The 224,311-nt window shown below is 68.9% G+C and carries 212 protein-coding genes, 1 tRNA gene and 1 riboswitch (2 of these 214 cut by a window edge); of the genes, 109 read left to right on the top strand and 104 right to left on the bottom strand.

What is annotated here, in order from left to right:
* Positions 1-511, bottom strand: partial view of an amino acid ABC transporter substrate-binding protein gene (locus AC1M14_RS02390; RefSeq protein WP_102773330.1) — the 5' portion only. Its footprint begins 506 nt before the window's first position; 511 of the gene's 1,017 nt are visible here — the first part of the coding sequence; it begins with the start codon at positions 509-511; the stop codon falls past the left edge of the window.
* Between the two features lie 265 nt (positions 512-776).
* Between AC1M14_RS02390 and AC1M14_RS02385 the strand changes: the two genes are divergently transcribed.
* The 6 genes from AC1M14_RS02385 (at position 777) to AC1M14_RS02360 (ending at position 5,914) form a co-directional block, all read left to right on the top strand.
* Positions 777-1,463 (top strand): cell division ATP-binding protein FtsE, encoded by a 687-nt coding sequence (locus AC1M14_RS02385; RefSeq protein WP_102773329.1) that lies wholly within the window; start codon positions 777-779, stop codon positions 1,461-1,463.
* The gene (locus tag AC1M14_RS02380) at positions 1,460-2,368 is read left to right on the top strand and encodes a cell division protein FtsX (RefSeq protein WP_102773328.1); all 909 of its coding nucleotides are present in this window, start codon (positions 1,460-1,462) and stop codon (positions 2,366-2,368) included. Before AC1M14_RS02385 ends, AC1M14_RS02380 begins: the two co-directional genes overlap by 4 nt.
* Before the next feature lie 254 nt (positions 2,369-2,622).
* Positions 2,623-3,336 (top strand): chemoreceptor glutamine deamidase CheD, encoded by a 714-nt coding sequence (cheD, locus tag AC1M14_RS02375; protein ID WP_102773327.1) that lies wholly within the window; start codon positions 2,623-2,625, stop codon positions 3,334-3,336.
* A 30-nt stretch (positions 3,337-3,366) separates the two neighbouring features.
* Complete coding sequence (gene thpR / locus AC1M14_RS02370; RefSeq protein ID WP_479730884.1) at positions 3,367-3,897, top strand: RNA 2',3'-cyclic phosphodiesterase; 531 nt, start codon at positions 3,367-3,369, stop codon at positions 3,895-3,897.
* Positions 3,898-3,933: 36 nt separating this feature from the next.
* Entirely contained in the window at positions 3,934-4,494 is a 561-nt protein-coding gene (locus AC1M14_RS02365) for a 5'-3'-deoxyribonucleotidase (protein WP_102773325.1), read from the top strand.
* An 82-nt stretch (positions 4,495-4,576) separates the two neighbouring features.
* Positions 4,577-5,914, top strand: coding sequence for an NAD(P)H-dependent oxidoreductase (locus tag AC1M14_RS02360; protein WP_102773324.1), 1,338 nt, complete (start codon positions 4,577-4,579; stop codon positions 5,912-5,914).
* A 6-nt stretch (positions 5,915-5,920) separates the two neighbouring features.
* On the opposite strand, the gene AC1M14_RS02355 is transcribed toward AC1M14_RS02360, so the two are convergent.
* Together AC1M14_RS02355 and AC1M14_RS02350 are read right to left on the bottom strand one after the other, a co-directional pair.
* Complete coding sequence (locus AC1M14_RS02355; RefSeq protein ID WP_102773323.1) at positions 5,921-6,667, bottom strand: FadR/GntR family transcriptional regulator; 747 nt, start codon at positions 6,665-6,667, stop codon at positions 5,921-5,923.
* A gap of 34 nt (positions 6,668-6,701) precedes the next feature.
* Entirely contained in the window at positions 6,702-7,439 is a 738-nt protein-coding gene (locus AC1M14_RS02350) for an SDR family NAD(P)-dependent oxidoreductase (RefSeq protein ID WP_102773322.1), read from the bottom strand.
* Between the two features lie 242 nt (positions 7,440-7,681).
* Between AC1M14_RS02350 and AC1M14_RS02345 the strand changes: the two genes are divergently transcribed.
* From AC1M14_RS02345 to lpdA, 10 genes are all read left to right on the top strand, one after another.
* On the top strand, positions 7,682-8,917 hold the full coding sequence (locus tag AC1M14_RS02345) for a branched-chain amino acid ABC transporter substrate-binding protein (protein WP_479730883.1): 1,236 nt from the start codon (positions 7,682-7,684) through the stop codon (positions 8,915-8,917).
* A 78-nt stretch (positions 8,918-8,995) separates the two neighbouring features.
* Positions 8,996-9,937, top strand: a complete 942-nt coding sequence (locus AC1M14_RS02340) for a branched-chain amino acid ABC transporter permease (protein ID WP_111826036.1) — start codon at positions 8,996-8,998, stop codon at positions 9,935-9,937.
* Positions 9,934-11,202 (top strand): branched-chain amino acid ABC transporter permease, encoded by a 1,269-nt coding sequence (locus tag AC1M14_RS02335; protein ID WP_111826037.1) that lies wholly within the window; start codon positions 9,934-9,936, stop codon positions 11,200-11,202. Before AC1M14_RS02340 ends, AC1M14_RS02335 begins: the two co-directional genes overlap by 4 nt.
* A complete protein-coding gene (locus AC1M14_RS02330) occupies positions 11,199-11,951 on the top strand; it encodes an ABC transporter ATP-binding protein (protein WP_102773318.1) in 753 nt (250 codons plus the stop codon). The genes AC1M14_RS02335 and AC1M14_RS02330 overlap by 4 nt, the downstream gene beginning before the upstream one ends.
* Positions 11,948-12,667, top strand: coding sequence for an ABC transporter ATP-binding protein (locus AC1M14_RS02325; protein WP_102773317.1), 720 nt, complete (start codon positions 11,948-11,950; stop codon positions 12,665-12,667). Before AC1M14_RS02330 ends, AC1M14_RS02325 begins: the two co-directional genes overlap by 4 nt.
* Before the next feature lie 35 nt (positions 12,668-12,702).
* Positions 12,703-13,491, top strand: coding sequence for an SDR family NAD(P)-dependent oxidoreductase (locus tag AC1M14_RS02320; RefSeq protein ID WP_102773535.1), 789 nt, complete (start codon positions 12,703-12,705; stop codon positions 13,489-13,491).
* 36 nt (positions 13,492-13,527) lie between these two features.
* A complete protein-coding gene (locus AC1M14_RS02315) occupies positions 13,528-15,711 on the top strand; it encodes an alpha-ketoacid dehydrogenase subunit alpha/beta (RefSeq protein WP_102773316.1) in 2,184 nt (727 codons plus the stop codon).
* Positions 15,708-16,199, top strand: a complete 492-nt coding sequence (locus AC1M14_RS02310; protein ID WP_479730882.1) for a VOC family protein — start codon at positions 15,708-15,710, stop codon at positions 16,197-16,199. Before AC1M14_RS02315 ends, AC1M14_RS02310 begins: the two co-directional genes overlap by 4 nt.
* Positions 16,200-16,221: 22 nt before the next feature.
* The gene (locus AC1M14_RS02305) at positions 16,222-17,442 is read left to right on the top strand and encodes a pyruvate dehydrogenase complex dihydrolipoamide acetyltransferase (protein WP_479730881.1); all 1,221 of its coding nucleotides are present in this window, start codon (positions 16,222-16,224) and stop codon (positions 17,440-17,442) included.
* Positions 17,443-17,450: 8 nt separating this feature from the next.
* Positions 17,451-18,848 carry a dihydrolipoyl dehydrogenase gene (gene lpdA, locus AC1M14_RS02300; RefSeq protein WP_111826042.1) on the top strand — a complete coding sequence of 466 codons (1,398 nt, stop codon included), beginning with the start codon at positions 17,451-17,453 and terminating at the stop codon, positions 18,846-18,848.
* Positions 18,849-18,867: 19 nt separating this feature from the next.
* Here lpdA and AC1M14_RS02295 read toward each other — a convergent pair whose 3' ends face one another.
* The 3 genes from AC1M14_RS02295 to AC1M14_RS02285 all read right to left on the bottom strand — a co-directional run bounded on the left by AC1M14_RS02295 (position 18,868) and on the right by AC1M14_RS02285 (position 23,158).
* Positions 18,868-19,749, bottom strand: a complete 882-nt coding sequence (locus tag AC1M14_RS02295) for a LysR family transcriptional regulator (RefSeq protein WP_102773313.1) — start codon at positions 19,747-19,749, stop codon at positions 18,868-18,870.
* Between the two features lie 635 nt (positions 19,750-20,384).
* Positions 20,385-22,247 carry a dihydroxy-acid dehydratase gene (gene ilvD / locus AC1M14_RS02290; RefSeq protein ID WP_479730880.1) on the bottom strand — a complete coding sequence of 621 codons (1,863 nt, stop codon included), beginning with the start codon at positions 22,245-22,247 and terminating at the stop codon, positions 20,385-20,387.
* A 107-nt stretch (positions 22,248-22,354) separates the two neighbouring features.
* Positions 22,355-23,158 (bottom strand): AraC family transcriptional regulator, encoded by an 804-nt coding sequence (locus tag AC1M14_RS02285; protein WP_479730879.1) that lies wholly within the window; start codon positions 23,156-23,158, stop codon positions 22,355-22,357.
* Positions 23,159-23,271: 113 nt separating this feature from the next.
* On the opposite strand from AC1M14_RS02285, the gene AC1M14_RS02280 reads away from it, so the two are divergent.
* Positions 23,272-24,336 carry a 2-isopropylmalate synthase gene (locus tag AC1M14_RS02280; RefSeq protein WP_111826044.1) on the top strand — a complete coding sequence of 355 codons (1,065 nt, stop codon included), beginning with the start codon at positions 23,272-23,274 and terminating at the stop codon, positions 24,334-24,336.
* Here AC1M14_RS02280 and AC1M14_RS02275 read toward each other — a convergent pair.
* Positions 24,257-25,147: a LysR family transcriptional regulator gene (locus AC1M14_RS02275; RefSeq protein ID WP_102773309.1), complete on the bottom strand. Its 891-nt coding sequence runs from the start codon at positions 25,145-25,147 to the stop codon at positions 24,257-24,259. The genes AC1M14_RS02280 and AC1M14_RS02275 overlap by 80 nt on opposite strands.
* 107 nt (positions 25,148-25,254) lie before the next feature.
* Here AC1M14_RS02275 and AC1M14_RS02270 point away from each other — a divergent pair, with 107 nt between their 5' ends.
* Together AC1M14_RS02270 and AC1M14_RS02265 are read left to right on the top strand one after the other, a co-directional pair.
* Positions 25,255-25,800 carry an N-acetyltransferase family protein gene (locus tag AC1M14_RS02270; RefSeq protein ID WP_479731776.1) on the top strand — a complete coding sequence of 182 codons (546 nt, stop codon included), beginning with the start codon at positions 25,255-25,257 and terminating at the stop codon, positions 25,798-25,800.
* Positions 25,797-26,987, top strand: a complete 1,191-nt coding sequence (locus AC1M14_RS02265) for an MFS transporter (RefSeq protein WP_102773307.1) — start codon at positions 25,797-25,799, stop codon at positions 26,985-26,987. Before AC1M14_RS02270 ends, AC1M14_RS02265 begins: the two co-directional genes overlap by 4 nt.
* Before the next feature lie 16 nt (positions 26,988-27,003).
* Here the strand turns inward: AC1M14_RS02265 and queC are convergent, their stop codons facing one another.
* On the bottom strand, positions 27,004-27,723 hold the full coding sequence (gene queC, locus AC1M14_RS02260) for a 7-cyano-7-deazaguanine synthase QueC (protein ID WP_102773306.1): 720 nt from the start codon (positions 27,721-27,723) through the stop codon (positions 27,004-27,006).
* A 205-nt stretch (positions 27,724-27,928) separates the two neighbouring features.
* On the opposite strand from queC, the gene ppc reads away from it, so the two are divergent.
* On the top strand, positions 27,929-30,778 hold the full coding sequence (gene ppc / locus AC1M14_RS02255; protein ID WP_102773305.1) for a phosphoenolpyruvate carboxylase: 2,850 nt from the start codon (positions 27,929-27,931) through the stop codon (positions 30,776-30,778).
* A gap of 11 nt (positions 30,779-30,789) precedes the next feature.
* On the opposite strand, the gene AC1M14_RS02250 is transcribed toward ppc, so the two are convergent.
* Positions 30,790-34,404 carry an indolepyruvate ferredoxin oxidoreductase family protein gene (locus AC1M14_RS02250; RefSeq protein ID WP_479730878.1) on the bottom strand — a complete coding sequence of 1,205 codons (3,615 nt, stop codon included), beginning with the start codon at positions 34,402-34,404 and terminating at the stop codon, positions 30,790-30,792.
* Positions 34,405-34,497: 93 nt separating this feature from the next.
* Between AC1M14_RS02250 and mutY the strand changes: the two genes are divergently transcribed.
* The gene (gene mutY / locus AC1M14_RS02245) at positions 34,498-35,571 is read left to right on the top strand and encodes an A/G-specific adenine glycosylase (protein ID WP_168202192.1); all 1,074 of its coding nucleotides are present in this window, start codon (positions 34,498-34,500) and stop codon (positions 35,569-35,571) included.
* A 115-nt stretch (positions 35,572-35,686) separates the two neighbouring features.
* On the opposite strand, the gene AC1M14_RS02240 is transcribed toward mutY, so the two are convergent.
* A complete protein-coding gene (locus AC1M14_RS02240; protein WP_102773302.1) occupies positions 35,687-36,517 on the bottom strand; it encodes a helix-turn-helix transcriptional regulator in 831 nt (276 codons plus the stop codon).
* Between the two features lie 82 nt (positions 36,518-36,599).
* Here AC1M14_RS02240 and AC1M14_RS02235 point away from each other — a divergent pair, with 82 nt between their 5' ends.
* Positions 36,600-37,370, top strand: coding sequence for a class I SAM-dependent methyltransferase (locus tag AC1M14_RS02235; protein WP_479730877.1), 771 nt, complete (start codon positions 36,600-36,602; stop codon positions 37,368-37,370).
* 92 nt (positions 37,371-37,462) lie between these two features.
* Entirely contained in the window at positions 37,463-38,914 is a 1,452-nt protein-coding gene (iaaH, locus tag AC1M14_RS02230) for an indoleacetamide hydrolase (RefSeq protein WP_479730876.1), read from the top strand.
* Positions 38,915-38,933: 19 nt separating this feature from the next.
* Here the strand turns inward: iaaH and metH are convergent, their stop codons facing one another.
* Positions 38,934-42,707 carry a methionine synthase gene (gene metH / locus AC1M14_RS02225; protein ID WP_102773299.1) on the bottom strand — a complete coding sequence of 1,258 codons (3,774 nt, stop codon included), beginning with the start codon at positions 42,705-42,707 and terminating at the stop codon, positions 38,934-38,936.
* A 394-nt stretch (positions 42,708-43,101) separates the two neighbouring features.
* Here metH and AC1M14_RS02220 point away from each other — a divergent pair, with 394 nt between their 5' ends.
* From AC1M14_RS02220 to AC1M14_RS02195, 6 genes are all read left to right on the top strand, one after another.
* On the top strand, positions 43,102-45,147 hold the full coding sequence (locus AC1M14_RS02220) for a TonB-dependent receptor (protein ID WP_102773298.1): 2,046 nt from the start codon (positions 43,102-43,104) through the stop codon (positions 45,145-45,147).
* A gap of 31 nt (positions 45,148-45,178) precedes the next feature.
* The gene (locus AC1M14_RS02215; RefSeq protein WP_102773297.1) at positions 45,179-46,078 is read left to right on the top strand and encodes a cobalamin-binding protein; all 900 of its coding nucleotides are present in this window, start codon (positions 45,179-45,181) and stop codon (positions 46,076-46,078) included.
* Positions 46,079-46,214: 136 nt separating this feature from the next.
* Positions 46,215-47,015: a thiazole synthase gene (locus tag AC1M14_RS02210; RefSeq protein ID WP_102773296.1), complete on the top strand. Its 801-nt coding sequence runs from the start codon at positions 46,215-46,217 to the stop codon at positions 47,013-47,015.
* Positions 47,012-47,833, top strand: a complete 822-nt coding sequence (gene thiD, locus AC1M14_RS02205; RefSeq protein ID WP_102773295.1) for a bifunctional hydroxymethylpyrimidine kinase/phosphomethylpyrimidine kinase — start codon at positions 47,012-47,014, stop codon at positions 47,831-47,833. The genes AC1M14_RS02210 and thiD overlap by 4 nt, the downstream gene beginning before the upstream one ends.
* Before the next feature lie 101 nt (positions 47,834-47,934).
* Entirely contained in the window at positions 47,935-48,615 is a 681-nt protein-coding gene (locus tag AC1M14_RS02200) for a protein-L-isoaspartate O-methyltransferase family protein (protein WP_102773534.1), read from the top strand.
* An 80-nt stretch (positions 48,616-48,695) separates the two neighbouring features.
* Positions 48,696-50,027, top strand: coding sequence for a TolC family outer membrane protein (locus AC1M14_RS02195; RefSeq protein ID WP_111826053.1), 1,332 nt, complete (start codon positions 48,696-48,698; stop codon positions 50,025-50,027).
* Positions 50,028-50,329: 302 nt separating this feature from the next.
* Here AC1M14_RS02195 and rfaE2 read toward each other — a convergent pair whose 3' ends face one another.
* The 6 genes from rfaE2 to ubiE form a co-directional block, all read right to left on the bottom strand.
* The gene (gene rfaE2 / locus AC1M14_RS02190) at positions 50,330-50,827 is read right to left on the bottom strand and encodes a D-glycero-beta-D-manno-heptose 1-phosphate adenylyltransferase (RefSeq protein ID WP_102773293.1); all 498 of its coding nucleotides are present in this window, start codon (positions 50,825-50,827) and stop codon (positions 50,330-50,332) included.
* A gap of 28 nt (positions 50,828-50,855) precedes the next feature.
* Positions 50,856-51,731 (bottom strand): ferritin family protein, encoded by an 876-nt coding sequence (locus tag AC1M14_RS02185; protein WP_102773292.1) that lies wholly within the window; start codon positions 51,729-51,731, stop codon positions 50,856-50,858.
* A gap of 176 nt (positions 51,732-51,907) precedes the next feature.
* Positions 51,908-53,461, bottom strand: coding sequence for a ubiquinone biosynthesis regulatory protein kinase UbiB (ubiB, locus tag AC1M14_RS02180; RefSeq protein ID WP_111826054.1), 1,554 nt, complete (start codon positions 53,459-53,461; stop codon positions 51,908-51,910).
* Positions 53,462-53,464: 3 nt separating this feature from the next.
* Positions 53,465-54,103, bottom strand: coding sequence for a ubiquinone biosynthesis accessory factor UbiJ (locus AC1M14_RS02175; RefSeq protein WP_102773533.1), 639 nt, complete (start codon positions 54,101-54,103; stop codon positions 53,465-53,467).
* A 171-nt stretch (positions 54,104-54,274) separates the two neighbouring features.
* Positions 54,275-55,279 (bottom strand): Tim44 domain-containing protein, encoded by a 1,005-nt coding sequence (locus AC1M14_RS02170; RefSeq protein ID WP_440130634.1) that lies wholly within the window; start codon positions 55,277-55,279, stop codon positions 54,275-54,277.
* 178 nt (positions 55,280-55,457) lie between these two features.
* Positions 55,458-56,234 (bottom strand): bifunctional demethylmenaquinone methyltransferase/2-methoxy-6-polyprenyl-1,4-benzoquinol methylase UbiE, encoded by a 777-nt coding sequence (ubiE, locus tag AC1M14_RS02165; RefSeq protein ID WP_102773289.1) that lies wholly within the window; start codon positions 56,232-56,234, stop codon positions 55,458-55,460.
* Positions 56,235-56,426: 192 nt separating this feature from the next.
* Here ubiE and phoB point away from each other — a divergent pair, with 192 nt between their 5' ends.
* From phoB to serA, 9 genes are all read left to right on the top strand, one after another.
* Positions 56,427-57,125: a phosphate regulon transcriptional regulator PhoB gene (gene phoB / locus AC1M14_RS02160; protein WP_006227196.1), complete on the top strand. Its 699-nt coding sequence runs from the start codon at positions 56,427-56,429 to the stop codon at positions 57,123-57,125.
* A 12-nt stretch (positions 57,126-57,137) separates the two neighbouring features.
* Positions 57,138-58,439, top strand: coding sequence for a phosphate regulon sensor histidine kinase PhoR (phoR, locus tag AC1M14_RS02155; protein WP_102773288.1), 1,302 nt, complete (start codon positions 57,138-57,140; stop codon positions 58,437-58,439).
* A gap of 51 nt (positions 58,440-58,490) precedes the next feature.
* The gene (locus tag AC1M14_RS02150) at positions 58,491-59,165 is read left to right on the top strand and encodes a heavy metal response regulator transcription factor (RefSeq protein ID WP_479730875.1); all 675 of its coding nucleotides are present in this window, start codon (positions 58,491-58,493) and stop codon (positions 59,163-59,165) included.
* Positions 59,162-60,559, top strand: a complete 1,398-nt coding sequence (locus AC1M14_RS02145; protein ID WP_479730874.1) for a heavy metal sensor histidine kinase — start codon at positions 59,162-59,164, stop codon at positions 60,557-60,559. The genes AC1M14_RS02150 and AC1M14_RS02145 overlap by 4 nt, the downstream gene beginning before the upstream one ends.
* A 71-nt stretch (positions 60,560-60,630) precedes the next feature.
* Positions 60,631-61,122, top strand: coding sequence for a cupredoxin domain-containing protein (locus tag AC1M14_RS02140; RefSeq protein WP_479730873.1), 492 nt, complete (start codon positions 60,631-60,633; stop codon positions 61,120-61,122).
* Positions 61,123-61,125: 3 nt separating this feature from the next.
* Positions 61,126-62,889 (top strand): copper resistance system multicopper oxidase, encoded by a 1,764-nt coding sequence (locus tag AC1M14_RS02135; protein WP_479730872.1) that lies wholly within the window; start codon positions 61,126-61,128, stop codon positions 62,887-62,889.
* 6 nt (positions 62,890-62,895) lie between these two features.
* On the top strand, positions 62,896-63,831 hold the full coding sequence (locus AC1M14_RS02130; protein ID WP_479730871.1) for a copper resistance protein B: 936 nt from the start codon (positions 62,896-62,898) through the stop codon (positions 63,829-63,831).
* Between the two features lie 31 nt (positions 63,832-63,862).
* Complete coding sequence (locus tag AC1M14_RS02125) at positions 63,863-64,321, top strand: DUF411 domain-containing protein (protein WP_479730870.1); 459 nt, start codon at positions 63,863-63,865, stop codon at positions 64,319-64,321.
* Positions 64,322-64,440: 119 nt separating this feature from the next.
* Entirely contained in the window at positions 64,441-65,640 is a 1,200-nt protein-coding gene (gene serA, locus AC1M14_RS02120) for a phosphoglycerate dehydrogenase (RefSeq protein ID WP_102773281.1), read from the top strand.
* Here the strand turns inward: serA and AC1M14_RS02115 are convergent.
* Positions 65,607-66,530, bottom strand: a complete 924-nt coding sequence (locus tag AC1M14_RS02115; RefSeq protein ID WP_111826339.1) for a LysR family transcriptional regulator — start codon at positions 66,528-66,530, stop codon at positions 65,607-65,609. The two genes, serA and AC1M14_RS02115, sit on opposite strands and share 34 nt — an antisense overlap.
* A 107-nt stretch (positions 66,531-66,637) precedes the next feature.
* On the opposite strand from AC1M14_RS02115, the gene AC1M14_RS02110 reads away from it, so the two are divergent.
* From AC1M14_RS02110 to AC1M14_RS02095, 4 genes are read left to right on the top strand one after another with little or no spacing between them, the layout of a single operon-like run.
* A complete protein-coding gene (locus AC1M14_RS02110) occupies positions 66,638-67,069 on the top strand; it encodes a VOC family protein (RefSeq protein ID WP_102773279.1) in 432 nt (143 codons plus the stop codon).
* Between the two features lie 24 nt (positions 67,070-67,093).
* A complete protein-coding gene (gene pxpB / locus AC1M14_RS02105) occupies positions 67,094-67,825 on the top strand; it encodes a 5-oxoprolinase subunit PxpB (RefSeq protein WP_479730869.1) in 732 nt (243 codons plus the stop codon).
* Positions 67,822-68,814: a 5-oxoprolinase subunit C family protein gene (locus AC1M14_RS02100; protein ID WP_479730868.1), complete on the top strand. Its 993-nt coding sequence runs from the start codon at positions 67,822-67,824 to the stop codon at positions 68,812-68,814. The genes pxpB and AC1M14_RS02100 overlap by 4 nt, the downstream gene beginning before the upstream one ends.
* A 13-nt stretch (positions 68,815-68,827) precedes the next feature.
* On the top strand, positions 68,828-69,619 hold the full coding sequence (locus AC1M14_RS02095; RefSeq protein ID WP_111826060.1) for a LamB/YcsF family protein: 792 nt from the start codon (positions 68,828-68,830) through the stop codon (positions 69,617-69,619).
* Here AC1M14_RS02095 and AC1M14_RS02090 read toward each other — a convergent pair.
* Positions 69,595-70,260 carry a GntR family transcriptional regulator gene (locus AC1M14_RS02090; protein ID WP_102773275.1) on the bottom strand — a complete coding sequence of 222 codons (666 nt, stop codon included), beginning with the start codon at positions 70,258-70,260 and terminating at the stop codon, positions 69,595-69,597. The two genes, AC1M14_RS02095 and AC1M14_RS02090, sit on opposite strands and share 25 nt — an antisense overlap.
* A gap of 103 nt (positions 70,261-70,363) precedes the next feature.
* Positions 70,364-71,002, bottom strand: a complete 639-nt coding sequence (locus tag AC1M14_RS02085) for a trimeric intracellular cation channel family protein (protein ID WP_102773274.1) — start codon at positions 71,000-71,002, stop codon at positions 70,364-70,366.
* 223 nt (positions 71,003-71,225) lie between these two features.
* Here AC1M14_RS02085 and AC1M14_RS02080 point away from each other — a divergent pair, with 223 nt between their 5' ends.
* The gene (locus AC1M14_RS02080) at positions 71,226-72,095 is read left to right on the top strand and encodes a universal stress protein (protein WP_102773273.1); all 870 of its coding nucleotides are present in this window, start codon (positions 71,226-71,228) and stop codon (positions 72,093-72,095) included.
* Positions 72,096-72,144: 49 nt separating this feature from the next.
* Here AC1M14_RS02080 and AC1M14_RS02075 read toward each other — a convergent pair whose 3' ends face one another.
* The 4 genes from AC1M14_RS02075 to AC1M14_RS02060 all read right to left on the bottom strand — a co-directional run bounded on the left by AC1M14_RS02075 (position 72,145) and on the right by AC1M14_RS02060 (position 76,215).
* Positions 72,145-73,443, bottom strand: coding sequence for a muropeptide transporter (locus AC1M14_RS02075; RefSeq protein WP_247747564.1), 1,299 nt, complete (start codon positions 73,441-73,443; stop codon positions 72,145-72,147).
* Positions 73,444-73,466: 23 nt separating this feature from the next.
* Entirely contained in the window at positions 73,467-74,081 is a 615-nt protein-coding gene (gene metW, locus AC1M14_RS02070) for a methionine biosynthesis protein MetW (RefSeq protein ID WP_102773272.1), read from the bottom strand.
* Positions 74,078-75,337: a homoserine O-succinyltransferase MetX gene (metX, locus tag AC1M14_RS02065; protein ID WP_181390943.1), complete on the bottom strand. Its 1,260-nt coding sequence runs from the start codon at positions 75,335-75,337 to the stop codon at positions 74,078-74,080. The genes metW and metX overlap by 4 nt, the downstream gene beginning before the upstream one ends.
* Positions 75,327-75,408, bottom strand: a riboswitch (SAM riboswitch). (Overlaps the previous gene by 11 nt.)
* A gap of 51 nt (positions 75,409-75,459) precedes the next feature.
* Positions 75,460-76,215 (bottom strand): GntR family transcriptional regulator, encoded by a 756-nt coding sequence (locus AC1M14_RS02060; RefSeq protein ID WP_102773271.1) that lies wholly within the window; start codon positions 76,213-76,215, stop codon positions 75,460-75,462.
* Between the two features lie 169 nt (positions 76,216-76,384).
* Here AC1M14_RS02060 and AC1M14_RS02055 point away from each other — a divergent pair, with 169 nt between their 5' ends.
* The 5 genes from AC1M14_RS02055 to AC1M14_RS02035 are packed head-to-tail and all read left to right on the top strand — an operon-like array spanning position 76,385 to position 80,920.
* On the top strand, positions 76,385-76,666 hold the full coding sequence (locus tag AC1M14_RS02055; RefSeq protein ID WP_102773270.1) for a UxaA family hydrolase: 282 nt from the start codon (positions 76,385-76,387) through the stop codon (positions 76,664-76,666).
* A 26-nt stretch (positions 76,667-76,692) separates the two neighbouring features.
* A complete protein-coding gene (locus tag AC1M14_RS02050; protein WP_102773269.1) occupies positions 76,693-77,868 on the top strand; it encodes a UxaA family hydrolase in 1,176 nt (391 codons plus the stop codon).
* Between the two features lie 49 nt (positions 77,869-77,917).
* Positions 77,918-78,931: a Bug family tripartite tricarboxylate transporter substrate binding protein gene (locus AC1M14_RS02045; protein ID WP_111826063.1), complete on the top strand. Its 1,014-nt coding sequence runs from the start codon at positions 77,918-77,920 to the stop codon at positions 78,929-78,931.
* A 14-nt stretch (positions 78,932-78,945) separates the two neighbouring features.
* The gene (locus AC1M14_RS02040) at positions 78,946-79,902 is read left to right on the top strand and encodes a hydroxyacid dehydrogenase (RefSeq protein WP_479730867.1); all 957 of its coding nucleotides are present in this window, start codon (positions 78,946-78,948) and stop codon (positions 79,900-79,902) included.
* A gap of 10 nt (positions 79,903-79,912) precedes the next feature.
* Positions 79,913-80,920, top strand: a complete 1,008-nt coding sequence (locus AC1M14_RS02035) for an Ldh family oxidoreductase (RefSeq protein ID WP_102773266.1) — start codon at positions 79,913-79,915, stop codon at positions 80,918-80,920.
* Between the two features lie 8 nt (positions 80,921-80,928).
* Here AC1M14_RS02035 and AC1M14_RS02030 read toward each other — a convergent pair whose 3' ends face one another.
* Complete coding sequence (locus AC1M14_RS02030; protein ID WP_479730866.1) at positions 80,929-81,825, bottom strand: AEC family transporter; 897 nt, start codon at positions 81,823-81,825, stop codon at positions 80,929-80,931.
* A 130-nt stretch (positions 81,826-81,955) separates the two neighbouring features.
* Here AC1M14_RS02030 and AC1M14_RS02025 point away from each other — a divergent pair, with 130 nt between their 5' ends.
* Positions 81,956-82,174, top strand: a complete 219-nt coding sequence (locus AC1M14_RS02025; RefSeq protein ID WP_111826341.1) for a helix-turn-helix domain-containing protein — start codon at positions 81,956-81,958, stop codon at positions 82,172-82,174.
* On the opposite strand, the gene AC1M14_RS02020 is transcribed toward AC1M14_RS02025, so the two are convergent.
* On the bottom strand, positions 82,164-82,703 hold the full coding sequence (locus AC1M14_RS02020) for a hypothetical protein (protein WP_111826066.1): 540 nt from the start codon (positions 82,701-82,703) through the stop codon (positions 82,164-82,166). The genes AC1M14_RS02025 and AC1M14_RS02020 overlap by 11 nt on opposite strands.
* 43 nt (positions 82,704-82,746) lie before the next feature.
* On the opposite strand from AC1M14_RS02020, the gene AC1M14_RS02015 reads away from it, so the two are divergent.
* From AC1M14_RS02015 to AC1M14_RS02005, 3 genes are read left to right on the top strand one after another with little or no spacing between them, the layout of a single operon-like run.
* On the top strand, positions 82,747-83,655 hold the full coding sequence (locus AC1M14_RS02015) for an alpha/beta hydrolase (protein ID WP_111826067.1): 909 nt from the start codon (positions 82,747-82,749) through the stop codon (positions 83,653-83,655).
* A gap of 32 nt (positions 83,656-83,687) precedes the next feature.
* Positions 83,688-85,259 (top strand): glutamate--cysteine ligase, encoded by a 1,572-nt coding sequence (gene gshA, locus AC1M14_RS02010; RefSeq protein WP_102773262.1) that lies wholly within the window; start codon positions 83,688-83,690, stop codon positions 85,257-85,259.
* A gap of 33 nt (positions 85,260-85,292) precedes the next feature.
* Complete coding sequence (locus tag AC1M14_RS02005; RefSeq protein WP_111826068.1) at positions 85,293-85,811, top strand: lipocalin family protein; 519 nt, start codon at positions 85,293-85,295, stop codon at positions 85,809-85,811.
* Positions 85,812-85,815: 4 nt separating this feature from the next.
* Here the strand turns inward: AC1M14_RS02005 and AC1M14_RS02000 are convergent, their stop codons facing one another.
* The 6 genes from AC1M14_RS02000 to AC1M14_RS01975 all read right to left on the bottom strand — a co-directional run bounded on the left by AC1M14_RS02000 (position 85,816) and on the right by AC1M14_RS01975 (position 91,721).
* Complete coding sequence (locus tag AC1M14_RS02000) at positions 85,816-86,760, bottom strand: M14 family metallopeptidase (protein ID WP_479730865.1); 945 nt, start codon at positions 86,758-86,760, stop codon at positions 85,816-85,818.
* 30 nt (positions 86,761-86,790) lie between these two features.
* On the bottom strand, positions 86,791-87,780 hold the full coding sequence (locus tag AC1M14_RS01995) for a Bug family tripartite tricarboxylate transporter substrate binding protein (protein WP_479730864.1): 990 nt from the start codon (positions 87,778-87,780) through the stop codon (positions 86,791-86,793).
* Positions 87,781-87,924: 144 nt separating this feature from the next.
* The gene (locus AC1M14_RS01990) at positions 87,925-88,839 is read right to left on the bottom strand and encodes a LysR family transcriptional regulator (RefSeq protein ID WP_479730863.1); all 915 of its coding nucleotides are present in this window, start codon (positions 88,837-88,839) and stop codon (positions 87,925-87,927) included.
* A 19-nt stretch (positions 88,840-88,858) separates the two neighbouring features.
* The gene (locus AC1M14_RS01985; protein WP_102773257.1) at positions 88,859-89,620 is read right to left on the bottom strand and encodes a GntR family transcriptional regulator; all 762 of its coding nucleotides are present in this window, start codon (positions 89,618-89,620) and stop codon (positions 88,859-88,861) included.
* A gap of 26 nt (positions 89,621-89,646) precedes the next feature.
* Complete coding sequence (locus tag AC1M14_RS01980; RefSeq protein ID WP_102773256.1) at positions 89,647-90,558, bottom strand: fumarylacetoacetate hydrolase family protein; 912 nt, start codon at positions 90,556-90,558, stop codon at positions 89,647-89,649.
* 38 nt (positions 90,559-90,596) lie between these two features.
* Positions 90,597-91,721, bottom strand: a complete 1,125-nt coding sequence (locus tag AC1M14_RS01975; RefSeq protein WP_111826071.1) for a cupin domain-containing protein — start codon at positions 91,719-91,721, stop codon at positions 90,597-90,599.
* A 196-nt stretch (positions 91,722-91,917) separates the two neighbouring features.
* Here AC1M14_RS01975 and AC1M14_RS01970 point away from each other — a divergent pair, with 196 nt between their 5' ends.
* Both AC1M14_RS01970 and AC1M14_RS01965 read left to right on the top strand, forming a co-directional pair.
* Complete coding sequence (locus AC1M14_RS01970) at positions 91,918-92,163, top strand: hypothetical protein (protein WP_102773254.1); 246 nt, start codon at positions 91,918-91,920, stop codon at positions 92,161-92,163.
* Between the two features lie 179 nt (positions 92,164-92,342).
* Positions 92,343-93,401 carry a beta-keto acid cleavage family enzyme gene (locus AC1M14_RS01965; protein ID WP_102773253.1) on the top strand — a complete coding sequence of 353 codons (1,059 nt, stop codon included), beginning with the start codon at positions 92,343-92,345 and terminating at the stop codon, positions 93,399-93,401.
* Positions 93,402-93,435: 34 nt separating this feature from the next.
* Here the strand turns inward: AC1M14_RS01965 and AC1M14_RS01960 are convergent, their stop codons facing one another.
* The 4 genes from AC1M14_RS01960 to AC1M14_RS01945 form a co-directional block, all read right to left on the bottom strand.
* A complete protein-coding gene (locus AC1M14_RS01960) occupies positions 93,436-94,539 on the bottom strand; it encodes a porin (RefSeq protein ID WP_479730862.1) in 1,104 nt (367 codons plus the stop codon).
* 70 nt (positions 94,540-94,609) lie between these two features.
* Positions 94,610-95,605, bottom strand: a complete 996-nt coding sequence (locus AC1M14_RS01955; protein WP_102773252.1) for a tripartite tricarboxylate transporter substrate binding protein — start codon at positions 95,603-95,605, stop codon at positions 94,610-94,612.
* 25 nt (positions 95,606-95,630) lie between these two features.
* The gene (locus AC1M14_RS01950) at positions 95,631-96,473 is read right to left on the bottom strand and encodes a TauD/TfdA dioxygenase family protein (RefSeq protein WP_479730861.1); all 843 of its coding nucleotides are present in this window, start codon (positions 96,471-96,473) and stop codon (positions 95,631-95,633) included.
* Entirely contained in the window at positions 96,470-97,462 is a 993-nt protein-coding gene (locus AC1M14_RS01945) for a quinone oxidoreductase family protein (RefSeq protein WP_102773250.1), read from the bottom strand. The genes AC1M14_RS01950 and AC1M14_RS01945 overlap by 4 nt, the downstream gene beginning before the upstream one ends.
* A 217-nt stretch (positions 97,463-97,679) precedes the next feature.
* Between AC1M14_RS01945 and AC1M14_RS01940 the strand changes: the two genes are divergently transcribed.
* A complete protein-coding gene (locus AC1M14_RS01940; protein ID WP_102773249.1) occupies positions 97,680-98,699 on the top strand; it encodes an AraC family transcriptional regulator in 1,020 nt (339 codons plus the stop codon).
* Positions 98,700-98,705: 6 nt separating this feature from the next.
* On the opposite strand, the gene AC1M14_RS01935 is transcribed toward AC1M14_RS01940, so the two are convergent.
* Together AC1M14_RS01935 and AC1M14_RS01930 are read right to left on the bottom strand one after the other, a co-directional pair.
* Complete coding sequence (locus tag AC1M14_RS01935) at positions 98,706-99,266, bottom strand: RBBP9/YdeN family alpha/beta hydrolase (RefSeq protein ID WP_479730860.1); 561 nt, start codon at positions 99,264-99,266, stop codon at positions 98,706-98,708.
* A gap of 7 nt (positions 99,267-99,273) precedes the next feature.
* Entirely contained in the window at positions 99,274-100,185 is a 912-nt protein-coding gene (locus AC1M14_RS01930; RefSeq protein WP_479730859.1) for a TauD/TfdA dioxygenase family protein, read from the bottom strand.
* 115 nt (positions 100,186-100,300) lie between these two features.
* On the opposite strand from AC1M14_RS01930, the gene AC1M14_RS01925 reads away from it, so the two are divergent.
* On the top strand, positions 100,301-101,326 hold the full coding sequence (locus AC1M14_RS01925; RefSeq protein WP_479730858.1) for an AraC family transcriptional regulator: 1,026 nt from the start codon (positions 100,301-100,303) through the stop codon (positions 101,324-101,326).
* Here the strand turns inward: AC1M14_RS01925 and AC1M14_RS01920 are convergent.
* The 9 genes from AC1M14_RS01920 to AC1M14_RS01880 all read right to left on the bottom strand — a co-directional run bounded on the left by AC1M14_RS01920 (position 101,308) and on the right by AC1M14_RS01880 (position 109,847).
* Positions 101,308-102,297 (bottom strand): Bug family tripartite tricarboxylate transporter substrate binding protein, encoded by a 990-nt coding sequence (locus tag AC1M14_RS01920; protein WP_479730857.1) that lies wholly within the window; start codon positions 102,295-102,297, stop codon positions 101,308-101,310. The two genes, AC1M14_RS01925 and AC1M14_RS01920, sit on opposite strands and share 19 nt — an antisense overlap.
* 26 nt (positions 102,298-102,323) lie before the next feature.
* The gene (locus AC1M14_RS01915; RefSeq protein ID WP_479730856.1) at positions 102,324-103,304 is read right to left on the bottom strand and encodes a quinone oxidoreductase family protein; all 981 of its coding nucleotides are present in this window, start codon (positions 103,302-103,304) and stop codon (positions 102,324-102,326) included.
* Positions 103,305-103,431: 127 nt separating this feature from the next.
* Positions 103,432-103,689: a DUF1488 family protein gene (locus tag AC1M14_RS01910; RefSeq protein WP_102773244.1), complete on the bottom strand. Its 258-nt coding sequence runs from the start codon at positions 103,687-103,689 to the stop codon at positions 103,432-103,434.
* Positions 103,690-103,763: 74 nt separating this feature from the next.
* Positions 103,764-104,534, bottom strand: a complete 771-nt coding sequence (locus tag AC1M14_RS01905) for a citryl-CoA lyase (protein WP_111826075.1) — start codon at positions 104,532-104,534, stop codon at positions 103,764-103,766.
* Positions 104,528-106,660 (bottom strand): acetate--CoA ligase family protein, encoded by a 2,133-nt coding sequence (locus AC1M14_RS01900; protein ID WP_479730855.1) that lies wholly within the window; start codon positions 106,658-106,660, stop codon positions 104,528-104,530. The genes AC1M14_RS01905 and AC1M14_RS01900 overlap by 7 nt, the downstream gene beginning before the upstream one ends.
* The gene (locus AC1M14_RS01895) at positions 106,657-107,157 is read right to left on the bottom strand and encodes a MaoC family dehydratase (RefSeq protein WP_102773241.1); all 501 of its coding nucleotides are present in this window, start codon (positions 107,155-107,157) and stop codon (positions 106,657-106,659) included. The genes AC1M14_RS01900 and AC1M14_RS01895 overlap by 4 nt, the downstream gene beginning before the upstream one ends.
* Positions 107,154-108,329, bottom strand: coding sequence for an acyl-CoA dehydrogenase family protein (locus tag AC1M14_RS01890; protein ID WP_479730854.1), 1,176 nt, complete (start codon positions 108,327-108,329; stop codon positions 107,154-107,156). Before AC1M14_RS01890 ends, AC1M14_RS01895 begins: the two co-directional genes overlap by 4 nt.
* Positions 108,322-109,071 carry an SDR family NAD(P)-dependent oxidoreductase gene (locus AC1M14_RS01885; RefSeq protein WP_479730853.1) on the bottom strand — a complete coding sequence of 250 codons (750 nt, stop codon included), beginning with the start codon at positions 109,069-109,071 and terminating at the stop codon, positions 108,322-108,324. Before AC1M14_RS01885 ends, AC1M14_RS01890 begins: the two co-directional genes overlap by 8 nt.
* An 8-nt stretch (positions 109,072-109,079) precedes the next feature.
* On the bottom strand, positions 109,080-109,847 hold the full coding sequence (locus AC1M14_RS01880; protein ID WP_102773238.1) for an IclR family transcriptional regulator: 768 nt from the start codon (positions 109,845-109,847) through the stop codon (positions 109,080-109,082).
* Positions 109,848-109,938: 91 nt separating this feature from the next.
* Between AC1M14_RS01880 and AC1M14_RS01875 the strand changes: the two genes are divergently transcribed.
* Genes AC1M14_RS01875 through AC1M14_RS01860 form a run of 4 tightly spaced genes read left to right on the top strand, consistent with a single transcriptional unit; the run spans position 109,939 to position 113,035 of the window.
* A complete protein-coding gene (locus AC1M14_RS01875; protein ID WP_479730852.1) occupies positions 109,939-110,943 on the top strand; it encodes a Bug family tripartite tricarboxylate transporter substrate binding protein in 1,005 nt (334 codons plus the stop codon).
* A gap of 42 nt (positions 110,944-110,985) precedes the next feature.
* Positions 110,986-111,429 (top strand): MaoC family dehydratase N-terminal domain-containing protein, encoded by a 444-nt coding sequence (locus tag AC1M14_RS01870; protein WP_102773237.1) that lies wholly within the window; start codon positions 110,986-110,988, stop codon positions 111,427-111,429.
* A gap of 10 nt (positions 111,430-111,439) precedes the next feature.
* Positions 111,440-111,859 (top strand): MaoC/PaaZ C-terminal domain-containing protein, encoded by a 420-nt coding sequence (locus tag AC1M14_RS01865; RefSeq protein ID WP_479730851.1) that lies wholly within the window; start codon positions 111,440-111,442, stop codon positions 111,857-111,859.
* A gap of 9 nt (positions 111,860-111,868) precedes the next feature.
* Entirely contained in the window at positions 111,869-113,035 is a 1,167-nt protein-coding gene (locus AC1M14_RS01860) for a CaiB/BaiF CoA transferase family protein (RefSeq protein ID WP_479730850.1), read from the top strand.
* A gap of 61 nt (positions 113,036-113,096) precedes the next feature.
* On the opposite strand, the gene AC1M14_RS01855 is transcribed toward AC1M14_RS01860, so the two are convergent.
* Genes AC1M14_RS01855 through AC1M14_RS01845 form a run of 3 tightly spaced genes read right to left on the bottom strand, consistent with a single transcriptional unit; the run spans position 113,097 to position 116,268 of the window.
* The gene (locus AC1M14_RS01855; RefSeq protein ID WP_479730849.1) at positions 113,097-114,104 is read right to left on the bottom strand and encodes a tripartite tricarboxylate transporter substrate binding protein; all 1,008 of its coding nucleotides are present in this window, start codon (positions 114,102-114,104) and stop codon (positions 113,097-113,099) included.
* Between the two features lie 25 nt (positions 114,105-114,129).
* A complete protein-coding gene (locus AC1M14_RS01850; protein WP_111826080.1) occupies positions 114,130-115,287 on the bottom strand; it encodes an acyl-CoA dehydrogenase family protein in 1,158 nt (385 codons plus the stop codon).
* 12 nt (positions 115,288-115,299) lie between these two features.
* The gene (locus AC1M14_RS01845) at positions 115,300-116,268 is read right to left on the bottom strand and encodes a Bug family tripartite tricarboxylate transporter substrate binding protein (RefSeq protein WP_479730848.1); all 969 of its coding nucleotides are present in this window, start codon (positions 116,266-116,268) and stop codon (positions 115,300-115,302) included.
* Positions 116,269-116,384: 116 nt separating this feature from the next.
* Here AC1M14_RS01845 and AC1M14_RS01840 point away from each other — a divergent pair, with 116 nt between their 5' ends.
* Positions 116,385-118,511 (top strand): acetate--CoA ligase family protein, encoded by a 2,127-nt coding sequence (locus AC1M14_RS01840; protein WP_479730847.1) that lies wholly within the window; start codon positions 116,385-116,387, stop codon positions 118,509-118,511.
* Between the two features lie 17 nt (positions 118,512-118,528).
* The gene (locus AC1M14_RS01835; protein ID WP_102773231.1) at positions 118,529-119,335 is read left to right on the top strand and encodes an enoyl-CoA hydratase/isomerase family protein; all 807 of its coding nucleotides are present in this window, start codon (positions 118,529-118,531) and stop codon (positions 119,333-119,335) included.
* 8 nt (positions 119,336-119,343) lie between these two features.
* Here AC1M14_RS01835 and AC1M14_RS01830 read toward each other — a convergent pair whose 3' ends face one another.
* On the bottom strand, positions 119,344-120,078 hold the full coding sequence (locus tag AC1M14_RS01830) for an IclR family transcriptional regulator (protein WP_102773230.1): 735 nt from the start codon (positions 120,076-120,078) through the stop codon (positions 119,344-119,346).
* Positions 120,079-120,153: 75 nt separating this feature from the next.
* Between AC1M14_RS01830 and AC1M14_RS01825 the strand changes: the two genes are divergently transcribed.
* Positions 120,154-120,882: an enoyl-CoA hydratase/isomerase family protein gene (locus AC1M14_RS01825; RefSeq protein WP_102773229.1), complete on the top strand. Its 729-nt coding sequence runs from the start codon at positions 120,154-120,156 to the stop codon at positions 120,880-120,882.
* A 58-nt stretch (positions 120,883-120,940) separates the two neighbouring features.
* On the opposite strand, the gene AC1M14_RS01820 is transcribed toward AC1M14_RS01825, so the two are convergent.
* Positions 120,941-121,015 (bottom strand) — tRNA-Arg (locus AC1M14_RS01820).
* Between the two features lie 234 nt (positions 121,016-121,249).
* On the opposite strand from AC1M14_RS01820, the gene AC1M14_RS01815 reads away from it, so the two are divergent.
* Positions 121,250-122,146 carry a c-type cytochrome gene (locus tag AC1M14_RS01815; RefSeq protein ID WP_479730846.1) on the top strand — a complete coding sequence of 299 codons (897 nt, stop codon included), beginning with the start codon at positions 121,250-121,252 and terminating at the stop codon, positions 122,144-122,146.
* Between the two features lie 274 nt (positions 122,147-122,420).
* Here the strand turns inward: AC1M14_RS01815 and AC1M14_RS01810 are convergent, their stop codons facing one another.
* The 4 genes from AC1M14_RS01810 to AC1M14_RS01795 all read right to left on the bottom strand — a co-directional run bounded on the left by AC1M14_RS01810 (position 122,421) and on the right by AC1M14_RS01795 (position 127,108).
* Positions 122,421-123,935: a 3-hydroxyacyl-CoA dehydrogenase gene (locus tag AC1M14_RS01810; RefSeq protein ID WP_479730845.1), complete on the bottom strand. Its 1,515-nt coding sequence runs from the start codon at positions 123,933-123,935 to the stop codon at positions 122,421-122,423.
* Between the two features lie 37 nt (positions 123,936-123,972).
* Positions 123,973-125,202, bottom strand: a complete 1,230-nt coding sequence (locus AC1M14_RS01805; RefSeq protein ID WP_102773227.1) for a CaiB/BaiF CoA transferase family protein — start codon at positions 125,200-125,202, stop codon at positions 123,973-123,975.
* A 105-nt stretch (positions 125,203-125,307) separates the two neighbouring features.
* Complete coding sequence (locus tag AC1M14_RS01800; RefSeq protein WP_479730844.1) at positions 125,308-126,456, bottom strand: acyl-CoA dehydrogenase family protein; 1,149 nt, start codon at positions 126,454-126,456, stop codon at positions 125,308-125,310.
* Positions 126,457-126,466: 10 nt separating this feature from the next.
* The gene (locus AC1M14_RS01795) at positions 126,467-127,108 is read right to left on the bottom strand and encodes a TetR/AcrR family transcriptional regulator (RefSeq protein WP_479730843.1); all 642 of its coding nucleotides are present in this window, start codon (positions 127,106-127,108) and stop codon (positions 126,467-126,469) included.
* A 177-nt stretch (positions 127,109-127,285) separates the two neighbouring features.
* On the opposite strand from AC1M14_RS01795, the gene AC1M14_RS01790 reads away from it, so the two are divergent.
* Together AC1M14_RS01790 and AC1M14_RS01785 are read left to right on the top strand one after the other, a co-directional pair.
* Positions 127,286-128,257, top strand: coding sequence for an NAD(P)H-dependent flavin oxidoreductase (locus tag AC1M14_RS01790; RefSeq protein WP_479730842.1), 972 nt, complete (start codon positions 127,286-127,288; stop codon positions 128,255-128,257).
* Entirely contained in the window at positions 128,254-128,994 is a 741-nt protein-coding gene (locus AC1M14_RS01785; protein WP_102773223.1) for an enoyl-CoA hydratase-related protein, read from the top strand. The genes AC1M14_RS01790 and AC1M14_RS01785 overlap by 4 nt, the downstream gene beginning before the upstream one ends.
* Positions 128,995-129,012: 18 nt before the next feature.
* Here AC1M14_RS01785 and AC1M14_RS01780 read toward each other — a convergent pair whose 3' ends face one another.
* Positions 129,013-129,846, bottom strand: coding sequence for an enoyl-CoA hydratase/isomerase family protein (locus tag AC1M14_RS01780; protein ID WP_111826086.1), 834 nt, complete (start codon positions 129,844-129,846; stop codon positions 129,013-129,015).
* 101 nt (positions 129,847-129,947) lie between these two features.
* On the opposite strand from AC1M14_RS01780, the gene AC1M14_RS01775 reads away from it, so the two are divergent.
* The 3 genes from AC1M14_RS01775 (at position 129,948) to AC1M14_RS01765 (ending at position 133,175) form a co-directional block, all read left to right on the top strand.
* Positions 129,948-130,811, top strand: coding sequence for an NAD(P)H-hydrate dehydratase (locus AC1M14_RS01775; protein ID WP_479730841.1), 864 nt, complete (start codon positions 129,948-129,950; stop codon positions 130,809-130,811).
* A 150-nt stretch (positions 130,812-130,961) separates the two neighbouring features.
* On the top strand, positions 130,962-131,195 hold the full coding sequence (locus AC1M14_RS01770) for a hypothetical protein (protein WP_102773220.1): 234 nt from the start codon (positions 130,962-130,964) through the stop codon (positions 131,193-131,195).
* Between the two features lie 366 nt (positions 131,196-131,561).
* Positions 131,562-133,175 carry an ABC transporter substrate-binding protein gene (locus tag AC1M14_RS01765; RefSeq protein ID WP_111826087.1) on the top strand — a complete coding sequence of 538 codons (1,614 nt, stop codon included), beginning with the start codon at positions 131,562-131,564 and terminating at the stop codon, positions 133,173-133,175.
* Positions 133,176-133,229: 54 nt separating this feature from the next.
* On the opposite strand, the gene AC1M14_RS01760 is transcribed toward AC1M14_RS01765, so the two are convergent.
* Positions 133,230-134,141, bottom strand: a complete 912-nt coding sequence (locus tag AC1M14_RS01760; RefSeq protein ID WP_209164720.1) for a LysR substrate-binding domain-containing protein — start codon at positions 134,139-134,141, stop codon at positions 133,230-133,232.
* Between the two features lie 277 nt (positions 134,142-134,418).
* Between AC1M14_RS01760 and AC1M14_RS01755 the strand changes: the two genes are divergently transcribed.
* From AC1M14_RS01755 to dapD, 9 genes are all read left to right on the top strand, one after another.
* Positions 134,419-135,390 carry a M14 family metallopeptidase gene (locus AC1M14_RS01755; protein WP_479730840.1) on the top strand — a complete coding sequence of 324 codons (972 nt, stop codon included), beginning with the start codon at positions 134,419-134,421 and terminating at the stop codon, positions 135,388-135,390.
* Between the two features lie 58 nt (positions 135,391-135,448).
* Positions 135,449-137,077 carry an ABC transporter substrate-binding protein gene (locus AC1M14_RS01750; RefSeq protein ID WP_111826090.1) on the top strand — a complete coding sequence of 543 codons (1,629 nt, stop codon included), beginning with the start codon at positions 135,449-135,451 and terminating at the stop codon, positions 137,075-137,077.
* 42 nt (positions 137,078-137,119) lie between these two features.
* A complete protein-coding gene (locus AC1M14_RS01745) occupies positions 137,120-138,097 on the top strand; it encodes an ABC transporter permease (RefSeq protein ID WP_102773215.1) in 978 nt (325 codons plus the stop codon).
* Between the two features lie 6 nt (positions 138,098-138,103).
* Positions 138,104-139,024, top strand: a complete 921-nt coding sequence (locus AC1M14_RS01740) for an ABC transporter permease (protein ID WP_102773214.1) — start codon at positions 138,104-138,106, stop codon at positions 139,022-139,024.
* Positions 139,021-140,004 (top strand): ABC transporter ATP-binding protein, encoded by a 984-nt coding sequence (locus AC1M14_RS01735; protein ID WP_479730839.1) that lies wholly within the window; start codon positions 139,021-139,023, stop codon positions 140,002-140,004. Before AC1M14_RS01740 ends, AC1M14_RS01735 begins: the two co-directional genes overlap by 4 nt.
* Positions 140,001-141,011 (top strand): ABC transporter ATP-binding protein, encoded by a 1,011-nt coding sequence (locus AC1M14_RS01730; RefSeq protein WP_102773212.1) that lies wholly within the window; start codon positions 140,001-140,003, stop codon positions 141,009-141,011. Before AC1M14_RS01735 ends, AC1M14_RS01730 begins: the two co-directional genes overlap by 4 nt.
* Positions 141,011-141,916: a prolyl oligopeptidase family serine peptidase gene (locus AC1M14_RS01725; RefSeq protein ID WP_111826091.1), complete on the top strand. Its 906-nt coding sequence runs from the start codon at positions 141,011-141,013 to the stop codon at positions 141,914-141,916. The genes AC1M14_RS01730 and AC1M14_RS01725 overlap by 1 nt, the downstream gene beginning before the upstream one ends.
* A gap of 38 nt (positions 141,917-141,954) precedes the next feature.
* Positions 141,955-143,085, top strand: a complete 1,131-nt coding sequence (locus tag AC1M14_RS01720; protein WP_479730838.1) for a M20 family metallopeptidase — start codon at positions 141,955-141,957, stop codon at positions 143,083-143,085.
* An 80-nt stretch (positions 143,086-143,165) separates the two neighbouring features.
* Entirely contained in the window at positions 143,166-144,149 is a 984-nt protein-coding gene (gene dapD, locus AC1M14_RS01715) for a 2,3,4,5-tetrahydropyridine-2,6-dicarboxylate N-succinyltransferase (protein WP_111826093.1), read from the top strand.
* 9 nt (positions 144,150-144,158) lie between these two features.
* On the opposite strand, the gene AC1M14_RS01710 is transcribed toward dapD, so the two are convergent.
* From AC1M14_RS01710 to AC1M14_RS01635, 16 genes are all read right to left on the bottom strand, one after another.
* The gene (locus AC1M14_RS01710; protein ID WP_102773208.1) at positions 144,159-144,998 is read right to left on the bottom strand and encodes a class II glutamine amidotransferase; all 840 of its coding nucleotides are present in this window, start codon (positions 144,996-144,998) and stop codon (positions 144,159-144,161) included.
* A gap of 84 nt (positions 144,999-145,082) precedes the next feature.
* On the bottom strand, positions 145,083-147,146 hold the full coding sequence (locus AC1M14_RS01705; protein WP_102773207.1) for a UvrD-helicase domain-containing protein: 2,064 nt from the start codon (positions 147,144-147,146) through the stop codon (positions 145,083-145,085).
* A 96-nt stretch (positions 147,147-147,242) separates the two neighbouring features.
* Positions 147,243-149,330 (bottom strand): primosomal protein N', encoded by a 2,088-nt coding sequence (locus AC1M14_RS01700; protein ID WP_111826094.1) that lies wholly within the window; start codon positions 149,328-149,330, stop codon positions 147,243-147,245.
* A 292-nt stretch (positions 149,331-149,622) separates the two neighbouring features.
* Complete coding sequence (hemE, locus tag AC1M14_RS01695; RefSeq protein WP_102773205.1) at positions 149,623-150,696, bottom strand: uroporphyrinogen decarboxylase; 1,074 nt, start codon at positions 150,694-150,696, stop codon at positions 149,623-149,625.
* Between the two features lie 115 nt (positions 150,697-150,811).
* Positions 150,812-151,630 (bottom strand): helix-turn-helix domain-containing protein, encoded by an 819-nt coding sequence (locus tag AC1M14_RS01690; RefSeq protein WP_479731775.1) that lies wholly within the window; start codon positions 151,628-151,630, stop codon positions 150,812-150,814.
* 318 nt (positions 151,631-151,948) lie between these two features.
* Positions 151,949-152,374 carry a F0F1 ATP synthase subunit epsilon gene (locus AC1M14_RS01685; RefSeq protein WP_043543081.1) on the bottom strand — a complete coding sequence of 142 codons (426 nt, stop codon included), beginning with the start codon at positions 152,372-152,374 and terminating at the stop codon, positions 151,949-151,951.
* Positions 152,375-152,383: 9 nt separating this feature from the next.
* Positions 152,384-153,784, bottom strand: a complete 1,401-nt coding sequence (gene atpD, locus AC1M14_RS01680) for a F0F1 ATP synthase subunit beta (protein ID WP_102773204.1) — start codon at positions 153,782-153,784, stop codon at positions 152,384-152,386.
* 37 nt (positions 153,785-153,821) lie between these two features.
* Positions 153,822-154,727, bottom strand: a complete 906-nt coding sequence (gene atpG / locus AC1M14_RS01675; RefSeq protein ID WP_102773203.1) for a F0F1 ATP synthase subunit gamma — start codon at positions 154,725-154,727, stop codon at positions 153,822-153,824.
* A 98-nt stretch (positions 154,728-154,825) separates the two neighbouring features.
* Positions 154,826-156,367 carry a F0F1 ATP synthase subunit alpha gene (gene atpA, locus AC1M14_RS01670; protein WP_102773202.1) on the bottom strand — a complete coding sequence of 514 codons (1,542 nt, stop codon included), beginning with the start codon at positions 156,365-156,367 and terminating at the stop codon, positions 154,826-154,828.
* A 28-nt stretch (positions 156,368-156,395) separates the two neighbouring features.
* A complete protein-coding gene (locus AC1M14_RS01665; RefSeq protein ID WP_102773201.1) occupies positions 156,396-156,935 on the bottom strand; it encodes a F0F1 ATP synthase subunit delta in 540 nt (179 codons plus the stop codon).
* Between the two features lie 12 nt (positions 156,936-156,947).
* Positions 156,948-157,418, bottom strand: coding sequence for a F0F1 ATP synthase subunit B (locus AC1M14_RS01660; protein WP_013391129.1), 471 nt, complete (start codon positions 157,416-157,418; stop codon positions 156,948-156,950).
* Between the two features lie 143 nt (positions 157,419-157,561).
* Positions 157,562-157,804: a F0F1 ATP synthase subunit C gene (gene atpE / locus AC1M14_RS01655; protein ID WP_003815363.1), complete on the bottom strand. Its 243-nt coding sequence runs from the start codon at positions 157,802-157,804 to the stop codon at positions 157,562-157,564.
* A 119-nt stretch (positions 157,805-157,923) separates the two neighbouring features.
* Entirely contained in the window at positions 157,924-158,805 is an 882-nt protein-coding gene (atpB, locus tag AC1M14_RS01650) for a F0F1 ATP synthase subunit A (protein ID WP_102773200.1), read from the bottom strand.
* An 84-nt stretch (positions 158,806-158,889) separates the two neighbouring features.
* The gene (locus AC1M14_RS01645; RefSeq protein ID WP_102773199.1) at positions 158,890-159,327 is read right to left on the bottom strand and encodes an ATP synthase subunit I; all 438 of its coding nucleotides are present in this window, start codon (positions 159,325-159,327) and stop codon (positions 158,890-158,892) included.
* Positions 159,328-159,712: 385 nt separating this feature from the next.
* Positions 159,713-161,248: a DUF1254 domain-containing protein gene (locus AC1M14_RS01640; RefSeq protein WP_102773198.1), complete on the bottom strand. Its 1,536-nt coding sequence runs from the start codon at positions 161,246-161,248 to the stop codon at positions 159,713-159,715.
* Between the two features lie 262 nt (positions 161,249-161,510).
* Positions 161,511-162,287 (bottom strand): enoyl-CoA hydratase, encoded by a 777-nt coding sequence (locus tag AC1M14_RS01635; RefSeq protein WP_102773197.1) that lies wholly within the window; start codon positions 162,285-162,287, stop codon positions 161,511-161,513.
* Positions 162,288-162,338: 51 nt separating this feature from the next.
* Between AC1M14_RS01635 and AC1M14_RS01630 the strand changes: the two genes are divergently transcribed.
* Positions 162,339-164,108, top strand: a complete 1,770-nt coding sequence (locus AC1M14_RS01630) for a M61 family metallopeptidase (RefSeq protein WP_111826096.1) — start codon at positions 162,339-162,341, stop codon at positions 164,106-164,108.
* Here AC1M14_RS01630 and AC1M14_RS01625 read toward each other — a convergent pair.
* A complete protein-coding gene (locus tag AC1M14_RS01625; RefSeq protein WP_102773195.1) occupies positions 164,065-165,045 on the bottom strand; it encodes a LysR family transcriptional regulator in 981 nt (326 codons plus the stop codon). The genes AC1M14_RS01630 and AC1M14_RS01625 overlap by 44 nt on opposite strands.
* A 95-nt stretch (positions 165,046-165,140) precedes the next feature.
* Between AC1M14_RS01625 and pcaD the strand changes: the two genes are divergently transcribed.
* A complete protein-coding gene (gene pcaD, locus AC1M14_RS01620) occupies positions 165,141-165,938 on the top strand; it encodes a 3-oxoadipate enol-lactonase (protein ID WP_102773523.1) in 798 nt (265 codons plus the stop codon).
* 9 nt (positions 165,939-165,947) lie between these two features.
* Here pcaD and AC1M14_RS01615 read toward each other — a convergent pair whose 3' ends face one another.
* Positions 165,948-166,844 carry an NAD(P)/FAD-dependent oxidoreductase gene (locus AC1M14_RS01615; protein WP_479730837.1) on the bottom strand — a complete coding sequence of 299 codons (897 nt, stop codon included), beginning with the start codon at positions 166,842-166,844 and terminating at the stop codon, positions 165,948-165,950.
* Between the two features lie 112 nt (positions 166,845-166,956).
* On the opposite strand from AC1M14_RS01615, the gene folB reads away from it, so the two are divergent.
* Both folB and ttcA read left to right on the top strand, forming a co-directional pair.
* Entirely contained in the window at positions 166,957-167,316 is a 360-nt protein-coding gene (gene folB / locus AC1M14_RS01610) for a dihydroneopterin aldolase (protein ID WP_102773193.1), read from the top strand.
* 2 nt (positions 167,317-167,318) lie between these two features.
* Positions 167,319-168,284 (top strand): tRNA 2-thiocytidine(32) synthetase TtcA, encoded by a 966-nt coding sequence (gene ttcA / locus AC1M14_RS01605; RefSeq protein WP_111826110.1) that lies wholly within the window; start codon positions 167,319-167,321, stop codon positions 168,282-168,284.
* Between the two features lie 241 nt (positions 168,285-168,525).
* Here ttcA and AC1M14_RS01600 read toward each other — a convergent pair whose 3' ends face one another.
* The 5 genes from AC1M14_RS01600 to apaG form a co-directional block, all read right to left on the bottom strand.
* The gene (locus AC1M14_RS01600) at positions 168,526-169,482 is read right to left on the bottom strand and encodes a D-2-hydroxyacid dehydrogenase family protein (RefSeq protein ID WP_479730836.1); all 957 of its coding nucleotides are present in this window, start codon (positions 169,480-169,482) and stop codon (positions 168,526-168,528) included.
* Positions 169,483-169,543: 61 nt separating this feature from the next.
* On the bottom strand, positions 169,544-170,329 hold the full coding sequence (locus AC1M14_RS01595) for a DsbC family protein (RefSeq protein WP_209164730.1): 786 nt from the start codon (positions 170,327-170,329) through the stop codon (positions 169,544-169,546).
* 52 nt (positions 170,330-170,381) lie between these two features.
* Positions 170,382-171,551 carry a UbiH/UbiF family hydroxylase gene (locus AC1M14_RS01590; protein ID WP_479730835.1) on the bottom strand — a complete coding sequence of 390 codons (1,170 nt, stop codon included), beginning with the start codon at positions 171,549-171,551 and terminating at the stop codon, positions 170,382-170,384.
* On the bottom strand, positions 171,548-172,846 hold the full coding sequence (gene mltA, locus AC1M14_RS01585; RefSeq protein ID WP_479730834.1) for a murein transglycosylase A: 1,299 nt from the start codon (positions 172,844-172,846) through the stop codon (positions 171,548-171,550). The genes AC1M14_RS01590 and mltA overlap by 4 nt, the downstream gene beginning before the upstream one ends.
* Positions 172,847-172,882: 36 nt before the next feature.
* Positions 172,883-173,257 carry a Co2+/Mg2+ efflux protein ApaG gene (gene apaG / locus AC1M14_RS01580; RefSeq protein WP_039882644.1) on the bottom strand — a complete coding sequence of 125 codons (375 nt, stop codon included), beginning with the start codon at positions 173,255-173,257 and terminating at the stop codon, positions 172,883-172,885.
* A gap of 90 nt (positions 173,258-173,347) precedes the next feature.
* Between apaG and rpe the strand changes: the two genes are divergently transcribed.
* The 6 genes from rpe to trpC all read left to right on the top strand — a co-directional run bounded on the left by rpe (position 173,348) and on the right by trpC (position 179,040).
* Entirely contained in the window at positions 173,348-174,076 is a 729-nt protein-coding gene (gene rpe, locus AC1M14_RS01575) for a ribulose-phosphate 3-epimerase (RefSeq protein ID WP_479730833.1), read from the top strand.
* A gap of 14 nt (positions 174,077-174,090) precedes the next feature.
* A complete protein-coding gene (locus tag AC1M14_RS01570; protein ID WP_479730832.1) occupies positions 174,091-174,822 on the top strand; it encodes a phosphoglycolate phosphatase in 732 nt (243 codons plus the stop codon).
* 256 nt (positions 174,823-175,078) lie between these two features.
* Positions 175,079-176,599 carry an anthranilate synthase component I gene (gene trpE, locus AC1M14_RS01565; protein WP_102773185.1) on the top strand — a complete coding sequence of 507 codons (1,521 nt, stop codon included), beginning with the start codon at positions 175,079-175,081 and terminating at the stop codon, positions 176,597-176,599.
* Between the two features lie 45 nt (positions 176,600-176,644).
* Positions 176,645-177,211: an anthranilate synthase component II gene (locus tag AC1M14_RS01560; RefSeq protein ID WP_102773184.1), complete on the top strand. Its 567-nt coding sequence runs from the start codon at positions 176,645-176,647 to the stop codon at positions 177,209-177,211.
* Between the two features lie 12 nt (positions 177,212-177,223).
* Positions 177,224-178,255, top strand: coding sequence for an anthranilate phosphoribosyltransferase (trpD, locus tag AC1M14_RS01555; RefSeq protein ID WP_102773183.1), 1,032 nt, complete (start codon positions 177,224-177,226; stop codon positions 178,253-178,255).
* Positions 178,252-179,040 (top strand): indole-3-glycerol phosphate synthase TrpC, encoded by a 789-nt coding sequence (gene trpC / locus AC1M14_RS01550; RefSeq protein WP_479730831.1) that lies wholly within the window; start codon positions 178,252-178,254, stop codon positions 179,038-179,040. Before trpD ends, trpC begins: the two co-directional genes overlap by 4 nt.
* On the opposite strand, the gene AC1M14_RS01545 is transcribed toward trpC, so the two are convergent.
* On the bottom strand, positions 179,037-180,902 hold the full coding sequence (locus AC1M14_RS01545) for a sigma-54-dependent Fis family transcriptional regulator (RefSeq protein WP_479730830.1): 1,866 nt from the start codon (positions 180,900-180,902) through the stop codon (positions 179,037-179,039). The two genes, trpC and AC1M14_RS01545, sit on opposite strands and share 4 nt — an antisense overlap.
* Before the next feature lie 233 nt (positions 180,903-181,135).
* Here AC1M14_RS01545 and adh point away from each other — a divergent pair, with 233 nt between their 5' ends.
* Both adh and AC1M14_RS01535 read left to right on the top strand, forming a co-directional pair.
* On the top strand, positions 181,136-182,665 hold the full coding sequence (adh, locus tag AC1M14_RS01540; RefSeq protein WP_479730829.1) for an aldehyde dehydrogenase: 1,530 nt from the start codon (positions 181,136-181,138) through the stop codon (positions 182,663-182,665).
* Between the two features lie 58 nt (positions 182,666-182,723).
* Positions 182,724-183,104, top strand: coding sequence for a DUF779 domain-containing protein (locus AC1M14_RS01535; RefSeq protein ID WP_102773180.1), 381 nt, complete (start codon positions 182,724-182,726; stop codon positions 183,102-183,104).
* Between the two features lie 209 nt (positions 183,105-183,313).
* On the opposite strand, the gene AC1M14_RS01530 is transcribed toward AC1M14_RS01535, so the two are convergent.
* Positions 183,314-183,967 (bottom strand): 2-hydroxychromene-2-carboxylate isomerase, encoded by a 654-nt coding sequence (locus tag AC1M14_RS01530; protein WP_102773179.1) that lies wholly within the window; start codon positions 183,965-183,967, stop codon positions 183,314-183,316.
* A gap of 104 nt (positions 183,968-184,071) precedes the next feature.
* Here AC1M14_RS01530 and AC1M14_RS01525 point away from each other — a divergent pair, with 104 nt between their 5' ends.
* Positions 184,072-184,989, top strand: a complete 918-nt coding sequence (locus AC1M14_RS01525; RefSeq protein ID WP_102773178.1) for a LysR substrate-binding domain-containing protein — start codon at positions 184,072-184,074, stop codon at positions 184,987-184,989.
* A 10-nt stretch (positions 184,990-184,999) separates the two neighbouring features.
* Here AC1M14_RS01525 and selD read toward each other — a convergent pair whose 3' ends face one another.
* Positions 185,000-186,061 (bottom strand): selenide, water dikinase SelD, encoded by a 1,062-nt coding sequence (gene selD, locus AC1M14_RS01520; protein WP_479730828.1) that lies wholly within the window; start codon positions 186,059-186,061, stop codon positions 185,000-185,002.
* Positions 186,062-186,191: 130 nt separating this feature from the next.
* Between selD and AC1M14_RS01515 the strand changes: the two genes are divergently transcribed.
* Positions 186,192-186,701, top strand: a complete 510-nt coding sequence (locus AC1M14_RS01515) for an acyl-CoA thioesterase (protein ID WP_102773176.1) — start codon at positions 186,192-186,194, stop codon at positions 186,699-186,701.
* An 18-nt stretch (positions 186,702-186,719) separates the two neighbouring features.
* Here AC1M14_RS01515 and AC1M14_RS01510 read toward each other — a convergent pair whose 3' ends face one another.
* The 5 genes from AC1M14_RS01510 to AC1M14_RS01490 all read right to left on the bottom strand — a co-directional run bounded on the left by AC1M14_RS01510 (position 186,720) and on the right by AC1M14_RS01490 (position 191,841).
* Positions 186,720-187,676, bottom strand: a complete 957-nt coding sequence (locus AC1M14_RS01510) for a sterol desaturase family protein (protein ID WP_102773175.1) — start codon at positions 187,674-187,676, stop codon at positions 186,720-186,722.
* A 2-nt stretch (positions 187,677-187,678) separates the two neighbouring features.
* Positions 187,679-188,485: a polysaccharide deacetylase family protein gene (locus tag AC1M14_RS01505; protein ID WP_111826120.1), complete on the bottom strand. Its 807-nt coding sequence runs from the start codon at positions 188,483-188,485 to the stop codon at positions 187,679-187,681.
* A complete protein-coding gene (locus AC1M14_RS01500) occupies positions 188,469-189,449 on the bottom strand; it encodes a YVTN family beta-propeller repeat protein (RefSeq protein WP_168202196.1) in 981 nt (326 codons plus the stop codon). The genes AC1M14_RS01505 and AC1M14_RS01500 overlap by 17 nt, the downstream gene beginning before the upstream one ends.
* 173 nt (positions 189,450-189,622) lie before the next feature.
* On the bottom strand, positions 189,623-190,486 hold the full coding sequence (locus AC1M14_RS01495; protein ID WP_479730827.1) for a DUF2950 family protein: 864 nt from the start codon (positions 190,484-190,486) through the stop codon (positions 189,623-189,625).
* Positions 190,487-190,491: 5 nt separating this feature from the next.
* Complete coding sequence (locus tag AC1M14_RS01490; RefSeq protein ID WP_479730826.1) at positions 190,492-191,841, bottom strand: DUF3300 domain-containing protein; 1,350 nt, start codon at positions 191,839-191,841, stop codon at positions 190,492-190,494.
* Between the two features lie 197 nt (positions 191,842-192,038).
* Here AC1M14_RS01490 and AC1M14_RS01485 point away from each other — a divergent pair, with 197 nt between their 5' ends.
* Positions 192,039-192,476, top strand: a complete 438-nt coding sequence (locus tag AC1M14_RS01485) for a universal stress protein (protein WP_102773170.1) — start codon at positions 192,039-192,041, stop codon at positions 192,474-192,476.
* Between the two features lie 3 nt (positions 192,477-192,479).
* On the opposite strand, the gene AC1M14_RS01480 is transcribed toward AC1M14_RS01485, so the two are convergent.
* The 4 genes from AC1M14_RS01480 to AC1M14_RS01465 form a co-directional block, all read right to left on the bottom strand.
* Positions 192,480-193,490, bottom strand: a complete 1,011-nt coding sequence (locus AC1M14_RS01480) for a 2Fe-2S iron-sulfur cluster-binding protein (RefSeq protein WP_479730825.1) — start codon at positions 193,488-193,490, stop codon at positions 192,480-192,482.
* 12 nt (positions 193,491-193,502) lie between these two features.
* Positions 193,503-193,982 (bottom strand): GlcG/HbpS family heme-binding protein, encoded by a 480-nt coding sequence (locus AC1M14_RS01475; protein ID WP_102773168.1) that lies wholly within the window; start codon positions 193,980-193,982, stop codon positions 193,503-193,505.
* Positions 193,983-194,029: 47 nt separating this feature from the next.
* Positions 194,030-195,490 (bottom strand): aldehyde dehydrogenase family protein, encoded by a 1,461-nt coding sequence (locus tag AC1M14_RS01470; RefSeq protein ID WP_479730824.1) that lies wholly within the window; start codon positions 195,488-195,490, stop codon positions 194,030-194,032.
* A gap of 122 nt (positions 195,491-195,612) precedes the next feature.
* Positions 195,613-197,145 carry a hypothetical protein gene (locus AC1M14_RS01465; protein ID WP_479730823.1) on the bottom strand — a complete coding sequence of 511 codons (1,533 nt, stop codon included), beginning with the start codon at positions 197,143-197,145 and terminating at the stop codon, positions 195,613-195,615.
* Between the two features lie 227 nt (positions 197,146-197,372).
* Between AC1M14_RS01465 and AC1M14_RS01460 the strand changes: the two genes are divergently transcribed.
* Together AC1M14_RS01460 and AC1M14_RS01455 are read left to right on the top strand one after the other, a co-directional pair.
* Positions 197,373-198,116: a sulfite exporter TauE/SafE family protein gene (locus AC1M14_RS01460; protein WP_102773165.1), complete on the top strand. Its 744-nt coding sequence runs from the start codon at positions 197,373-197,375 to the stop codon at positions 198,114-198,116.
* Positions 198,117-198,183: 67 nt separating this feature from the next.
* A complete protein-coding gene (locus tag AC1M14_RS01455) occupies positions 198,184-198,885 on the top strand; it encodes a GntR family transcriptional regulator (protein ID WP_102773164.1) in 702 nt (233 codons plus the stop codon).
* A gap of 20 nt (positions 198,886-198,905) precedes the next feature.
* Here the strand turns inward: AC1M14_RS01455 and AC1M14_RS01450 are convergent, their stop codons facing one another.
* From AC1M14_RS01450 to AC1M14_RS01435, 4 genes are all read right to left on the bottom strand, one after another.
* Positions 198,906-199,256 (bottom strand): 2Fe-2S iron-sulfur cluster-binding protein, encoded by a 351-nt coding sequence (locus AC1M14_RS01450; RefSeq protein WP_102773163.1) that lies wholly within the window; start codon positions 199,254-199,256, stop codon positions 198,906-198,908.
* Complete coding sequence (locus AC1M14_RS01445; protein ID WP_111826126.1) at positions 199,253-199,579, bottom strand: ferredoxin; 327 nt, start codon at positions 199,577-199,579, stop codon at positions 199,253-199,255. Before AC1M14_RS01445 ends, AC1M14_RS01450 begins: the two co-directional genes overlap by 4 nt.
* A 5-nt stretch (positions 199,580-199,584) precedes the next feature.
* On the bottom strand, positions 199,585-199,884 hold the full coding sequence (locus AC1M14_RS01440) for a 2Fe-2S iron-sulfur cluster-binding protein (protein WP_102773161.1): 300 nt from the start codon (positions 199,882-199,884) through the stop codon (positions 199,585-199,587).
* Positions 199,885-199,951: 67 nt separating this feature from the next.
* Entirely contained in the window at positions 199,952-200,683 is a 732-nt protein-coding gene (locus tag AC1M14_RS01435) for an iron-containing redox enzyme family protein (RefSeq protein WP_102773160.1), read from the bottom strand.
* A 226-nt stretch (positions 200,684-200,909) separates the two neighbouring features.
* On the opposite strand from AC1M14_RS01435, the gene AC1M14_RS01430 reads away from it, so the two are divergent.
* The 6 genes from AC1M14_RS01430 to AC1M14_RS01405 all read left to right on the top strand — a co-directional run bounded on the left by AC1M14_RS01430 (position 200,910) and on the right by AC1M14_RS01405 (position 207,852).
* On the top strand, positions 200,910-201,131 hold the full coding sequence (locus tag AC1M14_RS01430; RefSeq protein ID WP_102773159.1) for a hypothetical protein: 222 nt from the start codon (positions 200,910-200,912) through the stop codon (positions 201,129-201,131).
* Between the two features lie 191 nt (positions 201,132-201,322).
* Positions 201,323-202,558, top strand: a complete 1,236-nt coding sequence (sorA, locus tag AC1M14_RS01425; RefSeq protein ID WP_479730822.1) for a SorA family sulfite dehydrogenase catalytic subunit — start codon at positions 201,323-201,325, stop codon at positions 202,556-202,558.
* A gap of 10 nt (positions 202,559-202,568) precedes the next feature.
* A complete protein-coding gene (gene sorB, locus AC1M14_RS01420) occupies positions 202,569-202,898 on the top strand; it encodes a SorB family sulfite dehydrogenase c-type cytochrome subunit (protein ID WP_102773157.1) in 330 nt (109 codons plus the stop codon).
* A gap of 100 nt (positions 202,899-202,998) precedes the next feature.
* On the top strand, positions 202,999-204,684 hold the full coding sequence (locus tag AC1M14_RS01415; RefSeq protein ID WP_102773156.1) for an MFS transporter: 1,686 nt from the start codon (positions 202,999-203,001) through the stop codon (positions 204,682-204,684).
* A gap of 7 nt (positions 204,685-204,691) precedes the next feature.
* Positions 204,692-206,116: an MFS transporter gene (locus AC1M14_RS01410; RefSeq protein ID WP_102773155.1), complete on the top strand. Its 1,425-nt coding sequence runs from the start codon at positions 204,692-204,694 to the stop codon at positions 206,114-206,116.
* A gap of 131 nt (positions 206,117-206,247) precedes the next feature.
* Positions 206,248-207,852, top strand: coding sequence for a methyl-accepting chemotaxis protein (locus tag AC1M14_RS01405; RefSeq protein ID WP_479730821.1), 1,605 nt, complete (start codon positions 206,248-206,250; stop codon positions 207,850-207,852).
* Here the strand turns inward: AC1M14_RS01405 and hutI are convergent.
* The 3 genes from hutI to hutC all read right to left on the bottom strand — a co-directional run bounded on the left by hutI (position 207,831) and on the right by hutC (position 211,591).
* The gene (hutI, locus tag AC1M14_RS01400) at positions 207,831-209,057 is read right to left on the bottom strand and encodes an imidazolonepropionase (RefSeq protein ID WP_479730820.1); all 1,227 of its coding nucleotides are present in this window, start codon (positions 209,055-209,057) and stop codon (positions 207,831-207,833) included. The two genes, AC1M14_RS01405 and hutI, sit on opposite strands and share 22 nt — an antisense overlap.
* A 14-nt stretch (positions 209,058-209,071) precedes the next feature.
* On the bottom strand, positions 209,072-210,613 hold the full coding sequence (gene hutH / locus AC1M14_RS01395; RefSeq protein WP_102773152.1) for a histidine ammonia-lyase: 1,542 nt from the start codon (positions 210,611-210,613) through the stop codon (positions 209,072-209,074).
* 234 nt (positions 210,614-210,847) lie between these two features.
* On the bottom strand, positions 210,848-211,591 hold the full coding sequence (hutC, locus tag AC1M14_RS01390; RefSeq protein WP_479730819.1) for a histidine utilization repressor: 744 nt from the start codon (positions 211,589-211,591) through the stop codon (positions 210,848-210,850).
* Positions 211,592-211,718: 127 nt separating this feature from the next.
* Here hutC and AC1M14_RS01385 point away from each other — a divergent pair, with 127 nt between their 5' ends.
* The 3 genes from AC1M14_RS01385 to AC1M14_RS01375 all read left to right on the top strand — a co-directional run bounded on the left by AC1M14_RS01385 (position 211,719) and on the right by AC1M14_RS01375 (position 215,241).
* Entirely contained in the window at positions 211,719-212,009 is a 291-nt protein-coding gene (locus AC1M14_RS01385; protein ID WP_102773151.1) for a metal/formaldehyde-sensitive transcriptional repressor, read from the top strand.
* 27 nt (positions 212,010-212,036) lie between these two features.
* Positions 212,037-213,146 carry an S-(hydroxymethyl)glutathione dehydrogenase/class III alcohol dehydrogenase gene (locus tag AC1M14_RS01380; RefSeq protein ID WP_102773150.1) on the top strand — a complete coding sequence of 370 codons (1,110 nt, stop codon included), beginning with the start codon at positions 212,037-212,039 and terminating at the stop codon, positions 213,144-213,146.
* Positions 213,147-213,297: 151 nt separating this feature from the next.
* Positions 213,298-215,241 carry a bifunctional metallophosphatase/5'-nucleotidase gene (locus AC1M14_RS01375; protein WP_479730818.1) on the top strand — a complete coding sequence of 648 codons (1,944 nt, stop codon included), beginning with the start codon at positions 213,298-213,300 and terminating at the stop codon, positions 215,239-215,241.
* A 6-nt stretch (positions 215,242-215,247) separates the two neighbouring features.
* Here AC1M14_RS01375 and AC1M14_RS01370 read toward each other — a convergent pair whose 3' ends face one another.
* Together AC1M14_RS01370 and AC1M14_RS01365 are read right to left on the bottom strand one after the other, a co-directional pair.
* Complete coding sequence (locus AC1M14_RS01370; protein ID WP_479730817.1) at positions 215,248-216,390, bottom strand: glycosyltransferase; 1,143 nt, start codon at positions 216,388-216,390, stop codon at positions 215,248-215,250.
* The gene (locus AC1M14_RS01365) at positions 216,387-217,391 is read right to left on the bottom strand and encodes a hypothetical protein (RefSeq protein ID WP_209165558.1); all 1,005 of its coding nucleotides are present in this window, start codon (positions 217,389-217,391) and stop codon (positions 216,387-216,389) included. Before AC1M14_RS01365 ends, AC1M14_RS01370 begins: the two co-directional genes overlap by 4 nt.
* A 284-nt stretch (positions 217,392-217,675) precedes the next feature.
* Between AC1M14_RS01365 and panB the strand changes: the two genes are divergently transcribed.
* The 3 genes from panB to AC1M14_RS01350 all read left to right on the top strand — a co-directional run bounded on the left by panB (position 217,676) and on the right by AC1M14_RS01350 (position 220,030).
* On the top strand, positions 217,676-218,527 hold the full coding sequence (gene panB / locus AC1M14_RS01360) for a 3-methyl-2-oxobutanoate hydroxymethyltransferase (RefSeq protein WP_479730816.1): 852 nt from the start codon (positions 217,676-217,678) through the stop codon (positions 218,525-218,527).
* A gap of 49 nt (positions 218,528-218,576) precedes the next feature.
* On the top strand, positions 218,577-219,686 hold the full coding sequence (locus tag AC1M14_RS01355; protein WP_209165557.1) for a GTPase: 1,110 nt from the start codon (positions 218,577-218,579) through the stop codon (positions 219,684-219,686).
* Between the two features lie 131 nt (positions 219,687-219,817).
* Positions 219,818-220,030: a DUF1059 domain-containing protein gene (locus tag AC1M14_RS01350; protein WP_102773145.1), complete on the top strand. Its 213-nt coding sequence runs from the start codon at positions 219,818-219,820 to the stop codon at positions 220,028-220,030.
* 26 nt (positions 220,031-220,056) lie between these two features.
* Here the strand turns inward: AC1M14_RS01350 and AC1M14_RS01345 are convergent, their stop codons facing one another.
* Positions 220,057-221,883, bottom strand: a complete 1,827-nt coding sequence (locus tag AC1M14_RS01345) for a hypothetical protein (protein ID WP_479730815.1) — start codon at positions 221,881-221,883, stop codon at positions 220,057-220,059.
* 291 nt (positions 221,884-222,174) lie between these two features.
* Here AC1M14_RS01345 and AC1M14_RS01340 point away from each other — a divergent pair, with 291 nt between their 5' ends.
* Complete coding sequence (locus AC1M14_RS01340) at positions 222,175-223,110, top strand: N-carbamoyl-D-amino-acid hydrolase (RefSeq protein WP_111826133.1); 936 nt, start codon at positions 222,175-222,177, stop codon at positions 223,108-223,110.
* 52 nt (positions 223,111-223,162) lie between these two features.
* Positions 223,163-224,104, top strand: a complete 942-nt coding sequence (lhpI, locus tag AC1M14_RS01335) for a bifunctional Delta(1)-pyrroline-2-carboxylate/Delta(1)-piperideine-2-carboxylate reductase (protein ID WP_102773142.1) — start codon at positions 223,163-223,165, stop codon at positions 224,102-224,104.
* A 50-nt stretch (positions 224,105-224,154) separates the two neighbouring features.
* On the opposite strand, the gene AC1M14_RS01330 is transcribed toward lhpI, so the two are convergent.
* Positions 224,155-224,311: the 3' portion of a fused MFS/spermidine synthase gene (locus AC1M14_RS01330; protein WP_479730814.1), read on the bottom strand. Its footprint extends 605 nt past the window's final position; the window shows 157 of its 762 coding nt (coding positions 606-762); its start codon lies beyond the right edge, outside the window — the gene reads right to left on this strand; the stop codon is at positions 224,155-224,157.

The following is a 224,311-nucleotide window of genomic DNA, read 5'->3' as shown; positions in this document are numbered from 1 at the left end:
TGAATTCGATCTTCTGGCCGCGGAACCAGTCGGCCAGGTTCAGTTCGGTGGTGGTGCCGGGCTGCACGCAGATGGTGGCGCCGTTGAGTTCCTTGGCGCTCTTGACGCCCAGCTCCTTGGACACCATGACGCCCTGCGAGTCGTAGTAGTTCACGCCCACGCCGATCAGGCCCAGGGTGGTGTCGCGCGTCAGCGTGACGGTGGTGTTGCGGGTCAGCACGTCGATTTCGCCCGACTGCAGCGCGGTGAAGCGCTGCTGCGTGTTCAGGGGCGTGAACTTGACCTTGGTGGAATCGCCGAACATGGTGGTGGCGATGGCGCGGCACAGGTCGACGTCGATGCCCTTGTATTCGCCCTTGCTGTCGGCGATGGAGAACCCCGGAATGCCGGTCGAAACCCCGCACTGGACAAACCCTTTCTTCTTGACGTTGTCGAAGGTCGCGCCTGCGTTGGCTGCGGCGGAAGCAGCAAACAGGGCGGCGCCGACAGCAGCGAGTTTCAATACTTTCATCGTGTTCTCCGTGTGGGATAAGGCGAATTCGCGCGCAGCCGTTTGGGCCTACGCATGGGGCGGATGGTAGCGTCCGCGCCGCGGGCGGCGCATCCGGGAATTCCCTTGAAATATAGGGACACGGGATGAAATGAAACGCTGTACGGGCCGTAAAAAGGGACGTCTACATAGGGCGGCGGAGGAATTTTTCGCATCCGCTCCCCCGCCTGGCTTAGGCCACCTTACTGTCCCCGAGTTACTATTGCGGCTTCATCTGACAGCCGCCATGATCGAATTCCAGCACGTATTCAAATCATATGGTCGCGGCCGCAATATCCTGGCCGACATCAACTTCCGCGTGGACGCGGGAGAGTTCGTTTTCGTGTCGGGGCCATCGGGCGCCGGCAAGTCCACGCTGCTCAAGCTGATCGGCGGGCTGGAGCCCGCCAGCCGGGGCTCCATCCAGGTCAACGGCCAGCGCCTGGACAAGCTGCCCGCGCGCGCCCGGCCCTACCTGCGGCGCGCGGTGGGCGTCATCCTGCAGGACACGCACCTGCTGTTCGACCGCAGCGCGTTCGAAAACGTGATGCTGCCGCTGGCCGTCACCGGCCACGCCTGGAATTCGGCCGCCGCGCGCGCCCGCGCCGCGCTGGACAAGGTGGGCCTGTCGGGCAAGGAAGAGCTCAATCCGATCGAGCTGTCCGGCGGCGAACAGCAGCGCCTGGCGATCGCGCGGGCCATCGTCAACCGGCCGGCCATCCTGATCGCGGACGAGCCCACGGCCAACCTCGACCATGACACCGCGCAACGCATCATGAACGTTTTCCGCGATTTCAACCGGGTCGGCGTCACCACGCTGATCGCCTCGCACGACCAGGAACTCATGGCCCGCTACGCCACCCGCACGCTGCGCATCGAGCCGGGCAAGTTCGCCGACTCCCAGGGCGGCGCCCAACCGGGAGCGACGGCATGAACGCCTGGCTGCGGCAACACCGCTACGCCCTGATGGTGACCCTGCGCCGGCTGGTCAAGCAGCCGTTCTCGTCACTGGCCAACCTGCTGGTCATGGCGCTGGCCCTGGCCCTGCCGCTGTTGGGCAGCGCCATTTTGGTGTCGGCGCAGCCGGTGGCGCGCCAGATCTCCGTCACCCCCGAGGTCACCGTTTTCATGCGGGTGGACGCGCCGGCCGGCGCGGCCGCCGACGTGGCCAGGCGCATCCAGGGCGAATACGCCCATGAGGTGCGCGCCGTGCGCGTGGTCGGGCGCGAGGACGCCCTGGCCGACCTGCGCGCCAACCCGGCCTGGCAGCAGGCGCTGGCCGTGCTGCCGGGCAACCCGCTGCCCGACGCCGTGGTGGTCACGCTGGCCGACGGCGAGGACCTGGCGGGACGGGCCGACAAGCTGGCGGCGTCCTGGAAGCAGTGGAACCACGTCGACCTGGTGCAGCTCGACAGCGCCTGGGTCCAGCGGCTGGAGGCCATCCTGCGCTTCGCCCGCATCGGCCTGGGGTTCCTGGCCGCCTGCGTGGCGGTGGTGGTGCTGGCCACCGTGTTCAACACCGTGCGCATGCAGGCGCTGTCGCAGCGCGAGGAAATCGGCGTGGCGCGGCTGGTCGGCGCCACCGAATCCTTCGTGCGCCGTCCCTTCCTGTACCTGGGCGCGCTGTCGGGCGCGGTGGCGGCGCTGCTGTCCATCGGCGTGGCGGCGGTGGCCCTGGCCCCGCTGAACGACGCCCTGGTCGGGCTGGCCCGCAGCTACGGCGCGGAATTCGCCCTGCATTTGCCCGGCCCCGCGGTGCTGATCGGCGCGGTGGTCGCCGCGGCCGCCCTGGGCGCCCTGTCCGCCCGCTGGTCGGTCACCCGCAGCACCCGCTTCTGACGGCGCCCAAAGGCTCCGACTAGCCCCCCTTCCTCCCCGTGATCCGGGGAACGGCCCGCGCCGGCCTGTGTAGGATGCCAGGCATCCCCCACGGCCGGCGTCCGCGCGCGCCGCCGTTACATGAGATTTCTCCCATCGCACGCCCGGATGTGCAAGAATAAATCGTCATTTTTTTACATTTTTTGACATAACCGCCGTTTCCCCGCCGAACGTCTTGGTGTCCCTCTCGTTGCCCTTGCTCCCTATCCCCTCCCATGGCCGCCCGTCTTGAAGCCCGTGCGACGCGCCACTATTTCGATAGCGCGTTCCAGTGTCAGGCGGTGAAAGTACTGCCCAACGAGTACTACGTCACCGACGAAGACCTGATGATCTCGACCGTGCTGGGGTCGTGCGTGGCTGCGTGCATCCACGATCCCGTGACCGGCGTGGGCGGCATGAACCACTTCATGTTGCCGGAAGGCGACATGCAGTCGCCCGCCTCGGCCACCATGCGCTACGGCGCCTTCGCGATGGAAGTGCTGATCAACGAACTGCTCAAGGCCGGCGCCGCGCGCGACCGGCTCGAGGCCAAGGTGTTCGGCGGCGGGGCGGTGCTGTCGGCCATGCAGCAGATGAACATCGGCGAACGCAACGGCCAGTTCGTGCTTTCCTACCTGCAGACCGAAGGCATCCCGGTCAAGGCGCAGGACCTGGGCGACGTGCATGCGCGCCGCATCAATTACTTCCCGCGCGACGGCCGCGTGATGGTGCGCAAGATGGCGCCGCACCACCAGCGCGCCGAGGAAATCATCGCCCGGCGCGAACAGGCCGCCGCCCAGAGCGTACAGGCCAAGACCGCAAGCCCGCCCCGGGTGGAGCGGTTCACGCGGCCCGGCGTGGAACGCTTCGACCGCCCCGCCCGCCCGGGCGTCGAGCGCTTCGACACCGGCCTGACGCGGCGGCGCGGCAGCGGCACCACGGGCGGTTGAAGCCGGCGGTCGCGCCCCTACAATCACGGCATGTCGACCGTCCGCCTCTTCTACGCGCTATGGCCGTCGCCCCCGCTGGCGGGATCGCTCGCCGCCTGGGCCGAGCATGCCCGGCCGCACTGCGGCGGACGCCTCATGCGCACGGAAACCCTGCACCTGACCCTGGCCTTCCTGGGGCCGGTGGACGCCGCGCTGGCCAACGAGCTGATCGCGGCCACGCCCGAACGGCGGCTGGCGCCGGCCGCGATCGAACTCGACCGCTACGGTGTATTCGCCCGCCAGCGCATCCTGTGGGCCGGTCCCGGCGACACGCCGCCCGCGCTGCAGGCCGCGCACGACGGGCTGTGGCAATGGCTGGCCGGCTTCGGCCTGGGCGCGCCGCAGCACCCGTTCCGCCCCCACGTCACCCTGCTGCGCAATATCGAGCATCCGCAGCCGCCGGCCGAAGCGCCCGCGCCGCTGCACTGGCGCTATGACCGCATGGTGCTGGTCGCCTCCGAATCGCTGACCGGCGGCAGCCGCTACCGCATCGTGGCGCAATCCCGTCCGCAGGCCGATTGAGGCACAATCGGCACGTTGCAACCACCGCGGATCGCCATGATCATCCTGCTGGACCAAGACGGCGTGCTCGCCGATTTCGAACACGCCTTCATCGACGCCTGGCGCGAACGCCATCCCCAGATTCCGCCGGTGGCACTCGAGGACCGCAAATCGTTCTACATCCGCCAGGACTACGCGCCCGAGCTGCGCGGCATGGCCGAAGCCATCTACACCGCGCCGGGCTTCATCCGCAACCTGCCGCCGGTGCCCGGCGCGCTGGAGGCGGTCAAGGAACTGCTGGCGCTGGGCATGGACGTGCGCATCTGCACCTCGCCGCTGTCGCAGTTCGAAAACTGCGTGGCGGAAAAGTACCTGTGGGTGGAAAAACACCTGGGGCGCGAGGCCACCAACCGCCTCATCCTGACCAAGGACAAGACGCTGGTGCACGGCAGCCTGCTGATCGACGACAAGCCCGCCATCGAGGGCGCGGTCAAGCCGCGCTGGAAGCACATTCTGTTCGACGCGCCCTACAACCGGGAGGTCGCCGACCGGCCCCGGATCACCTGGCGGAACTGGCGCAACGTGCTGGCCGGAGAGCTGTACACGGCAGACGAATGACTCCCGTATCGGCAGGCGCGGTTTAAGGCTATTCTGTGTTGCCGTTTCCGCCTGTTGACATCAATCTGGAGGAGTTCGCGTCATGAATCTGCACCGCCTGCTCAAGCAGCGAGAAGCCGATAACAAGCCTTTGCGTGTCGCATTGATCGGCGCCGGGAAGTTTGGCGCCATGTTCCTCAGCCAGGCCCCGCGCACGCCGGGCATCCGGCTGGTGGCGGTGGCGGACCTGGCGCCCGACCGGGCCCGGGCGGCGCTTACCCGGGTGGGCTGGCCGGCCAGCTCGCTCAACGCCGCCAGCACCGCCGACGCGCTCAAGACCGGCAAGGTCTATTTCAGCGACGACGTCCAGGCCATCATCGCCAGCCCCGACATCGACATCGTGATCGACGCCACCGGGCAGGCGGCCGCGGGCATCAGCCACGTGCTGGCCTGCTGCGAACACGGCAAGCACATCATCATGGTCAACGTCGAGGCCGACGCGCTGGCCGGCCCGCTGCTGGCGCGCCGCGCGCGCGAGGCCGGCATCGTCTATTCGCTGGCCTACGGCGACCAGCCGGCCCTGATCTGCGAGATGGTGGACTGGGCGCGCGCCAGCGGCTTCGAAGTCATGGCCGCGGGCAAGGGCACCAAGTACCTGCCCGAATTCCATACCTCCACCCCCGACACCGTGTGGCCGTACTACGGCTTCACCGCCGAGATGGTCGCCGCCGGCGACTTCAACGCGCAGATGTTCAACAGCTTCCTGGACGGCACCAAGAGCGCCATCGAGATGGCCGCGGTGTCCAACGCCACCGGGCTGCTGCCCTCGCCTTCCGGCCTGCACTTCCCGCCTTGCGGCGTGGACGACCTGGCGCGCGTGCTGCGCCCGCGCGAGAACGGCGGCATGCTGCACCACCGCGGCCAGGTGGAAGTGATTTCCTCGCTGGAGCGCGACGGCCGGCCGGTGTTCCGCGACCTGCGCTGGGGCGTCTACGTCACCATCGCGGCCGACAGCGACTACGTGCGCCGCTGCTTCCAGGAATACGGCCTGGTCACCGACCCCAGCGGCAATTTCACGGCCATGTACAAGCCCTATCACCTGATCGGGCTGGAGCTGGGCATCAGCGTGGCCAGCGTGGGCCTGCGGCGCGAGCCCACCGGCGCGCCGGCCGGCTGGCACGGCGACGTCGTGGCCACCGCCAAGCGCGACCTGCCGGCCGGCCAGGTCCTGGACGGCGAAGGCGGCTACACCGTGTACGGCCGGCTGATGCCGGCGCGCGATTCGGTGGCCGACGGCTATCTGCCGCTCGGCCTGGCGCACAAGGTCAGGCTCAAGAACCCCGTGCGCCAGTCGCAGCCGGTGCGCTGGAGCGACGTGGAATACGACGAGCGCTCGCCGGCCGTGCAGTTCCGCCGCGAGATGGAGCAGACCTTCGCCTGAACGCGGCTACACGGGCGCCGGACGTTCGGCCTGGAACAGCCGCAGGCGGTCGGCGGCGTTGCGCAGATGCTGTTCGGCGGCCCGTCCGGCGGCGTCCGGATCGCCGCCGTCGATGGCGGCGAAGATGGCCTGGTGCTCGCTCTGCACCGCGGCCATGCGTTCGGCGTACATGCGCGCCGTGTTGTGGCGCGCGCTGCGGATCACGCGCCGCACGTTGGCTTCCAGGTAGTCGTTCAGCGCCACCAGGTGCGGATTGTGCGTGGCCTGCACGATGGCATGGTGGAACTGGTAGTCCTCTTCGTCGCCCAGCTTGTCGTTGATCAGGGCGTACTCCATGCCCACCAGCGCCTGGCGCATCTTCTTCAGGTCCGCGTCGGTGCGGCGCTGCGCCGCGTAGCGGGCCGCCGTGACCTCGATGGACAGCATCAGCTCCAGGATGTGCTCCAGGTCCTGGTTGTCGCCGGGCGTGGGCGCGGCGATGCGGAACGCGTTCTTCTGGAAATTCGGATCGACGAAGACCCCGCTGCCCTGCTGCGAGGTGACCAGGCCTTCGGACTTCAGGCGCGCCAGCGCCTCGCGCACCACGGCGCGGCTGACCGAATAGGTTTCGGTCAGCTGCTTTTCCGTGGGCAGGCGGTCGCCGGGCGCAAGCACGCCCTGGCGTATCTGTTCGGCCAGCGTGTCGCTCAGCGCCGCGGAAAGCGAACTCTTGGGCGCGGCGCGCGGCGGGTCCTGTTCTTGGGTGGGCTGCATTGGAATGGTGGGTGACTGTCGGGATGCTTCGACTTTACGCGATATGGATGCCGCCGTTGACCTGCATGACCTCGCCGGTGACGAAGCCGGCCAGCGGCGAGCACAGGAACGCGATCGAACCGGCGATCTCCTCGGCCGTGCCGAAACGGCGCAGCGGCGTGCTTTCCAGCAATTGTGCGCCTTTCTGTCCGATCAGATCGTGCGTCATGGAGGTGGCGATGATGCCGGGCGCCACCGCATTGACGCGGATCTGCGGCGCCAGCTCCAGCGCCAGGCTGCGGGTGAAGCTCTGCACCGCGCCCTTGGACGCGGCGTAGGCGGCGTGCGCGTAGCTGCCGCGCTGGGCCGCCAGCGAGGTGAGCAGCACGATGGACCCTTCGTGGCGCAGGTGGCGCTGGGCCGCGCGGCACACGTAGAACGTGCCGTCCAGGTTCACGCGCATCAGGGTGCGCCAGGCCTCGTCGCTGGTGTCCTTGACCAGGCCTTCCGGATAGATGCCGGCGCAATGCACCAGGTGGTCCAGCCCGCCGAAATGCTTGGCGGCGGCCTCGAACGCGCGCTCGCATTCGGCCGCGGCGGACACGTCCAGCGCCCGCGTGTAGACGCGCTGGCCGCTGGGGTCCAGCTCCGCGGCGACTTCCTCCAGCCGCGCGCCGTCGATGTCGGTCAGCACCAGCCGCGCGCCGTGCGCGGCCATCAGCCGGGCCGTGGCCAGGCCGATCCCGTTGCCCGCCCCGGTGATGACGGCAACCTTTCCTTCGAACGAAATCATGGTGTCTCCTGAAACGCTTTTCGAGAGGCGAGCAGGCCTGCCGGCGGCGGCCGCCGCTTCGATTTGACTGCCGGCGCGGCCGCTTGACACGGAAAAATTGCTTGCCCTATGATTTATCTGACAACTTATTAAAGTTGCCTGACAACTATCGTGAAAGCGTAAATCAAGCGCCGCTTTCAGGCAAGCGCGTCAGCAGAACAGGGCCTCGCCGCCCACGCTCCCATTCCACGGAGGAGACACACATGAAGTTGGTTTTCACTTCCGGCCTGCTTTGCCTGGCCGGCATCGCCGCATCGGCGCAAGCCGCCCCCGTCAAGATCGGCCTGATCGAAACGCTTTCCGGCCCGCAGGCCTCGACCGGCCTGATGTTCCGCGCCGCGGTCAAGTACGAGCTGGACCGCATCAACGCCGCCGGCGGCTGGAACGGCCAGCCGCTGGAACTGGTCGAGTTCGACAACCAGGGCGGCCCGGTGGGCGCCTCCGACCGCTTCCGCGCGGCCGCCGCCGCGGGCGTTCAGATCCTGGTGCAGGGTTCCTCGTCGGCCATCTCCGGCCAGCTGACCGAGGACGTGCGCAAGCACAACCTGCGCAATCCGGGCAAGGAAGTCGTGTTCCTGAACGTGGGCGGCGAAGCCCTGGAACTGACCGGGCAGAAATGCCACTTCTATCACTTCCGCTTCACCACCAACGCCGACCTGCGCGTCAAGGCGCTGACCTCGGTCATGTCGGCCGACGGCACGCTGGGCAAGCGCGTCTACGCCATCAACCAGAACTACTCCTGGGGCCAGGACATGGAAGGCGCCACCGAGCGCTTCGCCAAGCAGTACGGCTATGAGGTGGTGGGCAAGACCCTGCACGAAGTCAACAAGATCCAGGACTTCGCGCCCTACGTGGCGCGCATCCGCTCGGCCGATCCCGACACCGTGATCACCGGCAACTGGTCCAATGACCTGCTGCTGTTGATGAAGGCCACGCAGGCCGCCGGCCTGAAGGTCCGCTTCGCCACCGTGTTCCTGGACCAGGTCGGCAACCTCGCCAACGCCGGCGAAGTGGCGCTGGGCCATTACATCGCCCACCCGTACAACATCGAGGCCGCGGGCGAGGAAGGCGCGAAGTTCGCCGAGGACTACAAGGCCAAGACCGGCCATTACCCCAGCTACACCGAGCCGCAGACCGTCATCGGCATCAAGTTCCTGGGCGAAGCGCTCAAGCAGGTCCAGCCGCAGGACGGCAAGCTGTCGGTGCCGGCGCTGGCCAAGGCATTGGAGAAGGTCACCTACACCTCGCCGCTGGGCGCCTACACCATGCGCGCCGAAGACCACCAGGTGCAGCTGCCCATGGTGGTGTCCAAGGTGAGCAAGAACGCCAAGTACAAGGCCGACGGCACCGACATGGGCTTCGAGCCGGTCAAGGTGCTGGCCGCGGCAGACGTGTCCGCGCCGGTGCAGTCCACCTGCAAGATGCAGCGGCCGGACTGAGGCAGGCGTTTACGTAAGACGGACGCGGCGCGCGTCCGTCCCGCGCAACTCGACCCGGTTCGAAAACCTGGAGCGGACATGGAATACTTTACCGTCTCGCTGTTGAACGGCGTGATCTACGGCCTGCTGCTGTTCATGGTGTCGGCAGGCCTGACACTGATTTTCGGGATGATGGGCGTGCTGAACTTCGCGCACGCCTCGTTCTACATGATAGGCGCGTACGCCGCCTATACCCTGACGCCGGTCACCGGCTTCTGGGCGGCCCTGGTGCTGGCCACCGTTATCGCCGGCGTGCTGGGCATGGGCGTGGAGCGCTATTTCCTGCGCCGCGTCCACAAGTTCGGCCATGCGCAGGAGCTGCTGGTGACCTTCGGCCTGGCCTTCATCGTGGCCGAGCTCATCAAGCTGTTCTACGGCGATTTTCCCGTCGACTACCGCGTGCCGCAGTTCCTGAACTTCGCCGCGTTCCGCGTGTTCGACGCCGACTATCCGTTCTACCGCCTGCTGATGGGCGGCGTGTCGCTGGCGATGTTCGCCGTCATCTACCTGCTGCTGTCGCGCACCCGCGTGGGCATCGTGGTGCGCTCGGCGATCTACCGTCCGCGCATGGCCGAAGCGCTGGGCCACAACGTGCCGCTGGTGTTCATGAGCGTGTTCGGCGTGGGCGCGGCCATGGCCGGCCTGGCCGGCGCGGTCGCCGGCGCGTTCTACACCACCAACCCGAACATGGCGCTGGAACTCGGCGTGCTGGTGTTCGTGGTGGTCGTGGTGGGCGGGCTGGGCTCGCTCGAAGGCGCGATGATCGCGTCGCTGCTGATCGGCCTGATCAGCTCGTTTTCGGTCGGCGTCGACGCCAGCCTGGCGACCCTGTTCGGCCTGTTCGGCGCCGGCGAATGGGCCGAGCGCGTGGGCGGCCTGATGACCGTGAAGATTTCCAGCCTGGCGGCCACCCTGCCCTTCCTGCTGATGCTGGTGGTGCTGCTGGTCAAGCCCTCGGGCCTCAAGGGAGAACAGCCATGAGCCAAACCCGCCGCGCTTCCGGGCTGCTGCTGTTGATCCTCTGCGTGGCCGCGCTGTGCGCGCTGCCCTGGCTGCTGCCCGCCGGCCAGCTGGTGGCGGCGGTGCAGATGCTGATCGCCGCGCTGTTCGCCTGCGCCTTCAATCTGCTGGCCGGCCAGGGCGGCATGCTGTCCTTCGGCCACGCCGCCTACTTCGGCGTGGGCACCTTCGCCACCATCCATGCCATGAACGCGCTGGGCGGCGCGGGCCTGCTGCCCACGCCCCTGATGCCGCTGGCCGGCGGCGTGGCCGGCCTGCTGTTCGGCCTGGTCGCGGGCTGGTTCGCCACCATGCGGGCCGGCGTGTATTTCTCGATGATCACGCTGGCGCTGGCCGAGCTGCTGCACGCGCTGGCGCCGCACCTGAAAGGCGTGTTCGGCGGCGAGGCGGGCCTGTCCGCCATGCGCATGCCGGCCTGGGGCTTCACCTTCGGCTCGGACGTCGAGGTGTACTTCCTGGTGCTGGCCTGGGTGCTGGCGTCGCTGGCGGCGCTGTACGGCCTGACCCGCACGCCGCTGGGCCGGCTGACGCTGGGCCTGCGCGAAAACGCCCACCGCCTGCGCTACCTGGGCTACCGCCCGCACACGCTCAAGACCCTGGTGTTCGCGCTGTCGGCCATGTTCGCCGGCATCGCCGGCGGCCTGCAGGCCCTGAACATCGAGGCCGGCAACTACGTGCTGTTCGAGGTCAAGCTGTCCACCGACGCGGTGCTGTTCGCCTACATCGGCGGCGTCAACGCCTTCCTGGGCCCGGTGCTGGGCGCCGCCATCCTGACCTTCCTGTCGCAGACGCTGGCCGACATCACGCGTTCCTGGCTGCTGTACCAGGGCATTCTGTTCGTGCTGGTGATGCTGTTCGTGCCCGACGGCCTGGTGGGACTGGTGCAGCGCGCGGCCCGCTCGCTGCGCGAACGCGGCGCGGCCAGCTGGCTGCCGCGGGCCGCGGTGTCGGCCGCCGCCGGCCTGCTGCTGACCGGCGCCACCGTATTCACGGTGGAGCTGCTGCAGCGCATGTTCGCGCGCGACTACCGCGCGCTGCTGGAGATGAACCCCGAGGCCGGCTGGCCGCCCATCGCGCTGTTCGGCCACGAATGGGCGCCGCTGGCGCCGCTCACCTGGCTGATCCCGCTGGCGCTGTTCGCCGCGGGCCTGGCCGCCTGCCGCTGGGCGCTGGCCCTGTGGCGCGACGACGCCGATGCCCCGCCCGTGCTGGAGGCCGCCCAATGAGCCACGACATCCTGACCCTGACCGACGTGCGCAAGTCTTTCGGCGAAGCGCAGATCATCCGCGGCGTGAACCTGAAAGTGCGGACCGGCGAGCGCCATGCCGTCATCGGCCCCAACGGCGCGGGCAAGTCCACGCTGTTTCACCTGATGTCGGGCTCGTTCGCGCCGACCTCGGGCGACATCAGCCTGCGCGCGCGCCCCATCGGCGGCCTGCCTCCCGAGCGCATCAACCGACTCGGGCTGGCGCGGTCGTTCCAGATCACCAACGTGTTCCCGCGCCTGTCGGTGCGCGAAAACCTGCGGCTCGCGGTGCTGCGCATGCACGGCCTGGTCTACAACTTCTGGCGTCCGATCGCGCGCAACCGCAAGGTCAACGAAGACGTGGACCGCCTGCTGGAGAAGGTGCGGCTGGCGGCCAAGCAGGACACCGCCGCCGGCGACCTCAATTATTCGGAGCAGCGCTCGCTGGAGATCGGCATGACGCTGGCCTCGCGTCCCGAGGTCATCCTGCTGGACGAACCGATGGCGGGCATGTCGCAGCATGAAGTCGACTACACGGTCGAGCTGATCAAGGAAGTCACCCGCGACTGCACCCTGCTGATCGTGGAACACGACATGCAGGTGGTGTTCTCGCTGGCCGACCGCATCAGCGTGCTGGTGTACGGCGAGATCCTGGCCACCGGCACCCCGGCCGAGATCCGCGGCGACGCCCGCGTGCGCGAAGCCTATCTCGGAGAGGAGACGGTATGACGACGCAATCCCCCTTGCTGAGCCTGCAGGGCGTGCATGCGCATTACGGCAAGAGCCACATCCTGCACGGCATCGACCTGGGCATCGGCCGCGGCGAAGTGGTGAGCCTGCTGGGCCGCAACGGCGCCGGGCGCTCCACCACCATGAAAAGCATCATGGGGCTGGTGGACGTGACCGGCGGGCGCATCGCCATCGAAGGCCGCGACATCACCAACAAGCGGCCCTTCGAGATCGCCCGCGCCGGCCTGGGCTTCGTGCCGGAAGAACGCGAGGTGTTCGCCAACCTGACGGTGGACGAGAACCTGCGCATGGGCGAACAGCCCAGGCGCGCCGACGCGCCCTTCTGGACGGCGGACCAGATGTTCGATTACTTCCCGCGCCTGAAGGAGCGCCGCGCCACCCGCGCCGGCAACCTGTCGGGCGGCGAGCAGCAGATGCTGACCATGTGCCGCTCGCTGCTGGGCAACCCCAAGGTCATGCTGATCGACGAGCCCACCGAAGGGCTGGCGCCGAAGATCGTGGAGGTGATCGCCGACGTGATCCGCGACATCCACAAGCGCGGCGTGTCCGTGCTGCTGGTGGAGCAGAAGCTGACCATCGCCCTCAAGGTCTCCACCCGCGTCAGCGTGATGGGCCACGGCCGCATCGTTTTCGAAGGACCGCCCGCGCAGCTGCATGAGCGCCAGGACGTGGTCCAGGAATGGCTGGCGGTGTGAGCGCCGGCGCCCCCTCTTTCTATCAGGCATCTATCGTGGACTATCCCAACGACACCCTCCATCCCGAACTGCGCGGCCAGGCCGTGGTGATCACCGGCGGCGCCCGGGGCATCGGCCTGGCCACGGCGCAGGCCTTCGCCCGCCAGGGCGCGCGCCTCGCGCTGCTGGACATGGACGCCGCCGCGCTGGACGAGGCCGTCGCCGGCCTTTCGGCGCAGGGCGTCCAGGCGCTGGCCTGCCAGGCCTCGGTCACCGACGCCGACGCCGTCGAACGCGCTTTCGCGCAGGTCGAAGCGGCCTACGGCCGCATCGACGTGCTGGTCAACAACGCCGGCGTGTCGGCCAACAAGCCCACGCTGGAAGTCAGCGTGGACGAATGGCGCCGCGCCGTGGACATCAACCTGACCGGCGTGTTCCTGTGCGCCCAGGCCGCCGGGCGGCGCATGGTGCCCGCCGGCTCGGGTTCCATCGTCAACCTGGCCTCCATGTACGGCGTGGTGGCCGCGCCCGACCGCGCGGCCTATTGCGCCACCAAGGGCGCGGTGGTGCTGTTGACCGAGACCCTGGCCGTGGAATGGGGACCGTCCGGCGTGCGCGTGAACGCGCTGGCGCCGGGCTACGTGGAAACGGACCTGGTGCGCGACCTGGCCGCGCGCGGCCGCCTGGACCCCGAGCGCCTCAGGCAGCGCACGCCGCTGCGGCGCCTGGCGCAGCCGGCCGAGATGGCCGACCTGGCGGTGTTCCTGGCCTCGCGCCAGGCCGCCTACATCACCGGACACACCCTGGTGGCCGACGGCGGCTGGAGCCGCTACTGCTACCTCTAACCGCAAGACGCCTACCCCTATTCTGGAGATTCATTCATGGCCACCTACCAACCGCTTGCCTCGCAAGCGCCCTGGCGGCAACTGACGGTCGAAGCCAAGGACTGGCAACAGGCGGACCCCGCCCTGCTGGGCACCATGCTGACCCAGCTGCACTGGATCCGCGCCTTCGAAGAGGCCGTGCTGGAACTGGCCGCCGAAGGCCTGGTGCACGGTCCCGCGCACTCGTCCGTGGGCCAGGAAGGCGGCGCGGTCGGTTCGGTGCTGGCGCTGGGCGCCGGCGACCAGATCAACGGCTCGCACCGCGGCCACCACCAGTTCCTGGCCAAGGCGCTGCAGCACGTCGCGCCGCAAGGCCTGGACCCGCGCGATCCGCTCACGCCCGCCATCGACGAAGTGCTGCAGAAGACGCTGGCCGAGATCATGGGCCTGGCCCAGGGCTATTGCCGCGGACGCGGCGGCAGCATGCACCTGCGCTGGCTGGAAGCCGGCGCGCTGGGCACCAACGCCATCGTCGGCGGCGGCGTGCCCCTGGCCGCCGGCGCGGGCTGGGCCCACAAGCACGCGGGCACCGACCGGGTGGCGGTGACGTATTTCGGCGATGGCGCGGTCAACATCGGCTCCGTGCTGGAAACCATGAACCTGACCGCGGCCTGGAAGACGCCGCTGTGCTTCTTCATCGAGAACAACCGCTACGCCGTCTCCACCACGGTGGAGGAATCCACAGCCGAGCCGCGGCTGTCGGCGCGCGGCCAGGCCTTCAACATTCCGTCGTGGCAGGTCGACGGCATGGACCCGCTGGCGGTGTACCTGGCCATGTCCGAAGCCGTGGCCCACATGCGCGCCGGCAACGGCCCCACCATCGTCGAAGTGGACGTGTACCGCTACTTCCACCAGAACGGCCCCTTCCCCGGCAGCGCCTTCGGCTATCGCAGCAAGGACGAGGAAGCGCAATGGCGCGGCCGCGATCCGCTGGACCGCGTCGCCGCCGAGATGATCGGCCGCGGCCTGATTTCGCAGGCCGAGGTCGACGCGCTGCGCCAGCGCTGCAAGGACACCATGAAAGCGGTGGCCGGCCGCCTGACCGAAGCCGCCGAGGGCGGCAAGCGCCGCGTGCGCGCCGACCTCTGGCCCAGCCCGGATTTCCGCGACGTGGGCCTGCGCGGCGATGGCTCCGAGCTGGCCGGCCTGCGCTACCAGGAAGCCGCCGACCACGCCGGCCGGCGCGTCGAGCGCAAATTCGTCGACGCCGTGGCCGACGTGCTGGATCGCCGCATGGAGACCGACGGCGGCGTGGTGGTGCTGGGCGAGGACGTGCACCGCCTGAAGGGCGGCACCAACGGCGCCACGCGCGGCCTGAAGGACAAGTACCCCGACCGCGTGCTGGGCACGCCCATTTCTGAAAACGCCTTCGCCGGCCTGGGCGGCGGCCTGGCCATGGACGGCCGCTACCGGCCCGTCGTGGAATTCATGTACCCGGACTTCATGTGGGTCGCGGCCGACCAGATCTTCAACCAGATCGGCAAGGCCCGCCATATGTTCGGCGGCGACATCGACGTGCCCTTCGTGCTGCGCACCAAGGTCGCGATGGGCACGGGCTACGGCTCGCAGCACTCGATGGACCCGGCCGGCATCTTCGCCACCGCGCCGGGCTGGCGCATCGTCGCGCCGTCCACGCCCTTCGACTACATCGGCCTGATGAACACCGCGCTGGCCTCCAAGGACCCGGTGCTGGTGATCGAGCACGTGGATCTCTACGCCTCGTCGGGCGAAGTGCCGGCCGACGACCTGGACTACGCGATTCCGTTCGGCAAGGCGTGCGTGCGCCGCGCCGGCGGCAAGGTCACCATCCTGAGCTATCTGTCCATGGTCGGCCGCGCGCTCAAGGCCGCCGAAGCCGCCGGCGTGGACGCCGAAGTCATCGACCTGCGCACCCTGGACCGCGCCAGCCTGGACTGGGACACCATCGGCGCCAGCATCCGGAAAACCAACAACGTGCTGATCGTGGAGCAGGGCGCCCGGGGCACCTCCTACGGCGCCATGCTGGCCGACGAGATCCAGCGCCGCTACTTCGACTGGCTGGACCAGCCGGTCAAGCGCGTGACTGGCGGCGAGGCCTCGCCCAGCATCTCCAAGGTGCTCGAACGCGCGGCGTTCGCCGACACCGAGGAAGTCGTGGCCGGCCTGCAGGACGTGCTGGCCGACCTGGGAGAAAAAGCATGAGCGCCGCCCTGCGCATGACCGTGCCGATGGAAGTCGGCATCTGCTGCGCCGACCTGGACGCGCTGCAGGCCTTCTACACCGACATCATGGGGCTGACGCTCGTCAACCGCGTGAGCGTGCCGGCCGACAAGGCCCAGGCCACCGGCCTGACGCGGCACGGCTACGAGGTGGCGCGCCTGCAGACTTCCTACGGCGAACGCATCAAGCTGCTGCAGCCGGCCGCCGCGCCGCAAGCCGCCGCGCGCGGCGGCGCCATCCTGGACCGCCAGGGCGCGACCTACCTGACCTTCATCGTGCGCGACCTGCCCGGCGTGGTGCGCGGCCTGCAGGCCAGGGGCGTGGCCTTCGACAGCGCGCCGGCGCCGATGGAAGTGCGCCCCGGCACCTGGCTGGCGTTCTTCCGCGATCCCGAAGGCAATGTGCTGGAGCTGGTGGAGTACGACGATCCGGCCGCCTACCGGCCCGATCTGGCCGGCGCCGAACGATAGAACGAACAACGGGACGAACAACGTGGCACACCTCATCAAACTCCCCTCCGTCGCGGCCGACACCTCGGGCGGCACGCTGCACCAGTGGCTCAAGCAGGAAGGCGACACGGTCGCCGTGGGCGATGCGCTGGCGGAAATCGAAACCGAGAAGGCCATCGTCGAGATCAACGCCGAGCATGCCGGCGTGCTCGGCCGCATCGTGGTGCAGGCCGGCGCGGCCTCGGTGCCGGTCAATACCGTGATCGGCGTGCTGCTGGCGCAGGGCGAGGACGCATCGGGCATAGACCGCGCCCTGGCCGAAGCCGGCGCGGCGGCGATCCCCAGCGCCGCGCCCGCCCCCACCGCGGCGCCGGCGCCGGCGCCCGCGCCTGCCGCCGAAACGCCGGCCCCGGCCGCGCGCCTGTTCGCCAGCCCGCTGGCGCGCCGCCTGGCCGCGCAATGGCGGATCGATCTGCAAAGCGTGGCCGGCACCGGCCCGCGCGGGCGCATCGTGCGCCGCGACGTGGAGGCGGCGCGCGAGCGCGCCCCCGCCGCCGCGCCCTCGCCGCTGGCCGTCCGCCCCGCCGCGCGCCGCGTGCCGCACACCGGCATGCGCCGCGCCATCGCCCGCCGCCTGACCGAAAGCAAGCAGAACGTGCCGCACTTCTACCTGACGGTGGATTGCCGCATGGACGCGCTGCTGGCGCTGCGCGCGCAGGCCAACCAGGGCGGCGCGGTGAAGCTGTCGGTCAACGACTTCATCGTGCGCGCCGCCGCGCTGGCCCTGCGCGAAGTGCCCGAGGTCAACGCCAGCTGGCACGAGGATGCCGTCGAATACCACGCCGGCGCCGACATCTCGGTGGCGGTGGCCACCGACGGCGGACTGGTCACGCCCATCGTGCGCGACGCCGACGTGAAGCCGCTGTCGGCCATCGCCGGAGAAATCGTCGAGCTGGCCGCCCGCGCCAAGGTCAACCGCCTGAAGCCCGAGGAATTCACCGGCGGCTCGCTGACGGTGAGCAACCTGGGCATGTACGGCATCGGCCAGTTCGCGGCCATCATCAACCCGCCGCAGGCCGCCATCCTGGCGGTGGGCGCGGCCGAGCGCCGCCCGGTGGTGGACGAGAACGGCGCGCTGGCCGTCGCCTCCGTCATGACCGTGACCCTGTCGGCCGACCACCGGGTGGTGGACGGCGCCGTGGGCGCACGCTGGCTGGCGGCCTTGCGCAAGCTGCTAGAAAACCCCGTGCGCATCCTGCTGTGAGCCCCGCCATGACCAAGACTGCATTCGATCTCATCGTGGTGGGCGGCGGCCCCGGCGGCTACGTCGCCGCCATCCGCGGCGCGCAGCTGGGCATGTCGGTGGCCCTGGTGGAGCGTTCGGAACTGGGCGGCATCTGCCTGAACTGGGGCTGCATCCCCACCAAGGCCCTGCTGCACAGCGCCGCCGTGCTGCGCGCCTGCCGCGAAGCCGCCCGCTACGGCGTGGCGGACGCCGGCCAGGCCCGCCCGGACCTCGCCGCCATGGTGGCGCGCTCGCGCAAGGTGGCGGACCGGCTGGGCCAGGGCGTGGCCCACCTGATGAAGAAAAACGGCGTGACCGTGTTCGCCGCCAGCGCCAGGCTGGCCGGCGCCGGCAGGCTGGCGCTGGACAACGGCGCCATGCTGTCGGCCCCGCACATTATCCTGGCCACCGGCGCGCGCGCCCGCGAACTGCCGGCGCTGCCCCTGGGCGAGCGCATCTGGGCCTACCGCCAGGCCCTGACGCCGGCCGAGATTCCGAAATCGCTATTGGTGGTGGGCGCGGGCGCCATCGGCGCGGAATTCGCCAGCTTCTACCGCGCCGTCGGCGCCGAGGTCACGCTGATCGACATGACGGCCGAAATCCTGCCGCAGGAAGACGCCGAAATCTCGCAGCTGGCCCGCAAGGCCTTCGAAAAACAGGGCATCCGCGTGCTGACGCAATGCGCCGTGCAAAGCGCCTCGCCGACGGCCTCTGGCGTGAAGGTGGCGCTGGACCAGCAGGGCAGGCAAAGCGAACTGGAGGCCGAGCGCGTCATCGTCGCCGCCGGCATCGTGGGCAACGTGGAAAACCTCGGCCTGGAGCAGACCCGCGTCAAGGTGGAAAAAACCCACATCGTCACCGACGCCCTGTGCCGCACCGACGAGCCGGGCGTCTACGCCATCGGCGACGTGGCCGGCGCGCCGTGGCTGGCCCACAAGGCCAGCCACGAAGCCGTGCTGTGCGTGGACGCCATCGCCGGCAAGCCCGCGCATCCCCTCGATGCGCTGCGCATCCCCGCCTGCACCTATTCCTACCCGCAGGTGGCCAGCGTCGGCATGACCGAAGCGCGCGCCCGCGAACACGCCAGACAGCACGGCGGCGACATCCGCGTCGGCCGATTCAGCTTCGCCGGCAACGGCAAGGCCATCGCCATGGGCGAAGACCAGGGTTTGGTGAAGACCGTGTTCGACGCCGCCACCGGCGAACTGCTGGGCGCGCACATCATCCACCCCGAAGCGTCCGAGCTGATCACCGGCTACGGCGTGGCGTCCGCGCTGGAGGCCACCGAGGAAGACCTAATGCACGCCGTGTTCGCGCACCCGACCCTGTCGGAAACCCTGCACGAATCGGTGCTCGCGGCCTTCGGCCGCGCCCTGCACGCCTGAACGGCCCTGGCGGCGCGCCTCACAGGCGCGCCGCGATGAAATCCAGAAAGCACGCGATGCGCCGCGACAGCTGCGTGTTGCGGTGATACACCGCGTGCATGGGCTGCAGATAGTCGGAGTACTCCGACTCCATCAACCGCAGCAGCCTGCCGGCCTTGATGTCGTCGCGCACGACGAAGTCCGACAGACAGGCGATGCCCACGCCGCGCAACGCCAGCTGCCGCTGCGTCTCGCCGCTGGAAGTCGCCAGCGTGGGCACCGCCAGAAAGCTGTTGCCTCCCGCATGCCGCAAGGGCCACACGTTCAGGCTCTCGGGCTGCGTGAACCCCAGCACCTCATGCCCCGCCAGATCCTCCACCCGCTCCGGCGCGCCGCGCCGCGCCACGTAATCCGGACTGGCCATCACCCAGCGCGGCGACGGCCGCAGCGTGCGCGCATGCAGCGAGGAATCGGTCAACGGCCCCATGCGCAACGCCACATCCGTGCGATGCTCCATCAGGTCCACGATGCGGTCATTGCTGGTCAGCTCCAGCGAAATCCCCGGATATTCCCGCCGGAAATCCCCCACATGCGGCACCACGCAATGCAGCATCACCGGCACCGAAGCATCCACCCGCAAGCGCCCCGCAGGCCGCTGATGCACCTTGCGCATGCATTCCTCGGCCTCCTCCAGCGAAGCCACGATCTGCCGCGCCTTGGGAAGAAAATGCTTGCCCTCCTCGGTCAGATCCATCCGCCGCGTGGTCCGGTTCAGCAGCATGACGCCCAGGTCCTCTTCCAGCCGCGACAACCCGCGGCTGACCCCCGAAGCCGTATGCCCCAGCACCTCCGCGGCCGCGCTCAGCGAACCCGCATCCACCACGCCCAGAAACAACCGCAAAGCATCAGAATTCAGAGACATAGGATGGCTCCTTGGTTTTCGAGAGTGGGCATTGAAGGAGGCTTGTAGTTGAATTCTTACGCGCCCGGCACGGCGGCCTCTTCGGGCATACGCGGTATCTTGCGTCCGGCGATCGCGCTGCGCGCCATCGAACAATCGCCAATTTAACCCCGCCGCCGGATGGATGGCGCGCGCGAGACACCGTCCCCAAGAAAAATACCGCCTGCCGCGCGCCATCCATCACCACCCCACACAAGCCGGTGAGCCTACGCAAGCGCGCCAGCGCACACCGTCACGACGCAGGAAACCCTGTATGCCGAGTTTGGCCGCCCGGGCGGCCAAACTCGGCGGGCATTGCAAGAATCGCCACTGAACCCGGCTCCAACAGCGCGGCAAGCCAAGACGGCGGCAGCCCGGCGGCGTGGGTGGCGTGGCTGCGAGCAACCTCGATGCGCCCGAGGGAATCCGTAGGGAGCCGAAGGCGGACGAGGATGACGAAGGGGCAGTCCGGAGCGAACGCTCCGGACCGCAATCGTGGGCGCGAGCAGCCACGCCACCCACGCCGTCGGGCGACCTATAAAGAACCACCCGCCAAATAAAAAAACGGCGCCAAAAAATGGCGCCGAGATCAAGAAACCAGAGCAACGATCAGAAGATCACTTTTTCTGCTTCAACTGGGACAGATCACGAACCGCCCCGCGATCCGCCGAAGTCGCCAACGCCGCATAAGCCTGCAAAGCCTGCGAAACCACGCGCTCCCGCCCCACAGGCTCCCACCCGTCGACCCGCGCGTCCATCTCCGCCCGCCGGCGCGCCAGCGCTTCATCGGACACCGCCAGATGAATCCGGCGATTCGGAATATCGATCTCGATCACGTCGCCTTCTTCCACCAGCCCGATCGTGCCGCCTTCCGCCGCCTCCGGCGAAGCATGCCCGATCACCAGCCCCGAAGAGCCGCCCGAGAAACGCCCGTCCGTGAACAGCGCGCAACTCTTGCCCAGCCCCTTGGACTTCAGATACGAGGTCGGATACAGCATCTCCTGCATCCCCGGCCCGCCCTTCGGACCTTCGTAGCGGATCACCACCACGTCGCCCGGAACCACCTGGTCGCCCAGAATGCCCTCGACCGCCGCGTCCTGGCTTTCGAACACGCGCGCCCGGCCGGTGAAGACCCATTGCGACTCGTCCACGCCGGCCGTCTTCACGATGCAGCCCTTCTCGGCCAGATTGCCGTACAGCACCGCCAGGCCGCCGTCCTTGGAATACGCGTCTTCCTTGCTGCGGATGCAGCCCGTCTTGCGGTCGAGGTCCAGCGTCAGGAACGTCGCGTCCTGGCTGAACGCCACCGTGGTCGGGATGCCGCCGGGCGCCGCGCGGTAGAACTTCTGCGCCTCTTCGCCCGCGCCGCCGTTCACGTCCCACTTGGCGATGGCTGCGCCCAGCGTGCCGCTGTGCACGTTGCCGCAGGACAGGTCCAGCAGGTCGGCGCGCGCCAGCTCGCCCAGGATGCCCAGGATGCCGCCGGCGCGGTGCACGTCCTCGATGTGGTACTTGTCGGTCGCGGGCGCGGCCTTGCACAGGCACGGCACCTTGCGCGAAATGCGGTCGATGTCGGCCATGGTGAAGTCCACGCCGGCTTCCTGCGCCGCGGCCAGCAGGTGCAGCACCGTATTGGTGGAGCCGCCCATCGCCACGTCCAGCGCCATCGCGTTCTGGAACGCGCTCTTGGTGGCGATGCTGCGCGGCAGGACCGAGACGTCCTCTTCCTGGTAATAGCGGCGGCACAGGTCCACGATCAGACGGCCGGCCTGCTCGAACAGGCCGCGGCGCCAGGCGTGCGTGGCCACGATGGTGCCGTTGCCCGGCAGCGCCAGGCCGATGGCCTCGGTCAGGCAGTTCATGGAGTTGGCCGTGAACATGCCGGAACAGGAGCCGCAGGTCGGGCAGGCGCTGCGTTCCACTTCGGCCACGTCCGCGTCCGACACGTTGGGGTCGGCCGCCTTGATCATGGCGTCGATCAGGTCGATCTTGGCGACGACCTTGCCGTCGGTGGGCGACTTGACCTTGCCCGCTTCCATCGGGCCGCCGGACACGAACACGACCGGGATGTTCAGGCGCATCGCGGCCATCAGCATTCCCGGGGTGATCTTGTCGCAGTTGGAGATGCAGACCATGGCGTCGGCGCAATGCGCGTTGACCATGTATTCGACCGAGTCGGCGATCAGTTCGCGCGAGGGCAGCGAATACAGCATGCCGCCGTGGCCCATGGCGATGCCGTCGTCCACGGCGATGGTGTTGAATTCCTTGGCGACGCCGCCCGCGGCCTCGATTTCCTTGGCGACCAGCGCGCCCAGGTCGCGCAGGTGCACGTGGCCCGGCACGAACTGGGTGAACGAATTCACCACGGCGATGATGGGCTTGCCGAAGTCGCCGTCCTTCATGCCGGTGGCGCGCCACAGGGCGCGGGCGCCGGCCATGTTGCGGCCGTGGGTCGAGGTGCGGGAACGGTAGTGCGGCATGATTTGTCTCTGGCGGGTTCTGTTAGCGTAGGCGGCAAAACGTTAAATAATACGCTGGTTCCCGGCCCGCCCGCTCGGCCGGGGCCGCCGCGCGGCCCGCGCGGCCGTCAGGCGGACGGCTTTCTGCGCGCCGCGAAAGCGCTGGGCGGCTCGCCCACGGCCTTGCGGAACATGGCCGCGAACGCGCTGGGGCTTTCGTAGCCCAGGTCCAGCGCCACTTCCAGCACGCGCTCGCCGCGGGCCAGCCGCTCCATCGCCGCCAGCAGGCGCGCCTGCTGGCGCCAGCGCCCGAAGGTCATGCCCGTGTGCCGCAGGAACAGGCGGTGCACGGTCTTGGGGTCCACCCCCAGCTCGCGCGCCCAGTCGGCCGCGCCGTCCTGGCGCTCCGGGTGGCGCACGATGGCGCGGCAGATGCGCGCCAGCCGAGGCTCGGACGGCTGCGGCAGGTGCAGGGGCAACACCGGCTCCTGGCGCAGCTCGTCGAGCAGCAGCATCATCAGGCGGCCGTCGCGCGTGTCCGGCTCCCAGTCCAGCGGCACCTCGGCGGCCGCCGCCATCAGTTCGCGCAGCAGCGGCGAGATCGACAGCACGCAGCACGCCTGCGGCAGGTGCGCGGCCGCGCCCGGCTCGACGAACACGGTGCGCATGCGCGGCTCGCCGCTCATGCGGATGCCGTGCGGCATCCAGGCCGGCACCCAGACCCCGCGCGTGGGCGGCACCACCCAGATCCCGGCCGGCGTATCCACCACCATCACGCCCGAAATCGCGTACACCAGCTGCGCGCGGCGGTGGCGGTGGCGGCGGATGCGGTGGCCGTCCTCGTAGTCCACGGCCAGGCCGGCCACGGGGCGGGACGAGGCCTCGTAGGGAAACAGGTCCAGGTCTGCGGGCTTGCGGGCGGTCGGGGGCATGTCTATTTTGCGATGGTTATGGCCAGAGTGGCGTTAGACGGTCTTTCCCAGTGTACCTACCATCCTCGCATCCCTACACGCGACATGCGCCGCGCCCGCGGCCGGAGGATTCCATGCTCGAACAGCCCCAACACAAGTACCGCCCCGTCCAGCCCTTCACCCGCGACTACGCCGAACGCCGCTGGCCGTCGCGCCGCCTGACGGCGCCGCCGGTCTGGATGAGCACCGACATGCGCGACGGCAACCAGGCCCTGATCGAACCGATGGACGCGGCGCGCAAGCTGCGCTGCTTCGAACAGCTGGTGGCCGTGGGCCTGAAGGAAATCGAAGTGGCGTTTCCGTCGGCCTCGGACACCGACTTCAACTTCGTGCGCCAGCTGATCGAGGAACGCCGCATCCCCGACGACGTCACCATCGAGGTGCTGACCCAGTCGCGCCCCGACCTGATCGAGCGCACCTTCGATTCGCTGCGCGGCGCCAGGCGCGCCATCGTGCACCTGTACGCGCCCATCGCGCCGCAATGGCGCCGCATCGTGTTCGGCATGAGCCGCGCCGAGATCAAGGAGATCGCGCTGGCCGGCACTCGCCAGATCCGCGCGCTGGCCGACGCCCGCCCCGAAACCCATTGGATCTACGAATATTCGCCCGAGACCTTCAGCCTGGCCGAGCTGGATTTCGCGCTGGAGATCTGCGATGCGGTCAGCGCCGAGTGGGGCCCCACGCCCGAACACAAGATGATCGTCAACCTGCCGTCCACGGTGGAATGCACCACGGCCAACGTCTACGCCGACCAGATCGAATGGATGCACCGCCACCTGGCGCGCCGCGACAGCATCGTGCTCAGCGTGCACCCGCACAACGACCGCGGCACCGCCGTGGCCTCGGCCGAACTGGCGGTGCTGGCCGGCGCGCAACGGGTCGAGGGCTGCCTGTTCGGCAACGGCGAACGCACCGGCAACGTGGACCTGGTGACGCTGGCCATGAACCTGGACCTGCATGGCGTGCGCAGCGGGCTGGACTTCTCCGACATGGCCGGGGTGCGCGCCTGCGTCGAGGCCTGCAACCAGCTGCCGGTGGACGTGTTCCACCCCTACGCGTTCACCCACGCAACGCCAGCAGCGACTCCTGCAGATGCCGCAGGCCCCGGCCCAGCGGCTTGTCCCGGCGCAGCACGATAGCCAGGCCGCGCGCCAGGCGCGGCGCCAGCGGCCGGACTTCGAGCGCCGCGCGCCTGCCCGCGCCGGACACCGCCAGCCCGGGCAGGATGGCGCAGCCCAGGCCGGCGCCGACGATCTCCTTCATGGCCTCGGTGCTGCCCAGCTCCATCACGGGCTTGGCGGCCACGCCGGCGGCCTCGAACCAGTCGTCCACCAGCCGCCGGGTGCGCGCGCCCGGCTCGAACAACACCAGCGGCAGCCGCGCCAGCGCCTGCGGCGTGGCGGCGGCCGGGATCATGGCCGGATCGCCGGCGGGAAAAATCGCCACGAACTCGTCCTCCAGCACCGGCGTCACCTGGAACATGCGCCCCGGCGCCGGCAGCGTCACCAACCCGATGTCCAGCGTGTTGGTCTCCAGGCCGCGCAGCATGTCGGCCGTGTTGCCGGTGCTGACCACGATGTCCAGCGCCGGAAAGCGCCGCCGCAGATCGGCCAGCAGCGGCGGCAGCAGATAGGTGCAGGCCGTGGCCCCGGTGCCCAGCCGGATGCGGCCGGCGACCTGGGAGGCGTGCGCCGTCATGGCGAGTTCGGCCTGGGCCAGCGCCGCGTCGATGGTGCGCACGTGCGCCAGCAGCTCCATGCCGGCCGCGGTCGGCCCGGCGCGCCGGCCGACGCGCTCGACCAGCTTCAGGCCGAAGCGCCGTTCCAGCTGGCGGATCTGCAGGCTGACGGCGGGCTGGGTCACGCCGCTGCGTTCGGCGGCGGCGGAAAAACTGCCGGTTTCGATCACCAGCGCGAAGGTGCGCAACTGGTCCAGGTTGAGGCCTCGCATACGCCGCCATCCAAAGTTTTACTTATAAAAATCATAATAGACCAAAGCTTTATTAATGATCAGGCATGCGCGACACTGGCGGCTCGAACCCCCAGCCTTCCCTTTCCATGCCGCCCACCTCCGCCACCGTCCTCATCCGCGACAGCGCGCCCGCCGACCTGCCGGCCATCAAGGCCATCTACGCCCATCACGTGCAGCACGGCACGGCTTCGTTCGAGCTGGAGCCGCCGTCCATCGAGGAAATGCGCCAGCGCCGCGCCGCGGTGCTGGAACAGGGCATGCCCCACCTGGTGGCCGAGATCGCCGGCGAGATCGTGGGCTACGCCTACGCCACGCCCTACCGCCCGCGCCCGGCCTACCGCCACACGGTGGAGGATTCCGTCTACGTGAAAGCAGGCCGCGTCGGCCTGGGCATCGGCGGCAAGCTGCTGGCCGAACTGATCGCCCGCTGCACCGCCGGCGGCTGGCGCCAGATGCTGGCCGTGGTCGGCGACAGCCGCAACGCCGCCTCGCTCGCGCTGCACGCCAGCCAGGGCTTCCACCCGGTCGGCACGCTGCGCGCCGTGGGCCACAAGCACGGGCAATGGCGCGACACCGTGCTGATGCAGCGCGCGCTGGGCGAGGGCGACGCGACGCCGCCGCAGCGGCCGTGATCGCGCCGCGCGCCATCGTCTGCCTGGGCCTGACGCAACTGGTCGGCTGGGGCGTGACGTATTACCTGATAGGCGCCCTGGGCCCGGCCATGCAGGCCGATCTGGGCTGGAGCGCCGCCGTCGTCTACGGCGGCTTCTCGGCCGCCATCGTGACCATGGCGATGCTGTCGCCGCTGGCCGGCATGGCCGTCGACCGCTGGGGCGGGCACCGCGTCATGCCTGCCGGCGCCGTGATCGCCGCGCTGGGCTGCGCGGCGCTGGCGGCCGCGCACGGCCTGGCGCTGTACTACCTGGCCTGGATCGTGCTGGGCGTCGGCATGCGGCTGTGCCTGTACGACGCGGCGTTCGCGTCGCTGGCGCGGGCGGCCGGCCCCACGGCGCGCCGGCCCATGTCGCAGATCACGCTGTTCGGCGGCCTGGCCTCCACCGTGATGTGGCCGGCGGGCCATGCGCTGTCGGGCTGGCTGGGCTGGCGCGGCGCGGTGCTGGCCTACGGCGCGCTGGCCCTGGCCACGCTGCCGCTGTACCTGGCGCTGCCGCGCACGCGCTATGCCGCGCCCGCGGGCGCCAAAGACCGCGCCGCCGCCGGCCTGACGCGCAGCCCGGCCGAGCGCCGCATGGCGGGCGTGCTGTACGCCACCATCGCCATGCTGACCAACTTCCTGGCGGCCGGCAACGCCGCGCATCTGATCGCGCTGCTGTCCGGCCTGGGCCTGGCCGCGGCCGCGGCCGTCAGCGTGGCCGCCTTGTGGGGCGTGGGCCAGTTCGCCGCGCGCCTGGCCGACGTGGCGCTGGGCTCGCGCCTGCATCCGCTGACCCTGACCCTGGCGGTGGGCGCGATGCTGCCCCTGTGTTTTCTGCTGGCGCTGCTGTCCGGCGGCAATCTCTACGCCAGCGCGGCCTACGCCCTGCTGTATGGCGCCTGCAACGGCCTGATGACCATCACGCGCGGCACGCTGCCGCTGGCGCTGTTCGACTTCCGCAGCTACGGCAGCTTGGTGGGCGCGCTGCTCATTCCCAGCTTTCTGCTGACGGCCACCGCGCCGGTGGCCTACGCCTATCTGGTCGCCGGCTACGGCGCGCGCGGCGCGATGGCGATGTCGGTCGGCCTGGCCGCGGCCATCTGCGCGGCCGCGCTGGCCTTGCGCTGGAAGTTCATCGGGCGGGTGCGCGCGGCCGCCGCGTGACCGGGCGCCGCCGGGTTCAGCCTTCGGCGGCGGACGCCACCACCCATTTCTCCCAGCCGATCTTGCGCAGCTTGCAGGCCGGGCAGTCGCCGCAGCCGTAGCCCCAGTCGTGGCGCGCGCCGCGCTCGCCCAGGTAGCAGGTGTGGCTTTGCTCGACGACGATCTCCACCAGCGCGTCGCCGCCCAGCTGGTGCGCCAGCGCCCAGGTCTCGGACTTGTCGATCCACATCAGCGGCGTCTCGATCGTGACCCGCGAACCCAGGCCCAGGCCCAGCGCCACCTGCTGCGCCTTGATGGTGTCGTCGCGGCAATCGGGATAGCCGGAGAAATCCGTTTCGCACATGCCGCCGACCAGCACGTCGAGCTGGCGCCGGTAGCCCAGCGCGGCGGCCAGGGTCAGGAACAGCAGGTTGCGCCCCGGCACGAAGGTGTTGGGCAGGCCGTTGGCCTGCATCTCGATGGCGCGGTCGCTGGTCATGGCCGTGTCGCCCACCTGGCCCAGCACCTTCAGGTCCAGCAGATGGTCCTCGCCCAGCCGCGGCGCCCAGTCGGGAAAGTTCTCGCGGATCTCGCGCAGCACGTTCAGGCGCGCCGACAGCTCGATGTGATGGCGCTGCCCGTAATCGAACGCCACGGTTTCCACATGGGCATAGCGGTCCAGCGCCCAGGCCAGGCAGGTGGTGGAATCCTGGCCGCCCGAAAACAGGACGAGCGCGCGACGTTGGTGGTTTTGCATAAACGAAATGGGGCTTTGGGAATGACTAACGAACCGCAGCGGCTTTTGCCGCAAATCGATTCCGCTTAGCGAACTTTAACGCAGCCGCGGGCGCTTGCCGTAAGCAAAGCCTGCGTAAAATCGACGAGGTTTCATTTTCTGGTTTCACCCGCAACGCCGCTTTCCCCCCTCCTTTCCCTCCAGCAGCCCGACGGATCCCTACCCGATGAATGCCATCCGCCAGCAGTCCGATTCAGCAGAACCCTTGCGTCACGACATCCGGCTGTTAGGCCGATTACTGGGAGCCGTCATCGAGGAGTGCGAAGGCAAGCGCGTCTTCGACACGATCGAAACCCTGCGCCGCACGGCCGTGAAGTTCCGCCGCGAAGGCAACGACGCCGACGGCAAGCTGCTGGAGCAGCGCGTCAAGCGCCTGCAAGGCAGCGACCCGAACTCGGTCGCGCGCGCCTTCAGTTATTTCCTGCACCTGTACAACATCGCCGAAGACCGCGACCAGAACCGCCGCCAGCGCGCCCGCGCCATCGCCGACGACGCGCCGGCGCGCGGCAGCCTGCGCGAAGCGGTGCAGGTGCTGGCCGGCCAGGGCGTGAGCCCGGCGCGCATCCGCCGCCTGCTGGCCGAAGCCTGCGTGATGCCGGTGCTGACGGCGCACCCCACCGAGGTGCAGCGCAAGAGCACGCTGGACGTGCATCGCGAAATCGCCGCCGCGCTGGCGCAGCGCGACGGCACGCTCACCCCCGAAGAGCGCGCCGACCTGGACGCGGCGCTGCTGGGCCGCGTGGCCACGCTGTGGCAGACCCGCATGTTGCGCTATACGCGGCTGACGGTCGCCGACGAAATCGAGAACGCGCTGTCGTACTACCGCAGCACCTTCCTGCAGGTCATCCCGCGTCTGTACGCGGACCTGTCCAAGCTGCTGAACCGCGAACCGGCCAAGCCCTTCGCCGCCCCGCCCGCGCCGCTGGAGCCGTTCCTGCGCATGGGCAGCTGGATCGGCGGCGACCGCGACGGCAATCCGAACGTGGACGCCGGCACGCTGGAGCGCGCGCTGCTGCGCCAGGCCACCGTGCTGTTCGAGCATTACCTGCAGGAAGTGCACGCGCTGGGCGCGGAACTGTCGGCCACCACGCTGCTGATCGCGGCCGACGCCGAGCTGCTGGCGCTGGCCGAGGCCAGCGGCGACGACTCGCCGCACCGCCGCGACGAACCCTACCGCCGCGCGCTGATCGGCGTGTACGCGCGGCTGGCCGCCACCGCGCAGCGCCTGACGGGCCAGGACCTGGCGCGGCGCAGCACCGTGGCCGCGCCCGCCTATGAAACGCCGCAGGAACTGTCCGCCGACCTCGCCGTGATCGCGGCCTCGCTGGCCGCCCACCACGGCGCGCCCATCGGCAAGCTGCGCCTGGCCGGCCTGCAGCAGGCCGTGGAAGTCTTCGGCTTCCACCTGGCCACGGTGGACCTGCGCCAGAGCTCCGACGTGCACGAACGCGTGCTGGCCGAGCTGTTCGCGCGCGCCGGCACGCAGCGCGACGGCAAGCCGCTGGACTACCTGAAGCTGGACGAGGACGAACGCGTGGCGCTGCTGCGCGCCGAACTGGCGCAGGCGCGCCCGCTGGCCTCGCCCTGGATCGCCTACAGCGAAGACTCCACGCGCGAGCTGGCCGTGCTGCGCGCCGCCGCCGCCGGCCGGGCGCGCTACGGCAAGCAGGCCGTGCGCCAGACCATTGTTTCGCACACCGAAACGCTGAGCGACCTGCTCGAAGTGATGGTGCTGCAGAAGGAAGCCGGCCTGATCGCGCCGGCCGGCCAGGACATCGAACCCGAGGACGGCCTGATGGTGGTGCCGCTCTTCGAGACCATACCCGACCTGCAGCGCGGCGCGGCCATCATGGCGGCCTGGCTCGACCTGCCCGAGATCCGCCAGCGCGTGAAACTGGCGCAGAACGGCGCGCAGGAAGTCATGCTGGGCTACTCGGACAGCAACAAGGACGGCGGCTTCCTGACGTCGAACTGGTCGCTCTACCAGGCCGAGCGCGAGCTGGTCGAGGTGTTCTCGGCGCGCAACGTGCGCCTGCGCCTGTTCCACGGCCGCGGCGGCTCGGTGGGACGCGGCGGCGGCTCCAGCTTCGACGCCATCCTGGCGCAGCCGCCGGGCACCGTCGCCGGCCAGATCCGCCTGACCGAACAGGGCGAGGTCATCCAGAGCAAGTACAAGGACGCCGAAGTCGGCCGCTGGCACCTGGAACTGCTGGTCGCCGCCACGCTGGAATCCAGCCTGGCGCCGCGCGCCGAGGCCACCAGCGCCGAGGACGCGCACATGGCGCACTACGGCCCGGCCATGTCGTTCATGTCGGACACCGCGCAGCGCACCTACCGCGGCCTGGTCTACGAAACGCCGGGTTTCGCCGATTACTTCTTCGCCGCCACGCCGGTCAGCGAGATCGCGGGCCTGAACATCGGCTCGCGCCCGGCCTCGCGCAAGAAGGGCCAGCGCATCGACGACCTGCGCGCCATCCCCTGGGGCTTCTCGTGGGCGCAATGCCGCCTGATGCTCACCGGCTGGTACGGCATGGGCTCGGCCATCGAGGCCTATCTGGAAACCGGCGCTCCCGGCGCGCCGCGCTCGCGCCGCAGCCGCCTGGCGCAGCTGCGCGAAATGGCGCAGGACTGGCCGGCGTTTCGCACCATGCTGTCGAACATGGAAATGGTGCTGGCCAAGTCCGACCTGGCGATCGCGGCCCGCTACGCGCAGCTGGTGCCGCAGCGCGGCCGGCGCGAACGCATCTTCGGCGCCATCAGCGCCGAGCATGGCCGCACGCTGGCCATGCTCAAGCTGCTGACCCGGCGCGAGCTGCTGGCCGACAACCCCACGCTGCAGGCTTCGCTGCGCGAGCGCTTCGCCTACATCGACCCGCTGAACTACCTGCAGATCGAGGTGATCCGCCGCCACCGCGCCGCGCAGAAGCACCCGGACGCCGAGGTCGACATCCGGGTGCAGCGCGCCATCCACCTGACCATCAACGGCATCGCCGCCGGGCTGCGCAACTCGGGTTAAGGCGCACGGGCTCAGGCCACCCGCGTGCCGCCGATGGGCACCACGGTGGCGCTGAACTCCTTCAGCAAGGCCTCCCTGCGGGCCGCGGCTTTCTCGGCCGCGGCCTCTTTCACGTGGCCGTAGCCGCGGATCTCCAGCGGCAGGCTGGCCAGCGCCACGGCGCGATCCAGGTTGCCGCGATTGAGCTTGCCCAGGATGGCGGTCAGCGTCTCGCGGTATTCGCGGATCAGCTCGCGTTCGGCGCGGCGCTCGGCGGTGTAGCCGAACGGATCGAACCGGGTCCCGCGCAGCCGGCGCATCGCGGCCAGCAGGCGGAACACCCGCAACATGCCGGGGCCGTAGCTGCGCTTGATCAGATGCCCGGCCGCGTCGCGCCGCGCGAACAGCGGCGGCGCCAGGTGAAAGCGCAGCTTCCAGCCGCCTTCGAACTGCTCGCCCACGCGCTTGAGGAATTCGCCGTCCGTGTACAGCCGCGCCACTTCGTACTCGTCCTTGTAGGCCATGAGCTTGAAATAGCCGCGCGCCACCGCCAGCGCCAGCCGGTTGGTGCCGGTGGCCTCGCGCTCGGCGTGCGCCACCTTGTCCACCAGATCCGTGTACTGCCGGGCGTAGGCCGCGTGCTGGTAGTCGGTCAGGAAGGCCTTGCGCACCGCCACCAGCCGCTCCAGTTCGTCGGCGGGTTTTTTCAGTTCCACCACGGGGCTGGCCTTGCGCGGGCGCTTCAGTTCGATGATGCCTTCGGGCAGCGCCGGGCGCGCGCCGCCTTCGGCCAGCAGGCGGTTCACGCCCGCCGGATCGCGCGCCGCGCGCCGGCCCCAGGCGAAGGCCGCGATATTGTTCGGCACCTGCTGGCCGTTGAGTTCGATGGCCCGCAGCAGCGCTTCCCGCGACAGCGGTATCCAGCCCTTCTGGTAGGCGTAGCCCATCATCAGCGGATTGGCGTAGATGGCGTCGCCCAGCAGGCCCACGGCCAGCGCGGCGGCGTCCACGCGGTCGAGGTTGTCCTTGCCGCAGGCGGCCTGCAGGTCGGCGGTGAGGTTGGCGCCCGGCAGCGTCCAGTCGGGATTGGCGACGAAGGCCGCGGTGGGCGCGGTGTCGCCGTTGAGCAGCACCCGCGTGCGCCCCGGCGCCAGCCGCGCCATGGATTCCATGCTGGTGGCCACCACCAGGTCGCCGGCCAGCAGCAGGTCGGCCTCGCCCATCGCGACCCGCGTGTTGAGCAGATCGTCCGGCGTGCGCGCCAGCACCACGTGCGAATACACCGCGCCGCCCTTTTGCGCCAGGCCGGCCATGTCCAGCACCGAACAGCCCTTGCCCTCGATATGGGCCGCCATGCCCAGCAGCTGGCCGATGGTGACCACGCCGGTGCCGCCCACGCCGGCGATGAACACGCCGTATGGCCGATCGAGCGCATGCGCGGCGGGCGGCGCGATGCCGGCGTCGATATCGCCGTCCTGCGCCAGCGCCTGCGGCCGCTTCAGCCGGCCGCCCTCCACCGTCACGAAGCTGGGACAAAAGCCCTTCAGACAGGAAAAATCCTTGTTGCAGCTGGACTGGTTGATCCGGCGCTTGCGGCCGAACTCGGTTTCCAGCGGCTCCACCGACAGGCAGTGCGACTGCTGCGAACAGTCGCCGCAGCCTTCGCACACGCGCTCGTTGATGACGACGCGGCGCGCCGGGTCGGGATAGGCGTTGCGCTTGCGGCGGCGGCGCTTCTCGGTGGCACAGGTCTGGTCGTAGATCAGCACCGACACGCCCGGATACTCGCGCAGCTCGCGCATCACGGCGTCCAGCTCGTCGCGGTGGCGCACCGGCGCGCCCGGCGCCAGGCCCTGCATGCCGCGATACTTGTCCGTGTCGTCCGTGACGATCACGATTTTCTCGATGCCCTCGGCCGCCACCTGGCGACTGATCATGGGCACGCTGAGCGGGCCGTCGACAGGCTGCCCGCCGGTCATGGCCACGGCGTCGTTGAACAGGATCTTGTAGGTGATGGGCGCCTTGGCCGCCACCGCCGCGCGTATCGCCAGCAGGCCGGAATGGAAATACGTGCCGTCGCCCAGGTTGGCGAACACGTGCTTTTCTTCGGTGAACGGCGCCTGGCCCACCCAGGGCACGCCCTCGCCGCCCATCTGCGTGAACACATCGGTGCTGCGGCCCATCCATCTGACCATGTAGTGGCAGCCTATGCCCGCCATCCCGCGCGAGCCTTCCGGCAGGCGGGTCGAGGTGTTGTGCGGACAGCCCGAACAGAACCAGGGCTTGCGCTCCTCGACCACGCGCGGGCGCGCCAGCGCCCGCTCGCGCTCGGCGATGAAGGCCAGGCGCGCCTCGATGCCGGCGCGCACGTCCGCCGGCAGGTCGAAGCGCAGCAGGCGCGAGGCGATGGCGCGCGCGACCATGGCGGGCGAGAACTCGTAATGCGCCGGCAGCAGCCAGTTGCCCTGCGGCACCGACCATTCGCCGCCGTCCTTGTCGTCGAACTTGCCCACCACGCGCGGAATCTTCTTGCCGCTGCCGAGCCAGCTGAACAGCTCTTCCTTCAGCTGGTATTCCAGCACCTGGCGCTTTTCCTCGATCACCAGGATCTCGTCCAGGCCTTCGGCGAAACGCTGCGTACCGGTGGATTCCAGCGGCCACACCATGCCCACCTTGAAGAGCCGCAGACCGATACGCCGGCACGCGTCTTCGGTCAGGCCCAGGTCGGACAGCGCCTGGCGCGTGTCCAGGTAGGCCTTGCCCGAGGTCATGATGCCGAAGCGCGCGTCGCGCTGCGGCACCTCCCAGAGTTCGCGGTTCAGGCCGTTGGCGCGCGCATAGGCCAGCGCGGCATAGAGCTTGTAGTCCAGCAGGCGCGCCTCCTGCTGCAGCGGCGTGTCGCCCAGCCGGATGTTCAGGCCGTCGGCCGGCAGCCGGAAATCCTCGGGCAGCCTGATCCGCACGCGCTGCGGATCGACGTCCACCGAGGCCGAGACCTCGACGATGTCGGTGATGCATTTCATGCCCACCCACACGCCGGCGTAGCGGCTCATCGCCCAGCCGTGCAGGCCGTAGTCCAGCACCTCCTGGACGCTGGCCGGAAACAGCACCGGAATCATGCAGGCCTTGAGGATGTGGTCGCTCTGGTGCGGCAGCGTCGAGGACTTGGCCGGGTGGTCGTCGCCCGCCACCACCAGCACGCCGCCGTGGCGCGCGGTGCCGGCCGCGTTGGCGTGCTTGAACACGTCGCCGCAGCGATCCACGCCGGGGCCCTTGCCGTACCACATGCCGAAGACGCCGTCGTATTTGGCGCCGGGAAACAGGTTGACCTGCTGCGAGCCCCATACGGCGGTGGCCGCCAGGTCTTCGTTGACGCCGGGCTGGAATTCGATGTGGCGGGCCTTCAGGTGCGCGGCCGCCTTCCACATGTTCTGGTCCACCCCGCCCAGCGGCGAGCCGCGGTAGCCGGACACGAAGCCCGCCGTGTTCAGCCCCGCCTGCTGGTCGCGCATGCGCTGCATCATGGGCAGGCGCACCAGGGCATGGATACCGCTCATCCAGGCACGCCCGGACTCCAGGATGTACTTGTCGTCCAACTGGACCGATTCAAGCGCCGCGCGCAGGTCAGGCGAAACAGGGGCATTCATGTCCACTCCGTGAGCAGTGAAGTCCGGCATTCCCTTCCCGGTTGTAACCGCTCCCCCCACCCCCGGCAATAGGGCGATGCGATAATTGCCGCCATGGACTTCGCCTCACGTATCGTCGCCTGGCAACGCCGGCATGGCCGCCATGATCTGCCCTGGCAGAACACGCGCGACCCTTATCGCATCTGGCTGTCAGAGATCATGCTGCAGCAGACCCAGGTCGCCACCGTGATCCCGTATTACGAGCGCTTCCTGCAGCGCTTTCCGGACGTGGCGGCGCTGGCCGCGGCCGCCCAGGAAGACGTGATGCCTTACTGGGCCGGGCTGGGTTATTACGCCCGCGCCCGCAATCTGCATCGCTGCGCGCAGGAAATCGTGCGCGACTGGAACGGCCGCTTTCCGCCCACCGCCGAAGGCATCGCCACGCTGCCGGGCATCGGCCGCTCCACCGCCGCGGCGATCGCGGCGTTCGCCTACGGCGAGCGCTCGCCCATCCTGGACGGCAACGTCAAGCGCGTATTCACCCGCCACTTCGGCATCGCCGGCGATCCGGCGCGGCGCGAAATCGAGCAGCGCCTGTGGGCGCTGGCCGAGGCCCAGGTCGAGGCCGCGCCCGACCTGGACATGGCCGCCTACACGCAAGGACTGATGGACCTGGGCGCCACGCTCTGCACCCGCGGCAAGCCGGCCTGCGACAAGTGTCCGGTGGCCGACAGCTGCGTGGCCCGGCGCGAAGGCCGCCAGGCCGAACTGCCCACGCCCAAGGCGCGCAAGGCCATTCCCGAACGCGAGACCTGTATGCTGGTGCTGCGCCACCAGGGCGCATTCCTGCTGCAGCAGCGGCCCGAGCCGGGCATCTGGGGCGGGCTGTGGAGCCTGCCCGAATTCGACGCCGCGCAAGACCCCGACAGCGCCTCGCGCGCGCTGGGCCTGGAGCCGGAAGAACGCTTCGAGCTGGCGGCGTTCGCCCATACGTTCACGCACTACCGCCTGCATATCAAGCCGTGGCTGGTGCCGGTGCGCGCGGCCGGCATCCGCGAAGACGCCGCGCCGCAACGCTGGGTGCCCGCGGATCAGCTGGCCACAGTGGCCTTGCCGGCGCCGGTGAAGAAGCTGTTGCTGGGGCTGGTGGAGGCGGGGATGCAGGAGGGGTTGTTCAGGGATGGGTAGCGCGGTCCAGATGGGTTACGCGCGCTTGATGTCTGGGTTCTTGTGCAAAAAATCTCGCGCTGCACCCATCCTACGCATGGGGACCCTGGCACGTAGGATGGGTGCGCGAAACCCATCAGGCAACATCAGCCGCCCCTCCCCCCAGTAACATCACCAGCTTCAGGTCCGGGTGCGTGGCCAGGCGGAACGTGATCTGCTGGTAGGCCAGCTTGCCGCGCCGCGGGTGCTGGAATTCGCGCAGCCCCCCTTCGCGCTCGACCACCGCGTGGCGCGTCCACCAGTGCGCGAACACCGGGCTTTGCCGGCCCAGTTCGTCCAGCAGCCCCAGCACCACCGGCTCGTCCAGGTGCGCGCCCGCGTCGGCGCGGAATTCGGCCACAACGCGCCGGGCGCGCTGGTCCCAGTCCACCACCAGTTCGCGCGCGGCCGGGTCCAGGAAGATGTAGCGCAGCAGATTGGGTTCGGCGTCGCGCCGCGGCCAGTCGTCGAACAGGTCGCGCAGCGGCTCGTTGTAGGCCAGCACGTTCCAGGCGCGGTCCAGCACATAGGCCGGCGCGTTGATGGCGTTGACGCATTCCTGCAAAGGCCCGGGCACGCCGCCGTCGTCGCGCGCGTGCTGGGGGTCGGCGCAGTCGGCCAGGTCGAACAGGTAGGCGCGCTCGGCGCGCGCCAGCTGCAGCACGCCGGCGATGCGCGACCAGACCGAGGGCGATACCGAGACCTCCCGGCCCTGCTCGATCCAGGTGTACCAGGTCACGCTGATGCCGCACAGCTGGGCGACCTCTTCGCGCCGCAGGCCGGGCGTGCGGCGGCGCATGCCTTCGGGCAGGCCGGCCATCTGCGGCGTGATGCGCGAGCGGGCGCTGCGCACGAACTCACCCAGCGCCTGGCGGCGCACGCGGGAACCTTCATGGCCGGCGGTTCCGGCCTGGGGGGAAGTAGTCATACCAGGATCAGCAATGGACTTGTACGTGTATGGGAGCGCGCCTATCTTAGCGCCTGCACCCCATTTCCCACCAAGGACGCCCATGACCGCCAGCACGCACGACGCCGCCGTCGACCGCCAGTTCAGCCCCCGCGCCGCCGCCTACCTCACCAGCGCCGTTCACGCCCAGGGCGAGGACCTGCTGCAGATGGCCGAGATCGCCGCCCGCCACCCCGGCGCCCGGCTGCTGGACCTGGGCTGCGGCGGCGGCCACGTGAGCTTTCACGTCGCGCCGCGGGTCGCCCACGTCACCGCCTACGACCTGTCGCAGCAGATGCTGGACGTGGTCGCCGGCGAAGCCGCCAAACGCGGGCTGGCCAATCTCGCCACCTGTCAGGGCAAGGCCGAGCATTTGCCCTTCGGCGACGGCGAGTTCGACCTGGTGATGTCGCGCTATTCCACCCACCACTGGCAGGACGCCGGACGCGGCCTGCGCGAGGCGCTGCGCGTGCTCAAGCCCGGCGGCACCGCCGTGTTCGCCGACGTGGTCTCGCCGGGCGAGCCGCTGCTCGACACCTGGCTGCAGACCATCGAGGTGCTGCGCGACACCTCGCACGTGCGCGATTACTCGGTGGCCGAGTGGACCCGCATGCTGACCGAAGCCGGCTTCACGCTGCAGGGCCTGACGCCGCGCCGCCTGCCGCTGGAATTCCAGTCCTGGGTGGCGCGCATGCGCACGCCGAACACGCTGGTGGCGGCGCTGCGCCACATGTTCGGCATCGCGCCGGACGTGGTGCGCACGCACTACGAGGTGCAGGAAGACGGGTCTTTCACCAGCGACACCGCCACCATCGTGGTGAAGAAACCGGGCTGAAGCGGGGCCGGCCGCGCGGCGGACTCGACAGCCGCCGCGCCGACCTTGTATAGATACGGATGACCTTTCAATCCGTGCCGCAAGGAAGCCCCATGACCGACTCCTCCAGACAGCCCTCGCCCGACCTGACCGTTGCGCAGGCCGCGGCGCTGATCCGCCAGGGCGCCCTGACCAGCGTGGCGCTGACCCAGTCCTGCCTGGACCGCATCGCCGCCCGCCAGGACCTGAACGCTTTCATCACCGTGGACCGCGAAGGCGCGCTGGCCCAGGCCGCGGCCCGCGACGCGGCGCGCGCCCGGGCTGGCCGGAGCGCCGGCCCGCTGGACGGGGTGCCCATCGCCATCAAGGACAACATCCACGTCGCCGGCCTGCCCAATACGGCGGGCACGCCCGCGCTCAAGGATTTCCGCCCGGCCGAGGACGCGCCGGTGGTGCGCCGGCTGCGCGAGGCCGGCGCGGTGATCGTCGGCAAGACGCATATGCACGAGCTGGCGTTCGGGGTCTCGGGCTACAACCCCGCGTTTCCCGGCGCGCACGGCGCAGGCACGCGCAACGCCTACGACGCCGGCCGCATCGCCGGCGGTTCGTCCTCGGGCAGCGGCGCGGCGGTCGGCGCGCGCCTGGCGCCGGCGGCCCTGGGCACCGACACCGGGGCCTCGGTACGGCTGCCGGCCGCGCTCAACGGCGCCGTCGGGTTCCGGCCCACGGTGGAACGCTACGACGGCGCCGGCATCACGCCGATCTCGCACACCCGCGACACGCCGGGGCCTATCGCCAACAGCATGGAAGACGTGGCGCTGCTGGACGCGGTGCTGGCCGGCGACGACCGGCCGCTGGCCGCGCCGCCCGCCGCCGGGCTGCGGCTGGGCCTGTGCGCGTATTTCTGGAAAGACCTGGAGCCGCCGGTGCAGGCGGTCATGGACGCCGCCCTGGCCCGGCTGCGCGCCGCCGGCGCGCAGCTGGTGGAGCTGGACATGCCGGGCCTGCAGGAAAGCAACGCCGCGGTCGGCATGCCGGTGTGCCTGTACGAACAGAAAACGGACCTGGCGGACTACCTGCGGCGTTATGGCACGGGCCTGAGCATGGAGCAGGTGGTGGCGCAGATCGCCAGCCCCGACGTCAAGGCCATCTTCGACGGCCTGGTCATGCCCGGCGTGCTGCCCACGCCCGCCGGCGAGATGCTGCCGCTGCAGCCGCTGTACGAACGCGCCATGGCCGTGCACCGCGGCGAACTCATCGAGGTCTACCGCCGCGCGTTCCAGCAGCACGCGCTGGACGCGCTGCTGTTTCCGACTTCGCCCGTGCTGCCCATGGCCGCCACGCCCGAGGCCAGCAGCCTGGAGAACTTCAGCCGGCTGGCGCGCAACGTGGACCCCGGCAGCAACGCCGGCCTGCCCGGACTGAGCGTGCCGGCGGGCCTGTCGGCGCAGGGCCTGCCGGTGGGGCTGGAGATCGACGGGCTGCCGGGCGAGGATCGCAAGATATTGGCGATCGGGATGACGCTGGAGGCGGTGTTGGGAAGGCTGGCGGGGCCTGCGCGCTGACCGCGCCGGCCCCAAACCCTCACCCCAGGTTCGGCGCCAGCGTCCGTTTCAGGTCTTCGATGCTGCGCCCGCTGCGCGCCGCGTAATCCTGCAACTGGTCCTCGCCGATCACGCCCACGTTGAAGTACTGCGACTGCGGGTGGCTGAAGTAGAAACCGGACACGCTGGAGGCCGGATACATGGCGTAGCTGTCGGTCAGCGTCATGCCGATGTCGGCGCCGTCGAGCACGCGGAACAGGTCGGTCTTGACCACGTGCTCCGGGCAGGCGGGGTAGCCGGGCGCGGGTCGGATGCCCACGTATTTCTCGGCGATCATGTCCTCGTTGGTCAGGGCCTCGTCGGGCGCGTAGCCCCACAGGTCCTGGCGCACGCGGGCGTGCAGGCATTCGGCGAAGGCTTCGGCCAGGCGGTCGGCCAGGGACTTCAGCATGATGCTGGAGTAGTCGTCCAGCGCCTTCTCGAATTCGGCTTCCTTCTTCTCGATGCCCAGGCCGGCGGTCACGGCGAACATGCCGATGTAGTCGAGCTTGCCGCTGGACCTGGGCGCGATGAAGTCCGACAGCGACTTGTTGCTCACGCCCTCGCGCTTGGCGCCCTGCTGGCGCAGGTTGCGGTAGGTGAACAGCACTTCGCTGCGGGTTTCGTCCTTGTAGACCTCGATGTCCTCGTCGTTGACGCTGTTGGCCGGGTAGAAGCCGACCACGCCGTTGGCGGTCAGCCAGCGGCCTTCGACGATGCGCTTCATCATGGCCTGGCCGTCGGCGTAGACCTTGCGCGCCTGCTCGCCCACGACCTTGTCGTCCAGGATCGCCGGGAACGGGCCGAACAGGCTCCAGGTCTGGAAGAACGGGCCCCAGTCCACGTACTTCGCGATCTCGGCCAGGTCGTAGCTCTTGAAGCTGCGCCGGCCGATGAATTTCGGACGCGGCGGCGTGTAGGCGTCCCAGTCGATCTGCGGGCGCGAGGCGCGCGCCTCGGCCAGCGGCAGGATGGGCGTGGCCTTGCGGTTGGCGTGGCGGCGGCGCACGTCTTCGTATTCCTGGGCCAGCTCGGCCAGGTAGGCTTCCGACTGGTCGGACATCAGGCTGGTGGCCACGCCGACCGAGCGGCTGGCGTCCGGCACGTAGATGACCGGGCCTTCGTAGTTGGGCGCGATCTTCACGGCGGTATGCACGCGGCTGGTGGTGGCCCCGCCTATCATCAGCGGGATCTTGCGGCTGCGGAAGTATTCGTCGCGCTGCATTTCCGAGGCGACGTAGGCCATTTCCTCGAGGCTGGGCGTGATCAGGCCGGACAGGCCGACGATGTCGGCGTTTTCTTCCTTGGCCTTCTCCAGGATCTGCGCGCAGGGCACCATCACGCCCATGTTCACGACCTCGAAGTTATTGCATTGCAGGACCACCGACACGATGTTCTTGCCGATGTCGTGCACGTCGCCCTTGACGGTGGCGATGACGATCTTGCCCTTGGCGCGCACGTCGCCGCCGGCCGCCGCGATCTGGCGCTTTTCTTCCTCGATGAAGGGAATCAGGTGCGCCACGGCCTGCTTCATGACGCGGGCCGACTTGACCACCTGCGGCAGGAACATCTTGCCCGCGCCGAACAGGTCGCCCACGACGTTCATGCCGTCCATCAGCGGGCCCTCGATCACTTCGATCGGACGGCCGCCGCGCGCGGCGATCTTCTGGCGCACTTCTTCCGTGTCTTCCACGATGAAGGCCGTGATGCCGTGCACCAGCGCGTGCGACAGGCGCTGCTCGACCTCCGCATTGCGCCAGCTCAGGTCCTCTTCCTTCTTGGCCCCGGCGCCCTTGACGCTGTCGGCGAACTGCACCAGGCGCTCGGTGGGCGTGCGCTCGTCGTCGGCCTCGGTCTTGCCCACGGGCTCGGGCCGGTCCAGGATCACGTCCTCGACCAGGTCGCGCAGCTTGGGCTCCAGGTCCGCGTACACGCCGAGCTGGCCGGCGTTGACGATGCCCATGGTCATGCCTTCGCGCACCGCGTAGTACAGGAACACGGTGTGGATGGCCTCGCGCATGGGCTCGTTGCCGCGGAACGAGAAGCTCACGTTGGACACGCCGCCCGAAATGCGGGCGTGCGGCAGGTTCTCGCGGATCCAGCGCGTGCCTTCGATGAAGTCCATCGCGTAATGGTTGTGCTCGTCGATGCCGGTGGCGACGGCGAACACGTTCGGATCGAAAATGATGTCCTCGGGCGGGAAGCCCTCTTCCTCGACCAGGATCTTGTAGGCGCGGCCGCAGATTTCCTTGCGCCGTTCCAGCGTGTCGGCCTGGCCCTGCTCGTCGAAGGCCATCACCACCACCGCGGCGCCGTAGCGCCGGCACAGGCGCGCGTGCTCGCGGAAGCTGTCCAGGCCTTCCTTCATGGATATCGAGTTCACCACCGGCTTGCCCTGCACGCACTTCAGGCCGGCCTCGATGACTTCCCACTTGGAGCTGTCGATCATGATCGGCACGCGCGCGATGTCCGGTTCGGAGGCGATCAGGTTCAGGAAGCGGTGCATGCAGGCCACCGAATCCAGCATGGCCTCGTCCATGTTGATGTCGATGATCTGCGCGCCGTTCTCGACCTGCTGGCGGGCCACCGCCAGCGCCTCGTCGTATTTCTCTTCGCGGATCAGGCGGGCGAACATTTTGCTGCCGGTGACGTTGGTGCGCTCGCCGACGTTGACGAACAGCGTCTCTTCGTCGATGTTCAAGGGTTCCAGGCCCGACAGGCGCGTCTTGACCGGAATGTCGGGCACGGCGCGCGGCGTCAGCGCGGCGACCTTCCCGGCGATGGCGCGGATGTGGTCGGGCGTGGTGCCGCAACAGCCGCCGGACATGTTCACCAGCCCGGCGCGCGCGAACTCCTCCAGCAGCGCCGAGGTGTCGGCCGGGGTTTCGTCGAAGCCGGTCTCGGCCATGGGGTTGGGCAGGCCGGCGTTGGGATAGACGCAGACGTAGGTGTCGCAGATCTTGGACAGCTCGGCCACGTAGGGCCGCATCAGCGCCGCGCCCAGCGCGCAGTTCAGGCCGATGGTGATGGGCCGCGCGTGGCGCACCGAGTTCCAGAAGGCCTCCACGGTCTGGCCCGACAGAATGCGCCCGGAGGCGTCGGTCACCGTGCCGGAGATCATCACGGGCAGGCGGATGCCGCGCTCCTCGAACACCTGCTCGGTGGCGTAGATGGCCGCCTTGGCGTTGAGGGTGTCGAAAATGGTTTCGATCAGGACGATGTCGATGCCGCCGTCGAGCAGCCCGTTGAGCTGTTCGACATAGGCGGTGCGCAGCTCGTCGAAGGTGACGTTGCGCGCGCCCGGATCGTTCACATCGGGCGAGATCGAGGCGGTCTTGGGCTGCGGACCCAGCGCGCCGGCCACGAAACGCGGCTTGTCCGGCGTGCTGTAGGCGTCACAGGCCGCGCGCGCCAGTTTTGCCGATTCCAGGTTCAGCTCATAGGCCAGGCCCGGCAGGTCGTAGTCGCCCTGGGCGATGGAGGTGGCGCCGAACGTGTTGGTCTCGATGACGTCGGCCCCGGCCTCCAGGTACTGGCGGTGGATCTCGGCGATCACGTCGGGGCGCACCAGCGACAGCAGTTCGTTGTCGCCCTTGAGGTCCTTGCCGTGGTCCTTGAAGCGCTCGCCGCGGAAATCCGCTTCGCCCAGCTTGTAGCGCTGGATCATGGTGCCCATGGCGCCATCCAGGATCAGGATGCGCTGGCCCAGCAGGCGGGCGAAATCGCCGCCCTGGGTATAGGCTTCGGGCGGGTATGGCAGGCGGGGATACGACACGGGCAGGTCCGGATGGAGTGGGTGGCGACGACGGCGCGGTGTGGCTAAAAAGCGAAAAACGCCGAAAAAACAAGTCTTGATCGTAACAAAATGGGCTGGCCCGCGCCCGCCGGTGATACAGTTTCCGCCCCGAACCGGTGCTTTCGGCGCAATGCGCCTGCAGGAACGCAACACTTGCAGGCCGCGTGCGAAAGGTAAACGGGAAACAGGAAGATGTCCGCAGGACGGCAGGCCCAGGCCCGCCCCCGGCTCCAGCCTGTGCTGCCCCCGCAACGGTCCCCATGCGCGCGCCGCGCCATGGCAGCCCGATACCGGCCTGTTCGCCAGTCAGGACGTTCCCGTCCTCCCATCGTGCATGGCCTGCGGGGTCGCGGGCCGTATCGAGGTTACGTAGATGAAAGCCCGCTCCATCCGGCGTTACGCCGGCGCCCTGCTCTGTTCCGCTCCGGCCATCGCCGCCGCCCAGCAAACCGACGCCTCCGCCCCCGAACTCGACCCGGTCACCGTCACCGCCCAGCGCGTGCCGACCGACGGCCGCACGCTGCCGGTGTCGATCTCGGTCATCAGCGCCCGCGACATCGAGGCCAGCAGCGCCCGCACCATGCAGGACCTGCTGTCGACGCAGGCGGGCATCCATCTGCTCAACACCACGGGATCGAGCGACAACGCCATCGTGGACCTGCGCGGCTTCGGCATCACCGGCGCCAGCAACACCCTGATCCTGATCGACGGGGTCAAGCAGAACACCAACGACCTGTCCGCGCCCAGCCTGGGCGTGGTGCCGCTGGACCAGGTCGAGCGCATCGAGATCGTGCGCGGCAGCGGCTCGGTCCAGTACGGCGGCGGCACCACCGGCGGCGTGATCAACATCATCACCCGCAAGGACTTCGCCGCGGAGCCGGTGACGGCCCGCGCCACCGCCACCCTCGGCAGCTACGGCCTGCGCCAGTACGACGCCGCCGTGGCCCTGAACAACGAGAAGGTCGGCGTCGACGCCTATATGCAGTCGCTGCACACCGACGGCTACCGCGACCACAGCGGCGAACGCCGCGAAGGCGGCGGCGGCGGCATCACGCTGCGCCACGACGGCGGTTCGCTGCGCCTGTACGGACGCACCACCAGCCAGAAGCTGGAGCTGCCCGGCCCGCGCACCATCAACCCGACCACCGGCGTCAACGAATACCAGGACGACCGCCGCGGCGCCAAGAACGACGTCGACTACGTCGACACCACGACCACCACCTTCGGCCTGCAGGCCGAGCAGCGGATCGGCGCCGGCACGCTGTACGCCGACCTGTCGACCCGCGAAAAGAAGCTCGACGGCCTGACCTACGACGGCTTCGGCGACATCCTGCGCGACCAGAAGCTGGAAGAGAACATCGCCAGCGTGCGCTACCAGCTGCCGATCTCGGGCGGCCACAGCCTGGTCTTCGGCGCCGACGCGCAGGAAGCCAAGACCACGGCCAATCAGAACGCCTACTACGACTTCGAACCGTCGAAGTGGCGATCCCGCCAGCACCAGTACGGCCTGTTCGCCGAAGGCCAGATCCGCGCCACCGACAGCACCTACGTGACCGCCGGCGTGCGCCGCCAGTACGCGTCCGACGATCTGGACGTGATCAGCGGCACCGGCACGGCCTCCGACCGCAGCAACCACCTCACCGCCTGGCAGCTGGGCGTGCGCCAGGACCTGGCCGCCGGCTTCGGCGTCTACGGCAAGATCGGCCGCAGCTTCCGCCTGCCCAACGCCGACGAACTGCTGTCGGTGCAAAGCCCGCTGGCGGCGCAGACCTCGACGGACAAGGAAATCGGCATCACCTGGCAGGACGCCCGCAGCAGCGCCCGCCTGTCGTACTTCCGTTCCGACCTGACCAACGAAATCCAGTACAACCCGCTGGCCGACGGCATCTGGGGCCCCGGCACCGGCGCCAACACCAACCTGGACCCGACCCGGCGCCAGGGCGTCGAACTGGAAGGCCATACGGCGCTGACCAGCAGCCTGGCGCTGGACGCCAACGTGACCTGGATGGAAGCGCAATTCCGCTCCGGCACCTACGCCGGCGTGGACCTGTCCGGCAAGACCGTGCCGCTGGCCCCGAAGTGGCTGGCCAACGCCGGCGTCACCTGGCGCCCGACCGACGCCTTCCTGTGGAACGTGACCGCGCAATACGTGGGCAAGTCGCGCATGGACAACGACCAGGCCAACCAGTTCGGCAAGCAGCTCGACGCCTACGTGCTGTTCAATACCAAGCTGGCGTATAAATTCACCCGCAACATCGAAGGCGCCATCGGCGTGAACAACATCTTCGACCGCGAATACGCCACCTACGGCATCCGCGGCGGCAACGCCTCGTTCGAGATGCTGGGCCCGGTCGCCAACTACAGCCTGTACCCCGCCCCGGGCCGCAACTTCTACGCGTCGCTCACGCTGCGCTACTGAGGCCGGCTCCCGGTACCACCGAGGCCCTGGCATGACAGCAAAGCGCGTCCGCATCGCCGCAGGCCTGGCGCTGATCCTGGCGCTGGGCGCCGCGCCCGTCCTGGCGCGGGGCGGCGCGCCGATCCAGGTCACCGACGACCGCGGCCGCGAGGTGGCGTTGTCCGCGCCGGCGCGGCGCGCCGTCACGCTGGCCCCGCACGCCACCGAGCTGGTGTACGCGGCGGGCGCGGGCGACTACATCGCCGCCACCATCCGCGGCAGCGACTATCCGCCAGCCGCCCGCGCGCTGCCGGTGATCGGCGACGGCACCCAACCCGATCCCGAACGGGTGGCGGCCGCCCGCCCCGACCTGCTGATCGCCTGGCAGACGGCCGCCGCCGAGCCGCTGGCGCGGGTCATGGACAAGCTGGGCGTGCCGGTCTTCTACAGCGATCCGCAGCGCCTGGACGCCATCCCCGGCGCGGTCGAGCGCATGGGCGTGCTGTTCGGCACCGAAGCCCGCGCGCGGCCGGCCGCCGACGCGCTGCGCGCTCGGCTCGACGCCCTGAAGGCGCGCTACGCCGGGCGCCGGCCGGTGCGCGTGTTCGTGCAGGCCGGCCTGGAACCGATCTACACCCTGAACGACGCCAGCATCGTCAGCGACGCGCTGCGCGCCTGCGGCGGCGTCAACGTCTTCGGCCAGGCGCCCGTGGTGGCCCCGCAGGTCACGCTGGAAAGCGTGCTGGCGGCCCGGCCCGAGGCCGTGCTGGCCGGCGTCGCCGGGCCGCAGGACACCGCGCGCAATCTCGCCGCCTGGCAGGCGCTGGGCCTGCCCGCCGCCCGCCAGGGCCACGTCTACGGCATCGACGCCGACGCGCTGTACCGCCCCGGCCCGCGCCTGCTGGACGCCGCCGAAACCCTGTGCGCCGACCTGGACCGGCTGCGCCGCTGAGCGGGCCGCGCCGCGATCGCCAAATAGTGGAACGGCGGCGCGCCGCCGGCGGGCGCTTCGTGCTTTATCATTCGGCAACGATATGCCAGTCCCCGCGGGCCCCGCATCGTGCGCGCCCGCTCTTTGAAGCTCCGCCATGACCACTCAAGACACCCTCACCATCGCCGGCCGCGCCTATTCGTCGCGCCTGCTCGTCGGCACCGGCAAATACAAAGACTTCGAACAGACCCGCGCGGCGCTGGACGCCAGCGGCACCGAGATCGTCACGGTCGCGATCCGCCGCACCAACATCGGCCAGAACGCCGGCGAACCGAACCTGCTGGACTACGTCCCGCCCTCGAAATTCACGCTGCTGCCCAACACCGCCGGCTGCTACAGCGCCGACGACGCCGTGCGCACGCTGCGCCTGGCGCGCGAGCTGCTCGACGGCCACGACCTGGTCAAGCTGGAAGTGCTGGGCGACCCGCACACCCTGTTCCCCAACATGCCGGAAACCCTCAAGGCCACCAAGACGCTGGTCGACGAAGGCTTCAAGGTCATGGTGTATTGCACCGACGACCCGATCCAGTGCCGCATGCTGGAAGACCTGGGCGCCGTGGCGGTGATGCCGCTGGCCTCGCTGATCGGCTCGGGCATGGGCATCCTGAACCCCTGGAACCTGCGCCTCATCATCGAACAGGCCCGCGTGCCCATCGTGGTGGACGCCGGCGTGGGCACCGCCTCGGACGCCGCCATCGCCATGGAACTGGGCTGCGACGCCGTGCTCATGAACACCGCCATCGCCGGCGCGCGCGACCCGATCCTGATGGCCAGCGCCATGAAAAAGGGCGTGGAAGCCGGCCGCGAAGCCTTCCTGGCCGGCCGCATGCCCAAGAAGCTGTACAGCGGCGCGCCCAGCTCGCCCACCGAAGGCCTGATCACCGGCGGCGCCAAATGAGCACCCGCCCCATCCCCAACGCGCTGACCATCGCCGGGGTCGATCCCTCCGGCGGCGCCGGCATCCTGGCCGACGTCAAGGCCATGAGCGCGCTGGGCGCCTATGGCTGCTCGGTCATCGCGGCCCTGACCGCCCAGAACACCCGCGGCGTCAGCGGCATTTCGGCGGTGCCGCCGGCCTTCGTGGGCCAGCAGATCGACACGCTGTTCGAGGACGTGCGCATCGACGCGGTCAAGATCGGCATGCTGGGCCAGCAGCCGGTGATCCAGGTCGTGGCCGAGAAGCTCGCCAAATGGACGCCGGCGCACGTGGTGCTGGACCCGGTCATGGTGGCCAAGAGCGGCGACCTGCTGCTGGAGCGCGACGCCGTGGGCGCCATGCGCGAGGCGCTGCTGCCGCAGGCCACCCTGCTCACGCCCAACCTGCCCGAGGCCGGCGTGCTGCTCGAAGAGCGCCCGGTCGAGACGGTCAAGGAAATGCGCCGCGTGGCCGAACGGCTGCGCAACAAGCTGGCGTATGCCGGCGAGCGCTGGGTGCTCGTCAAGGGCGGCCACCTGCCGGGCGACGACACCATCGACCTGCTGCATGACGGCGACCGCATGATCGAGCTGCCCGGCCACCGCATCGCCACGGCCAACACCCACGGCACCGGCTGCACGCTGTCGGCGGCGCTGGCGGCGCTGCTGCCGCAAACCGGGGACGTACCAGAGGCCGCCCGGCGCGCCAAGGCCTACCTGACCGAGGCCATCCGCCACGCGGAGCGCCTGTCGGTGGGTTCCGGCCACGGGCCGGTGCACCACTTCCACGCCTGGTGGTAGGCGCGGGCGCGGGCTGAAACCGTCCCCGGGGGGCCGGGGCGTCACAGTACGCTACGAATCGGTACAATGGTCTGTTGATTCCTCTGTTTTTTCTGACCGTCATGAACGCTTCGACCCTGCCCGACGTAGAACAAGCCCGCTTCAACATGGTGGAACAGCAGATCCGCCCGTGGGACGTTCTGGACGCCAACGTGCTGCAAGCGCTGTTCGACGTGCGCCGCGAACAATTCGTTCCGCCGGCCCTGCGCGCGATGGCGTTTTCCGACCTGGAACTGCCGCTAGAGATCAACGCGGTCAACACGCGCCAGACCATGCTCGCGCCCAAGGTGGAAGCGCGCCTGGCCCAGGAGCTGCAGCTGACCAAGTCCGACTGCGTGCTGGAAATCGGCACCGGCTCCGGCTACCAGGCCGCCCTGCTGGGCTACCTGGCGCAGCAGGTCACCTCGGTCGAGATCGACAGCCGCCTGGTGACCTTCGCGCAGCAGAACCTGCAGATGAACAACGTCACCAACGTCAAGGTCGAAACCGGCGACGCCCGCAACGGCTGGGGCTCCACCGAATACGACGCCATCCTCGTCACCGGCTCCGTGCCGACCGTGCCGGACGCCCTGAAGTACCAGCTGCGCGTCGGCGGCCGCCTGGTCGTCGTGGTGGGCCAGGCGCCCATCATGACCGCCTGTCGCATCACCCGCACCACCGCGGCCAGCTTCGAAACGGTGAACCTGTTCGAAACGGTCATCAAGCCGCTGCGCGGCGTCACGGTCTCCCAGTTCAAGTTCTGAATCCCGACCCCGCCGCCCGGCGCCCCCACGACGGCGGGACGGGCGGCTTTCCGCGCGGCCCTGCTCATCACTGAAAGATCATGCGCGTCCGATTGCTTACGGCTTTACTGGTATTTACCTGCGCCGCAAGCGTCGGCCCGTCGCTGGCGCGCGCCCAGAACCTGATGCAGGTCTGGCAGGCGGCGCTGGGCAATGACCCGATCTACGCCGCGGCGCGCGCCAACTACCGCGCCGGCCTGGAGAAAGAGCCGCAGGCGCGCTCCCTGCTGCTGCCCCTGATTTCCGCCGAGGCCGGCGGCGCCTACCAGGAAACCCGCAGCACCCGCGGCCTGGGCGTGGCCTACAGCGGCGGGCGCGGCGTATGGGACCTGTCCCTGACCCAGCCCCTGTTCGACTGGGGCCGCTGGCAGAACTACGAACAATCCAAGCTCATCGTCGCCGACGTCGAGGTGCAGTTGCAGCAGGCCTACCAGGACCTGCTGCTGCGCGTGGCCGATGCCTACTTCAACGTGCTCTACGCCCAGGACACGCTGACGGCCACCGAGGCCGAAAAAGCCGCCGTCGCCGGGCAGCTGGAATCGGCCAAGCGCAATTTCGAGCTGGGCAACGCCACCATTACCGACACCTACGAGGCCCAGGCCCGCTACGATCTGGTCGTGGCCCAGGAACTGCGCCTGCAGAACGACCTGGAAGTGCGGCGCGAGGAACTGGCCAAGATCATCGGCACCGCCCCGGGCGCGCTGGCCGAACTGCCCTACGGCGTGCAGCTGCCGGCCCCGCAGCCGGCCCGCATGAACGAGTGGAGCAACCAGGCCGAGGCCTCCAGCCTGGAAGTCCTGCGCGCCCAGCTGCTGACCCGCATCGCCGGACGCGAGATCCAGATCGCCAAGAGCGGCCACTATCCCACCCTGAACCTGCGCGCCACCAGCGGCAGCGCCAGCGACGCCGTCATGCGCAACGCCGCGCCCGGCAAGCCCATCGACAACACCGTCGGCGTGGTGCTGTCGATTCCGCTTTACTCGGGCGGCGGGGTTTCCTCGCAGGTGACCGAGAAAGTGCAGCTGGAACAGAAGGCGCGCCACGACTACGAGGCGGCGCGCCGCCAGGCCGTGCAGGCCGCGCGCCAGTACTACACCGGCGTCACCAGCGGCCTGGCGCGCATCGAGGCCCTGGAGGCCGGCGAGAAATCCAGCCGCGCCGCCGTCGAGGCCAACCGCACCGGCTACGAGGTCGGCGTGCGCATCAACCTGGACGTGCTCAACGCCCAGCAGCAGCTCTACGCCACCCAGCGCGACCTGGCGCTGGCCCGCTACAGCACGGTGCTGTCCAGCCTGCGCCTGAAAGCCGTCAGCGGCATCCTGGGCGAGGCCGACCTGGAAGCGATCAACCGGTTGCTGAGGGATGCGCGGTGATGGGTCCGCGGGGCTGCCGATGGTGGTTCGATGGCGGTTCGATGGTGGTTCGTAGGATGGGTGCAGCGCGAGAAGCTTGACGCAAAATCCCAGGTATCAAGCGCGCGAAACCCATCAGGCGGCGCCAGCCGCCGCTTTTCGTGGCAAGAGGCCAGTTCTTTTCACCAAAAAAAATGCCGGCTGCCGCCGGCTGATGGGTTCCGCGCGCTCCGCGCTTGCGTTCTTGCGTCAAGGTTCTCGCGCTGCACCCATCCTACGACTGCGCGACGCTCAATGAAAGGAATGGAGCCGGTGCCCGCCGTTTACCGCTGAACCTCGGCCGCGATCTTGCGCACCAGCGCGGTCGTCGAGCGCTCGAATTCGAACGGGATCGCCACGGCGCGGCCGCCCCAGGTCTTGACCAGGGCGGTCTCGGGCAGCGTTTCCATGTCGTAGTCGCCGCCCTTGACGATCAGGTCAGGCTTGAGCTGAGCGATCAGGGCTTCGGGCGTGTCTTCGTGGAAGGAGGTGACCAGCGTCACGCAGCCCAGCGCGGCCAGCAGCGCGGCGCGGTCTTCCATGCGGTTGAGCGGGCGCTCGGCGCCCTTGCCCAGGCGGCGCACCGACTCGTCGGTGTTGACCGCCACCACCAGCGTCGCGCCCAGCTGGGCGGCCTGGTCGAGGTAGGTTGCATGGCCCCGGTGCAGAATGTCGAACACGCCGTTGGTGAACACCAGCGGCCGCGGATAGCGGCCGGCGGCGATGGCGGCGACGCAGGCGTCGCGGGACAGGACCTTGGATTCGAAACGGGCGGCTGGCATGCGGCGATTGTACAGCCGCCCCCCGGCCTCAGACGGGCTGGATGATCTGCTTTTCCTTGGGCACGACCAGGGCCGCCATTTCCTTGCGGTAGCGGTTCAGGTCCTTGACCGTCTCGAAGCTGCGGTCCATCAGCTTGGAGAGGATATGCAGGATGCGGGTGGCGACCTTCTGTTCCCACACGCCGTCGAAGCGGATCTGCGAGTCCAGCCAGTGTTCGAGCCAGCCCGGCTCCGGCAGGCGCGACTGCACCGTGTCGTTGGGGAACAGGTCCTTGTTCACGTGCAGGTTGGTCGGGTGCAGCGCCTGCTGCGTGCGGCCGGCCGAGGCCATCAGCACGCCGATCTTGGAGAACGCCAGGCGCGCCTGTTCGCTGGTGCTCTGGCCGCGGTCGTGCAGCGCGCGGCGCATGTATTGCAGGTAGGCGCCCGCGTGGCGGGCCTCGTCCTGGGCCACGGTCTTGTAGATGGCCTTGATGACCGGCTCGGTGTGCCATTCGGCGGCGCGGCGATACCAGTGGTTCAGGCGGACCTCGCCGCAGAAATGCAGCATCAGGGTTTCGAGTTCGGGGGCCCGGTCGAATTCGAAGCGCACGTTGTGCAGTTCTTCCTCGGTGGGCACCAGGTCGGGACGGAAGCGGCGCAGGTATTCGATCAGCACCAGGGAGTGCTTCTGCTCTTCGAAGAACCAGACCGACATGAAGGCGCAGAAGTCGCTGTCGCCGCGGTTGTCGCGCAGGAACATCTCGGTGGCCGGCAGCGCGGCCCATTCCGTGATGGCGTTCATCTTGATGGTGTGCGCCTGCTCGTCCGACAGCTTGCTGCGATCGAAGTCGCCCCAGGGGATGTCATGCGCCATGTTCCAGCGCACGGCTTCCATGGTCTTGAAGAGTTCAGGATAAAGCATGTTCTGCCCTTGTATTGATCCCGCTGATGGGGCTATGAAAATTGATGAATGGCACGCACCGCGCGGCACGCACTGCGGTCTTGCGCCGCAGTGCTATTTTTCGCCGTTTCCCGCGAAGCTATGATGACCGCTTCATGAATGAAACATGACAGTAGGCGTCTAAAACATTGCTGCGCCTACCGGGTCAATGCCCATATCGCGACTCCGACTGCCAGCGCGACGACGCCAACCAGCGCTGCAACCAACCGGTTGTTCTGCTCCTGCGCCCGCCGCAACTGAGCCATTTCGGCCAGCAACGCCGGCGAAACATTGGGGCGGCTCAACTGGTCATGGAGCAGCCTGGGCAAGGCGGGCAGCATTTGCGACCACTGCGCCGCCTCTTTTTCCAGGCTTTGCCTCAAGCCCTTGATCCCGACGCGCTGACGCATCCAGCGTTCGAGGTAGGGTTTGGCCGTTTTCCAGAGATCCAGGTTGGGGTCCAGCTGCCGCCCCAGGCCTTCGACGTTCAGCAGGGTCTTTTGCAACAGGACCAGCTGCGGCTGGATCTCTACGTTAAACCGACGCGAGGTTTGAAAGAGCCTCAACAGCACCTGTCCCAGTGAAATCTCGGACAGAGGACGGTCGAAATACGGCTCGCAAACGGCGCGCACGGCGCCTTCGAGTTCTTCCTCGCGCGTATCGGGCGGCACCCAGCCCGACTCGATGTGCAGCTGCGCCACGCGGCGGTAATCGCGGTGGAAGAAGGCCAGGAAGTTCTGCGCCAAGTAGTTCTTGTCGAACTCCGACAGCGAACCGACGATGCCGAAGTCCAGCGCGATGTAGCTGCCCAGCGTCTCGGGGCGGTCGGACACGTAGATGTTGCCCGGGTGCATGTCGGCGTGGAAGAAGCCGTCGGTGAACACCTGCGTGAAGAAGATCTCGACGCCGGTGCGCGCCAGGGTCGGGATGTCGATGCCGGCCTCGCGCATGCGGTCGACCTGCCCCACCGGCATGCCGTACATGCGCTGCATGGTGAACACCGTGGAGGCGGTGTATTCCCAGATCACCTCGGGCACGATCAGCATGTCGCCGCGCCCGGACTCCGGGCCGAAATTGCGCCGCAGCTGGCTGCAGTTGGACGCCTCGCGCACCAGGTCCAGTTCGTCGTGCAGGTACTTGTCGAATTCGGCCACGACTTCGCGCGGCTTCAGGCGGCGGCCGTCGGCGCCCAGGCGCTCGATGATGCGGGCCACCACCTTCAGCAGCGACAGGTCTTTCTCGATGATGTCCAGCATGCCCGGACGCAGCACCTTCACGGCGACCTCGCGGCCGTCGTGCAGCACGGCGAAGTGCACCTGGGCGATCGAGGCCGAGGCCACCGGGTCCACGTCGAACTGCGCGAACAGCTTGTCGGGCGGCGCGCCCAGGGCCGCCTCGATGCAGGCGGCCGCCTGCGCCGACGGGAACGGCGGCACGCGGTCCTGCAGCAAGGCCAGTTCGTTGGCGATGTCGGCGGGGATCAGGTCGCGGCGGGTGGACAGCACCTGCCCGAACTTCACGAAAATGGGGCCCAGCGATTCCAGCGCCAGCCGCAGCCGCAGGCCGCGCGGCTTGCGCGGGCGGGTGCCCAGGCGGATGACGCGCAGCAGGCAGGTGGCCAGCGGATGGTTCAAACTGGACAGGACCAGTTCGTCCAGGCCGTAGCGCAGCGAAACCAGGATGATGCGGATGAGGCGCAGCAGCGGAAACATGGATCAGGCGCCCCGCTTTGCGCCGGCCGCGGCCAGGCGGGTTTGCAGCGCCGCCGCCGAGCGGGCCAGCGACTCGGCGCGGTCGTTGAGTTCGGCCAGGTCCAGGCGCCATTGCTCCAGCGCCGGCCGGCCCGCCAGCACGCCGCTTTCCTCGGACAGGTATTCGGACACGTTGCCGGCCAGGCGCTGGCCGGCCGTGCGTGCGCCCTCGGCCACGGCGCGGGCGCCGCCCACGATGCGCAGCGCCGCGATGTCGCCCACCACCCGGGCCAGCGCGTCCTCGGGGTCCCAGCGCAGCTGCTTGGACAGGTCGGCCACCACCTGGGCCAGGGCGGCGTCGCCCGAGATATGGGTGGCCTCGGCGAAATCCGGCGCGTCGCGCCCGGCGCCCAGGCGCGGCAGCGGCAGTTTCTCGGGCGCCACCGTCAGCGTCACGTCGGGCACCACCGCCGGATCGGCCTGCGAGGCCAGCCCGTCGCTGGCGATCGTCAGGCCCAGGCTGAAGCCGCCCAGCGCGAAGCGCACCGTCTTGCCGGCATGCCGCGCCAGGCGGTCGCGCGCCCAGTCCTCACGCCGCAACAAGGTATTGAGCGCGCTGACGGCCAACCGCGTAGGAGTGGGCAGAAACGAAAAAGGCAGCATGACGGTGTGCAACGGCCCGACGGGCGGGTTGCTGGATTTGATGGGTAAATCGGGAGTGTAACGGGTTAGATGGGAGCGTGTTTTGCGCAGGCACATGGAAAACCGGCCCCTGAAGGGGCCGGTTCAAGCGGATGCCTTGCGGCATCCCCAACGGAGGGCGGGCGCGCCGCCTCAGCTGGCGTAGTCCACCGGGATCTGCTGGATGCCGGCCAGCAGCCAGCCGCCAGTCTGCGGCTTGAAGAGGTTCCAGACTTCCTCGAAGCGGAAGGCCTCGGCGCCCGGGGTCTCGCGCAGCATGCCGGAGAAGCGCACGCTGGCCAGGTGGCCGTCGGACACGGTCTCGATGCCCAGCAGCTCGGCGTTGAGCAGCACGACTTCGGTCTTGTTGGGCGCCGCGCCGCGCTCGGCCAGCTGCGGCTTGAGCTCGGTGATCAGGTCGTCGGTCAGGAACTCGCGCAGGCGGTCGGTGCTGCCGCTGTCCCAGACGGCCTGGATGCGCACGAACTGCTCCTTGGCCTGCTTGAGGAAGTTGGGCGTGTCGAAGTCGCCCGGCACGAACCAGTTGTTGTCGTCGCCCGCCTTGGGCAGGACGGCCGGCGCGGCGGCCGCGGCAGGAGCCGCCGCCGGAGCGGGGGCCGGCTGCAGCGATTCGCGCCACATCGGTTGCTGCTGGCCGTTGGCCGCATTGTTGTTATGGGAGCCGCCGAACGCGCCCTGCGTGGCGGCGCGGGGCGCGGCGCCGCGCAGGCGGCGGACGATGAACATGATGGCGAAGACCACCAGGGCGATCAGCAGCGCCGACGACAGAAACTCGGCGAAGGCGCCGGACAGGCCCATGCTGGAGAGCAGCGCGGCGATGCCCAGGCCGGCGGCGATGCCGGCGATGGGGCCGAGCCAGCGCGACGCGCCGCTCTTGGCGGCCGCGCCCGCGGCGCCGGCCGTGGCCGCGCCGGCGGTGGCCGCGCTGGGCGCGGAGGTGGCGCCGGCCGTGTTGTTGGTGGCCGTCGGCGGCGTGGTGGCCTGGCGCTGCTGGGTCACGTTGGTGGACTGACGGCCGAAGCTCCCGCCGCCGCCGGCACGGCGGGCTTCGGCGTCGAACGACGCCGTCACCAGCGCCGCGCCTGAAACGGCGATGAGCGCCGCCGCGACAAACCGCGAAAGACAGAATTTGGACATGGACATTGCTCCTCGTACTCGCGCCCCCCGCCGCCCCGAGCAGCAGGAATCTCCGCCGGTTGCGGAGCTTGGGTCACGACTTTTCTTACAACAATCTGAATACCGTAAGAATAACGGACAAGACGCCGCCCTACAAGTTCCGCAAACCGGGCGGAAATCGCTGGGCGGCAGGGGGAGATCAGCCCAGCCGCACGCCTTCGTGCAAGGCGGCGATGCCGGCCGTCAGGTTGAAGTACTGCACCCGTTCCAGGCCGGCCGTGCGCAGCATGTCGGCCAGGGTTTCCTGGTCGGGATGCATGCGGATCGATTCGGCCAGGTAGCGGTAGCTGGCCTCGTCCTTGGCGATGGTCTTGCCCAGCCAGGGCAGCACATTGAAGGAATACCAGTCGTAGGCCGGCGCCAGCGGCTTGGCGATGCGGGAGAATTCCAGCACCAGCAGCTTGCCGCCCGGCTTGAGCACCCGGGTCATTTCGGCCAGGGCGCGGTCCTTGTGGGTCATGTTGCGCAGGCCGAAGGCCACGCTGACGCGGTCGAAATAGCCCGAGGGAAACGGCAGGCGCTCGGCGTCGCACACGGCCGCGGGCACCAGCAGGCCGGCGTCGGTCAGGCGGTCGCGGCCCACCCGCAGCATGGAATCGTTGATGTCGGTGAGCCAGACCTCGCCCGTGGGGCCGGCGCGTTTGGCGAAGGCCTTGGCCAGGTCGCCGGTGCCGCCGGCGATGTCCAGCACCTTCATGCCGGGCCGGATGGCGGCGCGGCCGATGGTGAAGGCCTTCCAGACCCGGTGCAGGCCCGCCGACATGAAATCGTTCATGACGTCGTAGCGCTGGGCGACCGAATGGAAGACTTCGGCCACCTTGCGGGCTTTTTCGCTTTCCGGCACCGATTGGAAGCCGAAATGGGTGGAGGGCGAGGCGGAATCCGCGGAATGTTGCGATTCGGAGGGGTTTTGCATGGTGAATTCCCGATATATCGTCCAATGGTAGCCTATTGGCCCCCGATTCCGCCTTCCGGGCCGGCCGGATCGGCAGGCGGAATGGCTTCGGAATGGTCCGACAGCCGGCGCTCGTCACATACCTGAAATATTGCGGCCATACTATCGCAATGTTCGCGCCGCGCCGGCGCTCAGAAGTGTGCCCAATCCGCCATGTCCAGCACTATCCTCGTCGTCGAAGACGAACCCGCCATCCAGGAACTGATCGCCGTCAACCTGTCCTTCGCCGGTCACAAAGTGCTGCGTGCCTTCGACGCCGACCAGGCCCAGACGCTGATCCGCGCCGAACTCCCCGACCTGATCCTGCTCGACTGGATGCTGCCCGGCACCTCGGGCCTGGCCATGGCGCGCAAGCTGCGCAACGACGAGCGCACCCGCGCGGTGCCGGTCATCATGCTGACGGCCAAGGGCTCCGAGCAGGACAAGGTCGACGGCCTGGAAGCCGGCGCTGACGACTACATCACCAAGCCCTTCTCGCCCAAGGAGCTGATGGCCCGCATCAAGGCGGTGCTGCGCCGCCGCGCGCCCCAGCTCACCGACGACGTGATCGACGTGGGCGGCCTCAAGCTCGACCCGGTCACCCACCGCCTCTCGGGCAACAGCCAGTCGCTGCAGATCGGCCCCACCGAATTCCGCCTGCTGCATTTCTTCATGACCCATCCCGAGCGCGTGTTCTCGCGCTCGCAACTGCTGGACCAGGTCTGGGGCGACCACGTGTTCGTGGAAGAACGCACGGTCGACGTGCACATCCGCCGCCTGCGCAAGGCGCTCGAACCCAGCGGGCACGACGCGCACGTGGAAACCGTGCGCGGCAGCGGCTACCGGTTTACTGCCCAGCTTCCGACGCGGTAAAACTCCCGCACGATGATCTGGCTGCGCACCCTTTTCCTGATCGCCCTGTGGGCGATCGCGGCGTTTATCGCCCAATGGCTTATCGGCAACCCGGCGGGCTGGATTCTGTTCAGCGCGGCGCTGTGCGCCATGCTGGTCTGGCGCAGCTGGCGCCTGCACCTGGTTTCGCGCTGGGCCAACAACCCCGACTCCGCCCCGCCCGCCTCGGTCGGCCCGTGGGACGACATCCTCGCGCCGCTGTACCGCTACACCCGGGCCCGCGCCCGCGAGCTGGCCGAAACCCGCAACACCATGCACGGCATGCTGGCCGCGGCCCAGGCGCTGCCCGACGGCGCGGTCACGCTCAATGAAGATTTCCAGATCGACTGGTGCAACCGCATGGCGCGCCAGCACCTGGGCCTGCGCCTGCCGGCCGACCGCGGCCACAATCTGCTGAACCTGCTGCGCGCGCCCGAATTCGTCGAATACGCGCACCGCGCCTCGTGGCCCGATCCCATCCTGGTGCGCCTGGGCCAGAACGGCCAGGAGCGGCTGATGATGATGCAGCTCACGGCCTACGCCAGCAACCAGCGCCTGCTGATCACCCGCGACGTCACCCAGATCGAGCGCCTGGAAACCACGCGCCGCGATTTCGTGGCCAACGTCTCGCACGAACTGCGCACGCCGCTGACGGTGCTGGCGGGCTTTCTGGAAACGCTGCGCGACCTGCCCGCCGAGGCCCTGCCGGCCGAACAGCGCGAGCAGTACGTCGACATGATGCACGAGCAGGCCCAGCGCATGCAGGCCATCGTCGAAGACCTGCTGACCCTGTCCACGCTGGAATCCTCGCCCGGCACCGAGCCGCGCGCGGTCAACATCGGCACCCTGCTGCAGAAGGCGCGCCAGCAGATCGAGGCCCTGTCCGGCGGACGCCACGTGCTGCAATGGCACGTGGACGAAACGCTGGACGTGCTGGGCGCGGAAACCGAGCTGGCCTCGGCCCTGTCCAACCTGCTGACCAACGCCGTGCGCTACACGCCGGACGGCGGCGCCATCACCGTGCGCTGGGAACGCGAAGAAGACGGCGGCGCGCGCTACAGCGTGCAGGACACCGGCATCGGCATTCCGGCGCGCCATCTGCCGCGCCTGACCGAGCGCTTCTACCGCGTGGACCGCGGCCGTTCGCGCGCCGTCGGCGGCACCGGCCTGGGCCTGGCGATCACCAAGCACATCGCCATGCGCCACGACGCCGAACTGCTGATCAGCAGCGAACAGGGCAAGGGCAGCGTGTTTGCGCTGCGCTTCCCGCCGGACCGCGTGGCCGTCGAAGCCTGACCGCTACGCCGACTGCGCCTGGCCGGCCTCGCCGGTGGTACATTTCGGGCCATGCGCATCCTGGTCATCGAAGACGAAACCAAACTGGCCGACTACCTCAAGAAGGGGCTGTCGGAGCAAAGCCACGTCGTGGACCTGGCCCGCGACGGCGTCAACGGCCTGCACCTGGCGCTGGAAGGCGCCTACGACCTGATCGTGCTGGACGTGATGCTGCCCGGCGTGGACGGCTTCGGCATCCTGGCCGCCGTGCGCGCCCAGAAGGACACCCCCATCCTGATGCTGACGGCGCGCGACGCGGTCGAGGACCGGGTCCGCGGCCTCGAAGGCGGCGCCGACGACTACCTGATCAAGCCCTTCGCCTTCTCCGAACTGCTGGCGCGCGTGCAGGCGCTGCTGCGCCGCGGCCGCTCGCAGGAACCCACCGTGCTGCGCCTGGCCGACCTGGAACTGGATCTGGCCCGGCGCCGCGCCCAGCGCGCCGGACGGCGGCTGGACCTGACGGCCAAGGAATTCAGCCTGCTGGCGCTGCTGATGCGCCGCCAGGGCCAGGTGCTGTCGCGCACCACGCTGGCCGAACAGGTCTGGGACATGAACTTCGACAGCGACACCAACGTCATCGACGTGGCGGTGCGGCGGCTGCGCGGCAAACTGGACGATCCCTACGACACCAAACTGCTGCACACGGTGCGCGGCATGGGCTACGTGCTGGAATCGCGCCAAGCATGAGGCCGCTGCGCATGCGCTCGATGCAGGCGCGCCTGACGCTGCTGCTGGGCGCCATCGCGCTGCTGGTCTCCAGCCTGGCCGGCGCCACGCTGTTCTGGGCGCTCAAGCGCGAAGTCGAACGCCAGGAGATCACCGAAGTCAGCGGCAAGCTGGAGCTGATCAACCATCTGATCGACATGCAGAACAGCGCCAGCGGCCTGTCCGACCTGGCCGCCGCCTTCGACGAAATGCGCGCGGGCCAGGGCCAGCTGGGCATCTGGATCATGGAGGCCGGCGGCAAGGTGGTCTATGGCGGCGCCGCGCCGCAGACGCTGGAGACGCGGCCCGACGGGCAGGTGGTGCTGCAGGCCCCGGATGGCGGACGCATGCGCGGCCTGCGCGTGGACATCAACGACCGCATCCTGCCCGGCGCGCAGCTGACCGTGGCCGTCAGCACGCGCACCAGCGCGCAGTTCCTGTACGCCTACGGCACCGCGCTGGTGCTGATCTGCGCGCTGTGGGTGGGCGCCACCGTGGTGCTGGCGGCCTGGGCCGTGCGCCGCAGCATGGCGCCGGCGCGCCGGCTGTCCGAACAGGCGGCCCGCATCCAGCCCGACAATCTGTCGCGCCGCCTGCCGCTGAAAGACACCGACCGCGAACTGCACGAGCTGGTGCGCTCCTTCAACCGCACCCTGGAACGGCTGCAGGAGGCCTACCAGCAGATGGAAGGTTTCAACGCCGACGTGGCGCACGAACTGCGCACGCCGCTGGCCACGCTCATCAACGGCACGCAGGTCATGCTGTCCTCGCCGCGCGAGGCGGGCGAGCTGCGCGACGCGCTGGAATCCAACCTGGAAGAACTGGAAGACCTGAAGACCCTGGTCAACGACATGCTGTTCCTGGCGCGCGCCGACCGCGGCGAGCGCGCGGCCGACCTGGCGCCGGTGTCGCTGGCCGCCGAAGCGCGGCGCGTGGCGGAATACTACGAAGCGATGCTGGAAGCGCACGACGTGCACCTGCGCTGCGCCGGCGACGCCATCGTCGCCGCCAACCCGGGGCTGGTGCGGCGGGCCCTGGCCAATCTGATCTCCAACGCCATCAAGGCCTGCCCGGCCGGCGGCGAAATCGTGCTGGCGTGCTCGGTGTCGGCGGCCGGCGTGCGGGTCGAGGTGCGCAACCCCGGCCCGGCCATCCCCGCCGCCGACCTGCCGCGCATCTTCGACCGCTTCTTCCGCTCCGGGCAGTCGCGCGCGCCGCGCAGCGAAGGCCACGGGCTGGGCCTGGCGATCGTGCGCGCCATCGCCCGCATGCACGGCGGCGAAGTGGACGCCGCCTCGGACGAGCGCCGCACCGTCATCGGCATCACGCTGCGCGGCCCAGTGGGGCATGCCGCGGCCAACATTACAAAAATGTAATCAAGGCGACAGAGTCGGGTCACCGCCGTTTTCCTACAGTGCCATCACCGTCCCCACTACCAAGGATACGCGTGAAAGGCACTCTGCTCCGTACTCACCGGGCCGCCGTCCTGGCCCTGACCCTGACCCTCAGCGCGGGCGCCGCATATGCCGCCGGCGGCCACGGCGGCCATGCCATGCCGGCCGCCTCCGCCCCCATCGGCAAGCCGGGCGATCCGGCCAAGGTCACCCGCAGCATCGACGTGGACATGTCCGACGCCATGCGCTTCACGCCGGCCCGCATCGAGGTCAAGGCCGGCGAGACCGTGCGCCTGAACGTGCGCAACTCCGGCCGCATCCGCCATGAGCTGGTGCTGGGCTCCGACGCCGACCTGAAGGCGCACTACGACATGATGATGAAAGACCCCGGCATGCGCCACGAAGAGGCCAACGCCGTGTCGCTGGAAGGCGGCAAGAGCGGCCAGATCGTGTGGCGCTTCGACAAAGCCGGCACGGTGTCTTTCGGCTGCCTGGAGCCCGGCCACTACAGTGCCGGCATGAAGGGCGCGGTGTCGGTGCTGTAAGCCATGACGAATTCGCATCCTTTTTCCCGCCGCCGTTTCGTCCAGGGCCTGGCCGGCGGCGGCGCGCTGGCCGCGCTGGGCAACTGGCGCGCGGCGCTGGCCACCCCCGCCCCGGCGGCGGCCGCGGAGCTGCGCGGCACCGAGTTCCACCTGGAGATCGGCGAAACCCCGGTCAACTTCACCGGCGCGGCGCGCGTCGGCACCACCGTCAACGGCCAGGTGCCGGCGCCGCTGCTGCGCTGGCGCGAAGGCGACACGGTGACCCTGCACGTCACCAACCGCCTGCGCGAACAGACCTCGATCCACTGGCATGGCATATTGCTGCCCACCGAAATGGACGGCGTGCCCGGCCTGAGCTTTCCCGGCATCGACCCCGGCCAGACCTTCACCTACCGCTTCCAGGTGCGCCAGAGCGGCACATACTGGTATCACAGCCACTCCGGCTTCCAGGAGCAGACCGGCCTGTACGGCGCCATCGTGATCGATCCGCGCCGGCCCGATCCGATCGCCTCCGACCGCGACTACACGGTGCTGCTGTCGGACTGGACGGATGAAGATCCGATGCGGCTGTTCAACAAGCTGAAGATCATGCCGGACTACTACAACCGCATCCAGCCCAGCGTCGAAAGCCTGCGCGCCGAGGCCCGCGACAAGGGCTGGGGCCCGGCGCTGTCGGAGCGGCTGATGTGGGAGCAGATGCGCATGAATCCGTCGGACCTGGCCGACGTGTCCGGCGCCACCTACACCTTCCTGACCAACGGCGTGACGCCGGCCGGCAACTGGACCGGCCTGTTCAAGCCGGGCGAGCGCATCCGCCTGCGCTTCATCAACGGTTCGGCGATGACGTACTTCGACGTCCGCATCCCGGGGCTGAAGATGACGGTGGTCGCGGCCGACGGCCAGGACGTGCGGCCGGTGGACGTGGACGAGTTCCGCATCGGCGTGGCCGAAACCTACGACGTCATCGTCGAGCCGCGGGACGAACGCGCCTACACCATCTTCTCGCAGGCCATGGACCGTTCGGGCTACGCGCGCGCCACGCTGGCGCCGCGCGCCGGCATGCAGGCCGAGATTCCGGAGCTGGACCGGGTGCAGCTGCTGGGCATGATGGACATGGGCATGGCGCACGACATGGGCGGCGGCGGCCACGACATGGGCGGCGGCAGCGGCGCGGGCGGCCACGGCGCGATGCCGGGCATGGACCACGGCGGCCACGGTTCCGGCGCCGGCCAGGGCGGCATGATCGAGGTCAAGCACCCCTATCCCACCGAGCGCGGCGTGAGCAATTCGATGCTGCCCGACGTGGTCTCGACCCGGCTGGACGATCCCGGCGTGGGCCTGCGCGACAACGGCCGGCGCGTGCTGACCTACGCCGACCTGCGCTCCATGCGCGAGCCGCCGGACAACCGGCCGCCGTCGCGCGAGATCGAGCTGCACCTGACCGGCACCATGGAACGCTACATGTGGTCGTTCAACGGCGTGAAGTACACGGACGCCAAGCCCATCGTGCTGCGCTACGGCGAGCGCGTGCGCTTCGTGCTGGTCAACGACACGATGATGACGCACCCCATCCACCTGCACGGGCTGTGGAGCGACCTGGAATCGCCCGACGGCGCTTTCCAGGTGCGCAAGCACACCATTTCCCTCAACCCGGCGCAGCGGCTGAGCTACCGCGTCAGCGCCGATGCGCGCGGCAACTGGGCCTACCACTGCCACCTGCTGTATCACATGGAGGCCGGCATGTTCAGAGCGGTCGTGGTGGAGTAAACGACGATGAAACCGATGAATCGCCACACCCGCGGCCTGCGCGCCTGCGCGCTGGCCGCAGCGCTTGCCGCCCCCGCGGCATGGGCCCAGCCCGCCGCGATGGATCACGGCTCCATGCCCGGCATGGATCACGGCTCGATGAACCACGGCAGCGCGCCCGCGCCGATGGACCACGGTTCCATGCCCGGCATGGACCACGGTTCGATGAGCGACGCCCCGGCCGCGCCGCCGGTCGGCAGCCTGCCTTCCAGCGACGGCGCCGGCGAGCGCAGCTACGACAGCTACGGCATCCATGCGCACATGATGGACAGCACCGCGACATGGCAGGTCCTGTTCGACAAGTTCGGCGTGTCCCGCAACCGCGACGGCGAGTACGCCCGGGAATGGGACGGACGCTTCTGGTTCGGCTCGGCCACCGACCGCCTGCTCATCAAGAGCGAGGGCGAGGCCGAGAACGGCGGCGGATCGAGCGGCAAGGTCGAGGCCTTCTGGAGCCATGCCGTCTCGCCCTTCTGGGACCTGCAGCTGGGCGCGCGCCGCGACATCGGCACGGGCCCCAAGCGCAACTGGGCCGCCATCGGCATCGAGGGCCTGTTGCCCTACAACATCGAACTGGACGCCACCGGCTACGTGGGCTCGTCCGGCCGCACCGCTTTGGCGCTCAAGGCCGAATACGACCTGCTGCTGACGCAGCGCCTGATCTTCACGCCGGAGCTGGAAGCCAGCTTCTACGGCAAGGACGACCCGGACCGCGGCATCGGCTCGGGCCTGGCCGAAGGCGCGCTGTCGCTGCGGCTGCGCTACGAAATCACGCGCGAGTTCGCGCCCTATATTGGCGTATCCTTCGAACGTAAGTTCGGCCAGACCGCCAGCTACGCGTCCGAGGCCGGCGCCAGCCGGTCGCAGACCGCCGTCATCGCGGGCGTGCGGTTCTGGTTCTGAGCCCCATGTCCACATTTCCGTACGGAGCATCATGAACGTTTCCCGACTTGCGCGCCGCCTGGCGCTTGCCGCCGTCCTGAGCGTGCCCCCCTACGCCTACGCCGAGGCCCCCACCAAGGTCGAAGTGTGGAAGACCCCCACCTGCGGCTGTTGCGAAGACTGGGTCAAGCACATGCGCGACAACGGCTTCGAGGTGATCGCGCACGACGTGCAGGACACCGGCCCCATCCGCCGCAACGCCGGCATGGCCGACTACGGCTCCTGCCACACGGCCTCCGTGGGCGGCTACGCCATCGAAGGCCACGTGCCCGCCAGCGACGTGCGCCGGCTGCTGCTGGAAAAGCCCGAGGCGGCCGGCCTGGCCGCCCCGGGCATGCCGCTGGGCTCGCCCGGCATGGACGGCCCCGAGTACGGCGGACGCAAGACGCCGCACGACGTGCTGCTGGTCGACAAGCGCGGCGGCGCCCAGGTGTTCCAGGCCTACCGCTAGCGTCCTGGCCGGGGGGACGGGAGCAGCCACAACGTGCCTGTGGCTACTCCTTGCACTGCAGCAAAAATGCGCCACAATAGGTGAAACGCATTCGTTCCACCCCTACCCCCCAGGCAGTCATGGCACAAATCGTCCTGTTCGAGAACATCCATCCCAGCGCCCGCGCCGTCTTCGAGGCCGCCGGCTACACCGACATCGTCACGCATGCCGCGGCACTGCCGCCGGCGCAACTGCGCGACGCCCTGCGCGGCGCGCAGGTGGCGGGGATCCGTTCTCGCACGCACCTGGACGCGGGCCTGCTGTCCGACAACCCCGACCTGCGCGTCGTGGGCTGCTTCTGCATCGGCACCAACCAGGTCGACCTGGACGCCGCCATGCAGCGCGGCGTGCCGGTGTTCAACGCGCCCTTCTCCAACACCCGCTCGGTCGCCGAGCTGGTGCTGGGCGAAGCCATCCTGCTGCTGCGCCGCATCCCCGAGAAAAACGCGCGCGTGCACCTGGGCCACTGGGACAAGAGCGCCGCCGGCGCCTTCGAGACCCGCGGCAAGACCCTGGGCATCGTGGGCTACGGCAACATCGGCTCGCAGATCAGCACGCTGGCCGAAAGCCTGGGCATGCGCGTCGTCTACCACGACGTCGAGGCCAAGCTGCCGCTGGGCAACGCCCGCCCCGCCGGCTCGCTCGACGAGCTGCTGGAGCAGTCCGACGTCGTCACGCTGCATGTGCCGGGCGGCAAGTCGACCGAAAAAATCATGAACGCGCAGACCATCGCGCGCATGCGGCGCGGCGCAATCCTGATCAACGCCTCGCGCGGCACGGTGGTCGACATCCAGGCCCTGCACGAGGCCCTCAAGTCCGGCCACCTGGCCGGCGCGGCGCTGGACGTGTTCCCCACCGAGCCCAAGGGTCCGGACGAACCGCTGGCCAGCCCGCTGATCGGCATGCCCAACGTCATCCTGACCCCGCACATCGGCGGCAGCACGCAGGAATCCCAGGAAAACATCGGCCGCGAAGTCGCCGAAAAACTGGTGCGCTTCCTGCAGGCGGGCACCACCAAGGGCGCGGTCAACTTCCCCGAACTGCCCTACCTGGAGCCGGCCGGCGGCACGCGCATCCTGCACGTGCACCGCAACGCCCCGGGCGCGCTCGGCACGCTCGACAACCTGATGGCGCAGCACGGCCTGAACATCGTCAGCCAGACCCTGCAGACCAAGGGCCAGATCGGCTACGTCATCACCGACGTCGACGGCCAGGTCGACGACATCGTGATGACGACGCTGCGCGATCATCCCATCACGGTGCGTTGCGACAGGTTGTGAAACGCGCGTAATCCGTCGGCCGGCGGCGCCTCGTTGGCGGCGCTCGCCAGGCACTCCGCCATCTTCTCGCGCACCCCGCCGGCTTCGAACGGCAGGCGGCCGATCAGGCCGATCTCGCGCCATAGCGGCGTCTCGCCCAGCGGCAGCAGCCGCAGGCCGGTCATGTCCAGCCGCCGCAGGCGCGGCAGAAGCGCCACGCCCAGGCCGTGGCGCACCATGTTGGCGATGGCGTCGACTTCGTCCAGCTCCACGGCGTCATGCACCGTGATGCGGTGCTTCTTCAGGAACACGTCCACGGCCCGGCCGCCGAACGAAGCCCGGTCATAGCGGATGAAGGGCTGGCTCGCCAGCAGCTCGCGCCACGGCGCGTCCGGCAGGGCCGCGGGCACGGCCAGCATGACCGGCTCGCGCATCAGCGGCTGCCAGCCCAGCTCCGGCGGCAGGGCGAAGGGCGGGCGGATCAGCATGGCCATGTCCACCTCGCCCGCGTCCACCTGGCCCAGCAGCGCCAGCGACACGCCCGGCACCACCCGCACGCGCACGTCGGGATAGACGGCCCGAAACCGTCCCAGCGCGCGCACCAGCAGGTCCTGCTGCACCGAGGCGATGGCGCCGATGCGCAGCGATCCGCTGACGTGGCCGGCGCCGGCCGTGGTCACCATGCGCTCGGCCATGGCCACGAGCTCCTCGGCCTGCGGCAGCATCTCGCGGCCGTGGGCGTTGAGCGCCGCCGCCCGCGCGCTGCGCTCGAACAGCGTCACGCCCAGGTATTCCTCCAGGCGCTTGATCTGGGCGCTGACCGCCGACTGGGTCAGGCCCAGCTGCGCCCCCGCGCCGGTGAAAGTGCCGTCCCGGGCCACCGCGATAAAGGTCTTGAACTCTTTGATCACAATCAATTTTTTCGATGCTAAGGCACAAAAAATATCGTTTTTGGATCAAAAAAACAATCAATAAAATAGGCCCTGGCAATTCTTCCTCACCGCTTCCGGAGCCCCACATGACCGCTCAAACCCAACTGCCGCCGTTCCATCTGGCCTTCCCGGTCCGCGACCTGGCCGAAGCCCGCGCCTTCTATGGCGAAAAACTGGGCTGTCCCGAGGGCCGCAGCTCGCCCGAATGGGTCGATTTCAACTTCTACGGCCATCAGATCGTGGCCCACCTCGCGCCCGGCGAATGCGGCCACCATGCCACCAGCGCCGTAGACTCGCATAATGTGCCGGTGCGCCATTTCGGCGCCGTGCTTTCCATGGAACAATGGGAAGCCATGGCCAAGCGCCTGACCGACGCGGGCACCGAATTCGTCATCGAGCCCTACATCCGCTTCAAGGGCGAGGTCGGCGAGCAGGCCACCATGTTCTTCCTGGACCCGTCGGGCAACGCGCTGGAGTTCAAGGCGTTCAAGAACATGGATTCGTTGTTCGCCAAGTAATCCGTTCCTACAGGTTTCGTGTCGTTGAACGTACTATCAGAACCCCCTTCTTCGGCCGAAACCGCCTGGCGCATCCTGCCCCAGGGCGACCGCTGCCTGATCGTTTCCTTCGGCGACCGCATCGATGCGTCGATCGGCCGCACCTGTCTGGCCGCGGCCGCCCGGCTGCGCGAGGCGCGGCTGCCCGGCGTGACCGACGTGGTGCCCTCCTTCGTCGCGGTGGCGGTGCATTACCGGCCTGACGCCCGGGGCAACCCCTTGTACGCCCAGCTGGCCGAGCGCATCGGCCAGTTGCTGGAGGCCGGCATAAGCGTCGACGCCTCGGGCGGGCGCGAAGTCGACATTCCCGTCTGCTACGGTGGCGAGCACGGCCCCGACCTGGACGACGTGGCGCGCGCCGCCGGCCTCACGCCCGAAGACGTGATCGCGCTGCACAGCCAGCCGCGCAGCATGGTGTTCATGCTGGGGTTCGCGCCCGGCCACGCCTACCTGGGCGTGCACGACGAAAAACTGAACATTCCCCGCCGTCCCTCGCCGCGCACCGCCGTGCCGATGGGCGCGGTGGCGGTGGCCAACCGCCAGACCGTGATCTACCCGAACCGCCTGCCCGGCGGCTGGAACATCATCGGCGCCACGCCGCTGACCATGTTCGATCCGGCCCGCGAGCCGGCCGCCCTGCTGCAGCCCGGCGATTCCGTGCGCTTCGTGCCCATCGGCCCCGACGAGTTCGACCGCATCCGGGAGGCCGGACGATGAGCCTGACCGTCATCAAGCCCGGCATGCTGTCGAGCTTCCAGGACCGCGGCCGCGAGGGCTACCAGCATCAGGGCATTCCGGCCGCCGGCGCCATGGACGAGCGCGCCCACCGGCTGGCCAACGCGCTGGCCGGCAACGCCGGCGACCCGGCCACCCTGGAAATGACGCTGACCGGCCCGACCCTGCGGTTCGACGCGCCGGCCTGCTTCGCGCTGGCTGGCGCCGACCTGGGCGCCACGCTCAATGGCCGCGAACTGCCGGTGCACCGCCCGCTGGTCGCGCAGGCCGGCGACACGCTGGCCTTCGGCGCCCGCCCGGCCGTGGGCGTGCGCGGCTATCTGGCGGTGCATGGCGGCTTCGCGCTGGAGCCGGTCATGGGCAGCGAAAGCACTTATCTGCGCAGCGGCTTCGGCGGCTTTCATGGCCGCGCGCTGGCCAGGGGCGACCAGCTGCCGCTGCGCAAGCCGCTGGACGGCGGACGCGACATGGACGCGTTGCAGGATGCGCTGTGGCAGCTGCGCGTGTACCTGCCGTCCGCGCTGGGCGCGCCGCGCCGCAGCGCCGTGCGCTTTTTGCCGGGCATGCACTGGCACGAGTTCTCGGAAGCGTCCCGCCGGGCCTTCGCCGAGGCCGAATTCCGCATCAGCCCGCAATCCGACCGCATGGGCTACCGGCTGCTGGGCCCCGCGCTGTCCATGAGCGAGCCGCGCCAGATGCTGTCGGAGGCCGCCTGCTTCGGCACCGTGCAGGTGCCCTCGGGCGGCGAGGCCATCATCCTCATGGCCGACCGCCAGACCACCGGCGGCTATCCCAAGATCGCGCAGATCGCCACGGTGGACCTGCCCATCCTGGCGCAGGCCGCGCCCGGGCAGACGCTGCGCTTCCAGCCCATCGAACTGGAGGCCGCGCAGCGCCTGGACGGCGAGCGCGAGCGCGCCTTCGCGCAATTGCAGGACACGCTGGCGCCGCTGCGCGCACTCCTCGCCTAGAAAGGAAACCGCTATGACCACCCGCATCGACATGAACTGCGACATGGGCGAAAGCTATGGCGCCTGGACCATGGGCAACGACGCGGCGGTGCTGCAATACGTCAGCTCCGCCAATATCGCCTGCGGCTTCCATGGCGGCGACCCGGCCACCATGCGCAAAACCGTGGCCGCCGCCCTCAAGCAGGGCGTGGCGCTGGGCGCGCATCCCAGCCTGCAGGACCTGGCGGGCTTCGGGCGCCGCGCCATGCAGATCAGCCCCGACGAGGCCTACGACATCGTGGTCTACCAGATCGGCGCGCTGGCCGGCGTGGCCGCCTCGCAAGGCGCGCGGCTGCATCACGTCAAGGCGCACGGCGCCCTCTACAACATGGCGGCCAAGGACGAACACCTGGCGCGCGCCATCTGCCAGGCGGTCAAGGACGTGGACGCCACGCTGATCCTGTACGGGCTGGCCGGCAGCAGGCTGATCGAGGCGGCCCGCGACATCGGCCTGGCGGCGGCCAGCGAGGTCTTCGCCGACCGCAGCTACCAGGACGACGGCTCGCTCACGCCGCGCACGCGCGCCGGCGCCATGATCGAGGACGTGGACCAGGCGGTGGCGCAGGTGGTGCGCATGGTGCGCGAAGGCAAGGTGCGCTCGGTCGGCGGCAAGGACGTGCCCGTGCAGGCCGACACCCTCTGTATCCACGGCGACCAGCCCAACGCCCTGGTGTTCGCCAGCGGCATCCGCCAGGCCCTGGAGGCGGCCGGCATCGAGGTGCGCACCCCGCCGCCGCGCCCTCAGGCGCGCGCGACTTCGCGGTAGGCCTCGATCACGGGCGACAGCACGTCGGCCAGGTAGCCGCGCGCCAGCCCGGTCATGCGTTCGACGTCGCGCCCGGCCATCGCGTCGATGATGGCGCGGGTGCAGGACGCAATGGCGCTGGAGGCCATTTCCCGCCGGGCCAGCAGGTAGCGCAGCGGCTCGACCTGTTCATACAGCTTGCTCAGCATGCCCGCCAGCGGCGTGTTGCCGGTGCTGCGGGCCGCGGCCAGGTAGAACTCGCAGGCCGCGGCGATGCAGGCGCGCACCTGGCCGCCGGCCTGGGCCTCGGCGATCGCGCCGTGGTGGCGGCGGAGTTCGGCCACCAGCGGCGACAGGTCCTCGGCCCCGGCCGCCTGGCGCAGGCTGTAGGCCTCCAGCTCGGCGCGCAGCAGGTACAGGTGGCGGATCTGGGTTTCGGTGTACAGCGTGACCCTGAAGCCCTTGCGCTGGACGTGGGTGACCAGGCCGCTGACCTCCAGCAGGCGCAGCGCCTCGCGGATCGGGCTGCGGCTGGTGCCGAAGCGTTGCTCGAGTTCCTGTTCCCGCAGCGGCTGGCCGGGACGGATGGTTCCGTCCACGATCAGTTCACGGATCTGTTCCTGCAGGAAATACGGAATCGTGGCGGGCGCTTTGACGTCCAATCGGCTCCCCTTTGCGGCTTGATGCCTGGTATGCGACGGAGGGGACGATACTAGAAGTTTCTTGAAACACAAATAAGAACTTGGTTGCGTTCGCGGCCGGCGTTCAATCCCAATCGTCGCGATAGACGAATTTCGGCATCTGCCAGTTGAACCGCAGCGCCAGCAGGCGCACCGCCAGGCCGGCGGCCAGCGCGATGGGCACGGCGGCGTTGGCCGACAGGCCCAGCGCCTGCCCGCCCAGGTACAGCCCGCCCGTCACCACCGACACGCTGGCGTAGAGCTCCTTGCGAAACAGCAGCGGCACCTCGTTGCACAGCACGTCGCGCAGCACCCCGCCGGCGCAGCCGGTGATCATGCCGCTGATGAGCACCACCGTGATCGGCAGCTGCATGAGCTGCGCCACCTGGCAGCCGATGACGGTGAACGCCACCAGGCCGAGGGCGTCGGCCAGCAGGAACAGGCTGCGCAGGCGCCGCATGACCGGCGCGATCAATGCCGTGACGATGGCCGCCCCGCCCGTCATCCACAGGTATTCGGGGTGGATCACCCAGGTCAGCGGGTAATGGCCCAGCAGCACGTCGCGCAGCGAGCCACCGCCCAGCGCGGTCACGCAGGCGATGATGCACACGCCCATCCAGTCCATGTCGCGCCGGCCGGCGGACAGGGCCGCGGTCATGGCTTCGGCCACGATGGCGACGAGATACAGCGTATGCAGCAGGACGGGCGAGAGTTCGGAAAACATGGGGAGGACGAAAGGAGGACAGCCCACATTGTATTGAGCCGCCGCGCGGCGGGCCGCCATTGCCTGGATGTGCGCCATCCCTTACGCTGGAAGATGCGTTGATATCGGTCAAACCCCGCCCCGCCTAGCAACGGGACAATGGGGATGTGCCCGCAAGGGCAGTAACGGCAGGGACGCACGGACGCGGGTACCGTCGGCCCGGCCACACCCGGGAGAGAAGATAATGACACAGCAAATCGGCCCCATCCTGCTGGCAACCGACCTGAGCGCCCGTGGCGACCGCGCCCTGGACCGCGCGTTGCAGCTGGCCAAGGAACTCGGCACCAAGCTCATCGTCCTGCACGTCATGGAGTCGCATGCGACGTCCGCGCGCCTGACCACGCCCGTGTGGCGCCGCCACACGTCGGACCACAAGGCCCTGGCCGAGCGCGAGCTGGCCGAAGACCTGGCGGCCGCCGAAGTGCCGACCGAAGTGGTGGTGACCAACGGCGATCCGCTGGCGCGCATCATGGAAACCGCCGACAGCTACGGCTGTTCGCTGATCGTCACCGGCATCGCGCGCGACGAAACCCTGGGCCGGCTGCTGCTGGGAACCACCGTCGAAAAGCTGGCCCGCCAGGCGCGCCACCCGGTGCTGGTGGTCAAGACCCGCCCGCGCCGCCCCTACCGCGACGTGCTGGTGGCCACCGACTTCTCCGACGGCTCGCGCCAGGCCCTGCGCGCCGCGCTGCAGCTGGTGCCCAACGCCGACCTGACGCTGTTCCACGCCTATGACGTGCCGTTCCAGGGCAAGAACGTGCCCGACGAGGCCGTCACGCGCAACTTCTACAAGGCCGCCGAGCAGAGCGCGCGCGAATTCACCGCCGCCACGCCCGAACTGGCCGGCGTCGCCGCGCCCAAGGTGGTGCTGGAATGCGGCCAGCCGGAGACCGTGCTGTCGGAATACTCGTTCAACCACCGCTCCGACCTGGTGGTCACGGGCACCCACGGCCGCACCGGCATCCTGCGCACCGCGATCGGCAGCGTGGCCGAACGGCTGCTCGAATCGCTGCCCAGCGACGTGCTGATCGTCAGGCTGACGGGCGCGGAATAAGCGGAAAACGGGCACGGCGCGGCAATCCCGCGCCGTGCGCATCGCCCGGTCACGCCCCGTTCTTCTCCATCGTCTCTATCGTCCCGCGCAGCATGTGCAGCAGCACCAGGCCGGGCAATGCGATCAGCACCGTCAGCAGGAAGAAGCCGGGCCAGCCCAGGCTGTCGACCAGGGGCGGCGTAAGGGGGCCGGCCAGGTAGGTGCGGCCCACCGCCGACAGCGCCGACAGCAGGGCGAACTGGGTCGCCGAAAAGCGCTGGCGGCACAGCGCCATCAGCAGGCCGACGAAGGACGCCGTGCCCAGGCCGCCGCACAGGTTCTCTATGCCCACCGCCGTGGCCATGAGCCAGATGCTTTTGGGGCTGACGGCGATCATCCAGTACGCCAGGTTCGACACCGCCTGCAGCAGCCCGAAGGCCATCAGCGAGCGGTACAGGCCCCAGCGCGACATGAGCGAACCGCCGGCCAGCGCGCCGACGATGGTGGCGGCCAGCCCCAGCACCTTGTTCACGGTGCCCACCTCGGTCGGGCTGAAGCCCGCGCCGCGGATCAGGAAGGTGGTGGACAGCGCGCCGGCGAACGCATCGCCCAGCTTGTACAGCACGATCAGCAGCAGCACCGCCAGCGCCCCGCGGCGCGTGAAGAATTCGCGCAGCGGCTCGCCCACCGCCTCGCGCAGGCTGCGCGGCGCGGTGGCGACGTGTTCGGGCTCGGGCGCCCACAGCGTGGCCAGCGCGCACAGCAGCATCAGCCCGCCCATCAGCATGTAGGTGTAGCCCCAGCCTATCCACTGGTCGGCCAGGATCAGCGCCAGCCCGCCCGACACGATCATGGCCAGCCGGTAGCCCATGACCTTGATGGCCGCGCCCGCGCCGCGCTCTTCCTTGCGCAGCACGTCGGTGCAATAGGCGTCGAAAGCGATGTCCTGGGTGGCCGACAGGAACGCCACCAGCACCGCCAGCAGCGCCAGCGGCTGCAGCGCCGAGGACGGCGACAGCGCGCCCATCGCCATGATGGCGGCGGCCAGCAGCAGCTGGGTCACCAGCATCCAGCCGCGGCGCCGGCCCAGCAGGGGCGGGACGTAGCGGTCCACGAACGGGGCCCACAGGAACTTGAGGGTGTAGGCCGTGCCCACCAGGGTCAGGAAACCGATCTGCTGCAGCGGCACGCCTTCCACCGTGGCCCAGGCCTGCAAGGTGCCGCTGGTCAGGGCCAGCGGCAATCCGCTGGCGAAGCCCAGGACCAGCAAAGGGGCCACGCGGGGACTGGTGTAGACGTTGGATGCAGCGGTAATGACGGTCTCCGGTAACGCGCCGGCCCGGCGCTGGAGGCCGGCGGCTTGCGGCATTTTAGGGCCTGCGGGCCGCAGCGTCAGGGCGAGGCGAAACGGTACACCGCCAGCGTGCTGCGCCAGCCCGGCAGCAGCTTGATCTCGCGGCCTTCGTTGAAGGTGGCGCGCTCCAGGATGTCCAGGCGCAGTTCGCCGGCCAGCTGCTCGAAGTCGCGCAGCGTGCACAGGTGGATGTTGGGCGTGTTGTACCACTGGTACGGCATCTGGCCGGTGACCGGCATGCGGCCGCGCAGGATGGACCAGCCGTGCGGCCAGTAGCCGAAGTTGGGAAACGACACCACGCCGTAGCGCGCCACCCGCGCCATCTCGCGCAGGATGTGCTGGGTGCGGTGCATGGACTGCAGGGTCTGCGACAGCACCACCGTGTCGAACTGCTTGTCGTCGAACAGGGCCAGGCCGTCTTCCAGGTTCTGCTGGATCACTTCCACGCCGCGCCGCACGCAGGCGATGACGCAGTTGTCGTCCAGCTCCACGCCCGCGCCGCGCACCTGGCGGTGGTCGCGCAGGTGCGCCAGCAGCGCGCCGTCGCCGCAGCCCAGGTCCAGCACGCGGCTGCCGGGCTGGATCCAGCTCGCGATGCGCGCCAGGTCGGGCCGCAGGGCGCCGGGCGCGGGGCGGGGAGTCACGGGGCTCATTCGGAACGTCCTTGGTTCGGGCGCGCGGCGCCCAGGTCCAGCTCGCGCGCGATGCGTTCGTAATAGCCGCGGACCACGGCATGGTAGCGGGCGTCTTCCAGCAGGAAGGCGTCGTGGCCGTGCGGCGCGTCGATCTCGGCGTAGGTCACGGGGCTGCCGTTCTTCAGCAGCGCGCGCACGATTTCGCGCGAGCGCTCCGGCGGAAAGCGCCAGTCGGTCGAGAACGACACCAGCAGGAAATCGGCCTGCGCCGGCGCCAGCGCGCGCGCCAGGTCGCCGCCGGCGTTGCGGGCCGGATCGAAATAATCCAGCGCGCGGGTGATCAGCAGATAGGTGTTGGCGTCGAAGTAGCGGGTGAATTTCTCGCCCTGGTAGCGCAGGTACGACTCCACCTCGAACTCGACGTCGTAGCCGTAGCGGTAGGCGCCGTTCTCGGCCGGGGCGCGCTGGGCGCGGCCGAACTTCTCGGCCATGTCGTCGTCGGACAGATAGGTGATGTGGCCGATCATGCGCGCCACCGACAGGCCGCGGCGCGGCACCGTCTGCTGCGCGTAATAGTCGCCGCCGTGGAAGTCGGGATCGGTGATGATGGCGCGGCGCGCCACTTCGTTGAAGCCGATGTTCTGCGCCGACAGCCGCGGCGTGCTGGCGATGACCACGCAGTTGGCGACCCGCTCGGGCAGCGTGATGGCCCAGCTCAGCGCCTGCATGCCGCCCAGCGATCCGCCCATCACGGCGGCGAAGCGTTCGATGCCGAAGTGGTCCGCCACCCGCGCCTGCGCCCGCACCCAGTCTTCCACGGTCAGCATGGGAAAGGCCGCGCCCCAGGGCTTGCCGGTCTCCGGGTTGATGCTGGCCGGGCCGGTCGAGCCGAAGCACGAGCCCAGGTTGTTGACGCCGATCACGAAAAACACGTCGGTGTCCACCGGCTTGCCCGGTCCGACCATGTTGTCCCACCAGCCCACGTCGGAGGGATTGTCGGCCGCCTGGCCGGCCACGTGATGCGAGGCGTTCAGTGCATGGCAGATGAGCACGGCGTTGCTGCGCTGCGCGTTGAGCGTGCCGTAGGTCTCCACCGCCAGCTCGTAGGCGGCCAGCGACTGGCCGCTGGACAGCGGCAGCGGCTCATCGAAGCGTATGAAAGTGGGAGCGACGAGACCGACGGAGCCGGGATCTGCGGCGGCGGCGGTCGTGATGGCGGCGGGGACGAACCCGCTGGCCGAATCACCGGCCAAATTCTGGGCAGGAGTGGTCATACGGACCTCTTTAGCTGGATTTATTGGAAGGCGCCCGCAAGCGGATCAGGCAAATCGGCGCCGAAAATTGAATACTGCGGCAGGAATTCTAGCACTGCTGGCGCGCGCGGCAGCAACAGGCCTCAGACCCCTTCCCCCCAGGGCTCCTGTCCCAGGTACTCGTAGCGTTCGGTATTGACGCGCGAGATCCGCCACTCGACGGGCTGGCGCTTGTACGAAAACGCGACGCGGCGGATCTCCAGCAAGGGGCTGCCCTCGGCCACGCCCAGCGCCCGCGCCTGCGCGCGTTCTGCCAGGCAGGTGCGCAGGCGCTCGTCGGTGGCGATCACGTTCACGCCGAACACGTCCTGGTACAGCGCGTAGAGGGTGCTTGAGCGCTCGCGCAGGTGCGCTTCGGTCATGCCGGGAAAGCAGGACTCCGGCAGGCACAGCTCGTCCATCATCACGACTTCGCCGTTGAGCGACAGCAGGTTGGTGAACTCGAACACCATCGCGCCCGCCGGCAGGTTCAGCTTCTCGCGCGCGATGGCCGAGGCCCGCTGGCGGCGGAAACGCAGCAGCTCGGTGCTGGGATAGGACTTGTTCCCGTCCTGGCGCACGATGCGGAAGAACTTGAAGAAATGATGGTTGCGGGTATGCACGGCCACATAGGTGCCGCGGCCCTGGTGGCGCACCAGGATGTTTTCGGCGGCCAGGTCGTCGATGGCTTTGCGCAAGGTGCCGATGGACACGCCGAAGCGCTCGGCCAGCTGCTTCTCGGGCGGGATGGCCTCGCCCTGCTTCCACTCGCCCTGGGCCAGCGCGGCCAGCACGGCCTGCTTGACCTGCGCATACAGGGGACTGCCGAGGGGCACGGTCGATGACAGGCTGATATTCATGGGTGCATCGCAATAACCGGGAGGCCACAGTGTAGCGGCGCGGACGAAGCCGGCTCAAGTCATACAATTCATATATATGATTTAGTTGACTTAGAGAAATTGCGGCCATAAGATCTCCTGACCGTAGCGCCTGCCGCGTCCGGCCGGCGTCCCAGCCAGGAGGAAGACAATGATTCACGCCGTATTGCACGATGCGAAGGACACGGTGGCGGTCGCCGTGGTGGAAGGCGTCACCGCCGGAACGGAACTGAACGCCTGGATCATGGATGAGGACAAGATCATCCACGTGCGCGCCTCGCAGGACATACCCATCGGCCACAAGGTGGCGATGAAGGACATGGCCGTCGGCGACACCGTCTACAAGTACGGCGTCGACATCGGCCGGGTGGTGCAGCCCATACAGGCCGGGCAGCACGCCCACGTGCACAACATCAAGACCAAGCGCTGGTAAGCCCCCCACTCGAAAAGGAATCCGCCATGTCCGTCATCTCCGCTTCGACCACCTTCCAGGGCTATCGCCGCGACAACGGCCGCGTCGGCGTGCGCAACCACGTCATCGTGCTGCCCGTGGACGACATCTCCAACGCCGCGGCCGAGGCCGTGGCCAACAACATCAAGGGCACGCTGGCCCTGCCCCACCCCTATGGCCGCCTGCAGTTCGGCGAGGACCTGGAGCTGCACTTCCGCACCCTGATCGGCACCGGCTGCAATCCCAACGTCGCCGCCGTGGTGGTGATAGGCATCGAAGAAGGCTGGACCAAGCGCGTGGTCGACGGCATCGCCGCCACCGGCAAGCCGGTCATGGGCTTCAGCATCGAACTGCACGGCGACCACGACACCATCATGCGCGCCTCGCGCTGCGCCAAGGAGTTCGTGCACTACGCCACCGCGCTGGCGCGCAGCGAATGCCCCATCGCCGACCTGTGGGTCTCGACCAAGTGCGGCGAGTCCGACACCACCTCGGGCTGCGGCGCCAATCCCACCGTCGGCAACGCCTTCGACAAGCTCTACGCGCTGGGGTCCACGCTGGTGTTCGGCGAAACCTCGGAACTGACCGGCGGCGAGCACATCGTGGCCGAGCGCTGCGCCAACGACGCGGTGCGCGAACGCTTCATGTTCATGTTCAACCGCTACCAGGACATGATCGACCGCTGGAAGACCAGCGACCTGTCCGAGTCCCAGCCCACCAAGGGCAACATCGCCGGCGGCCTCACCACCATCGAGGAAAAGGCGCTGGGCAACATCCAGAAGATCGGCAAGCAGTGCCGCGTCGACGGCGTGCTGGACAAGGCCGAAATCCCCGACGGCCCCGGCCTCTGGTTCATGGACTCGTCCTCGGCCGCGGCCGAGATGGTGACCCTGTGCGCGGCCTCGGGCTACGCCGTGCACTTCTTCCCCACCGGCCAGGGCAACGTGATCGGCAATCCCATCCTGCCGGTCATCAAGATCTGCGCCAACCCGCGCACGGTGCGCACCATGTCGGAACACATCGACGTGGACACCAGCGGCCTGCTGCAACGCGAGATCGACCTGAGCCAGGCCGGCGACAAGCTGCTCGAATGCATGCTGGCCACCGCCAACGGCCGCTGGACCGCCGCCGAGGCGCTGGGCCATCGCGAATTCGTCCTGACCCGCATCTTCGAAAGCGCCTGAGCGCGCGCCCTTGCATTCCTACCGGGGCATCCCCCAAGGAGGAAGACAGATGAGCAGCGAACACGATCTCAACCCGGACGCCGCGCTGCGCCGGCGCCTGCTCGGCGCGCTCGGCGCCGCCGGCCTGGGCGCCCTGGCGCCGTGGCAGGGCGCGCTGGCGCAAGCCGGCAAGTGGCCCGAACGGCCCATCAACTACGTGGTGCCCTTCCCGCCCGGCGGGCTGACCGACGTGGCCGCGCGCCAGGTCGGCAAGGCGCTGGGCGACGCCGAGCACTGGAACGTGGTGGTGGAAAACCGCCCCGGCGGCAATGCCAATATCGGCGCGACGCACGTGGCCAACGCCGCGCCCGACGGCTATACCTGGCTGGCCATCACGCTGTCGCACGCGGCCAACGCCACGCTCTTCGCCGGCAAGGCCGGCTACGACCTGACGCGCGACCTGACGCCGCTGGCGGGGCTGGCTTCCTCGCCCATCATGGTGGTGGTCAACGCCAAGAGCGACATCAAGAACATGGCCGACCTGGCCCGCGCGGCGCGCGCCAAGTCGCTGTCGGCCGGCTCCAGCGGCAACGGCACGCCGCCGCACCTGACGCTGGCGCTCTACCAGAAGCTCACCGGCCTGCCGCTGATGCACATTCCCTACAAAGGCGGCGCGCCCTCGCTCACCGACCTGATCGGCGGCCACCTGGACGTGGTGTTCTCCAACTATCCCGAATCGCTGCCGCACGTGAAGAACGGCGCGCTGCGGGCGCTGGCGATCACCACGCGCGAGCGCAGCCCCGACCTGCCGGACGTGCCCACCGTGCAGCAGGCCGGGCTGCCGGACCTGATCGTGGAAAACTTCACCGGGGTGCTCGCGCCCGCGGGCACGCCGGCGGCGCGGGTCCAGCGCATCGGCGACGCCATCGTGCGCCAGGTGTCGCAACCCGCCATGCAGCAGGCGCTGCGGCAGCTGGGCTTCGTGCCCCAGCCGCGCGGCCCGGCGGAGTTCGGCGCCTATCTCAAGTCCGAGGTGGCGCGCTGGGCCAAGATCATCCACGAGGCCAATATCCAGGTCGCCTGAGCCAGGGACTTCCCATGCACATTCTCATCTCCGAGTTCATGGACGCGCCCGCGGTCGAGGCGCTGCGCCGGCGCTTCGACGTGCGCTATGAGCCCGACCTGGTCGAACGCCGCGAGGCCCTGCTGCAGGCCGCGGCGGCGGCCGACGGCCTGATCGTGCGCAACCGCAGCCGCGTCGACGCCGGACTGCTGGCCGCCGCCCCCCGGCTGCGGGCCGTGGGGCGGCTCGGCGTGGGACTGGACAACATCGACCTGGACGGCTGCGCCGCGCGCGGCATCGCGGTGGTGCCGGCCACCGGCGCCAACGCGCGCGCCGTGGCCGAATACGTGATCGGCGCCGTGCTGGCGCTGCTGCGCGGCGCCCACTTCTCCACGCCGGCGGTCGCGGCCGGACAGTGGCCCCGCAACGCGCTCTCGCAAGGCCTGGAAGTCCACGGCCGCACGCTGGGCGTGGTGGGCTTCGGCGGCATCGGCCGGCTGGCCGCGCGCCTGGCGCGCGGGCTGGACATGCAGGTCATCGGCTGCGACGCGGCGCTGCCGCCGGACCATCCCGCCTGGGAAGAAGCGGGCGTCGCCGCCGTGCCGCTGGACGCGCTGCTGGCGCGGGCCGACGCCGTCACGCTGCACCTGCCGCTCACCGCCGGCACGCGCCGGCTGCTGGACGCCGGACGCATCGCCCGCATGCGCCCGGGCGCCGTGCTGGTCAATACCTCGCGCGGCGGCATCGTGGACGAAGCCGCCCTGGCCGAGGCGCTGCGGGCCGGCCGCCTGCGCGGCGCGGCGCTCGACGTGTACGCCGAAGAGCCGCTGCCCGCCGGCAGCGCGCTGGCCGGCGTTCCCAACCTCATCCTCACGCCGCACATCGCCGGCCTGACGCAGGAGGCCAACACCCGCGTTTCCGACATGGTGGCCGCCGGTGTGACAATAGCCCTTACCGGCGGCGCCGCGCAGCACGCCCGCGCCGCCTCCTGACGGAAAGGATATGGCTCACATCTATCTGGACGAACTCCAACTGCTCGCCGCGGCCGCCCTGGCGGCCGCCGGCGCCAACCCGGCGATGGCCGACAGCACCGCGCGCGCGCTGGTCTACGCCGAAAGCCAGGGGCTGGGCTCGCACGGCCTGTCGCGCGTGCCGTTCTACGCCGGCCACCTGCGCGCCGGCCGCGCCATCGGCTCGGCCGTGCCGCGCCTCGTGCACGAACGCGGCGGCGCGGCGCTGGTCGACGCCGGCTCGGGCCTGGCGTTTCCGGCCTGCGCGCTGGCGGTCGAGCAGGCCGCCGCGCGCGCCCGCGAGCACGGCGTGGCCTTCGTGGGCGTGACCAACAGCCATCACTTCGGCGCGGCCGCCTATCACCTCGAAGCCCTGGCCGACGCCGGCCTGGTGGCGCTGGCGCTGAGCAATTCGCCGGCCGCCATGCCCGCCTGGGGCGGCAAGCGCCCGCTGTTCGGCACCAACCCCATCGCCGCGGTGTTCCCGCGGCGCGGCGGCGCCCGCCTGCTGATCGACCTGTCGCTGTCGCAGGTGGCGCGCGGCAAACTCATGATCGCCGCGCGCGACAACCAGCCCATCCCGCTGGGCTGGGCGCTGGACGCCCAGGGGCAGCCCACCACCGATCCCAAGGCCGGCCTGGCCGGCAGCATGCTGCCGGCCGGCGGCGTCAAGGGCGCGATGCTGGCGCTCATCGTCGAACTGCTGGCCTGCGCGCTGACCGGCGCCCATTTCGGTTTCGAGACGGAATCGTTCTTCGTCGACGACGGCGGCCCGGCCCGCCTGGGCCAGGCCTTCCTGGCCATCGACCCGGGCGCGCTGGCCGGCAACGAGGCCTATCTGGAACGCGTCGAAACCCTGGTCGACGCCATGCTGGAAGACGAAGGCGTGCGCCTGCCCGGCGACCGTCGCCACAAACTGCGCGAAGCGGCGCTCAAGCACGGCGTGGACGTGCCCGACGCGTTGATGGCGCAGCTGCGGGAAATGGCCGGGGCGGTTTGAGGGGCGCCTTACCCGCCCCGCGACAGCCACAGCATCACCGGCGCCAGCGCCAGGAACGCGACCGTGGACACCAGCACGGCGCCGGCGGCGGTGTCGCCCAGCGGCGTGTAGCGCTTGACGTACATGTAGCTGACGACGGCGCAGGGCATGGCCATCTGCAGGCTCAGCGCGCCGGCCAGGAGCGGCTCCAGGTCCAGCGCCCACACCACCGCCAGGCCCGCGCCCAGGCCCACGGCCAGGCGGATGACGGCGACCTTGGCGCCGTCGCGCAGGCCGCCTGAAGGAATCAGAGCCAGCGCGTGGCCCAGGCTCAGCAGCATCAGCGGCACGGTCACCGCGCCCAGCATGCGCGAGGTCTCGACGATCCAGGCGGGCACCGGCACGTCCAGCAGGCGCATCGCCACCGCCACCACGGAGGCCAGCAGGATGGGGCTTTTCCAGCTGCCCTTGGTGTTCACGCCCGGCAGCAGCCGCACGGCGACGGTGTGCATGACGAAGGAATTGACCGCGAAAAACGCCACCGCCACCGACAGGCCGGCGTCGCCGAACGCCATCTGCGAAATCGGCAGGCCCAGGTTGCCGGCGTTGGGCAGGAAGGCGGTCGGCAGCAGGGTGCGCACCGGCAGCTTCCACAGCTTCAGCAACAGCGCGCTGACCAGCGCGCACAGCAGCAGCGCCAGCAGCGTCGCCACGGCCACGTCGGCCAGCGCGCGGTCGTCCAGATGGGTGGTGACGAAGGTGTGGAACACCAGCGCGGGCGTGGTCACCGAGGTGACCAGCGTGGTGATGAAGGCGCCGCCGAACGGCAGCTCGCGCCGCGCCCAGTACACCCCGATGCCGACGCAGGAAAGCAGGGGCAGCATCAGCACGATGGCCGAAAAATAGAACTGCACGATGGCAGGCATACGACTATTCCGTCAAAGATAAAGAAATCGATGCGCCAAGGCATCGTTGCTTGCCCGGCGCCCGCGCGCGGCGCAGCATGAGGCGACCCGTCAACCGAAACGCCCCTCGCCTGCCGCCGCCATGTCCGCCATGCCCCGCAACGCTTCCCTGTCGGCGCGCCAGGTCGCCTGCCTGCGATGGGCCGCGCTGGGCAAGACCAGCTGGGAGACCGCCCGCATCCTGGGCGTGAGCGAAAGCACGGTGAATTTCCATTTACGCAACGCCTGCGCCAAGCTCGGCGTGCGCGGCCGGCGCAGCGCGGCGGTCGAGGCCCTGCGCCGCGGCCTGCTCGGCGACATCACGGCTTGACCACGACCGAGCGCAGGAATTCGCGCGCGCGTTCGGCCGGCAGGCTTTCCTGCGTGCCCGCGGCCACCGCCTCGATCAGCATGGTATCGGTCACCCAGACCCGGGCCTGCAGCCAGCCCGGCTTGCCCATGGCCTTGCCGTGGATTTCGATCACGTCGCCGTAGGGCGGCCATTCCAGCGGCGGCACGGCCTGCATGTTGACGTAGAGCGAACGCATCAGCGCCAGCCCCAGCGCGCGCCGCGCCGCCGGGTCCGCGGCGATGTCCGGCGGCAGCGGGGCCGAGCCCACGGCGAAGACCGCCTCGCCCACGTTGGCGCTGGCCAGCGTGAATTTCAGGGTATGGGTGTCGAGCTTGAGGTCGCGCGTGTCCGACGTGACGCGGTCCGGGAACGCCGCCCGCACGTGGCCGTCGGCCACGTCGACTTCGCGCCAGTTGTAGCTGGGCGAGCACGCCGCAACGAGCAGGGCCAGCGCCAGCGCCATGCCGGCTTTCTTGAACATGAAACGAAACAGCGATGAAATCGTCATTACCGAGACCCCGACGGTCTATTCATTTCGAGGAAGCCGGAAATTGTCGCCGATTTCGCTGACCCCCGCGCCCGATGGCACGCCGCTGGCCAACTATGTCTGGCCGGCCGCCCCCAACCTGCCCCCGCCCATCGCCGGGCCGGGCACCCCCAGTATCTACCTGTTGCACGGGCTGAGCGAGCATGCCGGGCGCTATGACCGGCTGGCGCGCTGGCTGGCGGCCCGCGGCTGGGAGGTGGGCGCGCACGACCATCGCGGCCACGGCCATTCGGGCGGGCCGCCGGCCACCCTCAGGCGCCAGGACGACCTGGTGGCCGACGCCGTGGACCGGCTCCAGGCCTGGACCCTGGCCCAGGGGCGCGCGCCCATCGTGCTGGGCCACAGCCTGGGCGCGCTGGTCGCGGTGCGCATCGCGCTGCACGGCCTGGCCGATATCGACGCGCTGGTGCTCAGTTCGCCGCCCTTCGTGGTCAACGTGCCGCTGTGGGTGCGGCGCACGCTGACCTGGATGTCGCTGCACGCGCCCGACCTGCGCGTGCCCCACGGGCTGGCCCCGGCCCGGATTTCGCACGACCGGGCCGTGGTGCGCGCCTATCGGTCCGATCCTCTGGTGCGCCGCCGCATGACGGGCCGGCTGGCGCGTTTCGTCGACGAAGGCGGCCGCGAATCGTTGCGCGAGGCCCCGCTGCTGCCCTGCCGCACCCTGCTGATGGTGGCCGGGGACGACTCCATCGTCGCCGCCGAGGGCAGCCGCCAGTTCGCCCAGCGCGCGCCGGCCGAACTGCTCACGCTGCGCTGGTACGACAGCGCCTGGCACGAGATTTTCAACGAAACCGCGCCCATCGCCGACCCGGTCTATGCCGACCTGGACGAGTGGCTGGCGCGCACGGCGCAGGCATTGTCCCTGTCCCCAGTATTGACACCCTCGGCACAGGAGGCTGGCACCCCGTAAAATCCGACGTCAGACCCAAACGAGAAAAACCCGTGACCGATACTGCCGCCAACCGCCTCTCCCGCCTGGAGGCCAACCGCTCGCTGCTGACCCAGACCCTGCGGGGCATCGAGAAAGAAGGCCTGCGCGTGGACGAGCAAGGCCTGCTGGCCCGCACGCCGCACCCCGCCGGCCTGGGCTCGGCCCTGACCAACGAACACGTCACCACCGACTATTCCGAATCGCTGCTCGAACTCATCACGGGCACGCATACGGACGTGGACGCGTTGCTGGCGGAACTGGACTATACCCATCGCCACGTCTACAGCGTGCTGGACCATGAACTGATCTGGAACCAGTCCATGCCCGCCACGCTGCCGCCCGAAGCCGACATTCCCATCGCCTGGTACGGCACCTCGAACACCGGCATGCTCAAGCACGTCTACCGCCGCGGCCTGGCCGTGCGCTACGGCAAGACCATGCAGTGCATCGCGGGCGTGCACTACAACTATTCGCTGGCCGATGACCTCTGGTCGGTGCTGGACACGCAGCCCGGCACCGCCCAGGACCGCCGCTCGCGCGGCTACATCGGCCTGATCCGCAATTTCACGCGCTATTCCTGGCTGCTGATGTACCTGTTCGGCGCGGCGCCCGCGCTGGCCAGCGACTTCCTGCGCGGCCGCGAACATCCGCTGCACAAGCTGGACGCGGACACGCTGTACCTGCCCTACGCCACCAGCCTGCGCATGAGCGACCTGGGCTACCAGAACAAGGCGCAGTCGCAGCTCAAGCTCTGCTACAACGACCTGGACACGTTCCTGGGCCGCCTGTACGACGCGGTGACCAAGCCCTGGCCCGATTACCAGAAGATCGGCACCCACCGCGACGGCGAATGGATCCAGCTCAACACCAACGTGCTGCAGATCGAAAACGAGTACTACTCCAGCATCCGGCCCAAGCGCGCCACCGGCCGCTGCGAGCGTCCGATCACGGCGCTGGCCGAGCGCGGCGTGCAGTACGTGGAGGTGCGCTGCCTGGACATCGATCCCGAGTCGCCGGTCGGCATCGAAGCCGCCACCGGCCGCTTCGTCGATGCGTTCCTGCTGTTCTGCGCCGCCTCCGACAGCCCCTACTTCCCGGCCAACGGCTACTGCCAGCGCAGCGCCGACAATTTCTCCACCGTGGTCAAGGAAGGCCGCAAGCCCGGCCTGACGCTGGACCGCGACGGCCAGGCCATCGGCCTGGCCCAGTGGGGCCACCAGCTGCTGGACCAGATCGCGCCCTACGCCGCGCTGTACGATTCCGCCCTGGGCGGCAGCGCCTACGCCGAAGCGCTCGACGCGCAGCGCGCCAAGCTGGACCAGCCCGACGCCACGCCCTCGGCCCGCCTGCTGGCGTCCCTGCGGGCAAGCGGGCTGTCGTTCCACGACTACTCGCTGGAACTCAGCCGCAAGCATGCCGACGCGCTGCGCGCGCAGGCCCTGCCCGCGGACCTGGCGCGCGCCTATGAGCAGGCCGCCGCGCAATCCGTTACGGAACAGTTGCGGCTGGAGCAATCGGACACAGAAGATTTCGATACCTATGTGGCCCGTTACCACGAGGCGCTGAAGGCGCCGCGCAAATAAGGCGTATCGTTAGGATTTTCAGGAGGTTCCCTCATGCGCCGCACCGCAGCATTCCTGTTGGCCCTGGCCACCAGCGTGGCGGGGATCGTCCATGCCGCGCCGCCCATGCAGACCGTCGAATCGGTAGACCTGAAACGCTACGCCGGCATGTGGTACGAGATCGCCAATTTCCCCATGTTCTACCAGCGCAATTGCGTGGGGGATACGACGGCCGAGTACACCTTGCACGCCGACGGCACCATGGGCGTGAACAACCGCTGCCGCACCAAGGACGGCGACATCGACTCCGCCTCGGGCACCGCCACGGTGGTCGACGGCAGCGGCAACGCCAAGTTCGAAGTCTCGTTCTTCAAGCCGTTCAAGGGCGATTACTGGGTGATCGGGCTGGACCCGGACTACCGCTGGGCCGTGATCGGCACGCCCGACCGCAAGTACCTGTGGATCCTGTCGCGCTCGCCCCAGCTGCCCCAGGAAGAGCTGGACAAGGCGCTGGCGGCGGCCAAGAGCCAGGGCTACCAGCTCGACGAACTGCGCTACACGCCGCAGCGCTGAAGGTTCAGCCGGCGTAGTCGCGCGCCAGCCGCAGCACCGTCACGCCCGGCTTGAGCTGGCGCAGCGAGGGCATGACCAGCGTGCAGCGGTCGTAAGGGGTGACGATGGGCTGGCCGTCGGCCCAGCCCAGCACCGAACCGGCCGCCTCCAGCGTCTCCAGGCCGCTCCACGGCTGCGAAAAGCGCAGGTCCATCGACGGCGCGACCACCGCGTCGGTCACTTCCAGCACGCGTTGCGCCGCCGCGGCCGGCAGCAGCCAGCCCGCCGGCACGTCGGCCGCGTCGGCCACGCCCGATTCGAGCAGCATGCGCGCCACCATGTCGCGCGCCACCTCGCGCGAGGCCGGATCGCCGTGAAATCCGCATTCGATCAGCAAGGCGCAGGCGTCCTCGCGCGCGGGGTCGCCGAACTGCGCGAAATCGCGCATCCGCACGCCGTCCTTGTGGCCGGCGTCCACGATCACGTGGCGTGGGGCCTGCAGGCGCTTCGCCAGCGCGATATTGCGCGGCAGCACGCCGGTCAGCAGCAGCGGCTCGCCCGGCTCATGCATCGAGTGCAGGTCCAGCAGCCAGTCGGCGCGCTCGACCCAGGGCCGCAGCGCCGCGGCGCGCCGGCGGTCGGCGGTGGACGGATCGTCCAGGCGCTGCGCGCTCCAGACCCGGTTCATGTCCTCCTGCACGAAGCGCGAGGCGTCGTGGCTGGCCGGATCGAAACGGTCGAACGCGTCCAGGTTGCAGAAGGCCAGCGTCAGGCTGCCGCGGCGCGGCCGCAAGCCCGCGGCCAGCAGGTCCTTCAGCGCCCAGGCGCCGCACAGTTCGTTGCCGTGCACCAGCGCCGACACCATCAGCGACCTGCCGGGCACGCCCGAGTCGAAATGCCAGACGCCCGGAGTGTCGGTGTTGCCGGCGCGCTCGGCGCCCAGATCGGGAACGGATAACTTGAATTCCATGAGATGTCCTGCGGTGCTGCGCCCGGTTGGTTACTGGGCTTCGATCTTGGCGGCCTTGACCAGCGCGCCGTACTTCCTGGTTTCATCGGCCTGGTAGGCCACCGGGTCCAGGCCGGGCTGCGCCAGCTGGCCGCCGGCTTCCTGCATCTTGGCGCGGAACTGTTCCGACTTCAGCGTCTCGGCCAGCGCGCCGCGCAGCTTGGCGGCCACCGGCTCGGGCAGGCCAGCGGGGCCGTAGAGCGCGAACCAGACGCTGATGTCGACCGATTCGAAGCCCGGCGTCTCGGCCAGCGCCGGCAGGTCCGGCGCCACCGGCGAGCGCTTTTTCTCGGTCACGCCCAGCGCCACGATCTTGTCGCCGCGCACCTGCGGCAGGCCCGAGGACAGCACCAGCATGCCGTAGTCCAGCTGGCCGCTCATCAGGTCGGTCACCAGCGGCGCCACGCCGCGGTAAGGCACGTGCTCGGCGCGCGTGCCGGTGGACTGGTTGATCATCTCGCCGGCCAGGTGCAGCGTCGTGCCCACGCCCGACGAGCCGTAGTTGTAGCTGCCGGGCGCGGCGCCGCGCAGCTTTTGCAGGTACTCGGCCGCGGTCTTGACGCCGGCGTTCTTGCTGGCAGCCAGCAGCATGGGCTGCGAGGCGATCACGCCCAGCGCCGAAAAATCCTTCACGCTGTCGTACTTCACCGCGCTGTTGATCATGCGCGCGATCACCATTTCATTGGTCGAGCCCAGCAGCAGCGTGTAGCCGTCGGGCGCGGCGCGCGCCACGCGCTGCGCGCCGATGGTGCCGCCGGCGCCGCCCACGTTCTCGATCACCACGCTCTGGCCCAGGCGCTTGGCCAGTTCTTCGCCGAACAGGCGCGCGGTCAGGTCCACGCTGCCGCCGGCCGGATAACCGACCACCAGCGAAATGGCGCGGTCGGGGTATTCGGCGTTGGCAGACGGGGCAACGGCTAGGGCGGCGGCGGCACAGAGCGCGGCAAGCGCGCCGCGCAGCGGATGCTGGACGGATTTCATGGTTTTCTCCCTGGGTGCTGGCGTGGACGGCGGCGCCGTCTCGTTAGGTATGAAAGGGTATTCTCGGGCTCCCGGCGCGTGGCGCCCGTGCCAAGACGGCACATTGGCGTGCCGATTCAGCCTGTGGCCGCGCCCGGCGTCGGCTCAGGCCTTGCGGTTCGCGGTAACCTGCCAGACCGCTTCGGCCAGCTCGGTCAGCCGCGCGCGCGGCCGGTACAGCCGCACCTCGAAAGCGATCTCGTCGCTGCGCCCGCCCAGGGCCGCCAGCGCGCCGCGGCGGCAGTCGGCCGCCACCATGGACCAGGGCAGCCAGGCCACGCCCAGCCCCTTGGCGACCGCGCCGTGCGCGGCGTCCAGCGAGTCGCTGCGCAGGAACGGCGTCAGCGAATAAGGCGTGGTCTCCAGCCGGTCGCCGACGATGCGCTCCATCGCCAGGCCGCCGGCATAAGTGATCAGCGGCGCGGCCTGCCCGCCTTCCTGCAGCGCGTAGCGGGCGCGGCCGCGCGTATCGGCCTGGCTCACCGGCACCAGCTTGTCGGTGCCCAGGGTCATGTAGCGGTAGCGCCCGGGGCTGAGCTGCACCGACAGCGCCGGATGCTCGTAGCAGCACAGCAGGTCGACCCTGCCCTGCTCCAGCCGGGCCGCCATGTCCTGCATCATGCCGGTGGACAGCTCCACCTGGACGCCTTCGGCCAGCACCTTGGGCGCGCGCAGCCGCAGCCGCGCGATCCAGTCGGCCACCAGGGTGCGGGCCAGGCTGCGGCCGGTGGCGATGCGCAGCACCGCCTCGCCGCCCGCGCCCGAGCTGCGGATGCGGTGGCGCACCTGCCCCATCTGCTCGACCACCTGGACCGCCGTTTTCAGCAGCGCCTCGCCTTCGGCCGTCAGGACCACGGGCAGGCGCTGGCGCTCGACCAGCGGCGCGCCGGCCCAGGCCTCCAGCGCGCGGATGCGCCTGCCGAAGGCGGGATGGGTCACGTGGCGCAGTTCGGCGGCGCGCACGAAGCTGCCGGTGCGCGCCAGCGCGATCAGGTCTTCCAGGAGTTTGAGATCGGCCATGGACGGCAAGCTTACGCCATCAGGCGCTGGCCGCCTGCCTGTCGGCCCGCGTCAGCACCTGTTCGATGAAGCGCGCGGTCTCGCGGTAATGCCCGGCCAGCGCCGCGACCGCCCGGTCGGCGTCGCGCGAGAGCGCGGCCTGCAGCAGCAGCTGGTGCTCCTGGTCCACGTCGCGCTGCGGGCCGTAGGCCGTGACGCCGGCGCGCGCCGGCCGGCGGTAGCGCTCGGTCTGCGCGTACAGCTGCGCCGACAGGTCCAGCAGCCAGGGCGAGCGGCAGGCGCCGATGAGCGCGTGGTGGAATTCCTGGTGCCGGGCTTCGAGCGCGTCCTCGCGCTCCGGATCGGGCATGGCCGGCTCGGCCGCGCGCCGCGCGGCCAGCGTCAGCGCATGGTATGCCCCCACCAGGCGCGCCTCCCAGGCGTCGCCGGCATGGGCCAGCGAGCGCCGCAAGGCGTCGCAGTCGATCAGGATGCGGGTCTCGCAGGCGTCCCACAGTTCCTCGACCGACAGCGGCGCGACGCGAAAGCCGCGCGAGGTGGTCGCCACCACCATGCGCTCGCTGCGCAGCCGGTTCAGCGCTTCGCGGATCGGCGAAAAGCTGCTGCCGTAGCGCTGCCTGAGCAAGGCCAGCCGCAGCGACTGGCCGGGCGCGTAGGCCCCGGCCATGATGTCGCGCCGCAATTGGCGATAGACCTGCTCGGACAGCGTGATTTCCTCGACGCCGAAGGTTCCGTCGGGCCCGGGCTCATCCTCGAGGAAGGTTTTGATTCTCGGCTTCAAGATCGGCTCCCGGCGGCGGCGCGGCGCTACACCGCCACCACCGGATGGCGCAGCGTGCCGATGCCTTCCACGCAGGCCTCGACCACGTCGCCCGGCCACAGCCATTCCTGCGGCTTGCGGCCCGCGCCCACGCCTTCCGGCGTGCCGGTGGCGATGATGTCGCCCGGTTCCAGCGTGATGCCGGCGCTGATGTCGGAAATCAGGAACGGCACCTTGAACAGCATGTGGCGGGTATTGGAGCCCTGCTTCTTTTCGCCGTTGACCGTCAGCCACAGGTCCAGCACCTGCGGGTCCGGGATTTCGTCGGCGGTGACGATGCAGGGGCCGAACGGCGCGTAGGTGTCCTGGCCCTTGGAGTAGATCCACTGGCCGGCGCGGCGGCAGTCGCGCGCGCTCATGTCCAGCATCACGCTGTAGCCGAACACGTAGGACAAGGCGTCGGCCTCGGCCACGCGCGAGGCGCGCCGGCCCATGATGACGGCCAGCTCGACTTCCCAGTCCAGCTGCTGCGTGATCCTGGCGTTGTGCTCGATCGCGTCGCCCGGGCCGATGACGGCGGTGGGCGGCTTGGAAAAGATGACCGGCTGCTTGGGCAGGTCGGCCGAGGTGTCCAGCGTGCGGCTGGACTCGGCCACGTGCTCCACGTAGTTCAGGCCGATGCCGAAGATGTTCTTGCGCGGGCGCGGAATCGGCGCCAGCAGCTTGACGTTTTCCTGCGGCAGCGCGGCGCCCACCGGCCATGCGCGGCGATGCGCTTCCAGCAGCTTCGAAGCCTGCGCCACGGCGGCCGGCCCCAGGTCGATGAATTCCAGCATGTCGGCGGGCAGCTCCACGCCCGCATGCCGCCCCAGCAGGGCCAGGTCCACCACATAGCCGTCGGCCAGCGCGCCGAGCCGGGCGGCCGCGGTGGGATGGGCGCGAAACGTTACCAAGCGCATAAATGCTCCAAGAGTCGGGAAGGGAAAATCGAAAGTGCCTAGACCAGCTTCTGCCTGCCGTCGTTGTCGCTCAGCGCTTCCTCGCGGTACAGCGCCAGCGACTTCATCACGGGCAGGTCGTTGAAACAGAACAGGCAGGCGTCGTCGTTGGACGAAAGATTGGCGTGCTCGTGGACGGCCCAGGACGGCACGCAGAAGATGTCGCGCTCGGTCCAGTCGTAGCGCTTGCCGTCGATGACCGAAAAGCCGCTGCCCTTGGCCACCTGGTAGATGAAGCTGCCGGTATGGCGGTGCGCCCTGGTGTGCTCGCCGGGCCGCAGCATCTGCATGCTGGCGCCGATGGTGGGCATGACCGGGCCGCCGGTGGCCGGGTTCACGTATTCCAGCAGGATGCCGTCGTAGGGGCTGCCGGCGGCCGTGCGCGCGTAGCGGCGCAAGGCCTCGTAGGTGGGCTCCCATTCGTACTTGAACAGCGGCGAATAGGGCTTGGTCCAGCCCGACACCTGCGGACGCAGGGCCACGCCGCCCCAGGCGCCGCTGGTGTCGTCCACCGGATGCGTGACGGCCTGGTTCAGGTCGGGATGCACCGCGTAGAAGCCCGCCTCCAGCGCGTTGACCAGCGGAATGTCCAGGCCGTCCTGCCAGATGCAGGTGGTGCCGTCCTCGGCCACGCCGTGCTCGTGCCAGGTGCCGTTGGGTGTGAGCACGAAATCGTTGGCGCCCAGCGTCATCTTGTGGCCGTCGACCACCGTGTACGCGCCGCGGCCTTCCATGATGAAGCGCAGCGCCGAATGCGAATGCGCGTGCGCCGAGGCCAGTTCGCCCGGCTGCATCACCTGCAGGCCGGAATACAGCCAGCCCACCGCCGCCGCCACGTCGCGGCGGCCCGGATTGTTGAGGTAGATCACGCGCCGGCCCGCCTCTTCGGGCGACACTAGCTCGGCCGAACGCAGCACGTGGCCGCGCAGATCGCGATAACGCCACACCACCGGCACCGAGGCCGAGCGCGGCGCCCAGGGTTCGATCTTGTTGGCCACCGTCCACAGCGCGCCCGTCTCCAGGCGCGCCAGTTCGGCGTAATAGGCCAGCCGCTCGGGCGAGTCGGCGACATTGGCGCGCCCGGCCACGTTTTCGCGGTAGGCGTCGTAGCGTTTCGCTTCCATCCCTAGCCTCTTTTATAAAAGAACAGGATTTTCGAAAATATTAGGCAGTTCGATGGAACAGTACAACGCCCGCAGCTAAGGGTTTTCCCACAGCACGCTTGAAAACAGGACGTATCGGCCTAAAAATTACTGTACAAAAAACCAGTATCTCGTGATACATTTCGCTCGCCCGAAAACTGCCGTCCAGGAGAGTCCTGTGTCAGAAGCCGCTCATCTCGTCCAATACATCGTCGTTCCCTATCGCGCCGCCGCCGGCGGCGTGGCGCCGGGAGAAATCCGCCCCGCCAGCAGCGAATTCGGCGCCATCCGGATCGCCAACGCCATGGCCTCCAAATTCGCCGGCGTGGCCGCCTATGAAGTCCTGGTGGACAAGGAAACCGGCGACATGGAATCGCCGCGCATCCTGGCGCAGATCGGCACCGTGCCGGCGCTGGACGACTGAGGCCTCCCGGGGAAAAGCCATCGCGCGCTCCGCTTGTCGCGATATGACAATTCGCCGGTGCAATCCGCATAGCAGCGCGCGCGCAATGAAATCTACAGTTCAACCGTGACGCCTACCAACGCTGGCCGCCACAGCCCATGCCCGGGCCGGCACAGCCCATATGTCGCGAGGAGACTGACGTGAATTTCCTGGATGGCCATCTATTCCCCGAGAACCAGCAACCCCTGATCATCACCGCCGCCCCGTACGCGCCCGGCTGGCTGCCGTCGGACTTTCCGGAAGAAATTCCGGTGACCATGGAAGCGCAGGTGCAGAAGGCGGTCGACGCCTACAACGCCGGCGCCACCGTGCTGCATCTGCACGTGCGCGAGCTGGACGGCAAGGGCTCCAAGCGCCTTTCCAAGTTCAATGAACTGATCGCCGGCGTGCGCAAGGCCGTGCCCGAAATGATCATCCAGGTGGGCGGCTCGATCAGCTTCGCCCCCGAGAACGAGGGTGACGCCGCCAAGTGGCTGTCCGACGACACGCGCCACATGCTGGCCGAACTCGATCCCAAGCCCGACCAGGTCACGGTCACCGTCAACACGTCGCAGATGAACGTGACCGAACAGGCCGAGGACGCCGATTTCAAAGGCACGTCGCGCGAGATTCCGGCGATCTTCGAGGCCTACAGGGAAATGACCGTGCCGGCGCAGCCCGGCTGGGTCGAAGAGCACATCCGGCGCCTGAACAAGGCCGGCATCCAGAGCGCGTTCCAGTGCTACAACATCAACAGCTTCGAATCGGTCGAGCGCCTGATGCGCCGCGGCGTCTACAAGGGCCCGCTGGTCATGAACTGGGTGGCCATCGGCGGCGGCATGGACGCGCCCAGCATCTACAGCCTGTCCAATTTCGTGCGCGCCGTGCCCGACGGCGCGGTGCTGACGGTGGAGAGCAACGTGCGCAACGTGCTGCCGGTCAACATGTTCGGCATCGCCATGGGGCTGCACGTGCGCTGCGGCACCGAAGACTGCCTGTGGAACCAGGACCGCAGCGCCAAGGCCAGCACGGCCTCGCAGATCGAACAGCTGGTGCGCATCGCGCGCGAGTTCGGCCGGCCCATCGCCACCGCCCGCGAGGCGCGCGAGATCAGCAAGATCGGCGTGTTCTACGACAGCGTCGAGGAAAGCCTGGCCGCCAATGGCTTCGCGCCCAACCGCAACGGCGCCAACCAGGGCTTCCTGCGCAAGACCGCCTGAACGCCGCCGGGGCTGGCCTGCCGCCCCGGCCGCTTCAGAACACGTGGCGTATGCCCAGGTCGATCCCGGAGGCGCGGCCTCCGGCCTGCGGGATCGGCCCCAGCTCCGAGCCGGAACTGACCGGCAGGCGCAGCATGCCGCCGTTCGAGATGAACGCATAGGTTCCATACACCACGGTGCGTTTCGACAGCGCATGCACGTATCCCACCGCGAATTTGCGCGCGCTGCTGTCGGCCGTGTCGTTGCGCTTCAGGTAGGTGAAGCTCACCGGGATGTAGTCGGCCCCCAGCGCGATCCAGGCGCCGATCTGGCCGTAGCGCACGCGGTCCGCGTCGCCCATGGACGCGAGGCGTTCGCCGGTCCGGTTCTCGCCGGCCAGCACCATGAGGCGGTGCTCGCCCCACTGGTACGACGCGCCGATGTTGCTCTGCGTATAGTTGCCGACGTTGGCGGTCTTGGTGACCGCGATCGACGCCGCGATATCCCAGCCCTTGCCGCCGTAGCCCACGCGTATGCCCTGCAGGTTGCCGTCGTGCCCGGCGTCGAACTTCTCCTTGTCGCCGAAGGCCTGCATGGCCTGGAGGAACAATCCCTTGCAGCTGAAGGTGGCGCAGCCGGGCGAGGAATAGCCCACGCTATTGGAGGCGCGAAAGCTGGTCGCCCCCGTGCCATGGGTGGACAGGCTGCCGATGCCCACCCCGACCCGGAACGGGTCGTAGGCGAACAGGTTCCAGAAGGCTGGCGTGTAGTCGCGGCCCAGGCGCAGCGTGCCGTAGCGGCCGCCCACATAGACGTACGACTTGCGGTTGAACGCCATGGCGCCCTTGGCGGAGCCGCTGGGCAGATTGTTGGTGTTGGTCGGCTGCCCCTGGCCCGAGTCGATGTTCAGGCCGGCCTCCAGGTCGAAGCCCGCATACATGCCGTCGCCCAGGTCCTCCCTGCCCCTGAAGCCGATGCGGCTGACCTGGTTGCCGCCGGAGGTCAGCGAATTGCGGGTGCCGTTGCCCTGCCCGTAATACGAGGAAAAAGCGACGTCCACCACGCCGTATACCTGCACGTACGTATTCGACGGATTGCCCGCCGCGTGCACGCTTCCTGCGGCGGCGGTGCACAGCACCGCCCACTTCATGTTCTTCATGACGCCACTCCTGGAGTTCGTCAAACATGGAGCCGGCCTGCCGCCAGGCAGGCCGGCCGGCGCGGTGCGACTACTGGGACTGGTAGTCGATGGACTTCAGCACCTGCTGCTGGTGCTGGTAGGAAGCCCGCAGCTCGGCTTGCAGCGCTTCGGGCGTGGCGGAGCCGCCGGGCTCCATGCCCATGTCTCGGATCTTCTGCTGCATCTGCGGCTGCGCCAGGAATTGCAGCGAGATCTCGCGGATGGCCTGCTGCGCCTGGGCCGGCGCGTCCGGATGCGACCACACGCCGAACCAGCCGGCCTCGGCCAGTCCCTGGTAGCCCAGTTCCTTGAAGGTCGGCACGTCCGGCAGCGCCGCGACGCGCGTGGGGTAGTTGACCGCCAGAGCCTTGATGCTGCCGGCCTGGATCAGCGGCAATGAAGTGGTGACGCCGTCCATCATCACCGGGATGTGGCCGCCCATCAGGTCGGTCAGGCCCTGCGGCGATCCCTTGTAGCCCACGTGCCGCATCTGCACGCCCATCTGCTGCCCCAGCACCATCCCCGAGGTATGGCCGCGCATGCCGGTGGCGTAAGAAGCGAACGTCAGTCCGTCGGCCTGCTGCTTGCCATAGGCCGCAAGCTGCTTCACGTCGTTGACCGGCAGGTCCTTGTTGGCCACCAGCACCAGGCCGGTGCGGCTCAGCTGGGCCAGCGGCTTGAGGTCCTCGAAGGGCTGGTAGCTCACCTTGTAGGCCAGCGGCGTCTCGGTGACGATGCCGCCCTGGATGACCAGGAAGGTCGAGCCGTCGCGGCCGTGGCCGATCAGGTCGTTGACCGCCAGCACCCCCGCCGCGCCGGGCTTGGTCTCCACCACCACGGGCTGGCCCAGCTTCTGGTGCAGGCCCTCGGCCAGCAGGCGCGCCAGCACGTCGGCGTTGCCGCCCGCCGTGCCGCCCACCACCAGCCGGATCGGCTTGGAAGTCCAGCCGGCCCCGGCCGAGGCGGTTGCGGCCAGGGCCAAGGTCAGCAGCAGGCCGCCCGCCAGCGCCACGGCCTGGCGCCGTGGTGTGTGTCCATCTCGCATGCGTAGTCTCCTCGGTCTTTTATTTTCAATACGGGCGATCGCCGATGATCGCGGCCCGCTCCATCTTGCGCGGCGCGGGCCAGTAGTCCTGCACGGCGTAATGCTGCGTGCAGCGGTTGTCCCACATGGCGACGCTGTTGGGCCGCCAGCGGAATCGCACCTGGTACTCCGGGATCGCGGCCTGGCTGATCAGGTAGTTCAGCAACAGGCTCGCGCCCGGCGTCTTGTCCTGCCCGTAGCGCACGTTCTCGGGCGTGTGGTAGTTGGCGAAGTGCGTGGAGAAGCCGCAGACATACAGGATCTTCTCGCCGGTCTCGGGATGGGTGCGCACCACGGGGTGCTCCACCATGGGATGCTCCAGCGCCAGCGCGCGGCGCTTTTCTTCCGGCATGGCCGCGCCGAACGAATGCTCGATGCTGCACTTGACCTTCAGCTTGTCGATCCTGGCCTTGATCTCGTCGGGCAGGTTGCGATAGGCCTCGACCATGTTCACCCAGATCGTGTCGCCGCCTTCGGGCGGGCATTCTACGCAGCGCAGCACGCAGCCCATCGGCGGCTGCTCGCGCCACTGGCCGTCGGTGTGATAGCTGTTCTCGTAGTTCTCGCGCTTGTCGCTGCGGTAGATCTGCACCAGGCCGGGATGGTCCGGATCGCTGCCGGCCACCGGGTGGTCTTCGAGTTCGCCGAAATGGCGGGCGAAGCCCACATGCTCGGCCCGGCTGATCTGCTGGTCGCGAAAGAACAGCACCTTGTGCTGCAGCAGCAGCGCCTTGATCTCCTGGGCCAGCGCGGCGCTGCGCGCGGCGTCGCCCAGGCTCACGCCCGACACTTCCGCACCGATGGTGCAGGTCATTTTCTCGACTTTCATGTCTCCTCCGGCTCTATGGCAAATACCGACGCGCCTATGGTCTTGCGCGATTCCAGGTCCCGATGCGCCTGTTGCGCCTCCTCCAGCGCGTAGCGCTTCCGGATCTCGATGCGGATGCGGCCGCTTTGCACGTGGTCGAACAGCTCGGCCAGCAGCGCCTGCTTTTCCGCCGGGTCGGCGATGTAGTCCGCCAGCGCCGGCCGCGTGAGATAGAGCGAGCCCTTGCGCGCCAGGATCTGCGGATCGAACGGTTCGATGGTGCCCGAGGCCGTGCCCACGCAGACCATCAGTCCGCGGCGCTTGAGCGAATCCAGCGAGGCCATGAAGGTATCCCTGCCGACGCTGTCGAACACCACGTCCACGCCAACGCCGCCGGTGAGCTCGCGGACCCGCCCGGCCAGGTCCTCGCCGTAGCCGATGACGTGGTCGCAGCCATGGGCCCGCGCGATCTCCGCCTTCTCCGGCGACGAGGTGGTGCCTATCACCGTCAGGCCCAGCAGCTTGGCCCATTGCGTCACGATCAGCCCGACCCCGCCGGCGGCGGCGTGCAGCAGGATCTGCTGCCCGGCGCGGAACTCATGGATGCGGCGCATCAGGTAGGCCGCGGTCAGGCCGCGCATGGTGATGCAGGCGGCGGTCTCGAAATCGATGCCGTCCGGAATCCGGATCAGCGGCGCGGCCGGCGCGATGCGTTCGGTGCTGTATGCGCCCAGCGTATTGGTGAAGCCGGTATACGTGACCCGGTCGCCCGCCTTGACGTTCGTCACCCCAGCCCCGACCGCCGTGACGACGCCGGCGGCCTCCACGCCGATGCCGCTGGGCAGCGGCACGGGATAGATGCCGGAACGGAAATACGTGTCGGCGTAGTTCAGCCCCACGGCGCGCTGCGCGATGCGCGCTTCGCCGGGGCCGGGCTGGCCGACCTCCACGTCTTTCAGATAGAGCACGTCGGGACCGCCGACGCGGTCGAACTGCACTGCCTTGGCCACCACTGTCTCCTTGAATTCTTCGGCGCGTCACGCGCTGCCTGCCGGAAAAATTCTGGGACAAGGAGCGCCGCCCGCCATTGACGGTTGACGCCAGCCTGTTAGCCAATCGCGACGTCTAAGGTAAACCCCGATGCGACGCGGCGATGCGCAGCCATTACCATGTACCGGCCAAGCGATCCCCCTCCCGTCACCACCGGCCCGCGCGGCCCATAACGCCATGTCCGTCGCCATTCCCCGAGTCCGCAACGCCAGCATCAGGAAGTATTCCCACGTGGTCCGCAGCATGGGCCGCGATCCCTTGCGCATGCTGAACAAGGTGGGGCTGGACCAGCTCTGTCTGCAGGCGGACGACATCCGGGTTCCGGAAGCCTCGTTCGCCACGCTGCTGGAAATCTCGGCCACCGAATTCAGCGACGCGCCCGTGGGCCTGCTGATCGGCGCGGACTGGCGCCTGTCGGACTTCGGCCCCATCAGCCTGGCGCTGCAGCACCAGGCCAGCCTCGCCAGCGCGCTGCGCACGATGCGCGAATACCGGCACCTGCTCAGCAGCACCGTGGCGCTGGAAGTCGTGCGGCACGAGCGCCTGGCCATCGTCCAGCTGAACCTGGACACCGGACGCGACCTGCCCGGCCGGCATCCGACCGAGCTGGGCCTGGCGGCGCTGCTCAGCCTGTGCCGCCACCAGCTGGGCCGGGACTGGCGGCCCGACAGCGTGCACTTCACGCACGCCGCGCCGGCCAGCCTGGGCCGGCACCAGGCCGTCTTCCGCTGCAACGTGGTCTTCAATTCGGATTTCGACGGCATCGTGCTGGCGCGCGACGACCTGCAGCGGCTCAATCCCGACCACGATCCCGCCATGGAACGGTACGCGCGCCACTTCCTGGCGCCGCAGCCCTCCGACGAAGCCGCCGCGGTGTCGCTGGCGCAGCAGGTGCGCAGCGCCATCCAGTCGCTGCTGCCGCACGGCTACCACCAGATCGGCCAGGTCGCCAAGACGCTGGGGCACACCACGCGGTCGCTGCAACGGCAGCTGGAAGAAGAAGGCACCAACTACCAGACCGCGCTCAACGCGGTGCGCGCCGGCACCGCCGTCAGGTCGCTGAAAAACGGCAGCCTGAGCATCGGCGACGTGGCCATGCTGTCCGGATTTTCCGAAGTCAGTTCGTTTTCACGCTGGTTTTTCCAGCACTTCCAGCAAACGCCCAGCAGCTGGCGCGCGCAGAACCTGCGCGGCTAGACCTTTTCAGCAAAGCGCGGCGATCAGTTCCCTGGCCTGCGGCCACTTGCCGTGGCCCGACGCGGGATTGAGATGCCCGACCGCCCCCAGTTCCACCAGCCGGCTGCCCCAGGCGCGGGCGAAGCCGCGCGCGCGTTCCAGCGTGGTCAGCGGATCGTTGCTGCTGGCGGCGACGATGCTGGGAAACGGCAGCTTGGCCATGGGAATGGGCGTCCAGCCGTTTTCCTGCAGCACGTCCAGCGTGGGATAGCCCGCCGGCATGGGCGTTTCCAGGTCGGCGGGCGTGGCCAGCAGCGCGCCCTGAATGGCGCGCGTGGGCTGCTGCGCCCAGTGCGCCACCGTCATGGCGCCCGCGCTGTGGGCCACCATGACGACCGGCCCTTCGATGGCGGCCAGCTCGCGCTCCACCGCCTCGACGCGCGCGGCGCGGCTGAGCTTGCGCGTTTCCAGCGGCGCCACGCTGCGCACCTTGGGCAGCCCGGCCGCCAGCAGCGTCTGCCAGTGGTCCGCGACGTGCTCGCGCAGGCCGGGAACGATCAGAATGGTGGGAGAGTTCGTCGTCTGCATGAGGCGTTCAAAAAGGGGCCTGGCCGATGATGGCGGTGCGCTCCATCTTGCGATGGCAGGGGGGATAGTCCATGACGGCGTAATGCTGGGTGGAGCGGTTGTCCCAGAACGCCACGCTGTTCCTGCGCCAGCGGAACCGCACCTGGTATTCCGGGATCATCGCCTGGCTGACCAGATAGCTCAGCAGCTGGGACGCGCCCGGCGCCTTGTCCAGGCCGAAGCGCACGTTGGCCGGCGTGTTGTAGTTGGTGAAATGCGTGGTGAAGCTGCCGTTGACGAACAGGATCTGCTCGCCCGTCTCCGGATGCGTGCGCACCACCGGATGCTCGGCGTCCGGGTACTGCGCCTTGAGCGCAAGCCGCTTCTCGATGGGCATGGCGGCGCCGAAGCTGGCTTCGATGCTGTGGCGCGCGCGCAGCGGCGCGATCTTGGCCTTGATGTCCTGGGGCAGCTGGCGGTAGGCCTCCGCCATATTGGCCCACATGGTGTCGCCGCCCACCGGCGGACACTCCACGCAGCGCAGCACGCAGCCCATGGGCGGCGCCTCGCGCCAGGTGGCGTCGGTGTGCCAGGAATTCTCGTGGCGCTCCGGCGGGCTGTCCGGCGTCTTGTATATCTGGCACAGGCCGGGATGGTCCGGATGGCTGCCCACCACCGGATGATTCTCCAGTTCGCCGAAACGGCTGGCGAACGCCACGTGCTCGGCACGGCTGATGTCCTGGTCGCGGAAGAACACGACCTTGTGCTGCAGCAGCAGCCGGCGCACCTCCTCCAGCAAGTCATCGTCCTGCGCCACCGCGCCCAGGTGGACGTTGCCCAGCTCCGCGCCTATGGTGCAGCTCAGCGCTTCGACACGGATGGACCGGCTGAGCGATGTCGCGCGCACCACCGCCGGAAAAGCTCGTAGTTCTTGCGTCACTTGCGGTTTGTCCCATATAAGAAGAATCGGGTACGCCAAGTGTGGACGCGATGGGCCATCCGCGCTTGCCATTAGATGACAAACGTTTTGCATTTCCTGCCGATGAGATGAAGCAATGGCGTCCCTAGTCCGCGCCGCCTGCCTGACCGACTACAGCGAAGTCGCCAGCGCCTGCGGCCTGAACCCCTCGCGGATGCTGCTGGATGCGGGCCTGCCCCCCAGCGTGCTGAGCGAACCCGACCTGATGATTCCGGTGGAGTGCGTCGGCCGCCTGCTGCAGGCGTCGGCCCGCGCGTCCGGCAACGAAAGCTTCGGCCTGAGCATGGCGCGCTCGCGCCTGCTGTCGAACATGGGTGCCGTCGGCCTGCTGATACGCGACCAGGAAACCCTGCGCGAGTCGCTCGCCATGCTGATGCGCTACCAGTCGCTGCTCAATGGCTCGCTGACGCTGGCGATAGAAGAAACGGGATCGACAGTGGTGATCCGCGAAGTGCTGATGGCCGGCAACGCCCACCAGTCCACCCGCCAGCGCGTCGAGCTGGCCCTGGGCGTCATGGTCCGCGCCATCCGCCAGCTGCTCGGCGCCGACTGGATGCCGCGCCGCGTCTGTTTCGAGCACGCCGCACCCGCGAACCTGGGCGTGCATGCCCAGCTTTTTGGCCCGCATGTCGAGTTCGACTGCGGCTTCAACGGGATCGTCTGCGCGCAATCCGACCTGGACCGCCGCAACCCGCATGCCGATCCGGCCATGGTGCGCTATGCGCAGCGCCTCATCGACGCGGCCGCGCCCGCCGGCCCCGCCGCCATGCCCGACGAGGTGCGCCGCGCCATCCTGCTGCTGCTGCCCAGCGGACGGTGCAGCATCGAAGTCGTCGCCGCCCACCTGGGCGTGGCGCCGCGCACCATCCAGCGCCGCCTGTCGGACCGCCGCCAGCGCTTCTCCGACCTGGTCAACGACCTGCGCCGGGAACTGGCGATGCGCTACGTGCACGAAAGCAACCGCTCGCTGACCGAAGTGGCGGAAATGCTGGGCTTTAACGCGCCCAGCAGTTTCTCGCGCTGGTACCAGACGCAGTTCGGCATCAGCGCCAAGGAAAGCCGGGCGCAACGCCAGACGGCCGCTCAGCCGGACACGGGCTGACGCAGCCGCCGCAGGAGCTTGCGGTTCTGCTCGATGGTGTCGGCCATCTTCCGCTGCAGCGCTTCGTACGTGCCGGGCTGCGGCGCCTCATAGCCCGCCGACGCCAGCATTTTGCCGAATTCGGCCGACTGCTTGATGCTTTCCACCTCGCCGCGGATGCGGTTGCGCATCGCTTCGGGCATGCTGCTCAGCACGAAAACCCCGACGCTGGCCTCGGGCAGCGCGAATTCCGGATAGCCCAGTTCGGCCAGGCTGGGCACGTCGGGCAGCAGCGTCGAACGGTTGGCCGCCGCCAGCCCCAGCGGCCGCAGCTTGCCGGAGCGCACCTGCGAGGCCACGTTGCCGACCACTTCGAACGTCAGCTGCACCTGGCCGCCCATCACATCCAGCAGCGCGGGCGTGGAGCCCTTGTACGGAACGGTCAGGATGTTGCCGCCGCTTTTCTCGCGCAGCATCTCGCCCAGCATGTCCGAACGCGTGCCCACGCTGAGGTTGGCGATGCTGACCGCCTCGGGGTCCCTGCGCGCCAGGTCCAGCACCTCCTGCACGGATTTCGCCGGCAGGCTGGCGTTGGCGACCAGCACGTGCACCATGCTGGCCACGTCCGCCACGTAGGTGAAGGTCTTGATCGGATCGAACGGCGTCTTGACCGTGAGCGGAAAATCCGTGAGCAGGCTCGACGGCCCGATCATCAGCGTGTAGCCGTCCGCCGGCGCGGCCATCAGCGCGCGCTCGGCCACCACGGCCGAGCCTCCCGGCTTGTTCTCGACGATCACCGGCTGGCCGAGCCGGGCCTGCAGCTGCCCGCCGAGCAGGCGCGCCACGCCGTCCGAAATGCCGCCGGGCGGCGCGGGCACGATGACCCGGATGGGCTGGTCCGGCCAGGGGCCGGCGTGGCTCGCGGACATGCCGGCCCCCAGCGCGGCGAGCGCGGTCAGCCAGGCGCGGAACAGCGGAACGATCTTGGACATGGGCGCATTCCTGATGGCGTGAGGGATCAGAGCACGAAGACCGACGAGCCGGTGGTCCGGCGCGCCTCCAGATCGCGGTGCGCCTGCACCGCGTCCTCCAGCGCGTAGCGTTGATTGATCTCGATGCGGATGCGCCCGGCCGCCACGTGGCCGAACAGCTCCTCGACCAGCTCGGCCTTTTCCACCGGGTCCGCGATGTAGTCCGCCAAACCCGGCCGGGTGATGAAGGCCGAGCCCTTGCGCGCCAGGATCGCCGGATCGAAGGGCGGGATCTTGCCCGAGGCGGTGCCCACGCACACCAGCAGCCCGCGCCGCTTGAGCGAATCCAGCGAGGCCATGAAGGTATCCTTGCCCACGCTGTCGTACACCACCGAGACGCCCGCGCCGCCGGTAATCTCGCGCACCCGCGCGGCCACGTCTGCGCGGCTGTAGTCGATGATGTGATCGCACCCGTACGAGCGGGCGAGTTCGGCCTTGGCCTCGCTGGAGACCGTGCCGATCACCGTCAGCCCCAGCAGCTTGGCCCATTGCAGCACGATGAGCCCCACCCCGCCGGCGGCGGCGTGCAGCAGCACGGTTTCGCCGCCCTGGAATGGATAGATCCTGCGCATCAGGTAAGCCGCCGTCAGGCCGCGCATCGTCATCGAGGCCGCCGTGACGCAGCCGATGGCCTGCGGCAGCCTGATCGCCGCCGCCGCGGGCAGCAGCCGTTCCGTGCTGTAGGCGCCCAGCGTATTGGTGAAGCCGGTATAGGTGATGCGGTCGCCGGCCTTCAGCCCCTCGACGCCCGCGCCCACCGCCTGCACCACGCCCGAGGCCTCGTTGCCGATACCGCTGGGCAGCGGCACGGGATAAATCCCGCTGCGGAAATACGTGTCCGCGAAATTCAGGCCGACCGCCTCATGCCGGACCCGTACCTGGCCCGGCCCCGGGTCGCCGACCTCCGCCCGTTCGAAACGCAGGACTTCCGGCCCCCCGGTCTCATGGAACTTCACGACTGTCGTCACGCTGGTCTCCGCTTGTTGCTGGCCTATGCCGATAGCCGCATCTTGGGCCGTCGCCGCGCCAGGCACTTTGCAGATGCCGTCTGCAACTTGTCTTTCCGCGCCAGGGCGCAGGGGGTCCGGAGAAGACCTACTGAAAATCCCCCGCGCCCAGCATGATGGGGCCGTCGGCCGGCACCGAGCGGGCCTCCCGCGCCGCCTCGCGTATCGCTTCCGCCCCCTGTTCGAAGGCATGCAGGAGTTCGACGGCCGTGTCGTCGCGGGCACCGAAGCGGCGGCGCAGCACGTCGCCCGATATTTCGAACTGCCGGCGCACGCCGGACAGTTCCATGACGAAGACCACGGCGTCGCCCTGGGCCTTGGCTTCGGTGGATTTGGTGAATTTCATGGCGGGACCTCCTGATCGAACCTTGCAGCGCTGGCTCTGCGCAGCATCTGGCGTTCCCGCCCGCCGGCCCGCGCTCAGGGAACCTGGTTGCGCGGGTCGTCCTGCAGCACCAGTTCCCAGGCGGCGCGCCCGATCGGCTGCTTGCGCTCTTCCATCAGGTGGGCTAGCAGGCCCGCCGACCGGCCCACCAGCGCCAGGCCGCGCGCGACCATCGGGTCCAGTTCCATGTCGGCGATGATGGAGGCGATCGCGCCTACGGCATTGACCGGCAGGTTTTTCTTCGATTCCGCGCTCAGCACCTGGCTGACGGCGTCCATCAGCCGCCAATGCACGCCGTAATAGTCATGCGCGCGCGACAGCTCGCGCAGCGTCGCCACGCGCGGGTCGCCGTTGACGTGAATGGGGTGGCCCACTCCGTAGAGGGCGCGTCGTTCCTGCTTGTAGCGGCGTATCAACTCGCGCGCCGCGTCGCGCACCGCCTCGTCGCTGGCGTCCGGGCCAAGTTCGCGCGCCGCCTCGGTAAGCATTTCGGCGGCGTTCTGCATGGTGCCCAGGAACACGCTGCCTGCGCCCAGCAGCCCGGCCGCCACGGCCGCCTGCATGGCTTCGGGCGCGCCGGCGTAGGTCAGGCGCGCCGCCAGCGAACTGGGCGTGATGCCATGGTCGGCCGTGGTCACCAGGATGGCGTTGACCATGATTTTCTCGCGCGCCGTGGGCAGGCGCTCGAATGTGGTGTGGTAGATCATGTCGACGAAATCGAACTTGCCGATGATTTCCTTCGAAAGATCCAGTCCGCGCACCACGATCGAGTCGATCGTGGTGTAGCCGATGTCCGTCTTCACCATGTGCTCTTCTCCGTTGTTTGAAAGCTGAGTACCGCGTCCAGCGCCATCACGCCCTGTCCTTGGGGACGCACGGCCAGCGGGTTGATTTCCAGTTCCTCGATCCGGTGGGCGTGCTCGACCACGAAGTCGCTCAGCTTCACCAAGGTGTCGACCAGCGCGTCGACGTCGCAGGCGGGACGCCCGCGATAGCCGCCCAGCAGTTCGCTGCAGCGCGTCTCGGCGATCATGGCGCGGGCCGACTGCGGCGTGAGCGGCAAAAGCCGCCGGCTGACGTCCTTGAACAGCTCGATGCTGACGCCGCCCAGGCCGAACATGCAGACGTGGCCGAATACGGGATCTCGGTGTATCCCCACCACCACCTCCACGAACGGCCCGGTCAGCATGGCCTCGACCAGCACGCCTTCGACCTGGCCGGCGCCGCAGGCCCGGCCGACCTGCTCGCATATCTGCGCATGGGCGGCGCGCGCCTGTTCGGCCGAGCGTATGCCCAGTTGCACGCCGCCCACGTCCGACTTGTGCGTGATGGTCGCGCTGACGACCTTCATCGCCACGGCCTCGCCGCCCAGTTCCCGAAACGCGCGGGCCGCGTCTTCCGGCGTGGCGGCCATGCGGCTCGCCGGAACGGCCACGCCGGCGCGCTGCAGCAGGAATTTGGCGTCGACCTCGCTCAGCGTGGCGGTGCTGGCGGGCTGCCGGTTGCGTCCCAGCGGGGCCCAGTCCGGGTCGCGCTGCGCCTTCCAGCGGCCGTACTCGATGTAGCGGCGCATGGCCCGCACCGCGTTGCGCACCGAACGCATCGGCATCAGCCCGCCCTCGATCATGTGCCGGTGGCCCTCGCCGGTGCGGTCGCTCATCCAGATCGGCACGATGGGCGTCTTCACGTCGCGCTGCACGCGCACCATGCTCTCGCCCAGCAGCGTGGTGGTCTGGCCGTATTCCACCGGAATCGGCACCATCACGATATCGGTGTTGGGATCTTCGGCCGTGGTCTTCAGCGCCGTGTAGGTCAGCGAGGGATCGACCAGGACCTCGGCCGTCACGTCCACGGGGTTGTCGATCGCGGCGTAGTCCGGCAGCAGCTGGCTCAAGGCGTGGCGCGTCTGCGGCGCGAACTCGGACATCACCAGCCCGCCCAGGCCGATCTGGTCGGAAGCCAGCGCCGCGGTTCCGCCGGAGAAGCAATACACCGCGATGCGCTCGCGCCCGGTCGGCTTGCCGCGCGCCAGCATCGACGCCGTGTCGATCAACTGGTCTACGTCGTCGACCTCGATCACCCCGACCTCCTTGAATACGGCGCTGTTGATTTCGGCGGAGCCGGAGATGGCCGCGGTATGCGACTGGGTCGCCTTGATGCCGTAGTCGGACTTGCCGACCTTGAGCGCCACCACCGGCTTGCCGCGGCGCGCGGCGTGCAGCGCCGCCGCCATGAAGCGCGGGCCGTCGCGCACGCCTTCGAGCACGCTGACGATGACTTCGATGTCGGGCGCGTCGGCCATGTAGTGGATGTAGTCGCTGACCTCCAGGTCGACCTCGTTGCCGCCGGAGAACCACAGGCCCGTGCCCACCCCTCGGTCCATGGCCTGGATGAACGAGCGTCCCAGCCCGCCGCCCTGCGACGCCACGCCGATGGGCCCGGGCCGCTGGTCGGTCTTGAACGCCGGCGAAAAACTCATGCCCAGCCGCCCGTTGACGTTGGTCAGCCCGGGACTGTTGGGCCCGTAGATGCGCAATCCGGTCTCGGCCACGACCTCGCGCATCCGGACTTCCAGCGCGCGCCCGGCCTCGCCCGTCTCGCCGAAGCCCGAGCTGAACACGATGGCATAGCGGATGCCGCGCTCGCCGCATAGGCGCAGGGTTTCCACGACGAGATCGGCGCGCACGGCCAGGATGGCCACGTCGGGCGCGTAATCGAGATCGGCCACCGAAGGCACGCAGGCACGGCCGGCAATGGTCTGGCGGGCCGGATTCACCAGGGCCAGCCGGCCCTGCCAGCCGGAATGCACGGTGAGGTTCTCCAGCGTGCGCTGGCCGATGCTGCCCGGTTTCTCGGATGCGCCGACCAGCACGATGGATTCGGGCAGCACCAGGCGCGTGAGGTCGGCGAATTGGATGTTCGGTGCGTTCATGGGTTCTGGGCCGGCGTACGGCGCTTGAGCAGACAGGTGGCGCCCAGTTCGCAGACCACTTCGCCGCGCTGGTTGATGCCCTTGCGCAGGAAGCCGATCAGTCCGCGGTCGGGGCGGCTGGTGGTTTTCTGTTCGACCACTTCGATCTCGACGTGCAGCGTGTCGCCGATCAGCGTGGGCTTGGGAAACTTGATGCGGTTCTCCAGCACGCCGAACAGCGCCCCCTCCATGAGCTGGTTGGGAATCGAGCGCGAGGTCAGCCCCGCCATGAAGGAGGCCACCAGCATGCCGTGCGCGATACGCTGCCCGAACAAGGTGCTCTTGGCGTATTCGGCGTCGACGTGCACGCGGTTGAAATCGCCCGTGAGCGCGGCGAACGCCGCCACGTCGCCCTCGGTGACGGTGCGCGACGAGGTGCGGTAGCGGGTTCCCACGGGCAGGTCCTCCCAGTAGATCGCCGACTGCGCGATCCTCTCGATGACGTCGGATTCATTCATGCGCGTTCTCCATTGGTAAGCGCCGAGATTCCCAGGATCTCGCGGCCGATGATGAGGGTCTGGATTTCGGTGGTTCCTTCCGGGATCATGCCGCCGCGCGTGTCGCGAAAGATGCGTTCGATCGGGTAGTCGGTCGCATAACCGATGCCGCCGTGCACCTGGAGGGCATGGTTGGCCACCTGATGGGCGGCCTCGGTGGCGTAGAGCTTGGCCACCGATCCTTCGATGCGCGCCGACTTTCCGGCCTGCATGGCGCGCGCGGCGCGATAACCCAGGGCGCGCGCCGCCTGGATCTTCATCGTCATCTCGACGATGTGGCGTTGCACCAGCTGGTAGGCGCCGATGGGCTGCCCGAACTGCTTGCGGGTGCGCGCATAGTCGATGGACAGGTCGAGCGCGCACTGCGCCGCCCCGACCGCGCCCATGGCCACGTTCAGTCGGCCGAAGTTCAGGCCGATGAGGATCTGCCGCAGGCCCTGGCCTTCCTGGCCGAGAAGGTTGGCCGCGGGCACTTCGGCGTCCTCGAACGTGAAGGCGGCGGTTCCGGTGCTGCGCACGAACATGGTGTCGACCGGCCGCACGTCGAACTGCGTGTGCGCCTTTTCCACCAGGAATAGCGACAGCCCGCCCTGGCAGGTGTCGCTGAAGCAGCGCGCCACCACGATGCCGAAATCGGCGAACATGCCGTTGGTCACCCACAGCTTGCCGCCATTGAGCACGTAGCGGTCGCCCCGCTTGTCGGCGCGCGTCTTGACTTCCGCCACGTTCGATCCCACGTCCGGCTCGGAAATCGAGACGAACGTGCGGCGTTCGTTGCGCATCAGGGGATGCAGGAAGCGGTCTTTCTGCTCGTCGGTGCCGTAGGCGTCGATGACGCCGCCGACGATGTTCAGGCCGTTGATCAGCGCGCGCAGCGACAGCCAGCAGTAGCCGGCCTCCTCCATCATCACGGCCCAGGTCAGGTAGTCGATCCCCAGCCCGCCGGACGACTCGGGCAGATAGCCGCCCAGATAGCCGAAGTCGCGCAGCTCGCCCAGCACCTCGAAGGGAAAGGTCTTGTCGGTCTCGTGCTGGAGGATGAGCGGATTGACGCGGTCTTTCAGGAAACGGCGGATGTTGTCGCGCAACAAGGCATGCTCGGCGCCCAGGCCGTCGGCGTCCAGGTCAGCCATAGCGGCCTCCCGTGACGAAGAGCGTGGTGCCGGTGATGTAGCGCGCGTGCTCCGAGGCCATGAACGCGACGGCGCCGGCGATGTCGCCGGGCTGCCCCGGAAACGGCACCTGGTTCTTGGCCTGGGCGTTTTCGAGGATCGTGTCGTAATTGGGCAGGCTCTTGATGTAATCGGTTTCGATGAAGCCGGGCGCGATGGCGTTCACCGTGACGCCCTTGCGGGCCTGCTCGAACGACAGGGCGCGCGTGAAGCCGACGATGCCGGCCTTGGCGCTGGAGTAGTTCGTCTGCCCGGGGTTGCCGAACAAGGCGCGCGAGGCGATGTTGACGATGCGGCCCCAGCCGTTCTCGTGCATATGCGGCAGCGCCGCCCGGCAGCAGTGAAAGGCGCCCTTGAGCGTGACGTCGATCACCAGGTCCCAGTCGGCCTCGTCCATCTTCAGCAGCGTGCGGTCTTTCACCAGGCCGGCGTTGTTGACCAGCACGTCGATGCGGCCGAAGGCTTCGCGTCCGGCCGCCACCATCGCCTGCACCTGGGCCTGGTCGCGCACATCGCAGCGCAGGCCGATGGCGCGCCCGCCCTCGGCCTCGATGGAGCGCGCCATCGCCGCCGCGGCGCCTTCGTCCAGGTCGCTGATCACCACGGCCATGCCCTCGCGGGCCAGGAAGCGGGCGGTTTCGGCGCCGATTCCGCGCGCCGATCCGGTGACGATCGCTACGCGGTCTTGCAGTTTCAAGTCCATGTTTGCTCCTACTTGGATGGGAAAAACGGAGCAGCCGGCTGGCCGTCCAGTATTGCGCCGCGTACGTCGCGCAGCGCCTGCAGATATTCGGCATGGTGTTTGTCGACACGCTCGGTCGGCCCGGCCAGCGACAGCGAGACGGCATGTCCGCCCAGCCAGCCCGAGACGGCCAGCGCGGTCACGCCTTCGGCGCCCTCGCTGCGCGTGTCGTACCAGCCGCGCTTGCGGCCGGCCTCGATATTGGCGATGAGCTTCCCTGGGTCTGTGATCGTGTGCGGCGTCACCGCCTTCAGGTTCAGCCTCGCGACCTCGGCGCGCAATTCCTGCGGCGGCAGCAGCCCCAGCAGGGCCTTGCCGAATGCCGAGGCATGCACCGCGACGCGGTCGCCGACATCCAGGATGTAGCGCAGCGGACGCCGGCTGGGCAGCGCCGCCGCGACCTTCACCGCCAGGCGTTCATGGACGCCGAAGAACGCGGTTTCGTTGGTGCGCTCCACCAGCTGCTCCACCGCTTCCTGCGCCACCGCGGACATCGGATCGTTCTGCCTGAACTGGCACGCCATCTCGAACAGGCGCCCGGTGGGATAGAACTGCCGCGTCTTGGGCGTGCGCATCAGGTATCCCAGCGAATGCAGCGTGTACAGCAGGTCGGAGCAACTGCTGTCGGCGAGCGACAGCAGCCGCGCCATGTCCGAATTCGACAGTTCGCGCTTTTCCCTGGCGAACACCTCGAAAACCGCAAGCGTGCGGCCCGTGGCAGGTATCAGATTGGGCATGGAAAAATCCTGGAAATTACGCTGTGTCGTAGTACTATACGAAATGCCGTAGTTAATTCCAACAGATTTTTTGACCTGGGAGGAGACACCCATGAACATTCAGAATGGCGGCCGCCGGTCGGCTACGGGTCTGGGACGGGTTGCGCTGCTGCTGGCGCTGGGGTGTACGGCGGCCGTCGCGCCCGCGCATGCCGACACCTATCCGGCTCGCGCGATGACCATTGTTTCGGCCGGCCCCGCGGGAGGCATCACCGACCAGGTCAGCCGCCTGATCGGCAGCAAGGTCGCGCAGCGCCTGGGCCAGCCTGTGGTGATCGAGAACCGGCCGGGCGCGGGCGGCAATCCGGCCGCCGAGCACGTCGCCAAGGCCAGGCCCGACGGCTACACCCTGCTGATGGGAACGCAGGGAACCCAGGCCACCAACCAGTACCTCTACAAGTCCCTCAGCTTCGATCCGGCGAAGGACTTCACGGCCGTGCACGCCGTGATCGCGCTGCCCAACGTGCTGGTGGTCAACGCCGATCGTCCGTACCGCACGGTCAAGGAAATGGCGGAGTACGCGGCGCGCAACCCGGGACGCATTACCGTGGCCAATGCGGGCAACGGCACGGGCTCCCATCTGGCGGCGGAACTGTTCCAGACGGTGGCGGGCGTGCAGTTCACGCACGTGCCCTATCGCGGCAGCCCGCCGGCGATCAACGATCTGCTGGGCGGCCAGGTCGACGCCTCGTTCGACTATCCCGCGACCACGCTGGGGCATATCCGCAGCGGCAAGCTGCGCGCCCTGGCCACCACCGGCGCCGCCCGGCTGGCGCTGCTGCCCGACGTTCCGACCATCGCCGAAGCCGGCTACCCCAAGGCCCAGTCGATGTCATGGATAGGCCTGTTCTTCCCCGCCAACACCCCCAAGCCCATCGTCGAGCGCTGGCAGGCCGAAGTGGCGCGCGCGCTCCAGGACCCGGCGGTGATCGACGCGCTGACCCAGATGGGCGGCGCGCCGCTGCCGGTCGGCGGCGAGAAGTTCGAGGAAATGATCCGGACCGAACGCGTCAAGTGGAAATCCATCATCGAACGCACTGGCGCCCGGGCCAGTTGATTCCCGCAGCATCCGGCATGTCCGCCACCCAAGGAGACTCCCTTGCTTGATAAGAACCTGATCGGCCAATCCCTCGGCACGCGCAGCATCGCCGTCGAGCCCGGCCGCCTGCGCTTTTTCGCCAAAGTGATCGGCGAGACCGATCCCGTCTATCTGGACGAAGCCGCCGCGCGGGCGGCGGGACACCCCGCCCTGCCGGTGCCGCCCACCTTTCTGTTCTGCCTGGAGATCGACGCGTTCGACTCCATCGGCACCGCCCGCCTGACGCGGTTGGAGGAAAGCCGCATCCTGCACGGCGAGCAGCGTTTCACCTACCACGCCATGGCTTACGCGGGCGACACCCTGACGTTCGACCTGACGATTGCCGACGTCTACCAGAAGAAAGGCGGCGCGCTCGATTTCCTGGTCAAGGACACGCGGGTGACCAACCAGCACGGCCGGCACATCGCCGACCTGCGCTCCATCGTCGTGCAACGCAACGCCTGAAGGAACGACCATGACTCTTCCCAGCTTCGACAAGCTGGCGGCCGGCGACCGGCTGCCTACCCTGAAACTGCCGCCGATCTCGCGCAAGACGCTGGCCCTGTACGCCGGCGCGTCGGCCGACCATCACCCCATGCATATCGACCTGGACTATGCGCGCAGCGCCGGCGTGGACGATGTCTTCGCGCACGGCATGCTGTCGGCGGCCTATGTGGGCCGCATGCTGACCAACTGGGTGCCGCAGCAGCGCATCCGCAGCCTGGCCTTGCGCTTTACCGGCATCATGCAGCTATATGCCGAGCCGACCTGCACCGGCGAAGTCGTCGAGAAGATGGAGGAAGGCGGAGAACGGCGCGTGCGCCTGGCGCTGCGTTGCGCAGACCAGCACGGCGCCGAGAAAATCGTCGGCGAAGCCGTCATCGCACTGGACTGACGAGGCCGTATGCATATGAACCGAGACAAGCAGAAACCCGTCCGCGGCAATGTGCTGGAGGGCGTGCGGGTGATCGAGATCGCGGGAATCGGGCCCGGCCCGTTCTGCGCCATGCACCTGGCCGACCTGGGCGCGGACGTGATCACCGTGCAGCGGCCCGACGGCCGCGCCGGCAGCCTGGGATACGAAACCAGCATCCAGCGCGGCAAGCGCGCCATCGCGCTGGATCTCAAGACCGACGAGGGCCGCGACACGCTGCTGCGCCTGGTCGAACACGCCGACGTGCTGATCGAGGCCATGCGCCCCGGCGTGGCCGAACGCCTCGGGCTGGGACCGCAAGCGTGCCGCGCGCGCAACCCGCGCCTGGTGTACGGCCGCATGACGGGCTGGGGCCAGAGCGGGCCGATGGCGCAGATGGCCGGACATGACGCCAACTACATCGCCTTGTCCGGCGCGCTCTGGAACGCCGGGCCGGCCGACGCCGTGCCGGTCACGCCGTTCTCGGTGGTGGGCGATATCGCCGGCGGCGCGCTGTACCTGTCCATAGGCATACTTGCCGGCGTGCTCAAGGCCCGCCGCAGCGGCCAGGGCTGCGAGGTGGACGCGGCCATCGTCGACGGATCGGCCCACTCCCAGCAATTGCTGCTGGCCGCCCGGGCCAAGGGCATCATCGCCGCCGAACGCAGCCGGAGCCTGCCGAACGCGGCGCCGTTCTACGCCAGCTATCGCTGCGCGGACGGCGGCTTCATCACGGTCGGCGCCATCGAGCCCCAGTTCTATGCGCTACTGCTCGAACGCCTGGAACTGGCCGGCGACCCGGAGTTCGCCGATCAATGGGACAGGTCTCGATGGCCCCGCCGCAAGGAACGCCTGCAGGCGCTTTTCGAGCGCCGCAGCCGCGCCGAATGGTGGGCCGTGTTCGAGGGCAGCGACGCCTGCGTCGTGCCGGTGCTGGAACCCGGCGAGGCCGCGCTCGACCCGCACAACCGCGCGCGCGACATCTACTTCGAGCGCGACGGCTTCCTGCAGGCCGCGCCCGCGCCGCGCTTCGACGGGGCGCGCGCCGAACCGGGGCCGGTGCCGCGCGCCGGCCAGCACACGCGCGAAATCCTTGCGGTCCTGGACGAGCATGGGTCGGGCGCCGTCTGGCGCGACGCCGCAGGACCGCGCGATTGAGGTCCGCAAAAGGCCGCGGCGCCCCTGCGGACGCCGCGGCCTTTGCTTGCGCGCTGCCGGGCTACTGCGGCTGTATGTTTTCGCGCCGCACGAGTTCGGCCCAGCGGGCCAGCTCGGATTTGACGAAATCGCCGAATTCGGCAGGCCCCATCGGCTGGATTTGCAGTCCCATTTCGGCCAGCCGCGCGGCCACGTCGGGACGCGCCGCCGCGTCCAGCACGCTGGTCCGCAGCTTTTCGATGATGGGCGCGGGCGTCCCGGCCGGGGCCATGATGCCGAACCAGAAGCCCACCTTCTCCACCGAGGGATAGCCCTGCTCGGCCATGGTGGGCACGTCGGGCAGCGCCGCCAGCCGCTTGGGAAAGACCACCGCCAGCGCCTTGGCGCGCTTTTGCTGCACGATGGGCAGCGACGAGGTGATGGACGCGAACAGCAGCTGGATATGCCCGGCCATCAGGTCGGTGACGGCGGGGCCGCCGCCCTTGTACGGCACCGGCGTCATGCGGATGTCGGCGGCGGTCTCCAGCATGCGCGCGGCCATGTGGATCTGGCTGCCCGAGCCGAGCGAACCGTAGTTGATCGAGTTGGGCCGCGCTTTGGCGATGCGCACCACGTCGGCCACGCTGTCGGCCTCGAAGCCGGGATTGGCCAGCAGCACCATGGGCGCGGCGCCCAGGAAGACGACGGGCGCGAAGTCCCGCACCGTGTCGTAGGGCAGCGACTTCACCAGGAAGTTGTTGCTGACGTGCGAGTCCAGCGTGACCAGCAGAGTATAGCCGTCGGCCGGGGCGCGCGCCGCCGCCGTGGTGCCGATCACGCCGTTGGCGCCGGCGCGGTTTTCCACCACGACAGGTTGGCCCCATTGCTCGGACAGCGCATTGCCGATCAGGCGGGACAAGGAATCCGAGAATCCGCCCGCCGCGAACGGCACGATCAGGCGCACCGTCCTGGCCGGATAGTCGGACGCGCCCTGCACGGCCAGGGCTGGGGCGGCGGCGATCAGCCCCGCGGCAAGCAGGGCGCGCATCGCGGCGCGAAGAGTATGGCGTCGGCTGGGTTTCTTGAGCATGATCTTCTCGGACGGACAGGAATGCCTAGCGAAGTGCGGAAAGGCCGAGCGCGCTCTGCGCGATCAGCATGCCGATGATCTGGTTGGTGCCTTCCCCGATGCTCAGGTGGCGCGCATCGCGGTAGTGGCGCTCGACCGGAAACAGCGAGGTGTAGCCGGCGCCGCCATGCACCTGCAGCGCCGTCTCGGCCACGCGCAGCGCCGCGTCGCTGGCATGGCGCTTGGCCATGGCGCACAGGGTGGTGTTGTCGGGCGCGTTGCGGTCCAGCGCGTCGGCCGAGCGGTGCGCCAGCAGCCGCGAGGTCTCGACCATGGTCATCATGTCGGCCACCATCTGCTGCACCAGCTGGAACGAACCGATGGGCCGCCCGAACTGCACGCGGTCGCGGGCGAAGCGCACCGCCGCTTCGAGCGAGGATTCGGCGATGCCCAGCGCCGAGAATGCCACCACCGAGCGGCCGATGTTCAGGTACTTCTTCGCGATCGAGAACGCCTGCCCGGGTTCGCCGATCAGGTTTTCGGCCGGGACCTCGACGTCCTCGAACAGCAGCTCGCCCAGCGGGCAGCAGTGCATGCCCATCTTTCCCAGCGGCGTGCACGAGAAACCCGGCATGGCGCTTTCGAACGCCAGGCACGACACGCCGGCCACGCCGTCGTCCGAGACCGTGCGCACGAACACGATGCCCAGGTCGCAGATGGGTCCGTTGGTGATGTAGATCTTGCGTCCGTTGATGCGCCAGCCGCCGGACGCGGTGCGTTCGGCGCGCGTCTGCACATTGGCCGCGTCGGACCCGATGCCGGGTTCGCTCAAGGCGAAGCAGCAGATCGCCTGGCCTTCCAGGATGCGCGGCAGGTACTTGGCGCGCAGCGCCGGACTGCCGGCGCCGGCCAGCACCGACGCCGCCAGGTTGCTCACGCTGAGCATGCCGCGCAGCGACGGCCACACCCGGGCGACCTCGGCGACCAGCGTGCCATACGTGAGCATCGACAGGCCGAAGCCGCCCTCCTCCTCGGGCAGCAGGCCGCCGATCAGGCCATAGTCGCGCATGGCGGCCACGACGGCGCGCGGCACCGGCGTCTTGGCCGCCTCGTACTCATCCACCAGCGGCGCGACCTCGGATTCGAGATAGCGCCTGAGCGAATCCTGCAGCGCCGTTTGGGTCGGGTCCAGAGCGAAATCCATGACGTGGGTCTCCTATTTGGCTTGTTCGAATTCCGGGGCCGTGACCACCTTCTTCCACTTGGCCACCTCGGCCTGCATGAATGCAGAAACCGCTTGCGCGCCGCCGGTCAGCGGCACGATATGCAGACGCTTCAGAAAGGCCTGTGTCGCTTCTTCCTTAGTGATGTCGTCGACCTCCGCCGCCAGCCTGGCGATGACGTCGGGCGGCGTGCCGGCCGGCGCCATCAGGAAGAACGTGCCCGTGGTTTCGAAACCCTTGAGGCCGGCTTCGCTTATGGTGGGCACTTCGGGCAGGTCGGCGTTGCGCGTGGCGCTGCTGACCGCGATGGGCCGGAACTTGCCCGCCTCGATGAACGCCATTGCGCCCGCCATGTTGTCGAACAGCACGTCGACGTCTCCCGCCAGCAAGGCTTGCTCGGCCGGCGGCGCGCCCCGGTAGGGAACGTGCGTCATCCGCATGCCGGCCATCTGCTTGAACAGTTCGCCGGTCATGTGCATGGACGAGGTCACGCCGGGCGAACCGAAAGTGACGTGCCTGCGCTTGGCCTCGGCGATCAGGTCCGCCACCGAACGGACCGGCGAGCGCTGCGCCACCACCAGCACGTTGCTGGCGTATCCCAGCATGGCGATCGGCGCGAGATCGCGTTCCCATTGATAAGTCGTCTTGCCCAGCGCGGTGTCGACGGCTATGCCGGTGGTGCCTAACATCAGCGTGTAGCCGTCGGGCCGGGCGTTGGCCGTGGCCTGTACCGCGATGGCGCCGCCCGCGCCGGTCTTGTTCTCGACCACGAAAGACTGGCCCAGCTTCTCCGCAAGGCGCTTGGCGTAGTGCCGCGCCAGCAGGTCGGTCCCTCCTCCGGCGGCGAAGCCGACCAGCAGGGTGACCGGCTTGGCGGGATAGGTTTGAGACTGCTGCGCTTGCGCAGGGGCAATGCCGCCCGCGCAGGACCATGCCAGTACGGCGGCCATCAATAGCCTCATGATGCGTCTCCTTTGGTTATGCGCACGATATTCGTACGATATTTCGTACATCACTACGACCTAGTGTAGAATTATTTGCAGAATTTCGTAAATACCTACGACACCACGGAAATCAAATGACTTCAACGACCTGCGAATTTCCCGATCTGGCGAGACTGGTGCGGCCTCGCAATGTGGTTGTGGTACTGGGCTCCCAGCGCCCAAACAGCGAAGGCGCCCGCCTGCTGGAGAACCTGTCCGCGCATTCGCGCCTGGAGGGCGAACTGTTCGTGGTCAATCCGCCCATGCGCGGCGACGGCCCCTTCCGCTGCTGGCCGTCGATCGCCGCCCTGCCGGACGCGGACATCGACGTGGCCTTGATCATCCTGAGGGCGGCCCACGTGATGGACGCCTTGCGCGACTGCGCCGCGCGCGGGATCCCATTCGCCGTGGTCATGTCGTCGGGTTTCGCCGAAGCCGGGCCCGAGGGCCAGGCGCTGCAACAGGAGATCGCGGACCTGTGCAGGCAGACGGGGCTGCGGGTCTACGGCCCGAACTGTCCCGGCCTGTCGAACTTCCGCGATCGCATGGGCATGACGATCTCGCCGGCCTTCAAGTCCGACAGGAACGTCGGCACGATAGGCATCGTCACCCAGGGCGGCGGCGCGGGCCGCAACGTGGTCCAGGGGCTGTCGTACGGAGCCGGCGCGGCAATGTGGCTGTCGGCGGGCAACGAGGTCGACCTGGGCGCGCCGGACTTCATCGCCCACATGGCCAACGACCCCGGCGTGCGCGTGATCGCCGTTCTGCTCGAAGGAATAAAGGACGGCCGCCGCCTAGTCGCCGCGCTGGAACTGGCGCGCTCGCGCGGCAAGCCGGTGGTGATCCTGAAGATCGGCCGGTCGGAGTACGGCATGCGCGCGGCCCAGTCGCATACGGGCTCGATCACCGGCGCGGCCGACGTCAACAGCGCCATGTTCGCGCAGTTCGGCGCGATCGAAGCCCATGACATGGACGAGCTGGTGGCCCTGGCGCGCCTGGCCGACGGCGGCCGCCTCCCGGCCTCGGCAGACCTGGCGGTGGTGACCTTCTCGGGCGGCGCGGCCGCGATGGCCGCGGACCAGATCGGGCTGCAGGGCCTGCGCCTGGCGCAGTTCTCGCCGGCCACCACCGAGCATCTGCGGACCAGCCTGCCCGACTATGCGGCCATCTCCAACCCGGTGGACGTCACCGCCGAAGCCCTCAAGAGCATCGACGGCCTGGCTGCCTGCCTGCGCGCGGTGGCCGACGACCCGGCCGTGGGCGCCGTGGTCGTCCCGATCCCGGCGGACTATGCCGAGCTGACCGATGGAATCGCGCGGGCCATCGTCGATGCGGCCGCCGACGCCGCCAAGCCCATCTTGCCGGTCTGGATGAGCCGGCGCCTGGGCACCGGCTTCGAGCGCCTGGAAAGCCAGGGGCTGGCTCCCTTCCTGTCCTTGACCACGGCCCTGGCGGCCTTGCGCAAGGTCATGCCGCGCGGCCTGCTTTCCGGCCTGGACGCCGCTCCGGCCGGGCCGGCTTGCGCGGAACCCGCGGCGGCGCAAGCCGTGGCCTGCACCGAGAGCGCCGCCAAGGCGATGCTGCGCGAGGCCAGCATCCCAGTGCCGCAGGGCAGGCTGAGCCGCTCGGCCGCCGAAGCGGCCGAGGCGGCGCAGGCCATCGGCTTTCCCGTCGTCCTCAAGATCGCCAGCGCGCAGATCCCGCACAAGACGGAAGTGGGCGGCGTGCGCTTGGGCGTCGGTTCGGCCGGCGACGCTGCCGAAGCCTACGAGGCGCTGGTGCGGCAGGCCGGCGCGCGCCGCCCGGACGCCACGATAGACGGGGTGCTGGTGGAAAAAATGTTCCATGACGGCGGGCGCGAAATGCTGATCACCGTCCGCGCCGATCCCATGTACGGGCATGTCGTCACCGTCGGCCTGGGCGGCATATTCGTCGAACTGCTCAAGGACGTGGCGCACCGGGTGCTGCCGATCCAGGCCGCCGACGTGCGCGACATGCTGGCCGGGCTGAAGCACCGCGCCTATCTGGGCGCGTTCCGCAATCTGCCGCCCATCGACGCCGAAGCCTTCGTGCAGCTGGTGCTGCGCATCTCGGAATTCGTGTCGGGGCGTCCCGAGCTGCGCGAAGCCGAGTTCAACCCCGTCTGGGTCGGCCCGCCCGGCGAAGGCGCCTGGGTGCTCGACGCCCTGATACTGACTTCCCCCGACGTTGAACGTCGTTAACCACGAGGACGAACGCCATGTACGAAGGCCTGCAGTACGAGATGTCGGATGGTGTGGGCACCATCACCCTGGATCGGCCGCAATACAAGAACGCCATCGATATCCCCATGCGCAGTTCCCTGCGCGAGCTGCTGCGCGCGCTGCGCCAGGAACGCGAACTGAAGGTGCTGGTCCTGACGGGCGCCGGCGGCAACTTCTGTTCCGGCGGCGACCTGAACGCCTTGCGCAACAGCGCGGCGGCCGGCGAGGCGACTGCGCCCGGCCGCCGCCAGCGGCTGGTCGACCTGCACGACGTGGTGGCCAGCCTGGTGGAGTTCGACCGGCCGGTGATCGCGGCGGTGGAGGGCGTGGCCTATGGCGCCGGCCTCGGCCTGGCCATGACCGCCGACCTGGTGCTGGCCGCCGACGACGCCCGCTTCTGCATGGCCTTCGGACGCCTGGGCGCGGTGGCGGACTTCGGGACGTTCTACACGCTGCCGCGCCTGGTGGGCGTGCAGCGGGCCAAGGAACTGCTGTTCTCGGCGCGCGAGTTCGGCGCGGCCGAGGCGCGCGCCATGGGGCTGGTGCTGGAAACGCATCCGGCCTCGCAGGTGCAGGAGCGGGCCCGGGCCATCGCGCGCTGCCTGGCCGAGGCCTCGCCGGTGGCGCTGAGCATCACCAAGCGCGCGCTCAACGTCTCGCTGCGCAGCGACCTGCAAACCATGCTGATGCTGGAAAGCGACGGCCAGGGCGTGGCGATGAGCACCGACTACCACACCATGGCGCTGCAGCGCTTCTTCGACAAGAAGGGCCCGCCGTTCCAGTGGCCGGCGCAGCGACCATGAAAGCCGCGTCAGGCCTGCAGCGAGTCGCGCACCTCGAACAAGGCCTGCAGATAGGCCTTGCGATGCTTCTCGACGCGTTCGGCAGGGCCGGCCAGCGACAAGGCCACCGGCTGGTCGCCCAGCGTGCCGGTCACGGCCAGCGCGGTCACGCCTTCGGCGCCTTCCCCGCGGGACTCATACCAGCCCTGCTTGCGCCCCTGGGCCAGGTCGGCCTGCAGTTTCTTGGCGCTGGTGATCGTGTCGGGCGTGAAGGGCTTGAATTTGATCTGCTGGATCTGCGCCTGCATCTCGTCGTCCGGCAATTCGGCCAGCAAGGCCTTGCCGATGGCCGATGCATGCAGCGCGATCCGGTCGCCCACGTTGACGATATAGCGCAGCGGCCGGCGGCTGGGCTGCGCCGCCACCACCTTGACGGCGGAGCGGTCCATCACGCCGAAGAACGCGCTCTCGTTGGTGGTCTCGACCAGTTGCTGGACGGCTTCCTTGGCCGAACGCGTCAGCGGGTCGTTCTCGGCGATCTGGCGGGCAATTTCGTACAGGCGCGCGGTCGGGTAGAAGCGGCGGCTGCGGGGCGCGCGCATCAGATAGCCCAGCGTGTGCAGCGTGTTCATCAGGTCCGAGCAACTGCTTTCGGCCAGCGACAGCATGCGCGCCATCTCCGAGTTGGACAGTTCGCGTTTCTCACGCGCGAAGATCTCAAAGGCGGCCAGCGTGCGAGCAGCGGCTGGAATCAGTGTAGGCATGTCGAAATTCCCAAAGGCGGCCCGTTTGGAAGCAGGGCGCCACATATCATAATGCGCAACCGATGAGGCCTTTCGATGGACGGCTTTTCCCAACTGCAGTTGCACGTGCAGGATCACATCGCCACCCTGACCCTGGACAATCCGCCGGTCAATGCGCTGAGCCGCGACCTCAACGATGAGCTGACCCGGGCGCTGGACATGCTTTCGGATGTCGACGACGTGCGCGTCGTGGTGCTCACCGGCGCGGGCAAGGTATTCTGCGCCGGCGCCGACCTGAAGCGCCGCGCCGAGAACACGGCCGGCCTGGGCGGCCTGATCGCCCACTCCCGACGCACCCGCGAGTGCTTTCATGCGATCCGCGAATGCGCCAAACCCGTCATCGCGGCGATCAACGGACCGGCGCTGGGCGCCGGCCTGGCCATCGCGGCTTCGTGCGACATCCTGCTGGCCTGCGACAACACCGTGCTGGGCCTGCCAGAGATCGACGTCGGCGCGATGGGCGGCGGACGCCATGCCATGCGGCTGTTCGGCCATTCGCGCACGCGCCGCATGATGCTGACCGGCGAACGCGTCCCGGGGCCCGAGCTGTACCGGCTGGGCATCGTCGAGGCCTGCACGGCGCCCGGCGAACTGCTGCCGGCGGCCCTGGCCATGGCCGCCACCATCGCGTCCAAGCGCCCGGCGGCGACCAGGCTCGCCAAGCACACGCTCAATACGATCGAGGATATGAGCCTGCGCGACGGTTATCGGTACGAGCAGGACATGACGGCAGTTCTTGCCAAAGGTGGGGATGTGCGCGCCTGAGAACGGGCCCGGGATGAGGCCCCGGCGCGGGCCTGAAATAAGCTGGCCGCAGATGCTGTGGCGCGCCCGACAGGAATCGAACCTGTATCAAGAGCTTCGGAAACTCTCATTCTATCCATTGAACTACGGGCGCAGCGCAAGGGAGGCGGTATTGTACCCAGTTTTCGCCAGCCTGCATGAAATGGATCAAAGCGGCCGGCAAACTCAGCGAAAACCCGGCGGTTGCGCTGGCCCCGCGTCTATGACACCGTTATATAATCCAGCGTTTGCTTGCACGGCGGGCCGTCATTGCCGCCGACTTTTGTGCAGTACTGATTTTCTGTTGCCGCCGCCAGGCGCCCCCGGTACCCGTTAGCAGGATTTGGTCATGAGCAACGAGCAGGAACACATAGAAGAGCACTCCTCCCCCATCAAGACCCCGAAGCAACTGATCGTCACGGTCGTACTGGCTTTCGTGGTTCCCATCGCCATCATCATCCTCCTGGTGAACATGGTGGCCACAGGCAATAAAGTCGGCGCCGGCTCGGACACGCTGTCCAACGAAGCCGTCGCCAGGCGCATCGCCCCGGTCGCGGGCTTCGAACTGGTCGACGCCAACGCACCCAAGGTCTTCAAGACCGGCGAACAGGTCTTCGCCGCCGTCTGTACGGCCTGCCATACCGCCGGCGTCGCCGGCGCGCCCAAGGTCGGCGACAACGGCGCCTGGGCGCCGTTCATCAAGGCCGGCTACGACGCCATGCTGAACGTGGCCCTGCACGGCAAGGGCGGCATGCCCGCCAAGGGCGGCAACCCGGCCCTCTCCGACTACGAAGTCGCGCGCGCCGTGGTCTACATGGCCAACAAGTCGGGCGGCTCCCTGCCCGAACCCGAAGCGCCGGCCGAGGGCGGCGACAAGAAGGAAGCCGCCGCCGCACCGGCCGCTGCTCCCGCCGCCGCGCCCGCGGCCCCCGCGCCCGCCGCGGCGCCGGCTCCGGCCGCGCAGGCGCCGGCCCCGGCCGCCCCGCAGGCCGCCGCCACCGTCAACCCGGCCGGCGAAAAACTGTACAAGAGCGTCTGCTTCGCCTGCCATGCCACCGGCGTGGCCAATGCCCCCAAGTTCGGCGACAAGGCCGCCTGGGAGCCCTACATCAAGACCGGCATGGACGCCATGGTGAAGGTCGCCATGCAGGGCAAGCCGCCCATGCCGCCCAAGGGCGGCGCGGCCGATGCCTCCGAAGAGGACATCCGCGCGGCCGTGCAGTACATGGTCGACGCCGCCAAGTAAGCGGCGGCCGATACGAAAAAGCCCCTCTCGCGAGGGGCTTTTTTGTGTGTGCCGCGACGGGGTAGACGGGGTAGGATGGGTGCAGCGCGAGGTTCCTTGACCAAGCACCCCGATATCGAGCGCGCGAAACCCATCAGGCGGCGCCAGCCGCCGCCTTTCGTCGCACGCCGCTGTTTGGCCTCTGGCCGCGAAACCCGGCGGCTGGCGCCGCCTGATGGGTTACGCGCGCTTGATACTTGAGTTCTTTCTTAAGGATTCTCGCGCTGCACCCATCCTACGCCTGCGTCAGCGGCATGTTCAGCTGCACGCGGCGCTGCAGCCACAGGCTGGGGCGGTAGCGCGGGTCGCCGGTGACGCGTTGCATGCTCTTGAGGATTTCCAGGATGCGGTCGGCGCCCAGCTTGTCGCCCAGCGCCAGCGGGCCCGTCGGATAGCCCAGGCCCAGCGTCACCGCCAGGTCGATGTCCTGCGGCGTGGCGATTTTCTGCTGCGCGATGTCGCTGGCGATGTTGACGATCATGGCCACGATGCGCTGCGCGATGAAGCCGGGCGAATCCTCGATCACCGTGACCGGCACGCCGTCGGCGGCCAGCAGCGCGTGCGCGGCGTCGCGCCATTTTTCTTCGGTGGCCGGCGAGGCCATGATGGTGCGGCGCTTGGCGCTGTCGAAGGCGTATAGCGTGTCCAGGCCGACGGTGCGCGCGGGGTCCAGGCCCTGGGCCGAGACCGTGGTGGAGACGTCCTCGCCGAACGGCGTGACGACGATCAGCGCGTCGGCGTCGGGCGTGGAGCCGCTCAGCAGGCGGGCGTCCAGTTTTTCCAGCAGCGCGATGGCGCGCGCGTAGCCTTCGGGATGCTTGGGGCTGACCCAGACCTTAAGGTCGGCGGGCAGCGCCGGCACCGGCGGCTCGGCCGGCACCTGCTTCTGGCCGTCGGCGTAGACGTAGAAGCCCTCGCCGGCCTTGCGGCCGATCAGGCCGCCGGCCAGGCGCACGGTGGTGATGGGCGACGGGCGAAAGCGCGGCTCGTCGAAGAACTGGCGGTAGATCGACTCCATGACGGGATGCGACACGTCCAGCGCCGTCAGGTCCAGCAGCTCGAACGGGCCCATGCGGAAACCGGCCTGTTCGCGCATCACGGCGTCGACCTGGGCGAAGGACGCCACCGCCTCCTGCGCCACGCGCAGGCCTTCGGTGTTCATACCGCGCCCGGCGTGGTTGACGATGAAGCCGGGCATGTCCTTGGCGCGCACCGGCGTGTGGCCCATGCGGCGCGCCAGCTCGGCCAGCGTGTCGCCGACTTCGGGCGCGCTGCGCAGGCCGTCGATGACTTCGACCACCTTCATCAGCGCCACCGGGTTGAAGAAGTGGTAGCCGGCCACGCGCCGCGGATGCTTGCAGGCGGCCGCGATGGCGGTGATGGACAGCGACGAGGTGTTCGAGGCCAGGATGCAGTCTTCGGAAACCACGCCTTCGAGCGCGGCGAACAAGTCGCGCTTGACGTCCAGGCGCTCGACGATGGCTTCCACCACCACCTGGCAGCTGGACATGTCGGTCAGGGCGGTGGCCGATTCCACGCGCGCCAGCGCGGCCTGCGCATCGGCGGCGCTCAGCTTGCCCTTCTGGGCCAGTTTTTCCCAGGTCTGGCGCAGCGACTCGCGCGCGTTGGCCACGGCCTCGGCGCTGGTGTCGTACAGGCGCACGCGCAGGCCGGCCTGCGCCGCGATCTGCGCGATGCCGCGCCCCATGGCCCCGGCGCCCACGACGCCGATGGTTTGAATCTCCGTCATCAACTCTCTCCTGCCTGTGGTCTATATGGAATTGGGTTCAGGGCCGGCTCTGCGCCAGCGCCTCGATTTCTTCGGCCGACAGCCCCAGCCGCTCGGACAGCACCTGCGCGGTGTGCTCGCCCAGCATGGGCGGCGGGCGGCGGTATTCGACCGGGCTGCCGGAGAACTTCAGCGGGCTGGCCGCCATCGGCACCTTGCCGGCGGCCGGATGGGGCAGTTCGCGCTTCATGCCGCGCGCCAGCACGTGGGGGTCTTCGTAGACCTGGTCCAGCGTGTTGATCGGGCCGGCCGGCACGCCCACGCTTTCCAGGGCCGCGAGCCAGTGGTCGCGTTCGCCGGTGGCCATGCGCTCGGCCAGAAGCGGCACCAGCTCCTCGCGGTTCTTCACGCGCTGCGGATTGGTGGAGAAGCGCGGGTCGGCCGACAGTTCGGGCAGGCCGATCACGCCGCAGTAGTTGCGGAACTGGCTGTCGTTGCCCACCGCCACGATGAGGTGGCCGTCGCTGGCCGCGAACACCTGGTACGGCACCAGGTTCTGGTGCGCGTTGCCGGCGCGCCGGGGCGCGACGCCCGAGGTCATGTAGTTGAGGTTCTGGTTGGCCAGCATCGCCACCTGGCAGTCCAGCAGCGCCATGTCGATGTGCTGGCCCAGGCCGCTGCGCGCGCGTTCGTGCAGCGCGGCCAGGATGCCCACGGTGGAATACATGCCGGTCATCAGGTCGGCCACGGCCACGCCGGCCTTCTGCGGACCGCCCCCGGGCAGGTCGTCGCGCTCGCCGGTGATGCTCATCAGGCCGCCCATGCCCTGGATCATGAAGTCGTAGCCGGGACGGCTGGCGTACGGGCCGTTCTGGCCGAAGCCGGTGATGGAGCAGTAGATCAGGCGGGGATTGATTTCCTTGAGGCTGGCGTAGTCCAGGCCGTACTTGGAAAGGCCGCCGACCTTGAAGTTTTCCACCAGGATGTCGCACTGCTGCGCCAGTTCGCGCACCAGTTCGGCGCCGCGCGGCGAGGCGATGTCCAGCGCCACCGACAGCTTGTTGCGGTTGGCCGACAGGTAGTAGGCCGCCTCGCTGGTGTCGTTGCCGGCCTCGTCCTTCAGGTAGGGAGGCCCCCAGGCGCGCGTATCGTCGCCCGAGCCGGGCCGTTCGATCTTGATCACCTCGGCGCCGAGGTCGGCGAGATTCTGGGTGCACCAGGGGCCGGCCAGGACGCGCGTCAGGTCGAGCACACGTATGCCGGTAAGGGGAGCGGGACGTTGCGACATCGGTAATCTTTTCGCTAGAAGAGAATGAGGACGCCCGGCTCGCGGCGGCGCGCGAGCCGGGCCGGATCGACGTAGGTCAAGCTGGATATTAGCCCGGACGCAGGCTCAGGAATGCGCCTTGATCGTTTCCCGGGCGATGACCAGCTGCTGGATCTGCGAGGTGCCCTCGAAGATGCGGAACAGCCGCACGTCGCGGTAGAAGCGCTCCACCGCGTATTCGGACATGTAGCCGGAGCCGCCGTGGATCTGCACCGCGCGGTCGGCCACGCGCCCCACCATCTCGGTGGCGTACAGCTTGCAGCAGGCGGCCTGCATGGTGGTGTTCTCGCCGCGGTCGCGCATGCGGGCGGCGTCCAGCACCATGCAGCGGGCGGCATACAGCTCGGCCTGGCTGTCGGCGATCATGGCCTGGATCAGCTGGAATTCGGCGATGGGCTGGCCGAACTGCTTGCGTTCCAGCGCGTACTTGACGGCGTCGCGCAGCAGCCGCTCGGCGATGCCCACGCACAGCGCCGAGATGTGCAGGCGGCCCTTGTCCAGCACCCGCATCGAGGTGTGAAAGCCGTTGCCTTCCTCGCCGCCCAGCAGCGCGCTGGCCGGCACGCGGCAGTTGTCGAACACCACGTCGCTGGTCAGCGCGCCGGCCTGGCCCATTTTCTTGTCGGGCTTGCCGATCGACAGGCCCGGCGCCCCGGCCTCGACCAGGAAGCATGAGATCGAGCCGGCGCGGCGCTCGGGCGCGGTGCGCGCCATGACCGAGAACAGGCCGGCGATGGGCGCGTTGGTGATGAAGCGCTTGGTGCCGTTGAGCACGTACTCGTCGCCGTCGCGCACCGCCGACAGGCGCAGCGCCATCGCGTCGGAGCCCGCGTCCGGCTCGGTCAGCGCGAACGAGCCGATCAGTTCGCCGCTGGCCAGCCGCGGCAGGTAGCGCTGGCGCTGTTCGTCCGTGCCGGCCAGCACGATGGCCTGCGAGCCGATGCCGATGTTGGTGCCGGCCAGCGAGCGGAACGCGGGCGAGGTCTCGCCCAGTTCGAAGACCACGCGCACTTCCTCTTCCATGGTCAGGCCCAGGCCGCCGTAATCCGGCGAGATGGACAGGCCGAACAGGCCCAGGTCGCGCATTTCCGCGACGATGTCGGGCGGCACCTGGCCGCTGGCGGCCAGTTCTTCTTCGGCGGGGATCAGGCGTTCGTGCACGAAGCGGCGCACCGCGTCGAGCAACAGGTTCAGGGTTTCGGTGTCGAGGGCCATGATGGAAGTCTCAAAGGTGTGGCGGGGCTCCGGCGCGCATGCCGCCGATCAGTAAATCGAAATAGCCGGCGGCGATGCCTTCCGCCGTTTCGCCCTGGCCGGGCTTGTACCAGCGCACCATCCAGTTCAGCATCGACAGCACCGCGCGGCCGGCGGCGGGCACGTCCAGCGGCCGGAACGCGCCTTCGGCCACGCCCTGGGCGATGACCTCGCGCAGGCGCTGCTCGTAGCCGTCGCGCAGGCGCGCGGCGTCCTCGCGCTCGGCCAGCGCCATGCCGGAATAGCCGATCAGCATGGTGACGAATTCGGGCTGGTGCTGTTCGAAATAGCGCGCATGGGCCAGCATGAAGGCGCGCAGCCGCTCGCCGGCGCCGTCGGCGCGGGCCAGCGCCTGGCCGACGGCCTGCGTCAGCCCGCTCAGCGCGGCCAGGATGATGGCGTCGTAGATGTCCTGCTTGGTGGTGTAGTAGTGATAGATCGCCGCCTTGGACACGCCCAGCGCGGCGGCCAGGTCGGACACGGAGCTGCCGTCATAGCCGCTGCGGGCGAAGAGCTTGGCGGCTTCTTCCAGGATGCGTTCGCGCGGCGCCGCCAGGGACGGCGGACGGCCGGCGCGGGCGCGTTTCTGGGCGGGAGGGGCGGAGGTCGCCATGGCAGCCTTTTCAGGGCCGCGCCGGCGCTGGCGGAAGCCCGGACCGGGCTCCATTGACAGCGCTTCGGCGCATGCCGTTTAATAAAGATTAATTAATTACCGGACGGTCGGTAGATAATTATAGGCACACCCGCCTGCAATGCTCAAGCCCTCGGAATTCTTTTCGCGACGACGCTTATGCCCCACTCTCTCGTGACTGATTTGTATGGCCAGATGTCCCTGCCGGTGATCTGCGCCCCCATGTTCATCGTGTCCAATCCGAAGCTGGTGGTGGCGCAGTGCACCAGCGGCATCGTGGGCGCGTTTCCGGCGCTCAACGCGCGCCCGCAAAGCCTGCTGACCGACTGGCTGGACGAAGTCCAGGCCGGGCTGGCCTCGTACCGCGAAGCCAATCCGGGCGCCAAGGTGGCGCCGTTCGCGGTCAACCAGATCATCCACCAGTCCAACGACCGGCTGGACCAGGACCTGGCGGTGTGCGCCAGCCACCGGGTGCCGCTCGTGATCACCAGCCTGCGCGCCCCCGGCGACCTGGTCAAGGGCATACACGACTGGGGCGGCAAGGTGTTCCACGACGTGACCACGCTGCGCCATGCCGAAAAGGCGCTGGAGGCCGGCGTGGACGGCCTCATCCTGGTGTGCGCGGGCGCGGGCGGCCATGCCGGCACGCTCAGCCCCTTCGCGCTGGTGTCGGAAGTGCGCCGCTTCTACGACGGCCCGCTGATCCTGTCAGGCGCCATCACCTCGGGCGCGCACGTGCTGGCCGCGCAGGCCATGGGCGCGGACTTCGCCTACATGGGCACGCGCTTCATCGCCAGCGCAGAGGCCAACGCCAGCGACGGCTACAAATCCGCCATCGTCGAGGCCAGCGCCTCGGACATCCTCTACACGCCGTTCTTCACCGGCATCCCGGGCAACTACCTGAAGGCCAGCATCGCCGCCGCCGGCCTGGACCCGGCCAACCTGCCGGCGCCGGAAAGCGGCGCCTCCAACTTCGGCAGCACCCGGGTCAAGCCCTGGAAGGACATCTGGGGCGCCGGCCAGGGCGTGGGCGGCATCGCCAGCGTGCTGCCCACGCGCGAGATCGTGGACACGCTGCGCCGCGAGTACGCCGAGGCCAAGACGCGCCTGGCGGACGGGGATTTCGCATGAGCGCGGGACTCAACGTGGCGCGCGACGGCGCCGTCCTCACGCTGACCATAGACCGTCCCGACCGCCGCAACGCGCTCGACGTCGCCACCTACGCGGCGCTCAGCGAGCAGCTGACGCTGGCGGGCGGCGACCAGACGCTGGCCGCCGTGATCCTGACCGGCGCGGGGGGCAACTTCACGGCCGGCAACGACCTGCGCGACTTCCAGGTCGAACGCGGCGCCGGCGACAGCGCCGGCATGACCTTCCTGCGGGCCCTGATCGGGACCGACGTGCCGGTCATCGCCGCGGTCGAGGGCCATGCCGTCGGTATCGGCGTGACGCTGCTGCAGCATTGCGATTTCGTCTACGTCGGCGAAGGCGCCAGCCTGCGCATGCCGTTCGTGGCGCTGGGCCTGTGCCCGGAAGGCGCCTCCAGCCTGCTGCTGCCGCGGCTGGCGGGCGCGCGCCGCGCCGCCGAATGGCTGCTGCAGGGCAAGGCGTTCTCGGCGCAGGACGCCGCCCAGGCCGGCCTGGCCACCGCGGTCACCCCGTCCGGACAGGCGCTGGCGGCCGCCCAGGCCGCCGCCGCCGACCTGGCGCGCCAGCCCCCGGCCGCCCTGCGCCTGACCAAGGCCATGCTGCGCCGCCCGGACCGCCAGGCCATCGAGGAAACGCTGGATTACGAAGCCCAGCAGTTCCGCGTGCGCCTGCAATCCGAAGAAGCGCAGGCCGCGTTCGCGCGGTTTTTCAAGAAATAGAAGGACTGCCCCCCGCCCTCAAAACGGCGAATCCGGCCGGAAGTTCGGCGCCCGGCGTTCGCGCAGGGACTGGATGCCTTCGCGCACGTCGGGGCCGCCGAAGCCCATGAATTCCAGGGCCAGCGAGGTATCGAAGCTGGGGCCGGCCATGCGCAGCCAGTTGTTCAGCGAGTACTTGGTCCAGCGGATGGCGGTCTGGGAGCCGGCCGCCAGCCGGTTGGCGATCTCGAAGGCGCGGCCGATGAGTTCGGCCTCGTCCACGCACAGCGACACCAGGCCGATGCGCTCGGCCTCTTCGCCGGTGACGGTTTCGCACAGCATCAGGTAGTACTTGGCGCGCGCCATGCCGCACAGCAGCGGCCAGACGATGGCGGCGTGGTCGCCGGCCGTCACGCCCAGGCGGGTATGCCCGTCGATGATGCGCGCGTCGCGCGCGGCGATGGAAATATCGGCCAGCAGCCCCGCCACCAGGCCCGCGCCCACCGCTGCGCCGTGCATGGCGGACACGATGGGCTTGTTGCAGTTGATGATGTTGTAGACCAGGTCGCGCGCCTCGCGCCAGACGCGGGCGCGCACGTCGAAGTCATCGGCCATCTGCTGCACCAGGTCCAGGTCGCCGCCGCCCGAGAAGCCCTTGCCTTCGCCGCGGATCACCACCACGCGGGTGTCCGGATCGGTGTCGATGTCGCGCCAGATGTCGGCCAGTTCGCGGTGCATGCGGTCGTCGGCCGTGGACAGCTTGCCCGGCACGCCGCCGCGCGAGCCCATGATGAGTTCCAGCACGCCGCCCGGGTGGCGGCGCAGCTTCAGGGCCTCGTAGGCCGCATAGTGTTCGAGGGTGATGTCGGTCATTGTCTGCTCCATGTCGTTATTCCCGGGCGCCGGGCCGTCGCGGCGCACTATAGTGGATACCGGCATCTACCTTAAGCCGAATCCGTCCGGAGCCCCAGCCCATGAACACTTCCGCCCCGCCGCCCGGCGGCATGATCGACCCGGCCGCCCTGCCCGCCCTGTTCGCCCCACGCGGCCCGGACACGCACAAAGGCAGTTTCGGCACCGTCGGCGTGGTGGGCGGCGGGCCGGGCATGACCGGCGCGGCGCTGCTGGCCGCGCGCGCCGCGCTGAAAACCGGCGCCGGCAAGGTGCTGGTCGGCTTCGCCCAGGAGGCCGCACCGCTGGCCTGCGACCCGCTGCAGCCCGAACTGATGCTGCGCGACGCCCGCTCGCTGCTGGAAGCGGACCTGGGCGTCACCGCCTGGGTGGCCGGCTGCGGCATCGGCACCGGCCTGCTGGCCGCCAATATCCTGTCCGAACTGTTCGTATTGCGGCGCGAGGCGCCGCTGGTGCTGGACGCCGACGCCCTGAACCTGCTGGCGCGCGGCGAGATCCAGCCCGGCTGGGGCGCCGGCCCGGTGGTGCTCACCCCCCATCCGGCCGAGGCGGCGCGCCTGCTGGGCGCCGGCACCGCCGACGTCCAGGCGGACCGGCCGGGCGCGGCCCGCGAGCTGGCCCGGCGCTACGGCGCGTGGATCGTGCTCAAGGGCGCGGGCACCGTGGTGTGCTCGCCGCAAGGCGCGCTGCGGACCAACCCCAGCGGCAACCCGGGGCTGGCCACCGCCGGCACCGGCGACGTGCTGGCCGGGATGCTGGGCGCGCTGCTCGCGCAGCAGTTGCCGCTGGAGCAGGCCGTGGCCGGCGCCGTCTGGCTGCACGGCGCGGCGGCCGACGCCCTGGTGGCCGCGGGCATCGGGCCCATCGGCCTGACGGCGGGGGAGCTGGCCGACGCCGCCCGCCGCCTGCGCAACGGCGGCCGATAAGGCGCTTTCCCAGGGAAAATGTCCCGTAAGTGCCTGCCGCATAAACATTTTTACAACATACTAGGGGTTTACCCTAAAAGACTCGTTGCTTTTATCCTAGGGTTATCCCTATAATGGTTTACCCCATGACGAAACGGACTGGAGAAAGCCATGAGCGAACTGACCCTGAACCACACTGCCCGCCTGACCGACGCGCTGGAGCGTGACCTGCTCCGCGGCGCTCTCGAAAACCAACCGAATGCCCATCCGCTGACCAGCCTGAAGAAGGCCGGCAAAGCCGTGATCGGAGCCGTTGCCGCCGTGCTGTCCTTCATCGACGAAGTGAACGATTCGATGAACAAGGCCCGCGCCGCCAGCTCGCGCTTCTCCGGCTCGCAGTGGTAAGCCCTGCCGCGCCGGCCTGAATCGCGATCGATCTCCCGCGATCAGTCTGGCGCGCCCCGCCTGCCGGGACATCGGCAGGCGGCCTTCGGCGCCGCGACCCTCACCGCAGCGCCTTCGCGCCGCGCCGGCCCCGTATTCCGGGGCCCCGCGACGCCCTCTCTCCCCTTCCTCTCGGCGTTTTCCCTAGCGCCGCAATCGCCGTTGCAGATTGACAGCGCGCGAAGCCCCTACCGATAATCGGCCCCTTGCCGTCGTGCCTGGCGCCAAAACTCCCTGAGCTCCCCAGCGGGCGGCCCGCCTGCGCGGCCGGCGCAGGCGGTTACGCGCAAGCACGATCCGGTTCGTTCCCCATCCGGAGTTGTCACTATGAAGTTGCGCACCACGCTGGCCCTTGCGGCCGCCGCCATTCCCTTGGCCGCCGCCCAGGCCCAGACGCTGAAGATCGGCCTGTCGGCCGAACCCACCTCGGCGGACCCCCACTATCACAAGATGACGCAGAACGATGCGTTCTCGGCGCACGTCTACAGTTCGCTGGTGGGCCGCAGCGCCGACATGAAGCTGGTGCCGGCGCTGGCCACCTCGTGGAAGACCCTGGACGACAATACCTGGGAATTCAAGCTGCGCGACGACGTCAAGTTCTCCAACGGCAAGCCGTTCACGTCCGAGGACGTGCTGTTCACCATCTGCCGCACGCTGAACAACGAAACCAACGTGTCGCAGTCCTACATGGACATGACCAAGCGCATCACCGACGTGCAGACGCCGGACGCGCACACCGTGATCATCAAGACCGGCGAGCCGTTCCCGCTGATGCCGGCCGAACTGGCCCGCTCGCTGCCCATCATCTGGAACGGCATCGTCGAGCACGGCAAGCTGACGTTCGATCCCAAGAAGGGTTGCGGCGTCACCGGCGCCTGGCCCACGGTGGCCGACTTCAACAACGGCAAGGACGCCATCGGCACCGGCCCGTATACCCTGAAGTCCTACGTCAAGGGCACCGGCATCGAGCTGGTGCGCAACGAGAACTACTGGGGTCCCAAGCCCTACTGGAAGGAAGTGAAGTTCGTGCCGGTGCCCTCGGCCGGCCCGCGCCTGACCGGCCTGCTGTCGGGCGACTTCGACATGATCGAAAACCCGGCCGCGCGCGACCTGCCGCGCCTGAAGGACAATCCGAAGTTCGGCTTCGTGGCCACGCCGTCGACCCGCCTGGTGTTCTTCCAGCCGGACGTCGCCCGCAACCCCAGCCCCTTCGTCAAGAGCGCCGACGGCAAGAACCCGCTGCAGGACCTGCGCGTACGCAAGGCGATTTCGATGGCCATCGACCGCAAGGCCATCACCGCCCGCATCATGGACGGCATGGCCACCCCGGCCTACCAGTACATGCCCGACGGCATGTTCGGCGCCCTGCCCAAGGCCCCGGAAATCAAGTACGACCCCGAGGGCGCGAAGAAGCTGCTGGCCGAGGCCGGCTACCCCAACGGCTTCGAGCTGACCCTGTCCTCGACCAACGACCGCTACGTCAACGACGGCCAGGTGGCGCAGGCCGTGGCCCAGTACCTGGCCCGCGTCGGCATCAAGACCAACGTGGACGCCATGACGGCTTCCATCTATTTCCCCAAGCGCGCCAAACGCGAGTTCAGCTTCTCGATGGGCGGCTGGCCGGCGGAAACGGGTGAGGCCTCGGCGCTGTTCCAGCTGTGGGTGGCCTCGCTGGATTCGCCCAAGAGCCTGGGCACCAGCAACTACGGCGGCTTCAGCAACGCCGAGTTCGACAAGGTCTACAAGCAGGCCATCGTGACGGTGGACGCGCCCAAGCGCGAGCAGCTGCTGCAGCAGTCCACCCAGATCGCGCTGGACAACGTGCCGCTGATCCCGCTGCACTTCGAAAGCAGCATCTGGGCCTTCCGCAAGGGCATCACCTACGAAGGCCGCCGCGACCAGTACACGCTGGCCACCTCGGTCACGCCCGACAAGAAGTAATCGGGTCCGTCCGAACCTGAAAACGGCTGCCCGCGGGCAGCCGTTTTTTATTGGCTAGGCCGCGCTGCCTTGCAGCGCGCGGTCCAGTTCCTGCGACAGCAGCGCCACGAAGGCCTCGGCCGCCGGTGGCAGCACCCGGCCCGGCATGACCTGGATCTGCAGGGTGCGCGACTGCAGTTCGGCGTTGGAGATCGGCACGGCGATCAGTTCGTCGCGCCGCAGGCTCCAGGCCACCGAGATATAGCCGCTGAGCATGATGGCGTCGGAGCCGAACACGAAGCCGTGCAACGGCGAAGAATCATTGCAGGTCAGCGCCGGCTCCAGCTGCACCGACTCCAGCGCGCAGCCCATTTCGAACAGCTGGCGGGTGGTGGTGCCCGGCCCGGTCAGCGCCAGCGGGTATTTGCTCAGGTCCTGCAGGCTGACGCTGGCGCGGCCGGCCAGGGGATGGTCGGCCGCCATGACCGCGTGCACCGGCGCGCGCCGCGAGTAGCGCGCGCTGACCCCGCCGATGCGCTCGGCGATGAAGGCCATGCCCAGCTCGGCGCTGCCTTCGACCACCCGGCGGCTGACCTCGGCGGGCGAGCCCACGTGCAGGTCGAAGCGGATGTCCGGCCAGTCGCGGCGAAACCGCGCCATCACCGAGGGCAGGAAAATGCGCGCCACGCCCTCGACCGAGGCCACGCGGATCTCGTTGCGCGCCACGCCCTTGAGCGCGGCGATCTCCTGCAGCACCGAATCGGCTTCCAGCATGGTGCGCCGCGCGTGCGCCAGCAGCAGTCGCCCCGCCTCGCTCAGCACCATGCCGCGGGCCGCGCGCTCGAACAGCGGCGCCCCCGCCTCCTCCTCCAGCTTGGCGATCTGCCGGCTGATGGCCGACACCGCCACGTGCAGGCGCTCGGAAGCGCCGCTCAGGCTGCCCGCCTGGGCGACCTCCAGAAAGTACTTCAAGGCGATGCCGTGCACGTCCGACCTCCAGGCCCACGGGGAATGGTTGAGCAAGCTTTGCCTTTTCCGCAAAGCTCACGATAAATTTTCTAATTGTAGAGAAAGCAACCAAGCTCCTAGAATTCGGCCAATACTCGAAGGCGGCGCGCCCATGACGCGCCCCATATATAAGGGAAAACCCGTGTTTGCAGCCATTCCAGCGCACCTGACCGTGCGCCGCGCGGCCATTTCCGGCGCCTAGCCGTCAACGTCCGCGCCATCGCCTATACAATCCCGTCGCTTCATCGGAGTCCCCATGCCTACGCCCGCCGCCGCGTCTGTTCCGCGCCCATTTCTACTTGCCTGTCCGGACCTGTCCGCAGAGCGGTCGGGCAACACGGACACGCCGGGCGTCTGGCATTTCGATTCGGGCGCGCCGGGCCGGCATGTGATGCTCAGCGCGCTAATCCACGGCAACGAACTGTGCGGCGCCTGGGCGCTGAAAGAGGCGCTGGCCGCCGGCCTGCGGCCGCGCCGCGGCTCGCTGACGCTGGCGTTCTGCAACCTGGCGGCCTTCGACCGCTTCGATCCCGCCAACTATGCCCCGGCCCGCTTCGTCGACGAAGACATGAACCGGGTCTGGAGCGGCGACAAGCTCGACACGCCCAGCAGCCAGGAACGGCGCCGCGCCGCCGAACTGCGGCCCTGGGTGGAGCGGGCCGACTGGCTGCTGGACTTCCACTCGATGAGCAATTCCGACGTGCCGCTGCAGCTGACCGGCATGCAGCAGCGCAATATCGACCTGGCGCTGGAACTGGGCAATCCGGGCACCATCATCGCCGACGCCGGCCACGCCGCCGGCGTGCGCATGCGCGACTACGGCCGCTTCGGTGCGGCCGGCGAGAACGGCACCCGCTCGCTGCTGATCGAATGCGGCTTTCACGGCGCGCCCGAGGCGCGCGACGTGGCCGTCGACCAGATGGCGCGCTTCCTGGCGGCGGCCGGCGCCGTGGACCGCAGCGACCTGCCCGCCTCCTGGTTCGCCCCCGACGCGCCAGCGCAGCGCGCGCTGCGCGTCACCCACGCCATCGCCGCCAAGAGCGCGGATTTCCGCTTCGCCCAGCCCTGGAAGGGCCTGGAGACGCTGGCCAAGGCCGGCACGCTGATCGGCTGGTCCGAAGGCGAGCCGGTGGTCACGCCCTATGACGATTGCGTGCTGATCATGCCCTCGACCGCCAACCTGCGGCCCGGCGTGACCGTGGTGCGGCTGGCGCAGCCCATCGCCTGACGCGTCCGGCGCGCCGCGCCGCCACATAACATCCGAGACAGCAAAGGGGAAAAAAACCATGCCCGCCCAGACCTACTACCGCAGCCTCATCGCCGCCTGTACGCTGGCCGCCTGTGCGCCGGCGCTGGCCCAGGACGCCGGCGTCCTCAGGATCGGCCTTTCGTCCGAGCCGACCTCGATGGACCCGCACTATCACCAGGCCACGCCGAACGACGCGATGACCTCGCACATGTTCGAGACGCTGGTGGGGCAGGACGCCAAGATGAACCTGATCCCGCGCCTGGCCACGGCCTGGAAGCCGGTGGACGACACGACCTGGGAATTCACGCTGCGCGAGGGCGTCAAGTTCTCCAACGGCCAGCCGTTCACGGCGCAGGACGTGCTCTTCACCTTCTGCCGCGTGGTCAACAACGAGCAGTCCATCAGCAGCTCGTATCCGTCCATCGTGCAGAAGTTCGCCGACGTGCAGGTGCGCGACGGCAATACCCTGGTGATCAGGACGCGCCAGCCCTATCCGCTGCTGCCCAACGACCTGACCCGCATGGGCATGCTGTGGAACGGCATCGCCGAACACGGCCCCATCACCTTCGACCTGAAGAACAAGTGCGGCGTCACCGGCGCCTGGCCCACCGTGGCCGACTTCAATACCGGCCGCTCGGTGATCGGCACCGGGCCGTACACCCTGAAAAGCTACGTCAAGGGCACCGGCATCGAGCTGACGCGCAACGACGCCTACTGGGGCGACAAGCCGGCATGGAAGGACGTGAAGCTGGTGCCGGTGCCGGCCGCCGGCCCGCGCCTGACCGGCCTGCTGGCGGGCGACTTCGACCTGATCGAAAACCCCGCCGCGCGCGACGTGAAGCGCATCTCCGAGACCCCGGGCTTCGGCCACGTCATCACCCCCTCGGTGCGCGTGGTGTACTTCCAGCCCGACGTGGGCCGCGATCCCAGTCCGCTGGTCAAAGCCGCCAACGGCAAGAATCCCCTGCAGGACGTGCGCGTGCGCCGCGCGATTTCGCTGGCCATCGACCGCAAGACCATCGCCGCCCGCATCATGGACGGCGCCGCCACGCCGGCCAACCAGTTCCTGCCCGACGGCATGTTCGGCACGCTGCCCAATCCGCCCGAGCTCAAGTACGACCCGGCCGCCGCCAGGAAGCTGCTGGCCGAGGCCGGCTACCCGGACGGCTTCGAGCTGACCGTCTCGTCCACCAACGACCGCTACATCAACGATGCGCAGGTCACGCAGGCGGTGGCGCAATACCTGTCGCGCGTGGGTATCAAGACCACCGTGGACACCATGACGCGCTCGGTCTACTTCCCCAAGCGCGCCAAGCGCGAGTTCAGCTTCGCCATGGGCGGCTGGTCGTCCGAAACCGGCGAAGCCTCGTCCTTCCTGCAGTACTGGGTCAGCAAGTACGACAAGGAACACGGCCTGGGCACCAGCAACTACGGCGGCTATGACAACCCCGAGTTCGACGGCGTGTTCAAGCGCGCCCTGGTCACCGTGGACCCGGCCGCGCGCGAAAAACTGCTGCAGCAGTCGCTGACCCTGGCGCTGGCCGACCTGCCCAGCATCCCCCTGCATTTCGAAAGCAGCATCTGGGCGTTCCGCAAGGGCCTGACCTACGAAGGCCGGGCCGACCAGTACACGCTGGCCATGTCGGCCAGGCCCGCCAACAAATAAGGTCTACACCCCCAACCCCGAGCCCACCAAGGAAATCATCAAGTGGCCCTCTTCATCCTACGCAGACTGATCCAGAGTCTGTTCGTGCTGCTGGCCGTGTCGGTCGTGGTCTTCTTCGCGGTCTACGCGGTGGGCGATCCGATCGAGCTGCTGGTCAGCCCCGAAGCCAGCCAGGCCGCGCGCGAGGCGATGATCGCCCGTCTCGGCCTGGACCTGCCGGTGTGGCAGCAATACACGGGCTTTCTATGGCGCGCGCTGCACGGCGACCTGGGCACGTCCTTCGTGCACGGCATCCCCGCCATCGAGCTGATCGTGCAGCGCATCCCTGCCACCTTCGAACTGGTGGTCGTGGCCATCCTGCTGACCTGCGTGTTCGGCATTCCGCTGGGCCTGGTCGCGGGCCTGTACCGCGACCAGCCGCTGGGCCGCGGCATCATGGCCTCGTCGGTGCTGGGCTTTTCGCTGCCCAACTTCTGGCAGGGCATGATGCTGATCCTGCTGTTCGCGGTGTGGCTGGGCTGGCTGCCGGCCACGGGCCGCGGCGACACGGTCAGCGTGCTGGGCGTGCCGCTGTCGATTCTGACCGCCGACGGCTGGTCGCACCTGATCATGCCGGCCATCAACCTGGCGCTGGCCAACATCGCGCTGGTGCTGCGCCTGACGGCCTCAGGCGTGGTCGAGGCGCGCAGCCAGGACTACGTGAAGTTCGCCCGCGCCAAGGGCGTCAAGCCCGGCCGCATCGTGCGCCGCCACATCCTGCGCAACATCCTGATCCCCGTGGTCACCGTGATCGGCATGGAGTTCGGCACCCTCATCGCCTACTCCACCATCACCGAGACCGTGTTCGCATGGCCGGGCATGGGCAAGCTGCTCATCGACAGCGTCTACCAGCTCGACCGCCCGGTCGTGGTGGCCTACGTGATGCTGGTCACCCTGATCTTCGTGATCATCAACCTGGTTGTGGACATCCTGTACGCCACGCTCGACCCGCGCGTGCAGCTCGTGACTCCCGCTCAATAATCCGCCATGGCTCAAATTCCCAATCCCGGCCGCACCCGCACCGTCCAGCCCCTGGCCGAGACGCCCCGGCGCGCCGCCATCCTCAAGAAACTGCACGCGCGCCCGACGGTGCGCGGCTCCGTCATCGCGCTGGCCATCCTGATCGTCCTGGTGGTCTTCGCGCCCTACTTCGCGCCGCAGAACCCTTACGACCTGGCCAACCTGTCGCTCATGGACGGCCGCCTGGCGCCGCGCCAGGCGCTGATGGACGGTAGCATCGCCTGGCTCGGCACCGACGACCAGGGCCGCGACATGCTCAGCGCCATCCTGTATGGCCTGCGCATCAGCCTGATGGTGGGCCTGTCCGCCGTGGTGCTGGCCACCGCGGTCGGCGGCGCGGTCGGCCTGGTGGCCGCCTACATCGGCGGCCTGGTCGACACCGTGCTGATGCGCATCGTGGACTTCATCCTGGGCTTTCCCACCATCCTGGTGGCGCTGGTGCTGCTGGTGGTGCTGGGGCGCGGGGTGGACAAGGTGATCCTCGCCCTGGTGCTGGTGCAGTGGGGCCACTACGCGCGCATCATGCGCGGCCGCGCGCTGCAGGAACGCCGCAAGGAATACGTGGAAGCGGCCGCCAACCTGGGCTTTCCGGCCTGGCGCATCATGCTGTTCCATCTGCTGCCCAACTGCCTGGGCCCCGTGATGGTGTTCGCCACCATCCAGATCGCCACCGCCATCGCGCTGGAAGCGACGCTGTCGTTCCTGGGCGTGGGCGTGCCGATCACCGAACCCTCGCTGGGCCTGTTGATCTCCAACGGCTTCCAGTACCTGCTGTCGGGCGACTACTGGATCAGCCTGTTCCCGGGCATCGCCCTGCTGCTGCTGATCCTCTCTATCAACATCGTGGGCGACCGCCTGCGCGAAGCCCTGGACCCGCGACGAGCATGAACGAGATTCTTCTTGATGTGCGCGGCCTGCGCACCGCATTCCATACCGAGGCCGGCGCCTGGCTGGCGGTCGACGGCGTCGACCTGACCGTGCGCCGCGGCGAGATCGTCGGCCTGGTCGGCGAGTCCGGCTCCGGCAAATCCGTCACCGGCTTTTCGCTGCTGGGCCTGATCGACCCGCCCGGCGAAGTGGTGGACGGCGAAGTGAAGTTCAAGGGCACCGACCTGCGCAAGCTCTCCGAAGAACAGATGCGCCAGTTGCGCGGCAACCGCATCGCCATGATCTTCCAGGACCCGCTGATGACGCTCAACCCGGTGCTGCGCATCGGCGAGCAGATGATGGAGGCCATCCTCACGCACGAGAACGTCTCGCGCGCCGAGGCCGAGGAGCGCTGCCGCGAGGCGCTGGCGATGGTGGGCATCCCCTCGCCGGAAAAGCGCCTGAAGAGCTATCCGCACGAATTCTCGGGCGGCATGCGCCAGCGCGTGGCGATCGCCATCGCGATGCTGAACAAGCCCGACCTGATCATCTGCGACGAGCCGACCACGGCGCTGGACGTCACCATCCAGGGCCAGATCCTCTACCGCATGCAGGAGATCTGCCGCGAGCACGACACGGCGCTGATCTGGATCACCCACGACCTGGGCGTGGTGGCCGAGCTCGCCGACCGCGTGGCCGTGATGTATGCCGGCCGCATCGTCGAAAGCGGCCCGGTCGAGCAGGTGCTGGACGCCCCGCGCCACCCCTATACCAAGGGCCTGCTCGACTCCATGCCCGGCGCCACCCGGCCCGGCGCGCGCCTGCACCAGATCGACGGCATGGCCCCCAGCCTGGCCGGCCGCCCCTCGGGCTGTCCGTTCCGTCCGCGCTGCACCAGCGCCGTCACGCGCTGCACCGAGCAAGCGCCCACCGTCACCACCGAAGGCCCGCGCAGCTACCGCTGCTATGCGCCGATTGCCCGCGAGGCCCAGTCCGTATGAGCCAAGCCGATACTCCCGTCATCGAGCTCAAGAACGTCCACAAGCGATTCGAGCAGCGTCCCGACCTGGCCCAGCGCATCCTGGCCGTGGCCGGCCGCCCCATCGACCGCCGCACCGTCTACGCGGTCAACGGCGTGGACCTGTCGATCAGGCGCGGCGAAGTGCTGGGCCTGGTCGGCGAATCCGGTTGCGGCAAGTCCACGCTGGGCCGCGTCGTGGCCGGCCTGCACCGCCAGACCGAAGGCGAACTGCTGTACCAGGGCCGCGACGCCAACCGCTTGCGCGGCGCGGACAAGCTGGCCTATACGCTGGGCGTGCAGATGATCTTCCAGGACCCGCAGGCCTCGCTCAATCCGCGTCAGCGCCTGCGCCAGATCCTGGGCGAAGCGCTCAAGGTCCACAAGCTGGCGCCGGCCGCCGAGATTCCGGCGCGCATCGACCGCGCGCTCGCCGAAGTGGGCCTGGACGCCGAATACCGCGACCGCTTCCCGCACCAGATCTCCGGCGGCCAGCGCCAGCGCATCGGCATCGCCCGCGCGCTGATGGTGGCGCCCAAGTTCCTGGTCTGCGACGAACCGGTGGCCGCGCTGGACGTGTCCATCCAGGCCCAGGTCATCAACCTGTTCATGGACCTGCGCGAACAGCACGGTTTCACGTACCTGTTCATCAGCCATGACCTGGGCGTGGTCAAGCACATCTCCGACCGCGTGGCCATCATGTACCTGGGCAAGATCGTGGAAATCTCCACCTCGGCCGAGATCTTCGCGCGCGCCAACCACCCGTACACCCAGGCCCTGATGGCCGAAGTGCCGGACGTGGGCCGCCGCGGCCGCAAGTTCACCCCGATCAAGGGCGAGATCCCCTCGCCCCTGAATCCGCCGCCGGGCTGCACCTTCAATCCCCGCTGCCCCCACGCCATGCCGCGCTGCCGCGAACAGGCGCCGGAACTGAAAGAAATCTCGGCGGGCCACTGGTCGGCCTGCCACCTGAATGAGGCGCACGCCTGATGAAACCTTCCGAAATGTCCAACGTCGACCGCATCGCCATCGAACTGGGCCATGCCGGCCGCAACGCCATCCAGTACGTGGACGAGGACCGCAACGCCGACCGTCCGTTCAAGCTGCAGACCTACCGCCCCTACGGCTACACGCCGGACCGGCCGGTGGTCATCGTGCAGCACGGCGTGCTGCGCAACGGCGACGAATACCGCGACTTCTGGGTGCCCGCCGCCGACAAGCACAAGCTGCTGATCGTGGCGCCGACCTTCTCCAACGAGATCTGGCCCGGCGTGGAAAGCTACAACAACGGCCGCGTGTTCTCGGCCGGCGGCAATCCGCGCCACGTCGACGGCTGGACCTATGCGCTGGTCGGCAACGTCATCAAGGACCTGATCGCCGCCGAGATCACCGACGGCCAGAACGTCTACCTGTTCGGCCATTCGGCGGGCGGCCAGTTCGTGCACCGCCTGATGAGCAGCCAGTCGCACGCGCCGTTCAAGGCCGTGACCGCCGGCAACCCGGGCTGGTACACCCTGCCCACCTTCGACCATCCCTTCCCCGAAGGCATGGACGGCGTCGGCCTGACCGAAGCGCACCTGGTGAAGCTGCTGGCCTATCCCATGACCATCCTGGCCGGCGACCAGGACATCGCCACCGACGACCCCAACCTGCCCTCAGAGCCGGCCGCCATGCGCCAGGGACCGCACCGTTTCGCGCGCGCGCAGAACTACTACGAGTTCGGCCGCAAGGAAGCCGAGCGCCGCGGCGTGCCGTTCGGCTGGAAGCTGCAGGTCGTGCCCGGCATCGGCCACGACGGCCGCGCCATGTCCGCGGTGTGCGCCAGCCTGTGGTTCGACGGCTGCATGCCCGACGCCGCCGAACTGGCCCGCCTGGCCGGCCAGCAGGTCGCCTGAGCGCCTTCCCTTTCCCTTAGCCCGAATCCGATACCGCCATGTCCACCCCCCCCAGCACCGAACAGATCGTCGCCGGCATCCAGAGCTGGCTGCAATGCGAATCGCCCTCGAATTTTCCCGAAGGCATCGCCGCGATGGGGCGCATCATCGCCGACTACGCCGCGGCCGCCGGCCTGACGGTGGAGCTGTCGTCCCTGGGCCCGGCCACCGGCCCGCTGCTGTACGTCACCAACCGCGCCCCCGGCGACAGCCGCCCCGGCATCCTGATCCTGGCCCACATGGACACCGTCCACCCGGTCGGCACGCTGCTGGAGAACCCGGTGCGCATCGAGGGCGACCGCCTCTACGGCCCCGGCGGCTACGACATGAAGGCCGGCATCTACCTGGCGCTGTCGGCCCTGGCCGGCCTGGCGCAGCCCGACGCGACCCGGCTGCCCGTGGACATGCTGGTGGTGCCGGACGAGGAAACCGGCAGCCATGCCTCGCGCCCGCACATCGAGCGCTTCGCCGCCAACGCCAAGTACGCGCTGGTGTGCGAGCCGGCCCGCGCCAACGGCGGCAAGTGCGTCACGGCGCGCAAGGGCACCGGCATGCTCAACCTGAACGTCAAGGGCCGTCCGGCGCACGCCGGCATGAACCACGACAAGGGCCGCAGCGCCATCCGCGAAATGGCGCACCAGGTGCTGGCGCTGGAAGCCATGACCGATTATGAGCGCGGCATCACCGTCAGCGTGGGCACCATCGCCGGCGGCACCGTGACCAACACCGTGCCGGCGCAGTGCCGCTGCGTGGTGGACTTCCGCGTGCCCGACATGGGCGCCGCCGAGGACGTGCTGCGCCGCATGCGCGAACTGTGCGCGGTGGGCCCGGACGTGGAGCTGGACATCGACGTGGAGCTGAACCGCCCGCCGATGGTCAAGACCGAGGCCGCGGCCCAGCTGCTGGCGCTGGTGCAGGGCTACGCCGAGCGCGCCGGCTTCCTGCTGGAAGACGCCCCCATGACCGGCGGCGGCAGCGACGCCAACTTCACCTCCGCCATGGGCATCCCCACGCTCGACGGCCTGGGCGCCGACGGCGACGGCGCGCATACCCTGAACGAATACGTGCTGGTCTCGACGCTGGAACAACGCCAGAAGTTCTGGCAGCTGCTGCTCAAAGAACTGGTCTGAGAGGGCGCGCGCGGCCTCGGGGGACGCGGGCGTTTTGTCCTAGAATTTACCCCCCGAGACCGCGCCCCGCCCTTCTGATCATGTCCGACTCCCACACGCCCCTCAGCGCCATCGCCTATGGCGTCGCCACGCTGGCCGCCGACGGCAGCATCCTGGACACCTGGTATCCCCGCCCCTCGCTGGCCGAAGGTGCGCCCGCCACCGGCACCCGCCACCTGAGCCCCGAAGAGGCGCGCGCCGCCCTTGGCGAACACGTGCCCACGGCGCTGGTGCGCGACACCCGCCGCAAGGTGGACATCGTGGCCGTGCGCACCGCCATCGCCTCGCTGGACGAGCCGCCGGTCGACGCGCACGACGCCTATCTGCGCCTGCACCTGCTCAGCCACCGGCTGATCCGCCCGCACGACGCCAACCTCGACGGCCTGTTCAACGTGCTGTCCAACGTGGCCTGGACCTCGGCCGGCCCCTGCGCGGTCGACCAGGTCGACGCGCTGCGCTGGCACCTGCGCGCCTCGGGGCAGGTGCTGGAGATCCGCGGCGTGGACAAGATTCCGCGCATGACCGACTACGTCGTGCCCGGCGGCGTGCGCATCGCCGACACCGCGCGCGTGCGGCTGGGCGCGCACCTGTCGCCCGGCACCACGGTGCTGCATGAAGGCTTCTGCAATTTCAACGCCGGCACGCTGGGCGCCTCGATGGTCGAGGGCCGCATCAGCGCCGGCGTCATCGTCGACGACGGCAGCGATATCGGCGGCGGCGCTTCCATCATGGGCACCATGTCCGGCGGCGGCAAACAGGTGGTGTCCATCGGCAAGCGCTGCCTGCTGGGCGCGAATTCGGGCATCGGCATTTCGCTGGGCGACGACTGCGTGGTCGAGGCCGGCTGCTACATCACCGCCGGCACCCGCGTGCTGACGCCGGAAGGCGCGGTGGTCAAGGCCACGTCGCTGGCGGGCCAGCACGGCCTGCTGTTTCGCCGCAACTCGCAGACCGGCGCGGTCGAGTCGCTGGTGCGCACCGCCGCCTGGGGCACGCTGAACCCGGCCCTGCATACCGGCCACTGAGCGGCCCGCCTACCGCCCCGGCGGCACCGGCGCGAACGGATGATGAGTCACGCTGCCGCGGCCGGCGATGATGGCCGTGGCCTCGGGCACTTCTTCCCAGGCGCCGGGCATTTCGGTCAGGGGCTCGGACAGCAGCAGGAAAGCATCGTCGTCCAGGGCCGCGATCTGCGCGTTGTCGGGGTACAGCTCGCGCAGGTGGCGCACGCAGGTGTTGTGGAACAGCGTGCGCGAATCGCCCTCGCTGGAATAGCGCACCGCGATCAGGCGCTGGCCGTCCAGCGCGCAGACCGTCATGTTGATCGGCTGCGCCACGCCGTGCCGCCTGCCGGTCTCTTCCACCGCGCCCACCATGCGCGCCAGGCCCAGTACCGGGTCTTCCTCCAGGCCGAAGCTGAGCGCCAGCAGGAACATCACTTCCGAATCGGTGGAGCCTTCCAGCGAGCCGAAATACGCCGGCGCGATCATCAGCATCAGGTCGCGCCGTAGCAGCGGGTAATCGCGGATGACGCCGTTGTGCACGAACAGCCACTGCCCGTGGCGAAACGGATGGCAGTTGGTTTCCTGGGCCGGGGTGTCGGTGGCCGCGCGGATGTGGGCGACGAACAGCGGCGCATGGATGGCGCGCGCCGCCTCGCGCAGATTGCGGTCGTTCCAGGCCGGATGCACGCTGCGGTAACGGAACGGCGGCTCCGGCGCGCGGCCATACCAGCCCAGGCCGAATCCGTCGCCATTGGTGGTGGTGGCGCCCATGCGCGCATGCAGGCTCTGGTCGATGAGGGAGTGCCGGGCCTTGAACAGCACGCTCTCCATCTGGATGGGACTACCGGTATAGGCTAGCCAACGGCACATGGCGCGCTCCTTGTCTGTGGCGGGCGACCCCGCGCGGTCCAGTGTAGGAGCAGCCGGCGCGCTTGTCCAAGGCGCCCGGACGGCCTATTTCTTCAGCAGCGCCTTGAGCATGGCCATGCGCTCTTTCGGGTTCATGGCGGCCGTGGCCTCGTCCTCCTGGATGCGCACGTCGCCCAGGCCCATCTCCTCGATGAAGCGCGAGGGCTCGCGCACCAGGTCCTCGCGCGCGCGGCGGCGGCGCTTGCACCAGCTCAGGTTCAGGCTGCGCTGCGCGCGCGTGATGCCCACGTACATCAGCCGCCGCTCTTCCTGGATGCGGGTGGCCAGGTTCTCGGCGGCGCGCGCCGGGTCGCCGACCTCGTCGTCCTTGCCCAGGTGCGGCAGCAGGCCTTCTTCGACGCCGGCCAGGTATACGTGCGGATACTCCAGCCCCTTGGAGGCGTGCAGCGTGGACATCTTCACCGCGTCGGGCTCTTCCTCTTCGCCGCGCTCGAGCATGGTGACCAGCGCCACGTGCTGCACCAGGTCGAACAGCGTCATGTCGTCTTCCTCGGCCTTGCGCTTGAGCCAGCCGGTCAGCTCCTGCACGTTCTGCCAGCGCGTCTGCGCGGGCCGTTCCTCGAAGAGTTCGTACAGGTGGCGTTCGTACTGGATCGCCTCCAGCAGGTCATCCAGGATCACGCCGGCGGGCTCGGCCGGCGCGGCGTCCCCGGCCGTGGCCGCGCCGCGCCCGGCGCGCCACTGCATGCGGCGGATGAATTCGGCGAAGGTGCGCAGCGGCTCCAGCTGGCGCGGCGCCAGCAGGCTTTCCAGCCCGGTCTCGGCCACCGCCGCCAGCAGCGACAGTTCGCGGCTGGCGGCGTACTGGCCCAGCACCTGCAAGGTGGCCTGGCCGATGCCCCGCTTGGGCGTGGTGGCCGCGCGGATGAAGGCGGGATCGTCATCGTCGTTGGCCAGCAGCCGCAGATAGGCCAGCACGTCGCGCACTTCGGCCTTGTCGAAAAAGCTCTGGCCGCCGGAGATGGTGTACGGAATCTTCAGGTTGCGCAGCGCCTGCTCCAGGATGCGCGACTGGTGGTTGCTGCGGTACAGGATGGCGAAATCCTTCCACTGCGCCTGGCGCTCGAAGCGCGCCGCCGACACCTTCATCGCGATCGATTCGGCCTCGTGCTCCTCGCCGTCCATGGCCGACACCAGGATCGGCTCGCCCACGCCCAGCTCGGACCACAGCTTTTTTTCGAACAGCTTGGGATTCTTTTCGATCACCTGGTTGGCGGCGGCCAGGATGCGCTGGACCGAGCGGTAGTTCTGCTCCAGCTTGATGAGCTTGATGTTGGGATAGTCGGTCGTCAGCTTGGCCAGGTTCTCGATGGTGGCGCCGCGCCAGGCGTAGATGGCCTGGTCGTCGTCGCCCACCGCCGTGAACATGGCGCGCGGCCCGGTCAGCAGTTGCACCAGGCGGTACTGGCACACGTTGGTGTCCTGGTACTCGTCCACCAGCAGGTAGCGCACGCGGTTCTGCCAGCGGGTGCGCACCTCTTCGTTATTGGCCAGCAGCTGGGCCGGGATGCGGATCAGGTCGTCGAAGTCCACCGCCTGGTAGGCCGCCAGCGTGGCCGCGTAGCTGCGGTACACGTTGGCCGCCTCCACGTCGCCCGGCGTGATGGCCTCGCGCGCGGCGTCGTCCGGCTCCATCAGCGCGTTCTTCCACAGCGAGATGATGCCCTGCACGTGGCGCAGCCGCGCCTTGTCGGTGGTGCCCAGCAGTTCCTGGATGATGGCCATGGCGTCGTCGGCGTCCAGGATGGAGAACGTGGGCTTCAGGCCGGCGTTGCGCGCTTCCTCGCGCAGCATCTTCACGCCCAGCGAGTGGAAGGTGCTGATGATCAGCCCCTTGGAAAGCTTGCGGTCCACCAGCGTCTTGACGCGCTCGTCCATCTCGCGCGCGGCCTTGTTGGTGAAGGTCAGCGCCACCACGTTGCGGCCCATGTAGCCGCATTCGCGCAGCAGGTAGGCGATCTTCTGCGTGATCACCCGGGTCTTGCCGCTGCCGGCGCCGGCCAGCACCAGGCAGGGGCCGTCCAGGTACAGCACCGCCTCCCTCTGGGCGGGATTCATGCCTAGGCCTATGGGTTCGCTTGCGGACATTTGGATCGTGGAGTCGTGCGGCGCGGCGCGGCGACGCCGGCGCGAAAGAGGACAAAGATCATAGAACAATCGGGCGGCGGGCGCTTGGCCCGGCCCTCAGATCTCCAGGGGGTCGACTTCCAGCTGCCAGCGCACGCGCGCCTCGTTGGCGAGATAAGGCAGGTGGTGCGACCAGGATGCCAGGAAGGCCTGCAGGGCCGGACGGCTGCTGCTTTCGACCAGCAGCTGGGCGCGTTCGATATTGGCCACGCGCACCACCCGCAGCGGCACGGGGTCGTACAGCATGATGGCGTCCAGGCCCGGAAAGTCCGCCGCCCATTCGCCTTCGGGCAGGGCGCGCGCGCGTTCCAGGAAATCCTTGGCCACCTTCAGCTCGCGCGCCTCGGCGGTCAGCAGCGCCTGGTAGACGTAGGGCGGCAGGCCGGTGCTTTCGCGCTCGCGCAGCGCGTGGCGGGCGAAACCCGCGTAGTCGTGGCGCAGCAGCGCCTGGTAGACCGGCTGCTCGGGGTAGCCGGTCTGGATCAGCACCTCGCCGTTGCCCTGGTGGCGCCCGGCCCGGCCGGCCACCTGCATCAGCTGCGCGAACAGGCGCTCCGGCGCGCGGAAATCGTGCGCGAACAGCATGGAGTCGGCGTTCAGCACGCCCACCAGCCCCAGCCGCGCGAAATCGTGGCCCTTGGCCACCATCTGCGTGCCCACCAGGATGTCCACCTCGCCGGCGTGGACCGAGGCGAACAGCGCCTCGGCGCTGCCCTTCCTGCGCGTGCTGTCGGCGTCGATGCGCAGGATGCGGGCCTCGGGGAACAGCTCGGCCAGGTGTTCCTCCACGCGCTGGGTGCCGCGCCCCATCGGCGCCAGGTCCTGGTCGCCGCATTCGGGGCAGGCGCGCGGCACCGGGGCCTGATAGCCGCAATGGTGGCATTGCAGGCGGTGGCCGCGGCCCTCGGTGCGGTGCAGCACGGTGAACGCGGTGCAGCGCGGGCAATTGCTGACCCAGGCGCAGGACTGGCAATGCAGCACCGGCGAATAACCGCGACGGTTCAGGAAGATCAGCGACTGCTCTTTGCGCTCCAGGCGCTGGCCGATGGCGTCGAGCAGTTGCGGCGACATGCCTTGCTTGAGCTGCAGCCGCCGCGTGTCCACCAGCCGCACCGTCGGCAGGCTGCTGGCGCGCGCCCGGCCCGGCAGGCTCAGGCGCAGGTAGCGGCCGCGCTCGGCGTGCTGCCAGGTCTCCAGCGACGGCGTGGCCGAGCCCAGCACCACCGGGATGCCGAGGTCGTGGGCGCGCCACACGGCCAGGTCGCGCGCCGAATAGCGCAGGCCGTCCTGCTGCTTGTAGGAGGCGTCGTGCTCTTCGTCCACCACGATCAGGCCCAGCTCGCCCATGGGCGCGAAGACCGACATGCGCGTGCCCAGCAACATGCGCGCCTGGCCGCGCTGGGCGCGGGTCCAGGCCTGCAGGCGCTCGCCGTCGGACAGGCCGCTGTGCATGACGGCCAGCCCGTCCGGCCCCACCAGCGCCTCCAGGCGCGCGCGCAGCGCGCCCTCGAGCTGCGGGGTCAGGTTGATTTCGGGCACCATCAGCAGCACCTGGCGGCCGGCGGCCAGCACGCGCTCGGCGGCGCGCAGGTACACCTCGGTCTTGCCGCTGCCGGTCACGCCGTGCAGCAGCACCGGCTTGAATCCGTCCAGCGCGGCGATGGCCTCGACCGCGCCCTGCTGGGCCTCGTTGAGCGCCGGCGGCTCGTCGGCCGCGGCCGGGGCTCGCACGGCCTTGCGCTTGCGCCCGTCCAGCCTGGCCACCGGCCCGCCGGCCGAGCGCTTGCCCTGGTACGCGGTGGGCTTGCGCAGCGGCGGCGGCAACGTGGGCAGCATCACTTCGCCCAGCGGCCGCTGGTAATAATCCGCGGCGAAGCGCGCCAGCCGCAGCCAGGCCTCGTCGAACGGCGGCAGATCGTCCAGGACCGCCTCGATCGGCCGTATCTGCTTGGGGTCGTAGGACGGCTCGGCCGGGTTGTCCACAACCACGCCGATGAGCTTGCGGCGGCCGAACGGCACGATCACCCGCAGGCCCACCGTCACCGGCGCGTCGCTGCGGTAGTCGAAAGGACCGGGCAGGGGCACGTCCAGCGCCACCCGCACCCAGGCAGGCGGGGAAACCAAGGTGGCCTGCGCTTCAGACATGGAGGATCGGACTGTGCATAAGGGAGGATGACCCCGCCCGACGCGCTCCCGGCCTGTCCCCGCCTGTGGATAACTTTGGGGAAAAGGCTGGAGCAAGGTCGGAAATTGGAAAAAGCCTGGATTTCGTGAACCTGTGAATTCCTGTCAAAAATCCACGATTCACCTGAAAAAACAATGACTTGTACAATATTTCAAGATTGTAAACTAGCTTCTAAAGGGTTTTCCCCGAGAGCAATCTTGCTGTGCACAAGTGCGCGCTGCTCCGGCCCTGAGGGCCGAAGCGTTCACTCACTTACCCCCTCAGCGAGCGGCTGTGGCTGTGGACTTCATCGACCAATTCGGCTACGGCTTCCGGCGGAGTGAAGCGCGAAATGCCGTGGCCCAGGTTGAAGACGTGGCCGCCCTTGCCCACCGGGCCGAAGGCGTCCAGCACGCGGCGCGCTTCGGCGCGGATGGCCTGCGCGCCGCCGAACAGGGCCATCGGGTCCAGGTTGCCCTGGAAGGCGACGGCGTCGCCGGTGCGGCGGCGGGCGGCCGCCAGGTCGACGGTCCAGTCCAGGCCCACGGCGTCGCAGCCACAGGCCGCGATGTCCTCCAGCCACTGGCCGCCGCCCTTGGTGAAGACGATGACCGGCACCCGCCGGCCTTCGTTTTCGCGCTTGAGGCCGGCCACGACCTTGCGCGTGTAGGCCAGCGAGAATTGCTGGAACAGGCCGTCGGCCAGCACCCCGCCCCAGCTGTCGAACAGCATCACGGCCTGCGCGCCGGCGGCGATCTGCGCGTTCAGGTATTGCAGCGTGGCTTCGGCGTTGATCTCGAGGATGCGGTGCAGCAGGTCGGGACGCGCGTACAGCATGGTCTTGATCAGGCGGTAATCGTCGCTGCCCTGGCCTTCGACCATGTAGCAGGCGATGGTCCAGGGGCTGCCGGCAAAGCCGATCAGCGGCACCTTGCCGTCCAGTTCGCGCCGGATCACGCCGACCGCGTCGAACACGTAGCGCAGCCGCTCCATGTCGGGCACGGCCAGGCGCGCCACGTCTTCCTCGGTGCGCACCGGGCGGGCAAAGCGCGGGCCCTCGCCTTCGGCGAAGTCCAGGCCCAGGCCCATGGCGTGCGGCACCGTCAGGATGTCGGAGAACAGGATGGCCGCGTCCAGGTCGAAACGCGCCAGCGGCTGCAGCGTGACCTCGGCGGCATAGTCCGGATTCTGAGCGAGGCCCATGAAGGAACCTGCGCGCGCGCGGGTCTCGCGGTATTCGGGCAGGTAGCGTCCGGCCTGGCGCATCAGCCAGATCGGGGTGTAGGGCACGGGCTCGCGCAGCAGCGAGCGCAAGAACACATCGTTCTTCAAGACGGGAGCAGACACGACTATCCTCGATGATCGGAAGCCGTGATTTTACTTCCCCCCGGGCAGCCGGGCGCCGCCGCCTTCAGCGGCCGGCTTGCCCGCGCGCAAGCGCGCGCGCATGACGCGCCAGGAACTAGTCCCGATGCGCCTGCGCGGCCTGCCGGTAGGGCGCGGCCTCGATGCCGTGCTTGCGCATCAGGGCCCAGAACGCGCGCCGGTGCTTGCTGCACGCGCGCGCCGCCTGCGCCACGTTGCCGCCGTGGCGCGACAGGGCGTGGCGGATGTAGTCGCGCTCGAAGCCGTCCACCACACGCGCCTTGGCGGCGCGGAACGGTTCCAGCGCGCCGCGGTGCGCGTGATGGCGCGCCCCGGCCCAGCCGTGCTCGGCCGGCGCGCCCGACGGCCGCTGGCGGGCTGCGCCCGGCCGGCAGCGGCCCGCGGCGGCGGCAGACGCCGCGCCATAGGCCGCGGCGGGTTCGCGCAGCGCATCGCGCCCCGCCGCCGGCCTGGCCAGGCGGCCCAGGCGCACGCGCAGGCTTTCCAGGCACACCGGCTGGGTCATGAAATCCCAGGCGCCCAGGCTGAGCAGATCTTCGATGGCCGGCGCCTTGACCTCGTGGACCAGCAGGAGCAGCGGCGTATTCAAGGCCGCGCGCGCCTGTTGCAGCGCCATGCGGGTCCAGGCCAGCGTCGCGGGCGCCACCGGCAGGATGCAGACGTCGTAGCGCGTGAGCGCCACCGCCATGCGCGCCAGCGCAAGCACGTCGGGACCTTCGGGAACCGCCACGGCCAGGGCCGGGGGATGAGGATGCGCCGCGACGGGCGCGTAGCGCAGCGCGGTCAGCGACACCGGATGCAGCCGCAGGCGCGTGGCGCGCACCGGATGGCGCTCTACCCAGCCGCGCATCGCGGCCTCGTGGCCTGGGGCCAGCAGCACCCCGCAATCCAGCACGTCCCGCACGCCGCCTCCCTGGTTTGATTCGACTTGACCGAAGGCTACCGAAGCCGGCCGGGCGCGGCTATTCGTATTGAACGCAATGGGGGAGGTGGACGCTGGGGAGAGGACGATTGGGGCGTAGGATGGGTGCAGCGCGAGAATTCTTAAGCAAGAACCCTGATGCTGAACGCGCGAAACCCATCCTACATTCAACACACGCCATCCACCACGCGCCGTTCAACAGGCCCCATTCAACGACGACAACCAACCGAGCGTCGGATAAAAAAAGCGGCCCCGAAGGGCCGCCTTTTACGCGCGGAGCATTACTGCCGCTTAGTGCGAACGGCCGCCTTGGCGCAGCTTGCGCGCCGCGATGGCTTGCGCAGCCAGCATGGCGAGCTCGGCTTCGACGACGGCGATGTCCGCCTTGTCCTTGGCGTTGGCCAGGGCCTCTTCGGCCTTCTGGCGCGCTTCCAGGGCGCGGGCTTCGTCCAGGTCGGCGGCGCGGATGGCCGTATCGGCCAGAACCGTCACGCTGCCCGGTTGCACTTCCAGAATGCCCCCGGCGACGAAGACGTTTTCCTCGCCCTGGTCGGCACGAACGATCTTGACCGTGCCGGGGCGGATGCGCGAAATCAGCGGGGTGTGGCCGGGCAGAATGCCCAGTTCACCCGACTCGCCAGGCAGGACCACGAACTTCGCCTCACCGGAGAAGATCGCTTCCTCTGCGCTGACCACATCGACATGCAGGGTAGCCATAGTGGATCCTTATTGCAGTTTCTTGGCCTTCTCGAAGGCCTCGTCAATCGTGCCGACCATGTAGAAGGCCTGCTCGGGCAGCGAATCGCATTCGCCGTTGACGATCATCTTGAAGCCGCGGATGGTTTCGGCCAGCGGCACGTACTTGCCCGGCGAACCCGTGAACACTTCGGCCACGTGGAACGGCTGCGACAGGAAACGCTGGATCTTACGGGCGCGGGCCACGGCCTGCTTGTCTTCCGGCGACAGTTCGTCCATGCCCAGAATCGCGATGATGTCGCGCAGTTCCTTGTAGCGCTGCAGCGTCTGCTGCACGCCACGGGCCACGGCGTAGTGCTCTTCGCCCACGACTTGCGGGTCGAGCTGGCGGCTGGACGAATCCAGCGGGTCCACGGCCGGGTAGATACCCAGGGCGGCGATGTCACGCGACAGCACGACGGTGGAGTCCAAGTGCTGGAAGGTGGTGGCGGGCGACGGGTCGGTCAAGTCGTCGGCAGGCACGTACACGGCCTGGATCGAGGTGATCGAGCCGGTCTTGGTCGAGGTGATGCGCTCTTGCAGCACGCCCATTTCCTCGGCCAGCGTGGGCTGGTAGCCCACCGCCGACGGCATACGGCCCAGCAGCGCGGACACTTCGGTGCCGGCCAGGGTGTAGCGGTAGATGTTGTCGACGAAGAACAGGATGTCGCGGCCTTCGTCGCGGAACTTCTCGGCCATCGTCAGGCCGGTCAGCGCCACGCGCAGACGGTTGCCCGGCGGTTCGTTCATCTGACCGAACACCATGGCCACCTTGTCCAGAACGTTCGACTCTTCCATTTCGTGGTAGAAGTCGTTGCCTTCGCGGGTACGCTCGCCCACGCCGGCGAACACCGACAAGCCGCTGTGCTGCTTGGCGATGTTGTTGATCAGTTCCATCATGTTGACGGTCTTGCCCACGCCGGCGCCGCCGAACAGGCCGACCTTACCGCCCTTGGCGAACGGGCAGACCAGGTCGATAACCTTGATGCCGGTTTCCAGCAGTTCCACCGAGGGCGACAGTTCGTCGAACTTCGGGGCGGACTGGTGAATGGCGCGCTTTTCGTCGGACTGGATGGGACCGGCTTCGTCGATGGGACGGCCCAGCACGTCCATGATGCGGCCCAGGGTGCCGTGACCGACGGGCACCGAGATCGGCGCGCCGGTGCGGGCCACGGCCATGCCGCGGCGCAGGCCGTCGCTCGAACCCAGGGCGATGGTGCGCACCACGCCGTCGCCGAGCTGCTGTTGCACTTCCAGCGTCAGACCCTTTTCGGCGAACGAGGAACCCTCGTCGGCCAGGGTGAGCGCTTCGTAGATCTTGGGCATTTCATCGCGGGGGAACTGAATGTCCACCACGGCGCCGATGCACTGAACGATGGTTCCGTTGCTCATGTCGATTCCTTGATATTTTGACGGGATACTGCCCGGCTTACACCGCGGCAGCGCCCCCTACGATTTCCGAAATTTCCTTGGTGATCGCGGCCTGGCGGGTCTTGTTGTAGACCAGCTGCAGGTCGCCGATGACCTTCTTCGCGTTGTCCGACGCCGCCTTCATGGCGACCATACGAGCGGACTGTTCCGAGGCCATGTTCTCGGCCACGGCCTGGTACAGAAGGCCTTCGACGTAGCGCTGCAGCAGATCGTCGATCACGCTCTTGGCGTCCGGTTCGTAGATGTAGTCCCAGCTGTAGTCGGACTTGATCTCGGCCGTCGGTTCCAGAGATTGCGCGCCCGACTGGAACGGGTCGTCCAAACCGGAGGCCAGCGGCAGCAGGCGCAGGAACACCGGCTCCTGCTTCATCGTGTTGATGAAGCGCGTGGTCGCCACGTAGAGCGCGTCGATGCGGCCTTCGAGGTAGTCGTCCAGCTGGACCTTGATGGCGCCCAGCAGGCGGTCCAGGTCGGGCTTGTCGCCGAGCTGCACTTCCTGCGACACCAGCTTGGCGCCGATACGGGTCAACAGGCCGAGGCCCTTGTTGCCGAATGCGGTCGCCTGCGCCTTGATGCCCTTGGCCTCGAATTCCTTGAGGCGCGACAGCGTCAGACGGCTGATGTTGGTGTTCAGGCCGCCGCACAGGCCCTTGTCGGTCGTGACCAGCACCACGCCCACCGACTTGACTTCACGTTCCTGAAGGTAGGGGTGGTTGTATTCCGGGTTGGCCTGCATCAGATGCGCGGCGATCTCGCGCACCTTGGTGGCGTACGGACGGCCCGCGCGCATCCGCTCCTGCGCCTTGCGCATCTTGGATGCGGCGACCATTTCCATCGCCTTGGTGATCTTGCGCGTGTTCTGCACGCTCTTGATCTTGGTTCGGATTTCCTTGATTCCGGGCATTGCGCTTTCCTGTTGAGACGGCTGGCGGGCTCGGCTTCACGCCGCTCCCGCCCTACCGTAGGATGGGCTCGCGCCCATCGACTACGCCAGACCTTGCCTTAAAAAGCACCGTGCTTCTTGAAATCCTGGAGCGCGGCGGCCAGTTCGGCGTCGTCGTCCTTGGACAGTTCCTTGGTGTCTTCGATGCGCTGGATCAGGGCGGCATGCTTGGCCTTGAGGTGGTCCTTGAAGGACTTCTCGAAGGACAGCACCTGGGCCACGTCCACGTCGTCGAGGTAGCCGTTGTTCACGGTGTACAGCGACACGGCCAGTTCCCACACCTGCAGCGGCTGGTATTGCGGCTGCTTGAGCAGTTCGACCACGCGCTTGCCGCGCTCGAGCTGGCGACGGGTGGCGTCGTCCAGGTCGGAGGCGAACTGCGCGAAGGCGGCCAGTTCACGGTACTGCGCCAGGTCGGTACGGATACCGCCGGACAGCTTCTTGATGACCTTGGTCTGGGCGGCGCCGCCGACGCGCGACACCGAGATACCGGCGTTGATGGCGGGGCGGATACCGGCGTTGAACAGGTCGGTTTCCAGGAAGATCTGGCCGTCGGTGATCGAGATCACGTTGGTCGGAACGAAGGCGGACACGTCGCCGGCCTGCGTTTCGATGATCGGCAGCGCGGTCAGCGAGCCGGTCTTGCCCTTGACGGCGCCGTTGGTGAACTTCTCGACGTACTCTTCGTTGACGCGAGCGGCGCGCTCCAGCAGGCGCGAGTGCAGGTAGAACACGTCGCCCGGGTAGGCTTCGCGGCCCGGCGGACGGCGCAGCAGCAGCGACACCTGGCGGTAGGCCCAGGCCTGCTTGGTCAGGTCGTCATAGATCACCAGGGCGTCTTCGCCGCGGTCGCGGAAGTATTCGCCCATCGTGCAGCCGGCGTAGGCGGCCAGGTACTGCATGGCGGCCGAGTCGGAAGCCGAGGCGGCCACGACGATGGTGTATTCCATGGCGCCGTGCTCTTCGAGCTTGCGCACCACGTTGTTGATGGTCGACGCCTTCTGGCCGATGGCGACGTACACGCAGGTGACGTTCTTGCCCTTCTGGCTGATGATGGTGTCGACGGCGACGGCGGTCTTGCCGGTCTGGCGGTCGCCGATGATCAGCTCGCGCTGGCCGCGGCCGATCGGCACCATGGCGTCGATAGCCTTGGTGCCGGTCTGCAGCGGCTGCGACACCGAGCGGCGGGCGATAACGCCGGGGGCCACTTTCTCGATGATGTCGGTTTCTTTGGCGTTGATCGGGCCCTTGCCGTCGATCGGCAGACCCAGCGTGTTGACCACGCGGCCGCGCAGCTCGGGGCCGACGGGCACTTCCAGAATGCGGCCGGTCGTCTTGACCTGGTCGCCTTCGGACACGCCGGTGTAGTCGCCCAGAATCACGGCGCCGACGGAGTCGCGCTCGAGGTTCAGTGCCAGACCGAAAACGTTGTTGGGGAACTCGAGCATTTCGCCCTGCATCACGTCGGACAGGCCGTGGATGCGGGTAATACCGTCGGTCACGGAGACGACGGTACCTTGGGTACGAACATCAGTCGAAGCGCCCAGGCCCTCGATGCGGCTCTTGAGCAGTTCGCTGATCTCGGAGGGATTGAGTTGCATATTGACTCCTGGAATCCTGTTAGTTGCCTTAAGCGGCGAGCTGGTCGCGCATGCGGGCCAATTGGGCTTGTACGGAAGTATCGAGCACCTGGTCCCCGACGGCCACGCGCACGCCGCCAATCAACGACGGGTCGACAGTGACGCTGGGCTTGAGCTTGAGGCCAAATTTTTGTTCGAGCGCGGCCACCAGTTCTTGGACCTGGGCGTCGCTCAGCTCGAACGCGCTGGTGATTTCCGCCTGCGCCGTGCCGTCGTGACGATTCCGCAGCGCCGCGAATTGCGTGGCGATGTCGGGCAGCAGCAACAGCCGGTCGTTCTCGACCAGCAGCGCGATGAAATTGCGGGCGGCTTGCGGCAGTTCGGCCTTGATCAGGCCGGTGAACAGCTCGACGCGCTGCTTGTCGCCCAGACGCGGATCGGCCATGGCCTCGCGCACGTCGGGGTTGGAGGCAACCTGCGACATTTCACCGACCAGGTCGGACCAGGCCGGCAAGCCGGCCTTGTCGTCGCACGCCGCGCTGAAGAGCGCCTCGGCGTAGGGCCGGGCAACAGTGGAAAGTTCAGCCATGGCGGTCCCGGATTAAAGCTGCGCGCGAAGCTGGTTGAGCAGCTCGGCGTGCGCGCGGGCGTCAACCTCGCGCTTGAGGATCTGTTCAGCACCCTTCACGGCCAGCGCTGCGACGTCGTCGCGCAGCAGGTCGCGGGCGCGCTGGACTTCCTGCGCGGCGTCCTGGGCAGCCTGGGCCACGATACGGGCGCGTTCGGCTTCCGCTTCGCGGCGGGCCTGCTCGATCAGGGAGGCGGCTTGCTTCTCGGCCTCGATGATGCGGGCGTGGTTTTCGGACTTGGCAGAAGCCTCGATCAGACTGACGCGCGCCTGGGCCTGGGCCAGATCGGCCTTGCCCTTCTCGGCGGCGGCCAGGCCGTCGGCGATTTTTTGGCGGCGCTCGTCCATCGCCTTCGTCAGAGGAGGCCACACGAATTTCATCGTGAACCAGCCCAGAACGAAGAACACGAGCATCTGGAAAATGATCGTCGCGTTCAGATTCACGGTCGTTCCTTTAACACCTTTCGGCTCCGGCTGCGCCCGGGACGGGGCTTACGGAGCACTCGATACTTTGCTGGGCGGCGATGCGCGGTAGTCCTGCACCGCCGCCAGCGTCATGACCCGCCTTTTCGCCGGCGGGCGGTGCCTTAGCCGACGAACGGATTGGCGAAGGCGAACAGCATGGCGATACCCACGCCGATCAGGAATGCCGCGTCGATCAGGCCAGCCAGCAGGAACATCTTCGTTTGCAGAGCGTTCATCAGCTCAGGCTGACGAGCCGAGGCTTCCAGATACTTGCCGCCCATCAGTGCGATGCCGATGCAAGCGCCGATAGCGCCCAGACCGATGATAAGACCGCAAGCGAGGGCAACGAAAGCGACGTTGGTCATGACAACTCCTTGGTTAGAAATCTGAAGTCAAAAAATTGAAAAATAAGGGGTACAGCTCAATGCAAGAAAATCTTGCTATCCCACGCTGGCCGGATGGCCAGCGCGGGAAATCCGGGGGATCAGTGGCCTTCGTGAGCCTGGCCGAGGTAAACCAGCGTCAGCATCATGAAGATGAAGGCCTGCAGCAGGACGATCAGGATGTGGAAGATCGCCCAGATCGAGCCGGCCAGGATATGGCCCAGGCCCAGGCCGATGCTGGCGCCGTTGAAGCCGGTCCAGGCGCCGCCCAGGAGGGCGATCAGCATGAAAATCAGTTCGCCGGCGAACATGTTGCCGAACAACCGCATGCCCAGCGACACGGACTTGGCGGCGTATTCGATCAGGTTCAGCAGCAGGTTGAACGGAGCCAGCAGCAGCGCGCCGATGCCGTGCGCGTGGAACGGCGCGGTGAACAGTTCCTTGACGAAGCCGCCCGGGTGCTTGATCTTGATGCCGTAATAGAACATCAGCAGCAGCACGCCCAGCGACATGCCCATCGGCACGTTCAGGTCGGCGGTCGGCAGAATGCGGTGGTAGTAGAGCGGGTCGCCGTGCTCGGCGCCCAGGCCGGTCAGGCGCCAGATCGAGGGCAGCAGGTCGACCGGCAGCAGGTCCAGCGCGTTCATCAGGACGATCCAGAGGAACACGGTCAGGGCCAGCGGGGCGATGAACAGGCGGCTCTTGGCATTGTGGACGATGCCCTTGGCCTGGTCGTCGACCATGTCGACGATCATTTCCACGAAAGCCTGGAAACGGCCCGGCACGCCGCTGGTGGCGCGGCGCGCGGCGCGCCACAGGAAGAAGACGACGATCAGACCCATCAGGCCGGACCAGAACAACGAGTCGTAATTGATGATGTCGAACTGAGCGATAGCGCTCTGTTTCTCGCCCGTATTGTTCAGATGCACCAGGTGGTGCTGAATATACGCAGACTGAGGCGACACGTCGCTGGCAGCAGCCATTTGAATCCTACCCTATTTGCTGTATGCCCGGCCCTTGCGAACCGGACGATTCCACGATTTCGTTTGCCGCAAACCTGCTCGGCGCTAAGACAACTTGCGGAACATCATAAGCAGGAGATAACCCTTCAATGTGAGTATCAAACCGAGCAGCGCGGCAGGCCATACGAGGCTGTCCTGCGCCACACGCGAAAGCAGCCACAACAGCAGCGCCGTTGCGAACAGCTTGATCAACTCACCAGAGAGAAAGGTAAAGGGACTGGCTTTACCGGCCCGAACGCTGACCGCCAGGCGCAATGCGAACAACGCATTGGGTATGAAATACGCTCCCGCCCCCGCCAGCGCCGACCAACCTGCCGCCGCCCCTCCGACAACCCCCGCAATTACCGCCGCTGCGAGCCCCATGGCGCCCTGCGCAGCCAGTGCCAACAAGAGCCCACGGCTCGCTTGAGCATTCAGCGCCGCGCGGTCCGCGTCGCTAAGTACCAGAACTTTTTCCGTGGCGCCCTGGTCCAACACTTCCATACCGTGGCTCCCAACCGGACCCTGCCGCATATTTTGCTGCATGGAGTTCTGTTGCATCAAACTTCCCCGCGTAAGCCGCAAAGCCCCGTAAGCCTTCTTGCTCCGTAAGCCTTCCTGCTCTCAATCTTGCTCTTGCCAGAACCGGCGCATTCGGCTTTTGGATATCGACGCGTATTTACGCCCAATACCCTCTCAACCAGCCGCCAAGTGTTCTTACCCCGCAAGCGTCAAACTCGCAGAGTATAGCTTGATTCTTTTTACCCGAGCAAATGAACTTTCGGCCGTTTGTAAGGTGTAAACAACGGTCGGCGCCGCCGTGAAAAGCGGGCGCCCGGCGCCCCCAGAGGAGACGCCGGGCGCTGTTCGCGGCCCTGCGCGGACGGGCTCAATCCTCCTTGACCGGCGGCGGCGCCCACTGGCCGTCCAGCGCGGTGTCCTGCGGCCAGTACAGGCGCATGCTGAGGAGGAACGGCGCGTCGGCCGCGGGGCTGGCGAGCCAGTTGGAGCGCTTGCGCTCGCCGGGGTCGCGCTGCTGGATGTAGATGTCCAGCGAGCCGTCGGCGTTGTACTTCAGGGCGTCGGTGCTGCGCAGCACGTAGCGGTTGGCGGGGTTGTCGGCAAAGCCGTGCTTGTCGTCGTAGACGTGCAGCGACCAGTACGCGTTGGCCGGCGGCAGCTGCCCCTTGTCGAAATGCAGCACGTAGTCCTCGTCGGAGTTCAGCGGCCGGCCCTTGGAGTCGACCATCGTCACCGGATACAGCACGTCTTCCGGCGTGGGCGCGCCCAGGCCGGCGTAGGCGATGGCGGCGCGGCGCGTGTAGTCCGTGCCGTAGGTGCCGATGCCCGACAGCACGGTGTTCCAGCCATTGAGCGGCGTGGCCAGGCGCGACACGTTGTCGGCGATGCGGCGCCCCGCCAGCGGCTGGGCGTCGGCCAGCGCCTGCTGCACGGCCGGGCTCAGGCTGCCGTAGGAGAACGGCCGCCGGCTGTCCAGCCCGATGCGGCGCATGCGGTCCAGCATCGGCGTGTCGTTGGCATGCGGCGGGTTGTTGCGCAGCAGGTCGAAGAACAGGCCGAAGAAGGCGGCGGCGTCCATGCTCGCGGCCTGCTCGGCCGGCGTGCCGGCCGGCAGCGCCGGCATGGGCGCGCGCAGCCCGCTGCCGATGGGCGCGGCGCCCACGCCGGGACCGGTCTGCGGATACACGCTGCCGTCGCCGCGCGCGCGGGTAGTGCGCGTCATGGGCACGGCCAGCGGATTGGCGGTCATGCCGGCCTGGATCTGGTTGACCGCCGCGTAGTCCTGCGGGCCGGCCGCCTGGGTCCAGCCGATCAGCCAGCCGGTGGCCGTCGGGCTGCGGATCACGTCCATGCCGGCCGGCGTCGCGCCCTGCCAGTCGGGGCCGACGATGACGAACGATTGCGCGCCGCGGCCGTTGGTGCGCGAGCCGCGCGAGGCGAACACGTCGCTCCACATGTCCAGCGCCGACAGCACCGAATAGCGTTCGCCCGTGGCCGGCAGGTTCACCACCAGCGGCGCCCGCGACACGTCGAACCACAGGCTGGAGTACAGCGCGTCGGCGCTGGGCCACGGCGTGTCCCCGGCGCGCGGGTCGGGATACGAGGCCTTGTGGCCGAACTGGTTCATCGGCGCCTTGCCGTCCAGCGGGCTCTGCACCGCCGTGGCCTGGCGGCGCGCCAGCTCCATCAGCACCATGGGATAGGCGTAGACGTAGGCGTCGATGGCGGTGTCGCGCAGCTCCTGCTCGCTCATCTGCGGCGCGGGCGCGGCCTGCGGGGTTTCGGAGACCAGCCGCAGCGTGGAGCGCGGCGCCTGAGCCTGGACGGCGGTGGCGAGGCCGGCGCTGAGCGCGCCGGCGAGAATTGCGGCGGACCACCGGCGGGTAGCGATAAATGTACGCATGCAAGGCTCCTTCTTGGTGTTGTTCGTTTGAAGGCGAGCCGCCGCGCGTGACAGGGAGCCAGTTCGGTCCAGCCTCCCTGGCGCGGCACCTCGAGATGACGCCCATCCAGGATATGACCGAACCCGGGGCCCAGGTGCTGACCAAGCGTTTCAAGGCGCAACGCTCGGAAAACGCGTGGTTCAAAATGCAAAAACGCGCCCGGGAGGGGCGCGTTTTTGCGTGCCGTTCGTGCGCGCCGCGGGGCGCGGCGCGTAACGGGGCTTAACGGTGCTTGAATTCCGGCTTGCGCTTTTCGGTGAAAGCGGCCATGCCTTCCTTCTGGTCTTCGGTCGAGAACAGCGAATGGAACACGCGGCGCTCGAACAGCAGCCCTTCGTTGAGCGAGCCTTCGAAGGCGCGGTTGACGCACTCCTTGGCCATCATCACCGACGGCAGCGACATGGAGGCAATGACGGTGGCCGCGTCCATGGCTTCTTCCATGAGCTTGTCGGCCGGCACCACGCGCGAGACCAGGCCGGCGCGCTCGGCTTCCTCGGCGCCCATCATGCGGGCGGTCAGCGCCAGGTCCATGGCCTTGGCCTTGCCCACCGCGCGCGGCAGGCGCTGGGTGCCGCCCGCGCCGGGGATCACGCCCAGCTTGATTTCGGGCTGGCCGAACTTGGCGCTGTCGGCGGCGATGATGATGTCGCACATCATGGCCAGTTCGCAGCCGCCGCCCAGGGCGTAGCCGGCCACCGCGGCGATCACCGGCTTGCGGATGCGCTTGAGCGTCTCCCAGTTGCGGGTGATGTATTCGCTGCCGTAGACGTCCATGTACGACCAGCTTTTCATCGCGCCGATGTCCGCGCCCGCGGCGAAGGCCTTTTCGCTGCCGGTGATGACCACCGCGCCGATGCCGGGATCGGCCTCGAAGGCCAGCAGCGCGGCGCCGAGCTCGTCCATCAGTTGATCGTTCAGCGCGTTCAGCGCCTTGGGACGGTTAAGCGTCAGCAGGCCGACGCGGCCCCGGGTTTCGACCAGTACAAACGACTCGCTCATCACATGTCTCCGATATGGTGTGAAAGTAAGGCTATGAAATAAGATGCGGCTATGGAAAAAGACCAAGCTCCGCCGCTACTTTACCGCCTCGCGCCCTTCGACCCCGCCGGACACCGCTACCGGATAACCCTAACCATCCCCGCGCCCTCTCCGGACGGCCAGCGCCTGTCGCTGCCGGCCTGGATTCCGGGCAGCTACCTGATCCGCGATTTCTCGCGCCAGATCGAATCGCTGGCGGCCTATGCCGGCGCGCGCCGGGTGCCGGTCGAGAAAACGGACAACCACACCTGGCGGGCCGCGGCCTGCGACGGCCCGCTGCGCGTGGAGTACGTGGTCTACGCCTGGGACCTGTCGGTGCGCGGCGCGCACCTGGACGAAACCCACGGTTTCTTCAACGGCACCAGCGTGTTCCTGCGCGTCCACGGACACGAGCACCTGCCCTGCCTGGTCGACCTGGCGCCGCCGCGCGGCATCGAAGGCTGGAAGGTCTACACCAGCCTGCCCGAGGCCCGCGGCCACCGCGGCGCGGCCCGCCGCCACGGCTTCGGCCTGTACCTGGCGCCGGACTACGACGCGCTGATCGACCATCCGGTGGAAATGGGCACGCCGCAGGTCGCCAGCTTCACCGCGCACGGCGCCGAGCACGAACTGGTGTTCACCGGCGTCGCCCCCAACCTGGACCTGGACCGCATCGTCGCGGACGTGCGCAAGATCTGCGAAACCCAGATCGCGTTCTTCGAACCCCGCACCCGCCGCGCGCCGTTCCTGGACAGCGCCGAGCGCTACGTCTTCATGACCATGGTCACCGGCGACGGCTACGGCGGCCTGGAACACCGCGCCAGCACCGCGCTGATGACCTCGCGCAAGGACCTGCCGGTGCTGGGCCAGCAGGGCCAGGGCGAAGGCTACCGCGGCTTCCTGGGCCTGGTCAGCCACGAGTACTTCCATACCTGGAACGTCAAGCGCATCAAGCCGCAGGCCTTCGCGCCCTACGACCTGTCGCAGCCCGATCTGACCCGCCTGCTGTGGGTGTTCGAAGGCTTCACTTCCTACTACGACGACCTGCTGCTGCTGCGCTCGGGCGCCATCACCCGGCCCGACTACCTGCGGCTGCTGGCCAAGACCATCTCCAGCGTGGCGCGCACGCCGGGCCGCGGCAAGCAGTCGGTGGCGGAAAGCTCCTTCGACGCCTGGACCCGCTATTACAAGCAGGACGAGAACTCGCCCAACGCGCTGGTCAGCTACTACACCAAGGGCGCGCTGGTGGCGCTGGGGCTGGACCTGCTGATCCGCAACCAGAGCGCCGGCGCGCATTCGCTGGACGACGTCATGCGCCTGCTATGGGAGCGCTATGGCCGCGACTTCTACCGCGGCAAGCCTCAGGGCCTGCCCGAAGACGGCCTGCCCGCGCTCATCGAAGAAGCCACCGGCGTCGACGCGCGCCGCTTCATCGCGCGCCATGCCTACGGCACGGCCGACGTGCCGCTGGCCGAGCTGCTGGCGCCGCAGGGCGTGACGCTGCAATGGAAGGCGGCGGCCAACATCCCGTCGCTGGACGCGCGCACCCGCAAGCAGGGCGACTCGCTGGCGCTGGCCACGGTGCTGGAAGGCGGCGCCGCGCACAAGGGCGGCCTGTCGGCCGGCGACGTGCTGGTGGCCATCGACGGGCTGCGCGTGGACGCGCCGGCCGGGCTGGACCTGCTGCTGGCGCAGTACCGGCCGGGCGAGCGGGTCACGGTGCACGTGTTCCGCCGCGACGAACTGCGGTCGTTCCGCGTCAGGCTGGCCGCGCCGGACGCCTCGGAGTGCGTGCTGACTTGACGGCCTGGCGGCCGGACGCCTGCGGCCCGCCGCGCAGCGCGCGTCGCAGGGCCGGCGCGGCCTGCTGCAGATAGCGCCACAGGCGGTTCGAGACCGGCCCCTGCGCCCGGTCGGCGCGCCGCGCCGCCACCAGTTCCTCGACGCTGCCCGGCAGATGCGGATTGGCGATGGACAGCAGCCGGCCGTCGCGCAATTCCTCTTCGACCAGGAAGCGCGGCAGATGGCCCCAGCCCATGCCCTGCAGGATGATCTCTTTCTTCATGAGCTGGTCCGCGACCGTGCAGCGGCGCGCGCCGGCGATGGTGAAGTAGTCGCGCGGCGGCGTATGCCTGGCGGTATCGCGCATGACGCACTGCGTGTACTCGCGCATCTGCGCCGGGCCGAGGGTGCGCGGCGCGGGTTCGCGCAGCAGGCCGGGCGCCGCCACCGGCACGAAAGCCACCTTGGCCAGGTCGACCCATTCGATGCGGGCGTCGCTCTTGTCCACGCGGTGCAGGATGAGATCGGCCTCGCCGTCCTCCAGGCGTTCCATCGGGCCGGCCACGGCCTCGAAGTGCAGATCCAGCCGCGTGGCGGGGCAGCCCGCGAAGAACCGGCTCAGCAGCCCCAGCACGTATGGGCGCGGGCAGAAATCTCCGATCACCACGCGCAACTCGGTTTCCTCGCCCACGGCCAGCTGTTCGGCGTGCGCGCGCAGGCCGGCAAGCTCGACCAGCAGCGATTGGGCGCGTTCGTGGAAAGAGCGGCCGGCGTCGGTCAGCGCGACGCGGTAGCCGCCGCGGTCCAGCAGGGCAAGGCCGAGCTGCCGTTCCAGTTTCGCCACGGCGGCGAACACCGCCGGATGCGAGCGGTGCAGCGACGCGGCTGCGGCCTGGAAGCCGCCTTCGCGCACCACGGCGTCGAAGCATTGCAGGTCGTGCAGCGTGAATTCGCTCATGTCAGTTTTTCCGACAATGTCTGTGGAAACTTTGTAATTTCTTCTTGATGGCCGCGCAACTAATCTTTGCCTCACCCGAACACCGCGAGGCCATCATGCAAGACGCATTCTTTTTCACCACGGGCGACGGCGCCCGCATCGCCTACCGCTACGACGGCGACGCCGACCAGCCGACGCTTATCCTGTCGAACTCGATCGGCACCACGCTGCATATGTGGGACGCGCAGATCCCGGCGCTATCGCGCCGTTTCCGCGTGCTGCGCTACGACTTCCGCGGCCACGGCGCCTCCAGCGTGCCGGCCGGCCCCTATTCGCTGGACCGCCTGGGCCGCGACGTGCTGGAGCTGATGGACGGCCTGGGGATCGCGCGCGCCCACTTCCTGGGCCTGTCGCTGGGCGGCATCGTCGGGCAATGGCTGGGCGTGCATGCCCCGCAGCGCCTGGACCGCCTGGTGCTGAGCAACACCTCGGCCTATCTCGGGCCGGCACCCCAGTGGGACGAGCGCATCGCCGCCACGCTGCAGGCACCCGACATGAAGGAAACCGCCGAAGGCTTTCTGCGCAACTGGTTTCCGCCCGCCATGCTGCGCGACGGCGAGCCCAACGTGGAGAAATTCCGCGCCATGCTGCTGGCCACCGACAGGCACGGGCTGGCCGGCCTGTTCGCGGCGGTGCGCGACTACGACCTGCGTCGCACCATCGCGCTGATCCCGACTCCCACGCTGGTCATCGCCGGCCAGCACGATACGGTGACGGCCGCCAGCCACAGCGAACGGATCGCCGCGGCGATCCCCGGCGCCAGGCTGCTGGTGCTGCCGGCCGTGCACCTGTCCAACGTCGAGTTCCCGCAGGAGTTCGAACGCGCTGTGCTGGAATTCCTGCCGGCGCCCTGACCGCGCCGGCTAGGCGCGCTCCCAGCGCCGCTGGATGGCCTTGGCCGCGACCACGCCGTCGGCCAGGGACGTGACCACGCAGGGATGCATGCGGTTGGCCACTTCGCCCACGGCGTAGATGTCGGGCACGCTGGTCTCGGCGGTGGCGAAATCGGTGCGGATGTAGCCGCGCGCGTCGCGCGCCAGCTGCAGGCTGTCGGCGAAACCCGCCTGGGGCTCCCAGCCGTAGAACACCAGGATCAGGTCGTAGCGGCGCCCGTCAACGCTGCGCGCGGCCGGATCGACCCGGTACGGGCCGATGCGCACGCCGTCGCGGCCGGCGCGCGTCACCCATTGCTGCTGGGCGCGGACGCTGCGGGCGTAGAGGTGCACGGCGCGCGCGCCGCGGTTGCGCACGTAGACGAAATTCTCGAAAGCGTTGTCGCCCCCGCCCAGCACCGCCACCGACAGGCCCGTGTAGTCCTGCGCCACGATGGGCGAACCCGGCCCGATCAGCACGCCCGGCCAGGTCGCGCCGGGCGGGTGGTCCGGCAGGCCCTTGGCGCGCACGCCCGAGGCGATGACCAGGGTGCGCGCCCGCGCCAGGCTTTCGGCGCCGTCGGGGCCGGCCAGGCGGGCCTCGATGCCGCCCTTGCACGGCCGCACCGCAGTGACGCGGGTCTGCAGGCGCAGCGGCACGCCGGCGGCGCGCACGCTGGCGTCGATGTTGGCGGCCACCTGCTGGCCGGTGACGCCGGGCAGCACGGCGATCCAGTCGTCGGGGAACGGATTGTCGTTGCCCAGGCCGCCGAGGCGGACGCCAGCCTCGACCAGTAACGGGGACAGGCCGAGCCTGGCCAGCCACAGCGCGCAGGAGGCGCCGGCCGGGCCGCCGCCTACAATCACCGTATCGTGCATCTGTTGCATTTCACCCCTTGTTGACCGCGGCGCGCCCGCGCATGGCCGGATTGTAGCCAGCGGGCTGCCCCCTTCCCGCCGCCGCCTTACAATTCCCGGCTACGCCATCCAGGTTTTCATCATGCCCACACGCCGCATCATCCTTTCCGGGCTCGCGCTCGACGCCCGCATCGGCATCCTCGAGCACGAGCGCCGCGCCACCCAGCCCCTGCATGTCGACGCCGAATTCGACGTGGACATCCAGCGCGCGGTCGACGACCACGACATCCACAGCGTGCTCGACTACCGCCGCCTGCGCGAGGCCATCGTGGAGGAATGCACCCAGGCCCACGTGAACCTGATCGAAACCCTGTCCGAGCAGGTGGCCGCCCGCCTGCTGGCCGACTTCCAGGAAATCCGCGCGCTGCGCCTGCGCATCAGCAAGCCCATGGCGTTCTCCGACTGCGCCGCAGTCGGCGTGGAAATCCAGATCACGCGCTGACCATGAACGATATCGCCTCCCCCGGCCTGCGCACCGCGGCCGAAGAAAAGAAACTCCGCCACGAAGGCAACAAGCTGACCAAGCGGCTGGCCCGCGAAACCACGCGCGCCCTGTCCGACTACAACATGATCGAGGCCGGCGACCGCGTGATGGTGTGCCTGTCCGGCGGCAAGGACTCCTACGCGCTGCTCGACATCCTGATGCAGTTGCAAAAGCGCGCGCCGTTTCCGTTCGAGCTGGTCGCGGTCAACCTGGACCAGAAGCAGCCGGGCTTTCCGGCCGACATCCTGCCGCGCTACCTGACCGAACTGGGCGTGCCCTTCCACATCGAGACGCAGGACACCTACTCCATCGTCACGCGCGTGCTGGAAGAAGGCAAGACCATGTGCTCGCTCTGTTCGCGGCTGCGCCGCGGCATCCTGTACCGCGTGGCCTCGGAACTGGGCGCGACCAAGATCGCGCTGGGCCACCACCGCGACGACATCCTGGGCACCTTCTTCCTGAACCTGTTCTACGGCGGCAAGGCCAAGGGCATGCCGCCCAAGCTGGTGTCCGACGACGGCCGCCACACGGTGATCCGTCCGCTGGCCTACGTGCCCGAGACCGACCTGATCGCCTATGCGGAACTCAAGCAGTTCCCCATCATCCCGTGCAATCTGTGCGGCTCGCAGGAGAACCTCAAGCGCAAGGAGGTCGGCCGCATGATCCAGGAATGGGACCGGCAGCATCCGGGCCGCTCGTGGAACGTGTTCAACGCGCTGTCGCGCGTGGTGCCCTCGCACCTGATGGACCGCGACCTGTTCGATTTCGTGGGCCTCAAGCCCACCGGCGTGCCCGACGCCAATGGCGACACCGCGTTCGACGCCGTGGACCCGGAAGCGGACGGCGCCGACGCCTGCGGCGATACCGCGCCGCAGGGCATGGTCGAGAAGAAGGTGACGTTCTCGCGGCCGGGCGGCGCCGGGTGATTCGGGGGGGGTCGAGGTTTGGGATTCGGACGTAGGATGGGTGCAGCGCGAGATTTCTTGGGCAAGAACTCAAATATCGAGCGCGCGTAACCCATCAGGCGGCGCCAGCCGCCGGTTTTCGTGGCAAGAGACAAACAGCCGGCTGCCGCCGGCCGATGGGTTACGCGCGACGAACAATTGAATTCTTGCCCAAGAAATCTCGCGCTACACCCATCCTACGTATCCCCACCATCCGCACGTTTCACGCATTCAGCACCCGCACCGGTTGCCCCGCCTGCCAGGCTTTCACGGCTTCCAGCGCGTTCTGGTAGAACGCCTCGAAATTCTCGCGGCTGACGTAGCCCAGGTGCGGCGTGAGGATCACGTTGTCGAGGTCGCGCACCGTGTCGGTGGGCGACAGCGGCTCTTCGGGATAGACGTCCAGCCCCGCGCCGGCGATGCGGAATTTCACCAGCGCGTCCATCAGCGCTTCCTGGTCCACCAGGCCGGCGCGCGAGGTGTTGACGAGATAGGCGGTGGGTTTCATGGCGGCCAGCGCCGCGGCGTCGACCACGTGGCGGGTGCGCCCGGAAAGAATCAGGTGCAGGCTGACCACGTCGGACGTGGCGAACAGTTCGTGCTTGTCCACCCGCGCCACGCCGGCGGCCGCGGCGCGTTCGTCGGTGAGGTTGGGGCTCCAGGCCACCACGTCCATGCCGAAGGCCTGGCCCACCTTGGCCACCGCCGTGCCCAGCTTGCCCAGGCCCAGCACGCCCAGCCGCTTGCCGGCCAGCGGCTCGGGCATGGCCGTCTGCCACATGCCGCGGCGCATGGCCGCGTCTTCGGCCGGCAGGTGCTTGAACAGTCCGAGGATGTGCGCCCAGGCCAGCTCCGCGGTGGCGGTGGCGGCCTCGGGGCTGCCGGGCGCGCCGCACACCACGATGCCCTGCGCGGCGCAGGCCTGCATGTCGATGGCGTTGTTGCGCATGCCGGTGGTGATCAGCAGGCGCAGCCCGGGCAGCGCGCGGATGCGCTCGGCCGGGAACGGCGTGCGCTCGCGCATGGCGACGATGACGTCGAAGCTCTCGAGCGTGGCCTCGACCTGCTCGGGCGGAATGTAGTTGTTGAAGATCTGCACCTCGGCGTCGCCGCCCAGCGAGGTCCAGTCGGCGTAGCGCCGGGCTACGTCGTGATAATCGTCGAGTATTGCGATTTTCAATGCGGTCTCCGGGTGGCGTGGCGCTTGCGGCGCCAGCCTCCCGGCCGGCGGCGCGCGCCGGTCAGTTCAGTCGGGCCTTGAGCTGCTCCAGGGGCAGCGCGCCGCTGGTGCGCGTGCCGTCGGCGAAGAACAAAGTGGGCGTGCCGCGCACCATCAGGCGCTGGCCCAGGGCCAGCAGTTCGGCCTCGGGCACGTCGCAGCTGGCGGCGGCCGGCTTGCGTCCGCGCAGCATCCAGTCGTCCCAGGCCGCGCCCGGGTCCTTGGCGCACCAGACGTCGCGCACCTTGTCCTTGGAATCGGCCGACAGGATGGGATAGAGGAAGGTGTAGACGGTCAGGTTGTCCACGTCTTCCAGCGTCTTGCGCAGCTGCTTGCAATAGCCGCAGTTGGGGTCTTCGAAAATCGCCACCTTGCGCGAGCCGTCGCCCTTGACCTGCTTGATGGCCAGTTCCAGCGGCAGATCGTCGAACTTCACGGCGCTCAGCCGCTCCAGCGATTCGCGGGTGACGTCGCGGCGCGTCATGGCGTCGATCAGCGGACCTTCCATGACCCAGGTGACTTTCTCGTCCGTGTAGATCATGTCCATGCCCAGCTGCACTTCGAACAAACCGTAGGGCGTGCGCCGCACGGCCGTGACGTCCATGCCGGAGAAACGCTGCTTGAAACGTTCCTTGACCGCGTCCGCCGCGGGATCGGCCGGCGCCGCCTGGGGCGTGGCGTAGCTTTTGGCGTCCTTGCCGGCCTGGCCGACGGACTGCGTGGACACGGACTTGGCGTCCTGGGCCGACACGCCGGCCGACACCGCCAGCAGCGCGGCGGCCAGGACGGCGGAAATGCGGAAATTCATCTGTGCTCCTGTACTCGTATATCGTGTCGTTCGGCCTAGGGCCTAGCGTAACCTAGTTGGTCGAGGCCCCGGCGATCAGGCGGCGCTTGACCAGCGGCGCGCGCTCGACCCAGTGCATGCCGGCGTTGCGCAGCCAGACCAGCGGCGTGGCGCGCGAGGCGAACAGCTTGTGCAGGCCGTCGGTGGCCAGGCGCATGGCCAGCACCGGCTCGGCCCGCGCCCGCTGATAGCGGTGCAGCACGCGCAGGTCGCCGGCCGTGCGGTAGGGCTCGCGCCCGGCGACCGTGCGCACCAGCGCCTCGACGTCGCCCAGGCCCAGGTTCAGGCCCTGCCCGGCCAGCGGGTGCAGCCGGTGCGCGGCGTCGCCCGCCAGCGCGATGCCCGGCGCCACCATCTGCGCGCGCTCCAGGGTCAGGGGAAAGCCATGCAGCCTGCTGCGCACCTTCAGGGTTCCCAGCCGGCCTTCGGCGGCGTCCGCCAGCAAGGCCTCCAGGCGCGCCGTCTGTTCGGCCGGCGGCAAGGCCAGCAAGTCGCGGGCCTGCTCGCTGCGCATGGACCAGACCATCGAGACCTGCGGGCCGTCGGCCGTGTCGGGCAGCGGCAGCAGCGCCAGCACGCCATCGTCGCGGAACCACTGGACGGCCGTGCCCTGGTGCGGACGCTGCGCGTCCAGGTGCACCACCAGGCCGGTGTCGTGATAGGACTGGGACTCGTGCTTCAGGCCGGCCGCCGTGCGCAGCGGCGAGGCCGCGCCGTCGGCGCCCACGAACAGTTCGGCCTCGATGCGCGCGCCGCCTTCCGTCTCGATGGCGCCGTTGCGATAGCCGGTGCAGCGGTCTTCCAGCCAGGCAATGCCGAACATGCGCACGGCCTGGATCAGCACGCGCTCGATTTCGCCGGATTCGACGATCCACGCCAGCTGCGGCAGCGCCGCCTGCCAGGCATTGAGGTTCACCTGCCCGTCGGCGTCGCCGTGGATCTCCATCGCGCTCACCGGCGTGAGCCGGGCCGCGGGCATGGCGTCCCAGACGCCCAACTCGGCCAGGAAACGCTGGCTGGCCGGCGAAATGGCGTAGACGCGCGGATGGTAGTGGTTGGGATCGGCCGCCGGCACGCTGGCGCGCGGGGCCAGCACGGCCACGCGCTGGCCGCGGCGGGCCAGCGCCAGGGCGGTGGACAGGCCGACGATGCCGGCTCCGCAAACGACGATCTGATGGCTCATCTTGCTGTCGGCTCCCCGGCCTGCTTGGGCCACAACACCCACATCTGGCCGCGCTGCTTCATGCGCCCCGCCTGCTGCCCGGCCGCGTCGCCGTAGCCCCAGTAGAAGTCGGCGCGCGCCGCGCCGCGGATGGCGGTGCCGGTGTCCTGGGCGAACACCAGGCGCTGCAGCGGCCGGTCGGACGCCGGATAGGTGGTCGACAGGAACACCGGCGTGCCCAGCGGCACGAAGCTGGCGTCCACCGCCACCGAGCGCATCGGCGCCAGCGGGATCGCGTAGGCGCCCTTGGGACCCAGTTCGGGGTCCACCACGGCCTCTTCGCGGAAGAACACGACGGCCGGATTGGCGTTCAGCATTTCCGGCACGCGCTTGGGATTGCGCTGCGCCCAGGCGCGGATGTTCTGCATCGAGGCCTGGTCGGGCGCGAGTTCGCCGCGGTCGATCAGCCAGCGGCCGATGGACACGTAGGGCTGGCCGTTGTGATCGGCATAGGCCACGCGTATGGTCTTGCCGGCGTCGGGGCCGTCGGTGAGCTGCACCCGGCCCGAGCCCTGCACCTGCAGGAAAAAGTTGTCCACCGGATCGTCCACCCACACCACCACGGGCGGGCGGCGGCCGGCGGTCGATTCGATGGCGGCGCGCGTGTCGTAGGGCACCACGCGCTTGCCGTCGAGCTTGCCGCGCACGCGCTTGCCCGCCAGGTCCGGATAGACCGATCCCAGGTCGATGGTCAGCAGGTCGGCGGGCACGGCGTACAGCGGCCACTGGTAGTTGCCGCCCTGGCGGCGCGAGCCGCGCACCAGCGGCTCGTAGTAGCCGGTGACCGTATTGGTGGCCGGCTTGCCGTCGGCCGCGTTCAGGCGCCACGGCTGCAGATAGGTCTGGAAGAAGCGCCGCACCGCCTCGCCGTCGCCGGCGGCGGGCGCGCGCGCCGGGTCGGTGGCGGCCGCGCAGACCGGCTGCCAGGCCCGCGGCGTGGCGCGCGCCGGCGCGGCCAGGTTGCCGGAAGTGGGCCGCATCAGCCCGCGGCAGTTGCGCAGGAACAGCGGCCACACGCGCGACAGGTCGTCGCTGCTCCAGCCGGGCATTTCCGACCAGTTGCCCGGCTTGAACTTGCCCGCCAGCGCGCGCGGCGGCGTATCGGGCAGCGCCGACAGCGGCGGCACCACCAGGGGGCCTTCGGCCGCGGGCGGACGCGCGCCGGGAAGCGTGCCGGAATCGGGGGGAATGTCGGAGGGCGTGGAGCAGGCCGCCAGCAGTACCGACAGCACGGACAAACTGAAAATGCGCTTCATGAGCAAGGGCAGGACGTACGACGGGGACCGGGCCATTCAGTGCAGCGTGCGCGGCATGGCCAGGACGAATTCGGAGATCGGCACTTCGAACGGAATGCCGTTCTCGCCGACGCAGTGATAGGTGCCGCGCATCGTGCCCACCGGAGTAGGCAGGGGACAGCCGCTGGTGTATTCGAAGGTTTCGCCGGGCGCCAGCAGCGGCTGCTGGCCCACGATGCCCAGCCCGCGCACTTCCTGCACGCGCTGGTTGCCGTCGGTGATGATCCAGTGGCGGCTGATCACCTGGGCGGGGTGTTCGCCCGTGTTGGTGATGCGGACGGTATAGGCGAATACGAACTGCTGTTCGCCGGGATCGGACTGTTCAGGCACGAAGCGTGGAGAGACGGAGACGCTCAGGTCGTAAGGTTTCACAGTCCTTTCCTGTGTAGCAGGCGCGGCCGCCGGACCCGCCGGACCGGGCCACTCCCGGTACCGCGCCTCAAACTGCAATAATGGCACATTATGCCCTCCCCGACTCCGAACATCATGTCTACCCTTTCGGCCTCAACCCGCATCACCCCCAGCATCCTGTCGGCTGACTTCGCCCGCCTGGGCGAGGAAGTCCGCAACGTCGTCGCCGCCGGCGCCGACTGGATCCACGTGGACGTGATGGACAACCACTACGTCCCCAACCTGACCATCGGCCCCATGGTGTGCGCGGCGATCCGTCCCCATGTTTCCGTGCCGATCGACGTGCACCTGATGGTGGAACCGGTGGACGACCTGGTGCCGATGTTCGCCAAGGCCGGCGCCGACTACATCAGCTTCCACCCCGACGCCAGCCGCCACGTGGACCGCACGCTGACGCTGATCCGCGAAAACGGCTGTAAGGCCGGCCTGGTGTTCAACCCCGCCACGCCGCTGTCCTGCCTGGACTACGTGATGGACAAGATCGACCTGGTCCTGATCATGTCGGTCAACCCCGGCTTCGGCGGCCAGAGCTTCATTCCGGCCGCGCTGGACAAGCTGCGCGAGGCGCGCGCCCGCATCGACGCCTGGACCCGCGCCGGCGGCCAGGAAATCGCCCTGCAGGTCGACGGCGGCGTCAAGATCGACAACATCGCCGAGATCCGCCGCGCCGGCGCGGACACCTTCGTGGCCGGTTCGGCCATCTTCGGCAAGCCGGACTACGCCGGCATCATCAAGTCGATGCGCGAGCAGATCGCCGTCGGCGAAACCACCGCCATCTGATACCGGGAATCGATATGACCGCTTTTCGCGCCGCGCTGCTGGACCTGGACGGCACCCTGCTGGACTCCATCCCCGACCTGGCCTTCGCGGCCAACGCCATGCGCGTGGAGCTGGGCATGTCCCCGCTGCGCGAGGACGTGGTGGCGACCTTCGTCGGCAAGGGCGTGGACAACCTGGTGCGCCGCAGCCTGGCCGGCAGCCTGGAGGGCGCCGACCCGGAGCCCGCCGAGTTCGACCGCGCCCGCGCCGCCTTCTACCGCCACTACCACCTGGTCAACGGCGAAAAGGCCCAGGTGTACCCCGGCGTCATCGACGGCCTGAAGCAGCTGCGCGAACAGGGCCTGAAGCTGGCGGTGGTCACCAACAAGCCCACCGAGTTCACGCTGCCGCTTTTGCAGCGCACCGGCCTGGCCGGCTTTTTCGACGCCGTGGTCTGCGGCGACACCTGCGCGCGCCGCAAGCCCGATCCCGACCAGGTGCTGCATGCCTGCGACCTGCTCGGCGTCACGGCGCCGCAGGCCGTGACCATCGGCGACTCCCTGAACGACGCCCAGGCCGGACGCAGCGCCGGCACGCAGGTGCTGGTGGTGCCTTATGGCTACAACGAAGGCAAGGACGTGCGCGAGCTCGATGTCGATGGTATAGTTGACACGCTAGTTGACGCGGCCCAGTGGGTCGCGCTCTGGAACCAGAGCCGCAATACGGCAAACACCGCGGCAAACGCCACGGCAAAAACCGGTTCCTGACCAGCAGGTTTCCATACCAAGTTTCCATAGCAGAATCACCCGATGAACGTTTCCATCCAGAACCAAATGCTCGGCGCCTCGTGGCGCTGGTGGCGTTTGTCTTCCGGGTGGCGATGATCCCTCCCGGCCCTGGACGCGTATGCCGCCTAGTGCCGTAGCTGTGTAACCACAGAGCCAAGCCCGGAACCAGTAACCTGGACCGGGCTTTTTGCTATGTGCCCGGTCCGCAAGCAAATCGAACGCTTACGAGACCCACATGACCGAAATCGAATTCAAGGCCCTCGCCGCGCAAGGCTACAACCGCATCCCGCTGGTGGCCGAAACCTACGCCGACCTGGACACGCCCCTGGGCATCTACCTGAAGCTGGCGCATGCCGGCCCGCAGGCCGGCCGCATGACCTGCCTGATGGAATCGGTGGTGGGCGGCGAGCGCTTCGGCCGCTATTCCTTCATCGGCCTGCCGGCCCGCACCGTGATCCGCGCCAGCGGCACGCGCACCGAGGTGCTGCACGACGGCAAGATCGCCGAGACTCACGACGGCGACCCGCTGGCCTTCATCGAGCAGTACCAGAGCCGCTTCAAGGTGGCCCTGCGCCCGGGCATGCCGCGCTTCTGCGGCGGCCTGGCCGGCTACTTCGGCTACGACACGGTGCGCCACATCGAGCCCTGCCTGGGCCCGGCGGTCAAGCCGTTTCCGGCCGGCATGGAAGGCGGCACGCCCGACCTGATGCTGATGCACGTCGACGAACTGGTCATCGTCGACAACCTGGCCGGCCGCATCTACCTGATGGTCTACGCGGACCCGGCCCAGCCCGAGGCCTACAGCCGCGCCCAGCAGCGCCTGCACGACCTGCGCGTGCGCCTGCGCCGCCCGGTCGAAATCCCGTACAGCCACGCCAGCATGCAGACCGAAGAGCGGCGCGACTTCAAGAAGGAAGACTATCTGGCGGCCGTGCGCCGCGCCAAGGAACACATCGCCGCCGGCGACCTGATGCAGGTGCAGATCGGCCAGGTCATCGCCAAGCCCTTCCGCGACTCCCCCCTCTCCCTCTACCGCGCCCTGCGCTCGCTCAACCCCTCCCCCTACATGTACTTCTGGAATTTCGGCGACTTCCAGGTCGTGGGCGCCTCGCCCGAGATCCTGGTGCGCCAGGAGCGCGTGGTCGAAAACGGCGAGCCCAAGTCGCAGATCACCATCCGCCCGCTGGCCGGCACCCGCAAGCGCGGCGCCACGCCCGAGGAGGACGCCGCGCTGGCCGCCGAACTGAAGGCCGACCCCAAGGAAGTGGCCGAGCACGTGATGCTGATCGACCTGGCGCGCAACGACGTGGGCCGCGTGGCCGAAGTGGGCTCGGTGAAGGTCAGCGACACCATGGTCATCGAACGCTATTCGCACGTCATGCACCTGGTGTCCAACGTAACCGGCAACCTGAACCCCGGCATGAGCAGCATGGACGTGCTGCGCGCCTCGTTCCCGGCCGGCACCCTGACCGGCGCGCCCAAGGTCGAGGCCATGAAGATCATCGACGAACTCGAACCCGTGCGCCGCGGCATCTACGGCGGCGCGGCCGGCTACCTGAGCTATGGCGGCGAAATGGACGTGGCCATCGCGATCCGCACCGGCGTCATCAAGGACGGCACGCTGTACGTGCAGGCCGCCGCCGGCATCGTGGCCGACTCCAGCCCCGAAGCCGAATGGGCCGAGACCGAAGCCAAGGCCCGCGCGGTGCTGCGCGCCGCCGAGCAGGTGCAGCACGGCCTGGACGAACCCATCTGACCCCAGGCCCCGCCCCTACCGAATACCGCCCGCACGGAGAAAACTATGCTGCTGATGATCGACAATTACGATTCGTTTACCTATAACCTGGTGCAATACTTCGGCGAACTGGGCGAGGACGTGCGCGTCGCGCGCAACGACCAGATCACGCTGGACGAAATCGCCGCCATGAACCCCGACCGCATCTGCGTGTCGCCCGGCCCCTGCTCGCCCGCCGAGGCCGGCATCTCGGTGCCCGTCATCGAAGCCTTCGCCGGCAGGAAACCCATACTCGGCGTGTGCCTGGGCCACCAGGCCATCGGCGCGGCCTACGGCGGCAGGATTGTGCGGGCCCAGCAGATCATGCACGGCAAGACCGTGCAGATCTCGCACACCGGCACCGACATCTTCACCGGCCTGCCCACCCCGTACACGGCCATCCGTTACAACTCGCTCACCATCGATCCGGCCACGCTGCCCGACTGCCTGGCGGTCACCGCCACCGCGCCGGACGGCGACATCATGGGCGTGCGCCACAAGACGCTGCCGCTATACGGAGTACAGTTCCATCCCGAGTCCGTGCTCAGCGAGCATGGCCATGCCCTGCTGCGCAATTTCCTGAACCTCGCCTGAGAAGGACGCATCGTGACCATTTCCCCCGCCGAAGCGCTGACGCGCTGTATCGAACACCGCGAAATTTTCCACGACGAAATGCTGCATCTGATGCGCATGCTGATGCGCGGCGAGATGTCGCCCCAGATCGCCAGCGCCCTGCTGATGGGCCTGCGCGTGAAAAAGGAAACCATCGGCGAGATCACCGCCGCCGCGCAGGTCATGCGCGAATTCGCCACGCCCGTGGTCACGCCCAATCCGGAAGACCTGCTGGACATGTGCGGCACCGGCGGCGACGGCAGCCATACCTTCAACATTTCCACCACGGCCATGTTCGTTGCGGCGGCCGCCGGCGTGCCGATCGCCAAGCACGGCAACCGCAGCGCCTCGTCCTCCAGCGGCAGCGCCGACGTGCTCGAAGCCCTGGGCGCCAACCTGGTGCTCACGCCCGAGCAGGTGGCCGAATGCATCCAGGCCACCGGCATCGGCTTCATGTTCGCGCCGGCCCACCACGGCGCCATGAAGAACGTGGCCGCCGTGCGCAAGGAACTGGCCGTGCGCACCATTTTCAACATCCTCGGCCCGCTGACCAACCCGGCCAACGCCGCCAACCAGCTGATGGGCGTGTTCCACCCCGACCTGGTCGGAATCCAGGTGCGCGTGCTGGAACGCCTGGGCTCGCGCCACGTGCTGGTGGTGCACGGCAAGGACGGCATGGACGAAGCCTCGCTGGGCGGGGCCACCATGGTCGGGGAACTCAAGGACGGCAAGGTCCTCGAATATGAAATTCATCCCGAGGACTACGGGCTATCCATGATGTCCAACCGCAGCATCAAGGTGTCCAATCGCGAACAATCGCGCGAGCTGGTCATAGAGGCGCTCGAGAATGTCGAAGGCACGGCCCGCGACATTGTCGCGCTCAATGCCGGGCTCGCGATTTATGCAGGCAATAAAGCCGATTCCATTCCCGCAGCCTTAGCGCTAGCATTCGAACTGATTTCCACCGGCGCGGCGCGAGCCAAGCTGGAAGAATTCTGCGCATATACCCGGAAATTCCTGAAATGAACGATATTCTCGCGAAGATCCTCGCCGTCAAGGTCGAGGAAGTCGCCGCCGCCCGCCAGATGCGCAGCGAAGCCGAAGTCCTGCGCGAAGCGCAGGCGCGCCAGGACGTGCGCGGCTTCGCCCAGGCCATCGAAGACAAGATCGCGCAGGGCAAGGCCGGCGTCATCGCCGAAATCAAGAAAGCCTCGCCTTCCAAGGGCGTGCTGCGCGAGGGCTTCGCCCCCGCCGAAATCGCCGCCTCCTACGCCGTGCACGGCGCGGCCTGCCTGTCGGTGCTGACCGACGTGCAGTTCTTCCAGGGCTCGCACGACCACCTGCGCCAGGCCCGCGCGGCCTGCTCGCTGCCGGTGCTGCGCAAGGACTTCGTGATCGACCCCTACCAGATCATCGCCGCGCGCGCGATGGGCGCCGACTGCGTGCTGCTCATCGTGGCTGCCCTCACCCCGGCGCAGCTGCGCGAGTACGAAACCCTGGCGATCGAACTGGGCATGGACGTGCTGGTCGAAGTGCACGACGCCAAGGAGCTGGACATCGCGCTGGAAATGAAGACGCCGCTGTTGGGCATCAACAACCGCAACCTGCGCACCTTCGAGACCAGCCTGTCGAACACCCTGGACCTGCTGCCGCGCATCCCCGCCGGCAAGCGCGTGGTGACCGAGAGCGGCATCCTGACGCCGGACGACGTGAAGCTGATGCGCAAGAACAAGGTCGACGCCTTCCTGGTGGGCGAAGCCTTCATGCGCGCCAAGGACCCGGGCGCGGAACTGGCGCGGCTGGTGGGTTAGGCATTCATACGCCGATACAGCGTGCTGCGGTGCACCCCCAGCGCGCGCGCCGCGCGGCTGACGTTGCCGCCATGCGCGGCCAGGGCGTCGCGGATCGCGGCGTCGGTCATTGCTTGCAGGTTGACGGAATCGCCGGCGGCGCCAGGCGCGGGCGCCGGCGTTGCGCGGATATCCGCGGGCAGCATGTCGGCATCGACCCGGCCCGCCGGCCCCGCCAGCACGTGCAGCGTGCGCAGCACGGCGGCCATCTGGCGGTAGTTGCCGGGCCATGAGTACGCAAGCAGGACGGCTTCGATGTCGGGCGGCAGGCGCGGCCCCGCGCCTTGCGCCGCCCACAGGCCGCGCAGCAGCTCCAGGCGGTCGGCGCGGGCGCGCAGCGGGGCCAGCGTGACGGTGTACTCGGCAATCCGGAAATACAGGTCGGGCCGCACCGGCGTGTCGACGCCCGGCGCGTCGGCGTCCGCGTGCGCCAGCGGGCGGTGCGTGGCGCACACCAGCGCGAAGTCCACCGGCACCGGGCGCGCCGCGCCCAGCGGCGAGACCTCGCGGGTCTGCAGCACGCGCAGCAGGCGCGACTGCAGCAGCAGCGGCATGTCGCCGATCTCGTCCAGGAACAGCACGCCGCCATGCGCCTGCCGCAGCAGCCCCTTGCTGCCCTGGCGGCGCGCGCCGGTGAAGGCGCCGTCTTCATAGCCGAACAGTTCGGATTCGATCAGGCTTTCGGGCAGCGCGGCGCAATTGACCGCCACGAACGGGCCGGCGGCCCGTTTGCTGCGCGCATGCAGTTCGCGCGCGAACACTTCCTTGCCCGCGCCGGTTTCGCCCTGCAGCAGGATGGACACGCCCGCGTCCGACAGATGCACGGCGCGCGCCAGCGCGCCCAGCGTGGCGGCGTCGAAGTTCGGCGCGGCGGGGCGCGAGGCGGCCGGCGGCGCGACCGGCGCGGCCGGGGCCTGGCGGGCGCGCACCGGCGGGCGGCGCAGGCGCGCATGGTAGGCCGCGCCGGCGCGCGTCAGCACCCGGCCCGCCGTGTCCGGGCCGCGTTCGATATCGCCTTCGAATACGTCGGCGTAGCGGTACACGCCCAGGGCGGTCGCGGCCAGGCCCAGCGCCTGCAGGGCGCAGCGGTTGGCGCCCACCAGCAGGTCGCCCTCGAACGCCAGCAGTCCCTCGCCCGGCAGGCCCAGGCCCGATGGGCTGGTGTGCAGTTGCAGCACCGTGTGCGGATCGAAGGCCTGCTCGAACAACCGGTGCTCGATCAGGTCCACCGCCGCGCGCACCAGCGCCAGCACCTCGGGCCGGATCTCGCGCGCCTGGCTGGACAGGTCCAGCACGCCCACGGTGCGGCCTTCGTTGTCGGTGATGGGAACCGCCGCGCAGGTCAGGATGCGGTTGGGTTCGAAGTAATGTTCCGCGCCGTGCACGGCGATGGGCCGGCCTTCCACCAGCGCGGTGCCGATGGCGTTGGTGCCCGCGGCGGCCTCGTCCCAGGCGGCGCCGGGCATCAGCGCCACGCGCGAGGCGCGCTGGGCGAAATCGACGTCGCCGTCGCTGTCGAGCACCAGCCCCTGGGCGTCGGAGAGAATCACCAGGCTGCCGCTGCCGCCGGCCTGGCGGCGCAGCATGGACATGGCCGGCTCGGACATCCGCCGCAGCGCCTCGTTGCGCTGCTGCGCCTCGCGCAGCTCGCCCTGGGTCATCAGCTCGGTGCGGCGCACGCCGCGCATGTCGAAGCCCAGGTCGGCGCAGCGCCGCCATGAACGCAGGATGGGCTCGGCGACCATGCCGCCGGGCACCGCGCCCTGCTGGTTGAACAGCAGGCGCGCTTGCGTCAGCGTGTGCTGACGGGAATGAGTGGCCATGCGTGTCTCCTGGGACAGGCATTCTGCGACGCCTGTTCCGCAACACTGTCGCATAACGCAACAGCGGGTGGGGGCCGCCAGACGGCTGAGGGCGATCTCCCCGGCGTGTGGAATCCTACTTTCGCACGCGCAATCCCCGCTGTCCAGCGGACCGGCCCCTACTGGCATGGTCCTTGCTTGATACGGAGCAGGCAGCCCACTGCCGCCCCCGACACACAATACCGGAGACAAGCATGGACATCGCGACCCGAGTCACCCCCGACACCTATGGCACGCGCCTGGACCTGAAAACCCAGTACGACAACTTCATCGACGGCAAGTGGCAGAAGCCGGCGGACGGCGAATACTTCGACAACCTGACTCCGGTCACCGGCCAGGTGCTGACCCGCAACGCCCGCTCCAGGGAGCGCGACATCGAGCTGGCGCTGGACGCCGCGCATCGCGCCGCGCCCAAATGGAGCGCCACGTCGGCCGCCGAGCGCGCGCGCATGCTGATGCGCATCGCCGACGTCATGGAGGCCAACCTGGAGCGCCTGGCCACGGCCGAAACCTGGGACAACGGCAAGCCCATCCGCGAGGCCCGCGCCGCCGACATCCCGCTGGCCATCGACCACTTCCGCTATTTCGCCTCGTGCATCCGCAGCCAGGAAGGCGGGCTGTCCGAGATCGACCACGACACCGTGGCCTACCATTTCAACGAGCCGCTGGGCGTGGTGGGCCAGATCATTCCGTGGAACTTCCCCATCCTGATGGCGGCGTGGAAACTGGCGCCCGCGCTGGCCGCCGGCAACTGCGTGGTGCTCAAGCCCGCCGAACAGACGCCGCTGGGCATCCTGCTGCTGATGGAGCTGATCGCGGACATCCTGCCCCCGGGCGTGGTGAACGTGGTCACCGGCTTCGGCCTGGAGGCCGGCAAGCCGCTGGCCTCCAGCAAGCGCATCGCCAAGATCGCCTTCACCGGCGAAACCACCACCGGGCGGCTGATCATGCAGTACGCCTCGCAGAACATCATCCCGGTCACGCTGGAGCTGGGCGGCAAATCGCCCAACATCTTCTTCGCCGACGTGGCCGCGCAGGACGACGATTTCCTGGACAAGGCGGTGGAAGGCTTCGTGATGTTCGCGCTGAACCAGGGCGAGGTCTGCACCTGCCCCAGCCGCGCGCTGATCCAGGAGTCGCTGTACGACAGGTTCATGGAGCGCGCCCTCAAGCGCGTCGGCCAGATCAAGCAGGGCAACCCGCTGGACGGCGACACCATGCTGGGCGCGCAGGCCTCGACCGAGCAGCTGGAAAAGATCCTGTCGTACCTGGACATCGGCAAGCAGGAAGGCGCCGACGTGCTGGCCGGCGGCGCGCGCGCGCAGATGCAGGGCGCGCTGGAAGGCGGCTATTACGTGCAGCCCACGGTGTTCAAGGGCCACAACAAGATGCGCGTGTTCCAGGAGGAGATCTTCGGCCCGGTGGTGGCGGTGACCACGTTCAAGGACGCCGATGACGCGCTGGCCCTGGCCAACGACACGCTCTACGGCCTGGGCGCCGGCGTCTGGTCGCGCGACGCCAATACCTGCTATCGCATGGGACGCGCGATCAAGGCCGGGCGGGTGTGGACCAATTGCTATCACGCCTATCCGGCGCATGCCGCGTTCGGCGGCTACAAGCAATCCGGCATCGGGCGCGAGAACCACAAGATGATGCTCAACCACTACCAGCAGACCAAGAACCTGCTGGTGAGCTACTCGCCCAAGAAGCTGGGCTTCTTCTGACCCGCGACCGGCGGGCGCGCCTGGCCCGGCGGCCGGGCGCGCCCGGGAGGACAACATCATGGCAGAGCATACGCCGCGCGTGGTCGCGACCGACGAGGCGCGCCGCCTGATCGATACGCTGCGCGCCAAGCACGGCCCGCTGATGTTCCACCAGTCGGGCGGCTGCTGCGACGGCAGTTCGCCCATGTGCTATGCGCTGGGGGAATTCATGGTGGGCGGCTCGGACGTGCTGCTGGGCGAACTGGAAGGCTGCCCGTTCTACATGGGCGAGGACCAGTTCGCCTACTGGGAGCACACCCAGCTCATCATCGACGCCGTCCCGGGCCGGGGCGGCGCCTTTTCGCTCGACAGCGCCGAGGGCAAGCGTTTCCTGCTGCGCTCGCGGCTGTATTCGGACGAGGAATGGGCGCGCGTGGCGCCCGTGACGCGCGGAGGATGAGCCGTGCGCTAGGGCCCGTTCTTCGGATCGCGCCTGCCGTCAGGCTGGGCGCGCTCGGCCAGTTTCCAATGGAAGGATACGCGCCGGATGCGGGCGGCGCGGAACTGGGTGAACGAACGGCCGCCCGGCATGGGCGCGCCGCGATAGGCACTGCTGGCGTTCTTCATTGTGTGACGAAGGGTTGACGGAAAACTTGCTCGGGCGGCGGTTCAGGCGCGAGCCGCCGACGGCGCCCAGGCGCCGACGGGCGCGCCGCGGCGGGCCCAGTCCAGCGCATCTTCCAGGCGGTCGTTGCCCCAGAACATCTCGCCGTCCACGAAAAACGTGGGCGCGCCGAACAGCCCCAGGTTGCGGGCGCGGTCGACCTGGCGCCGCAGCGCCTCCTTGGCGGCCTCGGACTTGGCGCGGGCGATCAGGGCGTCGGCGTCCAGCGCCATGCCGGTCAGCAGCCCGTGCACCACGTCCTCGGCCTGGATGTCCTGGTCATGCTGGAAATTGGCGCGGAAAACGGCCAGGCAGAAGTCGCGGCCCCAGGGCTCGTCCTGGCCCAGCAGGGCGATGCGCGCGGGCAGCACGCTCATGCGCGGAAACAGGCGCGGCCGGCGGTAGACCAGGCCGTATTTCTCGGCCAGGCGGGCGATGTCGCGCATCATGTAGGCGCCCTTGCCGGGAAACAGCCGGAACGGCGAATCGTTCCAGCCCTGGGCCTGGAAGATGGGGCCCAGCAGGAAAGGCTTGAGATCGACCCGGACTTCGGCCTCGCGGGCCAGGGCGTCGATGCGCTCGATCGCCAGATAGCTGTACGGGCTGGCGAAATCGAACCACATCTCGATGCGCGGCGCATCGGGCAGGGATACAGTCATCACGAACTCCGTAAGGGTCAGGGAGGCCTCCGAATCCCTATTGAACGCCCTCGGAGTACTATTGCTCAAGCAACATTTCCGTCCGGTACGCATGAGTTTCACGAATGCCATATCCGCTGGCCAAACTGCCGCCGCTTGATCTCGTCCGGGGCTTCGTGGCCGTGGGCCGCCGCATGAGCATTACGCTGGCCGCGCAGGACCTGCATGTGACGCAGTCCGCCGTCAGCCGCCAGATCCGGGCGCTGGAGGCGCACCTGGGCGTGGCGCTGCTGGTGCGGGGCTTTCGCAGCGTGTCGTTCACCTCCGAAGGCGCGCAGCTGTTCCGCATGGCCGACGTGTGGCTGAGCCAGCTGGGCGACCTCACCGAGCAGCTGCGCGCGCCCGAGCGGCGCACGCCCGTCACCATCACCACCACCATCGGCGTGGCCTCGCTGTGGCTGCTGCCGCGCCTGGGCGACTTCCAGGCGGCCCACCCGCAGATCGACGTGCGCGTGGCGGCCGACAACCGGCTCATCGACATCGACCGCGAGAACGTGGACATCGCCATCCGCTACAGCCTGCGCGACGGCGTGCCGGACACGGCGCGGTGGCTGTTCGGGGAATCGGTGGTGCCGGTCGCGCATCCCAGCCTGGGCGCGCGCGAACTGGACGCCCGCGAACTGCAGCGCCACGTGCTGCTGGAGTTCGACGACCCCGGCCGCCCCTGGCTGCAATGGTCGGAATGGCTGAACGCGCGCGGCCTGGGCCGGGCCCAGGCCAAGGGCATGCTGCGCTTCAACCAGTACGACCAGATCGTGCACGCGGCGCTGGCCGGCCACGGCATCGCGCTGGGACGGCTGGCGCTGGTCGCGCCGATGCTGGCGGACAAGCGCCTGGAGGCGGTGGGCGGGCAGGCTGCCAGCGCCACCGAGCTGGCCTACTGGCTGGTGTGCAACCCGCGGCGCAGCTCGCCGGACACGGCGGTGGTCATGCAGTGGCTGGCGGAACAGGCCGCGGCCACCGCCAGCGGCCTGGGCGCGTAGCGGCCCCGCGTTACTCCACCCGCACCAGCGGTTCGCCGGCGCTCATCTCGCCGATCACGGCGGCATCGGCGAAGCCGTGGCCGCGGAACAGGTCCAGCACCGCGTCGGCCGTGTCCGGCGCGCAGGACACCAGCAGGCCGCCAGAGGTCTGGGGGTCGGTCAGCAGGGCGCGCTGCGTGTCGGTGACCGACTCGCCCAGACGGATGGATTCGCCGTAGGAGGCCCAGTTGCGGCCGGACGCGCCGGTGATCACGCCGTCGGCCGCATAGGCCTGCACGCCCGGCAGCCAGGGCAGGCTGTCCAGGCGCAGGCGCGCCGTCAGGCCGGCGCCGCGCGCCATTTCCAGCGCGTGGCCGAGCAGGCCGAAGCCGGTCACGTCGGTCACGGCGTGCACGCCGTCCAGCGCGGCCAGCACCGGCCCGGGGCGGTTCAGCCGGGTGGTGGTGTCTATCATCACGCGGTAGCCGGCTTCGTCCAGCAGGTTCTTTTTCAGCGCCGCCGACAGAATGCCCACGCCCAGCCCCTTGCCCAGGATCAGCACGTCGCCGGCGCGCGCGTCGGCATTGCGCCTGACCCGGTCCGGATGCACCAGGCCCATGGCGGCCAGGCCGTATATGGGTTCGACCGAATCGATGCTGTGGCCGCCGGCCAGCGGGATGCCGGCGTCGGCGCATACCGATTCGCCGCCGCGCAGGATGTCGGCGATGACGCTGTGCGGCAGCACGTTGATCGGCATGCCGACGATGGCCAGCGCCATGATCGGGGTGCCGCCCATGGCGTACACGTCCGACAGCGCGTTGGTGGCCGCGATGCGGCCGAAATCGTAGGGATCGTCCACGATGGGCATGAAGAAGTCCGTGGTGGCGATCAGCGCCTGTTCGTCGTTGAGCCGGTAGACCGCCGCGTCGTCGGCGGTCTCGGTGCCGACCATCAGGTTCGGGAAACTGGCGGCGGGGCCGAAGCGCGCCAGCAGCGCCGACAGCACGCCCGGCGCGATCTTGCAGCCGCAGCCGCCGCCGTGCGAAAGCGAAGTCAACCGCGGCACGGCCGCGCTCGCAACATCCTGGGTCATTTCTATCTCCGGTCGATACGGCGAAGAGGATAGCACCGGCGCGGCGGCGATCCGGGAAACGCAGAAAACCCGCGACCTCGGGACGCGCCAGCCGCTACCATAGGCGTTTTATCCCAGATTCAATGCCGCCATGGACGACGCATTCAGCCACCAATTGTCGATGACCATCCTGATGACGCCGGACATGGCGAATTTCTCGGGCAATGTGCACGGCGGAACCATACTCAAGTACCTGGACCAGGTGGCCTACGCCTGCGCCAGCCGCTATGCCGGCCAGTACGTCGTGACCCTGTCGGTCGACCAGGTCGTCTTCCGCGAGCCCATCCACGTGGGCGAACTCGTGACCTTCCTGGCGGCGGTGAACTACACCGGCCGCACGTCCATGGAAATCGGGATCAAGGTCGTCACCGAAGACATCCGCAGAAAGCTGGTGCGCCACACCAACAGCTGTTACTTCACGATGGTGGCGGTCGACGAGCGCGGCGCGCCCACCGCGGTGCCGCCGCTGGCGCCGCGCACGCTGGAGGAAAAACAGCGCATGGAGGCGGCCAGGCTGCGGCGCGAGCTGCGCCAGGAAATGGAACGCCGGCACGGCGAGATCAAGCGCGAAACCACGCACGACGGCCACGCCGCGCCCTGAAGAACGCCGCGTCCGCCCTCAGGGGCGGCCGGCCAGGCGCTTGAGGCCCAGCCACTGCTGCGACCAGAAGCCGCGTCCGTAGTCGCGGCCGCCGGCTTCGGGCTGCTGGTCATGGATGCCCGTGGGGCCGTAGCCCACGCCGAAGCGCGCGGTGCGAAACAGCATGTCCCAGAACGGAAACAGCGCGCCGAAGTTGTAGCCGCCCGCCGGCCCCGGCGAGGAGGCGTCGTAGGCGATGGAGTGATGGTGCCGGTGAAAGCGCGGGCTGACCAGCAGGCGGTCGCCCAGCGCGCCGAAATGCATGCGCAGGTTGGCGTGCGACAGGCTCTGCGCCAGCTGGGTGATGGCCACCACCATCACGAACTGCGCCGGCGGCACGCCCACCAGCTGCGACACGAACACCACCAGCACGTCGCGCAGCATGTCGTCGAGCAGATGGTTGCGGTCGTCGCTCCAGATGGTCATCTGGCGCTGGCTGTGGTGCACGGCGTGCAGCGCCCAGAGCCAGCCGAAACGGTGCTGGGCCCGGTGGTAGAAGTAGTCCACCGCGTCGAACAGCAGCAGATAGATGATCAGGCTGACCCAGGCGCGGTCGGTCACGCCGGGCCAGTACTGGTCGAGCTGGAACGCGGCGAAGCCCCATACGTGCAGCTGGCCGAACACGCTGTCCCACAGCGGATCGACGGTGAAGAACAGCACCAGGCGGAACGCGCCGAGCCGGTGGATCAGCGTGTACAGCACGTCCACGCCGATCTGGCGGCGGTCGGTGACGGGTTCGACCGGGCGCAGGCGCTGCAAGGGACCGAATACCAGCACCAGCACCGCGATCTGCAGCAGGCCGACCAGCAGCCACATCGTGGCGTCATAGCCGTCCTCGATGAAGTTGCTCAGGCCCAGGTGAAACAGCGCGGGCTGAACCGCCGTCTCGAAGATCCATTGCTGGCATTCTCCGAAAAGTCGACTAAGCGTTTCCATGATCAATGATGCGTGGCGATCCAGCCGCTATAGGCCGGATGCGTGTTCAGGGTGGCGAAACAATAGCCCTTGCGCTGCAAACCTTCAATCAGCGGCTCCAGCACGGCCGGCGCCCACGGGTCCTGGCGCGACCAGATGCCCAGGTGGGCCAGCAGGATGTCGCCCGGCTTGATGTTGCGCAGCGCCTGATCCAGCAGGCGGGCGTTGGGATATTTGTCGCTGGGCAGTTCGTCGCCCAGGAAGCCGGCGGGCGCCCAGCCCACCTGTTCGTAGCCGCAGGCGCGCGCGGCCTGCAGCAGCGCCGGCGAGGTCTTGCCGCCCGGCGCGCGATACAGGGGCAGCATGTCCTGCCCGGTCATTTCGCGAAAGCGCGCGGCCGAACGCTTGATCTCGGCGCAATATTGCGCCGACGTCCATTCGGCGCGCTTGCCGGCGTCCGGGCCGGCGCTGGGCTTGACGCGGAAGCGCCCGCCCGGCAGGTCGCCCTGCCAGTAGACGTGGTCGTAGGTGTGCGAGCCGAAGGCATGGCCTTCGGCGGCGCGCGCCTTCCACCAGGGCGCCCAGACTTCGTCCAGGCTGGCGCCGCCGGTCAGCGTGCGTTCGTTGGCCAGAAAGAACGTGACCTTGACCTGGTGGCGCGCCAGCACCTCCGCCACCAGCGGGGCCACGCCCATGTGGCCGGTGTCGAAGGTCAGGTAGACGGGCTTGTCGCAGGCGGCCGGCCCCGCGGCGCCGGCGTTCGACACGGCCAGCGCCAGCGCGGCGGCGGCCGCCAGGCGCGCCCGGAAAGCGTCAGCGCGTAGGCGCATGGTTGAGCGTCCAGACGCCATGCGGTGACTTGCCCACCGGCACCTGGCTGGAAACCTTCTTCTGCTCCAGGTCCACCACGGTAAGCTTGCGCGCCCAGCGCGAGGTCACCAACAGCGTCTTGCCGTCGGCCAAGACGTCCATGCAGTCGGGGCCGCCCGGCACCGCGAAGGTGTCGGTGACCGTCAGCGTCTGCATGTCGATGCGGCTGATGGAATTGGCCGTGCGGTTGCTGACGAACAGGTGGCGCTGGTCGCCCTGCGCGCGGAAGGCGTGCGCGCCGGCCGCGGTCTTGATGCGCGTCACCAGCCTGGCCGGGCCGTTACTGACGTCGTAGGCTTCCACGTAGGAATCGCCGGTCAGCGCGACCAGCAGCGTCTTCTGGTCGGGCGTCAGGAACACGTCGGCCGGCGTCTTGCCGACCGGCACCGTCCACTTCGGCGTCTGCGTGGCCAGGTCGATGGCGATGAGCTGGTCGCTGTCCTGCAGCGTGACGTAGGCCGTCGTGCTGTTCCTGTCGATCATGATGTGGCTGGGCGTCTTGCCCGCCGGGATGCGCTTGACCAGCGTCAGGTCGAAGCCCTGCTCCAGCGGCTTCCAGGCATAGATGTCGATGTGGTCCAGGCGGTTGGCCGCCGTCACGAACCACTTCATGTCCGGCGAGAACTGCAGCTGGTAGGGATCGACGATGCCGGTCAGCGTGCGCTGCACGTCGCCGGTGCGCGGGTCCATCAGCGTGATGGTGTCGCCGGTGGCGTTGGCCACCATGAGCGATTTTTCGTCCGGCGTCAGGTACAGGTGGTGCGGCTCCTTGCCCGTGGGCACGCGCCGCAATTCCTTGTAGGTGGCCGGGTCGATGATGCTGACGTTGGCGTCCAGAGAATTCAGGACGAAGATCGGGGCGGAAGCCGCCGCGGCGCTAAGCGCCATCCCCACGCCCACCAGGGCGTAGCGGACAAAATGCATGGGGTTCAATTTCTGGATCCGGCAAAGGGAAATCGGTCAGTCTCGCGACTGCTCGCCATTGTAGGCACGGCGGCCTGACAAATGCATATCAGCCCGCCGTTTCGCCACAAACGCACACGCCTGTTGCGGTCCGGCAACAAGCCGGCCGCCGGCCCCCCCTCAGACCGATAAAGTCATTTGGCGCCAACGGGTTGCGCGTCAGCGGAAACCCAGTTGCCGGCCTCGATATCGCGTTCGCGCAGCGCCGCCGCGCGCGCCGCCGACGACGGCCCCAGGTCGGCCTCCAGCACGCCCCCTTCCGGCCCGACGACGAAGGAATCGATGCCGGTCTGCCCGTACCGGGCGGGCCAGGCCACGATGCGGTAGGAGTCGGCGCGCGCGCCCGGAATCACCTTGTAACGGTAGCCGTAATAGGCGTCCTCCGGCGGCACGTCCGGCCCCATGGCCAGCGCGTCCGGTCCGTAGGCCTGCGGCGGCGAGCCGGGCAGTTCGGGCCAGTACAGCCCGTCGCGCTCGCCGGCGCGGCTGACCAGCCGGCCGGCGTAGCGCCCCTGGCCGACGCCGTCGCGGTAGCGGACCTGGGCGGCCTGCAGCTGGCGCAGGGTGTCTATGGCGGCCAGTTCGTTGCGGCCGATGGCGCGGCGCCGGATCTCGGCCGTGCCGGCCGCCGGGTCGAAGCGCCAGCCGCTGCCGGCGCGCACCATGGGCACCGGCAGGGTCCAGCCCGAATCGCCCACCGCCAGCCAGGAACGGCCGCCGTCGGCGACGATTTCGTGCTTGCGCGACCAGGCCGCCAGGAAGCGGTAGATGTCCTCCTGCGCCACGCCGCCGGGCACGATGCGCCGGTGGTTCGGGCCCAGCACCTTGGCCAGGCCGTCGAGGTCGCCGGTGGCGATGGCGTCGACGAAGGCGTCGGCGGCCGCCTGCGGGCTGGGATACAGGCTCTGGGCCGCCGCCGGCACCGCCAGGCCCAGCGCCAGCGCGAGCGCGCCCAGCGCGCGCAGGGAAAAGAAAGTCGGGAAAGCGCTTTTCTGCATGGTGCTTACCTCCGGCCGCCGAAATGTCCGCCACCGCCGCGTCCGCCGCCCATGTGGCCGCCGCCGCCCATATGCCCGCCGCCGCGCTGGATGCCTGCGCCGCCGTGGCTCATCTCGCCGCGATGGCTTTGCTGGCGCATGCGTTCGCCGTTGCCGGCGTCGCTAAGCGCATTGGCGCTATTGGAGGCGCGGCTGCGGTTGCGCGCCGCGGACTCGTCGGCGCGCTGGCGCTGCGCGGCGGCCTGCCGATCCTGCGTGGACACGCTGGAGGCCCGGTTGTGCTGGGCCGGCGCGGCCTGGTGCCCCGCCCCGCGGCTGCCGCCGCCCTGGGCGCGCGCGCCGCCCGGCTGGGCGTGCCCGGCGATGGGCTGGCCGGTGCGGCCTTCGAAGGACTGCGCCGCGCGCTCGCGGGCGGCGTCGCGCGAACCGGGCGCCGGCGTCCGGGCAGCCTGGCCCTGGCGCGCCTGCGGGCGGTTCTGCAGGCCGGCCTGGCGCTGGCCGTCGAAGCGCTGGCGGCTGGCGGCGTCGGCGTACGGCGCGCTGCCGCGGTTGGCCGGATTGTGCTGCCAGGTGGCCCTGTTGTTGTTGAAGTTGCTGCGGTCGATGCGCTGGTTGACGTTGATGTTGTTGTAGCGGTTGATGTCGATATCGACGTCGTTGTGGCCCCAGTCGAAGCCGCCCCACATCGAGTTGACGGCGGCCACGCCCAGGCCGAAGCTGAGCCCGGCCACCAGCGAGGTGGCGAACACCGACCCCGGCGGCGGCGGATAGTAGTAGGGAGGATAGGAGGGATAGGCCCAGGTGCCGTAGACCACGCTGGGGTTGTAGCTGGGCACGTAGACCACCTGCGGGTCGGCCGGCTCGATCACCACCACCGTCTTGTCATTGGTGGTGCTGGAAGTGACCTTCTGCTGCGGCGTGCTCTTGAGGTTGCCGGCCTTCTGGGCCTGCACGCGCAGGCGCTGGACGGAATCCATGACCGCGTCTGGCTGCGCCAGGAAGGCGTCGCCCACGGATTTCACCCATTGCGGCTGCCGGCCCATCATGTCCATGACCGAGGGAAACGCCACCAGCGATTTGACGCTGGGGTCCCAGGCCTCGCCCTCGACCGCCTTGACGGCCTGGTCGCCGGATTCGGAAGTGTGCGCGGCCGACCATTTGGCGGCCGCCGCCACGTCGTCGGGATAGGTGGCGCCCATGAGTATCTGGGACAGCAGCGAATCCGGGTACAGCGCGACCGGCGCCATGAGCTGGTCCAGTTGCGCGTTGTCCAGCTTGGTCTGCGCCACGGCGGGCAGGCAGGCCGCCAGTCCCATGCACAGCCAGCCGATGAACCATTGTTGCAATCGACGCATTTTCCGTTCTCCGTGAATCGCAAAGCATGACGCCACAAGCCAGGAGGGAACTGCCGGATATCGCGCTGACAATATATGCTCAACCGCGGCGCAGGGGAAGCCCGCCGCCTCGTCCTTAGGCGGGACTGGCCGCCCGCCCCCGGCGCGCCTATACTGGTTGCGCGGCTGTTCAGTCCCTTTCCTGAAGGAGAGGCAACATGTACAAGCACTTGCTCATCGCCGTGGACGGCTCGCTGCTGTCCGAATCGGCATTCAAGCGCGCTCTTGTTTTCGCCAAGGAAATGGGAGCCACGATCACGCTCATCCGCTCCATCCCGGAAGACCATCTGCTGATCTACCAGGCCGAGATGCTGGGCACCACGCAGAACCAGCACACCGACCAGGCGCGCAAGAACGCGCAGGCCTATCTGGACGGGCTGGAAACCGAAGCCCGCCACGCGCTGGTGCCCTGCAACGCCATCGTCACGGTCAACGACCACCCGCACCAGGCGATCGTCGAGACCGCGCAAAGCCAGGGCTGCGACCTCATCATCATGGGTTCGCACGGCCGCCACGGAATGACCGGCTTTCTGCTGGGCAGCGAAACCCAGCGCGTGCTGGCGCATACGCGGCTGCCGGTGCTGGTGTATCGGTAGCGTTTATCCCGCCGCCACCAAGGCGTGCTGGAAGGTGAAGCTGTCGGCATACATATGATCGAGGCTGGCGCCGCGCGTGGCCAGCAGCTGCTTGGCCTGCTGGATCATTTCCGGCGCGCCGCACAGATAGATCGCGTGTTCCGACAGGTCGTCATGGTCCTCCATGACGGCCTCCTGCACGTGGCCGCGCCGTCCCTGCCAGCCGGCCCCGGCGCGCGAGAGCACCGGCACGAAATTGAACTCGTACAGGCGCGCGGCCCAGCTTTCGATCTGCTCGCGCAGATAGAGATCGGCCTCGGTGCGCATGCCCCAGTACAGCGTGACGGGCGGGCAGTCGGGGTTGTCCAGCAGCGACTCCAGGATGGCCTTGATCGGCGCGATGCCGGTGCCGGTGGCCATCATGATGAGCGGCCGCCAGTCTTCCTCGTGATAGCTGAACACGCCCAGCGGCGCCTCGATCTCGACGCGGGCGCCGGCCTGCGCCTGGCCCAGCCAATGGTCGGTGTAGCGCCCGCCCGGAATGCGGCGCACGTGGAAATCGACCAGGTTGCCCGAGGGCGCGGAAGCCATGGAGAAGCTGCGCGTCTCGCCGTCGGGCAGCAGCACGTTCATGTACTGCCCCGGCACGTACTCCAGCCCGTCTTGCGGCAGCGCCAGCGTCAGGTGGATGACGTCGTCGCAGTAGCGTTCCAGGCGGTGGATGGTGGCCGGCAGGCGGCGCGGCTCGGGAAACGACTGCCGGCTGGCGGGCACGCTGATGCACAGGTCGCCCAGCGGCCGCGCCTGGCAGGCCAGGGCATAGCCCTCGGCCGCCTCTTCGGGCGTCAGCGCCATCGGGAATTCGTCGTATGAGACCGAGCCGGACTCGAGCCGGATGCGGCAGGTGCCGCAGCCGCCGAACGTGCATTCGTGCGGCAGCTTGACCGCCGAGCGCTCGGCGGCCTGCAGCACCGATTCGCCCTCTTCGACGTGGAACGCCTCGTCCGTTTCCAGGATGTGCACGCGATATGCCATGGCCGGCCTCGACTATTTCTTGATGTCCGCCTCGACCAGCACTTTCATGCCGCGCGGCTCCAGCAGCGCGGCCAGCGCCGCCAGCGCGGCCACGCCGGCCTTGGTGTCCTGCTCGCCGTTGCCGCCGCTCAGGCCGACCCCGCCGATCACCTCGTTATCCACCACGATGGGAAAGCCGCCGACGAACACCGCGAACTTGCCGTCGAAGCTCCACTGGATGCCGAAGGCCTCGTTGCCGGGCAGCGCCGGACCGTTGGGCGGCGTATTGAAAAGGTGCGTGGAGCGCTTGTGGCCGGCGGCCGTGAAGGCCTTGTTCCAGGCGATCTGCGGGCCGGTGATGCGGGCGCCGTCCATGCGCTCCAGCGCGATGGGATAGCCGCCGTCGTCGACGATGCAGATGGTTTCCAGCACGCCGATCTCTTCCGATTTGGCGATGGCGGCGCGCACCATGACGCGCGCTTCTTCCAGTTCCAGGCGATAGACCTGCTTCATGGCGATATCCTTTTTTCCGGTTGCGTATGGGGAAAGGGAGCGCGGCCTCAGCCGGCGCGATAGACGGTCTTGATCTGCGTGTAGAACTCCAGCCCCGCGCGTCCCGATTCGCGGAAGGTCGAGGTGCTGGAATGCTTGAGCCCGCCGAACGGCGCGTTGATCAGGTTGCCGGTGGTGGTCCGGTTGATCTTCACGGTGCCGGCCTGGATGTCGCGGGCGAAGCGGTGCGCGTAGCGGGCGTCGGTGGTGGCGATGGCCGCGGCCAGGCCGTATTCGGTGTCGTTGGCCTTGGCGATGGCGTCTTCATAGCCGTCGACTTCGATCAGCGCGATCACCGGGCCGAAGATTTCCTCGCGCGCGATGCGCATCTGCTGCGTGACCCCGGTGAACAGCGCCGGCGACACGAAATAGCCGCGGTCGAAGCCCTCGCCGGTCAGGCGCTCGCCGCCGTACAGGTGGGTGGCCTCCTTCTTGCCCAGCGCCACGTAGCCCAGCACGTTGTCGAGCTGCCTGGAGGTGGCCAGCGGGCCCAGGTCGAAATTGCCGTCCATGCCGTTGCCGATGGTCAGCGCCTTCATCCGGGCCAGCAGGCGCTCGGTGAATTCCTGGCGCACGCGCTTGTCCACCAGCACCCGGCTGGTGCCGGTGCAGGCCTGGCCGCTGAGCGAAAAACCGCCCTTGACCGCCAGTTCCACGGCCCGATCCAGGTCGGCGTCGGCCAGCACGATCAGCGGATTCTTGCCGCCCAGTTCCATCTGGGTGCGCGTGGTCAGGCCGGCCATGCGATGGATCTGCTCGCCCGCGGCGGTCGAGCCGGTGAACGAAATCGCGCGGACTTCGGGCGCGGCGGTGATGGCCTCGCCCACGGCGGCGGCCGGACCGGTCAGGAAATTCAGCGCGCCGGCCGGCAGCCCGGCGTCGATCAGGGCCTCGGCCAGCCGGTAGCCGGACAGCGGCGCGTCCGACGAAGGCTTGAACACCACCGTGTTGCCGGCGATCAGCGCCGGGGCGATCTTGCGGGCCGGAATCGAGATCGGGAAATTCCACGGCGAGATCACCGTGACCACGCCCAGCGGCTCGCGCTGGCTGTAGACGACCATGTCCGGATCGTCGTTGGGATAGGTTTCGCCGGTGTAGGACTGGCCTTCCACGGCGTAGAAGCGGATGGTCTGCGCCGAACGCAGGACCTCGTCCTTGGCCAGGGACAGGCTTTTGCCCTCTTCCCGCGTCAGTTCGCGGGCGATGTCGGCGGCGCGTTCTTCCAGCAGCTGGGCCGCCTTGGTCAGGATCGCGGCGCGCTTGGAGATCGGCGTATCGCGCCAGCCGGCGAACGCGGCCTGGGCCGCCTCCACGGCCCGGCGCGCGTCGGCCGCGTCCGAGACCTGGAAGCGGCCCACCACGTCGCCGGTGTCCGCCGGATTGATGTTGGGCGCCGTCTTGCCGCTGGCGCTGGGCGTCCAGCTGCCGCCGATGTGGTTCAGGAAAGTTTGCTGCGAGAGATCATCCACGGGAGCGCTTCCTCAAGACTGTGCCGGGGAGCCGCCGGGCGGCGGCGGGTCGGCTTTCTGAACATTGTATACTTTAATCTATATGGGGCGATACGTGAAAACCCCTGGTCGCCCCGCGCGGATCAGCGCCAGATCAGCACCGCGCAGATCGTCGAGGTGAACAACGCCAGGAGTACCGGCAACAGCAGCGCGCGCACCAGCGACAGCACATTGACCCGCGCGAAGCCCGCCACCGCGATCAGCGACGACCAGGCGATCAGCGTGCCGCCCCCGGTCCAGACCGCGCCCATCTGCCCCACCGCGGCCAGCGTGGCGGGGTCCACCCCCACCACCGGGCCCAGGGCGCCGGACAGCGTGCCGGTCAGCGGCAGGCCGGCGAAGCCCGAGCCGTCGATGCCGGTGATCATGCCCACCAGCAGCACGCCGAAGGCCACCAGGAAATGGTTTTCCGGAATCAGGTGCTGGCCGGCGGAAATCACCTCGAACAGCAGTCCCGGCGCCTGGGCCTGGGGCACGCCCAGGATCTGCGCGGCGGTCTCGTTGGCGCCCACGAAGAAGAACCCCGCGATCGGCAGCACCGAGCCCATGGCCTTGAAGGCGAACACGAAGCCGTCGGTGACGTGCTCCGGACAGACGTCCAGCATCCGGCGCGGGCCTTCGGCCGCCAGCGTGACCAGCATCATCACGACCACGGCCACCCCGCCCACCAGGGCCGCCGCATCGCCGCCGCGCAGCGCCGGCAAGGACGGAAACAGGCGCGGCAGCACCATCACGGCGATCACGCCCAGGAACGCCAGCGGCGTGACCACCGCGAAGGTCTTGGACCAGCGCACCCGGCGGCGCTCATCGTCGCTAAGGGCCGGTCCGCGCGGCAGGGCCGGGTCGGCGCCCATGGTGCCGCGCGCCAGCTCGGCCTTGTCGAACGAGCCCGAGTGCTCGATCTCCGCCAGGCTGCCGTCCTGCGCGCGCGCCTGCCAGGCCGTCAGCAGCGCGGCGTCGGCGGGAACGATGTGCTTGCGCACCAGCAGATAGGCGGCGGTCAGCGCCACCGCGCCGGTGATCAGCGACAGCACCAGCGCGCGGTCGGCCACGACGGCGGCGCTGACCGCCGCGCCGGCGGCCTTGGCGCTGATGCTGGGCGCCACCCCGATCACGTAGTCCGACGACAGGGCCATGCCCTGCCCGGCGATGGCGATGGCCATGGCGCCGGCCAGCGGCGGCAGGCCGGCGGCGATGGCCGCCGGCAGCAGGATGGCCGAGACCAGCGGCACCGCGGGCGTGGGCCAGAAGAACAGCGAGATCACATAAGTACAGAGCGCGATGATGAGGAAGGAGGAATGCCCGCCCCGCATCACGCGCCGGAACGGCTGCACCATGCGCACGTCGGCCTGCAGCGTCTTGAGCGCGTTGAGCAGCGCCGTCATGAAGGTGATCACCAGGAAAATATTGAACAGCTCCTTGGCGGCCACGAAGCTGGCCGAGAAGATGCCTATCAGTGCGCTGACCGGGCTGCCGGTGATGGCGAGCACGACCAGAAAAGTACCGATGACCGAGGGCACCACCACATTGGCCCGCAGGATCATCGTCAGGATGATGGCGGCCACGCTGAATAGGTACATCCAATGAGCGGCATTGAGCGCGACGTCCGGTTGCATTGCTTTTCCCCTTGTATGCATGACTGTCGGTTGAGCAGCAACGGTATACTATATTTCGCCTTGATCTATATCAATCAAAATATGTAGGACCTGGGAAAAGCGATAATTCTTAAAAATCGTTGAATATCAAGCAGAAACCAAGGGATTACCCTGGATTTCCGTCCTGGACGGAAAATTCTGCCGAATCACAGATAGACTATCGTATACATAAATACCCCATCCCCGGCATGAGCCCCTCCCTGCCCTATCCCGACCTTCTGCAGTACGCCACCATGGCCGTCGTCGTATTCGGCGCCGCGATCGCGCAGGGCGTGGGCGGCGTGGGCTTCGCCATGTTCGCCGCCCCCGTGGCGGCCATGTTCTTCCCCCAGCTCGCCCCCGGTCCGCTGCTGACCCTGGGCGGCTTCATCTCGCTGCTGACCGCGCTGCGCGAACGCGCGGCCATCGACTGGCCCTCGGTTTCCTATGCCCTGGCCGGGCGGGCGGTGGGCACGCTGATCGCCGTCTACGCCATGACGCGCTTCGCCCCGCAGGCGCTGGGGGTGCTGTTCGCCGTGCTGATCCTGGCCGCCGTGGCGCTCAGCGCGGCCGGCCTGCGCTTCAGCGCGACCCCGCGGCGCGTCTCCGGCGCGGGCGTCGCCTCGGGGCTGATGGGCACCATGACTTCGGTCGGCGCGCCGCCGCTGGCCATCGTCATGCAGCACGCGGCGCCGCCGCGCCTGCGCGCCACGCTGGGCATGGTGCTGTTCCTGGGATCTCTGTTTTCGCTGGCCATGCTGGCGCTGGCCAAGCGCTATACGGGTTACCACGCCGGGCTGGCGCTCAGCCTGGCGCCGTTTCTGCTGGCCGGGTTTGCGGTCTCCAACCGGCTGCGTAACCGGCTGCCGCCGCGCGCGGTGCGCGGCGTGCTGCTGGCGGTGTGCGCCATCGGCGCGCTGGGGGTGCTGGTAAAGGCCTTCTGGGGCGGCTGAGGGCCTGTCGCCCGTCACGTCCGGTAATACAATGGAGACTGTATCCATTACGCAAAACCTGCTCGCCATGACCACTACTCCCGCCACGCAGCATTCCGCTTCGCTGAAGATCGGCGAGCAGCACCCGCAATTGTTCGCCGTCATCCGCGACAAACTGCGCGAACGCATCCTGAGCGGCGAATTCACGCCGGGCGACCGCCTGGTCGAAGGACGCCTGTCCGAGGAAATGGGCGTTTCGCGCATCCCGGTGCGCGAGGCGCTGCGCGCGCTGGCCGCCGAAGGCCTGGTCACCATCGAGCCGCGCCGCGGCGCGTCCGTGTCGGTGCTGTCCGACGCCGTCGCCTACGACATGGTGGAAGTGCGCGCCACGCTGGAAGGGCTGAACGCCAAGCTGGCGGCCCAGCGCCGCGACGAAAAAACCGTCGAGCGCCTGCAGGCCTTTCTGCGCGAAGGCACCGAGGCCGCGCGCAGCGAGCAGCTGGACAAGTTCCTGGCGCTGAATTCGCAGTTCCACGAAATGCTGGCCACCATCGGCGGCAACGTGGTGCTGACCGACCTGATGCGCTCGCTGCGCGACCGCACGGCGCTGCTGTTCGCGCCCAGCAACATGCTGCGCGCCAAGCAGAACTGGGACGAGCACTCGCAGATCCTGAACGCCGTCATCGCCGGCAACGGCGACCTGGCCGCTCTGCTGGCCAGCCAGCACGTGCACAACGCCGCCCGCGCCTACACCGAAGCGCAGCAGGCCCAGCACGCCTCGGTGGCGTAGGCCGGGCCTCGGGGGTTCGTTCAGGCCTGCGCCTGCACCGGGTCGGCGGGCGCGCCCACCACCACGCCCTTGCCGTTCTGGATCACCCAGGACACCTTGATGTCGCCGTTGACGAAGGTCTGGCAGGCCATGCGGTAGCCGGCCTCGAAATCCTCCGGCCGCAGGTGCTTGCGCTCCTTGGGCTTGATGGCGTCGGTATTTTCCAGGCCCTCTTCGATCCGGCACTTGCAGGTGCCGCACAGCCCGCCCCCGCACTTGAACGGGATGCCGCCTTTTTCCTTGAGCGACACCCGCAGCAGGTTGCTGTTCTCGGGCGCCGTGGCGACCTTGCCGCCATTGGAAATGAATGTGATCTGGACCATGGGTTTCATTGCTCCGCAGGGACGGCGCCGCTGCGCAGCGTCAGGGTCGATTGCATGCTGCCGAAGCGCGTGAGGTGCGACAGCTCCTTGCGCGCCGCTTCCACCGACGCAAATTTTTCGAGGAACTTGGAAGGCACGCGGTTGACCACGTACGGCGGGGTCTCTTCGGTCACGGTCAGCCGGGTCTCGCCGCGCAGCCGCGCGATGCGGTACTCGGCCAGCGCGCGGCCGTAGAACCGGTAGTCGTAGGTTTCGATGATCTCCACGTCCTCGCCGGCCTCGGTGCGGAACACGCCGGGCTTGGAGGTCAGGATGACATATGCCGGTTCCATCGCCGCTACGCCTCCACGTCCTGGGTCAGCTCGATGTCGCTGTTGAGCCAGAGCTGGCAGGCCAGCCGGTAGCCCTGCTCGACGCGCTCGCCGAGCTGTTTTTTTTCCTTCCAGTTCACCGGCGGCAGCTGCTCGGCCCCGGCCAGCACGCGGCAGGCGCACTTGGCGCACTTGCCCATGCCGCATTCGTAGCGCAGATGCGGATACGGAAACTGCTTGATGCCGGCCCGCACCACCAGGTTGGTGTTTTCCTTCACCACCTCGGTGTAGGTCTGGCCGCCTTTATGAAACACGACTGTAGGCATGGTGCTCTGATCCCCTGCGCTCTTCTCTCGCCGTCCGGCGCGAAGCCGGACGGCCTGCGTTGCTGTCTCAGGCGGCCAGGCCCAGTTCGGGCAGGGCGATGTCGTTCTGCACGTAGTCCGTGTAGAGCGCCGTGGTGTAGAGCAGCCGCATCTGCGCGCCGATCTCGCAGATCTTCAGGCAGCGCTGCTGCAGCTCCACCGTGTTGGCGTGCTCCAGCACGATCTGGTAGCCGCGCTCGCCGTGGATTTCGTCGGACACGATGTGCAGGTCGAAGAACTCCACTTCCTCGTCGGTGAAGCCGTATTTCTCGCGCAGCGTCGGCGTCTGCTTGCGGTAGATGGAGGGCACCTGCGATTCGAGGCCGACCACCAGCCCGGCCACCGCCACGATGGGGTCTTCGCGCATGGCCACGGCGTAGCACCAGCTTTGCAGCGCGCGGGTGGTGGGCGACATGTTGTCGGGGTCGACCACGCGCTCGCGGGTGGTGCCGCAGGCTTCGGCGAAACGGATCAGCAGGTCCGTGTGGCGGTCTCCGCCGATTTCCTCTTCATACATATTGGCCAGCAGGAAGTCCTTGGCCTCGGTGTACGAGTCCGGCGTGCGCGCGTACAGATAGCCCAGGTAGTCGGCGAACGGCCCCACGTAGTGGTAGTGGTTCTCGGCCCAGCGCTGCAGATGCTGGCGGCTGAGCTTGCCCTCGGCCCAGGCGATAGAAAACGGCGAGGCGTTGGCGCTCTTGCCCTTGATCGCGTTTTCCAACGCGGTGCGGAATTCATCTCGGTTCATCAGTTCAGCCATGGCGCGCTCCAAGGTCCAGTAGGGAGGATTCCAGGCCGGTCCGGCCTGGGCATGATGAACATTGTATACCATCTACTATTTTGAGGGCCTAGGGCAATCCCGAGGTCCATCAGGGATAAACAGGGACAGTCTTATTTAAATCAAGCACTTGGACGCTTGGCGGGGCTGGCGCATCGGGGTCGATGCTGGTACACTGAATACACTTTCAATGCAATACGGAAATACCATGAACACCCGCCATCCTCTGGGAGACGCCCCCATCGGCCAGCAGCTGCTGAGCCACTACGCCCGCCGCGACGCCGTGCGCCATGCCACGCCCCTGTTGCCCTCGTCCTGGGCCGAATGCTTCGCGCCGTTTCGCAACGCCCGCCTGCAGCCGCTGCGCGAAACCGCAAGCCGGCGCGACGGTTCCGCCCGCGGCGACGCGACGGTCTGCCAGGCCGGCTGATCCGTCTTCCCGCAGCCCACGCACAGAGCCCCCTTGCTGGGGGCTTTTTGTTTGGCGGGCCGTCCGAGCGGAAATCCCGGATTTTGAAACGGGCGATGCAACAATTAACGCACTTGTCAGCCCGCCGGGCGTAGTCTCAATCCCTGTACGCCGCCGCGCAGGGCGTCCAATAAGAAAGAGGAGACCAGAAGATGAGCACATTCGATCCGAATGCGCGCCGGCGCTTTCTGCGCCAGGCCTGTACTTTGGGCGCCAGCAGCACGCTGGCCGGCCATACGCTGACCAGCCTGGCGGCGCCCGCCACCGTCACGCTGCCCTTCGCCAACGGCGAGCGCGACTTGATCGCCTACCCGCAAAAGCGCCCCCTGATCCGCCAGACCTCGCGTCCGCCGCAACTGGAAACGCCGTTCTCCGTCTTCGACGAGAACCTCCTCACGCCCAACGATGCGTTCTTCGTGCGCTACCACCTGGGCAACATCCCAACCACGATCGACCTGAACACCTACCGCATCAAGGTCAGCGGGCTGGTGGACAAGCCGCTGGAGCTGTCGCTGTCCGACCTGAAGCAGCACTTCGGCAAGCCGGTGGAGCTGGTGGCCGTGACCCAGTGCTCGGGCAACAGCCGCGGCTTTTTCTCGCCGCGGGTCGGCGGCGGGCAGTCGGGCAACGGCGCCATGGGCAACGCTCGCTGGCTGGGCATCCCGCTCAAGCGCGTGCTCGAAAAAGCCGGCATCCGCGCCGAAGCGCGCCAGGTCACGTTCGAGGGCATGGACCGCCCGGTGCTGCCCGGCACGCCGGAATTCGTGAAGGCGCTGGACACCGCCCATGCGATGGACGGCGAGGTCATGCTGGCCTACTCCATGAACGGCGCCGACCTGCCCATGCTCAACGGCTACCCGGTGCGGCTGGTGGTGCCGGGGTATTACGGCACCTACTGGGTCAAGCACCTGGCCGACATCAAGGTGCTGGACAAAGAGTTCGACGGCTTCTGGATGCAGAAGGCCTACCGCATTCCCGACAACGATTGCGCCTGCACGCCGCCGGGCAAGGCGCCGGAGAAAACGCGTCCCATCGGCCGCTACAACGTGCGCAGCTTCATCACCAGCCTGTCCGAAGGCGCGCGCGTCGTCCGCGGCAAGCGCGTGCAGGTGCGCGGCATCGCCTTCGACGGCGGCAAAGGCATCCGCGAGGTGCAGTTCTCGTCCGACGGCGGCAAGACCTGGCGCGCCGCCACGCTGGGCAAGGACCTGGGCCGCTATTCGTTCCGCGAATGGCATGCCGACTTCACGCCCGAGGCCGCCGGCGACTACGAGCTGAAGGTGCGCGCCACCAACATGGCCGGCGACACGCAGCCGCTGGAGGCGCTGTGGAACCCGGCCGGCTACATGCGCAACGTGGTCGAAACCGTACGCGTCACCGCCGCCTGAGGAGCCCGCCATGATCCGCCAATTCCGTCGTTGCGCGCCGGCGCTTGCGCTGGCCGCCGCCTGCCTGGCCCCTGCCGCCCAGGCCCTGGAAATCAAGCTGCCCCAGGAAACCGCCAAGCTGCATCCCGGCACCGGCGCCGGCGCCCAGGCCGCGTCGCTGTGCCTGATGTGCCATTCCGTGGACTACGTGTCCTCGCAGCCGCCCATGCCGCTGGGCTTCTGGGAGGCCGAGGTCAAGAAGATGGTGGGCACCTACGGCGCCCCGATACCGCCCGACCAGGTGCCGTTGATCGTGGAGTACCTGAACCAGGCTTATCCGCCCGCGGCGGCCAAACCTTGAGGGACGGGCGGGCCGGCCCACCTGCCATCCGCTTCGGCGTACCATTACCCGACCCGGACCGCTCGCCGGGGCGCCCTGAAGGCGCCCCGCCCCCATTCCCATGCTGCAACCCGTTTCAGCCACGAACGATCTGCCCGCTGACGCGCCGCCCGCGCCCGTACTGAAAGTCAGCACGCTTTCCCCCTTCGCCTTTCCGGCGTTCCGCATCATCTGGATCGCCAACCTCTTCGCCAACCTGGGCACCTGGGCGCAGTCCGTCGCCGCGGCCTGGATCATCACCACCGAGCAGAGCAGCCCGCTGATGGTGGCGATGATCCAGGTGGCCGCCGCCTTTCCGCTGGTGGCGCTGTCCATCGTGACCGGCGTGCTGGCCGACAACTACGACCGGCGCAAGGTCATGCTGGCCGGCATGCTGCTGGAGCTGGCCGGCGGCGTGTTCATCACCGTGCTGGCCTTCGCCGGGCTGCTGCATCCCATCACCCTGATCGCGTCGGTCTTCTGCATCGCCATCGGCAGCGCCATCATCACCCCTGCCTGGCAGGCCGCCGTGGGCGAACAGGTGCCGCGCGCCCACGTCGGCAGCGCCGTGCTGCTCAACAGCGTCAACTTCAACGTGGCGCGCGCGGTCGGACCCGCCGTGGGCGGGCTGCTGCTGGGCGCGCTGGGCGCGCCCTGGGTGTTCCTGCTGAACTGCTTCTGTTTCGGCGGGCTGATCTGGGCGATCTGGCGCTGGAAGCGCGACCTGCCCGAACGCCGGCTGCCGCCCGAGGGCATCTTCGAAGGCGTGGTGGCGGCGCTGCGCTATACCCAGCACTCCACCGTGACCCGGGTGGTGATGCTGCGCTCGTTCGCGTTCGGCCTGTCGGCCAGCGCGCTGTGGGCGCTGCTGCCGCTGCTGGCGCACGAACACGAGGGCGGCAGCGCGCTGCTGTACGGCTACATGCTGGGCGCGCTGGGGCTGGGCGCCATTCTCGGCAGCGCCGTGGTGCGGCGCATCCAGGCGGCCTGGGGCGCCAGCGGCCTGGTCAGCGTCGCCGCCGGGCTGCTGGCCGCCTGCCTGCTGGCGCTGGGGCTGGCCGATACGCTGTGGATCGCGTTTCCGGCCCTGCTGCTGTCGGGCAGCTGCTGGATCGGCGTGCTGGCCACCTACAACACCACCGTGCAGATGCTGGTGCCCGACTGGGTCAAGGCGCGCGCGCTGGCGCTGTACCAGACGGCCATCTTCGGCGGGCTGGCTGCGGGCTCGTTCATGTGGGGCCACTTCGCCGAGACCATGGGCGTCTCGGGCGCGCTGGCGGCCGCCGGCATCATGCTGGGCATCACCGTGGCGCTGCTGTACCGGTCGCGCCTGCCCGAGCAGGTCGACGCCCAGACGCTGGTGCGCGCCGACAATACCGAGCCGGCGCTGGCCGCGGCCGGCTTCAACACCCAGCACGGCGCCGTGCTGGTCACGGTTGAATACCAGATCCCGCGCGAGCGGCTGTCGGAGCTGATCCAGGCCGCGCGCCCCTTGCGCCTCATGCGGCTGCGCAACGGCGCGCAGCAATGGCAGCTGTTTCGCGACCTGGAGCGCGACGGCGTCTGGCGCGAGGCGTTCCTGGTGGAAAGCTGGATGCAGTACCTGCGCATGACCGACCGCATGACGCTGGCCGACAAGATGGTGCTGGACAAGGTGCGCGCGCTGCACGCCGGCGACAAGCCGCCGGTGGTGTCGCGCAGCATCAGCTATCTGGCCATGAACGAGGCGCAGGGCTTCTCGCTGCGCCGCGACCCCGAATCCCTGTAGCCGGCACATGCTCACCTTCTCTCGCAACACCGTCTATCCCGCCGGCGTCGGCCTGCCTGCCTCGGAGCGCCTGGGCGCGCTGCTGGCCGTCATGCTGGCGCTGTGCATGACCAGCCTGGACACCGTCATCTCCAATACCGCGCTGCCCACCATCGCCCGCGACCTGGGCGCCAGCGACGCGGCCTCCATCTGGGTGGTCAGCGGCTATCAGCTGGCCATGGTGGCGGGCCTGCTGCCCGCCGCGGCGCTGGGCGAGATCCTGGGCCACCGCCGCGTCTTCATGGTGGGCCTGGCGGTCTACACGCTGACCGCGCTGACCAGCGGGCTGGCGCCGTCGCTGCCGGCCCTGGTGGCCTCGCGCGTGCTGCAGGGCCTGGGCGCGGCCGGCGTGATGAGCGTCAATGGCGCGCTGCTGCGCTTCATCTATCCCTCGCACCTGCTGGGCCGCGGCCTGGGCCTGAACGCCATGGTGGTGGGCCTGTCCTTCGCGGCCGGCCCCACGGTGGCCTCGGCCATCCTGCTGCTGGGCTCCTGGCACTGGCTGTTCCTGATCAGCGTGCCCGTCGGCATCCTGTGCACGGTGCTGGGCCTGCGCGGCCTGCCGGGCACCACCCGCGCGCGCCACGGCTTCGACGGCCTGGCCGCGCTCTTGTGCGCGCTGACGCTCGGCCTGTTCGTGCTGGGCGTCAATGAACTGGCGCAAGGCGCAGCGCCCGCGCGGGTGGCGCTGGAATGGGGCGTCTCGGCCGCCAGCCTGGCCCTGCTAATGTGGCGGCAGGCGGGCCACCCCGCCCCCATCCTGGCCGTGGACCTGCTGCGCCGGCCGCTGTTCGCGCTGTCGGCCGCCACCGCCGTCTGCGCCTTCGCGGCCCAGGCGCTGGCCTTCGTGTCCCTGCCCTTCCTGCTGCAGACCACGCTGGGCTACACCCAGGTGGAGACGGGTTTCCTGATCACGCCCTGGCCGGTGGTGGTGGCCCTGATGGCGCCCATCGCGGGGCGGCTGTCCGACCGCTATCCCGCCGGCGTGCTGGGCGGCGTGGGGCTGGCGCTGATGGCGCCGGGCCTGGCGCTGCTGGCCCTGATGCCGCCCGACCCGCCAGTGTGGGACATCGCCTGGCGCATGGCCTTGTGCGGCGCCGGATTCGGCTTCTTCCAGTCGCCCAACCTGCGCGCCATCATGATGTCGGCGCCGGCGTCGCGGGCCGGCGGCGCCAGCGGCATGATCGGCACCGTGCGCCTGCTGGGCCAGGCCTCGGGCGCGGCGCTGGTGGCGGCCTGTTTCAATATCTCGGGCGCGCGGGGCGCCGTCATCGCGCTCTGGCTGGGCGCCTTGTGCGCCGCGCTGGCCAGCATCGCCAGCTTCTCGCGGCTGCGGTTCAGCGCGCCGGACCTCGATGCCGAATCCGCGCCAAAACACGCTAACTCGCAATAATGTTTCGCGATCTTGCTGCTATTTGCGCATTAAATCGACACATACGTAAATTATGAAACAGCGCCTAAATATCTGATGACGCCTTGCCGTTGCCGGGTCAGCAGCCTCCTTGCCGTACCTGGGAACGACACATGAAAAGGTTTCTGAGAGATATCACGATCCGCCGCATGATCCTGAGCGCCCTGCTCGCGATCAGCGTCCTGCTTGCCGGCCTGTCGGCCATCAGCATCAACGGACTGCGCCACGCCGGACAGGCGCTGGGCGCCAGCAACGCGCTCCTGCAGGACGTCACGGCGCTGTCCCGCATCAACGACCGCATCGCGGCCGCGCGGCTGGGCCTGGCCCATCAGCTGCAGGACCTGGGCGAAGGCGGGTCCGCCCACGCCGACGAAGACGCGCGCCTGGTCGACGCCGCGCTCGGCGAAGCCGGCAGGCAGCAGGCGGCGTTCATGGAACAGGCCAGGACAGACACGCCCGCCGCCCTGCTGACCGCGCTGCAGGCCGGCTACGAAGCCGTGGTCGGCCGCGCCCTCGCCGCGCAACGCCAGCAGCTGGCCGCCGGCGACATCGCGCAGGCCCGCCGCCAGGCCGACGGCGACGTGGCCGCGGCCAGCCGGGCCTATGCCGAGAGCATCGAAACCTATGGCGCCTACGCCAGGGAGCACGAGGCGCAACTGCTGCAGGAAGCCGCGGCCAGGCGCCAGATGGCCTATACCGGCATGGGCGCGGTGCTGGGCGTCTGTCTGCTGCTGCTCGTGCTCGGCGACCGTTATGTGGTGGCCTTCGTCAAGCGGCCGCTGGAAGACATCCGGGCGCACTTCCGCCGCATCGCCGACGGCGACCTGACCGCCCCCATACCGCTGTTCGGCGGCAATTGCGTGGGCCAGATCATTCCGTACATCCGCGACATGCAGGACAGCCTGGCGCGCACCGTGCGCGCGGTCCGCGACGGCGTGGTCGAAATCAATACGGGCTCCAGCGAAATCGCCGCCGGCAACCAGCACCTGTCCAGCCGCACCGAACAGCAGGCGGCCTCGCTGGAGCAGACCGCCGCCAGCATGGAGCAGCTGCTGTCCACCGTCACCAGCAACGCCGACAACGCGCAGCAGGCCAACCGCATGGCCGCCGAGGCCAGCGAGGTGGTCGGGCGCGGCGCGGAGGCGGTGCGGCAGGCGGTGGCGACCATGCGCGAGATCTCCCAGGACGCCGGGCGCATCGAGGACATCGTCGGCGTCATCGACGGCATCGCGTTCCAGACCAACATCCTGGCGCTGAACGCGGCGGTGGAGGCGGCGCGCGCGGGCGCGGAGGGCAAGGGCTTCGCGGTGGTCGCGGCCGAAGTCCGCTCGCTGGCGCAGCGCAGCGCGGGCGCGGCCAAGGAAATCAAGCAGCTGCTCGACGCCTCCGGCGCCACGGTGCAGGCCGGCTCGGCCCAGGTGGAAACGGCGGGCCGCACGATGGAAGACATCCTGCGGACCATCGAACGCCTGACCGTGCTGGTCAGCGACATCGCCGGCGCCTCGCATGAACAGGCGGCCGGCATCGGCCAGGTGAACACGGCGCTGACGCAGATGGACCACGTGACGCAGCAGAACGCGGCGCTGGTCGAACAGGCGGCCGCCGCCGCAGCCTCGCTGGAGGCCCAGGCGCAACGCCTGCAAAGCGCGGTAAGCGCGTTCCGGCTGCCCGTGCAGGTCCCGGCCGCCGGCCAGGCCTACGCGGCGCTGGCGGCCTGAGCCACGTCCACCTCGCGGGCGTGGCGGACGATGCGCTTGGGCAGGTCGCCGCCGATCCAGTAGGCCAGCTCGGCCGGATGCGACACCTCCCAGGCGACGAAGTCCGCCATCTTGCCGGGCTGGAGCGCGCCATGCGTGTCCTGCAGGCCCAGCGCCCTGGCGGCGTGCACGGTGGCGCCGGCCAGCGCCTCCTCGGGCGTCAGGCGGAACAGGGTGCAGGCCATGCTCAGCATCAGCCGCAGCGACAGCGCGGGCGAGGTGCCGGGGTTCAGGTCGCTGGAGATCGCGACGGGCACGCCGTGGCGGCGCAGCAGATCAACCGGCGGCGCCTGCGTTTCCCGCAGCGCATAGAACGCGCCGGGCAGCAGCACCGCCACGGTGCCGGCCTGCGCCATCGCCAGCACGTCGCTCTCGGTCAGGTATTCCAGATGGTCGGCCGACAACGCGCCATAGCGCGCCGCCAGCGCGGCGCCATGCAGCGACGACAGCTGCTCGGCATGCAGCTTGACCGGCAGGCCATGGTCGCGCGCGGCCCGGAATACCCGTTCGACCTGCGCCGGCGAAAAAGCCAGGTGCTCGCAGAACGCGTCCACCGCGTCGGCCAGCCCTTCGGCCGCCAGCGCCGGCAGCATGCGGCGCGACACCTCCTCGATGTAATCGTCGGCGCGCCCGGCGTATTCGGGCGGCAGCGCATGCGCGGCCAGCAGCGTGGCGCGCACGGTGAGCGGCAGGGCCTGCCCCAGGCGCCGCGCGACCCTGAGCATCTTGCGCTCGTTGGGCAGATCCAGCCCGTATCCCGATTTGATTTCCAGCGTGGTCACGCCGTCGCGCAGCAGCTGCAGCGCGCGCCGGCGCGCGCCGGCATACAGTTCGTCCTCGCTGGCCGCCCGCGTGGCGCGCACGGTGCTGGCGATGCCGCCGCCCTGCGCGGCGATGCTGGCGTAGTCCACGCCCTGCAGGCGCTGCTCGAATTCGCGGCTGCGGTCGCCGCCGAACACCAGATGCGTATGGCAGTCGATCAGCCCGGGCGTGACCCAGGCGCCGCGCAGATCGTGGACCGCGGCGCCTTCGGCCGGCGGCAGCGCGGCCTCGGGGCCGATCCATTCGATGCGTTCGCCGCGGGTCACGATGGCGGCGCGCTCGATCGCGCAATAGCTGCCGTCCGCCATCGTCGCCGCGTGGCAATTGCGCCAGACCTGTCTCATCGCGTCCTCCTCTTTCATGCCTGCGCGCATACGCTGGGCAGCAGCCCGGCCGGCATCAGCGCCGTCAGGCCGCGCGCCGCGATGAGTTCGCTGGCCGCGGCGATGTCGGGCGCGAAAAAGCGGTCGCGCTCGTAGTGGGCGACGCGCCCGCGCAGCAAGGCGCGGGCCTGCTCCAGCCGTGGCGACGTCTTCAGGCCCGCGCGGAAATCCAGGCCCTGGCAGGCGCCCAGCCATTCGATCGCCAGGATGTCGCGCACGTTTTCGGCCATGGGCCACAGGCGCTTGCCGGCGTTGGGCGCCATCGAGACATGGTCCTCCTGGTTGGCGGAGGTGGGCAGGCTGTCGACGCTGGCCGGATGCGCCAATGCCTTGTTGTCGCTGGCCAGCGCGGCCGCCGTCACCTGGGCGATCATGAAGCCCGAATTGACGCCGCCATTGCTCACCAGAAAAGGCGGCAGCTGCGACATGTGCATGTCCATCATCAGCGAAATGCGGCGCTCCGACAGCGCGCCGATCTCGGCCAGCGCCAGCGCCAGGTTGTCGGCCGCCAGCGCCACCGGCTCGGCGTGAAAATTGCCGCCCGATATCACCTCGTCGTCTTGCGCGAACACCAGCGGGTTGTCCGACACCGCGTTGGCTTCGATCTCCAGCACCTGCGCCACCTGCCGTATCTGCGTCAGGCAGGCGCCCATGACCTGCGGCTGGCAGCGCAGCGAATAAGGGTCCTGCACCTTGCCGCAATTGGCGTGCGAATGGCCCACCTCGCTGTCCTCGGTCAGCAGCTCACGGTAGACGGCGGCCACGTCGATCTGGCCGGGCTGGCCGCGCGCGTCGTGGATGCGGGCGTCGAACGGCGCGCGCGAGCCCAGCATGGCCTCCACGCTGAGGCTGCCGCAAACCAGCGCCGCGGCCAGCAGGTCTTCGGCCTCGAACAGGCCGCGCAAGGCGTACGCCGTCGACACCTGCGTGCCGTTGAGCAGCGCCAGCCCCTCCTTGGCCGCCAGTGTCAGGGGCTCCAGCCCGGCGCGGGCCAGAGCCTGGCGCGCCGGCAGCCACGCGCCGTCGCAGCGCGCCTTGCTCTCGCCCAGCAGCAGCAGCGACATATGCGCCAGCGGCGCCAGGTCGCCCGAGGCGCCCACCGAGCCCTTGAGCGGAATATGCGGATAGACGCCGGCGTTGACCAGCGCGATAAGATGGTCGATCACCTTGCGCCGGATGCCGGAATAGCCCCGCGCCAGGCTGTTGATCTTCAGCACCATGATGAGCCGCACCATGGCGTCGTCCAGCGCCTCGCCCACGCCGGCCGCATGCGACAGCACCAGCGAACGCTGCAAGGCCTCCAGGTCGTGGGGCGCGATGCGGGTGCTGGCCAGCAGGCCGAAACCGGTGTTGATGCCGTAGGCCGTGCGCCCCTGCGCCACGATGCGCTCGACGCAGGCGACGCTGGCCTCGATGGGCGCGTCGGCCTCGGGATGCAGCGCCACGCGCACCGGCTCCTGGTAGACGCGCCGCAGATCCGCAAGCGTCAGGCAGCCGGGGGGGATTTGCAGGTCCATGCATGAACTCCTGGCGTCGGGGGGATGACTATGATTGTATATACAAGTTGGATGGATGTCGTGGTGTGCTGCAAGATGGGTTACGCGCGCTGGATATTTGAGTTCTTGCTCAAGGACGCTCGCGCTGCACCCATCCTACGGCATTCGTCATGTCCCGTAGGATGGGTGCAGCGCGCCGCCATCATCACAAGAACGCGACTGTCGAACGCGCGTAACCCATCTGCCCCCAAACACTCAGGTCGTGAACTTCCCTTCCAGCCGATGGCGCGACCCCGGATGGATCAGCCGCGCCAGGGTCACCGGGCGCCCGCCCGACCACGTGCGGCGGCGGATCAGCAGGCAGGGTTCGCCGCGCTCGATCTGCAGCAGCTGGCATTCGCGCGGCCGCGCCAGGATGGCCTCGACGATGTGCTCGCCTTCGGTCAGCGGCGCCACGCGGGTCAGGTATTCATAGGGCGTGCTCTGCGTGAAATCCTGCTGCAGGTAGCCGGGCGCGAGCTTGACGCTGACGTAGCGGTCCTCCAGCTGGATCGGCAGGTCGTCCTCGTAGTGCACGATGATGGAATGGAACACCGGCTGTCCCGGACGGATGTCCAGCGCCAGCGCCTGCTCGCCCTCGGCCGGCTCTTCGGCCAGGCGCAGCACCCGGCTGTGGTGCCGGTGGTTGCGGGCGGCGATCTCGTCGGCGATGTTGTTGACCGCGAACAGCGCCGAACGCGCCTTCGGCTGGGCCACGAAAGTCCCCACGCCCTGCATGCGCACCAGCAGGCCTTCCGCGGTCAGTTCGCGCAGCGCCCGGTTGATGGTCATGCGGCTGTAGCCCAGTTCGTCCACCAGCTCGGCCTCCGACGGCACGCGGTGATGGGCCGGCCATGCGCCGCTGCGGATCTGCTGCGCGATCATCTGCTTGACCTGGGCGTAGAGCGGCGCGGGCGGGGCGTCGGCCTGCGCCGGCAGGCTGGGGGGAGAGGAGGCCAAGAGTCGTCCTGTGCGGTTGTTCTGCGGATGGGAATAAAGTATAGACAGGTATAGATGAAATGCCGCCTGCCTGGACGCAGGCGCGCGCCTTGCGTATACTCCCCCCCTGTATTTATCGGAGCCCGCCGTGCCCCATTCCCCGGAAGAAAAGAAACGCGTCGTGACCCGCCTGCGCCGTATCCAGGGGCAGGCGCTGGCGCTCGAGCGCGCCGTCAACGAAGGCACGGAATGCGGCGCGCTGCTGCAGCAGCTGGCCGCCCTGCGCGGCGCCGCCACCGGCCTGATGGCCGAGGTGCTGGAGAGCCACCTCCGGGAAACCTTCCTGCAGTCCGCCCAGGGCGGCCCGCGCCAGGCCCAGGCCGAACCCGAAGCGGAGATCGACCTGTTGATGCGGCTCGTCCGTTCGTATTTGAAATAACGCCGCCAGGCACTCGTGGAGCAAACTATGAAATCACGCGCAGCAGTCGCATTCGGACCCGGCAAGCCGCTGGAAATCGTTGAAATCGACGTCGCGCCCCCGCAGCGCGGCGAGGTGCTGGTGCAGATCACCCACACCGGCGTCTGCCATACCGACGCCTTCACGCTCAGCGGCGACGACCCCGAGGGCCTGTTTCCGGCGGTGCTGGGCCATGAAGGCGCCGGCGTCGTGGTCGAGGTGGGCGAAGGCGTCACGTCGCTCAAGCCCGGCGACCACGTCATCCCGCTCTACACGGCCGAATGCCGCGAGTGCAAGTTCTGCCTGTCGGGCAAGACCAATCTGTGCCAGAAGGTGCGCGCCACCCAAGGCAAGGGCGTGATGCCCGACGGCACCTCGCGCTTCAGCTACGAAGGCAAGCCGCTGTACCACTACATGGGCTGCTCGACCTTCAGCGAATACACCGTGGTCAACGAGATCTCGCTGGCCAAGATCAACCCGGCCGCCCCGCACGAAAAGGTGTGCCTGCTGGGCTGCGGCGTCACCACCGGCCTGGGCGCCGTGCACAACACCGCCAAGGTCAAGGAAGGCGACACCGTGGCCGTGTTCGGCCTGGGCGGCATCGGCCTGGCCGTGATCCAGGGCGCGGTGCAGGCCAAGGCCGGGCGCATCATCGCCGTCGACACCAATCCGAACAAGTTCATCCTGGCCAGCGCCATGGGCGCGACCGACTGCGTCAACCCCAAGGACCACGACAAGCCGATCCAGGACGTCATCGTCGAGATGACGGACGGCGGCGTGGACTTCTCGTTCGAGTGCATCGGCAACGTGCAGGTCATGCGCGCCGCGCTCGAATGCTGCCACAAGGGCTGGGGCGAGAGCATCATCATCGGCGTGGCCGGCGCGGGCCAGGAGATCAGCACCCGCCCGTTCCAGCTGGTGACCGGCCGCGTCTGGCGCGGCTCGGCCTTCGGCGGCGTCAAGGGCCGCACGCAGCTGCCCGGCATGGTGGAAGACGCCATGAGCGGCAAGATCGACCTGGACCCGTTCGTCACCCACACGCTGCCGCTGGAGCGCATCAACGAGGCCTTCGACCTGATGCATGAAGGCAAGTCGATCCGCACGGTGATCCACTACTGATCCGCGTCCTTCCGCCGCACCCGGCGGCACCACGGGCCCGGCACGCATCGCGCCGGGCCCGTGGCGTTTCATGACAGGCCTGTCATTCATTTCGGCGTCATCTTGAGCCGCGACCATGCGCCCTCCGACAACGACAGAGGGATGCACTCGAATGAGCACATGGAAGAGGAACGCCGGGGCCGTCATGCTGAGCACGCTGGCGCTGCTGGCCGGCTGCGGCGGCGACGACGGCGACGACACGCCCGCCCCCGAACAGCCCGCGCCGGAACAGCCCGCACCCGAGCAGCCGGCGCCGGCCCGCCCGATGGAATTGACCATCCTGCACATCAACGACCATCACTCCACGCTGGACGGCAGGAACAAGACGCTCAAGCTCAAGGCGGCCGACGGCGCGCCGGTGTCGGTAAGCGCCGAGGCCGGCGGCTTCGCCCGCGTCACCGGCGCCATGAACGCGCTGGCCGCGCAGTCGGCCAACGTGCTCAAGCTGCACGCCGGCGACGCCACCACCGGCACCCTCTACTTCAACCGCGCCGGCGAGCCGGGCGAGGCCGACGCCGCGCTGATGAACACGGTGTGCTTCGATGCGATGAGCCTGGGCAACCACGAATTCGACAAGGGCGACGCCGGCCTGAAGCGCTTCGTCGAGCTGCTGCACGCGGGCGCCTGCCAGACGCCGGTATTGAGCGCCAACGTCACCTTCGGCGCGGACTCGCCGCTCAACCCCTCGCGCGCGCCGGGCATGGTGCAGCCTTCGGTCGTGCTGCAGCGCGACGGCCAGCCCATCGGGCTGGTCGGCCTGACCATCGCCAACAAGACCCAGCAATCCTCCAGCCCCGATCCCGGCACGCTGTTTTCCGACGAGACCGCCGCCGCCCAGCGGCAGATCGACGCCTTGCGCGCGCAGGGCGTGAACAAGATCGTGGTGCTCAGCCATATCGGCTACGCCTATGACCGGCAGGTCATCGCCCGCCTGAGCGGCGTGGACGTGGTGGTGGGCGGCGACTCCCACACCCTGCTCGGCCCCGACGCCATGGCCGACTACGGCGTGGGCTCGCCCGCCGGCGCCTACCCCACCGTGCTGCAGGACCGCGACGGCAAGCGCGTGTGCCTGGTGCAGGCCTGGGAATACTCGCAGGTGGTCGGCGAACTGAAGGTGAGTTTCGACGCCGACGGCGACGTGACCGCCTGCGCCGGCACGCCGCACGTGCTGGTCGGCGGCGAGTTCAAGGTGGCGGGCGCGACGCCCGACGCCGCCGACGCGGCCGCCATCCAGGCGGACCTGCGGGCCAGCGGCTTCCTGCGCGTGCAGGAACCGGACGCGCAGGCCGCGGCCGTGCTGCAGCCCTTCAAGGCCAAGGTCGACGCCTTCAGCGCCAGCGTGGTCGCCACGGTGCCGCAGGAGCTGTGCTCGCGCCGCGTGCCGGGCGGCCCGGGCTCGCGCGACTACAGCCGTTCCAGCGCCGCCTGCAACGCGCTGGGCAACGTCAGCCTGCGCGGCGGCGACATCCAGCAGCTGGTGGCGCAGGCCTACCTGGAAGTGGCCAACGCCGATTACGGCGGCGCCGACATTACGCTGCAAAGCGGCGGCGGCGTGCGCGTGCCGCTGCTGGGCAGCGTGACCGCGGCCAACGTGATCGAGGTGGTGCCGTTCGGCAATATGCTGTGGCGCCTGGACGTCACCGGCGCCGAGGTCAAGAGCATGCTGGAAGACGGCATGCAGGCGGTATTCGGTCCGGGTGGAACGACCGGCCCGTATCCGTACGCGGGCGGCCTGCGCTGGGACGTGAACGCGGCCCAGGCCCAGGGCAGCCGCGTGACCAACATCGAGGTGCTGGACCGGGCCAGCGGCAACTGGCTGCCGCTGGACGCCGGGCGCAGCTACAAGCTCTTCGTGCTGAGTTTCAACGCCACCGGCGGCGACGGCTACAAGACCCTGGCCGCCGTGCCCGCCGAGCGCCGCCAGGACATCGGCGTGCTCGACGCGGACGTGCTGCAGGCCTACATCGACCGCCAGGCCAAGGACCCCGTCAGCGGCCTGCCGGTGCTGAACCTGCTGCCGGCCGCCCTCTACAGCACCAAGACGTACAGCGAGTAGCGGTCCTCAGGACGGGCGCAGCCGGTAGGCCTGCTGCGTCCGTCCTTCGCGGTAGACGCTCTCGGTCTTGCCGACGAAGGCCGTCAGCGAAAACTCCTTCAAGGCGGTGCTGCGCGCCTCTTCGCCCATCCGGGCGAGCTGCTGCCGGTTCGCCAGAATCCTCGACAGGGCTTGGACCACGCTGGGCACGTCGGCCGGCGGCACCACCCAGCCGTCGCGGCCGTCGGTGACGTTCTCGGTCAGGCCGCCGACCTCGCTGACGATCACCGGCACGCCGGCGGCCATCATCTCGCGGCAGGCGAACGAAATCGTCTCCAGCCGCGACGACAGCACGAAGCCCACGTCCAGCGCCGACAGGAACGGGCGCACGTCGTCCAGCAGGCCGGTGAACACCACCTGCCCGGACATGCCCAGCTCCTCGACGCGCCGCATCTGCTCGGCTTCGGGCAGCTTGCCGGCGATCAGGATCGCCACCTGCTCGCGCTGCACGGCAGGCAGCATGGAAACCGCGGTCACCATGTCCAGCCAGTTCTTGTAGGACGCGGTGCCGGCGTTGCTGCCTATCACCAGCCTGCCCTGCAGGCTGGCGGGCAGCAGGCTGTCGCGCGCCTGCGCCGCCTGGTTGCGCGTGGCGGGCCGGCACTTTTCGGTGTCGACGCCGTTGTGCACCACGCGCAGGTCCTCGTTGCGGAACACCGACTGCTTCATGCGCCGAAACGTATGGCTGCACACGCAGATCACGCGGTTGGTGCCCCACTTGGCGCGGATGCGCGCGCCCAGGCTGTTGGCGCTGCGGTCGTTGTGCTGCGTATAGACGATGAAGGGGCGGCGCGCGCCCATGCCCACGGTCGCCAGCATGCACAGCCGGTGGTCCGCCGACCCGTTGACGTGCACCACGTCGTAGCGCTCGTCGCGCAGCAGCGCGCGCAGGCGGCGCAGCGCGCCGAGCAGCGCCAGCGGCCGGCCCTTGAAATCCAGCGCGATGGCGCGCACGCCGGGCAGCGCGCCGGCCTCGGCCAGCAGGCGGCTGCTGGCCGGCGCGGCCACAGCGACCTGGGATTTATGGCACAGGATGCGCGCCAGCGACATCACGTAGGTCGTATGCCCGCCGCCGTCGCCCTGATGGAAGTTGGTGTAGAGAATCTTCATGGCTGCACGTCCATAAGGGGTTGCGTTTGCGCCGTCCGGGGCAGCAGGCAGCTCCAGTGGCGTTTCTCGAATATGTCCGCGCCCAGCCTGCTGGCGGGCGACAGGTTGTAGACCTTGATCCCGCGCGCGCCGAGCACGCCGGCGGCGCGCCGGAACGCGGGCTCGATGTGTCCGTCGAACTGGCGGTCCAGCGCGGTCGCCAGTTGCGTGGCGGCGCTTTCATAGAAGCGCGGGCCGGCCGCCGCCGTCAGGTCCAGTCCGTGCAGGTATATGGTTTTCGCTCCCAGCCACGCCAGCAGCTGCAGCCCGGTGTAGGCCACGGTGCCGCCGCCGAACAGGCCGCGCGGCGGGTCCAGGCTGAATCCGTGCGCGTGCACCGGATGGCGGGCGTCGAACAGCAGCAGGCCGGCATCGCCGGCCAGCCCGGCCTCCAGGTCCTCGGGACGCGCCCGCGGCTGCATGGCGCGCTGGTGCACTTCCTCGAAAAGCGCGATACGGCAGCGCACGGTCGCTGGGTCGAACAGCAGCGCGATCCAGCGGTAGACCTCGGGCGTGACGAACAGCGTCAGGTCCTGCGCCAGCACCTGCGCCACCAGTTCGCGGCGGCGCCGCACGAAGCCGGCGTCCAGCATCGCGTAATAATCGAAACGCAGTCCGGGCTGCCGCTGGCGCAGCGCGATCGAGCCGTTCACGCCCATGACCGCGCCCAGGCTGCAGCGCGCGTAATCGATGTCGGCCACCGAAGGACCGCTCAGAATCAGGTGCGCATCGCCGTCGATGGCGCGCGCCGCCTGCTCCAGCGGTATCGTGGCCGGGCCTCGCACGCCGCGCAGCCGGCAGCCGCTCAGCCTGCCGTCGGCCGCGCGCTGCACGGCCACGAAAGGCCATAGCGCGGCGTTGTGCCGGCAGGCCCGGGGCTGCGTGCAGCGATACAGATAGCGCAAGCCCTTGGTGACCGGGCGCGAGCGCAAAAGGCGGGGAATGAACCCGGAACTACCCATGAAAAAATGTTGCGTGCATGCCGCAAGTAGCTTGACGAGTGGCGAATTCTACGCAGGCAAGGCCGCGCAAACGCGAAAGAAACCGGCGAGATGTAACGCTTTGGCGTGCCCCGGCGGACCCGCCCGCCCTGCGGGGCGCGCCGGCCCCACACCATCATTTACGTTTTGCCGCAAAGATTAGCGCCCGGCTGCCATCGCCCGGCTTCCGCTACGATGGAGAGGCCGGCGCCCCCCGGTCGCCGGCTGCGACACACCTACTGCAACTCTGGATAGGAAGAATTTCGATGTCTACGACCGCCACCCTGGCAGCCGCCGCGGCAACCGCCAACACGCCCCGCATGAGCGTTCCCGCGTTCCGCGCCCGCAAGGGCCAGGAGCCGCTGGTCATGCTGACGGCCTACACGGCGCGCATGGCCGAACTGCTGGACCCGCACTGCGACGCCCTGCTGGTGGGCGACAGCCTGGCGCAGACCATCTACGGGCTGCCATCCACCGTGCCGGTGACGCTGGACATGATGATCGCCCACGGCACCGCCGTGGTGCGCGGCGCGCGGCGCGCGCTGGTCGTGGTGGACATGCCGTTCGGCAGTTATGAGGAAAGCCCCGAGCAGGCCTTCCGCTCGGCCGCCCGCGTCATGAAGGAAACCGGCGCGGCCGCGGTCAAGCTCGAAGGCGGATCGGGCATGGCGCCCACCGTCGCCTACCTGTCGGCCCGCGGCATCCCGGTCATGGGCCACGTGGGCCTGACCCCGCAGGCCGTGAACATCCTGGGCGGCTACGGCGCGCGCGGGCGCGGCGAGGCGGAATACGCCCGCATCGCAGCCGACGCCGCCGCGGTGGCCGAGGCCGGCGCCTTCGCGCTGGTGATCGAGGGCGTGGTCGAGCCCCTGGCCGCCTCCATCACCGACGCCGTGGCCTGCCCGACCATCGGCATCGGCGCCTCGCCGCGTTGCGACGGCCAGGTGCTGGTGGTGGACGACATGCTGGGCATGTTCGACCGCACGGCGCGCTTCGTGAAGCGCTACGACGACCTGTCCGGCCGCATCCAGCAGGCCGCGCAGGCCTACGCCGCCGAAGTCCGCTCGCGCAGCTTTCCCGAGGCCGCCCACCTGTACGGCGTTCCGGGCGCCGCCTGAGCGCAATCGTGGATAGAATCGCCTCCATGCCCTCCCACGCCGATTCCGCATGAGCATGCCCCAGAACGATCCTCCCCAGCTGCAGGACGCCATCGCCGACGCCATCAGCACGGCGACGCGCGGCGCCGGCCGCGTGAACATCCTGGTCGCCGGAAAGACCGGCGTGGGCAAGAGCACGCTCATCAACGCGGTGTTCCGCGGCGACCTGGCCCGGACCGGGGCGGGCAAGCCGGTCACCCAGACCACCCAGGAATTCACCCGGCCGGGCCATCCGCTCACCATCATCGACACCCGCGGCCTGGAGGTCGGCGACTACGAGCGCTCGCGCCGCGAGCTCGCCGACCTGATCCGCGAGCGCTCCGCCTCCACCGACCAGGACCGGCACCTGCACGTCGCCTGGCTCTGCATCCAGGACAGCAGCCACCGCGTGGAAGACGCCGAGATCGAACTGTGCGGCATGCTGGCCGACGCCGGCATCCCCGTGGTGGCGGTGCTGACCAAGGCGCGCAAGAACAGCGCCTTCGTCGACGAAGCGCGCAAGCTGCTGCCGCGCGCCAGCCAGGTGGTGGCGGTGCGCGCGCTGGCGGAATGGATAGACGAACTCGACGCCGAACTGCCGCCCATGGGCCTGGACCGGCTGATCGAGGTCACCGCGCAGCACATCCCCGAGGCGCAGCAGCGGGCCTACGCCAACGCCCTGTCCACGCGCAACAAACAGGCCCTGGAAGTAAAAAAAAAGCGGGCTGAGATAGAGGTCAACGTGGCTGCGGGCCTGGCCGCCTCGGCCGCCGCCGCCCCCATCCCGTTCTCGGACGCCTTTGCGCTGGTGCCGATCCAGGTCGGCATGATCGCCAAGATCGGCATCACCTTCGGCATGGAGCTGGATACCGCCGCCATCACCACCCTGGTGACCTCCACGCTGGGCGCCTCGGCGGCCACCCTGGTCGGACGCTCGGTCGTCTCGGGCTTGCTGAAATTCATTCCGGGCGCGGGCAGCGCCGCCGGCGGCACCATCGCCGCCACCACCGCCGGCGCCATCACCAAGCTGCTGGGCAATGCCTACGTGGCGGTGCTGTACGACTTCTGCCAGAAGAACCCGGGCAAGGACATCGACATTCCCATGATCGCGGCGGCCCTGAAACAGCGCGTCAGGCTCTGAACCGCCCGCGGCGGATCTATACTTTTTTCATCGTCCCGGCCTCTGCGGCGCGCCACCGGCGGGGACGTCCCGCCCCGCGCGCCGGACACCCCATTGCGCAGGCCTGGCGACCTGCGCGCAGGGAGACTTTCATGACACGCAAATACATCGATTGCCGCGAGTATCCCAGCGAAATGAACTGCTCGGTGGCCCTGGCGGCGGATTCCGAAAGCGAACTGCTGGAAGCGGCCGTGCAGCACGCGGTCGCGGTGCACAAGCATGAGGACTCGCCGGCGCTGCGCACGCAGCTGAAGTCGCTGTTCCATGACGGCACGCCGCCGGCCGAAATGCCGCCGCGCGCCTGACCCTGCCGGCGCAGGCGCGCGGCCGCTCACCAGGCCAGCGCCTGCGCCACCTGTTCGATGCGCGCGTCGGCGGCGGCGTCCGCCGTCAGCGGCGCGCGCAGGATCGAGCGGCTGTCGCCGCGGTCCACGATCCAGAAAGCCATGCGCACCGGTGCGGGCGCATCAGCCCCGACGTCCAGCCGCAGCGTCCTGCCCGCATCCCGCAACGGCGCCACTTCGAAAATCCATTGCCTGCCGCGCAGTTCCCCTTGCGCGCCTTGCCGCGCGCGCGGCGTGAAGGCGGCCGCCTGCATGGCGCCCGCGTCCAGCCCGAGCTTGTCGCGCATGAAGGCGCGCATCGAGCCTTCCAGCGCCCGGTCGTCGGCGCCGGCGCGCTGCTCCACCGACAGCCCCAGTTGCGCGCCCGTGCGCAGGTCCTCGTACTGGAAGCGCTTGGGACCGATCGGCTTGAGGCGGAAGTCGCCCGCGCGCAGCGGCAAGGCCTGGCCGCTTAGCGCGCTCTTGAGTTCGACACCCGCCGCGTCCGGCCGCCAGGCCTGGTCGCGGTCGCCCACCCATTCGATGAACTGGCGGTTCAGCGCGGCCGCCTCGTTCTTGCGGCCCTGGCGGTGCGCGATGTCGGCGGCGTGGTCCAGCGCGGTCTGGTACAGGGTTTCGTCGTGATAGGCCTTGCCCGCGTATGCCCAGGCCGCCAGCGCCGTCTCGTACTGGCGGCGGGCCTGGTCCATCTCGCCGCGCCGGTAGGCCGCGGTGGCCATCACGGTATCGAGCCGCGCGATTTCCAGCGGAAACGCGGCGTCCGGCAACGCCGCCCGCGCCAGCGCGTCGGCCGCGGGCCAGTCCTGCGCCATCACCCACGCGGCCTCGATGGCCCGGGCCTGCTCGGCCATGGTCTGTTCGCGGAACAGCCGGCGTTCGCCCTCCCACGCGATCGCGCCCAGCAGCGACTGCAGATGCCGGCCAGCTCCGTCCTGAGCCGTTTCCGGATACGAGGCCTGCACCTGCAAGCGCCAGTCGCCGCGCACCGCCGCCCATCCCGCCTCGATCACGCCGCGTCCGTGCTCCTCGGAACGCTGCACCTCCTTGGCCTGCGCCACATTCTCGAAGGGCAGGTCCGGCAGCGCCGCCGGGGACATCGCGCTCGGCCCGCCCAGCAGTTCCTGCGCCTGCGCCTGCCGCGCCGCGCCGTCCTGTCCGCGCAGCGCTTCCATGTAGCCGATGCGCAGCTGCACCACCATGCGCCCCTGCCCGTCCAGCCTGCGGATGAACTCCAGCCGCGCGGAGTCCTCGCGCGCATCGGCGGGTTCGAACCTGAGCAGCGTCCAGCCGTCCTGCGCAAGCGGCAGCGACAGCCCGGCCGGGACGTAGCGCAGGCGCTGGCCGGATTCCAGGGTCCATAGCGGCGGATACGGCCGGGCCTGCCCGACCAGCCGGGCCTGCAGCCGGGCGACCTCGGCCGCCTCTGCCGCCGCCGCGCCGGCCTCGATCGCGCGCGACAGCATGATGGCCATGCCGTCCTCGTCGCCCAGGCGCTCGAAATCCCCCACCTGGGTTTCGGCCACGCGGCGGGCTTCGGCATGGCGGCCCTGCTTCTGCAACAGATCGATCAGCAGCACCGCGGCGTCGTAGATCTCGTAGCGGTTGCCGTTCGCGCTCGCCGCCGCCAGCGCCTGGCGCGCCGAGCCGGTGGCGTCGTCCCACGAGGCGGCGCGGATCTGCCGGCGGGCGTCGTCCATGTGCCGCATGAAGGGCGACTGGCCGGCGGCCGGGTCCTGCGCGCCGGCCGGCGCCGCCGCCAGCACCGCGGCCATCAGGACCAGGCCGGCGCGCAGCCGGCGGTAAGCGGATCTCATCTGGCCTCTGCCTTTGCGAAAAGAAAAGGGGGCCAGTATACGTTTCCCCGCCCCCTATAAAACTTTGCAGGCCTGCCATGTCGCGGCGTTATGCGCTGCATCCGTCCGGCAGGGCAAATCCCCCGTGAAATCAGCGCCTTGCGGGCGCGACGGGGCCGCAGGCCGCAGGGCGGTATCGGGCGGCGCGCCGGTTCCGGTTTATCGCCGCCGCATGCATGCTTGCGTCTTTGCATGCCCGTCCGGGCCGACCAGGAGACAAATACCGTGAGCCGAACCGCCCCCGCCCGCAAAATGGGCCTGGCCGTCGCCCAGATGGGCGCCGTCAATCTTGCAGATACCCGCGCGGCGGTCGTGCGCCGCCTGGTCGAGATGCTGCGCGAGGCCGCCGCCCGCCAGGCGGAGTTCGTGGTGTTCCCCGAACTCGCGCTGACGACGTTCTTTCCGCGCTACTGGATGGACGAGGCCGAGGCCGTGGCGCGCTTTTTCGAGAAAAGCATGCCCAACGCCGACGTCCAGCCGCTGTTCGACGCGGCGCGCGAGCTCGGCGTCGGTTTCTACCTGGGCTACGCCGAACTGACGCCCGAGGGCCGCCGCTACAACACCGCCATCCTGGTGGACCGCGGCGCGAACATCGTCGGCAAGTACCGCAAGATCCACCTGCCCGGCCACGCCGACCACAAGACCGAAGCGCCCTTCCAGCACCTGGAGAAGAAATTCTTCGAAGTGGGCGACCTGGGCTTCGGCGTCTGGAACACCGAAGGCGTCAACATCGGCATGTGCCTGTGCAACGACCGCCGCTGGCCCGAGACCTACCGCGTCATGTCGCTGCAAAGCGCCGAACTCATCGTGCTGGGCTACAACACGCCCTCGCTCAACATTCATTGGAACGAGCCGGCCCACCTGCGCACCACCACGCACGAGATCGTGCTGCAGGCCAGCGCCTACCAGAACGCCGTGTGGGTAGGCGCGGCCGCCAAGTGCGGCCACGAGGACGGCCACCACATGATAGGCAGCTCCATGATCGTCGCGCCCTCGGGCGAGATCGTGGCGCGCGCCAGCGGCGAGGAAGACGAAGTGATCGTCGCGCGCATCGACCTGGACATGGGCCGCATGTTCCGCGAACACGTCTTCAATTTCGCCAGGCACCGCAGCCCGCAGCACTACCGCCTGATCGTCGAGCGCACCGGCGCCGGCGATCCGCTGCCCACGCCGCCAGTGCAGGGGTAGCGGCCGGCGGGGCTGCTAGACTGGCCGTAGTCTTCAGCCCGATACCGATTCCATGCGCTTCATCGACACCGAACAGACCCGCGGCGCCCTGTCCTTCGACGCCGTCATCCCCGCCTTGCGCGAGGCCTTCCGCGACGGCGCCACGGTGCCGCCGCGCCACGTCCACGCCATCGAGTCGGGCAACGCCCACGGCACCTCGCTCATCATGCCGGCCTGGAACGAACGCGGCTACTTCGGCGTGAAGATCATCAACATCTTCCCCGAAAACACCCACCAGGGCCTGCCGGGCCTGCACGCCACCTACAACCTGTACAGCGCCACCACCGGCGTGCCCATCGCCCAGGTCGACGGCGACGTCGTCACCGCCTACCGCACCGCGGGCGCGGCCGCGCTGGGCGCGGACTACCTGGCGCGCGCCGACGCGGGCGTGCTGCTGATCGTCGGGTCCGGGCGCATCGCCGCCCTGGTCGCGCAGGCCATGCGCGCCGTGCGGCCGATCCGCCGCATCCTGGTCTGGAACGTCCGGCCGGCCGGCGCCGAGCGCCTGGCGCGGGAGCTGCGCGAACAGGGCTACGACGCCCAGGCCACGGCCGACCTCGAAGGCGCCGCGCGTCAGGCCGACATCATCAGCTGCGCCACCCTGTCGACCCAGCCTCTGATCCGCGGCGCCTGGCTGCGCCCCGGCGTGCACCTGGACCTGATCGGCAGCTTCAAGCCCGAAATGCGCGAAACCGACGCCGCCTGCTTCGACGGCACGGCTGTCTACGTCGACACCGACGAGGCCCCCACCAAGTCCGGCGACCTGATCGAAGCCTTCGCCGCCGGCGCGCTCACGCGCCAGGACATCCGCGGCAACCTGCATCAGCTTGCCGCCGGCCAGGTCGCGGGCCGCCGCGACGACCGGGAAATCACCGTGTTCAAGGCCGTGGGCAGCGCGCTGGAAGACCTGACGCTGGCCACGCTGGTGTATGAGGCGACGCGCGAAGCGTGCTAGAGGAATGGATGGCGTGGGATGGGCAAAGCGCGAGGGCCTGGCCGCCGGCGCTACCTCAGCACCAGCGTGGCCCCGATCACCCGCAGCGTCGGCATCAGCTGGCGCCAGGCGTCCTTGGGGATGGCGGGCGGCCGCGCCAGGGAACTGGCGGCCGGGTCGTCCAGCAGGTCGCCTTTACAGGCGAACACGATGCTGTTGGTCATGTCG

The organism is Achromobacter sp. SX5 (assembly GCF_056711425.1).
Note: the sequence above shows the minus strand (reverse complement) of the source record. Positions and strands in the feature narration are given on the sequence as shown.

Bases quoted from the DNA above. Each gene is read 5' to 3' on its own strand.
- AC1M14_RS02385 (WP_102773329.1), top strand. From the start codon at position 777: ATGATCGAATTCCAGCACGTATTCAAATCATATGGTCGCGGCCGCAAT.
- AC1M14_RS02380 (WP_102773328.1), top strand. From the start codon at position 1,460: ATGAACGCCTGGCTGCGGCAACACCGCTACGCCCTGATGGTGACCCTG.
- cheD (WP_102773327.1), top strand. From the start codon at position 2,623: ATGGCCGCCCGTCTTGAAGCCCGTGCGACGCGCCACTATTTCGATAGC.
- thpR (WP_479730884.1), top strand. From the start codon at position 3,367: ATGTCGACCGTCCGCCTCTTCTACGCGCTATGGCCGTCGCCCCCGCTG.
- AC1M14_RS02365 (WP_102773325.1), top strand. From the start codon at position 3,934: ATGATCATCCTGCTGGACCAAGACGGCGTGCTCGCCGATTTCGAACAC.
- AC1M14_RS02360 (WP_102773324.1), top strand. From the start codon at position 4,577: ATGAATCTGCACCGCCTGCTCAAGCAGCGAGAAGCCGATAACAAGCCT.
- AC1M14_RS02355 (WP_102773323.1), bottom strand. From the start codon at position 6,667: ATGCAGCCCACCCAAGAACAGGACCCGCCGCGCGCCGCGCCCAAGAGT.
- AC1M14_RS02350 (WP_102773322.1), bottom strand. From the start codon at position 7,439: ATGATTTCGTTCGAAGGAAAGGTTGCCGTCATCACCGGGGCGGGCAAC.
- AC1M14_RS02345 (WP_479730883.1), top strand. From the start codon at position 7,682: ATGAAGTTGGTTTTCACTTCCGGCCTGCTTTGCCTGGCCGGCATCGCC.
- AC1M14_RS02340 (WP_111826036.1), top strand. From the start codon at position 8,996: ATGGAATACTTTACCGTCTCGCTGTTGAACGGCGTGATCTACGGCCTG.
- AC1M14_RS02335 (WP_111826037.1), top strand. From the start codon at position 9,934: ATGAGCCAAACCCGCCGCGCTTCCGGGCTGCTGCTGTTGATCCTCTGC.
- AC1M14_RS02330 (WP_102773318.1), top strand. From the start codon at position 11,199: ATGAGCCACGACATCCTGACCCTGACCGACGTGCGCAAGTCTTTCGGC.
- AC1M14_RS02325 (WP_102773317.1), top strand. From the start codon at position 11,948: ATGACGACGCAATCCCCCTTGCTGAGCCTGCAGGGCGTGCATGCGCAT.
- AC1M14_RS02315 (WP_102773316.1), top strand. From the start codon at position 13,528: ATGGCCACCTACCAACCGCTTGCCTCGCAAGCGCCCTGGCGGCAACTG.
- AC1M14_RS02310 (WP_479730882.1), top strand. From the start codon at position 15,708: ATGAGCGCCGCCCTGCGCATGACCGTGCCGATGGAAGTCGGCATCTGC.
- lpdA (WP_111826042.1), top strand. From the start codon at position 17,451: ATGACCAAGACTGCATTCGATCTCATCGTGGTGGGCGGCGGCCCCGGC.
- AC1M14_RS02295 (WP_102773313.1), bottom strand. From the start codon at position 19,749: ATGTCTCTGAATTCTGATGCTTTGCGGTTGTTTCTGGGCGTGGTGGAT.
- ilvD (WP_479730880.1), bottom strand. From the start codon at position 22,247: ATGCCGCACTACCGTTCCCGCACCTCGACCCACGGCCGCAACATGGCC.
- AC1M14_RS02285 (WP_479730879.1), bottom strand. From the start codon at position 23,158: ATGCCCCCGACCGCCCGCAAGCCCGCAGACCTGGACCTGTTTCCCTAC.
- AC1M14_RS02280 (WP_111826044.1), top strand. From the start codon at position 23,272: ATGCTCGAACAGCCCCAACACAAGTACCGCCCCGTCCAGCCCTTCACC.
- AC1M14_RS02275 (WP_102773309.1), bottom strand. From the start codon at position 25,147: ATGCGAGGCCTCAACCTGGACCAGTTGCGCACCTTCGCGCTGGTGATC.
- AC1M14_RS02270 (WP_479731776.1), top strand. From the start codon at position 25,255: ATGCCGCCCACCTCCGCCACCGTCCTCATCCGCGACAGCGCGCCCGCC.
- queC (WP_102773306.1), bottom strand. From the start codon at position 27,723: ATGCAAAACCACCAACGTCGCGCGCTCGTCCTGTTTTCGGGCGGCCAG.
- ppc (WP_102773305.1), top strand. From the start codon at position 27,929: ATGAATGCCATCCGCCAGCAGTCCGATTCAGCAGAACCCTTGCGTCAC.
- AC1M14_RS02250 (WP_479730878.1), bottom strand. From the start codon at position 34,404: ATGAATGCCCCTGTTTCGCCTGACCTGCGCGCGGCGCTTGAATCGGTC.
- mutY (WP_168202192.1), top strand. From the start codon at position 34,498: ATGGACTTCGCCTCACGTATCGTCGCCTGGCAACGCCGGCATGGCCGC.
- AC1M14_RS02240 (WP_102773302.1), bottom strand. From the start codon at position 36,517: ATGACTACTTCCCCCCAGGCCGGAACCGCCGGCCATGAAGGTTCCCGC.
- AC1M14_RS02235 (WP_479730877.1), top strand. From the start codon at position 36,600: ATGACCGCCAGCACGCACGACGCCGCCGTCGACCGCCAGTTCAGCCCC.
- iaaH (WP_479730876.1), top strand. From the start codon at position 37,463: ATGACCGACTCCTCCAGACAGCCCTCGCCCGACCTGACCGTTGCGCAG.
- AC1M14_RS02220 (WP_102773298.1), top strand. From the start codon at position 43,102: ATGAAAGCCCGCTCCATCCGGCGTTACGCCGGCGCCCTGCTCTGTTCC.
- AC1M14_RS02215 (WP_102773297.1), top strand. From the start codon at position 45,179: ATGACAGCAAAGCGCGTCCGCATCGCCGCAGGCCTGGCGCTGATCCTG.
- AC1M14_RS02210 (WP_102773296.1), top strand. From the start codon at position 46,215: ATGACCACTCAAGACACCCTCACCATCGCCGGCCGCGCCTATTCGTCG.
- thiD (WP_102773295.1), top strand. From the start codon at position 47,012: ATGAGCACCCGCCCCATCCCCAACGCGCTGACCATCGCCGGGGTCGAT.
- AC1M14_RS02200 (WP_102773534.1), top strand. From the start codon at position 47,935: ATGAACGCTTCGACCCTGCCCGACGTAGAACAAGCCCGCTTCAACATG.
- AC1M14_RS02195 (WP_111826053.1), top strand. From the start codon at position 48,696: ATGCGCGTCCGATTGCTTACGGCTTTACTGGTATTTACCTGCGCCGCA.
- rfaE2 (WP_102773293.1), bottom strand. From the start codon at position 50,827: ATGCCAGCCGCCCGTTTCGAATCCAAGGTCCTGTCCCGCGACGCCTGC.
- AC1M14_RS02185 (WP_102773292.1), bottom strand. From the start codon at position 51,731: ATGCTTTATCCTGAACTCTTCAAGACCATGGAAGCCGTGCGCTGGAAC.
- ubiB (WP_111826054.1), bottom strand. From the start codon at position 53,461: ATGTTTCCGCTGCTGCGCCTCATCCGCATCATCCTGGTTTCGCTGCGC.
- AC1M14_RS02175 (WP_102773533.1), bottom strand. From the start codon at position 54,103: ATGCTGCCTTTTTCGTTTCTGCCCACTCCTACGCGGTTGGCCGTCAGC.
- AC1M14_RS02170 (WP_440130634.1), bottom strand. From the start codon at position 55,279: ATGTCCAAATTCTGTCTTTCGCGGTTTGTCGCGGCGGCGCTCATCGCC.
- ubiE (WP_102773289.1), bottom strand. From the start codon at position 56,234: ATGCAAAACCCCTCCGAATCGCAACATTCCGCGGATTCCGCCTCGCCC.
- phoB (WP_006227196.1), top strand. From the start codon at position 56,427: ATGTCCAGCACTATCCTCGTCGTCGAAGACGAACCCGCCATCCAGGAA.
- phoR (WP_102773288.1), top strand. From the start codon at position 57,138: ATGATCTGGCTGCGCACCCTTTTCCTGATCGCCCTGTGGGCGATCGCG.
- AC1M14_RS02150 (WP_479730875.1), top strand. From the start codon at position 58,491: ATGCGCATCCTGGTCATCGAAGACGAAACCAAACTGGCCGACTACCTC.
- AC1M14_RS02145 (WP_479730874.1), top strand. From the start codon at position 59,162: ATGAGGCCGCTGCGCATGCGCTCGATGCAGGCGCGCCTGACGCTGCTG.
- AC1M14_RS02135 (WP_479730872.1), top strand. From the start codon at position 61,126: ATGACGAATTCGCATCCTTTTTCCCGCCGCCGTTTCGTCCAGGGCCTG.
- AC1M14_RS02130 (WP_479730871.1), top strand. From the start codon at position 62,896: ATGAAACCGATGAATCGCCACACCCGCGGCCTGCGCGCCTGCGCGCTG.
- AC1M14_RS02125 (WP_479730870.1), top strand. From the start codon at position 63,863: ATGAACGTTTCCCGACTTGCGCGCCGCCTGGCGCTTGCCGCCGTCCTG.
- serA (WP_102773281.1), top strand. From the start codon at position 64,441: ATGGCACAAATCGTCCTGTTCGAGAACATCCATCCCAGCGCCCGCGCC.
- AC1M14_RS02110 (WP_102773279.1), top strand. From the start codon at position 66,638: ATGACCGCTCAAACCCAACTGCCGCCGTTCCATCTGGCCTTCCCGGTC.
- AC1M14_RS02100 (WP_479730868.1), top strand. From the start codon at position 67,822: ATGAGCCTGACCGTCATCAAGCCCGGCATGCTGTCGAGCTTCCAGGAC.
- AC1M14_RS02095 (WP_111826060.1), top strand. From the start codon at position 68,828: ATGACCACCCGCATCGACATGAACTGCGACATGGGCGAAAGCTATGGC.
- AC1M14_RS02085 (WP_102773274.1), bottom strand. From the start codon at position 71,002: ATGTTTTCCGAACTCTCGCCCGTCCTGCTGCATACGCTGTATCTCGTC.
- AC1M14_RS02080 (WP_102773273.1), top strand. From the start codon at position 71,226: ATGACACAGCAAATCGGCCCCATCCTGCTGGCAACCGACCTGAGCGCC.
- AC1M14_RS02075 (WP_247747564.1), bottom strand. From the start codon at position 73,443: ATGCCGCAAGCCGCCGGCCTCCAGCGCCGGGCCGGCGCGTTACCGGAG.
- metW (WP_102773272.1), bottom strand. From the start codon at position 74,081: ATGAGCCCCGTGACTCCCCGCCCCGCGCCCGGCGCCCTGCGGCCCGAC.
- metX (WP_181390943.1), bottom strand. From the start codon at position 75,337: ATGACCACTCCTGCCCAGAATTTGGCCGGTGATTCGGCCAGCGGGTTC.
- AC1M14_RS02060 (WP_102773271.1), bottom strand. From the start codon at position 76,215: ATGAATATCAGCCTGTCATCGACCGTGCCCCTCGGCAGTCCCCTGTAT.
- AC1M14_RS02055 (WP_102773270.1), top strand. From the start codon at position 76,385: ATGATTCACGCCGTATTGCACGATGCGAAGGACACGGTGGCGGTCGCC.
- AC1M14_RS02050 (WP_102773269.1), top strand. From the start codon at position 76,693: ATGTCCGTCATCTCCGCTTCGACCACCTTCCAGGGCTATCGCCGCGAC.
- AC1M14_RS02045 (WP_111826063.1), top strand. From the start codon at position 77,918: ATGAGCAGCGAACACGATCTCAACCCGGACGCCGCGCTGCGCCGGCGC.
- AC1M14_RS02040 (WP_479730867.1), top strand. From the start codon at position 78,946: ATGCACATTCTCATCTCCGAGTTCATGGACGCGCCCGCGGTCGAGGCG.
- AC1M14_RS02035 (WP_102773266.1), top strand. From the start codon at position 79,913: ATGGCTCACATCTATCTGGACGAACTCCAACTGCTCGCCGCGGCCGCC.
- AC1M14_RS02030 (WP_479730866.1), bottom strand. From the start codon at position 81,825: ATGCCTGCCATCGTGCAGTTCTATTTTTCGGCCATCGTGCTGATGCTG.
- AC1M14_RS02025 (WP_111826341.1), top strand. From the start codon at position 81,956: ATGCCCCGCAACGCTTCCCTGTCGGCGCGCCAGGTCGCCTGCCTGCGA.
- AC1M14_RS02020 (WP_111826066.1), bottom strand. From the start codon at position 82,703: ATGACGATTTCATCGCTGTTTCGTTTCATGTTCAAGAAAGCCGGCATG.
- AC1M14_RS02005 (WP_111826068.1), top strand. From the start codon at position 85,293: ATGCGCCGCACCGCAGCATTCCTGTTGGCCCTGGCCACCAGCGTGGCG.
- AC1M14_RS02000 (WP_479730865.1), bottom strand. From the start codon at position 86,760: ATGGAATTCAAGTTATCCGTTCCCGATCTGGGCGCCGAGCGCGCCGGC.
- AC1M14_RS01995 (WP_479730864.1), bottom strand. From the start codon at position 87,780: ATGAAATCCGTCCAGCATCCGCTGCGCGGCGCGCTTGCCGCGCTCTGT.
- AC1M14_RS01990 (WP_479730863.1), bottom strand. From the start codon at position 88,839: ATGGCCGATCTCAAACTCCTGGAAGACCTGATCGCGCTGGCGCGCACC.
- AC1M14_RS01980 (WP_102773256.1), bottom strand. From the start codon at position 90,558: ATGCGCTTGGTAACGTTTCGCGCCCATCCCACCGCGGCCGCCCGGCTC.
- AC1M14_RS01975 (WP_111826071.1), bottom strand. From the start codon at position 91,721: ATGGAAGCGAAACGCTACGACGCCTACCGCGAAAACGTGGCCGGGCGC.
- AC1M14_RS01960 (WP_479730862.1), bottom strand. From the start codon at position 94,539: ATGAAGAACATGAAGTGGGCGGTGCTGTGCACCGCCGCCGCAGGAAGC.
- AC1M14_RS01955 (WP_102773252.1), bottom strand. From the start codon at position 95,605: ATGCGAGATGGACACACACCACGGCGCCAGGCCGTGGCGCTGGCGGGC.
- AC1M14_RS01950 (WP_479730861.1), bottom strand. From the start codon at position 96,473: ATGAAAGTCGAGAAAATGACCTGCACCATCGGTGCGGAAGTGTCGGGC.
- AC1M14_RS01940 (WP_102773249.1), top strand. From the start codon at position 97,680: ATGTCCGTCGCCATTCCCCGAGTCCGCAACGCCAGCATCAGGAAGTAT.
- AC1M14_RS01935 (WP_479730860.1), bottom strand. From the start codon at position 99,266: ATGCAGACGACGAACTCTCCCACCATTCTGATCGTTCCCGGCCTGCGC.
- AC1M14_RS01925 (WP_479730858.1), top strand. From the start codon at position 100,301: ATGGCGTCCCTAGTCCGCGCCGCCTGCCTGACCGACTACAGCGAAGTC.
- AC1M14_RS01920 (WP_479730857.1), bottom strand. From the start codon at position 102,297: ATGTCCAAGATCGTTCCGCTGTTCCGCGCCTGGCTGACCGCGCTCGCC.
- AC1M14_RS01910 (WP_102773244.1), bottom strand. From the start codon at position 103,689: ATGAAATTCACCAAATCCACCGAAGCCAAGGCCCAGGGCGACGCCGTG.
- AC1M14_RS01905 (WP_111826075.1), bottom strand. From the start codon at position 104,534: ATGGTGAAGACGGACATCGGCTACACCACGATCGACTCGATCGTGGTG.
- AC1M14_RS01900 (WP_479730855.1), bottom strand. From the start codon at position 106,660: ATGAACGCACCGAACATCCAATTCGCCGACCTCACGCGCCTGGTGCTG.
- AC1M14_RS01895 (WP_102773241.1), bottom strand. From the start codon at position 107,157: ATGAATGAATCCGACGTCATCGAGAGGATCGCGCAGTCGGCGATCTAC.
- AC1M14_RS01890 (WP_479730854.1), bottom strand. From the start codon at position 108,329: ATGGCTGACCTGGACGCCGACGGCCTGGGCGCCGAGCATGCCTTGTTG.
- AC1M14_RS01885 (WP_479730853.1), bottom strand. From the start codon at position 109,071: ATGGACTTGAAACTGCAAGACCGCGTAGCGATCGTCACCGGATCGGCG.
- AC1M14_RS01880 (WP_102773238.1), bottom strand. From the start codon at position 109,847: ATGCCCAATCTGATACCTGCCACGGGCCGCACGCTTGCGGTTTTCGAG.
- AC1M14_RS01875 (WP_479730852.1), top strand. From the start codon at position 109,939: ATGAACATTCAGAATGGCGGCCGCCGGTCGGCTACGGGTCTGGGACGG.
- AC1M14_RS01865 (WP_479730851.1), top strand. From the start codon at position 111,440: ATGACTCTTCCCAGCTTCGACAAGCTGGCGGCCGGCGACCGGCTGCCT.
- AC1M14_RS01860 (WP_479730850.1), top strand. From the start codon at position 111,869: ATGCATATGAACCGAGACAAGCAGAAACCCGTCCGCGGCAATGTGCTG.
- AC1M14_RS01855 (WP_479730849.1), bottom strand. From the start codon at position 114,104: ATGCTCAAGAAACCCAGCCGACGCCATACTCTTCGCGCCGCGATGCGC.
- AC1M14_RS01850 (WP_111826080.1), bottom strand. From the start codon at position 115,287: ATGGATTTCGCTCTGGACCCGACCCAAACGGCGCTGCAGGATTCGCTC.
- AC1M14_RS01845 (WP_479730848.1), bottom strand. From the start codon at position 116,268: ATGAGGCTATTGATGGCCGCCGTACTGGCATGGTCCTGCGCGGGCGGC.
- AC1M14_RS01840 (WP_479730847.1), top strand. From the start codon at position 116,385: ATGACTTCAACGACCTGCGAATTTCCCGATCTGGCGAGACTGGTGCGG.
- AC1M14_RS01835 (WP_102773231.1), top strand. From the start codon at position 118,529: ATGTACGAAGGCCTGCAGTACGAGATGTCGGATGGTGTGGGCACCATC.
- AC1M14_RS01830 (WP_102773230.1), bottom strand. From the start codon at position 120,078: ATGCCTACACTGATTCCAGCCGCTGCTCGCACGCTGGCCGCCTTTGAG.
- AC1M14_RS01825 (WP_102773229.1), top strand. From the start codon at position 120,154: ATGGACGGCTTTTCCCAACTGCAGTTGCACGTGCAGGATCACATCGCC.
- AC1M14_RS01815 (WP_479730846.1), top strand. From the start codon at position 121,250: ATGAGCAACGAGCAGGAACACATAGAAGAGCACTCCTCCCCCATCAAG.
- AC1M14_RS01810 (WP_479730845.1), bottom strand. From the start codon at position 123,935: ATGACGGAGATTCAAACCATCGGCGTCGTGGGCGCCGGGGCCATGGGG.
- AC1M14_RS01805 (WP_102773227.1), bottom strand. From the start codon at position 125,202: ATGTCGCAACGTCCCGCTCCCCTTACCGGCATACGTGTGCTCGACCTG.
- AC1M14_RS01800 (WP_479730844.1), bottom strand. From the start codon at position 126,456: ATGGCCCTCGACACCGAAACCCTGAACCTGTTGCTCGACGCGGTGCGC.
- AC1M14_RS01795 (WP_479730843.1), bottom strand. From the start codon at position 127,108: ATGGCGACCTCCGCCCCTCCCGCCCAGAAACGCGCCCGCGCCGGCCGT.
- AC1M14_RS01790 (WP_479730842.1), top strand. From the start codon at position 127,286: ATGCCCCACTCTCTCGTGACTGATTTGTATGGCCAGATGTCCCTGCCG.
- AC1M14_RS01785 (WP_102773223.1), top strand. From the start codon at position 128,254: ATGAGCGCGGGACTCAACGTGGCGCGCGACGGCGCCGTCCTCACGCTG.
- AC1M14_RS01780 (WP_111826086.1), bottom strand. From the start codon at position 129,846: ATGACCGACATCACCCTCGAACACTATGCGGCCTACGAGGCCCTGAAG.
- AC1M14_RS01775 (WP_479730841.1), top strand. From the start codon at position 129,948: ATGAACACTTCCGCCCCGCCGCCCGGCGGCATGATCGACCCGGCCGCC.
- AC1M14_RS01770 (WP_102773220.1), top strand. From the start codon at position 130,962: ATGAGCGAACTGACCCTGAACCACACTGCCCGCCTGACCGACGCGCTG.
- AC1M14_RS01765 (WP_111826087.1), top strand. From the start codon at position 131,562: ATGAAGTTGCGCACCACGCTGGCCCTTGCGGCCGCCGCCATTCCCTTG.
- AC1M14_RS01755 (WP_479730840.1), top strand. From the start codon at position 134,419: ATGCCTACGCCCGCCGCCGCGTCTGTTCCGCGCCCATTTCTACTTGCC.
- AC1M14_RS01750 (WP_111826090.1), top strand. From the start codon at position 135,449: ATGCCCGCCCAGACCTACTACCGCAGCCTCATCGCCGCCTGTACGCTG.
- AC1M14_RS01740 (WP_102773214.1), top strand. From the start codon at position 138,104: ATGGCTCAAATTCCCAATCCCGGCCGCACCCGCACCGTCCAGCCCCTG.
- AC1M14_RS01735 (WP_479730839.1), top strand. From the start codon at position 139,021: ATGAACGAGATTCTTCTTGATGTGCGCGGCCTGCGCACCGCATTCCAT.
- AC1M14_RS01730 (WP_102773212.1), top strand. From the start codon at position 140,001: ATGAGCCAAGCCGATACTCCCGTCATCGAGCTCAAGAACGTCCACAAG.
- AC1M14_RS01725 (WP_111826091.1), top strand. From the start codon at position 141,011: ATGAAACCTTCCGAAATGTCCAACGTCGACCGCATCGCCATCGAACTG.
- AC1M14_RS01720 (WP_479730838.1), top strand. From the start codon at position 141,955: ATGTCCACCCCCCCCAGCACCGAACAGATCGTCGCCGGCATCCAGAGC.
- dapD (WP_111826093.1), top strand. From the start codon at position 143,166: ATGTCCGACTCCCACACGCCCCTCAGCGCCATCGCCTATGGCGTCGCC.
- AC1M14_RS01710 (WP_102773208.1), bottom strand. From the start codon at position 144,998: ATGTGCCGTTGGCTAGCCTATACCGGTAGTCCCATCCAGATGGAGAGC.
- AC1M14_RS01705 (WP_102773207.1), bottom strand. From the start codon at position 147,146: ATGTCCGCAAGCGAACCCATAGGCCTAGGCATGAATCCCGCCCAGAGG.
- AC1M14_RS01700 (WP_111826094.1), bottom strand. From the start codon at position 149,330: ATGTCTGAAGCGCAGGCCACCTTGGTTTCCCCGCCTGCCTGGGTGCGG.
- AC1M14_RS01685 (WP_043543081.1), bottom strand. From the start codon at position 152,374: ATGGCTACCCTGCATGTCGATGTGGTCAGCGCAGAGGAAGCGATCTTC.
- atpD (WP_102773204.1), bottom strand. From the start codon at position 153,784: ATGAGCAACGGAACCATCGTTCAGTGCATCGGCGCCGTGGTGGACATT.
- atpG (WP_102773203.1), bottom strand. From the start codon at position 154,727: ATGCCCGGAATCAAGGAAATCCGAACCAAGATCAAGAGCGTGCAGAAC.
- atpA (WP_102773202.1), bottom strand. From the start codon at position 156,367: ATGCAACTCAATCCCTCCGAGATCAGCGAACTGCTCAAGAGCCGCATC.
- AC1M14_RS01665 (WP_102773201.1), bottom strand. From the start codon at position 156,935: ATGGCTGAACTTTCCACTGTTGCCCGGCCCTACGCCGAGGCGCTCTTC.
- atpE (WP_003815363.1), bottom strand. From the start codon at position 157,804: ATGACCAACGTCGCTTTCGTTGCCCTCGCTTGCGGTCTTATCATCGGT.
- atpB (WP_102773200.1), bottom strand. From the start codon at position 158,805: ATGGCTGCTGCCAGCGACGTGTCGCCTCAGTCTGCGTATATTCAGCAC.
- AC1M14_RS01645 (WP_102773199.1), bottom strand. From the start codon at position 159,327: ATGGAAGTGTTGGACCAGGGCGCCACGGAAAAAGTTCTGGTACTTAGC.
- AC1M14_RS01640 (WP_102773198.1), bottom strand. From the start codon at position 161,248: ATGCGTACATTTATCGCTACCCGCCGGTGGTCCGCCGCAATTCTCGCC.
- AC1M14_RS01635 (WP_102773197.1), bottom strand. From the start codon at position 162,287: ATGAGCGAGTCGTTTGTACTGGTCGAAACCCGGGGCCGCGTCGGCCTG.
- AC1M14_RS01630 (WP_111826096.1), top strand. From the start codon at position 162,339: ATGGAAAAAGACCAAGCTCCGCCGCTACTTTACCGCCTCGCGCCCTTC.
- AC1M14_RS01625 (WP_102773195.1), bottom strand. From the start codon at position 165,045: ATGAGCGAATTCACGCTGCACGACCTGCAATGCTTCGACGCCGTGGTG.
- pcaD (WP_102773523.1), top strand. From the start codon at position 165,141: ATGCAAGACGCATTCTTTTTCACCACGGGCGACGGCGCCCGCATCGCC.
- AC1M14_RS01615 (WP_479730837.1), bottom strand. From the start codon at position 166,844: ATGCAACAGATGCACGATACGGTGATTGTAGGCGGCGGCCCGGCCGGC.
- folB (WP_102773193.1), top strand. From the start codon at position 166,957: ATGCCCACACGCCGCATCATCCTTTCCGGGCTCGCGCTCGACGCCCGC.
- ttcA (WP_111826110.1), top strand. From the start codon at position 167,319: ATGAACGATATCGCCTCCCCCGGCCTGCGCACCGCGGCCGAAGAAAAG.
- AC1M14_RS01595 (WP_209164730.1), bottom strand. From the start codon at position 170,329: ATGAATTTCCGCATTTCCGCCGTCCTGGCCGCCGCGCTGCTGGCGGTG.
- AC1M14_RS01590 (WP_479730835.1), bottom strand. From the start codon at position 171,551: ATGAGCCATCAGATCGTCGTTTGCGGAGCCGGCATCGTCGGCCTGTCC.
- mltA (WP_479730834.1), bottom strand. From the start codon at position 172,846: ATGAAGCGCATTTTCAGTTTGTCCGTGCTGTCGGTACTGCTGGCGGCC.
- rpe (WP_479730833.1), top strand. From the start codon at position 173,348: ATGCCCTCCCCGACTCCGAACATCATGTCTACCCTTTCGGCCTCAACC.
- AC1M14_RS01570 (WP_479730832.1), top strand. From the start codon at position 174,091: ATGACCGCTTTTCGCGCCGCGCTGCTGGACCTGGACGGCACCCTGCTG.
- trpE (WP_102773185.1), top strand. From the start codon at position 175,079: ATGACCGAAATCGAATTCAAGGCCCTCGCCGCGCAAGGCTACAACCGC.
- AC1M14_RS01560 (WP_102773184.1), top strand. From the start codon at position 176,645: ATGCTGCTGATGATCGACAATTACGATTCGTTTACCTATAACCTGGTG.
- trpC (WP_479730831.1), top strand. From the start codon at position 178,252: ATGAACGATATTCTCGCGAAGATCCTCGCCGTCAAGGTCGAGGAAGTC.
- AC1M14_RS01545 (WP_479730830.1), bottom strand. From the start codon at position 180,902: ATGGCCACTCATTCCCGTCAGCACACGCTGACGCAAGCGCGCCTGCTG.
- adh (WP_479730829.1), top strand. From the start codon at position 181,136: ATGGACATCGCGACCCGAGTCACCCCCGACACCTATGGCACGCGCCTG.
- AC1M14_RS01535 (WP_102773180.1), top strand. From the start codon at position 182,724: ATGGCAGAGCATACGCCGCGCGTGGTCGCGACCGACGAGGCGCGCCGC.
- AC1M14_RS01530 (WP_102773179.1), bottom strand. From the start codon at position 183,967: ATGACTGTATCCCTGCCCGATGCGCCGCGCATCGAGATGTGGTTCGAT.
- AC1M14_RS01525 (WP_102773178.1), top strand. From the start codon at position 184,072: ATGCCATATCCGCTGGCCAAACTGCCGCCGCTTGATCTCGTCCGGGGC.
- selD (WP_479730828.1), bottom strand. From the start codon at position 186,061: ATGACCCAGGATGTTGCGAGCGCGGCCGTGCCGCGGTTGACTTCGCTT.
- AC1M14_RS01515 (WP_102773176.1), top strand. From the start codon at position 186,192: ATGGACGACGCATTCAGCCACCAATTGTCGATGACCATCCTGATGACG.
- AC1M14_RS01510 (WP_102773175.1), bottom strand. From the start codon at position 187,676: ATGGAAACGCTTAGTCGACTTTTCGGAGAATGCCAGCAATGGATCTTC.
- AC1M14_RS01505 (WP_111826120.1), bottom strand. From the start codon at position 188,485: ATGCGCCTACGCGCTGACGCTTTCCGGGCGCGCCTGGCGGCCGCCGCC.
- AC1M14_RS01500 (WP_168202196.1), bottom strand. From the start codon at position 189,449: ATGCATTTTGTCCGCTACGCCCTGGTGGGCGTGGGGATGGCGCTTAGC.
- AC1M14_RS01495 (WP_479730827.1), bottom strand. From the start codon at position 190,486: ATGCAGAAAAGCGCTTTCCCGACTTTCTTTTCCCTGCGCGCGCTGGGC.
- AC1M14_RS01490 (WP_479730826.1), bottom strand. From the start codon at position 191,841: ATGCGTCGATTGCAACAATGGTTCATCGGCTGGCTGTGCATGGGACTG.
- AC1M14_RS01485 (WP_102773170.1), top strand. From the start codon at position 192,039: ATGTACAAGCACTTGCTCATCGCCGTGGACGGCTCGCTGCTGTCCGAA.
- AC1M14_RS01480 (WP_479730825.1), bottom strand. From the start codon at position 193,490: ATGGCATATCGCGTGCACATCCTGGAAACGGACGAGGCGTTCCACGTC.
- AC1M14_RS01475 (WP_102773168.1), bottom strand. From the start codon at position 193,982: ATGAAGCAGGTCTATCGCCTGGAACTGGAAGAAGCGCGCGTCATGGTG.
- AC1M14_RS01465 (WP_479730823.1), bottom strand. From the start codon at position 197,145: ATGCAACCGGACGTCGCGCTCAATGCCGCTCATTGGATGTACCTATTC.
- AC1M14_RS01460 (WP_102773165.1), top strand. From the start codon at position 197,373: ATGAGCCCCTCCCTGCCCTATCCCGACCTTCTGCAGTACGCCACCATG.
- AC1M14_RS01455 (WP_102773164.1), top strand. From the start codon at position 198,184: ATGACCACTACTCCCGCCACGCAGCATTCCGCTTCGCTGAAGATCGGC.
- AC1M14_RS01450 (WP_102773163.1), bottom strand. From the start codon at position 199,256: ATGAAACCCATGGTCCAGATCACATTCATTTCCAATGGCGGCAAGGTC.
- AC1M14_RS01445 (WP_111826126.1), bottom strand. From the start codon at position 199,579: ATGGAACCGGCATATGTCATCCTGACCTCCAAGCCCGGCGTGTTCCGC.
- AC1M14_RS01440 (WP_102773161.1), bottom strand. From the start codon at position 199,884: ATGCCTACAGTCGTGTTTCATAAAGGCGGCCAGACCTACACCGAGGTG.
- AC1M14_RS01435 (WP_102773160.1), bottom strand. From the start codon at position 200,683: ATGGCTGAACTGATGAACCGAGATGAATTCCGCACCGCGTTGGAAAAC.
- AC1M14_RS01430 (WP_102773159.1), top strand. From the start codon at position 200,910: ATGAACACCCGCCATCCTCTGGGAGACGCCCCCATCGGCCAGCAGCTG.
- sorA (WP_479730822.1), top strand. From the start codon at position 201,323: ATGAGCACATTCGATCCGAATGCGCGCCGGCGCTTTCTGCGCCAGGCC.
- sorB (WP_102773157.1), top strand. From the start codon at position 202,569: ATGATCCGCCAATTCCGTCGTTGCGCGCCGGCGCTTGCGCTGGCCGCC.
- AC1M14_RS01415 (WP_102773156.1), top strand. From the start codon at position 202,999: ATGCTGCAACCCGTTTCAGCCACGAACGATCTGCCCGCTGACGCGCCG.
- AC1M14_RS01410 (WP_102773155.1), top strand. From the start codon at position 204,692: ATGCTCACCTTCTCTCGCAACACCGTCTATCCCGCCGGCGTCGGCCTG.
- AC1M14_RS01405 (WP_479730821.1), top strand. From the start codon at position 206,248: ATGAAAAGGTTTCTGAGAGATATCACGATCCGCCGCATGATCCTGAGC.
- hutI (WP_479730820.1), bottom strand. From the start codon at position 209,057: ATGAGACAGGTCTGGCGCAATTGCCACGCGGCGACGATGGCGGACGGC.
- hutH (WP_102773152.1), bottom strand. From the start codon at position 210,613: ATGGACCTGCAAATCCCCCCCGGCTGCCTGACGCTTGCGGATCTGCGG.
- AC1M14_RS01380 (WP_102773150.1), top strand. From the start codon at position 212,037: ATGAAATCACGCGCAGCAGTCGCATTCGGACCCGGCAAGCCGCTGGAA.
- AC1M14_RS01375 (WP_479730818.1), top strand. From the start codon at position 213,298: ATGAGCACATGGAAGAGGAACGCCGGGGCCGTCATGCTGAGCACGCTG.
- AC1M14_RS01370 (WP_479730817.1), bottom strand. From the start codon at position 216,390: ATGAAGATTCTCTACACCAACTTCCATCAGGGCGACGGCGGCGGGCAT.
- AC1M14_RS01365 (WP_209165558.1), bottom strand. From the start codon at position 217,391: ATGGGTAGTTCCGGGTTCATTCCCCGCCTTTTGCGCTCGCGCCCGGTC.
- panB (WP_479730816.1), top strand. From the start codon at position 217,676: ATGTCTACGACCGCCACCCTGGCAGCCGCCGCGGCAACCGCCAACACG.
- AC1M14_RS01355 (WP_209165557.1), top strand. From the start codon at position 218,577: ATGAGCATGCCCCAGAACGATCCTCCCCAGCTGCAGGACGCCATCGCC.
- AC1M14_RS01350 (WP_102773145.1), top strand. From the start codon at position 219,818: ATGACACGCAAATACATCGATTGCCGCGAGTATCCCAGCGAAATGAAC.
- AC1M14_RS01345 (WP_479730815.1), bottom strand. From the start codon at position 221,883: ATGAGATCCGCTTACCGCCGGCTGCGCGCCGGCCTGGTCCTGATGGCC.
- AC1M14_RS01340 (WP_111826133.1), top strand. From the start codon at position 222,175: ATGGGCCTGGCCGTCGCCCAGATGGGCGCCGTCAATCTTGCAGATACC.
- lhpI (WP_102773142.1), top strand. From the start codon at position 223,163: ATGCGCTTCATCGACACCGAACAGACCCGCGGCGCCCTGTCCTTCGAC.